This window comes from Shewanella seohaensis, from assembly GCF_023283775.1.
Taxonomy (GTDB): Bacteria; Pseudomonadota; Gammaproteobacteria; order Enterobacterales; family Shewanellaceae; genus Shewanella; species Shewanella seohaensis.
This window is the reverse complement of the sequence record NZ_JAKILE010000009.1, coordinates 1-193,245: the sequence shown is the minus strand read 5'-3', so window position 1 is coordinate 193,245 and position 193,245 is coordinate 1. Positions and strand designations below refer to the sequence as shown.

Sequence of the window (193,245 nt, the reverse complement as noted above, 5' to 3'; positions counted from 1 at the left end):
ATTGTGGTCCCACCTGATCCCATCCCGAACTCAGAAGTGAAACGCAATCGCGCCGATGGTAGTGTGGGGTCTCCCCATGTGAGAGTAGGTCATCGCCAAGCGCCTAATTAACGAAGAAGCCAGCTGAATAAGCTGGCTTTTTTTGTGTTTGGAATTTGTCTTAATCCCATCTATCCATTGCTTCATTCAAATGATTAACCTAGGAGAGTTAATTTCTATGTGATAATGACGATCTTTTAGGTGTTTGCTTATCTTGAATTAAGGCTGTTCTTATCAGTATTGTTACAAGTAACTAAGTGATTGAATTTAGTGAATTATTTTATGAGTCACGGAAGTGGCTATATAAGCAGACTTCTGACTTAAGTAATGGAGGGCACAAACTATTCATTTAATCGGTACAAAATTTTGACTCTACTTAACTTACTTTGTTAATTGCTGACCGTTGTAGAAGTTGTGTTAAATCGATGACTCTATCAGCAGCTTTAATGGTTTCGGGTCGATGGGCAATTACCACTCTGGTGATGTTCAATTTTTTCATCGCTTGATTAACAACCGACTCAGTGACTATGTCTAAGTGACTTGTTGCTTCATCCATAAATAGAATCTTGGGTTCCCGATACAGTGCTCTTGCTAGAATTAGCCGCTGTTTTTGCCCACTGGATAGTGCTGATCCCATATCGCTTATTAAACTTTTATAGCCCATTGGCATCTGACAAATATCTTGGTGGATAGCTGCCATTTGTGCACAACGAGTCAGCTTGTCGACGTCAATTTTATCCGAAAAAAATGTAATATTGTCTTCTACTGTCCCACCAAGTAATTGGTCCTCTTGCATTACAGCGGCGACTTGCTGGCGATACTGAGCTAATCCTAGTTTCACCAACGGTATGTCATCGATTAATATCTCACCTTCAGTTGGTGTTAATAGCCCTAATAACAGTTTCATTAAGGTACTTTTACCACAACCAGATGGGCCTATAATTGCAACTGACTCACCTGCATTTATCTGTAATGTTAAATTGTAAAGTACTGGTTCGGTAACGGAACTATAACTAAAGCAGACCTGTTGTAGACAGATATTTCCGGCCACTTTATGCAGTATTGGATGTGATGGATAAGTTTGTTCTTTGGCTGTTAGGGCAATATCTGCAATCCGTTCGAAATGTAAACTCAGCATGCGATATTCAATCAACTTTTCGATCAACTTACCCATGCGTTCCATAAATTGGGCTTTATAGGCAATAAACGCAAATAACATTCCTGTGGTAAAACTACCCATCATGACTAATTCTGCTGCAAGATAGATAACCACAATATTTTCTGTACCAAATAATAATTTGTTCATTACCTGATACGATATCTCATATTTTCCGAGCTTAATGGTCCTATTCGTTGCTTTAATATAGTGATTTTGCCAAATCGCTTCTCGCTGACTTTCAAATCCGAATAACTTAACCGTCTGAATCGCTCGGATCGTTTCCATAAAGTTTGATTGCTCACCTGCTAAGGCAAGAATTTGTTGCTCTGAGGCTAAGCGTAAGGACTGATATAACACTAATCTTAAGGCGCAATATGCTAGCACGGCTACAATTACTACTAGGGACAATAATGGGCTGTAAAAGAAGATCATGCATAAAACTCCTAGCGCCATAAAACCATCAATAATGGCTTCAATAATACCGGTAGTTAGCAGTTCTCGTAATTGCCTTAAAGAACCAAATCGTGAAACCAGATCCCCCATATGACGTTTTTCAAAATATGCCAATGGTAACCGTACTAGATGATGGAAAAGGTTTCTGGCTAGCTGCACACTCAGTTGGCTGCTGAAATTCAGTAGCACTAAGCTGCGTAAAGCATTGGTGGCAACATCAAACAATAGTAACAAGGCAAACCCTAATGCCAATACTAATAGCAACTGACTATCATTACTAATAATAACGGCGTCTACTACGAGTTGAATGTAGTAAGGTGAGACTAAGATAAACAGCTGTAAAAAAACGGACAAGCTTAATAACAACCCTAACGATTGCTTTAAACCTGTGATCTTAGAAAAAAAGGACGAGAATGTTAATGATTGTTTAGCTTGTTCTGCAGTAAATGTCGCTGTTGGTGTCAATTCTAAAGCGATACCAGTAAATGATTTTGAGACTTCTGTTAGGGATATTCGCCGCACTCCTGAAGCTGGGTCATGAATAATACAGTGTTGAGCGTTCACTGACTTTAGTACTACAAAGTGATTGAGATCCCAGTGCAAGATACATGGCGTGGCTAAGTCGGATAATTCTTCTAATTCAATTTTCAATGGGCGGCTGCTGAGTTGTAGCTGCTCTGCAATATGCATTAGATCCAGTAAAGTACAGCCTTCTAGTGATAGCGAGAAACGTTGTCTTAAGCTATTTAAATCAGTTTGATAGCCATGCATGCTGGCCACCATAGCTACACAGGCTAAGCCGCATTCAGCCGCCTCAGTCTGAACTAGCATAGGTAAACGTCGGCCTGACCAAGTTCTCAACTTATCTTGCAGTGTTGTCATTAGTTTTGACCCTTATCAACAACATTCGGTATAAACAACCATTCCAATAGTCTGCGCGGCGCGGAACTAATATCAACCTCCAATCTCATTCCTGCTCTTAGTGGTAATTTTTTTGCATCTTCCGTCAATGCTAAAGTGAGTTTATAACTCGGCTCAGATAAGGATGGCGCTTCACTTATGCCTACTGGCAGACTTCCTATCTCAACTAGAGTGGCTGTTTGCACACCAAAATGCTGATAGGGAAATGCCTCTACGCGCATTTGTAGCACTTGCCCCAATGCGAGTTGTCCTATAACTCTCGAGGGCACATATACGATTGCGAACAAGGTTTCTGGTTGGGGTAATAACGATATTGAAGGCTTTGATGAATCGATATCTTCACCAGATGGCCATAAAATTTCGGTAACAGTTCCTGCAAAAGGAGCTTTCAATATAAATGATTTTTCCATCGTACTTGGGCTGTGTAGCTTTTGTACTAAAGTCTGATTCTGCTGCACTTGCTCGCCAAGTTGTACTAAAAGTTGCCCTTCGTTGGTTGATTTAGGAGTGGATAGACGAATCGCCATCATGGCTGGCTCTATGTAACCTTGCACACGTTCGTTGCGTTGATACTCGCTAAAATACAAAAAAAGTAAGGCACATAAAATAAGCGCGCTAATTAATACTGTGAAGCCAATAAAACTAACTGGCTGAGTCAAGCTTACTTCCCCTTGCAATCTTTGCTGTTGCTGCACGACAACTTCTTTTCGAAATAAATCGTTCATGGAGCTAAGCCTCCTACTGGTTGCGCGCGCTTGCTTAGATAGATACGCCGTAACATGTCATAAACGACAAACTCTTGTTCTCGACCATAAGCCTTGAATAACCGGTTAGTAAACATATGTAATAACGAGCCTAGTAAACTATCTCGACTACATCTCGCTTGTTGTGACTCAAATAATGCCAGCATTGCCTGGCAACATGGTGCAATCGAAGATGACAACTGCTGTAAACTTTGCTGAATTTGTTGTTTGAATGGCTCAACAGCTTGGTTATGCCAATTTAGTAATTGGAGATCTTGTTGTAATTGTGACTGATAGTATCGATATTTATCGCCCATTTGCTGGCGTAATTCTAAGCCTTCATTAAATTCTTGTGCAAATCCCGTCCGCAAATTATCGATCAGTTTAAATTTCTCGGCGGGTAAATAATCGAATTGAGTTAATATTAAATCTATCGCTAAAATGGCTAAGCGCCACCTCAAGCTGTCATCTTGTTGACTGAATAATATTGCCTGCAACACAAACTGACTGTCCAAACTGAAAAAGTACTCAGCCAAAGGCATCATATGCTCGCCCCCGTAGCGGTCTGTCTCCTGCATGTAAGTGAATAACTCAATGCGATATAAGCCTGAACTGGCTAGAGATGGCGCTAATAAACGATTTAGTGCGGGTAGTAACTCCCCATATAATCGTTCCGGCTCGCCAAAACATCGTAGCCGTAGATGCCAATCAGGATCGCCATAGCGTATAAAGAACCAATGCTTGAACACGCCAACCTGCTGCATTTGCGTTAGCCAAGGTGCCAATTGCTTTAGTAACAGTTGCTCCACACTACTTTGCCCAGCATATAATTTGACACTTAGCCATTCTGAGCCTGGCGCAAACTGCCTACACTTGTCATCGGTTGGGCTCGTCAATGGTGCTAAGTATGGTGTTGCGGCACTATTTGACAGCGGTACGATTATTTCATGCTGGTAAGGGCCATCTGGCCCTTGCAGTAAAGGTTGGTATTTCATCGCGAGAATTTCATTCAACCTAATGTGGCTCTTATGTTTTACCTCTGCCAACAACATTTGGAACATCATATTATTTTGCAGATCGATGAATAGCACATGGTCGGCTATGGCATAGCTCATATGACGATTTAAACCATATTCTTGCTGAAGTTGCAGCCAATGGGATTCAACAAACAGGCCTTCCTGCCATAAGCGTTTCAATTGTGCGACTGGAATATTGCAGTGGGCCTCTTGCAGGACCAGATTATCTAACATTATCCTTGGAACTCGTTTTGCTTTATGCAGGCTATCAGGTAAGGTGAAGTGAGGCATTTGTAAGTTTTGATGTTGAAGTGAGCATAAAAACCGATAAATCCCTAAACTACGATCAGTGAAGTTATGGGCAGAGGATAAACGGGGAATTATTCTTTTTTGTAATCGTTGTGACCATAAACATAATACGTCATTTTCTTGATAGACCAATAGATCGCTGATTGGGATTTGCCACTCATCTGCTAAGTGACTGTCAGCAAGAAAAACAATCTCATAGGCTCTTAATTTCGGTCTAGCGATGACATTGCCTGGACGTCCCTCGGGCATATGTAGCACTTCTGCAAAAAGGACTTCTGGAGAATGTGCTTCTTCTTGAGATAAATGTTGTTTGACCTGTTGCAGCATATCGGTTGATAAATGACAGAAACGTCCGAGTAAATTCGCTGCAGAGGGGCCATAGCAACCATGATAATAGTAAACAACTCGACCATCTTTTTGTTTATAAGCTGATAGATTTATAGCGAAGGAAGCGGGTAATTTAGCTATCAAAGTCGCATTTTCATGCTTAGACAATAACGAATCACTTGTTAATTGCAGCACTGTTTCGTTGGGGGATAGATGGCTTAGAGCTGCGATAATTGTCTGTTGCAATGGTTCGATAATATCTTGTGTAGAGGGAGGGGGGGGGGTGATATTTAACCCAGCTAACAAAGAAGTGTGGTAGCCAATATCGCTGGAGAATGAAATACCAATTTCGTCATCTAATAAGGTCAACAATGGTACATATTGGCTACTAAATCTTGCTTTAAATTTTTGGCTAAAGTCATTCAATGGCGTTTTATAAGGTTTTCGCATCGCTAATAATGCCAATAATGCAGGCATCAAGGAAGATACTTCCACTTGTGATAATTTGCACTGTGAAAATGAACGCAAAATATCAGTCTGTAATAGACGATTCTCGCTTACAGGATATGGTAGTGTTTGCAAGCTACGGTAAATTTCTTGATATTGCTTAATTGGGTTAACAGGTTGTTTATCCATGCTGTTTAACTGAGTTTGAGCTCGTTGCAATATATCTGCACTGCCTGTAGCGCCGACACTTTGTAATGCTTTAATAAAAGTTTGCTCTGGAGAGCCAGAAGTTAACGCTAGTGGTAATTTGACTTGCAACACTCCTGCGGCAAGTAACTGCTTAATATAATCCTGTATGCTCGCAGCATCAGCCGTAGGGTAGAGTTGTTGAAATCCATCTTGTAAAGAAGCAAAGGTTCCTTCCTTCTTAGCGAGTTGCAACATAGCAAGCAAATATTCATCTAATAGCAAGCTACTTAATCGATATTTTTGCTCAGTATCTGAAAAATACGGTTCAATATAATGCAGACCATCAGCCTGTTGTTTTAACGTTGGATTAACTTGGTAACACAATAACGGCCACTTTTCTGCCTGATTTGGTTCACTAAATTGGGCACGAATTGCAGTTAAATAGGCTATGTCAAAGCGGGTATGGCGCTTATCTCGCAGCATCGTATTACACTGTAAGTGCGTTTCATTTGCTACTTGCCCCAAGGTTACGCCTGCAAATAACCCAAATGGAGTCGCTCTAGAGCTAAACCGAATAAAATATTTCAACAAGGAGTTAGTTATTTTAATTGCCGCTTTACTGTTTGGCTGGTGTTGCCAATTAGGCAATCGCTCTATCAATGAAGGGCTAGCAAGATATAGGGCTTCTTGTACAGCGGGGTTTGCTACCCAGCTGGCGAGAAAATCGACTAAGGCTGCAGGCTCAGTTGGTATTTTTCGTAGTTGAGACAAACTTGATCTAGGTGCCCTGATAACAAAGAAGTCGGCAATGTTTAAAGCCCCTATACTCATAATAATTCCTTATAAGAAAAAGCAAAAAAATTATAAATTAATTGTGTTTCAATAAAAGTGCATCTAACCAATTAGTCTCTTTAGTAAAGGCCGTTAGTAGCATTAAACCAATTCCAGCATAACCGCCTAATAACGAATAGTCAGGAAGTGTACAAATAGTGCTATCCACCTCCCTAACTGCATTAAACCCATCTAAGCCAGTAGTTTTATATTGCTCTAAGGTGTATTCGAACCAATATTGTGCAGCATTGGAAATAATGGTGTTATTGTAGTAGTGAGTTATCACTTCAAAAATTAATGCTAATCCAGCACTGCCATGACAGATACCTGTATCTTGTATTTGGCTGCTTTCTAGCCGACGTACTGCAGATTTCAAGGCAATACTTTCTCCAGCGAGGATAAAATCGTTATTATTAAGTTCTTTACCTGTACGTAGCAAAGTTAAAGCTATTGTCGCATCCCCATAACACCATCCGAGCCGAGATTGGCATGGGTGACCTGTTATGTAAGAAAAACAACTATCTAATTTCTTAGATGCTTGTTGTTGCTGAATGAGCCATCGACAACTTCCTTCTAATAGATTGCTAATTTCGTTATGTAGTTCATGATGTGTTAATAATGGAATAAGTGCAGCGATAATTGATGGAACTCCATGAGCTAAGCCTAAATTAAATTCTGGCTCGCTTGTAGTCTTATTGAATCTAAAAAAAGAGTTTTTTGAGACTTCCCATGCACCCATTCCATCATTAAATGAGTGCCAGTGATTTTTTAGATTTTTCAATATTGCTCGAGCTAAAGGTAATCCAAGTTCAGCATTTTTACGTCGGGCAATATAAACAGAAAATCCACTAAGTCCCCGAATAAACTCTAATTCACCATCCCAGTGTTCTTGTTCTAAATACTGAAGTAGGAGTATGTCCGTATTGTTATTGAACTCTATTTGGTAGTTTTCGCCATGCAAGAAATACTCGTATAACCAAGCAATACCAGTTAGTCCGTAACTAAATGCTGGTTCTGAATGTAGAAAAGGAAGTTGTTCATCTATGATTGTCATTCGTGCTGAAAATTCATTTTGGCTTGCTAGCTCAGGAAATTTTTTATGCAATTGCCAAAGATAAAGCTGCTGCCCAGCTAGACCTGTTAACAATCCAACCCCTTGCTCTTCAATTGATTTCTCAGTATTTTCTACTAATGCGGAAGTAATGTCGCACAATGCCTGTCTAGCAAGGATTGATTGTTGGGGATGTTTAAATTGCATTAACAATCTTCTCTTTTCATGGAATGTAAAAGTGCAAAACAGACTTATTGGGAATAGTAAAAGGGCATTTAGAACATGCCCTTTAAACATAGAGTTAATAAAATATGCGATACAACAAGCTATTTTTATTATCTGCTATATTCACTATGGAATTTGACAACAGCGTAAAGTGCTACCAGTTCGATCGGAAGGACAAGTGTATGCGTTAGCTGTGATTTCACCGCAGGAACGGGTTCCGACTCCGCCAGCAATTTGAGGTGTTAGTTCACTTGGTAAAACTTTCTTATCTTGTGACAGATTCACTAATTCAGTTTTTTTTAATTTAAGTTCCATCATGTTATTCCTTTTACTTGACTAGTAATTTTGCCGCATCATTCGGGCAACCTATTCTTAACATTGTGGGCAGGAAGTTGGAATAAGTATAAAGAATGAGTTAGTTAAGCCTTGTGTCAGTCTTAAGTTTTGTTCTATCTATTGTTGGATTGTATGAGTCCTTTAAATTCGGTTGATTAAGCGAGTTTTTTATTGATTTACGGTTTAAGCAAGATTGAGATAACATTTTTGTTATATTTTAATTTGTTTTGGGCTCGATATAATGGTTTGTTAACTATCGAATGGATATCTTTTACGCGAAATGTATTGTTTTTTTAGAATTCTATTTGTTCAATTTTGAGTATATAATATTACGTGTGCTTGTTGCTTTCCCTATGGATTCAATTATTTATTCATGTGTGGTTGCAAGGTTGTCGGATAGTACTGATTACCAAATCAAATGGCCTACTACTCTTCTAGAAATAACATCATGAAAGTCACCAGTCTCATATTATAAGGGACTGGTGTGACAAGAGAAGTGAGCTAGATTGCTTATATAGAACTATTAGGTTTATGACATTTAACTAAAAAACTACTTATTAATCTTATCCTTAAACTGTTTTTTGGTTGCGTCATCGGCGAGGTGATACCAATAATCCAGCATATGGCTGATTTCGGCTTGAGTCGGCGAGTCTGGCGCTGCGCCTTGTGTTATTGCTGCTGTTGATGCGGCAGTACTGGTGGCTATGGCTGTTGATGGTGCAGAAGTGGTAGCAGGCAGCGTTGGAGCACTCGTTGCTGCAGATAATTGAGGCTTGCTTTGCACCGCAGCAAGCCTTATCGAGGCAGGATGCTGTCCTTGATTGTATTGAAAGATTTCCTGTTCGAAGTTTCGGCCTATCTGAAGCCCGTTTTTCACTAATCTGTCTTGCTCAAAGCTAATCGCTTGATTGTGCTTATCTAACAGCGTGAGTGACGGTGACTCATCGAACTGCTTTGCGGCTTTAGCCGAGTCGATATTGGGCAGTTTGAGCTGTAATGCTTGGTCGGTTTCGTTAAAGCGGATGATCAGTACGTCCGATTGATAGCGTACCGAATTAGCCTGTTTGCGGTACTGGGCATTGTAGCGAAACGCGATTTGGTTCAATCCATCACTCAGCGTGACTGGCGAGGTGTTTGATGGCTTTTGTCCATTCACGGTTAACAGCTCGACATCACTTGGTAGCTGCAGGATAACTTCGGCACTAACGGGTTGCAGGCTGGCAAGCAGTATGGCGGATGCGCACAGGATAGAGGGGGATTTCATAGGCTTTCTCTTGGTTGATATCACGCACTAATGATAAGTGAGATGGCCGTTAACACAAAGTGGAGAGCTAAGCCGATGATCACAAAGGACACTCAAAGCACTATACATTCATCGATATTTGGTTGGGATCTAGAATAAAGAAAAGGCTCACAGGGAGCCTTTTCTTGTCTAAGTACGAGACTGAGTTTAGCCTGATATGGGCTTAACCTAAGCGTAATAACGCAAATTACTTCGCTTTATCTTGGCTTAGGTTGATGCGGTACACGGCAAAGCCGAGTTCATCTTTACTAATCTTGGTCATTTCGCGTTGTTTATTGGCTTCGATAAAGGCAGCGGCTTTATCGCTATCTTGGGTCTGGAAGCGAATATCTAACGCAACATTGGTGCTGATGGTTTTGAAATCCCAGTTGTAGTCAGCACTTGGGTTGACCATGCCATCATACTTGCCTGTGGTTTCGTTGAACTGAGATTGCGCCGTGATGTAGGCCGCTAAGGCTTCACGGTTAGTATCTGGCAGTTCGAGTACCACATGATCACTGCCTGTACCGGCAAACTTGCCACCAAAGGCGCGGTAGTTATTTGAGGCCACGATAAATTCTTTGGCCGCAAACTCTTCGCCAGTGAAGACTTTACCGTTGGCATCTGTGTAGCTTAAATCGACGATACGGTTAGCATTGGCATTGACGACGGCGCAGTCGCGGTCGAACTTGCTTGGTTGAGTGACATCAATCTTGTAGGTCAAGCCATCGAGCACGTCGAAGTTATAGGTTGGGTGACCATCCCAGTTGATTAATTCCTGCGGCGTGGTTTTGGTTGGATCGATTTGATTGAATTGGTTAGCCGAACACTCCAGCCAATCTTTCAGTTCAGCACCCGTCGCTTTGACCGCCACCATAGTGTTGGGGTAGAGGTAAAGATCGGCGGCGTTTTTAAAGGTCAATGCGCCTTTATCGACTTGTACGTATTGGTCTGCATCGCTGGTTGTACCGTGGCGACCACCGGCTTTGAATGGTGCAGAAGCCGATAAAACAGGTAGATCTTTTAATGCCTCGGGGAGTTTTGCTTTAACGTTAGCAATTTGCGCGTCAGAAACGATTTGTACGGTTGGATCGTCCTGCACTAAGGTCAAGAAGCTATACATATCGGCGGCAGCAACCCCAATTGGCTCGTCCACAAAGGCGAGTGTCCCTTGGTGCTCGGCGGCGACAGCATCATGGATGGCGGCGTCGGCTTCGACTAATGGTGTTTTAGTTGCGCCATCATAGATAGGACGTGCCTTAGTGGTGGCACTGAGCACAGACCACTTACCGTCTTTACGCTCGAGTTTAAAGTCGACCACACCTAAGTTGTCACCCCAGCGTCCAGGCATGACGGCTGGTACACCATTTAACAGACCTTTAGTCACGTCTGTGTTAGGTAAGTCGGCATATTTGGCATCGGGGAAAATAGAGTGGCTGTGACCAAAGAGGATGGCATTAATACCGTCGACATAGGTCAAGGCATAGGTTGCGTTCTCTGCCATAGGATCGCCAGGATTTTCGGTCGAACCAATACCAGAGTGTGGAATTGCGATAATCAAATCAGCGCCTTTTGCTTTCATTTCAGGCACATATTTCTTGGCAGTCGCCACAATATCTTCAACCGTTACTTTGCCGGTCAGATTTTGTTTATCCCACAATAAGATTTGTGGTGGCACAAAACCAATATAACCAATCTTAATGGTTTGGTTATTTCCTTCGCTATCGACGATTTGTTTTTCTTTAATGATATAAGGGGTGAATAAATGTTCACCTTTTTTGACATCATTCCAGCAACCCTTATCGTCGGCACAATAGACGTTGGCGTTAATATAAGGGAATTCTGCACCATGAAGTGATTTATTTAGAAAATCTAAACCATAGTTAAATTCGTGGTTACCGATATTACCTACTTCGTAATCTAATAGATTCATCGCTTTATAGGCGGGGTGAACATCGCCCATTTGCAGGCCGACTTTAGCCATATAGTCACCCATAGGACTACCTTGAAGCAGGTCGCCGTTATCTACGAGTACACTGTTTTTGGCCTCTTTACGGGCGGCATGGATCAGGCTTGCGGTACGTGCCAGACCAATTGTTGGGTCTTCTTTACCACTGTAGTAGTTGAAATCCATGATATTTGTGTGCAGATCCGTGGTTTCTAATACACGTAAATCCGCTCGAACGATTTGCTCATCATCCGAGCCACAGGCGCTTACGCCTAGGGCAGCAGTGATCATCACTGCGAGTAGTTTTTTATTTAACATCGTTTTCTCTATTTATATTTATTTGACCCTAATACATGTTCTTTTGAGAACATGCCCATCATCCTGTTAATTCATAACGAAAGAACCGTTAGGTTGTCGCGTCATTTAGTTAACGGACGGGGATTATAAAGAGATTTGATGATCTGAATGTGACATTAATTGGATAAAAGCTGTTTCAAATTGTGACTAGGCGCTTGATTGATTAATTTGTGCACCATGTCTGCGGTATTTTTATTCATCGGCTGGTTAATTCGATGTTGCCAGCTATTTATTAAGAATAATTAATATTTGTTAGCCGATTGAATTTCGCCAGTGCTGATATTTGATGAGTCTTTGAGATAATGTTGACGATTCTTATGAAGTGTTTTCACCTAAGTTTTTATTTATAAAATAAATTCTATCATTAAAAACCTTGATTGTTTCTGCGCCTTACCTATGGCTGCTCGTCGCTCAATCGCAGACAAAATGCCCTTGATTGCGTAGTTTGACGGCCGTCACACATAAAGAGATACAAATTCCCCTCGATCCTTGGCTTCGAAAACTTGGCCGAAGGTCGCTTAACTTGCTAAGGTTGTGCGTCGAAAACGGGCGCCCAAAGCATGCGTCAGTTGGAAGAGAAGCCAAAATCCGTTACTCGCACCTTTCACTTACAAAATATAAAGACAGGGCAGTAACACTCTAGGGAGTTCCTATGCGTAAGTCTGTTATTACTACTGCCGTGGCCGCGGCATTGTTATTGGGCGCTTGCTCAGAAAAACCGGCAACCAATACCGAGGCCGCCAATGCGGTCGCGACGCAAGCTGCTGCATCGACTCAAGCTGATGCAACTAATGTGTTATTGAGTAAGAGTCCACTGCAGGATCAAGCTCCGCAGTTTAACCAGATCAAGAGTTCGGATTATGCCCCCGCGTTTGCGCAGGGCATAAAAGAGCATGAGGCTGAAATTGCCGCCATTATTGCCAATAAACAGGCGCCAACCTTCGAGAATACGATTTTAGCCATGGAAACCTCGGGTGAGTTGTTAACTCGAGTGTCACGCACCTTCTTCAATCTGGCGGGGTTAATCTCCGACGATGATTTTCAAAAAACCGAGGCGGACTTAGCGCCTAAGCTGTCGGCTCACCGCGATAACATCTACTTAGATCCAAGTTTATTTGCCCGTGTAGAAACCGTATATCAACAACGTGCCGGGTTAAATGCCGAAGATAAGCGCTTGGTCGAGTTTTATTACGAGCAGTTTGTACGTGCTGGGGCCAAATTATCCGATGCCGATAAAGCCAAAATGCGCGACTTTAACGCTGAGTTAGCGACCCTTGCGACTGAGTTTTCTCAAAACAGCTTAAAGTCATTTAAAGACGATGTGATTGTTGTGACCGACAAGGCACAACTGGACGGTTTATCTGACAGCGAAATCGCGACCTTAGCGGCCGCAGCGCAGGCAGCGGGTAAAGCGGGTTACCTGATTACCTTAGTGAACACCACTCGTCAGCCTATTTTAGCCAGTTTAAATAACCGCGAACTGCGCCAAAAAGTTTGGGAAACCTCGGCTCACCGCGCCGTTGCCAGCAATGGCCCTTTAATCGTGAAGATGGCGCAGCTGCGCGCCAAGAAAGCCAATTTGCTCGGCTTTGATACTTGGGCAGCCTACGCCGTAGCCGACCAAATGGCTAAAACGCCAAGCGCCGTGTATGAAATTTTAGATGACTTGGCGCCTAAAGCGCTGGCTCACGCTAAGGCCGATGCGGCGGATATCCAAGCTGAAATCAAAAAGGCCGGCGGTAATTTTGAATTACAACCTTGGGATTGGGCTTATTACGCCGAGAAAGTGCGTCAGCAAAAATACGCCCTCGATGAGAGCAGCATCAAACCCTACTTTGAGTTTAACTCTGTGCTGAAGGATGGTTTGTTCTTCGCGATGCACAAACTCTACGGCATCAGCGTTAAACCGCGCACCGATTTACCAGTATGGAATAGCGATGTCCTCGCCTTTGAGGTTTTCGATAAAGACAATAGCTCTATTGGTCTGTTCTATCTTGACCCTTATGCCCGTGAAGGTAAAGGCGGCGGCGCTTGGATGGATGAGTTTGTCACTCAAAGCGGCCTGCTAGGCACTAAGCCTGTGGTGTATAACGCACTGAATATCCCGAAACCTGCCGACGGTCCAACCTTGATGACCTTCGATGAAGTGACCACTATGTTCCATGAATTTGGTCATGCGGTGCACGGTTTATTCTCCAAGGTGAAATACCCGAGTGTGGCAGGTACCTCTACAGCGCGCGATTTTGTGGAGTTTCCGTCTCAAGTTAACGAAGATTGGAACATTGACCCTGCGGTCATTGCCAATTACGCCAAGCACTACCAAACTGGTGAGCCTATTCCTAAAGCCTTACTCGATAAAATCTTAGCCTCGAATAAATTTGGTCAAGGTTTTGATACTGTTGAGTATTTAGCGGCTGCATTACTGGATATGGAATGGCACTCGATTGGTGCCGACACCCAAATTAAGGATGTGGAACAGTTTGAGCATCAAGTGTTAGCCAAACATGGCCTCGATTTCGCGCCAATTCCACCGCGTTATAAGTCGAGCTATTTTAGCCATGCTTTCTCCGGTGGCTATTCTGCCGGTTATTACGCTTATCTGTGGACGGAAGTGTTTGCCGCCGATGCCTTTGCCTATATGGGCCAACATGGTGGTTTAAAAGCCGAAAACGGCGATAAGTTCCGTGATGCGGTATTGTCTAAAGGCAACAGCGAAGATCTGATGCAGGATTACATCCACTTTACCGGTCAAAAACCCACGACCGATGCCTTATTAAAGCGCCGTGGTTTAGTCGATTAAACGATTCATTGTAAAAAGGGCCAAAGGCTTGGTAGGGCAACCTATCAAGCCTTTTTTTACGCTATTGTTTTTCGATAATCTTTACTCTAAAATCCCGCCAAATTTGACTGTGGGATAGCTTCTTTATCCCGTATCGACGCCCCTCGAAAATCAGGCTCAGTTCCCCCTCCTTTGAGCCCTTGAGTACAGCTAAAGCGTAGCCTTTTATTATTGGATGTAGCATTAATGGTTTCGCAATTAAGTGAAGCAGTGCTGGATGTGATCGCTGACGCCTTGGTAGACAAAGGCTATATTTTTTTACCCGAGTTAATTCCTCACCCCATTAGCCAAGTATTATTGGAAAAAATCCAAGCAACAGAAATACATGAGCTCAAAGCGGCCTCGATTGGACGTGGCGCTGAGCAGCAGCTCAATCCCGATATCCGCCGCGATAGGATCCAGTGGCTTGAGGAGCAGAGTGAGCCAGATAGCCTCTATCTAGACTTGATGACGCAGTTAAAGGATGGCCTAAATCGTCGCTTATTTATGGGGTTATTCGACTACGAAAGCCATTATGCCGTGTACCAACCCGGCGCCTTTTATAAGAAGCATGTGGATGCACTAAAAGGCAGTCAAAACCGTATCTTAACCACAGTGTTTTTCTTAAATCCCGATTGGACGCCAGCAGATTGCGGCGAGCTGATTATTTACGATGAAACCGATAATGAGATTGAACGCATCGCGCCTAAGATGGGCCACTTTGTGATTTTCTTAAGCGAGCGCTTCCCCCACGAGGTGAGTAGAACCTTAGCCCAGCGCAACAGTATTGCTGGTTGGTTTAGGGTGAGTAATAGTGTGCACGGGTTTTAATCTCAGTCAGTTTTGACTTGAGATGGCCAAAGGCTAATTGCGACGTAAAAGCGCAGTGTTTTTAAGTAAACACTGCGCTTTTTTGATCTTAATGGGCTGGGTTATCGACATCCGTCAAATCGATGCCTAAGTTGCTCTCTTTTGCTCGTTTGCGCTGACGCTAGGCTAAAAGGGGGCATCACTATCCGAACTCTTTCGATCCCTGCGTTATTTAGCGGCATCAGAACTAGCCTCATTCGATTCATTAACATGTCATTTTCTAAGGCGAAGCTTAAGGAAATCTTAGCGTCAGCACCTAGAATGAAATTATCAAATCACATTGAAAATAGAGGTTTTTTTATTTTAGATTAATGTTAGGCTAGTAAAAAATGTGCGCAAGGACACACTTTTTAGTCAGCTAATGGAGGCGATACTGTGGGCGAACGCGATCTTTTAGGTTGTTTAACGGGTGAACATGTAGTGCTAGAACCCCTCTCTTTATCCCATGTTGCCGCCTTGAGTTTAGCTGTGACAGATGGCGAGTTGTGGCGTTTATGGTTTACCAGCGTGCCAGAGCCAAGCGAGATGAAAGCCTATGTGACTAAAGCCTTGGATGAGAAAGCACGCGGCGAGAGTTTCCCGTTTGCGGTGCGCGACCGTCTCTCTGGTGAGATTGTCGGCTGCACCCGTATCTGCCATTGGGAGAGCGAGCATCGCCATTTAGAGATTGGTTACACTTGGTATGCCAAGCGCGCCCAGCGCACGGGGATCAATACCGAATCCAAGTTATTACTGCTGACCTTTGCATTCGAAACCCTCGATGCCATTGCCGTCGAGTTTCGCACCCATTGGCATAATCAAGCATCTCGCCAAGCCATTGCCCGCCTCGGCGCCAAGCAAGATGGCGTGCTACGCAACAATAAGATCCTCAAGGATGGCACGATCCGCGATACCGTGGTGTATTCCATTATCGATTCCGAATGGGCCACAGTGAAACACAACTTAGCATTTCGCTTACAACAGCGACCAGTAGAGTAGGGCGGATTGCTGCTTCAAATGGCGATGGTCATTCGCTATTTGGACTCGCAACACGCTTGTAGATTTGAGGTTGGAAAGGCCGATGGCAAACATTATTTCTCGCGCTGACGTATCCCATAGTCATGAGGTTGCCCTGTTATTTAATGAGTATCGGCAGTTTTACGGCTGTAAGGATGATGTCCTCACGGCGGAGCAGTTTATTCGTGCGCGTTTACAGGATGCCTCGTCCGTGGTGTTTATGGCGCGCTCCCCCGAGGGAATGGGGCTGGGGTTTGTGCAGTTGTATCCCAGTTTTTCATCGCTGCGTTTAGCGCCGATTTTTATCCTAAACGATGTGTTTGTCACCCAGCATGCCCGTTGTGTTGGCATCGGTCGGGCGTTGGTGCAACAGGCGGCGGAATATGCCAAAGCCCAGGGCGCTCGCGCCTTAGTGCTGGAGACCCAAAAGGAGAATGTCCGCGCGCAGGGATTGTACGAGGCCTTAGGGTTTGTGCGGGATCAGAAATTTTTAACTTACGAGCTTGAGATCCACTCATTGCTTAAGTAGTTTATGCTTAATTGCTAATAAAAAGGACAACAAGATGTTTAAAGCGTTTGCCGTTGCCGGCTTAATGTTAACCGTGAGCCAGAGCGTAGTCGCCGATGAGGCAGAAAAGGCCTTTAGTAAAGAAGCCATTGAATGTGCTGCTTATTATCAAATCAGTTCCGAGGCCATTGGCGCCATGAATGCCCCGCAAATGCAAGCAGTGGGTGAGCGCTTAAAAACCTCTAAAGTCGAGGCTGAAAATCTGGCGAAGAAGTATCAGTCAGAAGCCGAAGTCACCCAAGCGGTGGCCGACGCTAAAGCGCGCCAGATCCAGAGTTTAGGCGGCTCAAGTAACTTAGGTGCGCTAATGGGCAAATACAAAGAAGAGTGTAAAAACCTGTTAGCCGATCCGCAAAAGCGCCTCGATTACTGGACCATGGCCACCATGTAAGCCTTGCCTGTGATAAACAAAGGAGCCTGAGGCTCCTTTGTGTTATCTGAAGTTTATTTGTTGATTTACTGTGGTTTAGCGTGATTTAGTCTTTATGAATGTGATTCCGCCGATACCTGTGTCATGGCATATGCTATGTGTAATAGCGCACAGCTTTTGTCATTAAGAGTAAGGCTGTTGTAATAGAGTGCCGCTTTGGCGGGTCTTACTCCTTAGATGAGCATGGGCCTGATGGCCGCAAATAAGGGCGAGAGATAACCAATGATCAGTTTGGCGATAGCAACAATCCTGAGCGCAGGTGTGTGCGTTTACCACTTACTGGAGGGGAAACAAAAGCGGCTGCCGAAGCTGATGAGTGCGCCTTTATCTGAGCCAGATAAGCAGTGGTTCGGCGCACTATTTTATTGCCAATCGGTATTCTATGTATCCACTACCGCGGTGTTTTTGGTGTGTGCGCTCAAACTCCTTCCTGAAATGTATGGCTACAGCCTATTGCTGTTTTTGGGGCTTAACTACGGTATGTATGCCATTTGGCTGTTTTACGTGGCGTTGTTATCCCCCCCCCAAGCTAGTCTGCGACTCCGTTTGCAATCCTTAGTCTTTTTATTGATAGCCTTGCTTGCGGTGCTCAGTCCACTGCAGGTATAAACGCGTTCGTCGAACTAGGATTTCCCCTGCCAATAGACAGTACCTATATCCCTTTGGTTGATTTATGGATAAGGCTGAAGATTCACTTATCTATTTGCTCTATTGATCAATACAATAGGGACTATCTTTGGCAATTTGCTTGGCAGATTTGTCGCGCACTTAGTGGTAGCTCGTAGTGATCGTTGTGCTGTCAACCTCAGGTAATAATAGGGAGATTTCAGATTGCGCCATCTTACCTCGCACGTCTATGAATGGCTGGAACAGGGACATATCACGCCAACCGAGGCAAACGAACTCTATCGACAGTTATCCGTGCCACCCAACGCCGCCAGTTGGCGCAGCTTACTAGCGCAGCTTTTACAATGGGCGGGGGCGTTAAGCTTTGCCTGCGGGGTGATTTTCTTTTTTGCCTATAACTGGCAGTCACTCGAGCGCATGAGCAAGTTTGCGCTGATTGAAGCGGCGCTATTAATTAGCTTTGTCAGCTTTGTCTGGCTGTATTATCGCAGCGCAGCGAAGCAGCTCGTTGACCCTTCTCATTGTTTGTTCGGAGCAACCCTTGCCAATGCTGCGCTGCTGGTGGTGAGCATGTTAGTGGGTGGGCTGCTCGCGCTAGTTGGGCAAACTTATCAAACTGGCGCCGATCCTTGGCAGCTGTTCGCCATATGGGCGCTTGCGATTTTGCCCTTCGCGTGGGTGGCAGGCTTTGATGGTCTTTGGTTACTGCTGGTGGGGCTAGTTAATTTAAGCCTTGGGCTGTATGCCGATACGACTTTGCTCTGGCTGGATGAACAGTTGTGGTTATGTCTCTTTGTGGTCCTTAATCTGACTATCTACTACGGTTTTGTGTTTCTCGGCAGTACCTGCAGACGTTGGCATGCGCCATTTGTAGAGTGTGCGAGTTCATTGATGGCCATGGGGTGCTTTACCTTACTGGTGTGTTGGATGATTTTTGAGCCGAGCGACACTAAGCCGCTGCTGGTTGCGGTGTGGGTTGGTTATTTTGGCCATCTATTGTTTGGATTCTGGTGGTTCAGGCACAAACGATTGCAGGTTTATCCCTTGGCATTGGGTGGCTTTAGCTTGATCAGCGTCGGCGCGGCGTTATTCACCGAACTGCTGTTTCGCAATATCGAGCCCATTGGCGGCTTTTTGTTGATTGGGCTTTACATCATTTTAGCGAGCACAGGCTTAAGCACAGTGTTAAGGCGTTTGCATCGGCAAGCTAAAGCGGGCATCTCGCCTACGCCGACTCCCAGTGAGAATGAGGAGCTAAGCCATGAATAAGCACCCTAATGAGTCGCTGCAAACAAGCGAGATATCTGCGCCGCAATCTCTGTGGCAGAGTTTATATGCTAAGGGCGCCGTGAATACCCTTGAGTTGCCCGATTCCCAAGACATGCCCTGGTATATCGCTTTGATGCAAGGCGGTGCGGCCTGGATAGCCGCTTGGTTCTTATTAGGTTTTATGGTGTCACTTTTCGATAGCCTGTGGGGGCGATTCGAAGGGGGCGCGGCACTTTTTATCGGTGGCAGTTATTTAGGTCTAGGGCTTGCCTTATATTGGGGCGGGCGCCAGCAGCACTTTTTGCAGCAGTTTGCCTTTGCCTCCTGTTTAAGCGGCACGCTTGCTCTAGCTTGGGGGCTGTTTGATTTACTCGGCGATACCTTCAATCTGGCTTGGTATATGAGCATGGCGGCATTGTTTTTACTGCTTTGGGGGATTATCAAGCACGCTGTGGCTCAGTGGGTATTTGCATTTGGCTGTAGTGTCTGCGTCACTGGCTTGTTGGCCGAGTGGCATCTGTTATCGTTAACGCCGACACTCTGGCTATTGCTATCGAGCATTATGCTACTCAATCTTCACCGCACTGGGCACCATTATCAAAGGGCGAGAATGTGGATTTTTGCCACCAGTGCAAATCTGCTCACCATTCAACTCATGCATGTGTTTAGTCTGGATAGCGAGTTTTCGCAGTTGTATGCCGTGGGTTGGCAATCGGGGATAACCGCAGTTCATTTACTGGTCGTGTTTACCATCTGCAGCTTTTTACTCCTGAGTCTTTGTAAACAATGGCAGACCCCATTGACCCATCCCGCCATATTATTTGCGTTTTTAGGGTTAATGCTCATTGCTGCACTGTCTTTCCCTATGCAGGGCTTATCAACGGCTGTGCTGCTGATATTGTTGGGGCACTACGGGCACGAGGCGTGGCTTAAGGGGATGGGAATCGCCTCCGGGCTAGTGTTTGCGGCGGGCTATTATTATTCCCTCGAGACCACTTTGATGCTTAAATCTGTGTATTTAATGGGATTAGGCGGAGTGCTGATTATCGCGAGGCTATTGATGTGGCGCTTTTTTCCGATCACGCAAGTGCAGGTTGCACATAAGGAGCAAGCATAATGGATAAAGCGACCTTAGCATTAAGCCGTTTCCATAAGCGCGCTTTAGTCTTAGTGGTGTTTACCGCCACGGTACTGCTGATAAGCATCAACTGGCGAATCGCTCAGTTTGAGCAGTTATTACAAGATGGCCAAGTGGTACGTTTTGCCTTAGCGCCAGTGGATCCTCGCTCGATTATGCAGGGGGATTATATGGCTTTGGAGTATGCCATTGCACAGGAGGTGCGCGCCGCACTGCCTGAAGGGATGACGCAGGGGCAACTGCTGTTGACGCTCGATTCGCAAAAGGTGGCGCACTTTGTCGGTATTTACCGTGAGCAACCCAAAACGGCTGAGCAACTCACAGTCGATTTTCGTCTGCGTAATCATAGAGTAAAGCTCGCCTCAAATAGTTTCTTCTTCGAAGAGGGCCAAGCAGACCACTTCAGCCAAGCAAAGTATGGAGAATTCAGAGTCAGCGAACGGGGAGAGTTGTTGTTGATGAATCTTCTGGATGAGCAGTTGCAGCCGTTATAGCGGGCAACCCTGATGATCGTTAACAAGATGGTGAGCAATGCTCGCCATCTTCGCTATTTTTCCTAGTCCAATCCGCTAAATCGCCGCCTAAATATCCATCTTAAGTTGCAACTTGCGTGCAACTAATTTGTAACCTTGATTCCCTATAGTATCGTCAGTTTTCGAGGCTAAGCGCTTCGTGAAATCGTAAGTCTTTAACTTCAATACCAATATAAAAAAGATACTTATTAGGGGTCATTATGTTTAATAACAAAACACTGTTGGCGTTAGCCATCAGTAGCGTGTGTGGGTTTGCCAATGCTGCCGATAATCTGATTATTTCTGAATATGTTGAAGGCAGCAGCAATAATAAAGCCATTGAGCTGTACAACCCAACTGCCAACACTCTCGATTTAAGCCAGTATCAATTGCGCTTCTATTTCAATGGCAGCACCAATGTGGGCACGACTATCGCCCTAAACGGTACCTTAGCCGCAGGTGCGACTTATGTGGTTGCTGATAACGACGCATCGGCGGATATTCTGGCGGTGACGAATCAACAAAGCAGCGCGAGTTTTTTCAATGGTGACGATGCCATTGTGCTGACCTATCAAGACCAAGTGATTGATAGCTTAGGACAAGTAGGTGTCGATCCCGGCACTGAGTGGGGCAGTGGTGATTTATCGACGCAGGACAATACCCTGCGCCGCAATCCCGATCAGCTAATCGCCGATCCTATTATTGATGATGCTGTTAGCTTTAATACATGGTTAGGTTTTGCCAAAGACGATATCTCGGATCTGGGTAAGTTCAGCGCAGGCACCCCCACCGATCCTGTTGAGCCGCCACCGAGTTCATTAGCCTGTGGTGAAGCCTCAACGGCTATCCATGCCCTACAAGGTTCGACCAATGTCAGTCCGTTAAACGGACAAACCTTAGTGGTAGAAGCCATAGTGGTGAGTAACCAAGAAGCTGGCCTAAAGGGCATCTTCGTGCAAATGGCCGACAACGAAGCCGATAACGATCCTCAAACCTCTGAAGGGGTGTTTGTTTATACCGGTAATGCGCCTACGGGTTACGTGGCGGGCGACCGTGTACGCTTAAAGGCTAAAGTCACTGAATATCAAGGCTTAACGGAACTGACTACCGTTGCCGATCATAAACTGTGCGCCGCAGGACAAACCCTTCCCATTGCCGCCGTGGTGACATTACCAGTGAATTCAAGTGATGACTTTGAACCCTTTGAAGGCATGCGCGTCCGCTTTAGCCAAGATCTGGTGGTGAACGAAGTCTACAACTTGGGCCGCTATGGTGAAATTTCACTCGGTAGCAGCCGTCACTTTATTGGGACGCAAGTCGCTGCGCCAGGTGCCGATGCCTTGGCCGTCACTGCGGCCAATCTTAAAGACAGTATTTTACTCGACGATGGCTTAACGGCTCAGAACCCTGATCCTGTGATTTTCCCTGCGCCAGGTTTAAGCGCGTCGAACACTGTGCGTGTGGGTGACAAAGCCACGAGCCTGACGGGCGTCATGCACTATGGCTTTAATCTTTATCGCATTATGCCGACTGAGCCAGTTAATTTTGTGGCGGAAAATCCTCGTCCACAATCGCCAGTACTAGCCGAAGGCGGCAACCTGAAAGTCGCCAGCTTTAACGTACTGAACTACTTTAATGGCGATGGACAGGGCGGTGGTTTCCCTACTGCGCGCGGTGCCAATACCCTGAGTGAGTTTGAGCGTCAAAAAGCGAAGATTGTCAGCGCTATGGTGGGGATCAGTGCCGATGTGTTTGGTCTGATGGAAATCGAGAACGATGGCTTTGGCGCTAACTCGGCGATTGCCGATCTCGTGTCGGGCCTCAATGCCGCCGTGGGCGAAAATCGCTATGCCTATGTTATTCCAAAGGTCAATGGCAGCAACTTAAGCGCGATCGGTACGGATGCGATTACCGTCGGTTTAATTTATCGCAGTGACAAGGTGAGCCCTCAGGGTGATGCGCGTATTTTATCGAGCGCTAACTCTCCCTTAGATGACGCCGGCCAGCCGCTGTTTGACGACAGCAAAAATCGCCCTATGTTGACTCAAGCCTTCGCGCTAAACGGCAGTGATGAAAGTGTAGTCGTTGCGGTTAATCACTTGAAATCTAAGGGCAGTGAGTGTGCTGGCGATCCAGATATGAACGATGGCCAAGGTAACTGCAATATTACCCGTACCCGCGCAGCAACGGCGGCAGGGCAGTGGATTGCCGCGCAGTATCCAGAGCAAGGCGTACTGCTGATTGGCGACTTAAACTCCTACGCTAAGGAAGATCCGCTAAGCGCATTGGCTAACGCTGGCTTTAGCGAGTTGTTTGCAAAACTCGAAAAAGCCAATCCTTATTCCTATGTATTCTCGGGTGAATCTGGGCAGTTAGACCATGCGCTGGCCAATGCCGCGTTAGTGGATAAAGTCCTAGATGTGACCGAGTGGCATATCAATACCGACGAGCCGCGGGTGTTAGATTACAACGAAGAGTTCAAGACGGCTGCGCAGGTGCAAGATCTGTACGCCAGTGATGCTTATCGCTCATCGGATCATGATCCTGTGGTGATTTCTCTGCTGCTCGAAGCGGAAAAGGTGGCTCCTGAGGCCAGCTTCACTCAGGTTGTGAATGGTGCGAGTGTGCAATTGACGTCAAGCTCCATTGATAGCGACGGTCAAATCGTCTCTACTGAGTGGGACTTTGGCGATAATAGCCAAGCCATGGGCGAGTCGGTATCCCACACCTATGCGCAAACTGGTGATTATCTTGTGACGTTAACCGTGACCGATAATGACGGCTTAAGCCATAGCAGCTCACAAATGGTGTCTGTCGTGGTTGAGAACGTGAAGAAACCACCCGTTGCGCAAATTCAGCACATCAATTTATGGCTAGTCGATATGTTTATTTCGACCAGCTATGACACAGACGGTGTGATCAAGCAGCATAAGTGGAAGTTTGATAACGGTAGCCGTGCAAGTGGTCCTGTGGTGTTTCGTCAAGCTCGCCGCGGACTCCATACGGTCGAGTTAACCGTGAAAGACAATGATAAATTAACGGATACCACGTCACTGACGTTCCGTTAAGCGTTAGCCCCTTTCTTTAAATATCAAAAGCCTGCTATTGCAGGCTTTTTTACGTTTATTCACTTACTTAATGACTATCTTAACTGACTGTATCAACTGACCATAACGTGCTCTAAATTCAAACTAAGTCGATTTAAGTATCTATCCGCTTGCGCTAAGATGAAGCCACTTAAGGATTTTTACTCACAGGGAGCAGGCGCATCACAATGAATGCAGACACCTTGGCGTACCTCAATCAGCATCAATTAACCTCGGTGATGAGCCTCACTAAATGGCGTCAGCTGGAGCTGGCACTCCATGAAAAGCCAGAGTTTGTGCCCCATGTGCGTTATAAGCTGCTGGAAGATGAAGGGCCAAATCCAGGTTTTACGCCAGTGTGGTGGGACGAGTTACTCGCGATTTGCGAGCGGATTGAATGGCTTGAGATTGACCCGCTCAAAAGAGAACACCGCGGCAGATTACTGCCGGAAAAGACCACGGATTTTACTGATTATATCGAGGCGCAACTGCACAAGTATCGACTCCCCTACAGTAAAGAAGCACAAGGGCTCAGAATTTGGGGCTATCTTCGCCCCGATGCGGCGATGCCAGTATTTTGTATTGCACCTGGTGGCGAGACGATAAAGGAAGCGTAAGCAAGTTCAGACGGCAGATAAAAAGCGGGGCGCTAATTGATTAGCGCCCCGATAAGGATTAAAGCACGATATAAAGCGGCCAGCCGAGTAGACCAACGAGTCCTTCTTTATGCTCAAATCTTTCTAAACGCTCAGGTGAGGCATCACTAAGCAGCAGTTCGCGGTAGCTTTTCGCGAAATTCAATGTACGCAGCAATGCTGGCGCAAAGTTTTTACCCAAATCTTTACCGATAGTCTCGGCCAGCTCCGCGGGGAGTTCCGCCAAGGCTTTTTGGGTTTGCTCCTCGATATACTCAAGGCTAAACCATTCGTCCTGCAAGCTGATTTTGGCGATGCGCTTTTTCAGATCTTGTCTGACTTTGGCATTATCAAATAACATCCGATACAGCACTGCTTCGGCCAATACGCTCTCCAGATTTAAGAAATCTAAAGGATCATAGCTGGTTTGGGCATAAAACTGTGCCATAAGTGCCGCAATCGATTGCTGACGTTGGTGCTCGGCCAAGGCATCCTGGTAGGCCTCATAGCCCAGCCACTCTTCTGCATCAGGCGGCGTAGACACTTGTTCCAGCAGGAATTTATCCACATCACCATAGAGCGACTTACCGTTAGCCAGCTTATGTTTGCTGACGACGCTGAGCATGCTCCAACCCTTTTGGAAGCATTTGACCACGCCGTCGCTGGTGAGCAATATACGCACCGCTTGCTGTTGATCCTGATCAGAAAGTTCCATTAATCCGAGACTGACGACGCCAATGACATCGTGCGCCGCCTGTTCCAGTAAGTGCATCTTGTACTTGTTGTAGAACTTATCCGCCAATTTGAGGCTCATCAAAATGGCTTTAGATTTGATTTGTGCGAGCTGCTCACCACTAAGGGTGTCGTCTGCTTGGCCTTTGGCCAACACCTTGCTCAGGTATGGACCTTGGTCTAAATCACGCAGTACCAGTTGCATCTAGGGGTCCTTAATCTAAAAAGCTAAACATATCATCCACTTCTGCGTATTCGTCCGTGACTTGGTTTTTCTCTTTCGCTTGGATAACCAGTTCATTGACGAACTTATTAATGATCATCTCCCAGCCAGAGCTTTCGTTACGCAGCAGGTTTTTAATGGCTTTTTCTACATCGGGTGCCAGCTCATGGATTAACGCCATCAGACTACGTGGGTCATCTAGGCTTAAGCTATGGGCTTCTTCACTGTCGACACGGCTGTCATAGCCGACGGTGTCGGTATCTTCTTCATCGTCATAATAATCGTTGAAGTGGTCTTCATCGTCGTGGCGCTCACCCAACATCATCTCGATAAAGGGGATAGACAGATAGAAGAGGCCGGCGGGATCTTCGGCAATGCACTCTAAAATAGCGGTTTGTTTTTCTTCGCTGTCTTGGATGCGAATTAAATAGGTCAAAAAATCAAAGGTATGCTGAATGAGTTCTTCGGCATTGTTTTTGATTTTTTCTTCCCAATACAAAGGTTGCTGACAGACGATGTCGCGAATTTGCTCAGGGGTCATTAGCTCCGACATAATTGACGGGCAGGAGATATCGTGGTGACTGTTGATTTGCGTCAGGGTCACAATATCCATTTTTTCAATGACTTCGACTAATTGCTCATCGTTCATTGTGGTGGCGATGAGTTCGAAACGTTTACTGGCCTGTTTTGGCTCGACATCGGCGAGCTCTTTAATCTCGGCAACGGTTATTTCAATGAGACTAGTGTTCATTAGCGGTCCTCATCATCGTAGTGATCGTAGTAGCCATCTTCCTCTTCGCCGTCATCATCGTCGTCATCGGAATAATCGGCGTAATCACTGTCTTCGTCTTCAAAATCATCGTCAGCGCTGCGTTTAGGCGCAGGTGCACTTTTGCCTTGGTTTTCCAGTAGATAGAGTACGGCGCAGCTTTCAATCAATAAATCTTCTGAATAGGCGCGCACCGCCTGCACTAATGGGACATCGGCATTGTTAAAGCCAATAGTGACCTTGAACTCGTCCCACTCGGGTTGCGTCGCGGTGTTAATCCAGTGAGCCCACTTAAGCTTGGCGTCACTTGGAAATTTTACTCGGCCATAGAGTGCCACAGGCAGGTACTCGGGTACCGACTCGAGCATTTTAGGATCGGCCTGTAATACTTTTTTGATTTGACTGGTAAATTGCTCCAATGCTTTGGGCGTATCCGGGTCATCATAGGACTCGATATTGTCGTAGGCATTGGTCTTAAGCTCATTAATGCGTGAGATATTCAGTTTTTTGGCCATGGGCATGTCTCGAAATAAAAAGCTATCAAACAAACAGCTTCTCAAAATAAACCGTGTTGCAATAAAAGGTCCAAATTAAGGGGCTTGGCAAACTAAGCTCATTAATTTGGCACTCCCAGCGTTGCACTGGAAATAACCCGCTTAAGGGTAAAACTGATCCCATAATTCGCGCATCGCGCCATTGGGATCGGTTACGATCACATTGTTGAAGTCTCGGATAAACGCATTTCTAAGCTTGGGATCTGAGAGCACTTCATAAGCTTTTTTAACGCGCTCAAGTTGTTGTGATGCTTGCTCTTTTTCTTCATCAGAGGCACCTAACAACTTATCGGGATGGTATTTGTTTGAGAGCCGGCGATAGGCTTTTTTAATGTCGTCTTCTTTGGCGCTAGGTTTGATACCGAGCACACTAAAGTGGTTAATCATATTTGTACCTGCAGGCGATGGGTTGGTATCGCAAGATAAAAGGCTAAGTGCTGATTATCTGTCAATTTGTGGAATTATGATTAGTCAGCGATGGATCATAGCAGAAATGCGTATTGGGCGGCAAACGACTCTGTTGGCATTTATGACTGAAATCCTGGCATTTATCAGGCTTGATGAAAATCGCCGACGCTTTTGGAAATGAGATTGGTATAGCAGACCAAAACAGGGGAAAAGAATTAGTAATGGGTAAGCAGTTGCCATTCATTTATACGAATTTTAGATACAAAAAAACCAGCTTAATGCTGGCCTAATGATATTAAATTGATAATTGGTTGCGGGAGCTGGATTTGAACCAACGACCTTCGGGTTATGAGCCCGACGAGCTACCATGCTGCTCCATCCCGCGTCCGATTAACACTGTTAATAACTGTTTTAATTCTGTCATCTAAGAATTGGTTGCGGGAGCCGGATTTGAACCGACGACCTTCGGGTTATGAGCCCGACGAGCTACCATGCTGCTCCATCCCGCGTCCGAGTAACGCTGCGAATAACTGTTTTTATTCTGTTATCTAAGAACTGCCCAAGGGCGATTTCTTTTTATAAGCATATACATCTAGATTGGTTGCGGGAGCTGGATTTGAACCAACGACCTTCGGGTTATGAGCCCGACGAGCTACCAAGCTGCTCCATCCCGCGTCCGATATCTATCTGTATTACTTACCTTTGCTTTAAATTGGTTGCGGGAGCTGGATTTGAACCAACGACCTTCGGGTTATGAGCCCGACGAGCTACCAAGCTGCTCCATCCCGCGTCCATCTTCAAAGCGGGGCGAACTATAACGGCAGTGCTGTGGCATTGCAAGGAGGAATTCTAAAAAAACGGGTGAATGCTTAAATATAAAGCGTAGTGCGGGGAATTCGTCCAGTCTTGGCCGTTATCAGGGATTTGAGCGAGTTAAATGTGGGGTAACTGCCTGACTAAATCGAGTTTCGGCGAATAACTGTTTATCTTTTATGTCGCTTCACAGGTATAATGTCGCTTTGATTTTGACTGCGTATTGATTATCCCATGCTTAATTTTTTTGCTGCCGCCCCTAAGGGCTTTGAATATAGCTTAGCCCAAGAACTGACAGAATTTGGTGCGACTGAGATTAAAGAGAGTGTTGCCGGTGTCTATTTTACCGCGCCGCTTGCCTTAGCTTACCGTATTACCCTGTGGACACGTTTGGCCAGCCGTATCGTGCTGGTGATCTATAAGGGCCCCTGTGAGTCGGCGGAGCAATTATATAACGCAGCTTATTGTATTGATTGGTCAGCTCATTTCTCCAATCGCAACACCTTTAGTATCGATTTTCACGGCACTGGCGGCTTTATCAACAACACCCAGTTTGGTGCGTTAAAGATTAAAGATGCGATTGTTGACCGTTTCCGTGATGACGGTGATGCCCGTCCAAACGTCGCCCGTATTGATGCCGACATTAAAATCGACGCCCATTTCCGTAATGGGGTGATTACCATTGCGATGAACTTCTCGGGACCTTCTTTACATCAACGCGGTTATCGCTCTACGACTGGTGAAGCCCCATTAAAAGAAAACCTCGCCGCCAACATGTTAGTGCGCAGTGGCTGGAAAGCCGCGCCAACCACCTTGCTCGATCCTTTCTGCGGCAGTGGTACTGTACTGATTGAGGCCGCATTAATGGCTGCCGATATTGCTCCAGGGTTGCAGCGCAGCCGTTTTGGTTTTGAGCATTGGCGCCGTCACGATAAAGCCACCTGGCATGAGATTTTAGAAGAGGCCAAGGCGCGTGCATCCTTAGGTGTAAAGCGCTGCGACGTGAAGTTCTACGGCTCGGATATCGATTCGCGCTTAGTGGCACTGGCAAAACGCAATGCGCAAAACGCCGGTGTACTTGAACTGATTGACTTTAAAGTGGCAAATGCGCTGAATGTCGAGCCGCCCGCTGGTGAAGGTTACTTGATTACTAACCCTCCCTACGGTGAGCGTTTAGGCAGTGTCTCTGAGCTATTGCAGCTGTATTACCAATTAGGCGACAAGTTTAAAAAGGAGTTTGGCGGCTGGAAAGTAGCCATGCTCTGTAGCGATATTGAGCTGATTTCGGCGCTGAAACTCAAAGCCGATAAGCAGATGAAGATGTTTAACGGTGCGCTAGAGTGTGCCTTTAACCTTTATACCTTGCACGCGCAAAGCACTCGCCGTGATACGCCCGTATTGCCAGAAGGTGTGGACATTGCCGATATCGCACCAGCGTTTGCGAACCGTATTAAGAAAAACGCTAAGCAATTAGAAAAGTGGGCGAAAAAAGAAGGTATCGACAGTTACCGTTTATATGATGCCGACATTCCCGAATATAACGTAGCGGTCGACCGCTATTTAGACCATATCGTGGTGCAGGAATATATGGCGCCGGCCAGCATTCCAGAGGCCGTGACAAAACGCCGTTTAAGCGATGTGCTCTTGGCTCTGCCTGCTGCGATTGGTGCCGAACCGCATAAGATCACTATGAAGACCCGTGAGCGTCAAAAGGGCACCAATCAATATCAAAAGCTGGATGAGCGAAAGCTTGAACTTATCACCACCGAATATGGCGCTAAGTTTAAGCTGAACCTGACGGGCTATTTGGATACAGGCTTGTTCCTTGACCACAGATTAACCCGCCGTTTAGTGGGACAAAAATCGAAAGGGCGCCGGGTATTGAACCTGTTCTCTTACACAGGTTCTGCCTCTGTGCATGCCGCATTAGGTGGCGCTAAGTCGGTCACGACGGTTGATATGTCAAACACCTATCTGGCGTGGGCGAAGGAAAACTTTGCGTTAAATGACCTCAGTGGCAAGCAGTATGAGTTTGTGCAGGCCGATTGTTTGCAATGGATCCGCGATAGTGCGCTCGATAAATCTGCGCAATATGATTTGATTTTTATCGATCCGCCGACCTTCTCTAACTCCAAGCGGATGGAAGATTCCTTCGATGTGCAACGTGACCATGTGAATTTACTGGGCATGCTCATCAAGCTGTTAAGTCCAAATGGTGAGATAGTGTTCTCCAACAACAAACGCAAGTTTAAGATGGACACCGAAACCTTGGCCAAGATGAAAATCAAAGTGGAAAACATCGATGATCTGACCTTGCCGATGGATTACAAGCGCAATCCCCATATCCATAACACTTGGCTTATCACCCATGCATAATGTACTGCAAGCGGGTTACATTCTATACCACACCGAAGGGTGTCACTTATGTGAACAGGCTGCAGCATTGCTTAATGCCGCCGAGGTGTCCTTTACGGCCATCGATATTTGTGATGATGAAGCCTTAGCTGAACGTTATGGCGTGTGTATTCCCGTGGTGAAGGCCGCGGATGAGCGTTGCCTCTTTTGGCCCTTTGACGCTACCCAATTACAAGAATTTTTAGGAGCTTAGTTTGAGTCTGGTTCGTATCAATAATGGCTCGTTAGCCTATGGTTACACTCCGTTGCTGCAAAATGCCGATTTCACCATCGAGCGCGGCGAGCGAGTGTGTATTGTTGGCCGCAACGGCGCGGGCAAGTCGAGTCTATTGAAGATTTTATCCGGCGATGTGCTGCTCGATGAAGGGGAATTCAACATCGACAACAGCGTCACAGTTAGCCGTTTGCAACAAGATCCACCGAAGGCGGAGCAGGGCTCGGTCTATTCTTATATCGCCGCGGGCTTAAAGGAAGTCGGTGAAGCGTTAGAGCAGTACCATCAACTGTCCCATGATGTGGCCTTTGCCGAGCCTGAGCAGATGGAGCGCATGCTCAATCAAATGCAAAAGCTGCAGGAGACTTTAGATCATCACAACGGCTGGCAGCTTGACTCGCGCATCAAACAAAATTGTGAGTTGTTAGGCCTCGATCCCGATAAATCCTTGAGTGAATTATCCGGCGGTTGGCAGCGTAAAGTAGCGCTTGCCCGCGCCCTCGTGAGTCAGCCGGATTTATTGCTGCTCGATGAACCGACAAACCACTTAGATATCGATACCATCGAATGGCTGGAAAAATTCCTTTTGGATTTCCAAGGTGCCATTGTATTTATCAGCCACGACAGGGGCTTTATTGCCCGTATGGCAACTCGCATCGTCGACTTAGACCGCGGCGTAGTGACCTCATGGCCGGGGAATTACCAAGCTTATCTCGATGGTAAGCAGGAGTGGCTCCGAGTCGAAGCCGAGAAAAATGCCTTATTCGATAAACGATTAGCCGAAGAAGAAGTTTGGATCCGCCAAGGCGTTAAGGCCCGTCGTACCCGCAACGAAGGCCGCGTGCGTGCATTGAAAGCACTGCGCCAAGAACGCAGCGAACGCTTGAATCGTCAGGGCAATGCTAAGATGGCGGTGGCCGATACCGATCGTTCGGGTAAGTTAGTCTTCGATGTGAAGGACTTAAACTACAATCTGCCCGATAAAAATCTAGTTAAAAACTTTAATACGACAGTACTTCGCGGGGATCGTATTGCGCTTATCGGCCCTAACGGCTGTGGTAAATCGACCCTTATCAAGCTGTTGATTGAAAAGTTACAACCCCAATCGGGTGAGGTAAAAGTCGGTACTAAGTTAGAAATTGCCTATTTCGACCAATACCGTGAGGCGCTGGATCCTGAGCAAACCGTTGAAGACAACGTGGGTGAGGGTAAAAAGACCATCACCATTAATGGTCAAGATCGTCATATCTTAAGTTATCTGCAGGATTTCCTGTTTTCGCCGATGCGCGCTCGTACGCCTGTGAAGGCATTATCGGGTGGTGAGAAAAATCGTTTACTCTTGGCTAAGCTCCTTATTCGTCCGGCCAACCTGATCATCCTCGACGAACCGACAAACGATCTTGATATTGAGACCCTAGAATTGCTAGAGTCGCTGCTGACTGAATATCAAGGCACACTGTTACTTGTGAGCCATGATAGGGCCTTTATCGATAACACTGTCACCAGCAGCTGGTGGTATGCGGGTAATGGGCATTGGAGCGAGTATGTTGGTGGTTATCAAGACGCGATTGACCAAGGGGCAAAGTTTTATTCTGAGGAACCTAGTCAGCCAAACACGGTCGAAGCTCCTGCGACAGCAAAAACCGCTGAGGTGAAAGTGGCTGAGCCCGCCAAAGCCGCGAAAAAACTGTCCTATAAGTTACAGCGTGAATTAGAGGCCATGCCTGAGTTGATGGAGAAATTAGAGGCAGAAATCCTCGAATTGCAAACCACAGTGGCGCGCCCAGATTTTTATAGTCAGGCACAGGATAAAATCAATCCGATATTGAACCTGTTGGCAGATAAAGAAAAACAATTGGAAGTTTGCTTCGAGCGATGGGAAGAGCTTGAGTCACTGAAGTAAACCAATAATAAAAATGGGAATAGAATTAATGAAGTCAAAGTTGGATAAAGCCCTCTCCTTGGTTGCCTTAGGTGTCCTTGGCGTATTACACAGTGCCCATGCTGCACCCGTCTATGAAATTGTTAACCTTGATAATTATGATCTGCAAGGCACGCTCGAAGGCACTCGCAACGGTTATGCCTTAGGCGTGAATGCTAACGATGAGTTGGTCGGTATCGCCAAAGGTAAGAAAAAACTCAGTACTTCAGATGTGGAAGGCGGGGTTATTGACGTCGAAGATGGTATTGCCCCTGAGGAAACCATTACTTATTCGATTACGTCTGCCATTATTGCCAATAACTTTGCTTTTATCGCTGCACAAAATGATGCCGCTGGCGCATGGTTACCGACCTTTGACAGTATCAATGGCACTACGCCACCGAGTGATACTTCGGTCGTTAACTCAGTCGATACCTTTTACTATGGCATCAACGATGCTGGCGTGAAAGTGGGCAGTATGACTGCACCTGAAAAGAAAACGGAAAATACCGCGACTACGGATGATACTGCGGATTACTGGTATTACCGTGATTATGAATATCGCGGAGTTGCCAAAGTAGGCGATAGCGAAATCCCATTGCCCCCTCCTTATACTCAATATGTTAAAGATGACAAAACCGTTGAGTTAGGCGGTTGGTCTGCGGCAACTGCGATCAACAATAACAATTTAGTTGTTGGTTATGTTAGTACTGATATCAGTAAATATGGTGGCGATCGTGTAGCCTACTGTTTAAGCACAGATAACACGTTACCGTTAGATGTATGTATTCAGCGCGAGCAATATCCGAATACTCAAGGTACGCGCAATATTCAGTACCAAACCCGTGCCTATGTGTGGCAACTGGATAATGGCGTAGCAACTGGCACTGCTTTACCTTTAGGATTAACCCCTGCAAGTAATAATACCTTAACCTTTACCGCTCAAGCTCTGGGTGTAAACAATGAAGGTGTAGTCGCCGGACGCTCGCACGTGTACCGTAACGGTAATACCGATAGATTACGCCAAGATGCGGCTTATTGGAGTAAAGATGCCGAGGGCAACTATCAATATCATTGGATCCCAATGGGTGAGTCCATTTCAAGCTCTATCGCCTATGATGTGAATGACAACGGTATTCTTGTTGGTAGCTATCGCAGTTATATCCAAGGTTATCCACGTGATAAATTCTTCTACTTTGATATCAATACGCCTGAAGTCGCTTATGTCACGCCGAATGATTTTGCATCAACGACCACTGATCTTTCGAGCAAACCCAAAGATATCAATAATAAAGGCCAAGTTGTTGGTTATATTGAAACTACCTACGATAAGGAAAAACCACGTCCCAAGGCGGGCTTTCTCTACGAGAAATCTACTGGGGAGTTCAGTAACCTCAATAACTTGCTGACCTGCGAATCCAAAGGCTTTGAAAAAGGCTCTGATGGCAATTGGACTCGCCATCAGGTCGAAGTGCAGGACGGTACTGGCAAGGTGCTAAGCTACAACAGCGATATTCTCGTTGTTGAAGCCGCAAGCATTAATGAAGATGGCACTATCGTAGGTACCGCCTTTATCCGTAAACCTTCTTACCAGTTTGACTCGGATGGCAATGTTATCGTAGGTGAGAATGGTCTTCCCCTGTTTGAACTTAGCGGTAACGGTGACCCTGTAACAGCCTATATTCCGCGTATGGTGGTGCTCAAGCCATCTACTAATGGTGAAGCTTGTACTGTGGATGAAAGCACTGACACGGGTAATTACGAACGTAAGGGCGCAGCATCTCTTGCTTGGTTACTTGCCTTACCTTTAGTTTGGTTACGTCGTCGAGTTCGCTAATTTTTCAGCTTGAATTCAGACTCAAAAAATCGAGGCAAATTGCCTCGATTTTTTTTAACCATGATCTCAATAGTTTAATAAATAGTCGATAAAATGGACGATTTTTTGATTGATCTCGGCGCTGAAAAGCACTATTTCTATGGATGAAGCTGTTGCTTCTATTTCACGTAGAACAGAGGACGCTTGCATGAAAAGACAAAAACGAGATCGTTTAGACAGAGCTTTTTCCAAAGGATTCCAAGCGGGTATTGGGGGTCGATCTAAAGAGCTTTGTCCTTATGCAAATCTTGATTCGCGATCACAGTGGTTAGGTGGTTGGCGTGAAGGTGTGGATGGCCGAGTTAATGGGCTATTTAATAAATAACGAGTGTTTCTCGTGGATTAAATAGCCCAGAACAGACAGAGTAATGCAGCATAATTGCCCTCAGATGAGGGCATTTTTGTATCGAGTCGTGTAGGGTACTGCAGCGATTAGAAGGTAGAAGTGTCGCTAAATACGCCAACTTTTAAATCAGTCGCACTATAAATTTGACGACCATCGACTTCAAGAATGGCATCGGCAATACCCATGACCAATTTACGATGAATGGTACGTTTGATGTTTAGCTTGTAAGTCACTTTTTTCGCGCCAGGTAACACTTGTCCGGTAAATTTCACTTCACCGACGCCCAGTGCGCGGCCTTTACCCTCGGCGCCTTCCCAACCAAGGTAAAAACCGACTAACTGCCACATAGCGTCTAAGCCTAAACAACCTGGCATTACTGGGTCGCTGATGAAGTGGCAGCCAAAGAACCATAGATCTGGATTAATATCGAGTTCAGCAACAATTTCACCTTTGCCAAATTCGCCGCCGTTATCGTTAATGGTGATGATCCTGTCGATCATCAGCATATTATCTACGGGTAGACGAGGCGAGTTTGGACCAAATAATTTCCCATGACCACAGGCGATGAGTTCTTCTTTATTGAAACTGTTTGCTTTATTCATTGTTTTACTACTCCAGCAATAAGAGCGCCAAGATTAGCGAACACGTGTAAGCTAAACAACTCCGATCAGCTAATTAATGGCGAAATAATCCCAGTTTTGCGAGTAACCTCGTCATAAAACTAATTTCTTCCTCGCCGTTCCCCGCGAGCTTATCGAGCCGTTCTTGCACTAGGCCATACAAGGAGTCGGCAGGGAAGTCATTATCTTCATTGGCAACTCCAGCTGGCATCTGCATCAATAGTTCCACCGCTTCGTCCATATGCTCAATTGCATAGATATGGAATTGGCCTTTGCCTACAGCTGTTATCACTTTAGGAGCGAGATTAAGTTGCAGAACGTTCGACTTAGGCATAATCACGCCCTGTTCACCCGTGAGACCGCGTCGTTCACACAGATTGAAGAAGCCTTCAATCTTCTCATTAATGCCGCCGATAGCTTGCACATTGCCGAATTGGTCCAAGGCGCCAGTAATGGCGAGCGACTGGATAATCGGCTGCTCGGCAATGGCTGACATCAAACAGCAATACTCGGCGAGCGAGGCACTATCACCATCGATCTCTTGATAGGACTGCTCGAATACGATGTTGGCATTAAGGTGTAGCGGGGCGTCACGTCCAAAAATGCGATACAAACAGGCAGAAAGGATCATCATACCCTTGGCGTGGATATTGCCACCCAGCTCGGACTTTCTTTCAATGTCTGCCACTTCGCCATCACCATAGTGCACGGTTGCGGTGATCCGCGCGGGTTCGCCGTAACTATGGTCAATCGCATCGATAACCGTCAGGCCATTAATCTGTCCTACCATAGCGCCTTCAGTTGGCAGATTTATGAAATTGTCATCAAAACTTTGCCCAGAAAACTCTTCTGAGCTGTTATGGCGGTAGTTGGCTTGCTCGAGCGCGTGTTCAATACTGGCGGCATTGATAGTGGCTTTGCCGCGATAGACCTTAGCCTGAGCCATTAATTGGGCAAAATCGAGCATTGAGAGGCTTAAACGGCGTTGATGTTCTGTCAACCTCGCACTGTGTCTAAACAGTGGCGCAAGGCTTGATTGCTCTAAAGCAACCTCAACACTCTGAGCTACGGCTTGTAACCAACTGGCATATTGCACTTCTTTAAAGCGGGTCAGATCGAGTTCACTCGCCAGCTCTGCCAGCAAACTAAAGTGGCGCTGAAATTGCCAGTCCTCTGAGCGGACTTGGCTGTAAATTAAGCTTGCGCCAATCAGAATGATTTTACAATTTAGCGGAATAGGGCTCAGGTGGCTGCTTATCTGATAGGATTTTTGCGTCAGAATTTGCATCACCAGATCCCATAGGCTTTCGCGTTTCCACAGAGATTCGGCGCAGATAAACACATAGTGGCACTGGGCGAGTGCACCGGGTTGATATTTGCTGCCATTTGCCGATTGCACCATGCGGCCGAGTAGATCGGCACGGCGGATATTGCCACTCAGGTAACGGTAACTGACATTTTTCTCGGCAATGGCGCCTTGATTGTCGAGCGGCGCGTCATACTGCCATTGGAATTGAATCGCTTTTTCTACAGGACGAGCCGCCACTAAATAAGCGTTGGATAACGGCTCGATGGTTTCCATGAGGGCTTGCATGATTAATTGTCGGTCAATGCCGGGGAAATCGGCGAGGTACAGCTGTTGATCGGCAATGGCGTTATGTAACTTAAAGGCATCCAACACACGTTCTTGCCCTAAAAGCAGGGCTTTTAACCCTGTGGCCGATTGCGGCAGGGTAGGAAGGTTAAATTCAGGCGCGAGTGAGGATGATGGTATCAAGAGTGAATTCATATAAGCATTTACCATGAAAAGTTACCGCGATTTTACCATACCAAGACGGCAAGTCTCTTACTGTATAGGTGTTTTTGCGTTGGTTTACTCAGATATTGCTGAAAATTTGTTGGCTATTTGCCTGAAAAAACATCTTGGTGAGCATAAGATGAGCATTTGACACGATATTGAAAAATTGCTGTTTACAAGCACCGATGATGCTTATATTATTTGCGCCATTCGGAGGGGTGGCAGAGTGGTTTAATGCACCGGTCTTGAAAACCGGCGTGGGTTTATAGCCCACCCAGGGTTCAAATCCCTGCTCCTCCGCCATATTTTACGGAAAAGCCATCAGCAATGATGGCTTTTTTGTTTTTGCAATTTAGGAAGTTGAACCCTAGGGTTCCTCATTCTAAGCGCCGCTCCTCGGCCATATTTCACGAAATGCCATCAGCGATGATGGTTTTTTGTTTTTGCCATTTGAACTTTCAGGCTCCTCAGTCTAAGCGCAGCGCCTCCACCATCTTCACTTAATCCCATCAGCGGTGATTGATACTTTGTTTGTAAAATTCGACTCTTGGTTCTGCATGCGAACCTTGCCATCTTTCTTTACTGTATTTGAGTGTTATATGAACAGAGCTGGCTCCACCAACTCAGTGTTGTTTGGCAGATGGGGGCACATGGAGTCACTTGGGCTATACGAATACCTATTTGCTAAGGTTAACGCCCATTTACTTAAGCAAACTCGTATTTACCTTGAGGGTTTCTTCCTACCTTCTTAACTACTTATAAGTGCAGGCATCTACATCGCCAATTTGTCTTCACACGCATATAGCGCTTTGAGTCGCGGGACTTTTTATTAAATGCCTATATCGGCTATATAAAGTGGCTACTTTAAGGGGGGGGGCGAGCTAAAGGGACGTGTGTATTGAGCGCAGCCTGTTTGCGCCTAAGTAGCTATAAGTGTGAACACAGGGACTTTTGGATGAAGATTAGACGTTATTCGATGATTTTATCGACGACTGCATATCAAATCGCCAATCAATTCAATTAATAATAAATTTAGGTTTACAACCTGAGGGGAGATAGCTATTATCTCGCTCGTTCGGAGGGGTGGCAGAGTGGTTTAATGCACCGGTCTTGAAAACCGGCGTGGGTTTATAGCCCACCCAGGGTTCAAATCCCTGCTCCTCCGCCATATTCTACGGAAAAGCCATCAGCAATGATGGCTTTTTTGTATTTGCAATTTAATAAGTTGAACCCTAGGGTTCCTCATGCTAAGCGCAGCTCCTTCGCAATACTCCACAAATAAACCATCAGCGATGATGGCTTTTATGTCTTTGCAATTTAGTAAGTTGAACCCTAGGGTTCCTCATGCTAAGCGCAGCTCCTTCGCAATACTCCACAGATAAACCATCAGCAATGATGGCTTTTTGTTTTTGCAATATAGTAAGTTGAACCCTAGGGTTCCTCATGCTAAGCGCAGCTCCTTCGCAATACTCCAAAGATAAACCATCAGCAATGATGGCTTTTTTGTTTTTGGCATTTGCACCCCAGGTTCCTCAACTAAGTGCTGCTTCTCTGCCAGATTAAGTCTAAAGATCGTTAAGCAATTTGCGTTCTTTTGGATTCTCAGGCTTCTATTCTATGGTGTTTAAAACTTGCGGCATTGAGCACACTCTTGGTTATTTGCCGTGAATGCCGAAACCAGTAGCGCCCTAAGCGCAGAATTTAAACTGGGTTAATGAGTCCGTTGTTCCTTTAAATATCATCTAGTTAACAATATTCATTTTATGCTTTGCGAAATGCCATTGTTGGGCTAAATTACCCTGATAACCTATATTCCGGTTGCGGTATTCTGATTTGGCTACACTGTGTTAGTCGACATTGGTTAAAGGTGGATAAAAGTTGATATCGATATATTTAGTTGACGACCATGAGCTTGTAAGAACTGGGATCCGCCGCATCTTAGAAGATGAACGTGGGATCAAAGTCGTGGGAGAAGCGCCAGATGGCGAGACCGCGGTACAGTGGGCGAGACAAAATGAAGCCGATGTCATCTTAATGGACATGAATATGCCTGGGATGGGCGGGCTCGAAGCCACACGTAAGATTTTACGTTATCAGCCCCATGCCAAGATTATTGTATTAACTGTGCATACTGAAGATCCTTTCCCCAGTAAAGTGATGCAGGCGGGCGCGTCTGGTTATTTAACCAAAGGGGCAACGCCACCGGAGGTATTGCAAGCGATACGTCAGGTTTCCCGTGGGCAGCGCTATCTATCCCCAGAAATTGCCCAACAAATGGCATTGAGCCAATTCAACCCTGCCGATGAGAATCCGTTTAAAGCCTTGTCCGAGCGTGAGCTGCAAATTATGTTGATGATCACCAACGGTGAAAAGGTCAATGATATTTCGGAGCTGCTCAACTTAAGCCCAAAAACCGTTAACAGTTACCGTTATCGCTTGTTTGCCAAGCTTGGGATCAGTGGCGATGTGGAGCTGACCCGTTTAGCGATCCGCTATAAAATGTTAGATGCAGGCCATTTCTAATGGCCGCTTGTGTCAATGGTTCTAGCATTAATTAAGTGTTAGTTGTGAGTGTGAAGACGATTTATCAAATTGTGTTGAAGACGGTGAGTAAAAGAGTGGGTGTATAACGATGTCGACAGGTTTTAACGCCCAGAGTTTTTTACGCACGGTTTCATCCTCTGCTGGGGTTTATCGCATGTATGACGTCAAAGGTGACGTCATCTATGTGGGTAAAGCCAAAGATCTTAAGAAGCGCTTATCCTCCTATTTCCGTAAAAACCTTGGGAATGTGAAAACCCAGGCGCTGGTGTCCCATATCCATCATATCGATGTGACGCTGACCCACAGCGAGACCGATGCGCTGCTGCTTGAAAATGACTATATCAAGCAGTACATGCCCAAATACAATGTGTTACTGCGGGACGATAAGTCATACCCTTATATTTTCTTGAGCCAACACAAGCATCCACGCCTTGCATACCATCGCGGGCCGCAGCGGGAGAAGGGCTATTACTTTGGGCCTTATCCGAATGGCGGCGCGGTGCGCGAAAGTTTGCACTTGATGCAAAAGCTGTTTCCTATCCGCCAGTGTGATGATCTCTATTATAAATCACGCACTCGTCCCTGCCTGCAATACCAGTTATCCCGTTGCAGCGCGCCCTGCGTCGGTAAGGTCAGTAATGCGGAGTATGATGAGCAGGTTAAACTCGCCAGTTTGTTCCTTAAGGGAAAAGATAAGCAAGTTATCAGTGAGCTCGTGGCTAAGATGGAAGAAGCCGCCGAGCAGCAAGCCTATGAGCAAGCCGCGCGCTTTCGCGATCAAATTATGGCGCTGCGCCGCGTGGCCGAGCAGCAAGAAGTCTCGGGCAATACCGGGGATATGGATGTTATCGGCGTACACTACGCTTCGGGTATCGCCTGTTTTCACTTGCTATTTATCCGCGAAGGTAAAATTTTTGGTAGCCGCAGCTATTATCCAACGGTGCCTGCGCAAACGGATATCGAAGAGGTCTTACGTTCCTTCCTGCTACAGTTTTATTTAAATGCCGATATTCAACGTACCATTCCTAAGGAAGTGGTGATAAGTCATCACTTTGAAGAACTGCATGAGCTAGAGTCGGCCGTCTCTGAGGCGTTAAACAAAAAGTTCAGCATCAAAACCAATGTGCGCGCCGACAGGGCAAATTTTTTGCGCCTCGCGCTGACTAATGCCACTAATGCGGTGATGACGCGTCTGTCCCATAAAAATACCGTTGAACAGCGTTTTGTCTTGTTGGAAGAAATCCTCGAACTCAATGCGCCAATCCAGCGGATGGAGTGTTTCGATATCAGCCATACCATGGGGGAGAGCACGGTAGCCTCCTGCGTGGTGTTTAACCGCGAGGGGCCACATAAGGCCGAGTATCGCCGTTATAATATTGAAGGCATTACGCCCGGCGATGATTATGCCGCGATGAAACAAGCCATTAGTCGCCGATTTGATAAAATCGATGCCAGCGGCAAAATTCCTGACATCTTATTTATCGACGGCGGTCTAGGGCAGCTGCGTATCGCGCAGCAAATAGTCGATGAGAAATTCGTTAATTTAGATAAAGCGCCGCAACTGATTGGGGTGGCAAAGGGAGAGAGCCGTAAACCCGGGCTTGAAACCTTAATCTTTGGCGACACTGAAACGAGCTTTTCCCTTGAAGATGACTCACCAGCGCTGCACCTTATTCAACATATTCGCGATGAGTCCCACCGCTTTGCGATAACAGGTCATCGCAATCGTCGCCAGAAAACCCGTAACACCTCGACGCTCGAATCCATTCCGGGCATTGGTCCTAAGCGGCGCAAGGCGTTATTGCAACATCTTGGTGGTTTACAGGAAGTGAAGGGCGCGAGTGTGGCCGAGTTAGCGAAAGTGCCTGGTATTAGCATAGAAATGGCACAAACCATTCATGATGCATTGCGAGGGTGATAAATTTAAGGCAAGATTGGCGCTGCTTTTGACTAACTGGTTCGATCATGCCGTTTAACTTACCTATAGCATTAACCCTTTTTAGGCTTTTTTTACTGCCCATCTTTGTGGTGCTCTTTTATCTGCCTTACAGTTGGACTCCCTTCGTTGCTGCTTTTGTGTTTTGGCTTGCCGCCATTACCGATGCCTTGGATGGCTATGCCGCCCGTAAACTCAAGCAACTCACGCGTTTTGGGGCTTTTCTCGATCCCGTTGCCGATAAACTGATGGTGATCACCGCGCTGGTGTTATTGGTGGAGCAATATGCCGATATTTGGTTAACGCTGCCGGCGCTGTTTATGATTGGTCGCGAAATTGTGATTTCAGCCCTGCGTGAATGGATGGCTGAATTAGGTAAGCGCGGGACGGTTGCGGTTTCTTGGATCGGCAAATATAAAACGGCAGCGCAGATGGTGGCGATTATTGGCTTGATCTGGCAATACAACCCATTAATGATCACCGCGGCATTTGTGCTGTTATATATCGCTGCCGTGTTAACCTTCTGGTCAATGATGAGCTACATTTTAGCCGCCTGGAAAGATTTAACAGCCGAATAGCGCAATAAAAGATCAAAGAGATTATTTAGTGTGCAAGCAGTAAGTTATCAATAAAACAGCGGTTGACACTGCATGGTAAATAGGTAGAATGCCTCCCCGTAGACGAGAGACGAAGTGAAAACAAAATCTTAACTCTACATGATGCGACATTAGCTCAGTTGGTAGAGCGATACCTTGCCAAGGTATAGGTCATCGGTTCGAACCCGATATGTCGCTCCAATCTAAAAGGATTGGGAAGATGGCGCGATGGCAGAATGGCTATGCTGCGGATTGCAAATCCGTCGATCTCGGTTCGACTCCGGGTCGCGCCTCCATAATATAAGATATTAATGACACGATTCCCGTCGTTAATATAAAGAGTTTGCCCGAGTGGTGGAATCGGTAGACACAAGGGATTTAAAATCCCTCGCTGGTAACAGCGTGCCAGTTCAAGTCTGGCCTCGGGTACCATTATTATAATGGTGGCAGCTCAAAGCGAGCTGAAGTGTTAAACTTCGTTATCTATATATTGAAATATAAGTAGAAGAGCGAAGCAAAGAGTTAACAATATCAATAGCAGTGCTTGCGATATTCAGAGTTTGCCCGAGTGGTGGAATCGGTAGACACAAGGGATTTAAAATCCCTCGCTGGTAACAGCGTGCCAGTTCAAGTCTGGCCTCGGGTACCATTATTCTTAGTGAATAGTAAATAAGCCTCGACATTAGTCGGGGCTTTTTTGCATCTACGGCTCTTATTTTAGGGTTTTGGTTTAAAGTGCCACTTCTATCTTCTTCGCTAGATCCACGGCTTTGCACTTGCCACTGTTGTTACTGGCGCTAGTCCTGTCTTATAACCTACTTATTTCTCCACTTTATTTCTCCACACTGAGCTTGATAGCATCAAACTGAGCTGTTGTAGGCTGCGTTTGAGCGCTAGGGCTTATTGCTAAAGTGATGTCATTAACCTTGTCCCATAAAAAAGCCCCGTGGTTTTCACGAGGCAATTTTACACATCCGCAATACTATTCATTAATCGCATGTTTTAGCGCTGTCGCCGCCTTAAAGCTTGGCTGGTTAAAGCCTGCAATTTCAATCGTCTCGCCAGTTTGTGGGTTTCGACCCGATTTAGGTAAATGATAACGTAATTCGAAGGTGCCAAATTGTGGCAGGAAGATTTTCTCACCTTCGCTTAAGGCGATATGGATCTGTTGTAGGATCTGTTCGACAACAGGTTTAGTGCTGGCCTGGGACTGTTCAAGCGAAGTGGCGATACGTTGGATAAGTTGTGCTTTGTTCATTGAAACCTCTGAATTCAGCGAAAGAGCAGGAAAGGGGAGTTATAACAAGCTCGGGATCAGATTGAAAGCCTAGGTTTACCAAAGCGGCTTAACTGCTGCTTTATTGTTTAGCGATGATAACTTACCTTATCTCCAGACACTGAAATCACTTTGTCATTAATCAATTGATTTAAGTAGCCTTGGATTGCGATTTGATTACCGTTAATCCCCATATGAGAAGCGATATGGTTACGTAAGGAGTCAACTTTTTTCGGGCGTTTCTCTTTTGGCTTCGAAGTTAAACTATGCAGTAATTTTGCGCTGATATTTTCTACTGTTGCAAGCTTAATATGCTTACAGATACGTCCATTTGCTTTTATATGTGCGATAAGTGGAGCAAAACCATTATCGTTTGAAATGATGTCGAAGGTTACGTTTTCACTCGCAGTGCTCTCATAACATCCGAGATAATATGATAGATGAAAGTCTAGATTATTTGACTGGGTTGCTTTCAGTTGAATAACGATGATTTCAAGTGGCTTGTCATACTTTTTTTCACCAAAATCTATCTTGGGTTGCTTTGCTCCAAGGAATATGATTATTTTTTGGTATATAGAAAGGTCGATTTTTTCTAAATTACCGACGTTTTCATAGTCAATAAATGCCCACTTCACTGTGTATTGCTCCTTATGCGGTAATCTTTTCACTTGCTGTGATGACGCCGACTTGAGTTAACAAGGTTTTATATTTAGCTTAGCTCCCAAGGTAAATCACGTCGTCCATTAACTGATTTCAGAACACCCTCATTCCTTAACTTTTGAGCGGCCCAACGGATATCATATTGCCAAGTGTACAGCAGATCTCCAGAGGATTTTAGCTCAGATTCGTATTTCTCCCAGACATACTTCGATACATCACGAGGTGAGCCTCGTCCTCCTGAGGAATTAAGATATTCTACAATCCATTGTTTCATGCTTTCTCTAGTAGCCATTAGTTTCCTTAATGATTGAAATATTCCAATTATATCGATAGCAGCTGAACATAGATCTTGTGTCAGTTTAAAAGCGAAAAATACAGATTGCTCAAAATAACCTAGCATAACTTATAAATTTTGCTAAATGATTTAAGTACAAACTTTATTGAGGCTTTGGGTTTATTTTTAATGAAATGGAAATATAAGGCATACGCAAATTCTGGAGGTTAAATATAAAATGTTTTTAGCTAAGCGCCCTTGCGGGCGCTGTTAGAGGTGGAGCTAAGTGTAGGAATAATGGCTGGACTTATCGCAGCACTTAAGAAAATAACGTTTCTTCCAATGTGCGCCCTTTCAGCAGCATCTTATATTGCCAATGCTGCTGCTTAAATAGGGCGAGTAGGGCGGTTTCAAACTCATAATGGCGATTTGCCGTGTCATCCAATTGGATAACAAATACATGGGCTTGTTTTGAGGTGATATTCACTACACCGGCTATTTGACTGACGGCTTGGATCAGCGCTTCACTGTCGCAGCTTTCCATGGTGAGGGTGAGGTAATCACTGCCGCTATTGGATGAGCGCATTGAAATCGATTGGCCCAGCTCACCTTTATCTAGATACAGCACTTGGTCACATAGCTTCTCGAGTTCGTCCAAGTTGTGTGAGCTGATCACAAAAGTGGTTGTGGGCGAGAGCGTTCTGACGAGTTCACGGATTTTCTTTGCATTGGCAGGATCGAGTCCTGCGGTTGGCTCATCGAGTAATACCAGTTTAGGCGAGCCGATTAAGGCTTGGGCAATCGCCACTCGTTTACTCATCCCATGGCTTAGGCTCGGTGGCTTTTGCTGCGCCACCTCGGCTAAGTCCACTAAATTCAGCACTCGCAGGGCTTCTTGATTTGCCTGCTTGCTATCCATTCCTTGAAGACGCGCAAAGAAGCTTAACTGGCTGATAATAGTTAAATTAGGATCGAGCGTTGCATCCTGTGGCAGGGCGGCAATTTGCCCTAATAATGCTGGACTATTTGGCGCTTCTCCCAGAATACGCACCGTGCCCGCGCTTGGGGTGAGGTAACCACAAAGTAGGCTAAATAGCGTGGTTTTACCTGCACCGTTAGGGCCGACCAAGGCGATGGGTGCTCCCGATTCGAGGGTTAAGTTAACGTTATTGAGCGCTTTTTTACTGCCATAGTGTTTGGACAGACCTTGGCATTGAATGAGGATCATAGTTGACTCCTTTGGATATAAACGCGGCCAAGGAAGAGGGCGAATGCGGTTTGTAATAGGGGGATTGGTGCGTAGGCAAAACTATTGAGTCCATTGGTGTTAACCATGTTCGACAGTTGAGCGCCCGGCAATATCCATTGTAAGCCTTCAAATAAGCTGGATTGATTACCCAAAATCAATAGTGCAATCGAGACGACAGTCCACAAGATGGTGGCGAGCACCATGGCCTGTCTTGCCGTGTTGGCATAGAGGGACAATAAAGTCATGACCGCGGTAAAGGGTAAAATCACGATAACCAAGTTGATGCCGACCAAGGCACCCGACGTTAATGCGGGTAATAACAAGCCGATATCGCGAGTGAGTGCCAGCGCTATGGTGGCGAGGATAGTCAATAAGATCAGTAGACCTTGGATCAAGATTTGCCCCAAAAAGCGGCCGAAGAGTAGACTGTCTTTGCTGGTTCTTAGGGTATAGAAGCGCAATGTGCCGCGGGTTTTGTCTGAGGAGAACTGATCGGCGGCAATCAAAATACTGAACATGGGAAACAGATACAGCGCAAAGCACCAGAAGATAGCCATTTCCGCCACGGGCCAGTCAAATAGCACATTGAGTGCTTGGCTGCCTAAGAGACCGTCGATCAGATCTTTGATATTGGGCTGCATTAATAGGGTCGAAGCGCCTTGGATGGGGTAGAGCAACAGCATGCCCCACACTAATGCAAAGGCGATCAGGGCGATAATCCCGCGAAGGTTAAATAGAAATTTGCGACATTCAAAGCCAGCGATCAAAAGCATGTTGTTGAATGTACTGGGAGCGTTTGGTGTCATTCGCTGTCTCGTCAGTGAGTGAGCGGACAAACTTTCACGTTAGTCATCATTAAGAGCGACCATTCGCGAAAGTTGTCCGCGGTGCGGTTAGGATAAAGAAGCGATAAGCGAGTCTAACTTATCTTTAAGTTCAGCTACTTGCTCTTCAAGCTGCGTGACTCTCGCTTCCAGTTGTTGTCTATCCAGCTCGTTTAGCGGCTGGGCATCTGCATTTGTGGCACTGGTAAATGACGCGGCGCTGACCTGCTCAGCACCTTGGGAGAATAGCTCAGTGTAACGGCATTCACGCTTACCCGGTTCCCGTGGCAGTTGGGCTAGCACGGGTTTATCTCGCTCCATCAATTGCTTAATGCAGGCTTCCACTTCGAGCACATCTTTAAAGTCATGTAGCCTGTTGCTGCGGGTACGCAACTCCCCCGGCGTTTGTGGGCCGCGAAGCAGCAGCAAGCAGACAATAGCTACCGCCGCGCTGGAAAGTTGTAACTCGCTAAATTCGGTGTTGCAGAATCTGTGCTTGTATTTGACGACTCGGCTACCAAAGCCGGATTGCTCGCTGATTAGTCGCTTTTTATTCAATGAATCGAGGGCGTCTTGAACCTGCGCTTCGCTTAAGTCCAATACGGGATCGCGGCTGGTTTTTTGATTACAGGCGAGGGTCAGGGCATTGAGTGAAAGAGGGTATTGCTCTGGGGTGGTGACTTCTTTTTCAAGTAGACAACCGATAACTCTGGCTTCGTGTAACGTGAGTTCCATATAAGCTCCAAAGAAAAAAGCATGGCTTTGTTATAACAGAGCCATGCTTAATATCCTAGCGCTTGTCGGTAAACTGAGGTTTAAGGCAAACTATTTGTACAAATAAAGCACGAACATGGGGGCAAGAGAGTGCTAAGTCCCGTATTCGGTTGACTATTCTGTCCAATCAGTCTGCTTCAGTCAGGCGTAAGCCATCATCATCGATGCTTAACTTGCCCGCTTTAAACAGGCCGCCAATGCTCTTCTTGAAGGCTTTTTTGCTCATGCCGAGTTGCTCGTAAATCACTTCGGCATCGGTTTTATCGGTCAGCGGTAAGAAGCCACCCGCTTGCTTGAGTTTCACTAAGATAATGTGCGCGTGCTTATCGAGCTCTTGCTTACTGCCTTGCTGCAAGACCAAATCGATTTTGCCATCGCGGCGAACTTGTTTGATAAAACCTTTCACTCTTTGGCCAAAACGCAGCTTTTGGAACACTTCATTTTGGTAAATCACGCCCCAATGTGCATGGTTAATAATGGCTTTGTAGCCTAAATCTGTGGTTCCACCGATATATAAGTCAACCTGTTGACCTACTTCGTACTGGGCTGGAGTTTTATCGAGGAACTTATCAATTTTTGATGAGGCGACAATACGTTCATCCGCGCGGTTAACATGCACGTAAACGAGGTAAGAGCGGCCTTCTTCGATGGGTTTATGCTGCTCGCCAAAGGGTAGCAGCAGATCTTTATCTAATCCCCAGTCTAAAAATGCCCCGTAAGGACCCGTTGCCACGGCTTTCAGATAGGCAAACTCACCGACTTGCGCAAGTGGTCTGCGCGTAGTGGCAATGACGATATCTTCAGAGTCCAGATATAAAAAGACCTCTAGCCAGTCACCGACTTGGCAATCTTTTGGGGTGGCTTTGTTGGGCAGTAACACTTGGCCAAATTCGTGGGCATTTAAATACACACCGAAGCTGACTTGTTTTACCACCTCAAGTTTGCAGGTTTTTCCTATCTGTACCATGTAGCTCTCTATCTATAGATGTCATTCGGCGGTGATTATAACCGCTTTATCCGTAAACGGCAGCTTCCAGTTCGGCTTTTAGGTTTGCACTTTAGGATTAATGGCTTAGTGAGCGTTAAAAATCATGCCGACGCTGCGATTGTTAGCCATTTATTCTGCAAGACTATTAAAAAATATTGAACGTATTAAAAGTAGGATTATTCACTAAGTTATTAATTTATGGAAATTAACCCTACATGGGGATGCCATCCCTGTTAATGGGGTGTTTGTTATATTTTAATGAAAAATATTAAATGAGATTCTTGCTTGCATTCTGTGACATTGCGCGGTTTAATTGCGCCGTTTAACGACTTCGCTCGTTACAGACATGACAAATATTACGTGAGTTGTAATGGTTTTATGGTTCACAGGTCATTAACCGTGTAACGTACAATTTATAATGGTTACATGGGGTTAAGAGGAATTGTTTAGCTAATGCACAAGCATCCATTTTTTGCTCTTTGCCTAAAAGCATCACAATGTCAGCGCTCAATCGTTGTGCCCTATGACGATACCAGCCTTAAACATCTCACGTTAATCCGTATCAATTCTGGCCGCGAAGAAGCCAACAGTCCCCTGTTACAATAATCTTGCCTGTTATTAGGTGCGCTCGGTCTTGCCTAGCCGCTTAATATGTAATGTTGTTCCTTTAGTGTTACCTGTTGTTGTAAACATGCTCGAAACCCTTTTTAATGAATTTGGGGTCTTCGGCTGTGATGCAACGCCTAACGTTAGGGTTTTGAGTGTTTTTTAACCTCAAAGCGCGCTAAGGTTAATGCCATTGGTGAGAAACTTTGGCGATAAAAGGTGATATGAACGAAATCTCCTACCATCGCCAGTGTAATAAGAACCTGGGGTTTCCCCCGGCTGCGTTAAGGAAAAACGCATCAATGTCACCTCTGCTGGGTTGATTTTGCTGCATTAAACAGGGTGAATTCATCCTAATTGTATGTCAGGTAAGTATATGTTTTACCTGGGTTTGTCGAACGGGCGGTCGCGCAAGAATGCAGTGGCCGTTTAACCCATTTTTTTATAGACGGGCTAAATAAAAATGAATGATTGGTCTATTGATGCTGCTCGTGCTGGGTACAACGTTACCCACTGGAGCCAAGGGTTTTATGGGATCAGCGACCAAGGTGAGGTGACAGTGTCGCCGGATCCTAAGAATCCTGATCACAAGATTGGCTTAAATGAGCTAGCAAAAGACATGGTTAAAGCAGGGGTCGCTTTACCTGTATTAGTTCGTTTCCCGCAAATTCTGCACCACAGAGTGAACAGTTTGTGCCAAGCATTCGACCAAGCGATACAAAAATATGAGTATCAGGCGGACTATTTGCTGGTTTACCCCATTAAAGTAAACCAACAAAAAACTGTGGTAGAAGAGATCCTTGCGAGCCAAGCATCAAAAGAAGTTCCACAATTAGGCCTAGAAGCCGGCAGTAAGCCAGAATTAATGGCCGTACTGGCCATGGCGCAGAAAGCCAGTTCAGTGATCGTATGTAACGGTTACAAAGATAACGAGTACATTCGTTTAGCCTTAATTGGTGAAAAGTTAGGCCATAAGGTCTACATCGTTTTAGAAAAACTGTCTGAGCTGAAGATGGTGTTGGCCGAGTCTAAGCGCTTAGGAGTGAAACCTCGCTTAGGTCTACGTGCTCGCCTTGCCTTCCAAGGTAAAGGCAAGTGGCAGGCCAGCGGCGGCGAAAAGTCTAAGTTCGGTTTATCTGCGGCGCAGATTTTAACTGTGGTAGATCAGTTAAAAGAAAACGACATGTTGGATTCGCTGCAGTTATTGCACTTCCATTTAGGTTCGCAAATCGCCAACATCCGCGATATTCGTCAAGGTGTGAGCGAAGCGGCGCGTTTCTACTGTGAATTACGTGAGTTAGGCGCCAGCATTAACTGCTTCGACGTCGGCGGTGGTTTAGCGGTGGATTACGACGGCACCCGTAGCCAAAGTAACAACTCAATGAACTATGGTTTAAGCGAATACGCGAACAACATTGTGAACGTGCTTACCGATATCTGTAATGAATACGAACAACCAATGCCACGTATTATTTCAGAATCTGGCCGTCACTTAACGGCGCACCATGCCGTGTTGATCACCGATGTGATTGGTACTGAAGCCTATCAGGTAGAAGAAATCCAGCCGCCAGCGGAGGAGTCGCCACAACTGCTGCACAACATGTGGCAATCTTGGACCGAGATCAGCGGCCGCGCCGATCAACGTGCACTGATTGAGATTTACCACGATAGCCAAAGTGACCTGCAAGAAGCGCAATCGCTATTTGCTTTAGGTCAATTAAGCTTGGCGGAACGTGCCTGGGCTGAGCAAGCTAACCTGCGTGTATGTCACGAAGTTCAAGGTTTGTTAAGCACTAAAAACCGTTACCACAGACCTATTATCGATGAGTTAAACGAAAAGTTAGCCGATAAGTTCTTCGTTAACTTCTCCTTATTCCAATCGTTACCGGATGCTTGGGGTATCGATCAGGTGTTCCCTGTGCTGCCATTGTCTGGTTTAGACAAAGCGCCAGAGCGCCGCGCCGTGATGCTGGACATCACCTGTGACTCTGACGGTATTGTTGACCAATACGTAGATGGCCAAGGGATTGAAACCACGCTGCCCGTTCCGGCTTGGAGCGCTGAAAGTCCTTATCTGATGGGCTTCTTTATGGTTGGTGCTTATCAAGAGATTTTAGGTGATATGCACAACCTGTTTGGTGATACCAACTCTGCGGTGGTGAGCATCGAAGAGAACGGTATGACCAACATTGAGTCGGTCCTTGCCGGTGATACGGTTGCTGACGTACTGCGCTATGTTAACTTAGATGCCGTTGACTTTATGCGTACTTACGAAGAGTTAGTGAATCAGCACATTGCCGAAGACGAACGCGCTCAAATTTTAGAAGAATTACAAGTGGGCCTAAAAGGCTACACTTATTTAGAAGATTTTTCTTAATATTGAGTGTGTTAAAAAAGTCAGCCTAGGGACACTTAGGCTGACTTTTGTTTTTTATAGCCCGTATTTTTTGCTCGCGAGTTGCATAGCTGTCACCTTGTAAAAGCAAGCACGGTGGTTTTATTGCGGCGTCAGTCGTGTAAAAATAGCCGCGCGAAATTGATGGGTCACTAGTCTTAAAATGCGTGCGTTCACTTAAGTCAGCGTTGCCAGCGAACCATTAATGACTGTTATATCAATAGATGCCCAAATACAGGGATAAGATGAGGCGAACGGTTTGATGTTTTTTGAAGGCGCGGAAAAAAAGCTTGAGATCAGACTCACTCCCAAGATGGCGTCATTGCGCCAACGTGAGTACGGCTTTTGGTCAACTTTAGTGGCCTGCGCCAATGCGGAAATCCTGTCCACAATCAGTAATCATGCCTGCGATGCCTATCTGCTGAGTGAATCCAGTCTGTTCGTTTGGGATGATAAGATTCTGCTGCTCACCTGCGGAAATAGCACGCTGGTTGATGCCGCCTGCCATTTTATCAACGCCTTAGGCGTGGAACACATCGCCGCGCTCTGTTATCAGCGCAAGAATGAATACCAAGCTGAGCTACAAAGCACGAGCTTTGCGGACGATATCGCTAAGTTGCGAACTATGATTCCCGGGAAAGCCTTTCGAGTGGGCCACTTAGATTCACATCATCACTATTTGTTTTGTAGTGACAATCAGTTTTGTCCTGGCGATCTGTTTTGTACAGATAGCCAAGTTATGCCCTCAACCGAGACTTGCCTTGAACTGATGATGTACCACATCCGTGGCGAGCTTGCCGATTATCTCAAGCTGCCAACACAAACCGAGCAGGGGATTTATCAGCGGCTTGGATTTCAGCAACTCTTTCCCGATTTTCAGTTTGATATGCATTGTTTTCAGCCTGCTGGTTTTTCGTTGAATGCGATACGCGGGACTGACTATGTTACCTTGCATATCACCCCATCGATGGGGCAAGGGGAGCATTCCTATGTGAGCTTCGAGACTAATCTCGATATAGCGACTTACCCCCATCCCGTTGTGGCGCGATTAATCAATGGATTCTCCCCAACGAGTTGGGATTTGATTGGTTTTAATCAGCCTATCGTTACCGAAGGATTCCCTGCTCATCTGTGTCTAGGCCAAGCCGTGGTCACCACAGCATCAGGTGGGGAGATTATTTTTAGTCATTATCAACAACTCGAAACCCAAGTGTTACAGCCCGAGTTTATGTAGTGGCAGACTCTGGTGAGCTCGCCATTGCTGCTTGAGTCCATCTTTTTACCACGCTTAAGCGCTGGATTATCAATAAAAAGCTAAGGTTAACGGCCTTGGCTTTTTTATTGACGGCGTAATAACAGAGCAGCGAATTGCGAGTAAGGCATGGTAAACTTGCATTATCAGCGGATTGCACCGATGGCAATCATTGTGCGCTTGTAAAAGGAAACCCTATGACAGATCTCAGTGATATTCGCCGCGAATACACCAAAGGCGGTCTAAGACGCGCCGATTTACCCCAAAATCCCATGCAGCTATTCGAGTTATGGATGACGCAAGCTCGCGATGCCGAGCTGAGCGATCCCACGGCGATGTGTGTTGCCACTGTCGATGAGCATGGTCAGCCCTATCAGCGAATTGTGCTATTAAAACGCTTCGATGACTCGGGATTTGTGTTCTTCACTAACCTAGGTAGCCGAAAAGCGCAGCAGATCGCAGCCAATAATAAGGTGAGTCTGCATTTCCCTTGGCATCCGATTGAACGCCAAGTATCGATTCTCGGTGAGGCGCAGCCACTCTCTACCGCCGAAGTGCTGAAATACTTTATGACCCGTCCTAAGGATAGCCAGATAGCCGCTTGGGTGTCACAGCAGTCGAGTAAGCTGAGCGCGCGACAAGTGCTCGAAGGTAAGTTCTTTGAAATGAAAGCCAAATTTGCCAAGGGCGATGTGCCCTTACCGAGTTTTTGGGGCGGCTACTTAGTCAAACCCTCGAGCATCGAGTTTTGGCAGGGCGGGGAGCACAGACTGCACGATCGTTTTCTCTATACTCGCCAAGCGGATGAATGGGTCATTGACCGTTTAGCACCTTAATGGTCTTTAGGAGCGTAAGCGTGGGACAGTATAAGATTTGGGTCGATGCCGATGCCTGCCCAAACCCGATTAAAGAGATTTTATTTCGCGCGGCTGAGCGTAAGTCGCTGCCGCTAGTGCTGGTGGCGAACCAAATGCTGCGGGTGCCACCATCGCCTTATATCAGCCAAGTGCGTGTTGGTTCAGGTTTTGATGTGGCAGATCAATACATTGTCGACCATGTTGAGGCTACGCATTTAGTGATCACCGCCGATATCCCGTTGGCGGCGCAAGTGATTGAAAAGGGCGCGCTGGCGCTTAATCCCCGCGGCGAACTCTACACTACGGACAATATTCGCCAAAAACTGACGATGCGCGATTTTATGGAAGATTTACGTTCATCGGGCGTGCATACCGGTGGCCCTGATGCCTTATCGGCTGCGGATAAACAGGCTTTTGCCAATAGTTTAGATAAGTGGCTGGTGCGAGTTTAACGATAGTTAACTAGTCGCTAAACAAGAAAAAGAGTATCTTTAGCGAGACTTAGGTGATCTTTATCACAGATTTTCTAAGGATACGGCGGGGACTTCTGTGTCACAGGGGGACCGCCTTGCCTTAACTCTCACTGATTGAGGATGGATACGATGAAAAAATGGATAGGAATTGCAGCATTATCGACGCTGGTTAGTTTTAGCTGTGCGGCCCAGTGGCAAGTAATGGAGCAGGACTCTCGAGTCAGCTTCGTGTCGGTAAAAAAGGGTGATATCGCTGAGGTTCATCACTTTAAGCAACTCAATGGTGTCCTTAAGGATAATGGTCAATTTGAATTAACCATTCCCCTGATGAGTGTGGCGACTGGTATCGATGTGCGCGATGAGCGTATGCAAAACCTGTTGTTTGAAGTGTCCTTGTATCCCGAGTTGAAGTTAAGCTCGCAGGTGGATACCAAGATGTTGAAAGATCTAGCCGTCGGTGAGACTAAAGTTGCCGACATCGATGGAAAAATTTCCCTCCATGGAAAGCAACAAACGAAAACTTTTTCGGTAATTTTAACCAAAGTATCTGATAATAAACTGATGGTTAGCAGTTTTCAGCCGATAATAGTCAATGCTAACGAGTTCGATTTGGTCTCGGGTGTGGATAAATTGCGTGATATTGCAGGTTTATCTAGTATTAGCCAAGCCGTTCCTGTGTCGTTTGTACTAACCTTAACAAAGTAACAGCGATAAGATTGGTTTAGATCAATACGTCAGCTCTCCTGTTCGCGATATGGTTAGCGAGTGGCTGACGTGTAAATCTTTATATCGACCACTTTAGATGTGGGTTTTGTTTTTTCAGTGTCGCCTTTGGCGATAGATTTTGGTGTGTGAAGGGTAAAAAATGGTCACAGATAAAGACGGTTACATGCATTTGATCCAGTATTTGACTGAGCATCTTGGCTTGTTCGAAACGCCCGATACCCAAAATGTGTCCGACGATACTGTGATGGAGTTGTTCGAAGAGCAATTATCCGCACAGATTATTATGGTCTGCGGTCAAAATCCTTCCCTCTCTTTTGCCGAACGAAACACCATTATCCGTGAGGTCGATGCGATTGTGTACGATCTTGAGGAAATCTTAGCCTCAGTGGCGAATCATAGAGCCACGCCAGAGCAAACGCTGTTTATCACCGAGTTTTCTGGCCTTATCAAGAATTTATTCGATCAAGAAATCGCGAAAATTCAAGTCCATGTGTAATACCTTCGCTTAAGCTTAACCTTAGGATTAACCTCATCTTTTGGGTTAGTCCTATCCGTTTGTTTGTTAGCTAGTTAGTTACTTTGTCTGTTATCCCTCATCATTTCTTCACTTTTAATGTGTTACTTCGGCCTGTGGGTTGTTTGGGCACCAGTCGATGCTTTTCGTGCAGGCTCTGAAGGTGTGAAGTCAATGGGGCTTGTCTTATCGCGCAATGCTTACGCAAGTCTTGCGAACCTTACAATCTCATCTCGTAATTACCTGCCATCGCATCAGTTTCCCGCAAGTTTGAGTAAAATAATTCCCACTTTTCAAGCATCTTCATTTACAGGGTATATCTTTACTCTATAGCCGTATTTTCTCGTGCGATATCAAGGGAGATGCATAATGCTAACCATACGTCCAAGCTATGCCGAAGATATGCTGACCATTGTGGTGTCGGGTCAAGTCACCTATGGGGATATCGAAGCCTTACTGCTTCCCGCGATTGAGGCCAAGTTGCAGGATCATGCGAGTCTTCGTTTATGGTACGAGTTCAGCCCCGACTTTATTGGCATTACCGTGGGTGCACTCTGGGATGATGCTTTACTCAGTGTGTTTCATTTTAGTGATTTTTCGCGGGTGGTGATGATTGCTGACATGCAAAGCCTAGGAGCTATGGTCAATACACTGGCTTTTATGTTGCCCTGCCCGGTAAAGGTTTTTAGTGAACATGAGCGCGGGCTGGCGAAAGCTTGGTTAGACGAAGCGAAAGTGGCAGAGGTGTAACGGCTGTAACCATTGTGTGTTAACTTGTGACTACTCCTTGTTTTTTCATTGACTTAAATGCTGTATTTGCCCTCAGCTTAGTGTTTTTCGGCTCTTTTCCTTCGCTTTTGTGCTATCACTAGCCCCCTACATCGACCTAGGTGATGGGCTCAATGCTGTATGCTCGTCATCGTTCAGATAAGGAGTGAGGATGTTACAACATCAGAGTGTCGGTCGCTGCACCACATTATTGCTAGGCGCCATTATCGCAAGTTTGAGCCTTGCAGGTTGCGGTAAAGTCAGTGAAGAGGTGCAAACGCCTGCGCAGAGCGCTGTATCTACTGACACTAAGGCGATTATTGGTCAATCAGAGAAGATGCGCCTATTGGCCGCACAACTGGATTTTCAGGCAAGAATTGATACGGGGGCGGCGAACACCTCATTACATGCCATCGATCTGCAAGTTGAAGGCGGTGCATCCGACAAGATGCAGGATAACATTGGTAAGACACTGCATTTTACCACCGAAAACGAGGCGGGCGAGCAGCGGCGCTTAGCGGCGAAAATCCTAAAGACCACCACAGTGAATAACGCTCAAGGCAGTGAAGTCCGCTATTTGGTCGAGTTAGACATTGGTTTTGAGGGCCAACACCGTCTGGTTGCCGTTAACCTACGTGACCGAAGCCATATGGATTACAAGTTACTGATCGGGCGTAATTGGTTAGCGGGCCGTTATGTTGTCGATGTGGCCGAGAAACGTCTTATTGGCCCGACAGCGTTAATCAAAGTGAAAGAGGCCGGGCTGACCTTTAAAACGCGCATCGATACGGGGGCGGTTGAAAACTCCCTGCATGCGATTGATCTCAAGATTGACGATGAAGATCCTATCAATATGGATAACAACATCGGCAAGTGGCTTAATTTCACTACCGAAAATGAGCGTGGAGAGGAAAAGCGGTTAAGGGCACGGATTGTCGATACTTCGCTTATCCGTAACGCGCAGGGGAGTGAAGTGCGTTATATGGTCGAATTGACCTTAGGCGAACCGGGACATGAGTATCCCGTCAAAGTGAACCTTAAGGACCGCAGTCAAATGTCCAATAAACTTTTAATTGGCCGTAATTGGTTACAGGGCCATTATCTGGTGGATGTGACCCTCGATAAGTCTAGCGACTAGTTTGTTTCAATGGGCTTGCACTTAGCCGTGGCTATACCGCAGCTAATGGCCAGTGGCACTCAATCAGAGTGCCACGATTGAGCTCACTCTCTACCTTAAGCTCGCCATGTAACTCTTCTTTTATCCATAGATTAATGCAAGTCAGTGTGCCAATACATTGGTTTTGTTGCATTTCTTGTTTTAGTTGCTCAAGGTGCGCGACTGATATCCCTACACCATTGTCCTTAAGCTGCATCTGAAACTCGCCGTCTTTCTTTTCAAGCGTTAATGCTAAGGTTCTGTTTTGAATATGCTCTTTAAAGGCATGATGCAAGGTGTTGTTGATAAGCCGATAGAAAAACTGCAAATATTGCCAAGCATTGCCATCGACTACTAATTGCTCGTCGCATTCTAGCTTGACTTTAACCTGAGTTTTCAGCAGTTGTGGCTGTAATAAGCTCAATAATTGATTGATAAACTGAGCTAAATGCAGCGGGCGTATCTCACTATGCTGATCGGTAAACAGCTGCGATATGTGCCTGAGTCTGGCCGCTTGTTGGCTCATCAATTGCACCACTTGGGCTTGATGGCTGTCATCATCCTTGTGGCGCACTTGGCAGATTTGTGCGAGGAGTTTGTCCTGCTCTTGCATCATTTGGCTCATGACGTCGGCTAGGAAATTCTGCATCAGTTTCTGACTTTGTTGTTTGCTCAAGTTGAGTTGGATTTGCTGATTGATCTCAGCTTGAATCGCCGCGAGCTGTTCCCTGAGCTGGCTATTTTCTTGCTGCGAGAGTTGGGTCTTGCGCTGCTCATCTTTTAGCTGGGCTAATTGCGATTGCAGCAGCTTTTCTTGTTCTTTTTCTTGGCGTTTTTTCAAGTCCACATTAAAGCCAATGGCACCGACACCCATGGAGTTATCCTCATCGTCGCGAATATCAAATTTACTCATTTGATAAATAACCTCACCGCGGAGGGAGGGAATGGCTTCTTCGAAATGCAGGGCATCGTGGCTATGGGTGACCCTTTGGTCGTTCTGTTGATACTGTTGGGCGAGTGAGTTTTGGAACAGATCAAAGTCGGTGGCGCCGATGATCTTGCGCCGCTCAATCCCTAAGACTTCGCAGTATTTGTTGTTCACTAAGGTATATCTGCCGTTTAAGTCTTTGATGTAAATGATGGTGGATGAGAAATCGAGTAAGGATCTTAATTGTTCCTTACGTTGATTTAACTCCTGCTGAAAATGCTGTTGAGTCAGTAATTGCTGCTCAAGGGCGAGATTACTGGCATCTAGACTGGCCATGGCGACTTCAAGCTGTTGGGTGCGGGATAAAAAGCTTTTCGCCAGTAGGCCGACCTCATCGTGCCGCTCCTTGGCTTTTAATTCGATAGAGGCCGAATCATTGCGTTTGAGTGCCTGCACCATCTCCATAATGGGGGCGATAATTAATCTATGCTGCAATAAAAACAGCAGGATAAGGCCGAGCATCTGAATTAATACTAGGGAGAGGCCGACTTTTTCGATCAGTTTTTTGGCCGTGTCCTGTAATGGGGCGATGGGCGTGACGACCAGAATTTTCCAGTAGGTGTGGGGCATTAAAAACACAGACACCAGTGAGGGCCCCTTGAGGATAGGGTCCATAGTCAATGAGACCGAGGCGATTCGTCTAGGTGTTAAGAACTGGTTTTTGGCATTGTCATTGACGATGGCGGAGAGCATCTGCCGTTCCCCATCGTTGCTTAGACGGGTGAGGTTATCCATTTGCTCTTGGGTAAATACGCGCTCAGCCACGGCTTGTTCGATAAAACTGCGGTCGGCTAAGTGCAGTGCCGAGGCGATGGGGCTAAAGGCCGTCTCGGTTTTTGCCAACTCATCGAAGTCTTGTAGGGCATGGGTGGTACTGTGGGAAGATTGTGGCAGATTGTCACTATTTGGGGAGGCCAAGATTTGGTTTTGATGGTCTAGGGCTATCACGTAGCCACTGACATCGAGCATGGTATTGCGTAGGAGCTGATTGAGTTTTTCAAGGCTGATGTCGGTCGTGGCGGCTCCAATAAACTGATGATCCATCCACATGGCACCCGATGCGGTCACCATAGGCTCATGGGTGGTAGGGTCGACATAGGATTTAGACCAAAATATTTTTCCTACGGGAAAATAGCGGGTCGGCCGATACCATTCTTCGGTGTGGTAGCTTGGAAAACTATCATCGTTATAGCTATTGATGGCGACTAATTCGCCGTGAATATTGTGCGACCAAAATAAGCTGTCGCGAAACTTTTGCCGGTCAAATGCCCCTGGCTCGGGCCAAATCCCGCCACCTGAAATAATCGCCTTTTGATTTTCAATCGAGAGTAATACCGGAATGCTCTTACTGAGCTGCTCGGGTTCGTAACGATATAGCATGGCGATTTGACTGATGGCATTGACCTGATTTTCCACTTGAGAGGTCATTTCCTGCAATTTAGCAATGATGATTTGGCCATGGTTTTGATTGAGTAGGGTTTGTTGCTCGCTGATCTGTTGGGTCTGAATGTTGAGAATGACCCACGCCGTGCTGAAGATCAGTATGCTGGCGATCAGCAGTTGGATCAGGCTGAGTTTAAACGGCAGGCTCTTTTGCCAGTGGGTTAACGGTGCTTGAGGCTCAATGAGAGGCCGTTTATCCATGTTCTACGCGTTCCAAATGCCGTTATCATGGAGCCAGTTTAGCGTTTTTTGGTCTATTTGCCATTGGCTTAAATCAAAGTTCACTGAGTGTTTTCGGTGAGAAAGATTGACAGCTATAGCTAAAAATAAGGCAGACCTTAGTCTGCCTTAGCAAGATTATTTGTAGAGCGAAGGTTTATTCGAGCCGCTCAGGATGGGCACAATAAACAGTAACAGTGCGACCAGATAACCACTAAAGGCTACCACCATCCACTCGGCCATGGTGACGCCCATAAACTGCCATGGCACATCGGTACACATTCCCGTTGGCAACATCACGGATGGGAACCATTCATGGAGTGGCATCCAAGCTGGAAATTCGGGTAAAAATGAGCAAGTCGAGAAGGGCGAAGGGTTATTTTGCATATCGACTAAGGCTAACGCCAGTTTTAGTCCCCAGGTTGCGCTGACGGCCCAGCCAAGGGCGCCTAAAATGCGAACGATGCGGTACTTAGGCGCTGTCATACCTATCAGTCCTGCCGCCAAAATGCCAAATACGGCGAGACGCTGGTAGATACACATGACGCAGGGATCTAACTTCATCACGTATTGGAAATACAAGGCGGCCGCTTCGAGGGCAATCGCAGAGCCGGTGAGAATGAACCAAGATGCGCGGGAATGGGCAAAGCGAGTGAGTGCTGTCAAAAATGAACTCCATATCAATAAAAAACGCCCTCGAAAGTAGGGCGTTTTTTTGACTGTACTGAACTCATAAAGTTCAGTCAACTCCGATATTTATGTTAGTGACCTGTCGCAGGCGCTAACGCTTCTTTAACACTGTGGTGCAGTATCGCATGGGAGTCGTAGAAGTACTGGGTCATCTGCTCTAAGAAGCCCGATTCGATGGCCATCACACCCACAATCGATAACACGATAGTGTAAGGCAATGCCATCCACACCATTCTGCCGTAGGATAAACGGATCAGCGGGGCAAGGGCAGAGGTCAATAAGAACAGGAACGCGGCTTGACCGTTTGGTGTCGCCACCGAAGGTAAGTTAGTACCAGTGTTAATCGCAACCGCTAACAGGTCGAATTGATCGCGGGTAATTTGACCGTTAATCAATGCGGCTTTGACTTCGTTAATGTAAACCGTGCCCACAAACACGTTATCACTGACCATAGAGAGCAACCCGTTAGCGATATAGAAGATCACTAATTGGGTGTTACCTTCATGGTTCAGTGCCCATTGGATCACTGGGCCAAACAGCTGTTGGTCGATGATTACTGCCACAACTGCAAAGAACACTGCTAACAACGCCGTAAAGGGCAGGGCTTCTTCGAAGGCTTTACCTAGCGCATGCTCATCGGTAATACCATTAAAGGCTGTGGTTAAGATGATCACAGACAGACCAATCAAGCCTACAGACGCTAAGTGCAGCGCCAGACCCGCAATCAACCAAACACCGACAAAGGCTTGGATAACCAGCTTCATTTTGTCTTTATTGGTACGACGGGCATCTTCATAGGCGGCGTAATCACACAGGATTTTATGCACCGCATCCGGCAGTTGGGCGCCATAACCAAACCAACGGAACTTTTCGACCACAAAGCAGGTGAGGATACCCGCGAACAATACGGGTACAGTCACAGGTGACATGCGGATCGCAAACTCACCAAATTGCCAGTTTGCTTGGGCTGCAATGATTAAGTTTTGTGGCTCACCCACCATAGTACACACACCACCTAATGCGGTACCAACACCGGCGTGCATCAATAGGTTACGTAGGAAACCACGGAAAGACTCGAGCTCGTCTTCATTGAGCTGGTTTTCACCCTCATCATTTTTGCCTTCGGAGGTATGGTCATGATCGGCCGAGAAATCTTTACCTGAAGCAACTTTGTGATAGATAGAGTAAAAACCGACTGCCACGGTAATAATCACGGCGATAACGGTTAAAGCATCTAAGAAGGCGGATAAGAAGGCAGAAGCCAAACAGAATAGTAAAGACACTAAGATTTTCGAGCGTACTTTAGTGATCATCTTAGTGAACACGAACAGCAGCAGCTGTTTCATGAAGTAAATGCCGGCCACCATAAACACCAGCAGTAACAATACTTCAAGGTTCGCTTCAATTTCGTGCAGTACTTGGCTGGCAGAGGTCATCCCGATGGCGACAGCTTCAATCGCTAATAAACCACCGGGTTGTAATGGGTAGCATTTCAGCGCCATTGCCAAGGTAAAAATAAATTCAAGCACTAATACCCAACCAGCCACAAAGGGGCTGACATAGAAAAAGAGTATTGGATTGATTATTAAAAACGACAGTATTGCGATCTTGTACCACTTAGGAGAATTCCCTAAGAAGTTCCCAATAAACGCCTGACTCATTGTCATCGGCATGGCATCCTCTCTTCTAATTATCTTTTAAAATTGCACAGGTTATTGTTTCTGGCATTTGTTTTAGAAAATCAGTCTAGCCTAAAGAGAATGCTAATGTAACGAGATACTGAAACCCAGATTTCAAAAAGCGGAGCTAATCGGCAAAATTGGCACAATTGCTGTTGATTAATGTCTTTTTTTTGAACATTTCTGTGACAATTGTACGGTGATTTTAAGGTGAGCCTCAGTCAATGGTTTCCATTTTTTACCGCTCTGGTATGATCAGTGACCATTATAAAGCACAACAACTGGAAAAGTGGGCTGATGATTATCAATGCCAAAGGACCTGCAAGTTTTGCAGAGAAGTATATTGTAAGATCGATTTGGGAAAATAAGTTTCCCCCAGGGTCCATTTTACCGGCTGAACGTGAGCTTTCTGAATTAATTGGCGTAACACGCACCACCCTGCGTGAAGTGCTGCAACGCTTAGCCCGTGATGGTTGGTTGAAAATTCAACATGGTAAACCGACTCGGGTGAACAATTTTTGGGAAACCTCGGGCCTTAACATTCTTGAGACCATAGCGGATCTCAACCCGGAAGGCTTCCCTGTGCTGGTGGACCAATTGCTGTCGGCTCGCACCAATGTGAGTGCGATTTATTTTCGCGGTGCGCTGCGTAACAGCCCAGATACAGCGGTGGAAGTCCTCGGACAAATTCACCAATTAGAAGACACGGCCGAATCCTTCGCCGAGTATGACTACCTGTTGCACCACACCTTAGCCTTCTCTTCAGGCAATCCGCTGTACGTGTTGATCTTAAATGGCTTTAAAGGTCTGTATAGCCGAGTCGGTCGTTACTATTTCAGTAGCCCAGAGGCGCGCCAGTTAGCGTTGAACTTCTATAAAGAACTCGAAATATTAGCCAAAGCTAAAAACTATATCGATGTGCCCGCATTAATGCGTACCTACGGTATTAACAGCGGCAAAATGTGGTTGCAATTGCGTGACGATATGCCAACCTCGATTGCCCAGCAGGACGGCAATTCATAAGTTTCGATTCCGAAGCTTACATGTGGCAAGTTAGCTGTTTTAAGTCGGATTAAATAAAAAGCCGTTTCATTGAGAAACGGCTTTTTGCTTTTTCATCAAACTGATATTTAGTCGGCCTTGGGTTGCTCTGGGCAGGAGGCTAACAAGGTCACGCTGGTATCGGCATTTAACTGCTCAAGGCTGACGGTAAAGCCCCAGAGTCGATGCAGATGCTTTAACACTTCCTTATAGGTGCTGGCGAGCGGGATATCATTACTGGGGACATACCTTAAAGTTAAGGAGCGGTCGCCGTTTATCTCAACGTTATGTACTTGAATATTAGGCTCAATATTCGACAAATTGTACTGCTGCGAGAGTAGATTGCGAATGTCTTGATAACCCTGCTCATCGTGAATGGCCGATACGGACAGATAATTGCGTTTCTCATCATCGTGGATGCCAAACAGTTTGAACTGACGGATCACCCTCGGCGACAGATATTGGCTAATAAAACTTTCATCCTTAAAGTTTTGCATCGCAAAATGTAAGGTATCGAGCCAATTACTGCCCGCAATGTCCGGAAACCAGGCTTTGTCTTCCTCGGTCGGATTCTCACACATGCGCCGAATATCGGTAAACATCGCAAACCCGAGGGCATAGGGATTAATACCGCTGTAGTAACGGCTGTTATATTCGGGTTGGGCGACAACGCCAGTATGGCTCTGCAAGAACTCCATCATAAAGCGGTCGGTGACCACGCCATCATCATATAGATGATTCAAAATGGTGTAATGCCAGAAGGTTGCCCAGCCTTCATTCATCACTTGTGTTTGTTTTTGAGGATAAAAGTACTGCGCCATCTTACGCACGATTCGGATAATCTCCCGCTGCCATGATTCCAGCAATGGCGCATTTTTTTCAATAAAATACAGAATATTTTCCTGCGGCTCGGCGGGAAAACGGCGCTTAGTGGTCGAGGGTTGCTGCTGTTGATGGGTGGGAATGGTGCGCCACAAATCGTTCACTTGGCTTTGCAGGTAGGCCTCGCGGTCTTTTTGCCTTGCTTGTTCTTCCCTAAAGGAGATTTCCGATGGGCGTTTGTAGCGGTCGACACCGTAATTCATCAGAGCGTGGCAAGAATCGATGATGCTTTCAACTTGCTCGACACCGTATTTTTGCTCGCAATCACTGATGTAGTTTTTGGCAAACACCAAGTAGTCGATAATCGAGCTTGCATCCGTCCATGTCTTAAATAAGTAATTGTTTTTAAAGAAACTATTATGGCCAAAACAGGCATGGGCCATCACCAATGCCTGCATGGTGATGGTGTTTTCTTCCATTAAATAAGCGATACAAGGGTTGGAGTTAATCACAATTTCGTAGGCGAGCCCCATTTGCCCACGCTTGTAGCCCTGTTCGGTTTCGATAAAACGTTTGCCGAAGGACCAATGGGTATAGCCAATGGGCATGCCAATGCCAGCATAGGCATCCATCATCTGTTCGGCGGTGATGATTTCGATTTGATTGGGGTAGGCGTTCAGTTTGTAAATGGCCGCCACCCGCTCAATCTCTTTTAGATAACTTTGTAACAGCTCAAAGCTCCAGTCGGGACCGTCGCTCAAGGCTGTACGTGTTTTTGCTTCTTTTATCCCCATAGAGCCCCCTTAAACCGCCTGCTTTTTAAATAATTCTCTAAATACAGGGTAGATATCTTCGGCTTGACGAATATGTTGCACCGCTATGTTGTCGTAGTGTTGTTGTAGGGATTCGTATTCGCGCCACAGGGTTTGGTGCGCACGATTGGTGATTTCGATATAGCTAAAATAGCGCACTAGCGGCAGGATTTTTTGCTCCAATAATTGTCGACAGGTGGGAGAGTCATCGGCCCAGTTATCACCGTCAGAGGCTTGTGCAGCATAGATATTCCACTCATCGGCAGGGTAGCGAGCCTGCTGAATTTCGTGCATTAATTTCAATGCACTTGAGACAATCGTGCCGCCGGTTTCTTGGGAGTAGAAGAACTCATGTTCGTCCACTTCCTTCGCTTGGGTATGGTGGCGGATATAGACCACCTCGAGGTTTTTGTAGGTACGGGTGAGAAACAAGTACAGCAAGATATAGAAACGTTTCGCCATATCTTTTGTTGCTTGGTCCATCGAGCCTGAGACGTCCATTAAGCAGAACATGACCGCTTGGCTTGAGGGCACCTCGCGCCTTGCAAAGTTGTTGAAACGTAAGTCAAAGGTATCGATAAAGGGAACTTTAGCAATCTTCTGCTTGAGCGCCTCGATTTGGGCTTTCAAATCCAAAATCAGCTCGGCTTTAGTGCCTGGAATATTTTCAAGCTCTGCCAGTTCCAGCTCTAACTCTTTGAGCAATTTCTTTTTACTTGCCGACATGGCAATGCGGCGCGCCAAGGAGGAACGCAGTGAGCGCACAATATTGATATTGGCTGGTACACCATCATTGGTGAAACCCGCACGGTAGATTTGATACTCGACGAGCTTGTTTAAGCGATTCTTCTGCAGATTCGGCAATTCTAAATCCTCAAAGAGCAGCTCTAGGTATTCATCCTTTGAGATTTCAAACACAAAGTCGTCATTCCCTTCGCCCGAATCCGAGGCATCGCCTTTGCCCGCACCGCCGCCAGCGCCACCTTGGGGTCTGTCGATTTTATCGCCGCGGGTGAATTGATCATTGCCTGGGTGGACTCTGTCTCTTACGCCTCCTTTGCCTTGATGGAACATAGGTTCACTGATATCCCGTGTGGGAATACTGATTTTTTCGCCTTTATCTACATCCGTTACACTGCGACGCGTGACGGCATCGCTGACGGCTTTTTTGATTTGTTGCTTATATCGGTTGATAAAGCGTTGGCGGTTGACTGTACTTTTTCCTTTCGCATTCAACCGTCTATCGATAAAGTTCGCCATACGCACCTCCCAAACCCCAGCGAAGGCTTTGGCAACACCAAAGCCTCGTTTTTAGTGAGCGCAAGTTAAGAGGATTTACGAACCCGTAAATACCACTCAGACAGGAGTCTGACTTGTTTTTTGGTATAGCCTTTCTCCATCATTCGATTGACAAAATCATCGTGTTTACGTTGATCGTCAGTCGAGGTTTTGGCGTTAAAGGAAATCACCGGGAGTAGATCCTCTGTATTTGAGAACATTTTCTTCTCAATCACAGTGCGTAGTTTTTCGTAGCTGGTCCAGAGTGGATTGTTGCCCTCATGGCTTGCGCGGGCGCGCAGGACAAAGTTAACGATCTCATTACGGAAATCTTTAGGATTGCTGATCCCCGCAGGTTTTTCGATTTTCTCCAGTTCGGCATTGAGTGCGGAGCGGTCAAACAATTGGCCGGTTTCGGGGTCACGGTATTCCTGATCTTGGATCCAGAAATCGGCATAGGTGACATAACGGTCGAAGATATTTTGGCCGTATTCAGAGTAGGACTCTAAGTACGCGGTTTGAATTTCCTTACCGATAAATTCGACGTATTTAGGGATTAAATAGCCTTTTAAGAACTCCAGATAACGTTCGGCGGTATCGCCGGGGAATTGTTCCTGCTCGATTTGGCGCTCGAGTACATAGAACAAATGTACAGGGTTAGCGGCAATCTCTGAGTGGTCAAAGTTAAATACCCGCGACAGGATCTTGAACGCGAAACGGGTAGAAAGACCGTTCATGCCTTCATCAACACCGGCGTAGTCGCGGTACTCTTGGTAGGATTTGGCCTTAGGATCGGTATCTTTAAGGCTCTCACCATCGTAGACCCGCATCTTAGAGTAGATGGAGGAGTTTTCAGGTGTTTTGATCCTCGAGAGCACACTAAATTGCGCTAGGGTTTCTAAGGTGCCAGGTGCACAAGGTGCTTGGGACAGCTCGGAGTTTTGCAGTAATTTTTTGTAAATCTGCAATTCTTCCGATACCCGCAGGCAATAGGGCACTTTGACGATATAAACCCTGTCGAGAAACGCTTCGTTGTTCTTGTTGTTTTTGAAGGTTGACCATTCTGACTCGTTAGAGTGCGCTAAAATGATACCGCTATAGGGCAGCGCGGATAAGCCTTCTGTGCCGTTATAGTTACCTTCTTGGGTGGCGGTGAGCAGTGGGTGTAGCACCTTAATGGGCGCCTTGAACATTTCCACGAACTCCATCATCCCTTGGTTTGCCCGGCAGAGTGCACCCGAATAGGCATAGGCATCGGCATCGTCTTGCGAGAAATGTTCTAGCTGACGAATATCGACCTTACCCACCAAGGAGGAAATATCTTGGTTGTTTTCATCCCCAGGCTCGGTTTTGGCAATCGCCAATTGATCGAGGATAGAGGGGTAGACCTTGACCACACGGAATTTTGAAATATCGCCGCCAAACTCGTGCAGACGTTTTACCGCCCAAGGCGACATAATGGTTTTTAAATAACGAGTGGGAATATTAAACTCATCCCGCAGCAGCTGGCCGTCTTCTTCGACATCAAAGAGACAGAAGGGGTGATCATTCACCGGGCTTCTTACGCCATTGGCGCTTAAAATGTAGATAGGCACTTTTTGCATCAAGGCTTTGAGTTTTTCCGCCAATGATGACTTACCGCCACCCACAGGGCCGAGTAAGTACAAGATTTGCTTCGATTCTTCTAAACCTTGGGCCGAGTGTTTTAGGTAGGCAACGATTTGTTCAATCGCATCTTCCATACCGTAAAAGTCTTTAAAGGCGGGATAGCGTGAGATGAGACGATTCGAAAAGATACGGCTTAGGGTTGGATTTTTCGCGGTATCAATAATTTCGGCTTCGCCGATGGCAAGCAGTAATCGCTCGGACGCTGACATATAAGCACTGCGATCTTCTTTGCAGATATCGAGGTATTCTTGCAAAGTGTATTCTTCATCGAGTTTTTGTTCGTAGCGCTTTTGGTAATGCTCGAAAATGCCCATATAAACCCCCTGAAACGCCAGTGATGTCATGGATGGATAACTGATTTTTCAGCTTCCTACACTAATCTTAGACACAAACTTGCCAGCTGTGTCAAAAAAATATCAAATAAAAACAATAACAAATGATTGCAATTGCAATTATTGCACTTGTAGCGATTGGGCGGTGTTAGGCAAAAAGGGCGAGGTGAGTGATTTGTGAGGCCATAAAAAAAGAGCCACTTGGGCTCTTTTTCGAAATGATTTAGCAGCGATTAACCAGCGAAGTTTTGGTTAACGAAGTCCCAGTTAACTAATTGCCAGAAGTGGGCTAAGTAGTCAGGACGTACGTTGCGGTAATCGATGTAGTAAGCGTGTTCCCACACGTCAACAGTCAGGATTGGCGTCACAGTGCTGTCAGTCAGAGGGGTTGCAGCATTGCTAGTGTTAACGATAGCAACAGTGCCATCGGCTTTTTTCACTAACCAAGTCCAAGCGCTACCAAAGTTGTTTACCGCAGAATCGGTAAATTGTGCTTTGAATGCGTCGAATGAACCGAATGCAGCATTGATAGCATCAGCCACAGGACCTGTTGGCTCACCGCCAGCGTTAGGCGCTAAGCAGTTCCAGTAGAAAGTGTGGTTCCAAACTTGAGCTGCGTTGTTAAATACGCCACCAGTAGAAGTCTTGATGATTTCTTCTAAAGATTTACCTGCGAAATCGGTTCCTTCGATTAAACCGTTTAGCTTAACAACGTAGGTGTTGTGATGCTTGCCGTAGTGGTATTCAATGGTTTCTTGAGAAATGTGTGGTTCTAGTGCGTTCTTTGCATATGGTAATGCGGGTAATTCGAAAGCCATTAGTATCTCTCCATGGTCTTAGGTTATCGTTTTTTAAACGTGCTCACTGCGCTCTATTGTACCGATAATATTTGTGATGTGAATCATTGTTTGGCTAATTGATTAGATAGGCGTCATCGAAAAACTAATTGTAGGGCATAACCTTACAAACTGTGGGATTTTGTTCTGTGCCTAGCTGTCGTACAATAGCGGCATTGAGTCAATGTCATCGTACTTAGGAATTAAAATGGAAACAGTAGAGAAAATTAAACAGCAGATCGCTGAAAACCCAATCATCGTTTACATGAAGGGTTCTCCTAAATTACCAAGCTGTGGTTTTTCATCTCAGGTAGCACAAATCATGATCAACTGCGGCGAGCAGTTTGCATTTGTGGATATTCTCCAGCACCCAGATATCCGTGCGGAATTACCTAAGTATGCAAACTGGCCAACTTTCCCACAATTGTGGATTGAAGGCGAGCTGATTGGTGGTTGTGATATCGTGGTTGATATGTATCAAAAAGGCGAATTACAGCCGTTAATCAAAGCGACTGCTGATAAATACAAAACCGCAGAGTAATCACGCGCAAAAGTGATGAAAGAATAATAAAAAGCCGCTAAGTGCATAACTTAGCGGCTTTTTTGTTGCCGAATCCTAACTCAAGAATTCGGCGATGAGTGATGCGCTATAGCGCTTATTCACCGCGTTTAGTGTGATGCAGCGTCACGCTCATGGTGTTTGCTTGCAGGTAACAGCAGATTCATGGTGATGGCCACAATACCACAGAGGCTGATGCCCGTGAGGCTGAAGGAGCCAATGCCAAAGGCCATACCACCAATACCGAAAACCAGTGTCACGCCGACAATACTTAAGTTACGTGGCTCGGATAAATCCACGTGATTACGGATGAGGGTATTTAAGCCCACTGCGGCGATAGAACCAAATAACAAACACATAATGCCACCCATTACAGGGACGGGAATCGTTTGCATCAGGGCGCCTAACTTACCCACAAAAGCCAAGGTAATGGCGGTGATCGCCGTCCAAGTCATGATCTTAGGGTCGAAGTTACGGGTTAAGGTCACCGCGCCAGTCACTTCCGAATAGGTGGTATTTGGGGGGCCACCGAAGGCCGCTGCAGCAATTGTCGCAACGCCGTCGCCGGTCAAGGTGCGATGCAGGCCGGGTTTTTTCATAAAGTCTTTACCCGTGACATTGGAAATCGCGAGGATATCACCAATATGTTCAACCGCAGGCGCAATCGCGACCGGGATCATAAAGGCGATGGCATGCCAGTTAAATTCAGGCGCGACAAATTTCGGAATAGCAATCCAGCTTGCCGCTGTAACCACCGCAAAATCCACGATCCCAAAGGCAAGGCTTAGACCATAACCCACCACAATCCCCGCCAGAATAGGCATCACTTTAAGTAAGCCCTTGGCAAAAATAGCCACAGCTATGGTGGTACAGAGTGAGGCGAGGGAAATAATCAAAGCGGTATTGGTGGGAACGAGTGTTAAGCTGCCGTCTCCACTTTTACCCAGCGCCATATTCACCGCCACAGGCGCTAAACCTAGACCAATGATAATAATCACTGGGCCAACCACCACAGGTGGAAGCAGTCGATGGATAAAGTCGGTGCCGCGCACTTTCACTAACGCGCCGAGGAGAATATACACAAGACCCGCGGCAATGATGCCGCCCATGGTTGATGGGATCCCCCAGGTTTGTACTCCATAAAGAATCGGGGCTATAAAGGCAAAGGAGGAGGCGAGGAAGATTGGCACTTGGCGTTTCGTGATTAACTGAAACAGCAGGGTACCAATACCCGCAGTAAACAGGGCGACACTGGTATCAAGCCCTGTGAGTAGTGGCATTAGCACTAGGGCGCCAAATGCAACAAACAGCATTTGCGCGCCCTGAAGTGGTATAGCGAGTCGTTTCATTTATTGTTCTCGTAAATTTAGGGTAAACCGTGAGATGATAACAGTTTGTTGCTATATGTTCCTTATAAAATGCCCCGATTGTAGGTAAGGATCACTGTTTTATTGCTAAAGCGAGTGACAGCACTTAATCCGTGGTCGAAATCTCCCCAAGACTCGCTAAAGGCGCTAACTATGGTACAATTTGCACTATCTGACGTTACTTCAACTACTCAAAGATGCTGAAATTCCTATTAAAGCCAAGCTTACTCGCGTTTTTATACTGCCTGTTTACCGTTAATAGCCTGCAAGCTGTTGAAGTGAGTAAATTAGATGAAGCCGATGTGCCCGTGGCTTCCCGCGCCGTGCCTGAGCGGAATAAAGCCCTTAAAGCCGCGCTGGAAAAAGTGATCATTAAGAATACCGGGACAGCACGTTCTTTGGATAACGGCGTTATCCAATCGCAACTGGCCAATCCCGATGCACTGCTGAGCCAATATGGTTATGTGGAGCAAAATGGCCAACTGCTGTTAAAAGCCAACTTTGAGCATCGCCGCATTATCACCCTGTTACGTCAGGCCCAATTACCCGTGTGGGGCATTCAGCGTCCACTGACACTCTTTTGGGTTGCCATGCCAAGTGAAGGTGACACGATTTTACTGAGTGATTCATCGACCTTAGCCGAGCGTCAGGCATTCAATACCTTCTCCGATGAGCGCGGCATTCCTGTCTTACTGCCTATCCTCGACCTCGATGAGTTGATGGGCATCAATCCGAATGATGTTAAAGGCATGTTTGCCGATATAGTGTCTAGCGTCTCCGGACGTTACCAAGCTGACTTCTTAGCCCTGGTCGCTATTGAACCAGCGGGAAACCAAGTGCGTTACCGCTTGAATTTGTACACCAAGGCCACGATCGACTCGTTAACGCCGCCACTGTTTAGTTTTAATGGTACGGCAGAAAATAGCGCGCAGGCGATCACCGCTATGATGGCCGCCCTCGGCGATTATTATTTCACTAAGTACGCCATTGCCGATTCCGGTGAACAGGTCGGTGCCAGTGTGACCTTCGTGAACATTGATAAAATGGCGCAGCTAGTTGAAGTTGAAAAATACTTAAAGCAACTCAGCGCTGTGAAGAATGCGACGCTGTCGCGCATCCAAGGTAATACCGCAACCTTTTCCTTGGATTTGTTTGGTTCTCAGACCGACTTTGAACGTTTACTGAGTCTAGAGCCGCGAATTTCGGTGGTGGCGCCAGGGGAGTTTTCTGCCGGTGCCAGCCCAGCGGGTAAAACTGTCTATCAATGGCGGTTACCTTAAACTTCCCTCGTTGTGACTGGGCATGCCTATGCTCAGTCATGTGGGGGAGTCGATAATTTATTGATATTGAGACGTACGAGTGCCATTAAACTCACCGCTACAACTGTCGTTACCGGTTTACTTACCGGATGATGAAACCTTTAACAGTTATTATCCGGCAGCGGGTAATGACGAACTTATCCAAAAGCTGCGCGCCAATGCAGAAGGCCAAGGTGAAGCCGCAATTTATGTATGGGGACCGGTGAAATCGGGGCGGACTCACTTAATGCACGCCGCTTGTGCCCATGCCAATGAACTCGACCGCCGCAGTTTTTACCTTCCCCTTGGCATTCATGCCAGCATCTCAACCGCGCTGTTAGAGGGGCTGGAGCAGCTCGATTTGATCTGCATCGACGATGTGGATGACATTGCTGGTCACCCGATTTGGGAAGAGGCCATATTCGATTTGTACAATCGTGTCGCTGAGAACAAGCGTTGTGCGCTGGTGGTCAGTGGCCGCTCGGCGCCCGCAGATGCTGGCTTCTTGTTACCTGACTTAGTCTCTCGGATGCAGTGGGGACTCAATTATCAGCTGCAACCTATGGCCGATGATGAAAAGTTAGCGGCACTGCAACGCCGTGCGGCGATGCGCGGATTACAGTTGCCCGAAGACGTTGGCCGCTTCTTGCTTAATCGTATGGCAAGGGATCTACGTACCTTATTTGATGTGTTGGATAAACTGGATAAGGCATCCCTCGTACATCAGCGCAAGCTCACGATTCCTTTTGCCAAAGAAATGCTGCACCTGTAATCGTTCTGACTGTCAATCTAAATCCTGTTTAATAAACATTCAGTGTTAACAAAAAGCCCGTCATATCACGACGGGCTTTTTATCTCTCTTTATCTCACATCTATCGCTAACTTAGGTCTGCTAAGAGGCTTGAGTTTAGTGTATCTGCCGATTTAGCAATCCAAATCATTGCTGTGGATGGCGATGACGATCGCCACTGAAGCGTAGCTCTGGCTCGGTAAGCGTTTCGCCACTGGCCGCAACTCCTTGTAGTCCTTTCACTGTGGTATTGGGTGAAATCCCCAGGGTTTGTCGCCAGCTTTGGCCTTGGGTCATCGCTATTGGCTCGGGCAGGCTCGTGAGCAGGCTGATACCATCAAGCTCTGGTAGCATGCCATCGATCACTAAGGCTGCGCGGTTCGCCAGACTATCGTCGCCAATTCGGCCCCTTTGTCCCCAGTCAACAATCACAGTATCTGCTGTGAGTAAGGCGGGCAGGTTAGTGACAGCCACATCGCGCTGGATTTGATAGCGATAACTCATCATGGCCTCTTCGAATAACATCGCCGCATCTTCACGGGTACTGGAATAGTTGTAAAAGTCATTGGCGATATCACCGGAGAAAAACGTACTCACATCCGAAGGTTGATAGGCTTTTTGGGTTGCAGTGGCTTTGGCGCCTAAGAAGCTCACCGCCGCAAGACCTGTCATTTCTGTGCTGGTGAGGGGATAGCTGCGACTCACTTGATCGGATATCAAACTCTTATTGGCATTTCTACGGCTATAGTCGTCCAACAATCTGGGGCCTGTGAGCGTGGCGTGTATGCTTCTTGGGAAGAAGTCATTGGCATGGGCGAGCTCATGGTACAAGAGTGAGGCGAGATCGGGATTAATCTGGCTGAGCGTGCGCGTGGCGCGCGTAGTGATTGGGAATCCCTGTGAAGCATATTGGTTATTTTTAACGTAACGCCACGGCATGATGAAATTGAGTTCACTGCCAAAGTCGCTGCGATAATCTGGCGCCTCGTTAATGGTGTCGCGCTGGGTTGGCGTGAGCCACAAATCATTCGGGTCGAGATAAATCGCTCCCGTAACCACCCAATAAAATGAGGGGCGCACATCATAGCTTATCACCACGGCAGTGACCGATTGTAGTAGGCGGGCAAAATCGCTGCTCGGGTCCATTTGACGTAAAAACGCGGCGAAATTGTCGCCCATCCAATCGTGGGACACTAAGACGCGATCGAGAATAGTGTCGACATCGAGCGTATTTGATACTTGGCCGATTAGCGGCAATTGATTGATAGTACAAGCTTCTTTTAACTGATTTGAGTACACACAGCTCGTTAAGGCGCTGGCATAGGGAGAAGCAGGATGATAAGCGTGGGTGCGTGCCACAGGGGTATCGAAGTAGGTTGAGCTTATTGTGGGCGCCGCCGTGGTGAGCACATAGGCTTCATCTGTCACGGTATTACCGTTAATCGTGGCCGATGCCCTAAGGCGAGTTAAGGTATCTTGACTAACAGTGGCCGCGGTAAATAGGGGTCTAAAGGGATCGCTGATATCGAGACTGACACTGGGGCCCTCGGCGATACACCAATTGATGCTTGATGCACCAAGGCCTGCTTGTTGAGCGATGCGTAGGCTGACATCGTTACCCTCAACGGCTTGATGATCTTGACGAATGTTTAGCATTGCCCCCGCGCTGCTGTCGGCATTGATCGCTATTTCAGCCGTTTCATCGATATTGCTGCCGCTGATATGTAGGCTAAAACGGTAGCTGCCTGCTGCGGGGATATCGAAGGCTAATACTGGGCTATTTTGACTCACGAGTTCAATGCTGTGGCCTTCTAACTGTTGCCAGCGGAAGGTGAGATCCTGTGAATCGCGACTCCCTAGGCTGGCAATAATGGCACTGGATTGTCCCGCCACATATTGGGGTTCAGTTTTAAAGCGGATGGCGCCTGAGTCTGTGGTGATGAGCGGAGTCACTGTAGTGCAGCGTGGCACGTTAGTGGTTGGTGGGGTTACCGTACCACCATCATTATTATCCCCACCACCGCCTCCACAGGCACTGAGAGCGACGGTCGCCGCGATAATACTCAATCGACGCATTGGAACCCATATTCCCATCATGACTCACTCCAATTAACGCTATGTTATTGTTTTTGTAGTATGACTGGCTTTGTTGGCCGTCATTGCTTTGCATATCAACCGACTATAGCACGCTCTTTTGGTTACAAAAAGTGATGAAAGGTAAGTTAAATGTTGTCGGGTTGGGAGGGGGAGTTGTGCCGAAAAGGGATTAATACAACGGCGGATTTGGCTTTGAGTGAAGGTTATAAAAGCGGGGTTCGAATTTATAGAATTATGATGTTGCGAATCACAACATATGGAGTCACGACATCTCTAATCACGACTTCTCGAAACAAAGAGCGCGGAGCGGTATTAAAACAGAACCGCGCTTGTTAATCAGAACTTGCTCATCTGAACTTGCTTATCGGTGCTGGCTAATCGCGACTTGTTGGTCGCTGGCAGCGATGAGATTGATTGGAGCTTACAATCAGTCTTGCTTGTCGGACTTTTTCTTAAGACCTAGGCCAAGTTCACGTCCACGGATACGTGCATAAAATGGGAACGCGATTAACAGGATGCCAATCAGCAGGACTTCGATAATGGCAAAGGCCAATGCATCGGTCGTGACATACAACAAGGTGAGGGCGTGCAGCATATATAAGCATAAAATAAAGCTGGCCCATGCATAGGTGTATGGGTTGCCCTTCAAAATGCCTCTTAAGGGCAGCAACAAAGGCACTAGCCAGAGGAGGCTGAATAATAAGGTGTATTCCCCATTGAGGCCCTGACCAATAAACCAACCGCCCAGTAGGAGAACGAGGGCAAGGTAGCCTAAACGGCTCAGTGTCAGCAAAGTGCTTGAGGTCATGATGTTCCTATCTTAATCGCATCGAATGATGGTGAAATGGCCGAAGATTAGAGAATGTTCAGTACATTTTCCGGTGGACGACCAATGGCTGCCTGTTGATTGGCCAGTACGATTGGGCGTTCAATCAATTTTGGCATCTTGACCATGGCGTCGATAAGTTGCTCTTCGGTTAAGGCCGGATTGGCGAGTCCCAGTGCTTGATACTCGTCTTCCTTAGTGCGCATCAACTCACGGGCGCTGAGTTTGAGTGTGGCTAAAATCCCACGGATGTCAGCGGCGCTTGGAGGATTCTTAAGGTATTCCACGACTGTGATATCGCAGCCTTGCTGCTCGAGTAGGGCTAAGGTTTCGCGGCTCTTTGAACAACGTGGGTTATGGTAAATCGTTGCTTGGGTCATAGTACTTATGCTCAATCGGCTAAAACAATGGCGCGGATGATAGCAGAAAAAACAGCGCCCCGTCAGGATGTTCGGGGCGCGATTATAACGGATAGAGGTAAAATCGCTGATTTTACTTCAAAGCATCCATCTCTTTATCCGCTTGTTTAAATTGACGGATACGTGCTTCGATTCGTGCCAGTTGTAATGGATTGCCTTCCGAGGCGCGGTAGGCAAAGTTCAGCTGATCGATAGCGCCCTTGTAGTTAGCGCCTAGCGCCATTATCTCGGCATTGGAGAAATACTCCATGCCCTGATTGCCCAATTTTTTATAGGCAAGATTGAGCAGTTGATAGGGCAGTTGATTTTGCTTATCGAGGAAAATCATGTCTTCCAGCAGTGGGATAGCTTTCGCTGGCTCACCGGCCTCAATATAGATATTGGCTAAGTTCGCGTTAATTACCTGCGATGTGGGTTTCATCTTACGCTGGGCTTCGAGTAACTTAGTCGCCTTAGCATAATCCTTGCGCTCGTTGAGCAAATCCGTCTTGGTATCGATATAAAACAAGTTGTTATCATCGATTTTTAATAGCTCGTCGACAATCTTTTCGGACTCATCAAATTTCTTCAATCTAAACAGCGCTAAGGCTTTACCGTAGAGGGCGGCCTCTTTAAAGCCGTAGGTTTGCTTATTGAGCTGCTTTTCAAACATGCTCAATACCGCATCGTCGCTGTAACTGGAAAAACGCACCTGAATACGGGCTTTAGCGAGCTGGAAGTTTAAATTATCTGGTACATAGCGGTGCGGATACTGGTGAGCGCGATCGCGCGCTTCGGAGATCCGTGACTCGGGTAATGGGTGAGTCAGCAACATTTGTGGCGGCGTAGTGGTAAAACGGTAGCGACTGGCGAGTTTACCAAAGAAATCGGCGGCGGCATTGGGGTCAAAGCCCGCATCGACCAGAATCTGCATGCCAATCCGGTCGGCTTCTTTTTCATGCAGACGGGTATAGTTGATCTTCGATTGGGTCGCCATGGCTTGAGTGGTTGCCAGCGCAGCCATCCCCGCCTGCGGCACGGCGATGGTTAATAGAATCGCCCCGAGTAGGCCTGCAACGGTCGCTGGGCCACTTTTTTGCTGTGCTTCGAGGGATCGCGCCAAGTGACGTTGGGTCACGTGGGTAATTTCGTGGCCGAGCACTGAGGCCAGCTCACTTTCGTTATCGGCGTTAAGGAATAACCCAGTGTGTACTGCAACGTGGCCGCCGAAGAAGGCAAAGGCGTTAATCTCATCGTTTTGCAGTAAGAAGAAATAAAAGGGCGTTTTAACGCCCGTGGCGTGGGCGACTAATTTATTGCCCAGTTCAGTCAAATATTGGCTCAATACCGGATCGTTCAGCATGGGCGCCGATGAACGAATCACGCGCATATAGGCATCGCCATAGACCATTTCTTTTTCTAGGCTGAAGGTATTGACGGCGGCGGTGCCTAAGTCGGGCAAGTCGTTGTTGGCAAAACTCTTTGCTGCTCCACCGAGTAACATTAATGAAAGCACACTCGCCGCAAGGGGTTTACATCGGGTCAAAAACGTCAAATTACGCAAGTGGATCCTTTGATTCTTTTAATTGTCTCAACTAAGGCTAGGGTAGCACTTAGCTTGTAGTTTGAGTTGCAACTTAGGATAATAGCCCAAGTTCGTTCATAGCAAGTTCATTATGATTTTTATTGATTTAACATCATTTCGCTGCCCCGTTCCCTTGGTTAAGGTCAAACTTGCGTTGAAGTCTGTGTCTGCTGGCGACAGTTTACATATCCTACTCTCAGACCCAGGTTCCCGCCGAGATGTTCCCGCGTTTTTTAAAAAACAGGGGCATACCGTGGTGACATTGCAAGATGACGCCAGCCAATTAGAGCTATTAATCACAAAAGTTGATTTATCGCAGGGCTAAGCACGCCCAAAGCATGATTCAATGCCGCAGTAAAAATGGCCAGTTGGCTTAGCTGGCTGCAACTTCGCATAGGCGTGTCGGTCATAGGTAGCAGTTAACTGATTTTCAAGCATATACACAGTAAAACGGATGCGATAAGGTTAACCACCAAAGCATAAGCATCTTTCCTGCGTTTTCGGAAAGCCAATCACCTCATTGGAACGAATTCATGTTTAGTTTTTTCTCTCGTTGGTATCAAGAGCGCTTTAGCGATCCTCAGGCGGTGACGCTGCTGGCCATTCTCGTGGGTCTTGCCCTTGTGTTGTATTTTGCTGGCGGCTTATTAGCGCCTTTGTTGGTGGCCTTAGTGCTGGCTTTTTTGCTTGAATGGCCTGTGGCGCAAATGCTGAAATTGGGGATTAATCGCACGACGGGCGCTTCCTTAGTACTCGTGCTGTTTTTAGGAATTGTGGTGTTGCTGACCTTTGGTCTTATCCCGAGCGTGTGGCGCCAAGGCGTGAGCTTGATGACAGATTTGCCGAGTATGATCGACAAGGGATTACAAACCTTGCAGGGATTAGCGACCCAGTATCCACAGTTTGTCAGTTCAGAACAGCTTAATTTAATGGTCGCCGAGCTTAAAAAATTGCTCGACACCCAGCACCTGCTCGATATTGCCAAGCAACTGATTGGTTACTCTGCCTCCTTATTGGTGCTGATGGTGTACGCCATTTTAGTGCCCTTATTAGTGTTCTTCTTTCTTAAAGACAAAGACCAGCTGATCAGTGGCAGTAAACGTTTTTTCCCTACTAATCGACAGCTGGCCCGCAAGGTATGGTTTGAGATGCACCAGCAGATCTTCAACTATATCCGCGGCAAGGTGATTGAGATTGTGATTGTCGGAGTAGCAAGCTACATCTTCTTTGCCTTTATGGGGCTGAGATACTCGGCCTTACTCGGGGTGTTGACCGGCTTGTCGGTGCTTATTCCCTATGTGGGCGCAACTTTAGTAACCTTGCCCATCACCTTGGTGGCCTTCTTCCAGTGGGGGTTTAGCTCCGAGTTTGGTTATCTGATGTTAGGTTACGGCATTATTCAGGCGTTAGATGGCAACGTGCTGGTGCCAATTCTGTTTTCCGATGCGGTGGATTTACACCCCGTCATCATCATTGCCGCCGTGTTAGTGTTTGGCGGTTTATGGGGCGTGTGGGGCGTGTTCTTTGCCATCCCATTGGCGTCCTTGGTGAAAGCGGTGATCAATGCTTGGCCGAAAACCGAGATTGAACCTGTAGCGATAACACCGGTGAAGGCGGATTCGGCAGAAGCCTAAGCCGCTGGCAGTAGATAAAACTGATAGATAAATGCTAATAGATAAAAAACTGAGCCAGAGTGCTCAGTTTTTTTATCCGCTAACTATTTGTACTAACTATTGTTTGTTGTACCAACGATTGTGGCACTCATCATTGCTGTAATAGATGCTGTGCGGTGGCGGCAAGGGCGCGATAGACCAAGGTCGTTTGCTTGGCTTTTATATTCCAGTGCTGCCAATAGAGGGGCACCCGAATGCGTTTTTCTGGGGTGAGTTCAATCAATATGCCTTTGTCTATCAAAGGTTTTGCCTGTAAGTGTCCCACTAAGCCATAACCTAGACTTAAGTTAATCGCCTCTAAAAAACTCTCCGATGAGGGAATGCTGTGTTGCCACCATTGGCCTGGCAGCATTTGAAAATACTGGGCGAGGTACTTTTCATGCATTTTATCTTTGGTTGAAAACACCACGGCAGGGGCTTTCGCGAGCTGCGCTTGGGTTATTTGAGCGCCGACATCATCGCTATTTTTTGCCCATTCGAAATAACGCGCCGCAAATGCAGGGGTCGCGACACACATATACTCCATGGTTCCTAAAAACTCGCTGCTACAACCGGCCATGGGATTGGCCGTTGTGGTCACGCAACCGACGGCCTCACCGTTTTTCAGTAGGTGATGGGTGTAGGACTCATCATCGACAATCAATTCCAGCAGCCAGGCATGTCGGCTGAACATATCGGCCAAGGCGGGTAAAAACCATGTCGCTAAACTGTCGGCATTGACGGCAATCCGCACCGTCGTGGGATGGTTTGGGTCATCGGCATCTAACTCGGCTCTCAATTCACTCTCGAGTAATTGCACCTGAGAATAGTGGCGCAATAAACGTTTACCCGTGGGAGTCGCCACCACGGGCGTTGAGCGAATAAGTAAGGATTGGCCGACTCGTTCTTCTAACTGCCTAACGCGCTGTGACACCGCCGATTGAGTGATATGCAACACTTTGGCGGCGCGCTCGAAGCCGCCTTCGGAGACGACGACCGCAAGCGCTTTAAGATTGGCGTATTCCAACATGATTGCCGTCCTTAAAATTATTAATTTTACTTATGATACATAAAAAACATTAGTTATATTAATTTTGTTGTTTTGTCTATGCTAGCGCCTTCTTCAGACATGAGAGGTAGTTATGCAAACGGCGTTTATACAAGGTATGGGCATAGGTGGTAGTTTGATTATTGCCGTAGGGGCGCAAAATGCCTTTGTGCTAAAGCAGGGGATTAAGCGAGCTTATCCTTTGCCGATTGCGCTGCTTTGTTCAATCATCGATGCCTTAATGATCACTGCGGGTGTGGCGGGGCTTGGGCACATTATTGAAGCCTTTCCGACTATCAAACATGTGGCCAGTTTTGGTGGGGCCGCCTTTTTGATTTGGTACGGTGCTAATGCACTTAAGGCCTCATTTGTCGCTAAAGGGATGGAGATGGACAATGCGCAAAATGCCGACACTTTGCGTAAGGCCATGCTGACCACGCTTGGGATCAGCCTGCTTAATCCACACCTTTATTTAGATACAGTTGTGCTGCTGGGGAGCATTAGCACTCAGTTCGAAGATGCCCATCGTCCTTGGTTTGGTGCGGGCGCGGTATTGGCTTCGTTTATTTGGTTCTTCAGCCTAAGTTTTGGTGCGCGTTTATTGGCACCGATATTTAGCCGCCCAGCGGCGTGGCGATATTTAGACCGCTTTATTTGGTTGACCATGTGGAGCATTGCCGCGGCAATTATTTGGCCTTATCTGGCCTAATCTTGGGTAACTAAGTAGCATCCGCTTGAATTTATTCCACAAATCAGGTTGATTTTTAGACGCAAGCTGAAAATTTTTCATGAAAAAAGGCCCTGATAAAGGGCCTTTTTGCGTTCAACTGCTAATTTTTTGTGCGCTGTGTTGAGCCGCGAGACATGAATGCGGTACTAAAGTGCGCAATTAACCTGCAATTTGCGCCAGTACAACTTGGTGATGATCGCTGGTTTTAAACTTATCGAACACATGGGCAATGGTGCCGTCGGTGTTGATGAGGAAGCTCAATCTATGGATACCGTCGTAGATTTTGCCCATAAATTTCTTCTCGCCCCACACGCCAAAGGCATCGGCGACGCTGTGGTCTTCATCGCTGAGCAGGGTAAAGTTAAGCGACTGTTTTTCTGCAAACTTAGCTAATTTAGCCACGGGATCAGGGCTAATGCCAAGCACGGTCACTTTGTGGCTGTCGAGTTCGGCTTTGCTGTCACGTAAACCACAGGCTTGCACTGTGCAGCCAGGGGTTGAAGCCTTGGGGTAAAAGTAGACTAAAACCGGACCGCGCGTTAAGCATTCTTGTAGGGAAACAGCATTACCCTGTTGATCTTGAAGGGTAAATAGCGGCGCTTTTGCGCCAGCGGTTAATGTGTTCATCAATTATCCTCTATCGCTTCTTGAGGTGGTGCCTTCCATGCGTCTAATGGTGCAATCCAGTGCCATTTCTTCAGAGAGTTGATAGATACTCTTTTCGAGCTTTTCTAGTTCAACTTTTTCAGGAATATTGATGGTTAACGAAATCGTCTGGGTTTGCTCACCGTTGTCGAGTTCTTCAGAGAAAGAGCGTACTGCGGCTAAGTCTAAGGAACGGTCGGCGAGGAACTGGGTGATAAGCTTCATGGTGCCGCGCTGATCCTTACCGGTAAAGCGCACTTCAAGGCGTGAAAGGTAGTTTTGCGGCGTATGTTTAGAGGTGCGCTTCATCACTGTCATCAGTTCTAATTCAACACTGAGACTCGGGAGCAGGCTTTCAATTTTCGTTATGGATGCCCACGAACCTGACAACATCATGATTAAGGTAAATTCGTTACCAAATAATGCCATACGGCTGTCGACGATATCGCAGTCACAGTCGCTGGCAAGCCGAGCTAGTTTACTTACGAGTCCAGGACGGTCTACGCCCATTGCGGTTACGACCAGGAAATTGGTCATGAATTGTCCTCACTTTTTCGATATCATAGAGCGAAAACTCGAGACTGAGTGCCGAGTTTTTGTGCGGGATGTAATGCTACCATAACTAATTCAATTTGAGAGCCCCGTTAGTGCTTGTCATTAATGGTTGGCATCAGTACCATAGCGAATCCTGAAATTTTGGGGAAGTCAGATGATAAACGGAAGCATCGTAGCCTTAATCACGCCAATGAACAGTGATGGCTCAGTAGATTTTGCAAGTCTTGAAAGGTTAGTCGAATTCCATATTGACCAAGGCACAGACGCCATCGTCGCCGTGGGCACTACCGGCGAGTCAGCGACTCTGCCAATGAATGAGCACGTTACTGTGGTCGCGCAAACGGTTAAGTTTGCCGCAGGCCGTATTCCTGTGATTGGTGGCAATGGCGCGAATGCGACATCTGAAGCTATCGAACTCACCAAGTCTTTATCTAAAGTAGGGGTTGCCGCCATGTTAGGCGTGACACCTTACTACAATAAACCCACGCCAAAGGGCTTAGTCGCACACTACACAGCTGTCGCGGCGAGCACGGATATTCCGCAAATTCTCTATAACGTACCAGGACGCACCGCCGTCGACATGAAGCCCGAAACCGTGGCCGAATTGGTCGCAGTGAGCAATATTATTGGTGTTAAAGAAGCCACGGGCGATGTATCACGCGTTAAGCGTTTACGTGAGCTTTGCGGTAATGACTTTATGTTGTACAGCGGCGATGATGCAACGGCGAGAGAGTTTTTACTCCTTGGCGGTAATGGCGTGATTTCGGTTGCCAACAACATAGTGCCAAAAGCATTTAAAGCCATGTGTGATGCAGCACTTGCGGGCAATGCCGAATTAGCGGCGAGCATCGATGAGCCGCTGCGTGGTCTGTATAGCACACTATTCTGTGAAGCGAACCCAATCCCTGTGAAGTGGGCCGCTCACCGTATGGGACTGATTGAGTGTGGCCATATTCGTTTACCTTTGACTGAACTTTCTGAGCAATGTCATGGTCTGTTGTTAGATGCAATGACTCGCGCCCAGATAGAGGTTAAATAATTAATGTTAAAGAAAGTCACCCCACTGTTCCTAGTTGCTGCCGTTGCAGCTTGTAGCTCGCCATTAGAGCGTCGCCAAGCAAACGGCGGTGAAGACTATGTGCAGGCCGAGCAAGCGCCAATGCTGAAGATCCCCGAGGGATTAAAAGCACCGCCATACAATAAAGAATTTGAAGTGCCTAACTTAGGGCCAAAGGCGAATTCCGCGCTGGTTGGTAAAAACCTCGATATCCGTCCTCCACTACAAGTCCTGCCAATGGCAGAAGGTACGCACGTGGAAGAGGGCAGCGATAACATTAAGATCGTGGTTGAATCGATTGATAACAGCGTCGATCTTAAGCAAGAAATCTTCACTAACTTAGATGGTTTCTTTGCTAAGCAAGGCATCAACATTCGCAACCGCGATTTCGATAAAGGCAGTATCGAAACCGATTGGATTGAAAACACGGAAGTGCTGGAATCGAGCCTCTGGGGCTCAGATAAAGAGTATCTGCTGCGTCAGCGCTATCGCTTCGACGTAGAAACCCGTCCGCACGGCCGTACCGCTAACATAGTGATCCACTTGGTTGAACACCAAGAGTTTTACGATGGTAAAGATCAGGATGTGCTGTTAAGCAGTGAAGATAAACAGCGTTACACCATCGATATGCTGAACAGTTCTATCGCTTATATGAGTGTGAAACGTGAGCAAGCGATTCAAGCGAACCGTTTGAAGCAGACCTTAGGGATCAATGTAGATTTAGTGACGCCTGAAGAAGGGGTTGCTTACTGGTCCGCGAAAGCGCCATACAAACAAGTGTGGGATCGTCTGCGTATCGTGCTGCCAGAAATGGGCTTTGAAATTGCCGATATGGACAGCGCCAAGGGGCTTTACTTCATTAAGTTTACCGACAACTCTGGTTTCTGGAGTTCGTTGTGGAACGACAATCAATTGGCCTTGAAGGAAGGCAGTTACCGCATACTGCTTGAAGACGGCGATAGCCCAGAGGAAACCAAAATCCTGCTGCGCGACGGTGAAGACCAACCATTGTCGAATGAAGTCGTGACCAATGTGTATCAGTCACTGTCGAACCTGATGAAAGAAGAGCGCAAACTGCGTTAATCCTACCTCAGTCAACAAAAGGGCGATCTAATCGCCCTTTTTTGTGCCTGCCATTTGAGCGTCGCTATGCTCACCTTGTGCGTTAACTATACAGAATGATGTTTCAGAATATTTCTGGCGTATATCAATATTTAAAGCATGGTTTTAGATAAAGTGTTTTCAATTTTGACTTTTGTTGAAGTAATTCGCTAAAAGTGCCAATTATCCTACTGTATTCTTAATCCTGCTTATCCTTTCTGACTCGAATTGCCATTTATTACATATTTTATGCAGTTGGCGTAATTTGTAAGAAAAAGTAAAACGTATTGATGCAATGATGCGAGTGGGTAAACTAGCCGTCACTAATGCGAGTCATCATCATTTGGAAGCCAGATGAAAAAAATCATAATTATCATCGCTATTTTGGCTGCGGGCTGGTTTGGATACCAAAGTATGCAACCCCAAGCACCGCAGAAAGCTAACGTTAAGCTCACCCCTAATGTGGTCATCGCGACTGCCGCTATGGCGCCCGTGCGTGACGAAGTCGAAGCCATAGGCACCAACAAGGCCTATGAGTCTGTCACTATCACGCCTAAAGTCACCGATGTGGTTACTTCTCTCAAGTTTGATGATGGCGATATCGTCAAGAAGGGCGACTTATTGGTGCAACTGCAAAATGCCGAGCAGATAGCCAAAGTAAAAGTGGCGCAGGTGAAGGTGAGTGACAACCAGCGCGAGTTAGCGCGGATCAGCTCTCTGGTGACCAGCCGCACTGTGGCGGAGTTAGAACGTGACCGCCTGCAAACCTTAATCGATACCACCCGTGCCGAGCTAGAGCAGGCACAATCATCCCTCAATGATCGCAGTATAGTGGCGCCCTTTAATGGTCGTTTAGGCCTGCGCCAAGTGAGTGTGGGTAGCTTAGTGACTCCGGGGACTGAGATCACCACGCTCGATGATATCTCTAAGATTAAATTGGACTTTTCGGTGCCTGAGCGCTTTATTCAAGACTTACAGCCCGGTAAACAAGTTGAAGCCAAAGCCGTAGCGTTTCCCGATGAAATCTTTAAAGGCAAAGTGATTTCTATCGATAGCCGTGTTAATCCAACGACTCGCGCCGTGATTGTGCGCGCCGAAATCCCAAATCCGGATTTACGTTTACTGCCCGGCATGCTGATGAAGGTGAAACTCATCAAGCGCAGCCGCGAGGCCTTGATGTTGCCTGAGTCGGCGATTATCCCAATCCAAAAAGAGCATTTTGTTTACAGCGTCAATAAGGACAATGTGATTGAGCGTAAGCAAGTCACCATTGGTATTCGGACCCGCGGCTGGGTCGAAATCCTCGGTGGTTTAGAGATTGGTGAAAACGTGGTGATCCGCGGGCTACTCAAAGTGCACCCAGGCGATGTGGTCAAAACCGAATTGGCTGAGAAGTTTAGCTATCTTTCCGATGCTAATGCGGAGCCAAGTGTATGATCCTGACAGATCTTTCCGTTAAACGACCGGTATTTGCCTCGGTTATTAGCCTATTGCTGGTGGCCTTTGGTTTAGTGGCATTCGATAAGTTACCGCTGCGGGAATACCCTAACATCGACCCGCCGATTGTCTCGATTGAAACCAACTATCGCGGCGCCAGTGCCGCTGTGGTCGAGAGCCGTATCACCCAGCTGATTGAAGATAGGATCAGCGGCGTTGAAGGTATTCGCCATGTGAGTTCATCGAGCAGCGATGGTCGCTCGCAGGTGACCTTAGAGTTCGATATCAGCCGCAACATTGAAGATGCGGCCAACGACGTGCGCGACAGAATTTCGGGCCTGTTAGATAACTTACCCGAAGAAGCCGATCCCCCAGAGGTACAAAAGGCCAACGGTGGCGATGAAGTAATTATGTGGCTCAACCTAGTGTCGGATCAAATGACCACATTAGAGCTAACCGATTACACCCGTCGCTATTTATCCGACCGTCTGTCCGTGGTGGACGGGGTGTCGATGATCCGTATCGGTGGTGGCAAAGTTTACGCCATGCGCGTCTGGCTCGATAGACAAGCATTAGCATCCAGAAGCCTTACTGTAGCCGATGTTGAAGCCGCGTTAAGGGCTGAAAACGTTGAGTTGCCCGCAGGTTCGCTCGAGTCCAAGGAGCGCCACTTTACCGTACGTTTAGAGCGTAGTTATCGCACTGCCGAGGATTTTGCCAATTTGGTGATTTCCCAAGGTGAAGACGGCTATTTAGTCAAGCTTGGCGATGTGGCTAAGGTGGAAATTGGCTCGGAAGAAGAGCGTATCATGTTCCGCGGCAACAAGGAGGCCATGATTGGTCTTGGGGTGTCGAAACAGTCGACCGCCAACACCTTAGAAGTGGCCCGCGCCGTTAACGCCTTAGTCGATAAAATCAATCCAACCTTACCCGCTGGCATGTCGATTAAACGCAGCTACGACAGCTCAGTGTTTATCGAAGCCTCGATTAAAGAGGTGTACCAAACCCTGTTCACCGCCATGGTGCTGGTGATCATAGTTATTTATCTGTTCCTTGGCAGCGTGCGCGCCATGTTAATCCCTGCGATTACCGTGCCCGTGTCTTTGCTCGGAACGTTTATCGTGCTCTATGCGCTAGGATACACAATCAACCTGTTGACGCTGCTTGCGATGATCCTCGCCATCGGTATGGTGGTAGACGATGCGATTGTGATGCTGGAAAACATTCACCGCCGTATCGAAGAAGGGGATTCACCCTTAAAGGCGGCATTCTTGGGCGCCCGTGAAGTGGCCTTTGCGGTTATCGCCACCACCTTAGTGCTAGTGGCGGTATTTATGCCGATCACTTTCCTCGAAGGGGACTTAGGTAAGCTCTTTAAGGAGTTTGCGGTGGCCATGAGCGCGGCGGTGATCTTCTCCAGTATCGTGGCCTTAACCTTAAGCCCGATGATGTGTTCTAAGCTGCTTAAACCCGCGTCGCAGGATTCGTGGTTAGTGCGTAAGGTCGATAGCATTATGACGGGGATTTCCCGTGGCTATCAAAGCTCGCTTGAGAAGGCGATGGCAAGACCTGTGCTGATGTCGATATTAGTCTTGATTGCGCTCGGGAGCAGTGTGTTGCTCGCCCAAAAAGTGCCGCAGGAATTTGCGCCGCAGGAGGATCGGGGTTCGTTATTTTTGATGGTGAACGGGCCGCAGGGCGCGAGTTACGAATATATCGAATCCTACATGAACGAAGTGGAAAACCGTTTAATGCCGTTGGTGGACTCGGGCGACATTAAACGCTTGCTGATCCGTGCGCCCCGTGGCTTTGGCCGCGCCGCCGACTTCTCTAACGGGATGGCGATTATCGTGCTCGAAGATTGGGGACAACGTCGCCCGATGAAAGAAGTGATAGGCGATATTAACAAGCGCCTCGCGGATTTAGCCGGTGTACAAGCTTTCCCTGTGATGCGTCAAGCCTTTGGCCGTGGCGTGGGTAAACCTGTGCAGTTTGTGATTGGTGGTCCAAGCTATGAAGAGTTGGCCCGCTGGCGCGACATTATGATGGAAAAGGCGGCGGAAAATCCTAAACTGCTTGGCCTTGACCACGATTATAAAGAAACCAAACCGCAGCTTAGAGTGGTGATCGACAGGGACAGGGCGGCCAGCCTTGGGGTATCGATTTCCAATATCGGCCGCACCTTAGAATCGATGCTGGGCTCGCGTTTAGTCACCACCTTTATGCGTGATGGTGAAGAGTACGATGTGATTGTGGAAGGGGAACGCAGTAACCAAAATACCGCGGCCGATCTGCAAAATATCTATGTTCGCTCCGAACGGACCAAGGAGCTGATCCCTCTGTCGAACTTAGTCACGGTCGAAGAGTTTGCCGATGCCAGCTCCCTTAACCGTTATAACCGTATGCGTGCGATCACTATCGAAGCCAGCTTGGCGGATGGTTATAGCCTAGGTGAAGCGCTGGATTACCTCAATCAAGTGGCACGTGCTTACCTGCCTGCGGAAGCGGTGATCAGCTACAAGGGACAATCTTTGGATTATCAAGAGTCTGGCAGCTCAATGTACTTTGTATTCCTGCTGGCGCTGGGGATTGTATTCCTAGTATTAGCGGCGCAGTTCGAAAGCTATATTCACCCTATGGTGATCATGCTGACGGTACCGCTGGCCACGGTTGGCGCCTTGATAGGGCTGTGGTTTACGGGGCAGAGTCTCAATATCTACAGCCAGATTGGGATTATTATGCTGGTGGGCCTTGCGGCGAAAAACGGTATTCTTATCGTCGAATTTGCCAACCAGTTGCGGGATAAGGGCGTTGATTTCGATCGCGCGATTATTCAAGCCTCTTGTCAGCGTTTACGCCCCATCCTAATGACGGGGATTACCACTGCCGCGGGCGCCGTACCTCTGGTATTGGCCGCTGGTGCGGGGGCGGAAACCCGCTTCGTGATTGGTGTGGTGGTGCTTTCGGGCATTATGCTGGCGACCTTGTTCACTATCTTTGTGATCCCAACCGCCTACGGCCTCTTTGCCCGTAACAGCGGTTCTCCAGAAGCGATTGCCCAGCAATTAGATAAGGAGTTGGCGCAGGATTAATCCCACGCGAACACTTAGCCCAAATAAAATAGGCGCTTAAGTTTACTTAAGCGCCTATTTTATTTGGGCTAAATCTCTTTGGGCGAAATCACTTTGGGGTAACGTCAACGGCTTGAATATAGCGAAAGGAGGTTTTCTCAAAGCCAACGGACTCATAGTAGGCTTGGGTCTGCTCGCGGCGCATAGAGGTGGTGACCTCAAGCTGGCGACAACCCCGCTCACTTGCTCTGTCTTTGGTAAAATCAATCAGTTGCGTCCCCACGCCTAAACCTCGACTCGCTTCAGCCACCACTAAGGCGGTAATGCGGCAGATTTGCTGCTGCGAGGGAAAATAATCAAAAAAGATCAAACTTATCAGCCCAACTATGTCTCCCTCAGACTCGGCGAGATAGATTTCATCCGATCTTTTGGGAGCATCGAGATATTGCCGTAACTCCTTCTCGCTGGCACTGTAACCCAGCTGCAACAGTAAGTTAGCCATGGCGTTAAGGTCTGTTATCTGTGCTTGTCTAATTGCAATAAAGCCCATCATGCTTCCTTGTGTTATCCAGTACCTAGATTTCTATTAAGCAGGTATTCTGCCAATACATGACTCTTGAGGTTGACATATTTTAGGCTAACGCAAAGGCGTTAACGCATAAAAAATCCCACACTCATGGCGAAACCGACAAGCACAATAAAACCCCGCAACAGGGATTGGGGAATGCGATAAGCCAGCGCGGCGCCAAGATAGCCGCCAATAATCGCCATAATGGCAAGCAGTAATAGATATTGCCCGTCAATCAGATTACCTAGGGCGTAAATCACCACGGCAATGGTGGTGAGTAGGGCGGAGAGTAAATTTTTAAGCCCGTTCATCCCATGTAATTGGGTTTGGCCGAGTAACCCAAAGGTGGCGAGTAAAATAATCCCTAATCCCCCGTTAAAATAGCCACCATAAATACAGACGAGACTCAGAATCATCATTGCAGTCAGTGGCTTGACGGTATTCACTCGGGTGATGCTGGCATTCGCTAAGCGTTTTTTCAGTAACCAAGGTCCACCAATAAAGGCGAGTGTGGCCAGCAAAATCAGCCAAGGGATGAGATAAGCGAACACTTGCTCGCTGGTGCTTAGCAGAATCGCAGCGCCTAGGCATCCGCCCGCAATGGCGATCAAGCACAGGGTTTTTAGGTTAAGATTTGCTGGATATTCAATCTCTTTTCGAAAACGCCAGGCACTGGCAAGGTAACCGGGAAGCAGGGCGGCAGTGCCCGTCGCGTTAGCCAACAGTGGCGGTACGCCCACAAACACAAGGGCAAATAAGGTGATAAAGCTGCCACCGCCCGCCACCGCATTTAACATGCCGCCGAGTAAGCCTGCGAGGGCGATCAGTAACCAGTCCATAGTGAATACTCCGCAGCTATTGATGTGGTGAACTAGAATATCAATTGCTCATAAAAACATCACCTTAACAGTAAGTCACTCAGATGAAAAGCCATCAATATTGTAAGTCGCGGTAGATTGATGGCTTTGTTATGGGGTCTGAATCGGGTTTAGGCATAAAGCCTTGGCTTTAAGTGTTATGCCGCTAGATTCATCAAAAGCTATTAAGTCTTAGCACTGATGTATTTATTCAGCATGGAACAGTCCTGAAGCAAATATCACGGTGGCTATGGCCAAGTATTGATCGCTAAATACCTCTTCTCCCCAGCAATGTTGTCCACGCTCTTGATAGTACACATGGTAGCTGGCATTCGATGGCGTAGCGATGCAGTACCAACCATCAAAGGTCTGCTTGCTAAAGTTGACCCAATACTGCGCATCCGCCTGTTTGATCTGCTGGACTAGCGCTTCATCTTGCGCCAATAGCGCCGCCAGTTCGGCTGCGCTGGTGAGTTTGTGTTCGGTTTTTAACTGATTGAGTAGTGCTTTGAGTGTCATTATTGAAGGCCTTTTATCCTGAGGCGCTGTGTTAGCGAATCGCTGAGGCAATCGAGGATTCGATTAAAGCGTCAAAAACATCGGCTTGGCCTGCGGGGAGCAGTTGCCGATGAATTTCGCGGCGCTTTGCACTGTCAAATAAACGCTCCGCTACCCAACCCGTTAAATAGAGTGAGGACAAACAACCTCCCGCAGTGGCAATATTGCCATTGATCACCAGAGCGGAGTCTTCCACCTCCACACCCATGGCCACTAATGCGGGTTTGGCATCGGGGTGAGTTGTTGCTGAGATATTGTCGAGTAAGCCTAACTTGGCAAAGAAGAATGAGCCCGCACAAATACTGCCAAGCAATTGCCGTGCGGGATCTAATTTAAGGGCCGACATAAACTCAGGATCCGCAAGTGCGGCAGGTACGCCTTTGTAACCACTGCTGAATAATACCACGTCAGCTTCGGCGACTTGCGCGACATGACCATGGGTTTCTACCGTCATTCCCAAACTCGACCTGTGGCTAGGTTTAGTGCCTAGCACTTTGACTGTCCAATCGGTTGTTGTGCGGCCGAGAATATCGCGCATTAAAAAGAAATCGATATCGGTAAATTCATCAAATATCACAATCGCAATCTGGTACATCCTTTGTCCTCTGGTTTGTATTCTGGTTAATGTGTGGGTTAACACGTCATCGGCCGCATCATCAATCCGTCGCTCCCTGTCGTTGCAACATAATCACCCATATGTTTGTGACTGCGTTTATTAAGAGTGGGAGAGTAATAAAGTCTCATACTGAAATGGCAGTGAGCTCATAGGTACGTTGCTATTTCTAAGCCCATTATGCCCCAAAACAAGTCGGCTGAACCGGATATTACGATATATGCATTGCCACTGTTTCCCCAGTGACACGCCGTCCTTTTATTTTACAAGAAGTATTCCTATAGGCTCGACGGCGGCATCTGCAACACATGGAAGTGTAAATGCCGCGTTCACATGGCCTATGATATTCCCGACATCATAGTGGCATTTCCCATATCCTTATGGGTTAGATGTGAAAGAGCGGCCATGCCGCCAACGTCACAGTTGCAACAATGACAATCTTAACGACCATTGAACTGTTCATCTGGCTAAAAGTTTTTTGCCCCAAAACAAGTCGGCTGAATCGGATATTGCGATATATGCATTGCCACTGTTTCCCCTGTGACACGCCGTGAATATATCCCTATAGGCTCGCCGGCGGCATCCATGCCGCCAACGGTCACAGTTGCAACAATGGCAATCTTTACGATCATTGAACTGTTCATTTGCCAAAAAAGCTAATGCCCCATTCCGATTTCGGTTAGTTAGCTCAATCGAGAATTCCCACTCCTGCTGCTATACAAATTTTCATCTAGTTACCTATGTTTGGCCCTACCGCTAAACGGCTAATAATGTATGGCTATACAGTCATATTTAAATTTAGGTGTTTTGGTATTATTTTTAGACAAAATCAGTGCGCACTAATTCCATACGCAATAAATAAAACGCTATAAAATCAATTGACTATAGTATCTTGCTTTTAGTTCATAGGTCTGGCAAAACGCGCATGCGCGTTTTGCCAGATGGTATATTTGGCAGAAAGCTGATAAGTTGTTTGCATACAGATAGTTAACCGTGCGCGTTTTCACAGGTCTAATGAGGTAAACGCGCATGCGTAGGAATAAAATGTTATAAGTCTGAGTTCATAATCAGCAGCACTAGCGCTAACTCCCAAACGGGTTTATCAGTCTGTGCGATTACATAAGTTAGTTCAAAAGGTACTGAAATGGATAATTTAATAACAATTGGCTTAATAGCTGTAGCTATTCTGGCTGTACTAGGGCTTGGAATAAAAGTTGTAATCAGCTTCAGATCTGGAAGTAAAAGCAACTTTAAAAATGTACGAGCTGGCGGCGACGTTGTAGGCCGAGATAAGGTTCAAAAGTAAATGTTTAATTGGCTCAGAAATATTACGGCCGGCGGAGATGTTGTTGGACGAGACAAGATAACAAATATCTTACCAGCTCCTACACAGATGGATTTGCTGTCGCAAAAGTATGTTGAAGAAAAGTCAAATCAACAAGTGACTTATGTAATTATTGATGAGCTGACTCACTATAGTAATGAAAATTACGATATTCGAGATTTGACTGAAAAACTTGAAGATGCTGGGTTTGGTTATTTGGTTGATGTCGGAGAGGAACTAAAGGAAGAAGTTAGTAAGTTAATTATTCGGAATCAGCATTACAAGTCGGCTCAGAAAATCATTACTTATCTATTGGCCGAAGTTGAGTCTATTTTTAACGCAAATATTAAAATAAGGTTACTTGATGTAAGGGAAGAAGCAGCATTGAAGCTACTTTTCAGAACGCATCTTGAGAAAGAAATTCAAGCTCACCTAGGTGATAATGTTTTAGAAATTTTCAATCGTCAAATCAATGGCATGGTTTATTTCCTTACGGGGAATTGCCACTTGGAGTGGAAATAATGCTTTTATATAACAAAGCTCTGGATCCAAACCATACACTTCTGCGCATGACGGCATTACTAATTTCTTGGAAAGCTGAAAGTCTAGAAAGTGATGCACTGCGTTTATTTGACTTCTTAATCGCAAATCCTGCACATATTGAAAAACTATCTGTTCCAAGAGATAAATTTACCGATAAAAATGAGTTTAAAAGTTACAAAAACCGATATCAGAATTTTGAACCAAAAAGTCTCTTCAATGCGATGAAAGAAATACATTTTCTTGCTATTGAGCGACTAGTTGTTCTTGGGGTGTTGAAAACAGGTAATAACTCCTCGGAATATAATGTCTACCTCGAAAATATTCCTGAAGGATTAAAGAGCTTAGCTGAATCAAAAGAAAATAGCATATCTAGTCAAGCAATTGATTTTATTGTTGAAAATTTAATATCGATCTCAGTTACGGGTTCTGATGGACTAAAAAAAATAACAAGCTTAATGGATTATAGATACGATGTTAATTAAACCTACTTTGAAGGTTGAGAGGCTTCATGTAAAAAGAGGCTCTATAGTCGCTTTTGATGAAGCCTTTCATCATGGCGTTAATGTATTGTCTGGTAAGAATGGTTCTGGCAAAACCTCCGTAATTCAACTTTTAATGTATGGACTAGGATACGAAGTCCCAAATTGGAAAGAAGAAGCGGGTCTTTGTGACAATATTTATGTTGAGTTAAAAGTCAATGGCAGTCCCGTTACCATTAGGCGTAAAAACAATGGTTCAGATAAGCAATCAATGGATTTTTGTTTTTCAGAAATGGATGTGGCATTAGCCTCTCCTCTCACAAATTGGTTTAATTATCCGTATTCAATAGGAAGCAAACCGAGTTTTTCTCAACAAATGTTTGAAGTACTTGGCCTGCCCGAAGCAAAAGCAGATGCAAACAATAACAATGTAACTTTACATCAAGTATATCGACTAATTTATGCAGACCAATCAAATACTTCTAGTGCCATATTTAACAATGAGCCGTTCGATTCTGCATTCAAAAGGGAATCTGTAGGTAAATACTTATTAGGCTTATACGATAATGAACTTTATGACGCAAAGATAAAACTTATTGAAGAAGAAAAGAATCTACAAAAGATAATTGCAAAACTTCAGGCAATTCAGTCGGTCGTTGGAAAGACTTCTTTTGGTGAGGGTGTCGGAACCATTGAAGAACAGAAAAAAAATATATTAGATAAAATTGCCTCTATTAATGTCGAAATTATAGATGTTAAAGAGAAGTCTTTGATTTCATACAGTTCTGATAAAAAAGAAACAGAATCCTCTGCAAAAGAAAGCGTAGCAATTCGGAACAAACTGTTAGAGGTAGAAACTGAAATTCAGCAATTGAATTACAATATACTTGACTCTGAAGAGTTTGTATCTGAGCTTATTGACAAACAGTGTGCGCTAAGAGACTCAATTAAAGTTGGAGGTTTGATTGATGGATTCAAATTCTCATCGTGTCCAAGTTGCCATAAATCACTCAAAGAAAAAGCCAAGGACTGCTGTAGCTTATGTGGTGAGCCGATAGAGTCAACAGATAGTTCGAATAGTCTCCTTAGAATGAAGAATGAAATAGCAATCCAGCTTCGTGAATCTGAAAAGTTATTGGAAAAGAAAAAGCAAAAACTAACGGATCTTACAAATAAGCGAAAGGAATTAAGAAGCTTATTCAGGAAACAAGTTAGCAAAGTTACTGCAAGCATGAGCTCTGTCGATGCAAGCAAAGAAAGGCAGCTATTTGATCTTTACCGGCTAACAGGTGAACTCGAAGAAAAACTTCAAACATTAGATAAAATTGCTGAGCTTCATCAGTCTTTAATCGAATTGCGTGGTGAGCGAGACACTGTTCAGTCTGAAGTTAACAGGCTTAGTGACAAAATAGAATTGATAGGAAAACAAAGATTTAAGCGTGAGCCGGAAATTCAGGCGCTTATCTCCGAGAAGCTTTGTGAGTTGCTTCGAAAAGATAATGGTTCAGAAAAGGAATTTAAAAATGCAGAGTATGCAGAGTTTGATTTTGCTGCCAATAGTGTATCAGTGAATGGAAAAACAGCCTTCTCAGAAAGTGGAATAGTCTTGTTAAATAACGCTTTTCATGTTGCTCTGTTGATGGCAGCACTTGAAAAAACATATGTACGCCTCCCCAGATTCTTGGTTCTCGATGGTATTGAAAATGGCGGGATGGAAGATGACCGCTCGAAGAACTTTCAAAAGGTCGTTGTTGAGGCTCTATCCCGTTACGAAACAGATTTTCAATTGGTCTTTGCGACAAAAAATATTGATGAAAGTTTAAGGTCAAAGGATTATATAGTTGGTGAGGAATATAGCGAGTCAAATAAAAGCCTAAAATCTTTTAATTGATTTCTCTATATACGACTGTAAAGAAAAACGACTTATAACAAGGCGCTGCACTCGGATAAATTACTCGCTGTGCTCCTAATTTATCGGTGAGCGCGGCGTTAATCCATAGAAATTTTTATCCAAAACAGACTTGTTAGAGTTAAGTCTTTAACTCGAAAATGTCCCGAAGTGAGTTACAACGAGTATGATACTTTAATACTCAGTTGTAGCTTGGTTTGGACTTGGTAGTAGCAACTAGTATGAATCTGTATTTTTGGCCACGTTTAATCTTAAACGGTTCTAGCAGGGATAATTGACAGTTTAGTATAAGACTTATTTCTCACCAACATTAAGATATTTAGCTAACAACTTGAGCATCCTTACTATTTAGGCTGCGGCAAGTTTACCGCAACTGCATACAGGGTGGCTAACTGTGAGGTAAAACGGCTATACAAGTCACCAATGCACACGATGTATAAAGCAGGGTTGAATACGCAGAACATTGCAGCAAACAGCGCTGATGCATTGGCGACCATCGGAAAAAGGGACTTTTTCGTTGAGCCCCCAAGGATGGGTTTACGGCGTGTCGCCAGAGCATAAGTGCTGTTGCACTCGACAGTTAAGCAAAGCAATAAAAAGCCCAGAATCATCTTCTGGGCTTTTTAAAACTAAAAAATCGGTTAACGCTCAACACTTTTTAGGCTAAAGCTTCAATTTAACGTAAGTTTCAAGCCTTATTGCTATAGGTTATTTGCGCATTTTAAAGAACGCTTAAAACACCATCTCTGGTACATGGTCAGGCACGATTAATTTGCCAGCGGTTTTGCTGACAATTTCTTCAACGCTGACACCGGGGGCGCGCTCTAACAGATGGAAGGCGCCATCTTTAATCTCGATAAAGGCTAAATCGGTGACAACACGTTTGATACAGCCGTAACCTGTGAGGGGCAATTCGCACACGGGTAACAGCTTAGAGTTGCCGTACTTATCGGCGTGCATCATAGTGACGATGATATTTTCCGCACCCGCGACTAAATCCATTGCGCCGCCCATGCCCTTGATGAGCTTGCCTGGGATCATCCATGAGGCAATGGAACCATTCACATCGACCTCAAAGGCGCCGAGTACGGTTAAGTCCACATGGCCGCCACGGATCATCGCAAAGCTTTCGGCGGAGGAGAAAAACGAGGCCCCTTTTACCGCGGTAACGGTTTGTTTGCCGGCGTTGATTAAATCCGGATCGATGGTTTCTTCCGTCGGAAATTCACCCATGCCGAGCAGGCCGTTTTCCGATTGCAGCATCACTTCCATGCCTGCGGGAATGTAGTTGGCCACGAGCGTGGGAATACCAATACCGAGGTTGACGTAGTAGCCGTCTTGTAATTCTTTGGCAACGCGCTGTGCCAGTTGTTCTCTTGATAATGCCATGATCTTTATCCTTCCTTTACCTAGAGTCGCTATTGGCCTCAATTTTTCGGTCTTTATTTAGGGCTTAGACTCTGTCGCTTTAGCTTGCGTAGTTAATCGTTCAGCGTTGCTTATTTCGCCGCTTTTACCGTGCGCTGCTCGATACGTTTCTCGAACTTGCCTTGGATGACGCGATCAACATAAATGCCGGGTGTATGGATATGATCAGGATCGAGCTCGCCCGGCTCCACAATAAACTCGGCTTCCACTACCGTGATTTTGCCCGCAGTCGCCATCATAGGGTTAAAGTTAGCGGCGGTTTTGCGGAACACTAAGTTACCCATAGTATCGGCCTTCCAAGCGCGAACGAGGGCAAAATCGGCAGTCAGAGACTCTTCTAACACATAATGACGGCCTTTGATTTCACGGGTTTCTTTGCCTTCCGCCACGGGGGTACCGTAGCCTGTGGCGGTGAAAAACGCCGGAATACCGGCACCGCCCGCGCGGATTTTTTCCGCCAGCGTGCCCTGCGGCGTTAAAATCACATTGAGTTCGCCCGAGAGCATTTGCTGTTCGAAAGTGGCGTTCTCACCTACGTAGGAGGCGATCATGGTCGAAATCTGGCGATGTTTTAACAATAAGCCCAGACCGAAATCATCCACACCAGCGTTGTTTGAAATGGCGGTTAAGCCCTTAACGCCCATCTTAACCATTTGATTGATTAAGCCTTCAGGAATACCGCACAGGCCAAAACCGCCAACCATAATGGTCATATCATCGGATAAACCTGCTAACGCTTCTTCATAGCTGCTGACGACTTTATTGAGTCCTGCCATTTTTATGTCCTTTTACTGTTATTCAGTCCTCAAGGCGCTAGGTATGTTTAGCGCCTCGACGCTTGAGTCTAGGCTTTAGCGCCCTGCAAGATTGCATTGGCGACTTTAGAGCCATTAAGACGATTTAATTGTTTGCTGATCCCAAAACCCGCTAATGCCAGTTTTTCTAAATCGATACCCGTCTTCAAACCGAGCCCGTGGAGCATATAGACCAAGTCTTCACTCGCCAGATTGCCCGATGCGCCTTTTGCATACGGGCAACCACCTAGGCCCGCCACTGAGGCATCAAAGCTGCGCACACCTAAGTCGAGGCAGGCGGTAATATTGGCTAATGCTTGGCCATAGGTGTCGTGGAAGTGCAGGGCGAGTTTTTCTACCGGCACTCGCTCCATCACGGCTTGCAGCATTTTACGGGCTTTTAACGGCGTGCCTACACCGATAGTGTCGCCGAGCGAAATTTCGTAACAGCCCATTTTGTAAAGGATTTCAGACACTCTTGCCACTTCGCTCGCCGCGATTTCCCCTTCATAGGGGCAGCCTAAAACGCAGGACACATAGCCACGCACTGGGATATTGGCGGCTTTTGCCATGTCCATCAACGGGATAAAGCGTTCAATCGACTCTTCAATCGAACAGTTGATATTGCGTTGGCTAAAGCTTTGTGACGCCGCACCAAAGATAGCGACTTCGGAAGCTTTTGCATCCAGCGCCAGCTCCAAGCCTTTGACATTGGGGGTGAGGGCGCTGTAAACCACGCCCGCTTGACGGCGAATTTGGCGCAATACTTCGCCGCTATCGGCCATTTGTGGCACCCATTTGGGTGACACAAAGCTGCCTGCTTCAATTCGCTTCACGCCCGCATCGGCGAGGGATTCAATCAAGGCGACTTTGGCCTGTGTCGGGACGGCGGCTTCATTCTGCAAGCCATCACGTGGCCCCATCTCGAACAGGCTAACCCTATCCGAGCTGGCGCTTACCGAGGTCGCGCTTAAGTTCGAAAGATCCAGCGCAGACATTTAGGCTTCCTCACTCTGGGCTTTGGGCTCAACATGGAGCAGCACGGCGCCATCGCTCACTAACTCGCCCGCCTTGAAGTAGAACTCGGTAACAATACCGTCGAAGGGCGCTTCGATGGTGTATTCCATCTTCATCGCTTCCATCACCAGTAGCCCTTGTCCCGCCTTCACCTCTGCACCGACTTCCACTAAGTGGGTGACGACTGTGCCGTTCATCGGGGCCTTGAGTTTATCTTCATTGCTGGATTCGGCCTCAACCACTTGGGTTTTTACCGCCCTGAAGTGATAACTGCCTGAGGGTAAAAACAGTGTAAAATCATCGCCCTGAGCGCTGACGGGCACTTTACTCTTATGGCCGTTGATTTCGGCTAACAGTAAATCCTGCTTAAGCTCACCACTCAGGGACTTGCTCACTTGGCCCTCTGCTGCGGGTTGGGATAATTGGTAGTGATCGCCAAAGTCTAATAACACCAATTGTTGTAATTCGTGGGCATCGTCGAGCAGGGCAATAGTATGCTGGCTAACGCTGTTGAGTCTAAAGCCACTGACTTGGCCCCAAGGCGAGTAAGGATCGGCGCTATTAATTGCCTGTGCCTTGGCGGCTTCTTTACGGGCAAGTACTTGATACAGCGCGGCAAAAGCGATAGCCGTATCGGTTTCGCTCGAAGCACTGCCAATCAGCGCATCGCCGTAACGGTTGATAAAGTCGGTGCTAAAATCCGCCTTGGCAAAGGCAGGATGCTCGGCAATATTCGCCAAAAATTCAATATTGTGCTTAAGCCCGCTGATTTGGTAGGACTCGAGGGCATGCACTAGGCGCTGTAGCGCGCGCGGACGCGACTCATCCCACACGATGAGCTTGGCTATCATAGGATCGTAGAAATTACTGATCACATCGTTTTCACGGATGCCGGAATCGATACGCACGTATTTGCTTTGCTCGGGCTCGCGCAGGAAGTTGAGCTTACCGCTGGCGGGTAAAAACTCATTTTGCGGATCTTCGGCGTAAATACGTACCTCAAAGGCGTGTCCATGGATACGCACTTCGTCCTGTTTGAGCGGTAACGGCTGACCACTGGCGACCATTAACTGCCATTTGACTAAGTCTTGGCCCGTCACCATTTCGGTCACAGGATGCTCTACCTGCAGACGGGTATTCATCTCCATAAAGTAGAAGCTATTGTCGGTATCTAACAGGAATTCAACGGTTCCCGCACCGACATAATCGATGGCCTTGGCGGCAGCGACGGCGGCTTCACCCATTTGGGCGCGCAGTTCATCACTTAAACCTGGGGCAGGGGCTTCTTCGACCACTTTTTGATGGCGGCGCTGAATCGAGCAGTCGCGATCCGATAAGTAAATTGCATTGCCAAAGGTGTCGGCAAACACTTGTACTTCGACGTGGCGCGGTTGGCGTAAATAACGTTCCATCAATAACTTATCGTTGCCAAAAGACGAGGCCGCTTCACGGCGCGCCGAGTTGATGGCGTCCATGATTTCGCCTTCATGCTCAACGATACGCATGCCTTTGCCACCGCCACCGTAGGCGGCTTTAATCAGCATCGGAAAGCCGATTTTTAAGGCTTCAGCCTTGAGGGTGGCATCGGTTTGATCGTCGCCATGGTAACCCGGCACTAAAGGCACTTGAGCCGCCGTCATAATGGCTTTGGCTGCACTCTTGCTGCCCATGGCATCGATGGCATCGCTGCCAGGGCCAACAAACACGATACCGGCCGCCTCACACTTGCGGGCAAAGTCGGCGTTTTCCGATAAAAAACCATAACCTGGGTGAATGGCTTGCGCCTGAGCTTTTTTGGCGATTTCAATAATCAAGTCGCCCTTGAGGTAAGAATCCGCCGGGGCGCTGCCACCTAAGTAAAACGATTCGTCGGCCATGGCAACATGGCGGGCGTTTTTATCGGCATCGGAATATAAGGCTACGGTGCGAACGCCCATGGCCTGCGCGGTTTTGATAATGCGGCAGGCAATTTCACCACGGTTAGCAATTAAAAGCTTAGTGAACATGCTGTTAGTCAACATCAAAGAACTCCTTGAGTATCTGTTGGCGTGTGCCAGTTCGGCTGACGTTTTTCGAAGAAGGCGTTTAAACCTTCTTGGCCTTCATCAGATACCCGAATGCGGGCGATGCGCTCGCTGGTGTAATCAATCGTATCTTGGTCTATCACGCCGTCTTCGAGGCGGGCGAGTAGGGTCTTTACCCATGCCATTCCCTGCGGGCTGTTGGCGAGCAGCGCGGTGATAATCGGTTGGGCTGCGGCCGCTAAATCATCGTTTATTTCATGGATAACATTGAGTTTGAGCGCCGTTTGCGCATCAAAACGCTCCGCGGTCAGCATATAGCGGCGTGAGGCGCGATTACCCATGGCGCGGGCAACGTAGGGGCTAATTACCGCAGGGATAAGCCCTAGTTTGACTTCGCTTAAGCAGAAGCTTGCGCGCTCAGTGGCGATGGCAATATCACTGGCGCAAATTAACCCAAGTGCGCCGCCAAAGGCAGCGCCTTGGACTAAGGCGATAGTGGGTTTTGGAAAGGTATCTAAATCCTGCATCAGCTTAGCCAGCGCCTTGGCGTCATTCAGGTTTTGATCAAAATCCATCTTGGCTTGTTTGCGCATCCAGTTTAAGTCGGCGCCTGCACTGAAGTTTTTGCCATTGGCTTTTAATACCAAGAGTTTGCAGTCTTTGTGCTCGGCAAAATAACCGAGGACAGCAATCATTTCGCTGATCATCACCTCATCGAAGGCGTTGTGCACTTCTGCTCGGTTAAGGATTAACTCGCCCACGCCATTATTCAGCACATAGCTGACGTGCTGCAAATTGCCTAAGGATTGAGTGCTAGTGTTCTGGTGTTGTGTGTCAGTCATTATTATTCCCGTCATAGTAATTCCCTCTATGAGTGATACGTAAGGCATCGCAAGATGCGTTACATACGGAAGACGCCGAAACGGGTGTCTTCGATAGGGGCATTTAATGCGGCTGACAGGGCAAGGCCCACCACATCACGGGTTTGCGCCGGGTCGATAATGCCGTCATCCCACAGGCGGGCGCTGGCATGGTAGGGATGACCCTCTTTATCGTATTGGGCAATAATCGGTGCTTTAAAGGCTTTTTCGTCCTCAGCAGACCATTCTTCGCCTTTACGGGCTAAACCGTCACGGCGCACTGTCGCTAATACGCCAGCGGCTTGCTCGCCACCCATCACAGAGATGCGTGCATTGGGCCACATCCACATCATGGTCGGCTCGAACGCGCGGCCGCACATACCGTAGTTACCCGCGCCGTAGCTGCCACCGATAATCACTGTGAATTTAGGCACATTGGCGCAGGAGACTGCGGTCACCATCTTGGCACCGTGCTTAGCGATACCTTCGTGTTCGTACTTTTTACCCACCATAAAGCCGGTGATGTTTTGCAGGAACAGCAGCGGGATCTTGCGCTGGCAGCATAGCTCGATAAAGTGCGCGCCTTTTTGCGCCGATTCTGAGAATAAAATGCCGTTGTTGGCCACAATCCCCACGGGATAGCCGTGAATACGGGCAAAACCACAAACTAGGGTTGCGCCATAGTTGGCCTTAAACTCATCGAAATCGGAGTCGTCGACGATGCGGGCGATCACTTCTTTGACATCGAAGGGCTTTTTCAGATCGGTGCCGACGATGCCGTAGAGTTCGCTGATATCAAACTTAGGTGGCTTAACCGGGCTCAGTAAACTAGTAATTTGTTTTTGATGGTTCAGACGCAGTACTGCGCGGCGGGCAAGCTCTAATGCATGCTCATCGTTTTGGGCTAAGTGATCCGCGACACCTGAAATTTTAGTGTGTACATCGGCGCCGCCGAGTTCTTCGGCGCTGACTTCTTCACCAGTCGCGGCTTTAACTAATGGCGGCCCAGCTAAGAAGATAGTGCCTTGTTCTTTAACGATAATCGATTCATCGGCCATGGCAGGCACATAGGCGCCGCCCGCGGTACATAGGCCCATCACCACCGCAATTTGTGGAATGCCCTTGGCGGACATTTGCGCTTGGTTGTAAAAAATCCGGCCGAAATGGTCGCGAGCGGGGAATACTTCATCCTGACGGGGCAAGTTAGCGCCGCCCGAGTCGACTAAATAGATACAGGGCAGATGACAGCGACTGGCAATCTCTTGTGCCCTTAAGTGTTTTTTGACCGTGATAGGGTAGTAAGTGCCGCCTTTGACCGTGGCATCGTTGGCGATAATCATGCACTCTACGCCACTCACTCGGCCGATACCGGCGATAATGCCTGCGGCGGGGACTTCTTCGTCATAGACTTCAAATGCCGCAAATTGCGACAATTCTAAAAAGGGCGAACCTGCGTCGAGGAGTTTCTCAACCCGTTGACGAGGAAGGAGTTTACCGCGGGCCAAATGGCGCTCTAGGGCAACGGGGCCGCCACCGAGTTCAATTTTGGCGAGTTTGGTTTTGAGATCGGCCACGAGGGCGGCCATATCGTCGGATTTGGCTTTAAATTCATCGCTACGGGCGTTGATACGACTGCTTAATTGCGTCACTTTGATTGTCCTTATAAAGCGGTAACTCAGTATCAGTTGGCTCGGTGGGCGAGGGGCATGAAAGGCTAAAGCTCGTCATGCGCCGCTCGCCCTTGGCTGCTTATTTCGATTCGTTAAAGAGCTCGCGGCCAATCAGCATACGGCGAATTTCTGAGGTGCCGGCGCCAATCTCATAGAGTTTGGCATCGCGCAGTAAGCGGCCAGTGGCATACTCGTTGACGTATCCGTTACCGCCGAGCAATTGAATGGCATCCAGTGCCATTTTGGTCGCCAGCTCCGCGCTGTAAAGAATGGCGCCCGCGGCGTCTTTGCGGGTGGTTTCACCGCGATCGCAGGATTTCGCCACGCTATACACATAGGCTTTGGCGGCGTTCATGCCGGTGTACATATCGGCTAATTTGCCTTGTACTAATTGGAATTCACCGATGGATTTGCCAAATTGCTCACGCTCGTGGATATAAGGCACGACGATGTCCATACAGGCGTTCATGATCCCCAGCGGGCCGCCTGACAGCACGACGCGCTCGTAATCTAAGCCGCTCATCAGCACTTTGACGCCATTGTTGAGGCCGCCGAGAATGTTTTCCTCTGGCACTTCGACATCTTCAAACACCAGTTCACAGGTGTTTGAACCGCGCATCCCCAGTTTGTCGAGTTTTTGCGCTTGGCTGAAACCTTTAAAACCACGCTCAACGATAAAGGCCGTGATGCCGTGTGCGCCTTTGGTTAAGTCGGTTTTGGCATAAATTACATAGGTATTGGCATCGGGACCGTTGGTGATCCACATTTTGTTGCCATTGAGGATATAGCGGTCGCCTTCTTTACGGGCGTGCAGCTTCATAGAAACCACATCTGACCCTGCATTGGGCTCACTCATCGCCAGAGCGCCGATATGTTCACCGCTGACCAGCTTTGGTAAATACTTGGCTTTTTGCTCAGCATTACCGTTGCGATTAATTTGGTTGACACACAGGTTGGAGTGGGCGCCGTAACTTAACCCGATAGAGGCCGAGGCACGGGAAATCTCTTCCATGGCGACCACGTGGGCAAGATAGCCCATGTTTGCTCCGCCGTATTCCTCAGGCACAGTAACACCTAAGAGTCCCATTCCACCGAGCACGGGCCAAATTTCGTTAGGGAAGGCATTGTCGTGGTCGACTTTAGCGGCAATGGGGGCGATTTCGTGTTTAGCGAAATCTTGCACCGCATCGCGCAGCATATCGACTTCTTCGCCTAGGCCAAAATTGAGACTGGTGTAGAGTGAGTTCATTGCTTGTGTCCTATCTAAGGTTCTAATTTATATTTTTATGATTATTAGGTGCTTGAGTCTTTAAAACCGTCTTACAGTGCGTGATTTATCCCTGTCACGCGGTCGTACCAACTGAGGTGTTGATTAATGCTATGCTCGCAAGCCTCGAAGGAATTAGGCCTTGGCCTTGCTTTCTTCTAGGGCGAGGCGGCATTGCTGCTCGGCCGAATTCAGCTCCATCAGTACCACTTTAATGTCGTCCATTTGCTGCTGCAGTGCGGATTTTTTCTCTTCCACTAGGGCAAGCATGGTATTGAGCTGGGTGGTGCTGCTCTTGTCGGCATCGTAGAGTTCGAATAGGCGACGGGTTTCTGCGAGGGAGAACCCAAGGCGCTTGCCGCGCAGGATAAGTTTGAGTCGAACCCTGTCTTTGAGACTGTAAATGCGGGTTTGACCGCGACGTTTTGGCTTAAGTAAGCCTTGGTCTTCGTAAAAACGAATGCTTCGGGTCGTGATATCAAACTCTTTAGAGAGATCACTGATCGAATAAGTCGTTTGTGGCGTGTTAGTTGCGCTCATTCAGGCACCTTAGTTAATCATTTTTATGCAAGATATATGAAGTTTACGTAAAGGTAAAGATTGCGACGTGGTTAGTCTGATTTTTTTGTCAATTCTTGTTGCCACTCGCTCGAGCGGCTTCAGTTCAAACTATTGATATTAATGATGTAAGCGCGAGAGGGAAAGGCTCTGGTGAAGCGGGGAAGTGCCGCGTTGCCCTCGTCTTACTATTGGGCAACGCAGCGCTGTGGATTGAGCAAACAACTTGTATCAAATGCCGCGATTATTAGCGCTTACTCCATAGTGTTGAGTAAACCATCATCGGCTAACACACCCTCATAGGTTGGGCGGTTTAACGCCTCGATAAGTACCGGATCGCGTTTGTATATGTCATTGTAAAACTTGATTTTCCCGTCCTTTAAGGTGACGGTCCAATACATGATCAAAATGTCTAAGGGTTCATCTAAGAACAGGTTTTCCGTTTTTCCCTCACTCAATTTGCTACTGAGCGTGTTACTTGACCAATTGGCATTGGCACTTAGCAATTTATCCGCCAGCACGAGTGGATCTTTGACTCGAATACAGCCATGACTGAAGGCTCTATCCGTTTGTTCAAACAGACTTTTAGCTGGCGTATCGTGCAGATAAATCGAGTATTGGTTAGGGAAGATAAACTTAACTAAACCTAGAGAGTTATCTTCACCAGGGTCTTGCACAAACCAGTAGGGGAAGTTTTTGCGCGTCATGCTATGCCAATCGATACCACTTGCATCGACGGGCGTGCCCGAGCCTTCGACTACTTTAAAGTGTTTCTTCTGTAAATAATCGGGATCTTTACGTAAGTGATTGATGATCTCTGTCGAGATGCTGCGGGGCACAGTCCAAGTTGGATTAACGACCACGTATTTTAACTTGGATTTAAACAGCGGCGTTTTAGCGTTAATTTTGCCGATGATAATGTCGGTTCGCCAGCTTAAGCTATTGTCTTTAAAGAGTAACAGCTCATAACCTGCTAAGTTAACGATCAGGTAATTGGCGGGCAAGTTTGCCGATAACCAGCGCGCACGCTCGAGGTTAATACGGATCTGATCGACCCGTTGCGAGTAGGGCACATTGAGCGCCGCCATAGTGCCCGCACCAATCACGCCATCGGCTTTGAGACTGTGGTCGGTTTGGAATTGACGCACCGCGGCTTCAAGCGTGCTGTCGTATGTTAAGGGCTGGTTCTGGGCGGCGCTATTGTCCGCTGGCGCACTTGCAGCTAAGTAACCTAACTCGGTTAGCCGTGTGGCAATACCTTGTACCGAGGGGGAAGTACTACCCGGTTTGATGACTTCCGTATAGGGTATGGGGCTAAAAGGATAACGCGCCGCCAAGTCTTTGTACTGGGCAAGATACTGTTTAAGCTGGTGATAGGGTGCAATCTTAGGCGCTAAGCCTGCAATAGCGTCAGCCACAGTGTGCGCTTTAATGTGTTCTTCGAGCTGCTTTAATGTGGTGTCGAAATCGAGATGGGTTTCATCATAATTCCAGGTTTTGCCGAGCATACTGGGGTTTACTTTGCCATTCAGTAAATGAATGGCGTAGGTGATGATCCCATCGCTTAGGAGCACTTCAAATACATTGCTGCGGTATTCATCCTGCCAACTCGAGGCACTGAGCTGTTGGTAAAGTTCGACTAGCTTGGAGTAGTGATAATCTTCCTTCGACAATCCTTCATCATCGGCACTTTTTATCACATCGAGCATAGTGCCCGCGTAGTCTCTATCTTGCCAAAGCGGCTGATATTGACGTACTTGGTAGACCCGCGACAGCAACTTGGCACTAATGACCTGAGTGTTGTCGACTTTCGCTCGCTCACCAATAGATAAGGGTTCGAGTAAAGTCTCTAGCTGTTGGGTTGACGCAAAGCTGCTCGCGCTAACGAGACTGAGGATCAGGAGTAAGGCAGGTTTGAATTGTTTGAAGCGCATCATAATGAGTATTTCTTTCCATGAAAAAAACCATTAAAGACATAAGACTAAGTTGAATCATTTCGCACAGCAAGCGAGATGTACAATTATCCAACATGTTTAACAATTTTAGCGGTTATATCCCTTAGTCTAATGGGGGAATAGCGCAGGGCAGGTCATAATCCCTGAGGGAAGGAAGGGGAGAGTTTCATCTGTGGTGACATGGGTGAGTGTCATGATGGGAGGCCTTATGACAGATGTTGGACAACAATTACATCAGACATCCATTGCGAATAAACAGGCATTTTGGCAACAAGCCGCCAAGGCCTTAGACTGGGTGACGCCGAGCAAACAAATATTAGATGAAAGCGAGGCACCGTTTTATCACTGGTTCAGCGATGGCGAGTTAAACACTTGCTACAACGCGGTGGACAGGCATGTGTTGGCGGGGCGTGGTGAGCAAATCGCTATTCATTACGTGAGCCCTGTGACTGAAACCGAATACAGCATTACTTACCGTGAGTTGCAGGCCCAAGTGGCAAGGCTTGCGGGCTATTTGCAAAGTGTTGGCGTGACTAAGGGAGACCGTGTGGTCATCTACATGCCCATGGTGCCCGAGACCGCCTATGCCATGCTTGCCTGCGCGCGCATTGGCGCTATTCATTCGCTGGTCTTCGGCGGCTTTGCGGCCAATGAGCTGGCGACTCGGATCAATGATGCCAAACCAAAGTTGGTAATGTCTGCCTCCTGCGGGATTGAGCCTTCAGGCGTGGTGCCCTATAAACCCTTACTGGACAAAGCATTAAATGAAGCGGTGCACAAAGTAGAGCACTGCTTGATTTTAAATCGCCCCCAATATGAAGCGCAGATGCAAGCGGGGCGCGATAAGGATTGGCAAACCGCCTTATGTACTAGCGATAGTGCCGATTGTGTGACGGTAAAAGCCACCGATCCCCTGTATGTGCTTTATACCTCAGGGACCACGGGTCAACCCAAAGGTGTGGTGCGAGACAATGGCGGCCATGCGGTGGCATTGGCTTGGTCCATGGCCAATATTTATGATATTGCCCAAGGGGATGTGTTTTGGGCAGCATCGGATGTGGGCTGGGTTGTGGGACACTCCTATATTGTCTATGGTCCGCTGCTTGTCGGGGCGACAACCTTGTTATACGAAGGTAAACCCGTAGGTACGCCGGATCCCGGCGCCTTTTGGCGCACGATTGCTAAGTATCGAGTCAAAAGCTTTTTTACCGCGCCCACGGCGATCCGTGCAATTAAGCGCGAAGATCCCGACGGCGAATTTATCCAAGGTGTTGATTTAAGCTGCTTGAAGAATGTCTTTTTGGCAGGGGAGCGCTGCGATCCCGATACTTTGCATTGGGCCGAAGCGAAACTGCATAAACCGGTTATCGACCATTGGTGGCAAACTGAAACGGGCTGGCCTGTGGCGGCAAACCTGATGGGCGTGGCACCGATTGCCGTTAAAGCGGGATCGCCTGGCAGACCCGTCCCAGGGTATGAGGTCGATGTGGTCGATGAGATGGGCGCCAAAGTGGCGGCGAATGTCTCTGGTAATGTGGTCATCAAATTGCCGCTGCCACCGGGCACACTCACTACGCTCTGGCAAAATAATAAACGCTATCAAGACAGTTACTTATCTATGTACCCAGGTTATTACCTCACTGGGGATGCGGGTTACATGGATGAAGATGGCTATCTGTATATCATGAGCCGTATCGATGACATTATTAATGTAGCTGGCCATAGACTCTCCACCGGGCGGTTTGAAGAGGTGTTGTGCCAGCATCCCGATGTGGCCGAAGCGGCCGTGATTGGCGTCGACGATAAACTCAAAGGTCAAGTGCCCTTGGGCTTAGTGGTGCTGAAAAAGGGGGTGACCATTACGGACGAGGAGCTGCATAAACAGTTAATTGCCCTCGTTCGTCAAGAAATTGGTCCCGTCGCGTCCTTTAGGTTGGTGAGTGCGATTCAAAAGCTGCCGAAAACCCGCTCGGGCAAAATCCTGCGCGGCACTATGCGTAAAATTGCCGATAATCAGCAATATACGGCGCCAGCGACTATTGAAGATCCGCAGACACTCGATTTAGTCCGCACAACCTTAACCCGCATGGGTTATGCCGATGCTCTCGTGGGGTAATCTGACTAGGTAGTCGTGAGCGTCCTTAAATAGGGGCAGTAAAGCCAAGATAAAGCAATAGTCTGATGAGAGAGTCCCATCAGACTATCGCTTTTATTTTGGATGAAATCGCTAAAGTCCAAGGCTTGCTCTTATACATCACTATTTGCTAGTCTAGCCCGCATCCTAAAGGTTCTGCTTTGGCATCGGGCGTTTAGGACATTGGATCTTAGCTTCCTCATCAGGCACCTTTGTCTGCCTCAATGCTTTAGATCCAAACATACTTTCGATCTAAATAAACATTCGATGTAAATATACTCACAACGGCTTAGGGACGACCCTAAATACGCCGATATCAATTTGGGGACGACCCCGTATGGGAGTTCTCTATGAGCTGGTTTCTATTAATTCTTGCTGGGCTATTTGAAATTGGTTGGGCCATAGGGCTTAAGTACACCGACGGATTTAGCCGCCTCTGGCCGAGTGTCTTTACTGTGTTCTCCATGACAGTGAGTGTGCTGTTATTGGGGCTGGCGGTTAAACAGCTGCCAATAGGTACGGCGTATGGGGTTTGGGTTGGCATCGGTGCCATGGGCACCGCGATTGCGGGCATTATTCTCTTAGGTGAAGGGGTGAGCCTGCTGAAAATTGTCAGTTTAATCCTCATTTTGCTTGGCGTACTCGGTTTAAAACTCGCTCATTAATCAATTCACTTCCCCAAGGAAGCGCTCGCCCCAGATGTATACGATTGGTAAAGATGTTTGAAGAAATCTAGGAATATTCTCCTGAAAAAACAACGCATCTTAGACGGTAATCGAGATTACCAATCGTATGCATCGTCTATTGTCTCTGGTAATTAAGTTACAAAGCCCGATATAATTACACCTCCAAATTGGTTATTTCTAACCTCTGTGACCCGTGGGAATTATATAATGCAAAACCACAGCAATCTTAATGACATTGGCGTGATTGGCCTTGGCGTGATGGGCAAAAACCTCGCGCTAAACATTGCCGACAATCAATATCGCGTCAGTGCCTTCGACCTCGATCCTGTTAAAGTCAACGGTGTTTTACAGCAAGAAAAACAAGAACGTGTAGGACAGGATCTGCGTATTACAGGCTGTGCTAATCTTTCAGAAATGTTAGCAAGCCTCGCTCAACCCCGTATTCTCGTGCTGTCTGTCCCTGCGGGTGCGCCTGTGGATGGGGTATGTCATGCCTTGATTTCTGCCGGTATCGAAGCGGACGACATCGTTATCGATACGGGCAACAGTCTTTGGACGGATACCGTTGAGCGCGAAAAGCGTTACCAAGGGAAATTTATCTTCTTCAGCTCGGCGGTTTCGGGCGGAGAAGTGGGTGCTCGTTTTGGCCCTTCATTAATGCCAAGTGGCGATCTTGGTGCTTGGCAGCATGTGGCGCCGATTTGGAAGGCCATTGCCGCTAAGGTTGATCCTCAAACAGGGCTGCCGATTGAGCGGTTTGAGCCGGGTAATCCCGTGACCGAAGGTGAGCCTTGCACGACCTATATTGGTCCTGCTGGCGCCGGACATTATGTGAAAATGGTGCATAACGGGATTGAATACGCCGATATGCAGCTGATTTGCGAAGCCTATCAGTTAATGCACGATGGCTTAGGCATGAGTGCAGCACAAGTGGGTGAGGTGTTTGAACGCTGGAATAAGGGCAGTTTAAACAGCTATCTGATGGGGATCAGCGCCGAGGTGCTCAAACAGGCGGATCCGCTAACGGGTCAGCCATTAGTTGAGATGATCCTCGATAAAGCAGGGCAAAAGGGCACAGGCCTATGGACTGCGGTAAGCAGTTTGCAAATTGGTTGTCCGGCTCCCACTATTGCCGAAGCGGTTTATGCGCGCGCGGTCAGCACCCAAAAATCCCTCCGTGTTGAGCTCAGTAAAAAGCTCTCAGGTCCTGCCTCTGTGGCGATGGATGATGCTCAAAAAGCCTTTTTAATCGATGCCTTAGAGAGTGCGCTCTATTGCGCTAAAGTGTGTTGCTACGCCCAGGGTTTCCAACTCATGGCGATGACGGCGCAGGAGCAAAAATGGCAGCTCGATTTTGCTGAAATCGCGAAGATTTGGCGTGCGGGTTGTATTATTCGTGCCACCTTCTTGCAATCTATCACTCAAGCTTATCAAGCGAATGCGGACTTAAGCTGTTTATTGATGGCCGACACCTTTGCAACTACCTTGTCGGAAAAACAAACCGAGTGGCGCAGTGCTGTGGCGGCGGCAGTGATGCAAGGGATCCCCGTGCCTTGTATTAGTTCGGCATTGGCCTATTACGACAGTTACCGCAGCGAAACCCTGCCAGCAAACTTGCTTCAAGGTCAAAGGGACTTTTTCGGTGCCCATACCTTTGAGCGCTTAGATAAGCCCGCTGGCGAGAAATATCATTTAGATTGGAGTGCCCCAAACAGGGTATTAATCAAACTCTAAATAAATTGTACAAAGGCCCCTAAATAGGGGCCTTTATTTTTGTGATATTTAGTGCTGTTTTGAACATCAAGGTTTATCCAGTAAAACTATATTATTCAATATCCTAGTGGGAAATTTATTTTTTAATTGGCAAAATTTGGTTTACCGCAAGACTCAATATGGGCAATCATAGGCGATTAAATACTGATTGAAGTACCTTATGAACTACTGGAATAGCGATAACTTTGAAGGATTAAAGGCGATAGGGACTCAGTATTCGGCCCTGAAGGGGTATGAACTTTTTGGTCAATATTGCCTGCAAAAAGAACAAGGGCTAAAGAAGCAAGCGATTGCGACGGTAAACCAATTCGTGTCGCACTGTAAGAGCCTGTCCTTGGCTGAGCAGAGGCACATCGCAGAGGAGCTATCCTCCTTAGGTTTTGGGCACAGTGAAACACACCAGTTACTCGCTTATCCCCTCATCGTTCTACTAAAAGGCGTGCTGACCCAATGGACGTTAGATGAGCCTAACAATCCCATCCCCCACAAATGGTTAGGCTTTATTGCTGGGGATACCGATTCCTATGAAAGAGCGTTAGCGCTCGAGCCTAGCGATGAAATTTGCCTCACTCAAGTCGCGTTGTCTCACTTAAACAGTGTCGATTTTCAGACCCACCATCTATCGGAATCTGTGTTGCTGGGTGATATATCACGGGCAAAAGACTCGCTAGCGTCAGCACAAGCATTAATCACGCGATTACAGACGATTGAGCGTAAATCAAGGCTGCAAAACAGGCATGATTATTACCTGTCGATGGTTAATTGCTGGGAGGAGTATTCCACGCTTGCTGGGGATGAGCCTTTTCCGGATTGGTGCGCCGCCAAAGGTGAACAGTTTGATTTTTGGTCAATTGTTTATTATCAACGCTGAGCGAATGTATTCGCCGTGTAGGCATAACTGAGCGTGATTTGGGACAAATTAGGTCACAGCGACCGCAGATGATAGGCTAAACCAACGATAGGCTTTTACAGTATCAACATGATGAAAACCGATATTATTCAATCACTCGCAACTATTCAACGGCTCTTTGAGGCTGAACTTATTGCTTCTATCAAGGCGGCAAGTGCTCAAAAATCCCCCTACGGTTATGCGTTATTGCTGGGGGAAGATCTGGAAATGGCGTATCCCATTGCGGTGACGAATTGTGAGTCTGATTTAGCCGACCCCACAGATACTTACAGCCGATACATTCCCGATGAATGGCTCGAATGGCACGATGATCATTTCGCGAAGGTTAAGCATGCTTACAAAGCCTTATATCAAGTATTTTCACAGGCTTACACAGTGACGGATGGGGATTTTTGTTACACAGAGGTCGCGCTGGAGTTTATGGAGCAACTCTATGGCATGTATTTGGCGGCCATGAAAAAGGTGATAGGGCAGTTTCCCGATGTGAGTTATTGGATTATTTGGATATCTGACAGTGATAGACCCATTATCTCCGAATCGTTTTGGGCGCTTAATTCGGATCATGTGCGTGAAGAGGCTGCCATTTATTTTGAGCAGTAATCTGTTTCTACTCATAGTTAACCTATTTTTATCCCTAATCGTGTATGCGTCAGCTTTAGGGGCTAATGTGATGGGCTTTTGTGATGAGCTTTCGTCAGGTGCTTTCGTGAAGGGCAATCGTAAGAGCCTGTTATGAGTAGTAGAGTGCAAGTGAATATCGAAAACTTGACATCCCCGCAGTGTTTGGTATGTTGGAAATTATGCTGTTAGCACTATTCGATGGAGTGAAGCTATGCAACAAAGCCCAACTATGCAAGAAAACCTAATCAGATCTGCTATCGCGACGGCGCAAGATGGTGTGGCGCGAGCCGATGGCCAGTTAACTGTCACCGATCAGATGGTTTGTTTTTCCCCCTACAATAAAACCTTAGGACTCGGGCCATATCAGCTGCAAAGAAAGGATATCGCCAAGGTTGAATCCTGTTGGGGTAAGGGCGGCGGCATTTTACCAGTGACTTCTGATGCGATAAAAATCACTTTGGATGATGGCAGCGTGTATCAATTTATTTTGGCCAATTCCCAAGAATGGTTGAATCTGCTCCGCCATTAGTTCTGTGACTGCTCCATAAATGCTTATTCTATCGACATATCTTGAGCGTGTGTTACCTAGATTGATTGTTTAGGCGCTTTGCTTTGCGGCTAATTGGACTAGGTTTTCCCACAGTGCCTGCGCTACTGGGCCTAAGGGCGAGTGGGGCGGGCGCATCACATAGTAATCGAGTTGGATAAGGTTTTGCCTTTCCCGCAGCTCCAGTGGCAGTAAACTTCCATCCGCAAGGGCTTGCTCCACCAAATAATGTGGTAATTTTCCCCAGCCCATGCCGCTCTGAATGAGCATTCTCTTTGTATAAAAATCATTAACGTACCAACGGCGTTGCCCTGCTTGCACTCCAAATTCGATATTGGCGGTGCCGGTGCCAGTATCTTGGATCACAATTTGGTACTCGTTCACCAATTCGCGCACATGGCTCAGGGTAGGGTGCCGACTCAGTAAACGCGGCGAGGCCACATCTAACAGACTGCCTGAAAATAAGTAGGCCAGCTCAAAATGGCTGGAACGGACAGGATCAATGCCGCCCGCTGAAATTGCAATATCGGCTTCGCCTTGATTTAAGGCTTCGAGTGCGCCGGTTAAATATTCTTGTTTAAGAATGATTTGAGTGTGCGGAAACTCATTTTGTGTTCGCTCCAGCATCGGCAAGATACGGGTAAGGTTAAAGGAGGCCTCGAAGGCCAAGGTGATACTGGCCTCGTTACCTTTGGCTAAATGCTTAGCGACTTGTCGCATCTCCTGCGCTTCATTCAGTACGCGCTGGGCGTATTGCAGCAGCTTTCGCCCCTCTTGGGTAAGCGTCAAGCGATACCCTTGGCGGTCGAACAGCACTAAATCTAACTGGGATTCCAGCTGTTTAATGCTCTGACTGATCGCTGGTTGGGTCTTATGAAGTTTGTCACTGGCGGCCTTTAGTGAGCCGGCGAGGGCGACGGTATTGAACATCAGCAGTTGTTCTAAGGTCATGGCAAGACTCTTAAACAAATAAAGAATTATTTTAGGAGATGTTAGATATTATTCCATATTTATTTATTTTTTGTGGGCGCATAATTCCGCCATATGACAGTAGTGGGCTCAATGCGAGTCCACTACTTTGCGTTTAGGGTGCCGTTTAGCGAGAGTTACGCTGAACTGAGTCTAAAAGAGATGAGTAATGAGGTAGTTATGTCGATAAATCAATTATGTTTAGCCAAAGGCAATGCAGATAAAACCGCGGCCGAGACAGACCCTCAAAAACTCTTTATCTGTGCCAATACCTTAAATCGTGCGGCGGTGGTGGTGACACTTGCGATGAGCATAGTGTTTTTATTCTCGGGCATGGGCAAGTTACTCAGCGTGCCGTTTTTCCATGTGCCTTTTAGCGTGATGAATTTGCCCACAGGTTTTGGCTATTTTATCGGTGTGATTGAAGTGCTGGGCGCCATTGGCATTGGCTGGCGTGAATACCGAGTCCTGTCGGCGACGGCATTACTGTCGGTGATGATGGGGGCCATTTATTACCACTTTAATTACGAAACCACCCTGAGCGCGTTACCCGCACTGTCTTTATCTGCGCTGTTGTTTTTAATCATCAAGCTCGATGAAACCGTTGATAGATTGGTGCGTTTTCAACGTCAGCTGGTGGACATGAAAGCAGCTTTCTAATCTTAGCCACAAGGCTGGCAAGTTCTAATTTACAAGTGACAACTAACGGTTTCATCAAGAGAAGTTTATTATGACGCACGCGAATTCCGCTTTAATGCCAGTGTTATTTGTTCCCCATGGTGGCGGGCCATTACCGCTACTCAATGATGCAAATCATCTGGAGTTAAGGGCATTTTTATCCAAGGTTTCGGATACTATCCCAACACCCAAGGCCATTGTATTGGTGACGGCCCACTGGGAAGAGGCGCAGGTGACACTGTCGAGCCATCCCCATCCAGGCATGCTGTTCGATTACTATGGTTTTCCACCTGAGGCCTATACGCTTTCTTATCCCGCGCCCGGTGAGCCGCAGCTCGCCGAAACCATTGCTGGTTTGCTCAATGCGAGTGGAATCGAGGTGCGGCTCGACAATCAGCGCGCATTCGATCACGGCACCTTTGTGCCACTTAAGTTGATGTATCCGGAGGCGAATATTCCTGTGGTGCAAATGTCCTTAGTGCAGCACCTCGACCCGAGCGCCCATATCGCTATCGGCGAGGCTCTTGCGACATTGCGCGCGCAAGGGGTGTTGATTGTGGGGTCTGGCATGTCGTTTCACAATATGCGCGCGTTTTTCTCCAGCGATCCTAAGGTGTTGCCTCGCAGCCAAGGGTTTGATACTTGGTTAACCGATGTCGTGACATCAGGCGATAGCCATGCCAAGGCACAATTAATCGATTGGCAATCGGCGCCGGAGGCACGTTTTAGCCACCCAAGGGAAGAGCACTTAATTCCTTTGCATGTGTGTTTTGGGGCGGCGCATTTGCAGACGCCAAAAGCCACACATCAATTTAGTGGCCTGTTATTTAACACAGCAATATCGGGTTACCTCTGGTCCTAACCTCTAAAAGTAAAAGGTTCGTCATGTTGCGTATTAAACGCATCGTGACGAACCTTTTTGTATTTTAAGCTTGGTCTATTTTTATCTAGCCGCCTTGCGGGCTGGTCTTTAACTCAACTTTGGGACAATCTCGAGACGTTGATATTCCCGTTTATGCGGTAAACACCAGTCCCACACTGAATAGGGTACTGAATATCATGGTGAGTTTTGCCGTGCGCCCCAATAGTGGATTGAGCGCTTCACCCGATACAGCATAGAAATCGCTGCTGAGTTTACGGGCGATAAGCAGGGATAAGCCCGCCAGCAGTACCGGTAAGCCCGGCAGAATGCCCAGTAAGAATCCTGCGATCACTAAACCAAAGGGCAAGTAAATTAAGGCTTGATACAAAACTTTGGCCTGCGCCTCGCCAATCCTCACCGCGAGCGTATGTTTGCCCGCTTGGGTGTCGGTGCGAATATCACGGGTGTTGTTGACCAACATAATGGCGGCGTTAAATAAGCCAATGGCACAGCCAAGTAGCCAGGCATTCATATTGGTATCACCCGCCTGCAGATAATAACTGCCGACCACAGCCACTAAACCAAAAAACACGAAGGCGGCGACTTCACCTAGCCCGTGTGATGCCAGAGGATACGGGCCGCCGCTGTAGCCGAGGGCGCCTAAAATGGCCGCCGCCGCTAAAATCGCAATCGGCCAGCCTCCGTGCCAAATCAAATACGAGCCTACGGTTAATGCCAGCACTAAGCATAGGATCATCGCATTACGGACTTTATGGGGGGGGATCATGCCACTCTGGGTGACGCGAACCGGGCCGAGTCGTTCAGCAGTATCGATGCCGTTTTTAAAGTCAAAGTAGTCATTGGCGAGGTTGACGGCGATCTGCAATAGGATGGCGCACAACATCGAGGTGGCGGCAATTAACCAGCTAAAACGCTCAAGGTGCAGTGCCAGAATATTACCGATTAATAGGGGACCGATTGCCGCGGGTAAGGTGCGGGGCCTGATGGCTAAAATCCAAGGATTCATGATGTCCAGTCGTTATCTAAGAAAAGAATTGGGTAGTGAACAGCGTCATAGCATAACAAGAATTTGCGTTAAAGTGAGTACTATCTAATACACGCATGTAATAGAGTTTGAATTGGCGCACAGATGTTTCGCTTTCAGGAGAAAGATTTGTCGCCAAGTTCAAAGAAAATCCACTATGCCTGTGTTTTTATATCCCCTGTGATCCACTGCCAAACATCGGTTAAGCCGATGAACTTCACCCCTATTTTTGCAATAACCAGAGCTGTGAGGTGAAAGGTTTTGTGTGGCGTTTAGCGTTAATGTCAATGATAAGGATACGATAGGATGCGTTTCGATAATCAAGTGGCGTTGGTAACGGGAGCAGGCTCCGGGCTAGGGAGAGCCTATGCCATTATGTTGGCTGAGCGGGGCGCCAAACTGGTATTAGTTGACCAACCTAAGGGAAGTCCATCCCAAGGCGAGGCATTGAGGGCAACTAGCTCTTTTAACTTAACTCATGCAACTAACGTAGAGCTGCAGCAAACCCATCAGGCCATTTTAAAGCTCGGGGCAGAATGCCTGTATTTTGAAGTGGATGTTAGCCAGCAGGATGACGTCAAGTCGATGGTGAATCGCCTACAGCAAGATTGGCAACGCGTGGATATTTTGATCAATAACGCTGGGGTTTACGGCGCGTGCTCCTTCGAGCATATCCAACAAGCCGACTGGCAGCGACAGTTTGATGTGGATGTGAACGGCAGTTTTTATCTTACCCAAGCCCTGTGGCCATTGATGAAGGCCCATGGCTATGGCCGAATTTTGATGACCACAGGGGTGTCGGCGTTGTTTGGCGACTTACATCAGGTTCCGTTCAGCGCCGCCAAGATGGCCCTCGTCGGTATGGTGAATAGCCTTTCCTTAGAGGGCGAGCAATATAACATCCATATCAATAGCCTGTGCCCGCAGGCGCTCACGGCCATGACCGATAAACACTTAGCCCCAGCGATTCAACCGCTATTTTCCTTTGATACGGTAACTGCGACTATGGCATTTTTAGTCAGTCGTGCCGCACCGAATGGCCAGCATCTGCTCGCGGGGGCGGGCAGCGTGAGTCATGGGATGTTTGCCGAATTTCAGTCCATCTATTTCAGTGATGGGTTGTGCACACCGGATAAACTGATCAAGTACTGGCCCGAGTTGCATTATGCCTTTCCGATTAATTTGCATACCTGCGGCGAAGATAAAGTGTTGGCTTGGTCAAAACAGAGTGCCCTTGAGCATCATATTAAGATTGAGTAGTGCTTTGGGCGTGCAGAAGCCACAAGATGCAATAAGCTATCGACTCTCTACTGGTCAGCCCTAGTCTAACTGAGTTACCCTTGGGCATTAGTTGCTAATTTTCAGTAGGATCCCATGAGTCAGGTATTAGACGATCTCTTATCATTATTATCCCTCGAGCAAATTGAAATCGGGCTGTTTCGTGGTCAAAGCCAAGACTTAGGATTTGGGCATGTATTTGGTGGCCAAGTGATGGGGCAGGCCCTGAGCGCCGCTAAGCAAACCGTGCCAGCCGAGCGTAAAGTGCATTCGCTACACTCTTATTTTTTACGCGCAGGGGATGAGAAGCTCCCCATAGTCTATGAAGTGGAAAATATGCGTGACGGCGGCAGTTTTAGTGCCAGACGCGTGAGTGCAATACAAAAGGGTCGGCCGATTTTTCATATGACCTGCTCCTTCCAAGAGCCCGAAGCGGGCTTTGACCATCAGGCCCAAATGCCTGAGGTGCCGGGCCCTGAAGGGTTATTGAATCAAAACGAGCTGGCGATGACCTTAAGGGATAAAGTGCCCGCGCGCATTCTCGAAAAATTTATGGAAGACGCGCCGATTGAGATGCGGTTAGTCAATCCTTTGCATCCCTTCGCGCCCAAAGAAACCGAACCCTATCGCTATGTGTGGCTAAGGGCGAATGGGCCAATGCCAACGGATGCCCATATTCACGAGTATTTGCTGGCCTACGCCTCTGACTTTAACTTTTTAGTCACGGCGGCTCAGCCCCATGGCGTGTCGTTTTTAACGCCGGGGATCCGCATGGCAACAATCGATCATGCGATGTGGTTCCATCGCCCAATTAATATGGGAGAATGGTTGCTCTACAGTATCGACAGTCCAACCGCCAGTGGTGGGCGAGGTTATGTACGAGGCCAATTTTTTAATCAGCAGGGTGAGCTTGTCGCCTCGACGACTCAAGAGGGGCTGATCCGTATGGTAAAAGGAAGTTAATATGTTGATGAAAATAAAGTTGTTTATGTCATTTTTACTGGTGACATTTGCCTTAAGTGGCTGCGTGACGGTTCAACCCGATCCTCCGGTGGTGGTTAATGGGGCGGCGGGCTATTTGGAAAAAATTCTCCTGCCCCAAGGCAGTGAAATTACCATTGCGATCATCGATTTGAACACGCCCGGCGTCATTATTGCCCAAAAGAGCTTTAATATCGCTAGGGCGCCTGTGCCGTTTAAGTTCTTATTACCGGCGAAATCTATCGATAAACGCATTAATTACGGCGTGGTGGCCATGATCAAGTATCAGGATAAGGTGATTTTTCAAACCTATGACCGCTTCCCTGTGATTAACAATGATAAATACACCACTGAAGTATTGATGAAAGCGGTTCGCACTGAGCAGTAGTCGAATGTTTTAAAGCCTATTGGCAGGATGCGTGATTGCATTTTATCGAAAAGGGGAGTTAATCCCCTTTTTTATTGCTTTTTTTTTACTCAGCAATTTTTTCAGTTCTTTTATCCGGCGGTCTTACTGGGTGGCCATACTGCATATTGTGTACTGCGTATTTCGTACAGTGTGTTTCGTATGACTGTGACTTAGATAAATAAGTACGACATTCGTTAAATAACATGCTGGTTATTTGTTCATGCAATCTTCTAACTCATCACAGCCTTAATTGTGAGAAATTATGTCTGCTTGAAATTATTTCATCTAAAACTAATCCGTTTTCATCTTTGTTTATCAGTTTCTCATACTGTTAATTATCATTTAATAAAAGGATTTATTAATGAGTGATAATAAATTTTATTTGCTTTTTAAGCACTTGCTAAAACTCCCTTTCGCAGTGTAAACCAGCTTGCATTCCGTTAACCGGTAAGCGATGAATGTTTATTGGGTACGCTATTCTTATTAATTGATTTTATGGGTAATTATTCGGTTAATAAGGTGTTTCAATATGTATCACTGCGTGTTAAAACGCTGCGGTAAAGTTCTCTCAGTTACAGTCATTTTATGATGTTGCTGTACTGAATAAATATTAAAAATGGAACTTTCGGCAGTAATTTTAATATAGCGAAGGAAGCGAACATGAAAACAAAAATTGCACTAGCGGTGTCTATGGCATTGCTGTCGGCTGCGGCAAATGCGCAAACCGTATTATCGCCAACTGGTGAAACGTTACAGTTAGATATTCCAGCGGAATTATCAAATGATTCGACCCGAGGTCAATTAACAGCGGTTAACAACCAAGATGTAAAATTTATTCCTGAGCCAGATTTAGCCGAGGGAGAATATACCTATATCGTGAGATTACGTGACAGCGCGGTCGCGAATTATCAGGGGGATATTCCAGGCTTTAAGGCCACTAGCCCACAACATGTACAGTCGACCTCACAGGCAAAAAGCTCTGGTAAGACAGGTAATGTCAAACTGAATGCCGCTGCACCTGAAGTCAAAAATTACGTCAGTTTCCTCAAGGTCAAGCAAGAGCGCTTTTTAACAAGTGCCAGCGCGGCCATTGGTAGCCGTCTTGAGCCGCTGACCACTTACCAATACGCCATCAACGGTGTTGCCGTACGTATGACTCAGGCGCAAGCCATCAAACTGGCCGAATTACCTGAAGTGGTTTATATCGAGCGCGAGAAAATCGAACAGCTCGAAACCGATGTGAGTCAGGCACTGATCGGCTCCCCAAAGGTGTGGGACGGTAGTGCAACGGGCACTAAGGCCATGGGTGAAGGCGTGATTGTGGCGATTATCGACTCAGGGATTAACTCTGATCACGCCTCTTTCGCCGATGTGGGTGAAGATGGTTACGATCACACCAACCCCTTAGGTCAAGGGATTTATGTTGGTGACTGTAAAACCGATTTTGCCAGCATGTGTAACGACAAGCTGATTGGTGTGCGCAGCTACCCTGAAATCACCGATGTCTATGATGATGAAAAGGTTTTCGGCGCGACGCCGCCCGCTAAAAACGGCGAAGATTACGGTGGTCATGGCTCCCACGTTGCCAGCACCGCGGCAGGAAACATTCTGCTCAATGTACCTTATGTTGAGGGAGAAGTAGGTAAACTCGAAGGTTCGGGGATCCCGACTGGCTTAACGTTTGCGCAAATGTCCGGCGTGGCTCCCCACGCAAACATTATTGCCTATCAAGTCTGTAAGCCTGGCGATCAAGAAGATACTTACAATGGCTGTTCAACAGCACCGATTTTAAAAGCGATTGATGATGCGATTAAAGATGGCGTAGACGTGATCAACTTCTCCATCAGTGGCGGCGGCAATCCATGGAACAGCGCGACAGAGCAGGGCTTCTTAGCGGCGCGTAATGCGGGTATTTTTGCTGCGGTTGCGGCGGGTAACACCCGGGCAAACATCGCGCAGGTACCTTATTCATCGTCTAAAAACGCACCTTGGTATACCTCGGTAGCTAACTCGACTCACAATCGTGAAGTGGTACGTGAGCTGGAGTTTAATGGTAAGACTTTTGAGTTCACCCCTGGCTCTGGCCCTGTGCAAACCGACGTTGTGAAAGGACTGCCCGTATTTGCAGGCGCAGTTGATGCGACCAATGTGGAAGGCTGTAAAGTATTCCCTGCCGATGCCTTTAAAGACAAAATTGCCGTTATCAAACGGGGCTCATGTGATTTCGCCACTAAAGTATCGGGTGCATTAACGGCGGGCGCTAAAGCGGTTATCGTGTACAACCGTGATGGTGAAGGCAATGCGCGTTTAACCATGTCGGCATTGGAGAAGTTAAATGTCCCTGCGGTATTTATTGGAAATACCGATGGCGTAGCCTTACTCGAGGCCATGGCCGCCAATCCAGCAGTAGAGCTAACCTTAACCCCGACACCGCAAGCGATTAGCCGTGAGGCCGATGTGTTATCTGCCAGTTCACTGATTGGCCCAAATGCGACCAATGATGTGATTGTGCCTTCGGTGGCCGCTCCAGGTACGGATATTTACGCTGCTTATGCTGATCAACAATTTGGCCATGATAAATCGGGTACAAATCCTGCCGATTTTACCTTAATGTCGGGCACTTCAATGGCAAGCCCCCATGTTGCGGGTGCGGGCGCGCTGTTAAAGTCACTGCACAAGGATTGGACACCGGACAATATCCGCTCCGCATTAATGCTGACCGCTACGACCGCGCAGGCGATGAAAAAAGCCGATGCTAAAACCGTTGCCGATCCGTTCGATGTGGGCGCTGGCCGTATACGTGTGGATCTAGCGGCTAAAACGGGTTTAGTGATGGACGAAAGTGCCCTGAACTATGAAATAGCCAACCCAGTTGTGAACGGCGACCCACGTAAGTTAAACGTGCCAAGCATGGCCGATTCTCGCTGCGTGAATACCTGTACTTGGACCCGTACCGTAACCGCAACCCAAGATGGTAGTTGGACGGCGAAGGGCCAAGCGGTGACCGATAAGTTAGCATTAACAGTGTCGCCAGAAAGCTTTACCCTGAAAAAAGGCGCGAGCCAAACTATTACCGTGACCGCCGATGTGACGCAAGTGGGCGCAGATTGGGGCTTTGGCAACTTAGTGCTCGAGTCGGCAAGCTTCCCAACGGCGACTATGCCGATTGCCGCTAAGATTGGTAAGCGTAACCTGCCCAATTTAGTGAACATTGAAGCGACCCGTAATGCGGATGAAATCAATCTTGAAGGCTTAAAGGCGGTAGATTTTGCCAGCGTGGGCGCCGAAGTGACGGGCCTTAAGCTGAGCCAAACCATTGAGTCAAGCGTGAAGCAAGACTCGAACAATGCCTCATACACTGATGATCTCGCCGATGGCGTCAAAGTGTTTAAGTTTGACGTGAATGAGAATGCACTGTTCTTCCGTACTTCAATTAGCTACACCACATCGCCTGATCTCGATATGTACGTGCTACTCGATAAAAACGATGGCAGCAAACTTGTGCGAGTGGGTTCATCGGCTAAAGACGGTTCAGAGGAAAGTGTCTTACTCAATAATCCGGTGAAGGGCAGTTACTATGTGATTGTGCAAAACTACAGCGCCTCATCCGCGACGGCCGATGACGTGTTTGGTTTGAAGCAATTAACCTTCTACAACAATGAAACCGCAGCGGATAACCTAACGGCGACGCTTTCTGGCGATACTAAGGACTTCGACGTCAAGCTGGCGTGGAAGGATGCGCTCAAAGTGGGTGACGATGGGTTAGCCATGCTGACCCTCACCACGGGTGATGACAAAGTGGCGCCAGTGAAGTTACCCGTTGTCTTTGAACGTGTCGGTGATGATGTGCTATCGCCTCTGGGCAATGCGCTAAGTGGTCAGTTGACACCGGGCGTGGCGAAGATGATGAAAACCCGCATCGAAGCCAACAGAACCCAAGAAACACGTGTGTATAACTTAGAAGCTATGCTGCCTGAAGGCCATGAAGTGGCTAACATCAGCCATGACGGTAAGCAAGATGGTAATAAGATCACTTGGACGGTCGAGATGCCATCGGGCGCTGACGCGAAAGACATCAGCTTTGAGTTGGTTCCACGTAAGGCGAGTGTCGATAATCAGTTAAGCCTAACAAACAAGGTCAACAATGCCTCGTCAGAAACCCTGACTCAAAGTTACCAGTTTGATGTGTCTGAAGTGGCGCCAGTTGCTAAGGTTGAAGCGCCAACCACAGTCCAAGAAGGTAAGCCGCTGTTTATCGATGCGAGCAAATCATCGGATGCGAACAATGATCCGCTGACCTACAAGTGGACGCAGTTAGGTGGCACCAGCTTTAATTTTGACCCCGCAGCGGCCAAATTAAACTTAGTGGCGCCAAGTGTGAATGGTGCGGCACAAACCGTGTCATTCCAACTGACCGTATCCGATAACCACGGCAACAGCGATTCGAGCTTAGTGTCGGTATCGATTACCGATACTCCGCCGAAGAAGGATGACGGTGGTGCTTTAGGCTGGTTAAGTTTATTACTGCTGCCATTTGCCTTTGGTCGCCGTAAACAGCGTTAATTTGCGATGAGTTAAATGATTTCACCTTAAGCGTTAGGTGACGCATTAAAAGGGCCGAGTAATCGGCCCTTTTTATTGCTTTTTGTTAACGGTTTTTCATTAAAAATTCCACAAAGGCGCGGTCGGCTTGGCTGACGGGGCGCTGTTTTTTCCACGCGATATGCAGATTTAAAAACACCGGTGGGTCAAAGGGTTTGGCGAGAATGTCATCTTTTGGACTGATGGCCATTTCGAGCACGCTAGTGATCCCAAATCCCTGTGACACAATCTGTTTGATTAAGTTAATTAGGTTGGTCTCAAAGGCGATATTGGGCTTTTTACCCAATTCTTTGGCCTGGGAGAGGATCCATTCCCGGTGGAAATAGCCGGTTTTAAACATCACTAATTCATGGTCAAAGAAGTCGTTGAGGCTGACGGCTGGATGATCGGCGAGCGGGTGCTCGGCGCCCATGGCGATCACCATCTGCTCACGGATCAACAATTGACTATCGAAGTCACTCTGTAAATCTTGGGCGGTGATGATGGCGATATCCACCTCTTCCTGCTGTAACATCCGCAGAGCGTCACGGGTACCGCCTTCGAACAGTGACAGCTTTAACTCGGGATATTGATGGCGAAACGCCATAAGTCGAGAGGGCAGATAGAAGGAGCCCAGCATGCCCGGCACCGCGATCCTCACTTCCCCAGAGGTGAGATTCGCCATAGCGCGGATTTGCGCTTCGGCCTGTTTGATTTGTTTTAGGATCATAGTGGCATGTTGATGCAGCACTAAGCCTTCGGCGGTGAGCGCGAGGTGCTTGTCATTCTTATTGCTGGTGCGATTAATCAGAGTCACCCCAAGCGACTGCTCGAGCCGTTTAATGCTTTGGCTTAGAGCCGGCTGCGCCATATTGAGCTTCTTGGCCGCGGCGGTAAAACTGCCGGTATTGGCCAGTGCATCTAAATGTTTAAGTTGGCGTATATCCATGATGATTCATCTTTTATGCTGGATGGTACTTATGCTCAAGCGCACTTATGCACGATTATTCTTATGCTTGAGGGCACTGTGCTTTAAGGGTTAATAATGCGCTACAACCCTGTACTGTCGTATCTCGCATTGCTTGGCCGATAACAGGGTGTATCGCAACTGTTAGCTATAACAAAAATCAATAATTTCAATATAAATTATCTATTATTGTTATGTTATGCCCAGTGCTAATCTTTGTCTATCCTAAGTGTGATGCGTTATCGAGGCCAAAAGTGCAAGCCGTGTTAGACACTATTATCGACAGTAAACAACGTGATACCCGACTGATGTGGGCCCTGTGTGTGGCTTCCGTGGTGGTGTATATCAATCTGTATTTGATGCAGGGCATGTTACCGCTGATCGCCGAGCATTTTGCGGTATCTGGCTCTAAGGCAACGCTTATCCTCTCGGTTACCAGCTTTTCGCTGGCGTTTTCGCTGTTAATTTATGCGGTTGTGTCCGACAGAATTGGCCGCCACACGCCGATTGTAGTGAGTCTCTGGCTACTGGCACTTTCGAATCTGCTGTTGATTTGGGCTGGGGATTTTAATGCTCTTGTCTACGTACGCTTTTTACAGGGCGTGCTGTTAGCGGCGGTCCCCGCCATTGCCATGGCCTATTTTAAGGAGCAACTCTCGCCAAGCACTATGCTCAAAGCGGCGGGCATTTATATCATGGCCAATAGCATCGGCGGGATTGTCGGTCGGTTACTGGGCGGGGTGATGTCGCAGTTTTTATCTTGGCAAGAGTCCATGTGGTTGCTGTTTTTAGTCACGCTTGCGGGTGTTGCCTTAACCAGTTATTTATTGCCTTCTGGGGCCGATGCCCAGGCGGTATCGGGCGGACAAGCCACCTCGCCAACACTGTCAAAACGGGCACGTTTATTACAGGATATTTATGGCTTTAGCCATCACCTAACCGATCCGCAGATGCGTTTAGCCTATGCCATCGGGGGGATCACTTTTATGATGATGGTGAATCAATTTAGCTTTATTCAGCTGCATTTGATGGCCGCACCCTACGAGTGGAGCCGTTTCCAAGCGACCTTGATCTTCCTGTGTTATTCCAGTGGTACCGTGGCCTCCTATTTTACTGCCAAGTGGCTGGCAAAATTTGGTCAGCACAAGTTATATCAATGGTCTTGGTGTTTGATGTTGCTGGGCAGTTTATTGACCCTGTTCGATACGCCAGTCACGATTAGCCTAGGCTTTTTGATGACGGCCTGTGGCTTCTTCTTAACCCACAGCTGCTGCAACTCCTTTGTGGCGATGCGCGCAAGCCGCGACCGCGCTAAAGCGACTTCGCTGTATTTATGTTGCTATTACTTAGGCGCCGCGCTGGGCGGGCCTTACCTGATGCTGTTTTGGCATAAAGCCGAGTGGCAGGGAGTGGTGATGGGATCATTAACACTCCTTGCATTAATCGCCTTAGCTATCGGTCGGTTGCGTTATCACCAGACCCAGATGAGCCGCGTGACGCTCTAGTTTGCTAGGCCCGTTGGCGCAGCTCTTCGCCATAGATTTAATATTTGATAAACGCTTAGGCCAACGACTCCCCGTTGGCCTTTTTGTACACCTAATTTGCCCTCGCGGGTATTCGCGTTAAACCGATACATACAGCAGATCGCGACATTTCTGCTGCCTTATCTGGCATCCATTTCCTTATCTCTCACTGCGTGATTTCCGCATTTTTGGAGTTTTAGGCAAGTAACCACGAGTTTCATGGCTTCAATATCGTGGTCATTTTGTCGACAATTTCAGCATGAGTTGCCGCGACACTTAACTCATCTCGCTTAAGCGACATGTCTGTTCCCTATTAAGGGCTGAATATGAAGGTATCAAACGGCGCGCTGTCTTTGGCGGCATTGCTGATAACGGCATTGTTGATAAATACCAGCTTGTCGGCCTTTGCGGCAACATCGGGCCATTAGGGTGATTTATCCCATGGTGCTAACAATTTTATCGGAGTGAAACCCTGACTATGCAAAAAGTAACTTTTCCAAATCAATACAAGATGAATGTCACGGGCAATCTTTATTTGCCTAAGGATATGAAGGCAGGCGAAAAACGCGCCGCCATTATCGTAGGCCACCCTATGGGTGCGGTAAAAGAACAAAGCGCCGTGCTCTATGCCCAGCAACTGGCCGATCGTGGTTTTGTAACTATTGCCATCGACTTATCCTTCTGGGGTGAGAGTGAGGGCAATCCCCGCAATGCCGTGCTGCCAGACATGTACGCTGAAGACTTTAGCGCCGCGGTAGACTTTCTGGGCACTAGCGAGTTTGCCGACAGAGAGCGCATTGGCGTGCTCGGGATCTGTGGCAGCGGTAGTTTTGCCATTAGCGCCGCGAAAATTGATCCACGCATGAAAGCCATTGCTACCGTCAGCATGTATGACATGGGCGGATTTAGCCGTCATCTCTATGGCAAGTCGTTGACCTTAGCGCAGCGCCAACAAATGATCGCCGAGGCGGCCGCGCAGCGTTATGTGGAGTTTAGCGGCGGTCAAACTCAATACACTGGCGGTACGCCCCATGAAATCGATGAAAACTCTCACCCCATTGCTAAGGAGTTTTATGATTTCTATCGCACCCCAAGGGGAGAGTTTACGCCAGCGGGATCATCGCCTGAGCTGACGACGCATCCGACCCTGAGCAGTAACACTAAGTTTATGAATTTCTATCCATTTAACGATATTGAGTCTATTTCTCCGCGCCCCTTGTTATTTGTTGCTGGCGATGAAGCGCACTCACTGGAGTTTAGCCAAGAAGCCTACAGCCTCGCAGCGGAGCCTAAAGAACTCTATCTGGTAAAAGGTGCTGGCCATGTTGACTTGTATGACAGAGTGAACCTGATCCCCTTCGATAAGTTGACGCAGTTTTTCACTCAATATCTGTAATTTAGCTCACGGGCCAGCGCTTTTGCTGGCCTTGATTATTTCTCGCAGAAGCGTGTCATTCTACGTTTCTGCCTCAATCCACAGGGGATGAAATATGCAAACCATTGGATATGCCGCAGCGTCGGCGAAAAGCCCGCTTGAACCTTATCACTATGAATGCCGTGAATTACGGGACAACGATGTCGCTATCGAAATTCTCTATAGCGGCGTCTGTCATAGCGATTTACATACAGTGAAAAACAATTGGGGCTGGACGGTTTATCCTACTGTACCAGGCCATGAAATCGTTGGCCGCGTGGTGCAAGTGGGCAGCCAAGTGAACAAATACAAGGTGGGCGATCATGTCGCTGTGGGCTGTATGGTCGACAGTTGTCAGGAATGTACCCACTGTCACCACGGTGAAGAGCAGTTTTGTGAGCAGGGTTTTACCCAAACCTACAACAGTGCCGATAGACACACCCAAGAGCTTACCAAAGGCGGCTATGCCAAGCATATCGTAGTGCGCCAAGAGTTTGTGCTGAGTATTCCGGCATCGCTCGACCTTGCTAAAGTCGCGCCCTTACTCTGTGCGGGGATCACCACCTATTCGCCGTTAAGAACTTGGAACGTTGGGCCTGGCAGTCAAGTTGCTGTTATTGGTATGGGCGGTTTAGGCCATATGGCGATCAAACTTGCGGCCGCGATGGGCGCCCATGTGACTGTGCTAAGCCGCTCGGAAAGTAAGCGCAGCGATGCGCTTGAACTCGGTGCGAGTGACTTTTTGATCTCTTCAGATCTTGAGCGCATGCAGCAAGCCGCTAATCGCTTCGAGCTTATCATCGATACCGTGCCAACAAAGCATGACATTACCCCGTACCTGCCATTATTGAATGTGGATGGCACGCTCACCTTAGTCGGTCAAGTGGGGCCGATTGCTGAAGTAAATACTGTGCCTATGGTGATGGGACGTCGCCGTATTGCCGCCTCACTCATTGGTGGCATTGCCGAGACTCAGGAGATGCTCGATTTCTGCGGCCGGATGAACATTTTGCCTGAGGTCGAGATGATCAAAATGGAGCAGATTAATGACGCCTTCGAGCGGTTGGGAAAATCCGACGTGCATTACCGATTTGTGATCGATATGCAGGCATCTTCCTTCTAGGCTTAAGATGGTTATTTCATTTGTTAAAAGAGCGGTTTGCGGACCATTCCCCATGCCGCCATCACTTTTAAATCAGCTTCAGACAACGTCAGCAAAGGAGTTTTTGATGAATACCTTAGAAACAGCATCCATGACACTGATCCCCGCAGGATCGCAACAGCCGATTAAAGGACCGAGTGAATGGTTTACCGGTGAGGTGGTGATCAGCAGCTTATTTAATGCGCCGCCACCAGCGCGGGTGGGTATGGCCGTAGTGAACTTTTCAGCGGGCGCACGAACCCATTGGCATAGCCATCCACTCGGGCAAATGCTATTGGTCACCCAAGGTGAAGGCTGGACCCAGTGTGAAGGGGGGGAGCGCACCACGATTCGCCCAGGGGATTTGATTTGGTGTAATTGTGGTAAGCGTCATTGGCATGGTGCAACAGCATCATCTTCCATGCAGCATGTGGCCGTTCAAGAGGCGCTTGATGGTAAACCTGTTGATTGGTTTGAGCCTGTTACTGATACTGTGTACTTAAATGGCGGCAGTGTCGGCGAGTAACTCAATCACTGGCGCAAGTGCTCGGAATTTAAAAATAAAAGGCGAACTCAGTGTCGCCTTTTTTGCTTTTGATGTTGTGCTTTTGATGATTAGGGCTGTTTATCGAACACCACATCGAGATCGTCGCCGCTAAGCAGTTCGATAAATTCTTCACTAATTGCTTTGCTCATCTCTTGACTCGTCTCGTTACTAAGAGTGCCGAGCGGGATTAAGCCATCGGCATACCCATAGTCCCTATAAAACAGAGCTAAGTTACCCCAAGGGGCATAATAGGTGATATCGCCACGTTTAGCGCTGGTGCCTTTGGGGGCCTGCGCTTTGGTGAGCTTTTGCTCGAGCATGGCGATTTTTTCCGTATTGGCATAGTCCTTAAGCGTTAGCTTTAGGGGTAAGCTGGCGTAGAAATCCTTTGCCGTTGGATTATCGAGGAGGGTAAATCGATACGCTTTGCCGTTTGCGGTCACACTAATGTTCATCGAAGTCTCCTGAGATTACGTCATGGCGTTTTTAACTTGATTTGGTTTAGCTTGCTTTGGTTTAGCTTGCTTTGGCGAAGAGTCGCTAAGCTTGATTCAGGGCTTGTCATATTGAGCTGGGGAGACACTTTCTAGCCATGTGATCACCTTACCCGCGTTGGCTTCTTGTATGGCGATATGCGTCATGGGCGTAATGCTCGTCGCGCCATGCCAATGTTTGACATTCGCAGGGATCTGCACCACATCCCCTGGATGAATTTCAAGGCGTGTTTGACCTTCTTGCTGCACCCAACCCATTCCAGAAGTGACGATTAAGGTTTGCCCCACGGGATGAGTATGCCAATGGGTGCGACTGCCCGGCTCAAAGGTGACTAAGGCGCCAGATGCGCGACCTTCGCCCTTGGCTTGGAATAAAGGCTCTACGCGCACTGGACCGGTAAAATAGTCTTCGAGCCCTGTCACAGGGAGTTGAGTGCCATTGCGGGCAATACTGATTTGCTCAGCAGTAATCACGGTTTTAGGTCTTGCCTCTGACACAGGCACTGATGCTAGTACTGGCTCTGCTGCCTGAACGCCAAGCGTTAACAATAGCAGGGAGCCTAATCCAAAATGCATGGGTTTCATCGATTCATCCTTATTCAATGGCAAAAAAATCACTTATTCGGATCCTTTATTCTTGCCGCTTGCAGGCGCGCAGGGTAGTTCATTCGTCGGTAATGCTTGCCTAATTCTCCAAGAGTTAGGCATTTCGTATGCTAACGCGATAAGTTGCGAGTAAGATAAATTAGAAGGACTAATACCTTGCGATACTGGAGGAAAACGAATGATGCAAGATGAAGAAATGATGGCCTGTTTATCCCAAGGGCTTGCCGACAATGTGGCCAAAAGAACCCTTGGCGTCGAATGGGCATCGTCTGAGGTCGAAGGGCTTGAGTTTTATCGGCAGAATGCGCCCACCTCCAATTCGGTCTGTATTGTCGAGCCAAGTATTGCAGTTGTGGTGCAAGGTACGAAGAGCATGACCCTCGGGGAGCAGGTATTGATCTACGATCCGAGTCGATTCTTAATCACTTCTTTAGAGTTACCCGCCACCATGCAAGTGTTAGAGGCCAGTGCTGAAAAACCTTACCTCGGTGTCGTGCTGAAACTCGATTTGGCGGTGATGAGTGACTTAATGTTGCAAACACCCTTGGCGAGGCATAAGGATACGGTTACCGATCAAGGCATGATTTTAGGCCATTCCACCCCAAGCTTGTTGAATGCTTTCAGCCGGTTAGTCGCCTTACTCGATGAGCCTGAATCGATTCCTGTGCTTGCGCCTCTGATTAAAAGAGAGATTTACTGGCGTGTGCTTATTAGTGAGCAGGGCGCGCGCTTAAGGCAAATTGTCTCGGCGGGCAGCCATGGTTTACGCATCGCCCATTCTATCGAGTGGCTTAAGGTGAATTTTGCCCAACATTTTAGCATTGATGATTTAGCCGATATGACCCGAATGAGTAAATCGACCTTTCACCATCATTTTCGCCAATTGACCTCGATGAGTCCGCTGCAATATCAAAAACGGTTACGCTTGATGGAGGCTCGCCGATTGATGTTAAGCGAGAGCATAGATGCCGCCGCAGCCGCCTATCGTGTCGGCTATGAGAGTCCATCGCAATTTTCCCGTGAATACTCGCGCCTATTTGGTAATTCCCCCAAACGAGATGTCGATATCCACTGGCTATCATCGACCTAAGCTAAGCAAGTAAGCTAAGCAAGTAAGCAAGACACGATAATCTAGAGCCACGGATGTGGAATAACTGATTGGGCTTAAGTGGTTTGGAGTGAGTGATTTGGTTTAAGCACGACAGGGTTACATGGCTTGGAGTCAGTCGTACCGAACAGGCTGATTGTGAGAGCAAAGGCCTGAGAGTGTAAGTTATTCGTAACAAACGAAATCGTTTAAATGATTTATTATGTGCGCTGCCTCATGGTAGGCTTACTAACTCAAGAGACTGCTTAAGTGGCGAGAGCCGCAGACTGGATTTGATGTCAGTCCATCCAATAGATCAAGGTAAAACAACCCCATGACCCAAGCCAAATTCGTTGAAGGTTCGATTCTTCGTCATATCCTCGTGATGAGTTCGACCGCTGCCGTGGGGATTTCTGCCTTATTTGTGGTCGATTTACTCGATATTTTCTTCTTAAGTTTACTCGGCGAACATGAACTGGCCGCGGCGGTGGGCTATGCGGGCAGTATTTCGTTTTTTACGACTTCTATCGGTATCGGCCTGTCGATTGCGCTCGGCGCGTTAGTTTCCCGCTCGATTGGTGCAAAGGATGTGGAGCTGGCTAAACGCCTCTTGCTCAATAGTGCGGCGGTGACCACCTTAATCAGCCTTTTTGTGAGTGTGGTGGTGACCTGTTTTATCCCCGAATTAGTGACTTTGGTAGGGGCGAGCGGCCATACCGCGGAACTGGCCGAGAGTTATCTGTACATTTTGGTGCCTTCTTTACCCTTTATTTGCCTTGCGATGGCCCTTGGCGGTGCGCTGCGTGCCGTTGGGGATGCGAAGCTGTCGATGATGTCGACCTTAGCGGGCGGCGGCGTTAATGCGGTGCTGGATCCGATTTTTATTTTCCTGTTTGCCATGGGGATTGAAGGCGCGGCACTGGCATCGGTGCTTGCCCGTATCGCGGTCTTTATCATTGCCGGGCGCGGTGTGGTGGTAAAACATCAACTGCTGGGCAAATTTAACTTCAGCTATTTTGTTGCCGATCTCAAACCGATTTTCGCCATTGCCGGGCCTGCCATGCTGACGAATATCGCTACGCCCATTGGTAACGCCTTTGTGACCCGCGCGATTGCGGATTTCGGTGATGCCTATGTGGCCGGTTGGGCGGTGCTTGGCAGGTTAGTCCCGGTCACCTTTGGGATGATTTTTGCGTTATCCGGCGCCATTGGGCCGATTGTTGGGCAAAACTTTGGGGCGGGTCGATTCGACCGGGTGCGCGAAAGTTTAACCAAGGCGATTCAATTTTGTACCTTGTATGTGGTAGTGATGTCGCTGCTACTGTTCTTGCTCAAATCGCAGGTGGTGAGCCTATTCGATATGAAAGGCGATAGCGCGGCGCTTATCGAGTTTTTCTGTAGCTATATCGCGGTGTTTTTTACCTTCTCAGGCATTTTATTTGTGGCCAATGCTTCGTTTAATAATCTGGGCAAAGCCAAATACTCTACCTTGTTTAACGTTGGTAAAGCGACGTTAGGCACTGTGCCATTCGTGTATTTTGGCGCGCAGTGGGGCGGGGTATACGGTGTGTTAATCGGCCAAGTATTGGGTTCGATTCTGTTTGGGATCATGGGTGTGTGGGTGGCTTACCGATTAGTCGATAAAGTCGCACTGGCAAGCCGCGCAAACGCAGCACAGCCCTTGGGGAACGATACCGAAGAGGCGCAGGCTAAGTGCCAACAACTGCTGGCGGGGGATGAGGAAGAAATTGCTAATTGTGTTGGCCAAAATCTGCCTTCATCTACGAGTCCGTTTTCATCCTCCCATGTGCAAATGGGGCAATTGACCGAAGAGCAGGAATGCGAGGCGGCCACGGCTGCGGTGGATTTTGATAAAGCGAAACCTAATACGCCCTAAAGAGTCATAAAAACTGATAAAACATAAAGGCCACTAAAAAGTGGCCTTTATGTTTGGCATATCCGCATTCACGGGAAAGCGTTTTATGCGAGTGCGAGCATTCTGAGCGTCACGACACAAAGCGGCTTAGCTCGCAGCCTTATCTTCCGCGCTAGATGCATCGGTACCTGCGCTATCTTGCGCTGCTTCTAAAGCTACTGCTTCAGGCGTTTCGGCTTCGAGACGCGCGCGCTCCGCTTTAGAAATATAACGCGGTTTTGCACCCACTTTGGGTTTCTCGATTTTGTTTTGTTTGGCTTTTTCGCGCTTAGCCATCTTCTTAACGATCTTTTGCTTCTTGTTCATAACATCTCTAATTCGGTTTTTGCCTATACAGGCTGAGTCCAGTGGCTCAATTAAAGCTGGATTCTAACTGAATATTGCCAATCTCTCCATGTTTTGCTGTTGCCTAAGAGGATGGTGGCTAAGTTTTAGCTGGGTATTACCGCGCTAAAGTATGAGCTATTTTGTTTACCGTACTGTTCACCCATGGCCATAACCGCTATATTGACGATCAGTAAAGTATTGACCTTTAAACGGTTTAAGTAAATAAATGCAGATTTAACAGTCGTTAAGTTCCGCATACTACGTGAGTGTTTGTTATGGAGGCGCTTTGTTAACCAAAATCACTTTCTTTGAGCGTTTCGAGCCAGATATTTTATCGGGAGCTAAGACCATTACCTTAAGGGATGAAGCCGAGTCCCATGTGTTCGCTGGACAAATTTTGCCAGTATCGACCTTCGAAGCTGACCGTTGGTTTTGTGATATCAAGGTCATTGAGGTTGTGCCTGTGTTGTTTTCTGCGCTGACAGAGCAACATGCAGCGCAGGAGAATATGACGCTGCCAGAGCTGCGCCGAGTGATCCAAGAGATTTATCCCGGCCTTGAGCAGTTATTTCAAATTCGCTTTTGTGTTTTGAGTACAACGGCAGACGCTATTGACTAACGCTATTGATTAAGCGCTATTAATAAAAAATAGGCTGGCTTGTTTTGATGCAAGCCAGCCTTTTATTGTCATCCCAAAACCACCGCCTCTGGCGGTGGTGATTGTCCCTTAAGGCTATAGCCTGAATAACGCCCATGTTAAAAGAGACCTTCTTATTCACCACAAGTAAGAGGAAACGAGAAACATGGGCGATTACAGAAGTTCATCACATGTTTACTGGCGTTGTAAATATCATATCGTTTGGACGCCTAAGTACAGATTCAAAATTCTAAAAGGTAACCTTGGTAAAGAGCTCTACAGGTCGATTTATATTCTATGCAATATGAAAAGTTGTGAGGTCTTAGAATTAAACGTCCAGATAGATCATGTGCATCTAGTCGTGATAATTCCCCCAAAGTTGTCAGTATCCACATTAATGGGGATATTGAAGGGTAGGAGCGCAATAAGGCTTTTTAACAATTCCCTCATGTTCGTAAGAAGTTATGGGGAAATAGCTTTTGGGCGAGGGGTTATTTTGTTGATACGGTAGGCGTAAATGAGGAAATCATAAGACGCTATGTTCGCCATCAAGATAAGCAAGATCTAGAGCATGATGCTCAATTGTCGCTACAGATGAAGTAGGTGTAAGGAAATAGCCCCTTCCAGGGGCAAATCAAAGCCGCCTTCTAAGAAGGCGGATTCTTTACTTTCCAAGTGGAATGCGAACTTAAATCGCAAACATCAATTCACTATACCGTCCAAGGTAAGAGTTTTTGGGCGATGCGGTTTGATTCACCTAGGCGCACCGCGGCGCGATAACGCATTCTGTAGAGCAGTTGGTAGCACAAGGGAACCAAATACAGACTCGTCACCGTTGAGAACGACAAACCGCCGATAATGGCGATAGCCATCGGTGAGTAGGGTGGACCACCGCCGCCGATTTGGGTTTCGCCCATCGCCAGTGGCACTAGGCCCAGCACTGTTGTTCCTACCGTCATTAGCACTGGGCGCAGACGGGTAATACAAACTTCACGTATGGTATCTGACAGCTTATCGAGTTCAGGCGTCATTTGGTTGATTTGGTCGACCAATACGATGCCGTTATTCACCACAATTCCCATGAGAATCAAGATCCCTATCATGGCCATGACTGACATAGGCGTGCCTGTGAGCAGCAAAGCCCAAAAGACGCCTGTGATCGAGAACAGAATCGAGGTGATAATCGCCGTCGGTAATAATAAAGATTCAAACAGCGCCGCCATTACGATGTAAATCATGGCAATAGCAAGCAGCATATTGATAGCCATGACGCTCTGATCTTCATCCTGACGCTCAAACCCACCGCGCAGCGAATAGTTATAACCATTCGGGAAGCGCACGTTTTCCATCACCTGTTTGATCTTAGTTTGGGCTTCCTCTGTGGTGAGCTTGTCTAAGTTCGCGCCGATTGAAAGCGAGGTTTGGCGATTGTAGTGCTTGATGGTATCGAACCTAGGTAAAATCTCGATACTGGCAAGGTTATCAAGGGTATACAGGCGTTGGTCGATACGCACGATGGGCAGTTGCTTGAGCTTCTCGAGGGATTTTTGCCATTCCTTCTCATAGGCCATTTCGATACGCAGCTCCCCATTGGGATCGTGCCTAAATGAGCGCAGCGGTGAACCACGTAGTGCCATGGAGATGCTAGAGGCCACTTCGTTGAGTTTTAAATCCAGTCGTGCCGCCATCTGCCGATTAATGCGGATCACCACTTCCTGCTGCGCACCGTTCACTTCGGAGCGTACATCCACTAAGCCTTTGATATTGGAGAGCAGGGGTAAAACTTGCTCACTCAAATGGATAAGCTCCGAGGTGGAGCGACCTGTGAGCGTGACACGTACGCCCGAATTATCATTACCCCAGCCAAATTGAGGTTTCGCGATGGAGAATTTAGGAAAACCGCTGCGGATTTTCTTCTTTAACTCATCCAGTGGCATAGGTAGGTCTTTTTTCAGCAAAATCACCGAGGAAGCATCGTCAGGTGCATAGTAGCTATACACTGAGTCGATATGGAATTCCTCTTTATTATTATAAAGATACTCTTCCATTTGGCTCACCATTGCTTCGGTCACATTGAGATTATGGCGACCTTCTACTTGGTAGTTGATGTAAATACGCTCCTTGCTTTGGCTGTCCTCCTGATCCTGCTTGACCATCGACAGCGGCAGGGCGGTAGAGACCAAAATGGCCACCGAAATTAGGCCTGAACGCCAAGGGCGCAGCAGCACCCAATTGAGGCTACGGTTGTAGAAGTTTTGCAACTTACCCGGTGCTTTCTCTGGCGCGATATCGAAGTGAAACTTAGTCAACATCAATGGAATTAATGTTTTAGCCACTAACAGTGAGGCCGCCAGCGAAATACAAATCGCAATCGCCACATGCTCAAGGAAGATGGTGAGCTCGACTTTTACCCCGAAGATATTGGGTAAAAACACGATAGCCGTGGTCATAGTGCCCGCAAGTACGGCAAGACTGACCTTATCGACCCCTGTCATGACCGCGTTTTCATTATCCTCTGCGCTATTGGTGGCTTTGCCTTGCTTCTCCTGCAGCACACTCTCGGTGACCACTACAGCGTTATCGATAAGCATACCGACCGCTAATAACAGCCCCATCATCGACAGAATGTTTAAGCTGTAACCTAGCAGGTACATGGCGGCCAGTGTCATACCAATCGAAATCGGCACTGAGGACACCACAATCAAGGTCATCTTGAAGTTTCTCAGGAATAAATACAGCACGATAAAAGACAGCAAGGCGCCGATTAATCCCGACAGCAGCAGATCCGAGAGGGAAGATTTTACCCCAGAGGCTTGATCTTCCATGATAAACAAGCGGATACCTTGGAATTGTTGATCTTGCTTGGCAAGCTCAATCACCTTTAATACCCGATCAGACACTTCCACTAAGTTGGCGCCGGATTCTTTAAACACATCCAGACCCACAGCGTAATGCTTATCTAAGTGACGACCTTCGACCCGTTCAGGTAGCGCAAATTGCACATCGGCAACGTCACCTAAGGTCAGCCCCGGTAATAGCACTAGGGCTTTAATGTCCTCTAAATTACGAAATTCGCCCTTAGGAGACACCTGATAAACCAGATTACTTTCCCTTAAGGTGCCAGCGCTGAGTACAAAGTTTTCGCGGCCGAGACGTGTCTGTAACTCGGTTGCCGAATAGCCACTGGCGGCGAGGCGGTTGGCATTGATCCTGACCTCAATCTGCTTTTGCTCAACCCCATAGAGATTGACTTTAGACACCCCTTCGACCCGCTCCAGCGGGCGCTTGAGCTGTTTATCAAGCAAGTCGAATGCGCCAGAAAGCTCGCGGTCGCTCGAAATCCGTATGGTCAATACCGGCATGTCAGCGGTGGAGAATTGGCGGATAAACACCCGCTCAACATCCTTGGGTAATAAGTGTCGCACCGCATCGATTTTTTCCCGCGCTTCTAAGCTTTTAGTCGCAACGTTTTCGCCCCATTTCATATTGATTTCGATTTCAGCGCCTTCTTGGGAAGACTCAGATTCGAGCTCATCGATACCGCCCATAGTGGCGAGGGACTCTTCGAGCACCTTAGTGATATCGCGCTCGACTTCCGCTGGGGTTGAGCCTTTGTAAGGCACTTGCACCACGATTTGCGGAATATCGATACCAGGGAACATTTCGAGCGGCAGTAGGCGGCTAGAAGCCAGACCAAACAGCAAGATAGCAAAGAAAAACATGCTGGTGGTGACTGGGCGTTTTATCGCTAAACGGGTGAGGTTCATAGGCGAGCCTCCGCGGTTTCTGCCGTGTTGTCTTGCGCTGTGGCGGTATGTTCAAACTTTTTACGGTCAAACAGGGCATAGAGCACAGGGATAACAATCAGGGTCAACAGGGTCGAGAGGCTCAGACCAAAGATCACAGTAATCGCCATCGGTGCGCGGACTTCTGAGCCATCGCCTAAACCTAACGCCATTGGCAGCAAACCTAAGGTGGTGGTTAAGGTGGTCATCATAATCGGGCGCAGACGGGATTTGGCCGCGACCTTAATGGCCTCAAGCTTGTCCACGCCTCCGGTGCGCAGCTGATTAATTCTATCTACCAGTACGATGGCGTTGTTGACCACAATCCCCGCGAGCATGATAAGGCCGATAAACACCACCACACTCAAATGGGTTTGGGTGATATAAAGACCAAGCACGCTACCTGCCAGCGCCATCGGCACGGCGAATAAAATTAGCAGCGGATGCAGCAGTGATTCGAATTGACTCGCCATCACTAAGTACACCAGGAAAACCGCTAGGATCAGCGCAATCTTCAGTGATTGGAATGAATGCTCCATTTCCTCATTTTGTCCACCAAAGCGTGCTTGAACCGAGGCGGGCAACACCTGTGCAGACAAAATTTGCTGCGCTTCGGCCACCGCATCACTTAAGTCGCCATAGGCAAGGTTGGCCGATACTAAGGCCACTCGTTGTTGGCTGATGCGGTTAATCGCCGAGGGGCCTAATTGCAATGACACTTCGGCCACGGCGCTTAGGGCAATCGGTTGCTGGCTGTTCGGGTTGATGATGAGTGCATCGATATCACTGATTTGATCCCGCTCATCCAGTTCGCTACGCACTAAAATATCAATTTTGCGGTCGCGGACTGTGTATTGGCTGGCAACTGTACCGCCAACGCGCTGGGCAATACGATTGGCGACTGTGGGCGCATCCATGCCTAAGGCGGCTAAGCGAGCATGGTCGAAGCGAATGCTGAGTTCTGGCTGACCATCACGCAGGCTAGTATTCACATCGGCAAAGCGATCGGAGGCGGAAAGCGCCTTAACCAGATTATCGGCACTGCGCTTAAGTAAGTGTAAATCGTAACCCGAAAGCTCAATCTCCAATGGGGTTTTAAAGCTAAAGAGTTCAGGTTGCTCGATTTTAGCTTCCAGCTCTGGAATGCGGCGCGCGGTATCACGCAGCACTTGTGTCACCTGATGGTAAGCCGTGTGATCGCTCAGTACGACCTGTAAACGTCCCCAGTTTTCGCCACCACGTGCGGTATCAGAGGTCATTAGGCCGCCGCTGCCCGCTTGGCTGTAGGCATGCTTGACTTCGGGTCTATCTTTAATCGACATCGCGAGTTGTTGCAGTACTTTATCGGTTTCACCGACCGCAGTGCCAGGAGGCAGCAGGATCTCCACATAAAACTCCCCTTGGTTCATCGGTGGGATGAGCTCCATGCCAAGGCGGGGGAGCAAGCTAATACAGGCGCCAGTGATCCCTATGGTCAGTAACAAAGTGGCGACTTGTTTACGCAGCGCCATTGCCAATAGTTTGTGATAAACCGACTCGATAGCGTGGTAAACAAAGTTAAAACCACTGCTGAGTGGGCGCATCACTAACCCAAGCAGCCAAGAGAAGAAACGGCCAATCACTAACGCTAAAGTCAGCAATGCACTCGGTAAGTAGCTAAAGAGCAACACAATCGGGAAGGAAAATACCGTCGCACTATAGTGTTTTAACTTACCGAGCTTAGTAGTGGGTTTCTCCTTCGGGGTTTTCTTGATGAGTTCTGGCAGTGCTGTAAAGCCTTCGCGGGAGGCCAGCATTGGAATTGAGGTTAATGCCACCAAGAGTGATGCGAGTAGGGCAAAGGTCACTGTGAGGGCTTGATCAGAGAATAGGGCGCCCGCAATACCATCGACAAATACCAAGGGGACAAACACTGCAAGCGTGGTCATGGTCGAGGCGAAAATCGCACCCGCCACTTCTTTAGTCCCTGTCACTGCCGCATCTAACTTGTTCATGCCTTCGCTACGGCAGCGGTCGATGTTCTCCAGCACCACAATAGCGTTGTCGACTAAGAGACCGATAGCGAGCGCAATACCGCCTAATGACATGATGTTTAAGCTGATATCGGCAAAGTACATCATGTTAAAGGTGGCAATCACCGAGAAGGGGATGGAGATTGAGATGATCAGCGTCGGGATAATATTGCGCAGGAACAGGTAAATCACCAACATAGACAAAATGCTGCCCATTAGCGCAGAGGAGGTGACTTCGCTTACGGCACTCTCAATAAACTCGGACTGGTCGTAAATCACTTCCAGTTTGTTTTGCTTAGGATCTTGGTTGATTTTGACTAGCTCATCGCGCAGCTTCTTGGCCACCGCGACCGTGTTGGCATCACCTTCCTTATAGATAGCCAGTTCAATCGACTCTTGGCTGCCGATACGGGTGATATCGCTACGCTCTTTAAAGGCATCGGTAATGGTGGCAACTTCAAATAGACGTACTAAGGTCTGTGCGTCGCGATAGACGATGACTTGCCCCAGTTCTTCCAATGAATTGAATTGGTTAAGGGTACGAACCAGATATTCGCGGTCGCCTTGGATCACTTTACCCGCAGATAAGTTGATGTTTTCCTCGTTGATGCGGCGTTTAATATCATCGGCATTCAAATTGAGCTGGGATAATTTTTCCTGATTGAGCTGAATATGCACTTCCTGCTCTAAACCACCGGATAAACGCACCGCAGCTACACCTGAAAGGGCTTCTAAACGGCGTTTAAGTTCTTCCTCCGCGTAGGTACGCATCTGCTTGAGTTCGGCCTCTGATGCATTCGGGACTGACAGCGCGAGGCGCATAATTGGATCTAAATTGGGGTTAAAGCGCAGCAATAATGGCTTTTTAACATCCAGTGGCAGGGCGATAGTGTCGAGTTTTTCGCGCACATCGAGGCTTGCCATATCCATTGTGGTGCCCCATTCAAACTCGAGTACCACATCGGACATGCCAGAGCGGGAGATAGAGCTTATCTTACGCAAGCCTTTCACCACACCGACGGCTTCTTCAATGGGTTTTGAAACCAGTTGCTCCACTTCAACGGGCGCAGCACCGTCGTACATGGTTCGAATGGTCAAGGTGGGGTAGCTTAAATCGGGTAGGAGTTTTACCGCTAAGCGCGAAAACCCTACCATACCGAATAACATAATGGCCAGCATGAACATCCATACTGTGACAGGCCGTTTAACTGAGGTGCTGATGATTGACATGAAAGACTCCTATCAGTTCTTCGCTGAGGCCAAATGGAGTGGGGTAATGACTTCAACTAAGGATTGGTCTTTCAAATTTTGCTGGCCACGGGTCACGACTTGTTCGCCGGGTTTGAGGCCGGAGACCACTTCCACCGCGTCGCCTTCACGGTAACCAATTTCGACTTCACGGCGGTTGGCGCGATGGTCTGCGCTCGTGCCGTCAATCACATACAGGGCTTGTCTGTTGTCTTGGTTGATCAGGGCGCTGTAGGGCACGGTTATTACATTCTCATGGGTGTCATACTTCAATTCGACCCGAGTGAACATACCGGCCTTTAAATGGGCATTCTGATTCGGTACGGCTAACGTCACTTTAAAGGTGCCGCTCTGTGGGTCGACCACTGGGCTGATGCGCAGTACTTTCGCGTGGATAGCGTTTTTGCTCTGTTGATTGCTAAAGACTTGGGCTTCTTGGCCTAAACGCAGGCTAGTTAATTGCTGCTCGGGTAAATGCACAATCCCGTGCAGTTCGTCTTGATTGACGATATAAAACAGATCCCCAAACTCTTTCGCCATGTTACCGGCCTTCACATAACGCTTAGCAATAATGCCATTGATGGGGGAGACCACATGGCTTTCTTTGACTTGTAGTTCGGCAAGATCGCGTTTGGCGATAGCAGCTTGTAGGTTGTACTCAAGCTTGGCCATCGAGTCGGCACTGATAAACTCTTTGTTGCTCATTTTCTTTAAACGGTTTAACTCTTGCTCGATGATTTTCACTTCGGCTTCGGAGCGGTCGAGATCGTATTGCTGACGTTTAGCATCGATAACCGCGAGGATTTGGCCTTTTTGTACCCGGTCACCTTCTTCGACATTAATGGCTTCGATAAGGCCGGCAATGCGGCTGACGACATTGGCTTCCTGCGGAGCTTCGAGGGTCGCCGTAGTGCTATAAAACGAAGACACATTACCCTGCAGTACGGTAGTGGTTTCGACGGGGATGGCATATTGTTCTTCTTTTTTAGCCACTTCCTCTTCGCCGCATGCCGCTAACATTGACACTAACAGCACGGGTAGGGCGAACTTAGCAATTTTTGACTTTTCCATAAGAGTATTACCTGTTGTCATTTTTGTGATGCCATCTTAAAGCGAAAAACATGCCAAAATTAAAAATACATTAATTTCAGTAGATTAACTTAAAATTATGAGATTGTGGATTAGGCAAACTTACTAAATGTAGCTAAAAAGTTTAAAAAGTGATGAGAAATGCTAAATAACCTGTGGGGGGAGATTGGCTATTGTGCTAGCGGGACTGATGGGAGAGAGAAGGGCGGGGATAAAAAATATCAATAAAAAAGCGCCCAGAGGGCGCTTTTATCGATAAATGCAGTTTAACGTTTATCTTGGCTAACGAAGTCACGCGCAGTCTCGCCAGTATATAGCTGACGTGGACGGCTGATCTTGTGACCTGGTTGATCCAACATTTCTTTCCAGTGAGCAATCCAACCCACGGTACGTGCTAATGCAAACAGTACAGTGAACATGCTAGTTGGAATACCAATGGCTTTCATGATGATGCCAGAGTAGAAATCGACGTTTGGATAGAGTTTCTTCGAAATGAAGTACTCGTCTTCCAGTGCGATACGTTCAAGTTCCATTGCAACATCTAATAATGGATCTTGTACTTTCAGCTCTTTTAACACTTCGTGACAGGTTTCACGCATGACTTTGGCACGTGGGTCAAAGTTTTTGTAAACACGGTGTCCGAAGCCCATCAGACGGAATGGGTCGTTCTTGTCTTTCGCACGGGCGATGAATTCAGGAATACGGTCCACTGAACCGATTTCTTCTAACATTTGTAGACAAGCTTCGTTCGCGCCGCCGTGTGCAGGGCCCCATAGAGAAGCAATACCCGCAGCGATACACGCGAATGGATTCGCGCCTGAAGAACCGGCTAAACGTACGGTTGACGTTGACGCGTTTTGTTCGTGATCCGCATGTAGAATGAAGATACGGTCCATAGCACGTTCAACGATTGGGTTTACCTTGTACTCTTCACAAGGAACGGCAAACATCATGCTTAAGAAGTTGCCTGCGTAGCTTAAGTCATTGCGTGGGTAAACGAATGGCTGGCCAGAAGAGTACTTGTAGCACATAGCGGCAATCGTTGGCATTTTGGAGACTAAGCGATAAGCGGCGATTTCGCGGTGGCGAGGATCGTTGACATCGAGTGAGTCTTGATAAAATGCAGACAATGCACCAGTGACACCACATAACATCGCCATAGGATGAGCATCACGACGGAAACCTCTAAAGAAGAAGGCGAGTTGCTCATGAACCATAGTGTGGGTTTTTACTGTGTGTACAAATTCAGCATATTGCTCTTTCGTCGGCAGTTCACCGTAAAGCAGCAGGTAACACAGGTCTAAGTAATCTGAGTCAACGGCGAGTTGCTCGATTGGATAGCCGCGGTGTAACAATATACCTTGATCGCCATCGATATAGGTAATTGCAGATTCACAGGAGGCTGTCGCGAGAAAACCTGGATCAAAAGTGAAGTAACCCTTGCTGCCAAGTTTACTGATATCGATTACGTCAAAACCAGCGGATCCTTGCTTTACTGGCAATTCTATCGAGTCGTTCCCTGGTAATTCTAATTTGGCTTTTAAATCAGCCATACCCCGTTCTCCTTACTTCGTTCTTATCTGTGAGTGCGGCATGTCAAACCGCCATTACTTTACAGCCATTCTAGATCACATTTCAATTTAAATAAGCGTTTAAATTTGTTAGACCATGGTATAAATCTCTTTACTTTCCTTGGTGCAGCTGGCACTTAGGTGAAAATATCCTTAAAAAAACAAAATTTGCATTCTGTGATGTTTGTATTTGACATTTCGCGCGAGTATACTTGCCTCCGCCTAATAATGGCTGCAAACGATGATGTTAAAACACCCTTTGTTTACATGTTAAATAAGTGAGTGTTCAAATAGTTATCTGTTTGTTTAAACTTTGCTTTTGTGTTTACTTTTGCCCTGATTTACCCCTCGGTTTAAAGTTTGTACAAAAGCGGTTCACATAACAAAAAAAATGCTCAATGGAGCTGAGTGAGCAGAACGTGAAAAAGCAAAGACCTGTCCATTTAGATCTGCAGACCATTCGCTTTCCTGCAACAGCGATTGTGTCAATTCTTCACCGTGTATCCGGTGTCATCATGCTGTTCGCTGTTGGCATTCTTATTTGGTTGCTAAATTCATCTTTAGCCTCCGCTGAAAGTTTCGCAGGCGTACAATCTCTGTTTGATAACTTCGTTGTGAAGTTCATCATGTGGGGCATTTTGACTGCACTGGCTTATCACTTATTCGGTGGCCTACGCCACTTAGTAATGGATACCGGTCGTTGGGAAGAGTTGGCTTCGGGCACCGCCTCAGCGAAAGCTGTATTTGTACTGACGGTAGCCTTTTCAATTTTAGCGGGGTTATGGGTATGGTAACCAATGCAGCAAGTTTTGGACGCAGTGGTGTTCATGACTTTATTCTACTACGCGCTAGTGCAGTAATCCTCGCCTGTTATACCATTTTCATGGTTGGCTTTATTGCATGTAGTTCCCCTCTCACCTATGACGTTTGGCACGGCCTGTTTAGCGCTCTGCCAATGAAAGTGTTTACCCTGCTTGCGCTGGTTGCACTGCTTGTTCACGCCTGGATTGGTGTATGGCAAGTATTGACGGATTACGTCAAGTGCACTTCGTTACGCGGTGTTTTACAGTTCACCTTCGTCGTCACCGTCTTTTGTTATCTGGCGGCCGGCATTGTTATTGTGTGGGGTGTCTAAGTGAGTATTCCAGTACGTGAGTTTGATGCTGTAGTGATTGGTGCCGGCGGTGCCGGTATGCGCGCAGCATTACAGATTTCTAAAGAAGGTAAGAGCTGTGCGCTTTTATCTAAAGTATTCCCAACTCGTTCTCATACTGTTTCTGCGCAGGGTGGTATCACCGTTGCGTTAGGTAACGCCCATGAAGACCATTGGGAACAACACATGTACGATACCGTAAAAGGTTCCGACTTTATCGGTGACCAAGACGCTATCGAATTCATGTGTCAAACCGGTCCAGAAGCCATTATTGAACTCGAGCACATGGGTTTACCCTTCTCTCGTTTCGATAACGGTAAGATTTACCAACGTCCTTTCGGTGGTCAATCTAAAAACTTCGGTGGTGAACAAGCGGCGCGTACCGCTGCAGCGGCAGACCGTACTGGTCACGCACTGCTTCACTGCTTATACCAACAGAACGTTAAACACAAAACCCAAGTGTTTTCTGAGTGGTATGCCCTCGATTTAGTGAAAAACCAAGACGGTGCCATCGTAGGTTGTACTGCGATTGAAATCGAAACGGGTGAAATCGTTTACTTCAAAGCCAAAGCCACTGTACTCGCGACTGGCGGTGCTGGTCGTATCTACGCATCAACCACAAACGCACACATCAATACCGGTGACGGTGTTGGTATGGCAATGCGTGCTGGTGTTCAGATGCAAGATATGGAAATGTGGCAATTCCACCCAACCGGTATCGCTGGTGCGGGTGTACTTGTGACTGAAGGTTGTCGTGGTGAAGGCGGTTACCTGCTGAACAAAGACGGCGAGCGTTTCATGGAGCGTTATGCACCAAACGCGAAAGACTTAGCATCTCGTGACGTGGTAGCACGTTCTATGATGACTGAAATCCGTGAAGGCCGTGGTTTAGATGGTCCATTAGGCCCACACTGCTTGCTGAAACTCGACCACTTAGGTAAAGAGACCTTAGAAGCCCGTCTACCAGGCGTGTGTGAACTTTCTCGTACCTTCGCGCATATCGATCCGGCCGATGGTCCAATCCCAGTTCTGCCAACCTGTCACTATATGATGGGTGGTCTGCCCACTAAGGTGAGCGGTCAAGTTATTCGTAAGAATGACGACGGCAGCGAGCAAGATGTGGTTGGTTTATTCGCAGTAGGTGAGATTGCCTGTGTGTCTGTACACGGTGCTAACCGTTTAGGCGGTAACTCTCTGCTCGACTTAGTGGTCTTTGGCCGCGCTGCGGGTCAACACTTAGGTAAAGCACTCGATGAGACTGCGGATCCAAAAGATGCGACCGATGCGGAAATTCAAGCGACTTTAGCACGCTTAAACCGCTGGGAAAGCAACAAGTCTGGCGAAGACCCAGCGCAAATCCGTAAAGATTTACAACTTTGCATGCAATTAAACTTCTCTGTATTCCGCCGTGGCGATGCAATGGCAGAAGGTTTAGAGCAGTTAAAAGCTATCCGTAAGCGTTTAGAAAATGCCAAATTGTCTGATAACTCTCGTGAATTCAACACTCAACGTATTGAATGTTTAGAGTTAGACAACCTGATGGCGACGGCAATTGCCACCGCTTATGCTGCTAATTTCCGTACAGAGAGCCGTGGTGCTCACTCACGTGAAGACTATTTAGAGCGTGATGATGATAACTGGTTATGTCACACCCTGTTTGACCCTGTGACTGAAACCATGGACCGTCGTGCTGTGAATATGGCGCCTAAGTTACGTGAAGCATTCCCGCCGAAGAAACGTACCTACTAGGAGTTGCAAAGATGAAATTGGAATTTGCAGTTTATCGTTACAATCCTGATGTAGATACAAAACCTTACATGCAGGATTACAGCCTTGAAGTGGCTGAAGGCTCTGACATGATGGTGCTTGATGCACTGATCAAGTTAAAAGAACAGGACCCAACGTTAGCGTTCCGTCGCTCATGCCGTGAAGGTGTTTGCGGTAGTGACGGTGTGAACATGAACGGTAAAAACGGTCTGGCTTGTATTACGCCAATCTCTACCTTCAAAGGTAAGAAGTTGGAAATTCGTCCACTGCCAGGTATGCCAGTCGTACGTGACTTAGTGGTTGATTTAACTCAGTTCTACAAGCAGTACGAGAAGATCAAGCCGTTCCTCATCAACGATGAGAAGATGCCTGCTCGTGAACATTTACAGTCACCTGAACAGCGTGCGCATTTAGATGGTCTGTACGAATGTATCATGTGTGCATGTTGTTCTACGGCTTGTCCATCGTTTTGGTGGAATCCTGATAAGTTTATCGGTCCTAGCGGTCTGCTACACGCTTACCGTTTCTTGATCGACAGCCGCGATACAGCGACAGAAGAACGTCTTTCTGAGCTGGACGACGCCTACAGCGTGTTCCGTTGCCACGGCATCATGAACTGCGTTGACGTCTGTCCAAAAGGACTTAATCCGACTAAAGCAATTGGTCACATTAAGTCAATGCTACTTAAGCGAGCTGTGTAATGCGAGAACCCGAGCTTAAATCAATAATAATATAGCTCTCGAAGAGTCACTTTCTGGGTATAGAAGGTGGCTCTTTTGTGTATGTAATGGAAGACAACGCGCCGTGAAATCTGGATATCTAGGGGCGGCAAAATTTATGCGTCGAAGGTAATTGCTTGAGATTGCATATAAAAACTATGGCTAAGCACGTGTATAAAGTTTGAAAGGAATAGCAATGCACCAAGGCATCATGAAAGCCTGGCTCGAATCATCTCACTTAAGTGGTGCAAATTCGACCTACGTAGAAGAGATGTATGAAGCCTATCAAGAAGACCCACAGTCAGTCTCTGACGATTGGCGTGCGGTATTTGATAATCTCCCTCCGGTGAACGGTGCTTCTAAAGACGCGCCTGAAGCGGCTCACTCCAAAGTACGTGATTATTTTCGCAGTTTAGCGATGGACGGACGTCATAAGAGCGCCGCTCGTGTGACCGATCCTGAGTTGGATGCTAAGCAAGTTAAAGTGCTACAGCTGATCAACGCCCACCGTTTCCGTGGTCACCAAGGGGCTAACCTCGACCCGTTAGAATTGTGGAAACGTGAACCTGTTGCCGATTTAGATCCCGCATTCCACGGTCTGACCAAAGAAGACATGGAACGTGAGTTCAACACTGGCTCGTTCGCCCACGGCGGCGAAACCATGAAGCTGGCTGACTTAGTCAAAGCGCTAAAAGCCACTTACTGTGGTTCGATTGGCGCCGAATACATGCACATTACCGATACCGATGAGAAGCGTTGGATCCAACAACGTCTCGAACCATCCTTAGGTAAAGCCAACTACGATAAAAGCGTTAAGACCCGCATTCTCGAAGGCCTAAATGCTGCTGAAGGCATTGAAAAATATTTAGGCGCTAAATTCCCTGGTGCAAAACGCTTCTCGTTAGAAGGCGGCGATGCGTTAGTCCCTATGATGCGCGAAATCATTTATCGCGCAGGCGAAGCGGGCACTAAAGAAATCGTAGTCGGTATGGCTCACCGTGGTCGTTTAAACGTACTGGTGAACGTGTTAGGTAAGCGTCCAGCAGAACTGTTTGACGAGTTCGCCGGTAAGCACGCCGATACCCACGGTTCAGGCGACGTAAAATACCACCAAGGTTTCTCTTCAGATTTCGAAACGCCGGGCGGCAACGTGCACTTAGCACTGGCCTTTAACCCATCACACCTTGAAATCGTTAACCCTGTGGTTATGGGCTCTGTCCGTGCTCGTCAAGACCGCCGTGGTTGTAAAGACGGTTTACAGGTGATGCCAATTACGATTCACGGTGACTCTGCAATTGCTGGTCAAGGTATCGTGCAAGAGACATTCAACATGTCTCAAACCCGTGGCTTTAAAGTGGGCGGCAGCATCCGTATCGTTGTGAACAACCAAGTTGGTTTTACAACGTCAAACCACTTTGATGTGCGTTCAACTGAATACTGTACTGACATCGCTAAGATGGTTCAGGCACCGATTTTCCACGTGAACTCTGACGATCCAGAAGCCGTTGCCTTTGTTGCACAGCTTGCTGTTGATTACCGTAACGAGTTTAAACGTGACGTGGTGATTGACTTAGTGTGTTACCGCCGTCATGGCCACAACGAAGCTGACGAGCCAAGTGCAACTCAGCCATTGATGTATGCCAAGATCAAGAAACACCCAACGCCACGTAAGATCTACGCTGACAAACTGATCGCCGAAAACAGCATCGGCGCTGATGAAGTGACCAGCATGATCAACACCTACCGTGACGCCTTAGACCAAGGTGACTGTGTGGTGAAAGAATGGCGCCCAATGACACTGCACACTGTGGATTGGACTCCTTACATTGGCCGTGAGTGGGACGAAGCGTATCAAGCATCTCTGCCACTTGAGCGTCTGCAAAAGCTGGCTGACAAGCTCAGCTACGTACCAGAGAGCCACCCGCTGCATTCACGCGTTGCTAAAATTTATGGCGATCGTGTTGCGATGGCGAAGGGCGAGAAGTTACTCGACTGGGGCTTTGCTGAAACCTTAGCTTACGCCACGATTCTTGAAGACAAGCAACGTGTTCGCATTACAGGTCAAGACTCTGGTCGTGGTACTTTCTTCCACCGTCACGCGGTTCTGCACAACCAAAACGATGCGACAACTTACTTACCACTGCGTAACTTGTCTGAAGACCAAGGTCCAATCGACATTACTGACTCAGTATTGTCTGAAGCATCAGTACTCGCCTTCGAATACGGTTATGCGACTGCGGAACCTGGTGGTCTGGCGATTTGGGAAGCCCAATTCGGTGACTTTGCTAACTGTGCGCAAGTGGTTATCGACCAGTTCTTGTCTTCTGGTGAGCAAAAGTGGGGCCGTCTGTGCGGTCTGACTATGCTGTTACCACACGGTTACGAAGGTCAAGGTCCAGAACACTCAAGCGCCCGTTTAGAGCGTTTCTTGCAGATGTGTGCTAACCACAACATGCAAGTCTGTGTGCCATCAACGCCTGCACAGGTTTACCATATGCTGCGTCGCCAAGTGGTGCGCCCAATGCGTCGTCCACTGGTGGTGATGTCACCTAAGTCATTGCTACGTCACCCATTAGCGGTTTCTAGCATGGAAGAATTGGCTAATGGCAGCTTCCAAAACGTGATCGGTGAAATCGATACGTTAGAAGCGAGCAAGGTCGATCGCGTCGTGTTCTGTAGCGGTAAGGTATACTTCGAGCTGCTGGAAAAACGCCGTAAAGAAAACATCAATAACATCGCAATAATCCGTGTCGAACAGTTATATCCGTTCCCACATGAAGAAATGGTTGCAGCTTTAGCTGACTACCAACATGTGAAGGATTTTGTATGGTGTCAGGAAGAGCCGCAAAACCAGGGTGCTTGGTACTCAAGCCAACATCACTTCTGGGCTGCTATCCCTGCGGGTGCAAAACTGACCTACGCTGGCCGTGAAGCGTCTGCTGCACCAGCCTGTGGTTACCCAGAGCTGCATGCTCACCAACAAGAATCTTTAGTGAACAGTGCCCTAAAGCTGTAATAGCTAAGACTGTAGTAATAGACATTTTATAAAAAAGGATCGTTTTTCATGAGTATCGAAATCAAGGTACCCGTACTGCCAGAATCTGTTGCCGATGCAACTATCGCCACTTGGCACGTAAAAGTGGGTGAGCAAGTTTCTCGTGATCAAAATCTGGTTGATATTGAAACTGACAAAGTCGTACTGGAAGTGGTTGCACCAGAAGATGGTCACATCGGTGAGTTCTTGTTCCAAGAAGGTGACACCGTTCTGGGCGAGCAAGTGATTGCTAAGTTCATCGCGGGTGCGGTTTCTGGTCAAGAAGTGACTAAAGCCGAAGCCGAAGCTGCTGCACCTGTTGCCGCTGCTGCGACTGAAGAGTCTAACGATGCATTAAGCCCATCAGTACGTCGTTTACTGGCTGAGCATAATGTTGATGCGAGCAAAGTGAAGGGCACTGGTGTCGGTGGCCGTATCACTAAAGAAGACGTTGAAGCCTTTATCAAGTCTGCGCCTAAAGCGGCTGCTGCCCCTGCGGCTCCAGCGGTACAACCACTCGCTGCTGGTCGTAGCGAGAAGCGTGTTCCAATGACTCGTTTACGTAAGACTATTGCTAACCGTTTATTAGAAGCGAAAAACTCTACCGCGATGCTCACGACCTTCAACGAAGTGAACATGAAGCCAATCATGGATATCCGTAAGCAGTACCAAGATATCTTTGAAAAGCGCCACGGTATCCGTTTAGGTTTCATGTCTTTCTACGTGAAAGCGGTGACTGAAGCGCTGAAACGCTTCCCAGAAGTGAACGCTTCAATCGACGGTGACGATATCGTTTACCACAACTACTTCGACGTCAGCATCGCTGTATCGACTCCACGTGGTCTGGTCACCCCAGTATTGCGTGATACCGATACCATGAGCCTGGCTGATATCGAAAAAGCAGTACGCGATCTGGCGATCAAAGGCCGTGATGGCAAGCTGACTGTGGCTGATATGACTGGCGGTAACTTCACTGTGACTAACGGTGGTGTATTCGGCTCGTTAATGTCTACCCCAATTTTAAACCTGCCACAAAGCGCGATTTTAGGCATGCACGCCATTAAAGACCGCCCAATGGCAGTCAATGGTCAGGTTGAAATCCTGCCCATGATGTACCTAGCTCTCTCATATGACCATCGTATTGTCGATGGCCGTGAGTCAGTTGGCTTCTTAGTCGCCATTAAAGACTTCTTGGAAGACCCAACTCGTCTGCTACTTGACCTATAATCTAACGCGCTAAACGATAACGTTTAACCTGTTAGTTTAAAGACAAGAGTCAGACATACCCTCGTGACTGGCCCCGTGGGGCCAGTTGGATTTGATTAGAAGTATACGGATAGATCATCATGAATTTGCATGAGTATCAGGCAAAATCCCTATTTGCCGAATATGGTTTACCAGTGTCAGAAGGTTTTGCATGTGATACAGCCCAAGAAGCTGTAGAAGCGGCAGGCCGTATTGGCGGAAATTTATGGGTTGTTAAGTGTCAAGTACACGCAGGCGGCCGCGGTAAAGCGGGTGGCGTTAAAGTCACTGGCGATAAAGAAGAAATCAGAGCCTTTGCCGAACACTGGTTAGGCAAAAATCTGGTGACTTATCAAACAGATGAGAAAGGTCAGCCGGTTGCTAAAATTTTAGTAGAAAGCTGCACCGACATCGCTAACGAACTGTACTTAGGTGCAGTAGTTGACCGTGCTACCCGTCGCGTGGTGTTCATGGCTTCTACCGAAGGTGGTGTTGAGATTGAGAAAGTGGCTGAAGAAACGCCTGAACTCATTCACAAAGCGATCATCGATCCACTGACTGGTCCTCAACCATACCAAGCACGTGATCTTGGCTTCAAACTGGGCTTAAACCCAACTCAAATGAAGCAATTCACCAAGATCTTCATGGGTCTGGCGACTATGTTCGTTGATCACGATTTCGCACTGCTGGAAATCAACCCACTGGTTATCACCACTGAAGGTAACCTGCACTGCTTAGACGGTAAAATTGGTATCGATGGTAACGCACTGTTCCGTCAACCAAAAATCAAAGCAATGCACGATCCATCACAGGATGACGCCCGTGAAGCTCACGCTGCAATGTTCGAACTGAACTATGTTGCGCTGGACGGAAACGTGGGTTGTATGGTGAACGGTGCTGGCCTAGCAATGGGTACTATGGACATCGTTAACCTGCACGGCGGCAAGCCAGCTAACTTCCTCGACGTAGGTGGTGGCGCGACTAAAGAACGTGTTGCTGAAGCATTCAAGATCATTCTGTCTGACAGCAATGTGAAAGCCGTTCTGGTTAACATCTTCGGTGGTATCGTACGTTGTGACATGATCGCAGAAGGTATCATTGGCGCTGTTAAAGAAGTTGGCGTTAAAGTGCCAGTTGTAGTGCGTTTAGAAGGTACTAACGCTGAATTAGGCCGTGAAGTATTAGCTAAATCAGGTCTTGATATCATTGCAGCTAACAGTCTGACTGATGCGGCTGAGCAAGTAGTTAAAGCTGCGGAGGGCAAATAATGTCTGTATTAATTAACAAAGATACCAAGGTAATCTGCCAAGGCTTTACCGGTGGTCAAGGTACTTTCCACTCTCAACAAGCTATCGATTACGGTACGCAAATGGTTGGTGGTGTATCTCCAGGTAAAGGCGGTACTGAGCACTTAGGTCTGCCAGTGTTCAACACTGTGAAAGACGCTGTTGCTGCTACTGGTGCAACCGCTTCTGTTATCTACGTTCCAGCTCCTTTCTGTAAAGACGCTATCCTCGAAGCTATCGACGGTGGTATTGAGCTGATCGTTTGTATCACTGAAGGTATCCCAACACTGGATATGCTGGAAGTGAAAGTGAAGCTAGAAGAAACTGGCGTTCGCATGATCGGTCCAAACTGCCCAGGTGTTATCACTCCAGGTGAATGTAAGATTGGTATTATGCCAGGCCACATCCACTTAAAAGGTAAAGTGGGTATTGTTTCTCGTTCTGGTACGCTGACCTATGAAGCGGTTAAGCAAACGACTGACGAAGGTTTCGGCCAATCTACTTGCGTAGGTATTGGTGGTGATCCAATCCCAGGCACTAACTTCATCGACGTATTGGAAATGTTCCAAAACGATCCGCAGACTGAAGCCATCGTGATGATCGGTGAAATCGGTGGTACTGCTGAAGAAGAAGCGGCTGCTTATATCAAAGCTAACGTGACTAAACCTGTTGTTTCTTACATCGCGGGTGTAACTGCTCCTGCTGGTAAGCGTATGGGTCACGCGGGTGCGATCATTGCTGGCGGTAAAGGTACTGCTGCTGACAAATTTGCTGCATTAGAAGCAGCGGGCGTGACAACTGTCCGCTCGTTAGCTGATATCGGCAAAGCGCTGCGTGCTAAAACCGGTTGGTAATCTAACCGTTAACACACGAAAAGGCGCCTAAGGCGCCTTTTTTATTGCGTGTCTGTTAGCCTGTGCCGAGCAGTAAAGTGTGAGAATGGGACAAGGCTAACATCGTGCAGGCTAGCATTTTTATTTACAAAGGGTTAGATTGGGCTTCTCTACCAAACGTCATCACCTGATGGACGTGTGAATGCATTAGTAGAGCCACAAACCTAAGCCCTGCGCTTATGGCACCACGGCTGTTCAGCAATACATCTTGTACTTAATTACCACGCGATTGCGGCATTTAGCTGCGAGCGTATTTTTTTATTGGTTTATCCCATTGGGGGAGGATAAGCCCACAGCAGATGTTTAACCCTAAGGGACATCTATTTACACGAGGGAAAGACTGTGAAAACACCAAAGATCATTATTTCAGAAATCGATTTAGAAAGACTCGAGCGTCTACTGGAGTCATTACCAGCCAACGCCTTTCCGGGACGCGCGGCATTGGAGGCGGAACTCGACCGAGCCGATATTGTGCCCGCAGCGCAGATGCCCGGTAATGTGGTGACGATGAATTCTGAGGTGAAATTTAGTGTGTCCTCCAGTGACGACACCTTCTGTTTACGGTTAGTTTATCCCAAGGATGCGACAGGTGAGGGTACGATTTCCATTCTTGCGCCCGTGGGCAGTGCTTTATTGGGTTTATCCCAAGGGGATGAAATCGAATGGCCAAGACCCGGCGGCACTATGGTCAATGTTCGTATCGAAGAAATTATGTATCAGCCAGAGCGTAGCGGTGACTTTCACCGTTAATCACAGCACTTGATGTGAGTGTCTAGAGGGCAATATGAAGGAAGCCAATATGATTATACAGACAGAGCGTTTAATACTCAGACCATTTACCGAGCAGGATATCGATGCCCTCTACTTGATGAATAGCATTCCTGAGATGCTTAAATACATTCCTGTTGCGCCGTTTACTGCTCCAGAGCAGGCGCGGGAGTTGTTCCATAACGTGATTTTGCAGGATTATCAGCAACGGGGATTCGGCCGCTGGGCCGTCGAGCACAAGGCTGATAAGAAGGTGATTGGTTTTTGTGGACCTAAGTTTATTCCCGAATATAACGAAGTCGAAATTGGCTATCGTTATTTTCCCGAGTATTGGGGCAAAGGGATTGGTACCGAAGCTGCTCAAGCTGCAATCAGCGTGTTCCCGCAGTTTGGCATTACGCAAATCATTGCATTGATCCTAGAGGGTAACATTGGCTCTGAGAACGTTGCTAAACGCATAGGAATGCATTGGCGTGAACCTAGTGAGTTTATGGGACATAAAGTGAATGTGTACGCGAAGATGCTTTAACTGTGCCTGAGCATTTCAATAAAAAACCAGCCTAGATGGCTGGTTTTTTATTAGGTGTGTCTGGTTAATATCCAGATTGAGCTAAATATGCTTACTCGTCGTTATGATCACACTTTTCGTTGGTGCAATGACCGTACAAATATAAGCTGTGGTTAGTCAGTTTAATGTTGTACTTGCTGGCGATTTCGTCTTGACGACGTTCAATTACTTCATCTGAAAACTCAATCACTTTGCCACAGGAGAGGCACACTAAGTGATCGTGGTGGTGTTGAGTCGATAACTCGAATACCGCCTTGCCACTTTCGAAGTGGTGGCGAGATACGATACCTGCATCATCAAACTGGTTTAATACACGGTAAACTGTTGCTAGACCAATTTCTTCACCTAAATCGAGCAGTTTCTTATATAAGTCTTCTGCACTGATATGTTGGTTTTCAGGTCCTTGCATCAGTTCTAGGATCTTGACTCGTGGCAGGGTGATTTTCAAACCGGCTTTTTTTAGCGCTTGATTTCCATCTGTCATTGCTAATCTCTTGATTGCAGAACCAATAGGTTCATCCGTGGATAGTGAATGCCATTATAGGGGGTCAAATTAAAAACTTAAACCTTTGTTCTAGCTTTATGGGTCTATATGCAGATAAATTGTGTCACTTAGCGCGAAATTGCAATAAATTGCGGCAATTCAAGCATAGTTTTTGTAAGGTTATACCAAGGAATAATGTTCACGACGCGCAAATGTCGGGACAATGGACAGAATAATTACAATAAAAGGAAGCGGTATGTACCAGCATATTGTGGTGTTAACTGGCGCGGGCATTTCTGCCGAATCGGGATTACGTACCTTTCGCGATCAAGATGGTCTATGGGAAGAGCATCATATTGAAGACGTGGCCACTCCCGAAGGTTATGCCCGCGATACCGAACTGGTTGAGCGATTTTATAACAGCCGTTGGGAGCAATTGCACAGTGGCACTGTAATGCCTAATGCGGCGCATCTGGCGTTGGCTAAGCTAGAGGCGGAATTTGCTGGGCAATTATTGATTGTGACCCAAAATATTGATGATCTACACGAACGAGCGGGTTCTCGGCGCTTGTTGCACATGCATGGCGAATTATCCAAAGGTCGTTGCCCACGCTCTCGCCAAACTTTCTTATTAAGGGAACCCTTCGGGCCCAATAACTGTTGTACCTGTTGTATTCCTGCGCAACGATTACGCCCCCATGTGGTGTGGTTTGGCGAAATGCCGCTGGGGATGGACAGAATTCACGATGCGCTCGATAACTGTGATTTATTCATTGCCATTGGTACGTCGGGCACTGTGTATCCGGCGGCAGGGTTTGTCGATACGGCCAATCATCATGGCGCGCAAACGGTGGAAGTAAATTTAGTCACCCCCGATAGACACAGCCAGTTCCAATATCATTTAACCGGTAAGGCAGGGGATTTGGTGCCTAAATTGGTCGATACCATACTCGCAGGCAAAGTGATTGGCTCCGATTTAGCCGAGTCCGATGTAAAAGAATGAGCAACGAGCCCATGACGCAAAAACTGGCGATTATTATGCGGGGATTACCGGGCAGCGGTAAATCCCATTGGGTCGAGCAGTTTGTGGATAATCTACCGTTAGAAGAGGCGATTCGCGTTCGCCAAGGCGGCATTTTTTCGACCGATAGTTTTTTCTACGAGGGAGAGGAGTATCGATTCGATGCGAAAAAACTCTCCGAATATCATCAACGTAATTTAACCGCGTTTATCCACGCGCTCAGTAGCGCTCAGCCTATCGTGATTTGTGATAACACTAATCTTTGCCGCTGGGAGTACATGGCCTATGAGGCAGCTGCGAAAGCCTTAGGTTATCAAGTGCGTATCGTACTGGTGGGGGAGCCTTCAGCGCGCGCGCATCAACAACTGTGCGCCGAGCGTAATCGTCATGGTGTGCCGCTAAGTCAAATACGGCGTATGGCAGCGCAGTTTGAGGCATTCTAGGTGTCTCTTAGTCGCCTTTAGCTTGTCACTGCTTTGAATGACTCGATTTTAATCGACTGGATTTTCTCGGTTAGATGTTAACTTGTCATCTTTTGTTGTTAGTCTGATATCGAAATATACGGCTATGTCGCTGCGATACTGTGTTGCATAAGCTTGATCTTAATGACAGTTTCGCATTTCAATGTCGATTATAATCGGTTAAGTCCCGCCCTCTGGAGTGTCCTTTGTTAACAAAACTGCTGCTCACCTTAGTCGTTATTATTATGGCGATTTTACTGCTGGCCAATCGGCGGCCTAAGCAGGCGTCTGCCACTTCGGTAAATCTTCTGCCGATGCCGAGTCTATGGCGTCGTTACGGCATGCGGGCAGCATTTTTACTGCTGGGGCTGAGCCTTTTAAGCTACAGTGTGTGGTACTGGTACGATCAACATAAAGTCGTGACTGTGACAATAGTGTCTCCAGCTGGTGTGTTATCCGGCGTGTACAAGGCGCGTAAAGGGGATATCTCGGAGGCCAAAATGGTGACGATTGAGGGCGTACACATTCGCTTTTCTAATGCGGAGCGGTTAGAAATTCTCGAAGACTAACACAGATTTATTTTATGAATTTATCGCTCCCGCCTTTTCATTACTAAGTTATGCGTTAAACTAGCGACAATTTTTTAGCCTGCACTTAAGTGGACTTTTTAGCTTAAGTTTTTTTCAGGAGGACACATGATTACTGCCTATGTCTACGAAAACCGTCAACTGACGGTCACTGAGATTAACACACAAGACAGTATTCCGGCGTCGACCATATGGTTGGATCTCTATAAACCTGATGATGCAGAGCGAGAATGGTTAAGTCGTTTTTCCGTTGAAGAAGTGCCCGACGAAGAAGATATCAACGAGATTGAGGCTTCGGCGCGTTTTTATCAAAACAGCGACGGCTTACATATCAATTCGTTATTCCCCCAGCGTGTGGGGCAAGACGTACGTGGGGTGAACGTTTCCTTTAACCTGCGGACAAATTTCCTGTTGACCATACGTGAAGAGGATGTCGGCCTGATCCGTTTGTTGCGTAACTACTTACGCCTGGGTCGGTTGGAAGTCTCAACCCCGCAGGAATTGTTCCTCGAACTCTTTAATCTGAAAGTGGATTATCTCTCCGACTTGATTGAGGACGTGTATACGGTGCTTGAAAATGTCGGTGAGCAAGTGTTTGATAATGATGAGTTGGATGATGTGTTCAAACTCATCACCTTGCAGGAAGACTCGAACGGTAAAATTCGCTTAAGTTTGCTCGATACCCAGCGCTCGCTTCGTTATATGCAGCGATACTACCGCGGGCAATTGTCCGATGAACATTTAAAAGACTTGCGCGAAATGCTCTCGGATATCGAGTCGTTAATGCCACACAGTCAGTTTATTTTCGATAAGTTAAACTTTTTGCTCGACGCTGCCATGGGTTTCAGTGGATTACAGCAGAATAAGATCATTAAAATCTTCTCGGTTGCGGCTGTGGTGTTTCTGCCGCCCACGTTGATTGCCAGCAGCTATGGGATGAACTTCCATGGAATGCCTGAGTTAGGTTGGCAATATGGGTATCCGATGGCGATATTGATGATGCTCGCAAGTGCTGCGGGGACCTATTTCTTCTTTAAACGCAAACACTGGCTCTAATCGCGAATATTGGCCTGGATGCAAAAAAGCCGGAGTACTCCGGCTTTTTATTGGGCGAATGAACCCCTTTGGTTTATTTACGGCTATCGCCACCAAAGTAGTAACTCACGCGTTCACGTGGATTGAGGTATTCATGCACTTTTTCGGGGAGTGCCGCGGGTGGCAGGCACCGCACGATACTGATCCCTTCGACTTCCAGATCGACAATCGGCGCCTGATCTTTAGGCACGAGTGCATCATACACAAGGATTTTCGGGCACAGTAGCTTTTGCAGATTGACCGACATCACCATGGCATATTGACCGCTCGACAACTCCACCACACTTCCCGGCGGATAAATGCCCAGCATTTTGATCATCTTGCCAATATATTCCTGATTTAATTTGGTTTTATATTGTTTATATAAATAGCCTAAGGCCGCATAGGGCATGCGCGCCTTTCCCTGATGATTCGGATAGCAAAGCGAGTCGTACTCGTTCACGACGGCGAGCAGCTGGGAGATTTTATCCAGATCTGTTTCCTTCAATCCCTTCGGATAACCCGAGCCATCGAGATACTCATGGTGATTGGTGATAGGGGCGAGCGCCGCCTCGGGGAAGTTATCGGCGAGCTTGAGCAGTTCAATCCCCAGCAGCGGATGTTGTTTGATAAAATTCAACTCAGGTGCCGACCAAGGTGTAGTCTTTTTCAAAATCTGCGGCGGCACTTTGAGTTTACCGACATCGTGAAACAGCGCACTTAAGCCCACCAATTCGATTTCACTACGGTCCCACTCCATTTCTTTGGCGATAAGCATCGAGAGTATCGCCACGTTTAACGAGTGGTAGTAAATACTCTCATCTTGCTTAGCATCGCTCATTAAGTGCAGGACGAGGTTATCGGAGTTTAGTAGTTGCTCGACAATGGTATGCACCAAATCCTTGGCATCATCCACTGCATTGAGCGGGCGATTACGAAGTTTGGCGATAAGGCTGCGCATCATAGCAACCGAGCGGGTAAAGTTTTGCTCAGTTTTGTGAATATCGCGGCGCAGCTTTTTTTGTACTTCAATTTGCTCGGCTTTATAGATATCCATATCGTTTTTTAAATTATGGATTTCTGCGCTAGGGGGAATTTTAATGGGATTGACGGCTTCTGCGGCCAACGGAGTGGTTTCACTACGTTCTAAATCGACAATAACGTGTTCAATACCAAGGTTTTTAATTAATTCAATCTGCGCAGCTTGCTTGATATGAAAGCTACTGAATAAAAAAGGATGATCTTTCCAGGCCACGGGCAAACGCACAAAATTACCCACCTGTAATTGATGTACTGAGACTTTACAGCTTTTTTTCATATTCTTGTTATCGTGAAGCCAATGGAGTTATTTTATATCAATGATGCAGCTTTACAATTACTTAACTAACGTGTCAGCATAGTAAGAGTACAAAATAGCCAAAACACTGAGCCAATATGGATTTTATCGAAGTATACCCTAATGCTATCCCCGATGACTTATGTGATCGTCTCATTCTTGCATTTGAGCAACATTCAGGTGTGGTTGATGGCCAAACGGGTAATGGGGTCGACCTCGAGAAGAAGATCAGCCGAGATCTTACCTTAGATAATTTTGCCGATTTACAGCCCCTCAAAAATGAGCTGTTATCCTATACCCTAAAGGGCGCCACCGACTATTTTACTCAATATTCCATGGCGTTAATGGGCGCGGTATCAGTGTCTGTGAGTGACGAGCAAGGCCAAGCGGTAACCTTAACCCCGAATAATTTTGAGCGCTTAGGTCAGCCAAGAGCCGAAGCCTTAGTAAAATATTTGTACCGCAGTGGCAGTATTAATATTCAAAAATATCAAAAGAATAAAGGTGGATATCCCCACTGGCATTCGGAGCAATTTCCCCAGCTAAACCACAATGAGGCACTGCATCGCGTCGTGTTGTATATGTTCTATCTCAATGATGTGGAAGAGGGCGGAGAAACTGAGTTTTATTACCAGCAGCGTAAGATTTCACCAAAGAAAGGCACTATGGTGATTGCGCCGGCAGGTTTTACCCATTCCCATCGCGGCAATATGCCTATCAGTAATGATAAATATATTGCCACGTCATGGGTGATGTTTAACCGCGCCGAACAGTTATACGCGGTATATAGCTAACGGCTAATGGCGCGTGAAGAAGGCGGTTAAGCTGGGATAGTAATTCTAAACTTGGCGCCTTCTAAATGGCTTTCCTCAATACTCAAATAGCCGCCGTAGCTGCTGACAATCTCATCACACACAGCCAGCCCAATGCCTTGTCCTGGGGATTGGGTGTCGGCTCTCACGCCCCGTTGGATAATTTTTTGGCGCAGCTTTTCTTCAACCCCGGGCCCATCGTCTTCGACAATTAATTCAAAATCACCTTGGTCCGTAAAGCGGGCGCTGACCTGAACTTGGCTGATACACAAACGGAAGGCATTTTCCATTAGGTTGCCGCATAGCTCCATCAAGTCGCCCTTATTGCCTGGAAACTGCAGGTTTGTGGGGATGTTTGCCTTAAATTGCACCTGCTTTTCGCGATAAATCTTAAATAACATTTGCGCCAGTTGATCGACCAGCGGGGCGATGGCTGTGTGCTCCTGTTTTAAGCCCTGGCGGCCTAACATAGCACGCTTAAGTTGATATTTAACGAGCTGATCCATTTGGCTAATCTGCTCCATGATTTTTTCATTGGCGGATTGCTTCGTCAGCGTCGTGTCATCAGTAATGGCGTGAACGGCCGCAAGACGGGTTTTTAGACTGTGGGCCAGATCGTTCATCGCGTTTTGATAACGTTGCTGTTGGGCGCTCGATTGTTGCAATAGTTGGTTAAGGGCTTGAGTTACGCCTTCAAGCTCAACGGGATAACCCTCTGATAGTGATTTTGTCTTACCTTGGTTAATTGATTGCAGTTCGTTTTGCATCCGCACCAGTGGACGCATCCCCCAATATGCCGCACTGACCAGCAGAATAAGCGCGAGGGCGAGCACCATGGCTAAACGGATATAAGTACGCTTACTGAATTTACTGTATTCCTGCTCAAGCTTCGCCGCATCCTTCATGACGAGCAGGTTATAGTGTACTCCCGCGATTTCGACCGCGAGCAAATACACGAAATAACCTCTATCATCGGCCATGGTCAGGTAGTAGGGCGGGGAGTCATTACGGATTTCATTGAAACGTTCGCAGGTATCAAACAGGCCACGGTCGACGGCGAGGGAAGATGTCCACACCTGTTTAAATTTTTCATCGCAGCTCGCCATCACATAGCGTTCTTGCTTGTTGTTTTCCTCCAACCAAGCGCTGGTGTCGGGAATTAAATCGTGCTCCCTCAGCTCAGCGGCGACTTGGGGTATTTCGGCGATAAGCTGCGCGGTTTCCTCGTTGTAACTATTTTGCGCATGCAGAATATTGACCATCCAAGCGAGGCCAAATCCGACTAAGGTGATGATTGATAATGAGGTGAGAAACATCCGCGTCAGCAGACGTTTCTTCATTTTGAGTCTTAATTGCATGGCAGATTGAATTTGTAACCTTGGCCACGAATGGTCGCTATCGGGTTGTCTATGCCATCACGGGTGAGTTTTTTGCGTAGACGGCTCACCATCACTTCAATGGTGTTAGGGTCGCCTTCCTTGTCACCATAAATCACATCTAAGAGTCGCTGTTTGGCGACGACCTCATGACAATGGCGCATTAGATATTCCAGAATGAGGTATTCAAAGGCGGTAACTTCCATAATCTCGTTGCCGAGGGTCACTTGCTTGGCGGCAAGATCCAGCTTTAACTCACCACTGGTGATAACGGGTTTAACAAAGCCTGCGCTGCGTCTGACTAAAGCGTCGAGTCTTGCGACTAACTCTTCTTTCTGGAAGGGTTTGACTAAATAGTCATCGGCACCGGCGTTAAGGCCTTCGACTTTATCTTGCCAGTTAACTCGGGCCGTTAGGATTAAGATAGGCGCTTTAACGCCTTCTTCACGTAATTGTTGGATAAGGCTAATGCCGTCTTGATCGGGTAAACCTAAATCGACAATGGCCACATCGATGGGGTAGTTAGTCGCTTGGAAGAACCCTTCCTTGGCGGTGAGAGCGACTTGGACTTGGTTGCCCAAATCGCTTAATTGCACTTTTAGATGGTGGGATAAAATAAGATCATCTTCAACAACCAAAATTCTCATAATACTCATGCCTTAAAGTCGACTGGGCTCAGTGTACGCAAAATATACGCAGGAGCCAAATATTGTCTTATCATAACGAATAACAACTTAACCTTGGCTGACCGAGCCGATAGAGTGGCGAAAATAAGTACTAATTAATTGTCTTTAAAGAGATTGTCTGATTTATCCCTCTACCTTGAGGTTGAAGATAATTTTATTACATCTTGGCCTATGATTGCGTGCTTTTGCGCCAAATCCCATTAGCACCCCATGCGGCTCCTAAGCTAAAGAGTATCACACCGCCTATGATTACAGCGAGTCTTATCCAAGGCGCGCCGTGGGCAAGACGCATTTGCACCGCATCGATTGCGGTTGTCCCCCAAACGATAATTACACTGATGCACAATATCGCTTGCAGTAGTCGAATGACGACTGGATGTTTGATGAGTAAACCAAGAGGCGCTACTGCAAATAGTCCAGTTAACAGAAGCTGGTCATAGCGTAGAAAATGCGCACTTAACAGCCAAAAGGCGACAATAATCCAACTCACTCTCCACCACATAGCTTTCTCCTCTTTCTATATTGACGAGGTCTAATGTAACGGCATTTAAAGGGCTATTCTATTTGCTTGTTCACAAAATGAGGATAAGACAATAAAAAAGCCCAACTAAGTTGGGCTTTTTAGCGGAGACAAAGGCATTTTAACGTCAGTATTACTCGACCTTATGCACTTGCTCATCAAAGTTACTGGCGACTTTACCGGCTTGAGTATTGTTGAATACGGTTTCGTTAAATTCGCCTTCAGATTTGGCAATGACCACTGTCGCGACGCAATCGCCCGTCACGTTCACGGCGGTGCGCACCATATCTAGGAGTCGGTCAACCCCGATAATAAGGGCAATCCCTTCAACGGGTAGGCCGACTTGGTTAAGCACCATCGCTAGCATGATTAACCCTACACCCGGAACGCCTGCAGTACCGATTGAAGCTAAGGTCGCGGTGACAACAACGGCAGCATAATCGGTAATGGTTAATTCAATACCAAAGACTTGGGCGATAAATACTGTGGCGACACCTTGCATAATGGCCGTGCCATCCATGTTAATGGTGGCGCCTAATGGCAGGGTGAAAGAGGCAATTTTGTTATCAACACCGAGTCTGTGCTCAGACGCCTCAATCGTAATCGGTAAAGTGGCGTTCGAGCTTGCGGTTGAAAAGGCAAATAATTGCACATCGCGCATCTTACGAATAAAGATCAGCGGATTTAAGCCTGAAAATAACTTAAGCAGGGTCGGGTAGACGATAAAGGCGTGGATCAATAACACCACCAACACGACAAGGAAATATTTGACCACACTCTCGAATGTTCCTAAACCTAGCGTTAAAGCCAGTTTTGCCATCAGTGCAAACACCCCGTAAGGCGCAAGCTGCATGATCAACGTAACGACTCGCATGATCACTTCATTTAAATCTTCAAATAACGCGGCAACACGTTTTCCACGCTCGCCAATATGCGCAATCGCAAAGCCAAAAATCACTGCAAAGATAATAATCTGCAGCATATTGCCTTCACTCATGGCCTGCATCGGATTCGTTGGCACTATATTAATTAGAACACTAGAAAGACTAGGCGCTTCTTTGGCTGTGTATTCCATTTTTTCGGAAGCGAGAGAAGCATTACCTGGATGAACTAATACCGCGCTGACAATGGCCAGAATTAAAGCAATCGCCGTTGTGAATAAATAAAAGGCTAATGTTTTGCCGCCTAAACGACCTAATTTTGAAGGTTCACTCAGTGAGCATGTGCCACAAACTAATGAAATAAATACCAGTGGAACCACTAGCATTTTCAAACTTGAGATAAAGATAGTGCCGATAACATGTAAGAAACCTTCTGTAATGTAGTCTTTTACGATATCGCTTTCTGGAAAGACATTGCGGAGTATGAGACCTAAAGCAATACCTGTTGCCATACCGAACAGAATTTTACTTGTAAGGCCGAATTTCTTTTGTGATGAGGTTGCCATGGGGATTCCTGTGTGTTTTTTATACATTCTAATATTGGCGACGACAAGCCTAGCAAGAAAATGCAGAAGTTTAAATGAGTTCCGATGTTAAACTAAGCGCAAAATATGAGAAATAAAATAAGAGAGTATTGGAAAAGTTACGTGAAAATTGTGTAATGTTAGCCTATAAGTTATAAGCGTCAATCTTAGTATTATCATCAGAGTAACAGGGAGCCTGACAATGAAGTCAGCGTATAAGGTTTTTCTCGCAGGAATATGTTCACTTTTCTTGGTCGCATGTGGCGGCGGAGGCAATATCTCCGACGATGGCACTGGCACCACCCCAACCCCAAGTGTAATTACCGTTACAATGGGGATTTCAAACACCAATATATCCGCGAATGCGCCTGCCACTGTTACTGCTAAGGTAGTCGATTCGAAAGTTGGCGCGTTAGCGGGTGAATTGGTGACCTTCAGTTTGAGTAATTCAAACATGGGGTCTTTTTTCCCTGCCGCAGCAACTGCATTAACAAATAGTGAAGGTGTTGCCTCTATTATTTTAAATACGGCCACTATTGCAGGTGCTGGCACTGTGAGTGCAAAGATTGATAGTGGTGAATCCGGCAAAATAGGTTTTGTGATGGCAGGTGACGGCGGGCAAGCTGGTGGTGGAGCTCAAGTTACTCTAAAACTGACAGACTCTGCTGGTAATGCGATTGATAGTATAACGTCGACTACACCTGGTATTTTAACTGCCACTGTCACTGGATTATCTAAAGCGGCTATTGTGACTTTTGATACTACTATTGGCGATCTTCCTGTAAAAACAGCAATTACAGACGCTAACGGTAAAGCGAGCGTTAATTTGTACGCAGGAAGTACTCCTGGCGCAGGTACCGCCAAAGCATCATTAAACACAGGTGAATTTGGTGAGCAAGTGTTTGTTGTAGGTGCAACCAATGTCCTAATGGGCAGTGGTTCACCTTTTGTTTCTGGTAAGGCTGATGTGAGTGCTACGACCTTATCTGCAGGTGGTACGGCAACCGTTTCTATTCTACTGCAAGACAGTGACGGCAATCCATTTACTGAGCCAGTCGATGTTAAATTCGCGTCGACTTGTTCTAATAAGGCATCCCCAGAAGCTGTACTTAGCAGCCCGGTCACCGCTGTTGGTGGACAAGCAACCAGTACCTATCTCGCGAAAGGTTGTGTTGGAGAAGATAATATCACTGTTACTGCCGACGTAGGTGGCAAGAATCTTTCTGCAACGGGCACAATCAAAGTGTTATCGGCAAATGTCGGTAGTATCGTTTTTGTTGACGCAACGCCTGAAAATATTGGTATCAAAGGTACAGGAACCGCAGAGTCTTCAACCTTGCGCTTTAGAGTGCTAGACACTAACGGCAATGCTGTAGCTAACAAGTCTGTTGATTTTAAGCTTAATAATGATTCAGCAGGATTGAGTTTAACGCCTGCAACTGCGACATCTAACAATCAAGGTTATGTACAAACGGTTGTTAATTCTGGCACTGTGGCAACGACTGTTCGAGTGACTGCAACAACGCTTGGCACAGACGGTTCGAGTATTTCCAGTCAATCCAATGTATTAGTGGTGTCAACGGGTAAGCCTGACCAAGACAGTTTTTCACTTTCTGCTTCAGTATTAAACGTTGAAGGTTGGAACTATGATGGTGCTAAAGTTACGGTCACCGCTCGTTTAGCCGACGCCTTTAACAACCCTGTACCTGATGGCACTGCAGTGGTATTTACGGCCGAAGGTGGTTCAATAGAAAGTTCATGCCAAACTAAAGATGGTGTTTGTTCTGTTGTTTGGACCAGCCAGTTACCTCGTCCAGTGGGAATTGATGGAAATGGCCCCTTCTTCGATAGTAATGGTAACCGAGTGCAGGAGCCTACCGCTTTCTTAAAGCAAGAAGTGAATCTTGCCGGTGGAAGCTATAATGGCAATTATTACGGTCAGCCCTATGGCGGACGCGTGACGATTACCGCGACTGCGATTGGCGAAGAGTCTTTCCCAGATCTTAACAGCAACAACATTCTCGATACTGCTAGTGAATTTAACTTATTTGTGGGTAGTGCAACTAACTGCGGTCGTGACAATAGCGGTGACTGTTATGATTTAAGTGAAGCTTATGTCGATCATAACGAAGATGGTATTTATACACCGAAATACATGACGGCAAGTACCACTGATACCTCTGGTGCACGTGAGACCTTTACAGACTTTATTGATCCAGTCAATCCAACAGGACAAGGTGAGTTCAACTTAGCGGATGGCGAGTATAGTGGTGTACTTTGTGATGCTTCAGTTTCTGGCGTGAAATGTAGTCCACAAGCATCAATCTCTGTACGACGTTCACTGGTACTGGTGATGTCTAGTAGCGAAGCCTATGCAACGACACTTGGAAACGTTGTGATTAATGATAACGTTGCTGGTAACAACCAAATTGATATTGGTATTAAAGGTACTGCATCTGTAATGTTTACTATTGCAGATATTAATAACCAGCAAATGCCAGCAGGTTCTGTGGTTAACTTTAAAGCTTCAGGAGCAACAGTAACGAGCTCTACAAGTTATACTTGGCCAAGCACCAACTATAACGGTGGCAGACAGTTTGTTGTGAGTTTAAAAGGTGGCGATCAGGCGGATTCTGGTAACTTGATCGTGACGGTCACGACTCCGGGATTAAGTGATGTCGGACTCGAGGGGACAACCTCTGAAGTGTTGAATATTCCTATTGTTGTTAAGTAGGTTTCAACTAAAAAAATAAGGTGCCATTGGCACCTTATTTTTTACCTGCACATTTTAGGTTCAAATCACATTAGCGTTGGAATGGATATACACTTCCCAATTTCATGATTTGGGTGAGCTCATCTAATGCGGTGCGTGATTCAACCACTAATTGCGGATCGGCTAAATCTTGTGTCGATAAACGGTCGCGGTAGTGTTTATCCACCCAGGTATTTAAACGTGCGAATAAAGCATCGTTAAGTAAAGTGTGTTGATTTACCGCTGCGACTTCTCGCTCATTCATGGCAACCCGTAAACGTAAACACGCGGGGCCGCCACCATTTTGCATACTTTGTTTCACATCGAAATACAGCACTTGTTTGATTGGCGTATTTAACGTGAGTAGCTCATTTAAATATGCATAAACAGCCGGGTTCTCTTGGCAGTCCGTTGGGGCAATGATGGCCATTTCGCCTGAGGGAAGGGTGATTATCTGGGTATTGAATAGATAGCTCTTTACCGCATCGTTAATCGCTACTTTGGCCGTTGGAACCTCGATAAAGAATAATTCGGTATCGAGTTTTCGTCTTATTTCATCCAATTTAGCCTGTGTATTTAAGAATGCCTGCTCATGGTAAAACAGCACATTTTGGTTACCCACGGCGATCACGTCATTGTGGAATACCCCTTGGTCAATGACATCGGGATTTTGTTGAATAAAGACGCAGTTATCCTCCTCGAGTTTGTGCAACCTTGCTATCGCCATCGACGCTTCGAGGGTTTGCCTTGCAGGATATTTTTGTGGTCTTGGTGCATTAGGGTTGGTGGCTTCTTGACCGTAAACAAACAGCTCGACTCCAGCATGACCATATTCTTGGCACAGGCGAGTATGGTTCGCCGCGCCCTCATCACCGAAGCTATTATGTTCAGGTAAATGGTTATGATGATGAAAATAGTGGGGATCGTTGAAAGTTGCTGTTAAGATGCGCCCCGTTGTGATGGGCTCGATGCTGCGATGTAACTTATCCACTAAGTTGGCAGGGGTAAAATGCAGTTTACCATCACGGGTGTCGGCACTGGGAGACACGGTTGCAGCATTTGCCGTCCACATACTCGAAGCACTGCAACAGGCATTAAGCAGCGCAGGCGCGGTTTTAGCGGCTTGTTGTAAAACTTGGGCATCACTGCCAGAAAAACCAATTCGGCGCAGTGTATTAAGATCTGGGCGCTCTTGCGGCGCTAACATGCCTTGGATCATCCCTAAATCAGCGAGTGCTTTGGCTTTTTGCAAACCTTGTTTAGCGGCGGCTTTAGGATTTGAGACTAAAGCGGCGTTGTTGAGTGAGGCCACATTGCCAAAAGACAAACCGGCATAATTGTGGGTTGGCCCAACGAGTCCGTCGAAATTCGCTTCAAAGTGCTTCATTGCTTATCCTTGTGATAGGGAAGGTTATTATTTATTCAAATGGTCCCTGAAGCGACCCAGTATACTGAAGGTTTTTGTGGGCACAAGCGCACGGTTTTGTGCTCAAAGCGACTTTTTCGCGATAAATGCATAACTATTTCTTGCTTGCTGGCAAATAATGAAATATTAGTTTTTAATTACGCAATATTATTTTTTTACATTTTTTCAACTTTGATTAAAAAGTGACTCGCTGGTACATATAAAAGAGGGATTAGCTTGAAACTCTCAATGCAACCCTCTATATATGGAGCCAATTTCCACCTTCTTGAGATTTTTTGGCGCAAATCAAACTATGGGTAAATCGCTAGTTATTGTCGAATCACCGGCCAAAGCTAAGACTATTAATAAATATCTTGGCAAAGAATTCATCGTTAAATCGAGTGTGGGGCATATCCGTGACCTACCAACCTCTTCTTCATCTGACGGCAATGAAAAGGTGAAATCCGCCGCCGAAGTGAAGAAGATGTCGCCAGAAGAAAAGGCGCGATATAAAAAGGTGAAAGACCACCAGGCGCTGGTGTCGCGTATGGGCGTTAACCCTGAAAAGGGCTGGGCGGCTAAATATCAAATCCTACCGGGTAAAGAGAAAGTCGTTAAAGAGCTGCAAGCCTTAGCCGATTCTGCTGACCAAATCTATCTCGCAACGGACTTAGACCGTGAAGGGGAAGCCATCGCCTGGCATTTACAAGAGGTGATTGGTGGCGATCCTTCACGGTATCAACGCGTTGTGTTTAACGAGATCACCAAATCTGCGATTCAAGAAGCCTTTAGTAAACCTTCTTCCCTCGACACCAATATGGTGAATGCCCAGCAGGCACGACGCTTTTTAGACCGTGTCGTCGGCTTTATGGTGTCACCATTGTTGTGGAAGAAGGTTGCCCGCGGGTTATCCGCAGGACGGGTACAATCCGTGGCTGTGCGTCTTGTGGTGGAGCGTGAAAGCGAAATCAAAGCCTTCGTACCTGAAGAGTTTTGGGATGTGCACGCACAGTTGAATACGCCTGCGAGCGAAGCGCTGCGCATGGAAGTGGTTAAGTACTTAGACTCAGCCTTCGAGCCAACAAACGAGCAGCAAGCGTTAGCCGCCGTTCAAGCCTTATCTTCTGCCAGCTTTAAAGTGATCGCTCGTGAAGATAAAGCGACCCAAAGTAAACCTTCGGCTCCTTTTATTACTTCTACTCTGCAACAAGCGGCCAGTACTCGCTTAGGCTTTGGGGTGAAGAAAACCATGATGATGGCACAGCGCTTGTACGAAGCGGGTCACATCACTTATATGCGTACCGATTCGACAAACTTAAGCCAAGAAGCGTTAGACAGTGTGCGTGAGATGATCGGCAAGGAATACGGCGCCAAGTATTTACCTGCCGAACCAATTCGCTACGGCTCTAAGGAAGGCGCACAAGAGGCGCACGAAGCGATTCGTCCATCAAACGTGAATGTCGAAGCGGCTGCCTTAACTGATATGGAACGTGATGCACAGCGCCTTTACGAGCTTATTTGGCGTCAGTTTGTCTCATGTCAGATGACACCAGCCCAATACGATGCGACCAAACTCACGGTCAAGGCGGGTGACTATGAACTGAAAGCGACGGGACGTATCCTGCGCTTTGACGGTTGGACTCGTGTTCAAACCGCATTGAAAAAGAAAAATGAAGAAGACAATACCTTGCCCTCGGTGAACGAAGGTGATCTGTTGTCTCTGGTCGAATTAGAGCCTAAGCAACACTTTACTAAGCCGCCTGCCAGATACAGCGAAGCGTCATTGGTAAAAGAATTAGAGAAGCGTGGTATCGGTCGTCCTTCAACCTATGCCACTATTATTTCGACGATTCAAGAGCGGGGTTATGTCAAAGTTGAAAACCGCCGTTTCTACGCAGAGAAAATGGGCGAGATTGTGAGTGAGCGTTTAGTCGGTAGTTTTGCCGAGCTGATGAGCTACGACTTTACCGCCAGCATGGAACAGACCCTTGACGATGTCGCCAGTGGTGAGCTGGATTGGAAAAAGGTTCTCGATGGTTTCTATGCCGACTTCACTAAACAACTAGAGAAGGCGGAATTGGCACCAGAAGAAGGCGGTATGCGCCTCAATCAAATGGTGATGACCAATATTAAGTGTCCGACTTGTGGTCGCCCTATGGGGATCCGTACCGGCACAACTGGGGTGTTCCTCGGTTGTTCGGGTTACGAGTTACCACCGAAAGAACGCTGCAAAACCACCATGAACTTAACGCCAGGCATTGAAGCGATTAGCGACAGTGAAGATGCCGAAACCGATGCGCTACGCGCCAAGCATCGCTGCGGCATTTGTGGCACGGCGATGGACAGCTACCTTATCGACGAAAAGCGTAAGCTGCACGTTTGCGGTAATAACCCTATCTGTGAGGGTTATGAAGTCGAAGAAGGACAATTTAAGATCAAAGGTTACGAAGGTCCATTAATTGAATGTGATCGCTGTGGCCATGATATGGAGCTGAAAAACGGCCGTTTTGGTAAGTATTTTGGTTGTACTAACGAGGAATGTAAAAATACTCGTAAGTTACTGAAAAACGGCGAAGCTGCGCCTCCAAAAGAGGATCCTATTTATCTGCCAGAGCTGAAATGCAGCAAGTCTGATGCGCATTTTGTGCTGCGTGACGGTGCGGCAGGGATTTTCTTGGCAGCCAGTACTTTCCCTAAATCTCGGGAAACCCGGGCGCCACTGGTTGAAGAGTTAGTGAAATATCGCGAGCTATTGTGGCCAAAATATCAGTATCTTGCCGATGCTCCTATCGCCGATGATGAGGGGAATAAAGCGGCGGTTAAGTTTAGCCGTAAGACCAAAGAGCAATATGTGGCGACCGAAGTTGATGGTAAAGCAACCGGATGGTCGGCCCATTATGTGAATGGTAAATGGGTGACTGAATCGACGGCGAAGAAAGCTAAGAAGTAACCTTATCTGAATCGGGTTTAGGATCCTTTTCTTCGTGGTTATAAATGGGTTCACTTAGGTGAGCCCATTTTGTTATCTAGGGTTCTTACAACCGCCGATTGTAGTAATGATAGTGGTTTATCGATAACCGAGATATTGTGGATAAACATACCACGCATAAAAAAGCCAAGTCATAGACTTGGCTTTTTATGGAAAACGTTCTTAATTGAGCAATGCGATATCACCATTTCTTCTTCGGTTGAAACAGCATATCGATGTCATCTTCTTCATTTTTAGGTCTAGGCGCACTAGGTGCAGACAGTTTTTGTGCACCCATAATCTCATCTAACAACATTTTGGCTTCATCGACCTTGCGGGCAATAAAAGGGTCATTCGGCGTTTGCGCTTTAATGGCATGTAGGGTTGCTAAAGCTTTTGTGACCATTTGCTTAGATGAACCATATTGCTTCATAAAGCTTGCGGCACGGGCACGGGACAGCATGGAATCAACATTAATCCGTAGCTGTAAACTATCGATACGATTCTCTTCCTGAGCAAAAACATTGGGGTCGACTCGGCCCTTGTTGTGCTCTGCACGTAAAATGGCTTTCAGTTTCTTGAGTGTTTGTACTAACACTAAGATCTGCTTGTCATTATCCGGCAATCTAAAATTCTCGATAGGGGGCATCTGTGGCGTGTTAGATTGCAATGTCTCGATTTGTGACTTGAGATCGGTAAGACGACGTTGAAAATCCGATTGCTGTTGACTCGCACTTAAAGTAGTGGCGATTTCTAACGCTTCTTGTACACGACGATAGAGCACTAAAATGATGTGTGTACTGCAAGGGATCATCCCTGTGTTGGATAATACGGTTTCAGTTTCATCAATAATTGCGCGTTGACGGGCAAATTCTATGCGACGTTCAGCCTCAGCACGTTCTTTTTGTTGTTGTATAACGTTAATTCCGATAACAAGCAGTAAAAGTGCACCGATGAGGATCAGAACCAAGGTGAATGTCATAGCTGTTCCATTATTTATCTAATTGGGCTAATGCTACAATAAATCAATAAACTAGCATAGTTATCTTAGCCTAGGTTATCATTTCTGTCGTATGAAACTTAAGACTTGTGCTCTATATTCCTATTTGCTTTAATTTTTACTATATACTATAACGATTGATTATAGCTGATACTGAGTTGCGCCATTTTCGCCAATCCAATTCAGCCTGTTTGAGACAAGGACATAAGATGAAACTGCAACAGCTCAGGTATATTGCTGAGGTCGTCAAACACAACCTTAACGTATCGGCCACCGCGGAAAATTTATATACATCGCAACCTGGGATCAGTAAGCAAGTTCGCATGTTGGAAGATGAATTAGGCATTCAAATCTTCGGTCGCAGCGGTAAACATTTGACCCACGTGACACCCGCCGGACAACAGGTGATTAATATCGCCAATGACATCTTAGGCAAAGTCGAAAGCATCAAAAAAGTCTCCGAGGAATACACTAAACCTGATCAGGGTGAATTGAATATCGCGACCACGGATACGCAGGCGCGGTATGCGTTACCCCATATCATTCGCCAATTCATTGACCGTTATCCTAAAGTCAACCTGCATATGCACCAAGGCACGCCATCGCAGATCAGCGAACAAGCGGCGCGTGGCGATGCTGATTTTGCGATTGCCACCGAAGCGATGCACTTGTATTCCGACTTAATCATGTTGCCTTGTTACCATTGGAATCGCTCGGTTGTTGTTCCCAAAGATCATCCATTGGCGACCCGTACCCATATCAGTATTGAAGATTTAGCCCGTTTCCCATTAGTCACTTATGTGTTTGGTTTTGACCGTGCATCGGAAATTGAAAAAGCTTTTAACCGCGCCAATCTCGAGCCGCGGGTGGTCTTTAGTGCGACCAGCGCCGATGTGCTGAAAACCTATGTACGTTTAGGCTTAGGAGTTGGGGTGATAGCTTCAATGGCGATTGACCCTAATATCGATAAAGACTTAGTGGCTATCGATGCGGGCCATTTATTTGCCCACAGCACGACTAAGATTGGTTTTAGAAAGGGCAGTTTCTTACGTAGTTATATGTATGATTTTATTCAACATTTTGCACCACATTTGACTCGCGATGTCGTTGAAAAGGCGGTGGCATTACGCGATCAGCAATTGATTGATGAAATGTTTGCCGATAAAAACCTGCCAATGCGTTAATTCAATCGCGTTAGATACAATAAAAATGCCGCAATGAATGCGGCATTTTTTATGTGAAATTGACAGCAGCCACGGCCGAATTAGGTCAAATCCACTTTATCCATTTCAAGCTGGCCTAAGGCAATAACGGCTTGAGTACGATTACGGACACCCAGCTTTCTAAAAATCGCGGTAGCGTGGGCTTTGATGGTGGCTTCAGACACACCTAAGTCATAGGCGATTTGCTTATTGAGTAAGCCCTCGGCGAACATCTGCAACACTTTGTATTGCTGCGGCGTCAAGTCGGAGAGTTTATTGGCCATCTTATCCGTATCATCATCTTCAATCGGGATGATTTCAGCACCAGCGGGTAACCAGATATCCCCAAATAATACGGCGGTGAGCGCTTCTTTTAAGGTTTCCATCGATGCCGATTTAGGAATAAAACCACTGCCGCCATAATGGATAGCACGGCTAATGGTATTGATATCCTCATGGGCCGAAATCACCACCACAGGCAATTCAGGGTAATGGGAGCGCAGGTGAATAAGCGTCGAATAGCCGTGGGAGCCAGGCATTTGCAGATCCAGCAAAACCAAATCGTAACTCACATTCTGTGAATCTAATACAGACTGTAAGGCATCGGCACTGTCGGCCTCATACCATTGGGTGTGCTCAAAGGCGCTACTGAGGGCTTGACGTAGTGCATTTCGAAACAATGGATGGTCATCGGCAATAATAATATTTAAGTTTTCTAGCTTCATGGCTTTGTTGGTTATGTTCGTGGCACGTGAAGATTAAACCCAATGTAACAGAAAAGTAATCGAGGATCCTATTGCTTTATGCAGTAAGATTGACAAAATTTTTATATGTTTCTGGTTGTTATACTTTTGTCTATCAAAGGTGGGCGGATTATTCAAACAAAAACACGCCCTCAAACGGGCGTGTTTAAGGGCGAGAGTACGTTATTTTGACTGGCTAAATCTTATTCAGCGGTCCACACCTGAGTCGGATGGCGTTGTTCGTCAACCGCAACAAAGGTGAATACACCGCGGATCGCATGTTCGCGGTGATCTTGATACATGTCCTCGACGAAAATATTCACTTCCACCTTTAACGAGGTATTACCCACATGGATCACACGGGCGATGAGTTCGGCTAATGTGCCCGCTGGAATAGGTTTTTTAAAGTCGATTCTGTCGGAGCTGACGGTCACTAAGGTTTTACGGCAAAAGCGAGTCGCCGCAATAAAAGCGGTTTCATCCATCCATGCTAACGCTTCGCCACCGAACAAGGTGTTGTGGTGATTGGTAATAGATGGAAATACGGCCTTGATCACCCGCGCTTCGGATTGATTGATCCGCTGTTCGATGGCGTCAGAAAAGGCAGGGCGGCTAGAGTCGAGCGAGTTTGGCATACGGCAACCTGAGGTTATGCATTTTTAAAGAGGCGCAATTATAGTGAGTTTTCAATTTGAATGGTAGAAAACGCCTATATCGTTAGGTGTTAAGGTAAAACGAAAAGAAAAAAGGCTTCCAGTGGAAGCCTTTTGCCGTGGGTAATCGACTTATTTGCCGAGAAACTCACGTCTATCGCGGGAGGCCTTAGCCAGATCGCGCAGTAATTTCTCCGAGTCATCCCAATGCAGGCAAGCATCTGTGATGCTTTGGCCGTAACACAGAGGTTGACCCTCAACCACCTTCTGATTGCCTTCCTGTAAGAAACTTTCGGCCATCACCCCGGCAATTGCCGTGCTGCCCGCGCGCATTTGCGCCATGATATTGTCGGCAACCACAAGCTGCTTTAGGTGGTTCTTTTCACTGTTGCCGTGGCTAAAATCGACCACCACGCGCGGCGTTACATTGACAGACTCAAGTTTTAATCTTGCTTCTTCAATGTCTTGTTCAAAGTAATTCGGCTTTTTACCGCCACGTAAAATAATGTGGCCGTAAGGGTTACCATGGGTGCGATACACTGACATGGCGCCGTCTTTATCCGGTGAATAGAAGATATGCGGCACTTTTGCTGCGCGCACCGCATCGACGGCAATATTAATATTGCCATCGGTACCGTTTTTAAAGCCAACGGGGCAGGAGAGCGCCGAGGCCATTTCACGGTGAACTTGGCTTTCTGTGGTGCGGGCGCCGATAGCGCCCCAGGTAATTAAGTCGGCAATGTATTGACCATTCACCATGTCTAAAAATTCGGTGGCAATCGGTAACTTCAGCTCAGTGATTTGTTGCAATAACTCCCGAGCAATACGTAAACCTTTATTTGGCTCGAAGCTGCCATCTAAATCAGGATCGGAGATTAACCCCTTCCAACCGACGATAGTGCGGGGTTTTTCAAAATACACACGCATTAAAATGCAGAGATCGTCCTTTAACTCTTGGTGCAATACCGCTAAACGGCGAGCGTAGTCGAGGGCGGCTTGAGTATCATGGATAGAGCAGGGGCCAATGATCACTAATAGGCGTTGATCTTCGCCCATAATAATGGCTTCGACTTCACGACGTTGTTGTACGAGATAATCGGCTGCATCTTGGGTTAACGGGTACTCAGATGCCAGTTGTGCAGGTGAGATGACTTTAGCTAATAAGGAAGTGCGTAATTCGTCTGTTTTAATGGTCATTCAAAATACCGAGCTTGCGTGCGGCGCTTTTCGCCAGATTGCCTCGGATTATAACGAATCGAACAGCATTGCACAGTGCCAATTGTGTTAATTGTCGGCAACTGTGCAATGAATTTGATTTAAGTTAGACCTATTTAGCCTAAATCGAGGGGCTCGATTGCCTCGTTCGAAATCATCAAGATTAGAACATATGACGTTCTAAGCCTGTCACGTCCAAAATCTTAGTGGCGATTTCTTCGACCGAGTGGTTGGTGGTGTCGATATAAGGAATACGTTCACGTTTAAACATCATCTCGACTTCTTTGACTTCTAAACGACACTGCTTTAAGGACGAGTAGCGGCTGTTTTCCATGCGGCTTTGGCGGATTTCATGTAAACGCACCGGATCGATGGTTAAGCCGAACAACTTCTTCTTATTGCGTTTTAACGCTTCGGGCAATTTGAGGTTATCCATATCGTCTTCGGTGAACGGATAGTTGGCCGCTTTAATACCAAACTGCATCGATAAATAGAGGCTGGACGGGGTTTTACCGCAGCGAGACACGCCAAGCAGGATTAAATCGGCCTGATCCATATGTTTCATGGTTTGGCCATCATCATTGTCCATCGCAAAATTGATAGCATCAATACGGGCTTCGTAGCCGTGATTGGCTTTTCCGTGGGTGCGATGTAACACCGGAGAGGCGCTAACGCCTAAATGTTGTTCAAGTGGTGCAACGAAGGTATTTAAAAAATCGTAATCGAGTCCTTCACTCGAATAAATAATGTCCCGAATTTCAGGTTTTACGATCGAATGGAACACTAACGGCCTTTCTCCTGTTGTAATAAAACAATCATTAATTTGTCGTTTAACGTTCTCAGCTTTTGCCAATGTTTCAACAAATGGAATTGTAAGTGACTCAAATTCTAATGGAAATTGCGAGAGTACTGCATGCCCAAAAACCTCAGCTGTGATCGCTGTCCCGTCGGAGATGTAAAATACCTTTGGTGCCATACTGACCTCTTGTAGTAATAAAATTACAAATAAAATTATAGATTTACGCTGCTTCGGCGGGAGTGTAAAATGCCGCTGCCCTCGTGTGAAGGGGCCACTGAAATAAACTTGCGGAGATAGAACTGTGCAGCAATACGTACTCTGGTATCAGGAATTAGGCATGGGTGACGTCAACTTGGTTGGCGGTAAAAATGCTTCTCTTGGCGAGATGATCAGCAATCTAGCTAATGCCGGTGTTCAAGTACCTGGCGGATTTGCGACTACTTCTTATGCGTTCAATGAGTTCCTTGAACAAAGTGGAGTAAACCAGAAGATTTATGACATCCTAGCAACATTGGATGTAGATGATGTCAATGCACTGGCACAAGTAGGTGCACAGATCAGACAATGGGTTATTGATACCCCGTTCCAACCAGCTCTAGAGCAAGCGATTCGTGAAGCTTACGACAAACTTGCCGCTGAAACGAGCGATGCATCATTCGCGGTGCGTTCTTCTGCTACCGCAGAAGACATGCCAGATGCTTCTTTTGCTGGTCAGCAAGAAACCTTCTTAAACGTGAAAGGATTTGACTCAGTACTCGTGGCGATTAAGCACGTGTTCGCGTCACTCTTTAACGACCGTGCAATTTCATACCGTGTTCACCAAGGTTATGAACACCACGGTGTTGCCCTGTCTGCCGGCGTACAACGTATGGTTCGTTCAGACAAAGCAGCATCAGGTGTGATGTTCACCATGGACACTGAATCAGGCAACAACGATGTGGTGTTTATCACTTCATCTTTCGGTCTGGGTGAAATGGTTGTTCAAGGTGCGGTAAACCCTGACGAATTCTATGTTCACAAACCCATCCTCACTCAAGGCCATAAAGCCGTTGTTCGCCGTAATATCGGTAGCAAGCTCATCCAGATGGTGTATTCCGATGATGCTTCTCACGGCAAACAAGTGAAAATTGAAGACGTTGCTGCTGAAAAACGTCGTCAATTCTCTATCAACGACGCCGAAGTGATGGAATTGGCTAAACAAGCTATGGTTATCGAAAAACACTACGGTCGTCCAATGGACATCGAGTGGGCAAAAGACGGTAACGATGGCAAACTCTATATCGTTCAAGCACGTCCAGAAACGGTTCGTAGCCGTGAAGACGTACAATTAATTGAACGTTACCACTTAAAGAGCCGTGGCGCGGTGATCTCTGAAGGTCGTGCTATCGGTCATAAAGTGGGTTCAGGTGTGGCTAAGGTATTAACTTCAATCGCTGACATGGATCAAATCCAACCTGGCGATGTGTTAGTGACCGACATGACTGACCCAGATTGGGAACCTATCATGAAGCGCGCCAGCGCCATCGTGACTAACCGTGGCGGCCGTACCTGTCACGCGGCGATTATTGCCCGTGAATTAGGTGTACCAGCAGTAGTAGGTTGTGGCGACGTGACCGACCGTATCAAGAATGGTCAGTTAGTGACGGTTTCTTGCGCCGAAGGTGATACTGGTTACATCTACGAAGGTAAGCAAGAGTTCGAAGTGGTATCTAACCGCGTTGACGCACTGCCTCCATTACCGATGAAAATCATGATGAACGTGGGTAACCCAGATCGCGCATTTGATTTTGCTCGTTTACCAAACGAAGGTGTGGGTCTAGCGCGTTTAGAATTCATCATCAACCGCATGATCGGTATTCACCCGAAAGCGCTGCTTGAATTCAACCAACAAGACGCTGCGTTGCAGGAAGAAATCAACGAGATGATCGCAGGTTACGACTCTCCAGTTGAGTTCTACATTGCCCGCTTAGTCGAAGGTATCGCCTCAATCGGTTCTGCTTTCTATCCGAAGAAAGTGATCGTGCGTATGTCAGACTTCAAGTCTAACGAATACGCGAACTTAGTCGGTGGTGACCGTTACGAGCCAGAGGAAGAAAACCCAATGTTGGGCTTCCGTGGTGCAAGCCGTTATATCTCTGAATCATTTCGCGATTGTTTCGCGCTTGAGTGTGAAGCGATCAAACGCGTTCGTAATGAAATGGGTCTGAAAAACGTTGAAGTGATGATCCCATTCGTCCGTACCGTGAAAGAAGCCGAGCAAGTAATTGGACTGCTGAAAGAGCAGGGCTTAGAGCGTGGTAAAGATGGTCTACGCGTCATCATGATGTGTGAAGTACCGTCAAACGCGCTGTTAGCGGACCAATTCCTTGAGCACTTCGATGGTTTCTCTATCGGCTCAAACGACTTAACTCAGCTCTCACTCGGTCTTGATCGTGACTCAGGCATCATCAGCCACCTGTTCGATGAGCGTAATGAAGCTGTTAAGATCCTGCTGTCTATGGCCATTAAAGCGGCTAAGGCTAAGGGCGCTTACATCGGTATCTGTGGTCAAGGACCTTCAGATCACGCTGATTTCGCCGCCTGGTTAGTTGAACAAGGTATCGATACCGTATCGTTAAACCCTGATACAGTGATTGATACTTGGTTATATTTAGCCGAAGCGCACGGTTGATCTCGGTTGTAATTTTATAAAGGTGTTAAAAAAGCCGCTTTTTAGCGGCTTTTTTTTGTTTATAATGGGCCGCATAACAATAATTGACTGAAGCCGCTCATGTTACCTCTGTTATCACACCAACAAACGTTAGAACCTGTCTATCTGGCCTATCTTGATGCCTTAGCGCAAAGTGGCTACGCCGGTGATATCGATAAGCGCTACAGCGCGCGCCTCGTGCAGGCCACGGATAACTCCGTGTACCAATTTTTGCCGCAGGCGGTGCTTTATCCTAAGCATCAAAAAGATATTCAAATTGCCTTGTCGTTGGCGGCAAAAGCTGAATTTGTGGGTGTGACTTTTAGTGCCAGAGGCGGCGGTACGGGCACCAATGGCCAATCGCTGACCCACGGCTTGATCCTCGATGTATCTCGCTACATGAATCGCGTATTGGAAGTGAACCCTGAGCAGGGCTGGGTACGCGTCGAGGCGGGTGTCGTCAAAGATGCGCTAAACGATGCGCTGCGCCCCCGCGGCTATTTCTTCAGTCCCGATCTCTCAACCTCAAACCGTGCAACCATCGGCGGTATGATTAATACCGATGCCTCGGGCGCGGGATCCTTAGTTTACGGTAAAACCTCTGATCACGTGCTGGCGCTACGCAGCGTATTGATTGATGGCAGCGTGTTCGACACTCGCCCCCTCGATGCGGGTCTGTTATGTAACCCCGATAATGTGAGCGATAATCCGCTCGGGCAAAAACTGATTTCGGCAATTGCCGAGGTGTGCCGCGAGAAGCGTGCGCTGATCGAACAACAATTCCCTAAGCTCAATCGTTTTTTAACCGGATATGACTTAAAGAATGTCTGGAACAATGGCTTAACCCAGTTCGACCTCTCGCGCATTTTAACGGGTTCTGAAGGCACGCTGGCGGTGATCACCGAAGCGAAACTCAATATCACGCCACTGCCGAGTGAGCGGGCGATGGTGAACATTAAGTATGACTCCTTTCAGTCCGCACTGCGCCATGCGCCATCCTTAGTGGCGGCGCGGGCCACTGTGGTCGAAACCGTGGACTCAAAAGTGCTTAACCTTGCCCGTGAGGACATTGTTTGGCATTCGGTTTCAGACCTTATTCAAGAAGTGCCGGGCAAAGTGATCGATGGCCTCAATATGGTCGAGTTTGCTGGCGACGCCGTTGAGGTGAGCGAAAAGCTTGCGGCACTCGAAGCCGTGCTGACCGAGCAAATCAGCCGTGGTGAGTGTGGTGTGGTCGGTTATCAAGTCACTCAAGATAAGGCCAGCATTGAGAAAATTTACGGCATGCGTAAAAAAGCTGTGGGCCTACTCGGTGCTACCAAGGGACGTCGTAAACCCATTGCGTTTGCCGAAGATACGGCTGTGCCGCCCGAAATGCTCGCCGATTATATTATGGAGTTTCGCGCATTACTCGATAGCCACAATTTGCAATACGGCATGTTTGGCCATGTGGATGCGGGCGTGTTACACGTTAGGCCTGCGCTGGATATGTGCGATGTCGAAGATGAAAAACTGCTGAGGGTGATTTCCGATCAAGTCGCGGCGCTGACACTCAAATATGGTGGCCTGATGTGGGGCGAGCATGGTAAGGGCGTGCGCGGCGAATATGGTCCATCGGTGTTTGGGGATGAGCTTTACGGTGTACTGCAAGATATTAAAGGTCTATTTGACCCTGATAATAGACTCAACCCAGGCAAATTAGTGGCGCCAAAGCAAGCGGGGGGGCTGTGTTTTGATGTGGACAGTACCAAGCGCGGCAAGTTTGACCGGCAAATTCCGGTCGAAGTGCGCGATGCCTATCCCGATGTGATGAACTGTAACGGTAATGGCCTGTGCTTTAACTACAGCAGTTTCTCACCTATGTGTCCGTCATTTAAAGTGACGGGGGACAGAGTTCAGTCGCCTAAAGGTCGCGCGGGCTTGATGCGTGAGTGGCTGCGTTTACTCGAATCCGAAGGCGTCGATGTCAATGCGCTGGCCAGAGCTAAACCCTTAGGTATTTTGCAGCGCATGCAAAATACCATCAATGCGAAGCGCGATTACGATTATTCCCACGAAGTGATGGAATCGCTGAAGGGATGTTTAGCCTGTAAGGCTTGCTCGAGCCAATGTCCGGTAAAAGTGGATGTGCCTAAATTTAGGGCGCAGTTCTTTAATATTTACTATCAACGTTATCTGCGTCCGGCTAAAGATTATCTGGTGGCGGGCATCGAAGACAGTCTGCCTATTATGGCGGCGGCGCCAAGGCTGACCAATTTCGCCTCGCAAAACCCGCTCAGCCAATGGGTGATCAAAAAAGCCATCGGTTATGTGGATGCGCCAGCGCTGTCGGTGCCGACATTAAAACAACGACTCGATGGTCATGCGAGCCGTGGTTATGATCTGGCGGCATTGCAGGCTATCCCCGCCGATGAGCGCGCAAAATTTGTGTTAGTGGTGCAAGATCCGTTTAACAGTTTCTACGATGCAGGCTTGGTGTATCGCTTTATCCAACTGATTGAAACCTTAGGATTGAAGCCTGTTCTATTACCCTTTAAACCCAATGGTAAACCGACCCATATTAAGGGTTTCTTAGATAAATTTGCTAAAACGGCGCAGTCGAGCGCGGATTTCTTAAACCAAGTGCATAAGTTAGGCATGCCTATGGTGGGTATCGATCCCGCCTTAGTGCTCTGTTATCGCGATGAATATAAAGAAATCTTAGGGGCGAATCGCGGCGCGTTTGAGGTGAAACTGGCTAACGAATGGCTGCTTAGCATTCTGCAGGATATTCCGACTAAGGCCATGCAAGATAAACAATTTACCTGGTTTAGCCATTGTACTGAGTCTACGGCTAAGCCTAATACCGCCAATGAGTGGAGCAAAATATTCACTCACTTTGGCGCTAAATTAACCGCGGTGAATCTAGGCTGTTGCGGCATGGCGGGTACCTACGGCCATGAGGCTGAGAATCTTGAACGTTCTAAGACCTTGTTTGATATGTCGTGGAAAGACACTTTAAGCAAGATAGACGCGTCGCAGGTGCTAGTCTCTGGCTACTCTTGTCGCAGCCAAGTGAAACGTTTCGCCGGTTACAAGCCAAAACATCCATTAGAGGCTTTATTGGAGCTCGTTAAGGCGTAACGCAATTTTGTATTAGGGATTGGATAATCCCTAAGGCAATGCCACACTAAACCAGTCGTCAGGCTGGTTTTTTTATTTTCAGCCCTAAACCACCTACTTCAGTAGGTGGTTATCATCAATAGTGGCTTTGCCTGTATACTTACCCATGTTAAATGCATCTCTGATTTTTAGCGAAGTCAGAAGAGGCAAATAACATGAGTAGATACGTGCAAGCATCGTATGTGTTCTGTCGATTCTTAGGCAGGAACAAGGTCGCTAGATCTAGAATAAAGGCCCCCTTTTAGGGGGTTAAAACAAAGCCACCTTCTTCAGAAGGTGGATTCTTTACTGAGGGGACGCTATGGAAAAGCACACGGACAATGTTATCGACACGCTACAGGAATTCACCAGCAAGCCAGCGCCGGATGTTGTCACACAGCCAACGGCGCTGTGTAGTGAAGTGGCATTATTTCGTATCCAACTCTCCGGTGACTGGATATATCAGGACAGCCCATTGCCGACCAAGTTTGCCAAGTTATTTGCCAGTATTTTACATGGCATCGATGGCGAACATTTTCTGATCACGCCAGTCGAAAAGGTGCGAGTCGAGGTGGATGATGCGCCACTGTTGATTGTGGATTATGTGAAGGATGAGACAGCATCGGGTTTAACGCTGCGCAGCAGTATTGGTACCGAGCATTCTCTGGCGACACTTAATCATTTACAGCTCACCGACTTTGGGATTTATCTGCCGCTAGAGCGCGGCCTATGGGGAAAATTGAGCCGTGCTTGTTACTATAATTTTGTGAATGAATTCAATTTACCCGACGACGAAGAGGCAGATGCGTAAAGATTTTGATTGCAATTACTTGGGCAAGCTGACTAGTTTATTACAGGTTAAGTGATAGTATTAAAACTGACCTCGGCCAATCCTTCTCGGGTTTGGGTCAGTGTTGTTGGGGCTAAATGGTGTTTTCGGAGGTGCTGTTTGAACCGCTATGAAAGCTTAGGCTATCTTGTTTCCCACTTGAATATTGAGCTGCAAAATGAGCTCGATATACAGCTGAAACGCTATCAGCTCGACATTAAGTTGTGGCCAGTGTTGTTCGCGCTTTGGCAGGAGGAGGGGATCTCTCAGACCGAGCTGTCCAAGCGTTGCGATGTGGCCAACTATACCATGACCCGTTTGCTCGATCAGTTGCAGGTTCAGGGATTGATCACCCGTCACCAAGAGCTCGATAACCGCCGTGCATTCCAGATTTTCCTCACCGATGAGGCTAAGGCGCTGGAGCAGGATTTGATCCGTGAGGCTGAGCGGGTTAACGAGAAATACCTGTCCAATCTCACTGAAGAGGAGCGCCAGCAGTTTATGCGCTTACTCAATAAGATAAATCGTTTACCTTCAATCACAGCCTTATGATTTCAAGCATTCGACATTGCGTTTGAGCTGCATTTCGTCTTTCCTTCAATTTTTAAACTCCTGTCTTTCCCCAGCGTAATGGCCACAAGCCATACTCTGGGCATTGCTATTTTACCTTGGCTGTACAAATTGCTACCTAATGATTGTTGCAAAAATGTTTCATAAAACGCCATCTTGCTGCTTTGGAAGCGAGTCTTCCAATATAACAAACGTTGCTTAAATTTATTTGAGCAATCATAGGGTGATTTTTCAGGGAATATGAAATGAAACAACTTTTTAAGCGCAGTCGTATTGCAGCGACTTGCCTGATGGCAATGGGTTTTACCCTCAGTTATTCAACCTTGGCTGAAGATAATGTTGCGCTGATGGAAGCGCAATCTGGCGCCGTACAATTTACCTTGATCACCGGCGAGGTGGTCACGGCCGTTGCGCGGGCCGATGGCTCACTCGGTGGTATCCGCCTGCTCGGCGAAAACGGTGCAGAGGTGATTACTAGCCTCTTCCAAAATCAGAATGGTCAATATCTTATCACTCCAAAGGCGCAAAAATGGGTCGAGTCCCATACTGTCGACATCGAGCTGTTTAACATCTCTAAGCTCCATGCGGCGGGTTATGATGATGCCTCCACCGATAAATTGCCGGTTATTATCGAATACCGTGATGGCACCCTAGCGGGTTCTGCTGTGCCTAATCCCATTGAAGGGGCTACCTTAACCGATGAGATTGAACTTATCGACAGCGCTGCTTTTGGGATCAGCAAACAACAGGCCGCCAAAGTATGGGAAACCTTAAGTACCGATGATGCGGTGAAGTCGGTATGGTTAGATGCGGTTGTGCATGCCCATAAGGATACGACTAACGGGATTAATGCGCTGGCAAACCTAACCCCAACCGTGCCGTTAACCGGTGCGTATGGCAATTTAGCCAAGGCATTTAATGGTCAAGGTGTCACCGTAGCCGTGCTTGATACTGGCTACGATGTGCAGCATGGCGACTTGGCGGGGCAAGTTGTGCAGAGCAAAGACTTTACCTATTCCAGCAATGGCGTCGATGATCTTAACGGTCATGGTACACACACTGCAGCCACTATCGTGGGGACGGGGGCGGAATCTAATGGTCGCTGGGCGGGCATGGCGCCTGGTGCCAAATTACTGGTGGGTAAGGTACTCTCAAATTCAGGTTCAGGGTCGACGAGTGGGATCTTGAGTGGCATGCAATGGGCCGTGGCTCAAGGCGCCGATGTGGTTAGTATGTCGTTAGGCGGCAGTGGCACCAGTTGTACAGGACCACTTGTCGACATGGTTGAAGCTTTGAGTGATAAGGCGTTGTTCGTGGTTTCTGCGGGCAATAGTTTTACCCGCGAGACCGTGGGGATCCCAGGATGTGCCCCGAGTGCGTTAACCGTGGGTGCCGTTGACCGCGATAATCACACCGCATCTTTCTCATCCCGTGGCCCTTCACCTGATGGTCATTCTGCAAAACCCGATATCGCATCCCAAGGTGTGGATGTTGTCTCTGCGGCCTCGGGAGGATTCGGGGCGACGGCTTATCGCGCCCTGTCGGGAACATCCATGTCGGCGCCCCATGTGTCTGGCGGCGCGGCAATTGTGATGCAAGCTAGACCCGAACTGACACCCCGCCAAGTGAAAGAAGTGCTGACTTCCTCTGTGGTTCCGACCGATGCCCATGTGCTGGAACAAGGCGCCGGACCTATGGATGTGAATCGCGCCGTAGGGCAAAACATTATTGCGCCGCCGAATATGGAACTCGGCTCCTTTGTCTATGATCAGGATATTGGCGTTACAGAAAAAACCATTAGTCTACGCAACTTATCCGACAAGGATATCAGCCTTAAGCTGAAAATGAGCTTGATAGGTGAGGACGGTAAGACGCGCATGCCGGCAACCCTAGCGGGACTTAGCGTCAACAGCATTAACGTGCCAGCCAATGGAAGTGCTGAAATTCCTGTGTGGATTGATTCTAGTGTGGCACTGCGCAGTGGCGCCTATGGCACTATCACTGGGCGTATTGAAGGCACCAGCACAGGCAAATCGAATGAACGCGTCACTGTGCCGATTTCATTCTGGATCCAACCGCCGCAAGTCAATTTGAGCTTCAGTGTCACCGACATGCGTGGCAAAGCCGCTTCCTCTCCCTCGAGAGTGTACTTGATGAATGAGGAAGATGATTGGGGACAAGCCGTTACGCTCAGAAATGGTCAGGCAAGCCTCTCTGTTCCTGAGGGCAATTACACTATCGTTGCCAACATCATGACCTACGATAATGACTCAACAACCTCTGGGTTAGTGGAGTCGGCGACCCAAATGGCGGTGCTGGATCGTAAAGTGAGCCAAGATACCCAGATTGAGTTTGACGCCCGCAATGCCGAAAAACTCGAGTTCAAGGCGAGCAAACCTTTGGCACCCCAAGGCTATGCATTTGGCTTTACCTATGCGCTGGATGATAACAAAGTGGCTAAATTAGCCGCGATGGAGTTAGCGCCTGATTATGTGAAAGACATCTACACTTGGTCGCAGGGACATGATGATAGGTTCCGCTCGTTTGTCACCACTCGCGCCTTTGCACCCGAAACCGTACTTACCATGCAAAATGGCGAAGTGCTCGATTATAACAAGCAGGGCTTAGCCTTATCCTTTGATGGTAAAGGCAGTGCAGAAGTCGTGCCCGTTGGCGACGCGGGGTACAGTACCGACTGGACTCAGTTTGACTTAACGGGCCGTATTGCGTTGATTGGCAACCCTAATTATCTGACATCTTACATGGTGGCAAATGCCCTTAAAAACGGGGCGATTGGGGTTATCTTCTATCGTCCGGGTCAACATGGTCGTTATAAAGGGACGATTTCTGGCACGCCACGTATCCCCGCTGTTGGGATCAGTTCAGAGCAGGGTGAAGCCCTGTTAGCTCAGATTGAAGCGGGTAACAATATCGTTAGTTGGTCGGGTACGGCTGCGGAGCGAACGCCTTATGCCTACTCCATTAACCATATCACCGACGGGCGTATCAATGGTGGGCAAGTGGTGTTGCAAGAGCAAAAAATGCAGCGCATTCGTGCCAGCTATCATTCGCAAAATGATCAGCGCCCCATTTGGACTGATATGATGGCCATGACCAACAGCACCGGAGAGTTTTACTCAACCGGTAGCTCACAAATGGTCATGACGCCTGTGGTGCGCGATGAGTACTACACGGCAACCAGCAAAAACATGTGGACTAACATTGTGATGCCCGGTACTCAGTTATCGTCGGACGGCGGCTATTTTGATGGTCCAAGAATGATGACCGAAGGCAAGGTTGAATCCACCTCTTGGTTTAAAGGCCCCAAGGCGGGGAGTTTGCTCACCAATGGTGGCGCCATTGCCAATCGTGATACCAACACTATCGACTTAAGCATTGTGCGGTTTGGCGATGCGGCTGGGCATGATGGCACGGGCGGGTATAATTCACAGTCGCTCTACGGACTCAAAGTGAATGGCCAGAGCACTTACTTAGATAGTGGATTGTTTACGCTCCCCGATACCAATGCGCAAGTGGAGTTAGAAGTGCGCTCCTACGCCCGCGGTGTGGGCAATAGCTCACCGGTGAAGGACAATCTCGGCTCCTTCTATCAAGGGATTTATCAATTCAGCACAGACTCGAGTAAACAGGGCCGCCAAGCGGTGCTCACTCCTAAGCTCGACATTCCAGTGGCGATCGATAATACCTTGGCTGCAGGTGTGCCTGTCGAAGTGAAACTCTCAGCTGTGATGGATGGTGCGGCGCAGGTGGATTTATCCGATGTCACGCTGCAATACGGTTATGGTCAGGAATGTTCGCTTGCGGCGATTTCGGTATCGATTTATTGCCCTGTATCGGCCAAATTTGCCGAAAGCGCTTGGAAAACCGCAGAAGTGAAATGGGTTAATGGTGAGTGGGTTGCCACAATCCCGAACGATTCTACTGCCGGTAATTTTGTTCACTTACGTGTGCAGATGAGTGATGGCAGTAGCGAAGCGAAACAAACCATGATGCGGGTATATATGCTGAAGTAACACGCTTTTGTGAGCCAATAAAACCGCGACTAGCCACGCTAGTGGCGGTTTTTATTTGGCTATTACAATGGCAGGAGGAGCATGAGTAGCACTAGACTTGAGCCGAGCAATAATCCCTGTTGCAACAGTCGTTGGCATTGCAGCAAATTATTTTTGCCTTGTTTTAAACTGGTAATAAGTTGATTGTGTTTATAAATTCGGCAAGTCAACTCATCGGTTTGAGGGTCGATAAACAACTTGAAACTGCATTGATGGCCATCATTGAGCTGCACTTTATGTATGCTGTTAGGGCCAAAGTTAAACTTGCGCGACACCATTTGCCCATTAACAAACACCCGTTCAATTCCAAACCAATCACTGGCCTGTAGCTCAACCGAGTCCTGATTTAACTCGTACTTAAAACTGACCATATGCAATCCCTTCACTGACAGACTAGTGATTAATTCAAGCAGAGGCACATAGGCTTTTCCACTACAGAAAAGTGAATTTTACGTGGCGTTTTGGTATCTGATTGGTATTGAGAGGAATTTATTTTTTAGCTGGATAAGCGAAGCGAGGGAAGTGATAGAGGCGGACAACGCGCTGTTGTCCGCCTACAGCACGATTAGGCTTTTGCCGCTTGATAAATGGCACGGGCCATTTCGTCAGCAACCGCAGCAGTAGTACGGTTTTCTGCGTCGGCTTTAGTGAAAATCTTCAGCAGAGTGTTGTAGATTTCTCTGACCTTAGCTTCTGATTTCGCCGCGTCATAGTCTTTTTCAAATGAGACGTTGATGATACCGCCAGCGTTAATCACGTAGTCTGGAGCATACAGAATGCCCATTTCTTTTAACTGCTCGCCATGGCGGACTTCGGCTAACTGGTTGTTGGCGCAACCGGCAACAATCTTAGCTTTAAGCTGTGGCAGGGTGACATCGTTTAGGGTGGCACCTAATGCACATGGCGCATAGACATCAACGTCTTGGGCATAGATATCCTGTGGTGCAACGACGATAGCACCAAAGTCGGTAGCCACTTTGTCGAGTGAAGCTTGGTGAATATCGGTGACGATAAGCTCAGCACCTTCTTCATGCAAGTGTTTACACAGGTAGTAACCTACATGGCCCACACCTTGAACGGCAATCTTAAGGCCTTTTAAGCTGTCTAAACCGAGTTTGTGTTTAACGGCAGCTTTGATGCCTAAATAGGTGCCTAATGCAGTAAAGGGCGATGGATCGCCGCTCTTGCCTTCAAGACCCGCCATGTATGGGGTTTCTTGATGAGCAATCATGATATCCGCTGTTGTAGTACCTACGTCTTCGGCTGAATAGTAACGTCCACCCAGGCTATTGATAAAACGGCCAAACGCACGGAAGAGGGCTTCGCGATCAGGGCGCTTAGGATCGGCAATAATCACTGACTTACCACCACCCATGGTTAAACCAGCAAGGGCGTTTTTGTAAGTCATACCGCGGGAGAGGCGTAATACGTCTGTCAGGGCTTCATCGTCGGATTGGTAGTTCCACATCCGGCAACCACCCACAGCAGGACCTAAATTGGTGTTATGGATGGCAACGATGGCTTTTAAGCCACTCTCTTTATCATGACAGAATACGACCTGTTCATGCTCATCAAAGGATACATGATTAAATACAGCCACGTGAAGTTCTCCGCTATACACAATAAAACGTCGATGGAATCACTTCCCATCGACAGCTCGTTATATTTATTGCAGAACCATAGCATTTAGCGATACTCTCAACCATGCATAACGACCGAATAAATAGATTATTTGTGGCAATCTAGCTTTCCACTTTACGTAAACGTAAGGTTTTTAGTGTGAAACCAGTTTTTACTGGGATAATCTCAGACATTAGAATGATTCGCGTGCTGTCCCAAGAATGAGAGCCGCGTAATAACAATAAGATAGGACGGAAGTATGACTGAACAAGCTGTCGACCAGACTCAACCAACAATCTCTCCAGAAGAAATGGAGAAAATGCGCCAAGAGTGGGTCAGAACTCAATTTCAAAAAGCGAACCGTTTTTTAGCGGAAAAAGGGGTGATCCCAAGTAAAGTGTTGGCCGACGAAAGCCGTTATCTGGCGCCTTATTTAGCGATTTGGAAAATGGAATCTAAGCGTCCTTCGGCCAAAACCTATTGGGTGATGTCTGGCGATTTACCGTCGGATTTTGTTGATATACATGTAGCTAAAACTGCTAGAGATGCAGTTCGTCACTTCTCTATGATGTGGCAGATGCAGGCCGAAAATTTGATCCGCTCGGGTGCGGTTCAACGCGATGCGACGCAGGCAAAATTTGCGCAATTATTAGTATCACGTGCTGAGAGTTTATATCGCATTTACAATGACGAAAAGCTTTGGAATACCAATGCTTAATCTTGTGTAATGGTAACAAATTAAAGGCACTCTACTGAGTGCCTTTATTGTTTTGGGTGTCTCGTCCTGAAATACGTTGACATAAAGAGGATTTCTTTATGACAACATCAATTAACTCAAGCCGTAAGCGCACACAACGAGATTACACCTTAGCCTTTAAATTAGGCG

Annotated in this window: 157 protein-coding genes, 10 tRNA genes, 1 rRNA gene and 2 pseudogenes; 95 read left to right on the top strand and 75 right to left on the bottom strand. The window is 47.2% G+C overall.

Annotation, left to right across the window (positions count from 1 at the left end; translation table 11 throughout):
- Positions 1–101, top strand: a 5S ribosomal RNA gene (gene rrf, locus L2713_RS12610); the annotation flags it as partial.
- Between the two features lie 314 nt (positions 102–415).
- On the opposite strand, the gene L2713_RS12605 is transcribed toward rrf, so the two are convergent.
- From L2713_RS12605 to L2713_RS12580, 6 genes are all read right to left on the bottom strand, one after another.
- Positions 416–2,533, bottom strand: coding sequence for a peptidase domain-containing ABC transporter (locus L2713_RS12605; RefSeq protein ID WP_248968129.1), 2,118 nt, complete (start codon positions 2,531–2,533; stop codon positions 416–418).
- Positions 2,533–3,297, bottom strand: a complete 765-nt coding sequence (locus L2713_RS12600; protein ID WP_248968128.1) for an HlyD family secretion protein — start codon at positions 3,295–3,297, stop codon at positions 2,533–2,535. The genes L2713_RS12605 and L2713_RS12600 overlap by 1 nt, the downstream gene beginning before the upstream one ends.
- Positions 3,294–6,434 (bottom strand): lantibiotic dehydratase, encoded by a 3,141-nt coding sequence (locus tag L2713_RS12595; RefSeq protein ID WP_248968127.1) that lies wholly within the window; start codon positions 6,432–6,434, stop codon positions 3,294–3,296. The genes L2713_RS12600 and L2713_RS12595 overlap by 4 nt, the downstream gene beginning before the upstream one ends.
- Positions 6,435–6,471: 37 nt before the next feature.
- A complete protein-coding gene (locus tag L2713_RS12590) occupies positions 6,472–7,692 on the bottom strand; it encodes a lanthionine synthetase LanC family protein (protein ID WP_248968126.1) in 1,221 nt (406 codons plus the stop codon).
- Between the two features lie 904 nt (positions 7,693–8,596).
- Positions 8,597–9,310: a DUF2057 domain-containing protein gene (locus tag L2713_RS12585; protein ID WP_248968125.1), complete on the bottom strand. Its 714-nt coding sequence runs from the start codon at positions 9,308–9,310 to the stop codon at positions 8,597–8,599.
- 226 nt (positions 9,311–9,536) lie between these two features.
- The gene (locus tag L2713_RS12580; protein WP_248968124.1) at positions 9,537–11,594 is read right to left on the bottom strand and encodes a bifunctional 2',3'-cyclic-nucleotide 2'-phosphodiesterase/3'-nucleotidase; all 2,058 of its coding nucleotides are present in this window, start codon (positions 11,592–11,594) and stop codon (positions 9,537–9,539) included.
- A 691-nt stretch (positions 11,595–12,285) separates the two neighbouring features.
- Between L2713_RS12580 and L2713_RS12575 the strand changes: the two genes are divergently transcribed.
- From L2713_RS12575 to L2713_RS12525, 11 genes are all read left to right on the top strand, one after another.
- A complete protein-coding gene (locus L2713_RS12575) occupies positions 12,286–14,433 on the top strand; it encodes a M3 family metallopeptidase (RefSeq protein WP_248968123.1) in 2,148 nt (715 codons plus the stop codon).
- A gap of 225 nt (positions 14,434–14,658) precedes the next feature.
- Complete coding sequence (locus tag L2713_RS12570) at positions 14,659–15,282, top strand: 2OG-Fe(II) oxygenase (RefSeq protein WP_248968122.1); 624 nt, start codon at positions 14,659–14,661, stop codon at positions 15,280–15,282.
- A 414-nt stretch (positions 15,283–15,696) separates the two neighbouring features.
- Complete coding sequence (locus L2713_RS12565; protein ID WP_011622309.1) at positions 15,697–16,299, top strand: GNAT family N-acetyltransferase; 603 nt, start codon at positions 15,697–15,699, stop codon at positions 16,297–16,299.
- Between the two features lie 82 nt (positions 16,300–16,381).
- The gene (locus tag L2713_RS12560; RefSeq protein ID WP_248968121.1) at positions 16,382–16,846 is read left to right on the top strand and encodes a GNAT family N-acetyltransferase; all 465 of its coding nucleotides are present in this window, start codon (positions 16,382–16,384) and stop codon (positions 16,844–16,846) included.
- Between the two features lie 34 nt (positions 16,847–16,880).
- Entirely contained in the window at positions 16,881–17,276 is a 396-nt protein-coding gene (locus L2713_RS12555) for a hypothetical protein (RefSeq protein ID WP_248968120.1), read from the top strand.
- 261 nt (positions 17,277–17,537) lie between these two features.
- A complete protein-coding gene (locus tag L2713_RS12550) occupies positions 17,538–17,924 on the top strand; it encodes a hypothetical protein (protein WP_248968119.1) in 387 nt (128 codons plus the stop codon).
- Positions 17,925–18,146: 222 nt separating this feature from the next.
- Positions 18,147–19,211 carry a DUF2157 domain-containing protein gene (locus L2713_RS12545; RefSeq protein WP_248968118.1) on the top strand — a complete coding sequence of 355 codons (1,065 nt, stop codon included), beginning with the start codon at positions 18,147–18,149 and terminating at the stop codon, positions 19,209–19,211.
- Positions 19,204–20,328, top strand: a complete 1,125-nt coding sequence (locus L2713_RS12540; RefSeq protein WP_248968117.1) for a DUF4401 domain-containing protein — start codon at positions 19,204–19,206, stop codon at positions 20,326–20,328. The genes L2713_RS12545 and L2713_RS12540 overlap by 8 nt, the downstream gene beginning before the upstream one ends.
- Complete coding sequence (locus L2713_RS12535; RefSeq protein ID WP_248968116.1) at positions 20,328–20,843, top strand: GDYXXLXY domain-containing protein; 516 nt, start codon at positions 20,328–20,330, stop codon at positions 20,841–20,843. Before L2713_RS12540 ends, L2713_RS12535 begins: the two co-directional genes overlap by 1 nt.
- Positions 20,844–21,082: 239 nt before the next feature.
- Positions 21,083–23,929 carry an ExeM/NucH family extracellular endonuclease gene (locus L2713_RS12530; protein ID WP_248968115.1) on the top strand — a complete coding sequence of 949 codons (2,847 nt, stop codon included), beginning with the start codon at positions 21,083–21,085 and terminating at the stop codon, positions 23,927–23,929.
- 206 nt (positions 23,930–24,135) lie between these two features.
- Entirely contained in the window at positions 24,136–24,564 is a 429-nt protein-coding gene (locus L2713_RS12525; protein WP_248968114.1) for a DUF6678 family protein, read from the top strand.
- Positions 24,565–24,622: 58 nt separating this feature from the next.
- On the opposite strand, the gene atcC is transcribed toward L2713_RS12525, so the two are convergent.
- From atcC to L2713_RS12485, 8 genes are all read right to left on the bottom strand, one after another.
- Positions 24,623–25,519, bottom strand: coding sequence for a cold adaptation protein AtcC (gene atcC / locus L2713_RS12520; protein WP_248968113.1), 897 nt, complete (start codon positions 25,517–25,519; stop codon positions 24,623–24,625).
- 10 nt (positions 25,520–25,529) lie between these two features.
- Positions 25,530–26,288, bottom strand: coding sequence for a cold adaptation protein AtcB (gene atcB, locus L2713_RS12515; RefSeq protein ID WP_086904444.1), 759 nt, complete (start codon positions 26,286–26,288; stop codon positions 25,530–25,532).
- A complete protein-coding gene (gene atcA / locus L2713_RS12510; RefSeq protein WP_041412985.1) occupies positions 26,288–26,821 on the bottom strand; it encodes a cold adaptation protein AtcA in 534 nt (177 codons plus the stop codon). Before atcA ends, atcB begins: the two co-directional genes overlap by 1 nt.
- Before the next feature lie 141 nt (positions 26,822–26,962).
- On the bottom strand, positions 26,963–27,247 hold the full coding sequence (gene atcJ / locus L2713_RS12505) for a cold adaptation protein ActJcold adaptation protein ActJ (RefSeq protein ID WP_011622321.1): 285 nt from the start codon (positions 27,245–27,247) through the stop codon (positions 26,963–26,965).
- A gap of 329 nt (positions 27,248–27,576) precedes the next feature.
- A tRNA-Met gene (locus L2713_RS12500) sits at positions 27,577–27,653 on the bottom strand.
- A gap of 47 nt (positions 27,654–27,700) precedes the next feature.
- Positions 27,701–27,777, bottom strand: a tRNA-Met gene (locus L2713_RS12495).
- An 89-nt stretch (positions 27,778–27,866) separates the two neighbouring features.
- A tRNA-Met gene (locus L2713_RS12490) sits at positions 27,867–27,943 on the bottom strand.
- A 38-nt stretch (positions 27,944–27,981) separates the two neighbouring features.
- Positions 27,982–28,058: transfer RNA gene (locus tag L2713_RS12485), tRNA-Met, on the bottom strand.
- Positions 28,059–28,315: 257 nt separating this feature from the next.
- Here L2713_RS12485 and rlmKL point away from each other — a divergent pair.
- The 5 genes from rlmKL to rmf all read left to right on the top strand — a co-directional run bounded on the left by rlmKL (position 28,316) and on the right by rmf (position 34,832).
- On the top strand, positions 28,316–30,457 hold the full coding sequence (gene rlmKL / locus L2713_RS12480) for a bifunctional 23S rRNA (guanine(2069)-N(7))-methyltransferase RlmK/23S rRNA (guanine(2445)-N(2))-methyltransferase RlmL (protein ID WP_248968112.1): 2,142 nt from the start codon (positions 28,316–28,318) through the stop codon (positions 30,455–30,457).
- Positions 30,450–30,689: a glutaredoxin family protein gene (locus tag L2713_RS12475; protein WP_248968111.1), complete on the top strand. Its 240-nt coding sequence runs from the start codon at positions 30,450–30,452 to the stop codon at positions 30,687–30,689. The genes rlmKL and L2713_RS12475 overlap by 8 nt, the downstream gene beginning before the upstream one ends.
- Before the next feature lies 1 nt (position 30,690).
- Positions 30,691–32,613: an ABC transporter ATP-binding protein gene (locus tag L2713_RS12470; RefSeq protein ID WP_248968110.1), complete on the top strand. Its 1,923-nt coding sequence runs from the start codon at positions 30,691–30,693 to the stop codon at positions 32,611–32,613.
- Positions 32,614–32,641: 28 nt separating this feature from the next.
- A complete protein-coding gene (locus L2713_RS12465; protein ID WP_248968109.1) occupies positions 32,642–34,468 on the top strand; it encodes a DUF3466 family protein in 1,827 nt (608 codons plus the stop codon).
- 187 nt (positions 34,469–34,655) lie between these two features.
- Complete coding sequence (gene rmf / locus L2713_RS12460; RefSeq protein ID WP_011071969.1) at positions 34,656–34,832, top strand: ribosome modulation factor; 177 nt, start codon at positions 34,656–34,658, stop codon at positions 34,830–34,832.
- Positions 34,833–34,939: 107 nt separating this feature from the next.
- On the opposite strand, the gene fabA is transcribed toward rmf, so the two are convergent.
- On the bottom strand, positions 34,940–35,455 hold the full coding sequence (gene fabA, locus L2713_RS12455; RefSeq protein WP_011622326.1) for a bifunctional 3-hydroxydecanoyl-ACP dehydratase/trans-2-decenoyl-ACP isomerase: 516 nt from the start codon (positions 35,453–35,455) through the stop codon (positions 34,940–34,942).
- A gap of 73 nt (positions 35,456–35,528) precedes the next feature.
- On the bottom strand, positions 35,529–37,262 hold the full coding sequence (locus L2713_RS12450; protein ID WP_248968108.1) for an AAA family ATPase: 1,734 nt from the start codon (positions 37,260–37,262) through the stop codon (positions 35,529–35,531).
- A gap of 221 nt (positions 37,263–37,483) precedes the next feature.
- On the opposite strand from L2713_RS12450, the gene L2713_RS12445 reads away from it, so the two are divergent.
- The 9 genes from L2713_RS12445 to L2713_RS12405 all read left to right on the top strand — a co-directional run bounded on the left by L2713_RS12445 (position 37,484) and on the right by L2713_RS12405 (position 42,996).
- Positions 37,484–37,574, top strand: a tRNA-Ser gene (locus L2713_RS12445).
- Between the two features lie 774 nt (positions 37,575–38,348).
- A tRNA-Ser gene (locus L2713_RS12440) sits at positions 38,349–38,439 on the top strand.
- A 710-nt stretch (positions 38,440–39,149) separates the two neighbouring features.
- Positions 39,150–39,794 (top strand): UvrY/SirA/GacA family response regulator transcription factor, encoded by a 645-nt coding sequence (gene uvrY, locus L2713_RS12435; RefSeq protein ID WP_248968107.1) that lies wholly within the window; start codon positions 39,150–39,152, stop codon positions 39,792–39,794.
- A gap of 109 nt (positions 39,795–39,903) precedes the next feature.
- Positions 39,904–41,733, top strand: coding sequence for an excinuclease ABC subunit UvrC (uvrC, locus tag L2713_RS12430; protein WP_248968106.1), 1,830 nt, complete (start codon positions 39,904–39,906; stop codon positions 41,731–41,733).
- 47 nt (positions 41,734–41,780) lie between these two features.
- Positions 41,781–42,329 (top strand): CDP-diacylglycerol--glycerol-3-phosphate 3-phosphatidyltransferase, encoded by a 549-nt coding sequence (gene pgsA, locus L2713_RS12425; RefSeq protein ID WP_011625896.1) that lies wholly within the window; start codon positions 41,781–41,783, stop codon positions 42,327–42,329.
- A 143-nt stretch (positions 42,330–42,472) separates the two neighbouring features.
- Positions 42,473–42,548 (top strand) — tRNA-Gly (locus tag L2713_RS12420).
- A gap of 21 nt (positions 42,549–42,569) precedes the next feature.
- A tRNA-Cys gene (locus L2713_RS12415) sits at positions 42,570–42,643 on the top strand.
- Between the two features lie 49 nt (positions 42,644–42,692).
- Positions 42,693–42,779, top strand: a tRNA-Leu gene (locus tag L2713_RS12410).
- 130 nt (positions 42,780–42,909) lie between these two features.
- Positions 42,910–42,996 (top strand) — tRNA-Leu (locus L2713_RS12405).
- A gap of 333 nt (positions 42,997–43,329) precedes the next feature.
- Here the strand turns inward: L2713_RS12405 and L2713_RS12400 are convergent.
- The 7 genes from L2713_RS12400 to L2713_RS12370 all read right to left on the bottom strand — a co-directional run bounded on the left by L2713_RS12400 (position 43,330) and on the right by L2713_RS12370 (position 48,371).
- On the bottom strand, positions 43,330–43,605 hold the full coding sequence (locus L2713_RS12400) for an HU family DNA-binding protein (protein WP_248968105.1): 276 nt from the start codon (positions 43,603–43,605) through the stop codon (positions 43,330–43,332).
- Between the two features lie 107 nt (positions 43,606–43,712).
- A complete protein-coding gene (locus L2713_RS12395) occupies positions 43,713–44,258 on the bottom strand; it encodes a PIN domain-containing protein (protein ID WP_248968104.1) in 546 nt (181 codons plus the stop codon).
- A gap of 74 nt (positions 44,259–44,332) precedes the next feature.
- Complete coding sequence (locus L2713_RS12390; RefSeq protein WP_086904878.1) at positions 44,333–44,575, bottom strand: hypothetical protein; 243 nt, start codon at positions 44,573–44,575, stop codon at positions 44,333–44,335.
- Between the two features lie 301 nt (positions 44,576–44,876).
- Complete coding sequence (locus tag L2713_RS12385) at positions 44,877–45,785, bottom strand: ABC transporter ATP-binding protein (protein WP_248968103.1); 909 nt, start codon at positions 45,783–45,785, stop codon at positions 44,877–44,879.
- Positions 45,782–46,612 (bottom strand): ABC transporter permease subunit, encoded by an 831-nt coding sequence (locus tag L2713_RS12380; RefSeq protein ID WP_248968102.1) that lies wholly within the window; start codon positions 46,610–46,612, stop codon positions 45,782–45,784. The genes L2713_RS12385 and L2713_RS12380 overlap by 4 nt, the downstream gene beginning before the upstream one ends.
- Positions 46,613–46,699: 87 nt before the next feature.
- Positions 46,700–47,365 (bottom strand): YceH family protein, encoded by a 666-nt coding sequence (locus tag L2713_RS12375; protein WP_248968101.1) that lies wholly within the window; start codon positions 47,363–47,365, stop codon positions 46,700–46,702.
- Positions 47,366–47,531: 166 nt separating this feature from the next.
- Positions 47,532–48,371 carry a CvfB family protein gene (locus tag L2713_RS12370; protein WP_086904872.1) on the bottom strand — a complete coding sequence of 280 codons (840 nt, stop codon included), beginning with the start codon at positions 48,369–48,371 and terminating at the stop codon, positions 47,532–47,534.
- Positions 48,372–48,845: 474 nt separating this feature from the next.
- Here L2713_RS12370 and L2713_RS12365 point away from each other — a divergent pair, with 474 nt between their 5' ends.
- The 9 genes from L2713_RS12365 (at position 48,846) to L2713_RS12325 (ending at position 57,121) form a co-directional block, all read left to right on the top strand.
- The gene (locus tag L2713_RS12365; protein ID WP_011071981.1) at positions 48,846–48,998 is read left to right on the top strand and encodes a hypothetical protein; all 153 of its coding nucleotides are present in this window, start codon (positions 48,846–48,848) and stop codon (positions 48,996–48,998) included.
- Between the two features lie 463 nt (positions 48,999–49,461).
- Positions 49,462–51,375, top strand: coding sequence for a biosynthetic arginine decarboxylase (speA, locus tag L2713_RS12360; RefSeq protein ID WP_109287594.1), 1,914 nt, complete (start codon positions 49,462–49,464; stop codon positions 51,373–51,375).
- Between the two features lie 280 nt (positions 51,376–51,655).
- The gene (locus tag L2713_RS12355) at positions 51,656–52,627 is read left to right on the top strand and encodes an S-adenosylmethionine decarboxylase proenzyme (RefSeq protein WP_248968132.1); all 972 of its coding nucleotides are present in this window, start codon (positions 51,656–51,658) and stop codon (positions 52,625–52,627) included.
- A 215-nt stretch (positions 52,628–52,842) separates the two neighbouring features.
- Positions 52,843–53,481 (top strand): pyridoxamine 5'-phosphate oxidase, encoded by a 639-nt coding sequence (gene pdxH / locus L2713_RS12350; protein WP_011622340.1) that lies wholly within the window; start codon positions 52,843–52,845, stop codon positions 53,479–53,481.
- Between the two features lie 20 nt (positions 53,482–53,501).
- Positions 53,502–53,954 (top strand): YaiI/YqxD family protein, encoded by a 453-nt coding sequence (locus L2713_RS12345; RefSeq protein WP_011622341.1) that lies wholly within the window; start codon positions 53,502–53,504, stop codon positions 53,952–53,954.
- 150 nt (positions 53,955–54,104) lie between these two features.
- On the top strand, positions 54,105–54,680 hold the full coding sequence (locus L2713_RS12340) for a YceI family protein (protein ID WP_086904685.1): 576 nt from the start codon (positions 54,105–54,107) through the stop codon (positions 54,678–54,680).
- 160 nt (positions 54,681–54,840) lie between these two features.
- The gene (locus L2713_RS12335) at positions 54,841–55,197 is read left to right on the top strand and encodes a DUF3802 family protein (protein WP_011716665.1); all 357 of its coding nucleotides are present in this window, start codon (positions 54,841–54,843) and stop codon (positions 55,195–55,197) included.
- Between the two features lie 387 nt (positions 55,198–55,584).
- Positions 55,585–55,965, top strand: coding sequence for a SpoIIAA family protein (locus L2713_RS12330; RefSeq protein WP_248968100.1), 381 nt, complete (start codon positions 55,585–55,587; stop codon positions 55,963–55,965).
- Between the two features lie 190 nt (positions 55,966–56,155).
- Positions 56,156–57,121, top strand: coding sequence for a putative ATP-dependent zinc protease (locus tag L2713_RS12325; RefSeq protein WP_248968099.1), 966 nt, complete (start codon positions 56,156–56,158; stop codon positions 57,119–57,121).
- 31 nt (positions 57,122–57,152) lie between these two features.
- Here L2713_RS12325 and L2713_RS12320 read toward each other — a convergent pair whose 3' ends face one another.
- The 3 genes from L2713_RS12320 to nhaB all read right to left on the bottom strand — a co-directional run bounded on the left by L2713_RS12320 (position 57,153) and on the right by nhaB (position 62,152).
- On the bottom strand, positions 57,153–59,771 hold the full coding sequence (locus L2713_RS12320; protein ID WP_248968098.1) for a PDC sensor domain-containing protein: 2,619 nt from the start codon (positions 59,769–59,771) through the stop codon (positions 57,153–57,155).
- Between the two features lie 156 nt (positions 59,772–59,927).
- On the bottom strand, positions 59,928–60,455 hold the full coding sequence (dsbB, locus tag L2713_RS12315; protein WP_086904690.1) for a disulfide bond formation protein DsbB: 528 nt from the start codon (positions 60,453–60,455) through the stop codon (positions 59,928–59,930).
- A gap of 95 nt (positions 60,456–60,550) precedes the next feature.
- Positions 60,551–62,152 (bottom strand): sodium/proton antiporter NhaB, encoded by a 1,602-nt coding sequence (gene nhaB, locus L2713_RS12310; RefSeq protein WP_248968097.1) that lies wholly within the window; start codon positions 62,150–62,152, stop codon positions 60,551–60,553.
- Positions 62,153–62,455: 303 nt separating this feature from the next.
- Here nhaB and fadR point away from each other — a divergent pair, with 303 nt between their 5' ends.
- The gene (gene fadR / locus L2713_RS12305) at positions 62,456–63,181 is read left to right on the top strand and encodes a fatty acid metabolism transcriptional regulator FadR (protein ID WP_109287603.1); all 726 of its coding nucleotides are present in this window, start codon (positions 62,456–62,458) and stop codon (positions 63,179–63,181) included.
- A gap of 107 nt (positions 63,182–63,288) precedes the next feature.
- On the opposite strand, the gene L2713_RS12300 is transcribed toward fadR, so the two are convergent.
- From L2713_RS12300 to sodB, 4 genes are all read right to left on the bottom strand, one after another.
- The gene (locus L2713_RS12300) at positions 63,289–64,815 is read right to left on the bottom strand and encodes a SpoVR family protein (protein ID WP_248968096.1); all 1,527 of its coding nucleotides are present in this window, start codon (positions 64,813–64,815) and stop codon (positions 63,289–63,291) included.
- A gap of 9 nt (positions 64,816–64,824) precedes the next feature.
- A complete protein-coding gene (locus L2713_RS12295; RefSeq protein ID WP_086904483.1) occupies positions 64,825–66,093 on the bottom strand; it encodes a YeaH/YhbH family protein in 1,269 nt (422 codons plus the stop codon).
- 65 nt (positions 66,094–66,158) lie between these two features.
- The gene (locus tag L2713_RS12290) at positions 66,159–68,093 is read right to left on the bottom strand and encodes a PrkA family serine protein kinase (protein WP_011716674.1); all 1,935 of its coding nucleotides are present in this window, start codon (positions 68,091–68,093) and stop codon (positions 66,159–66,161) included.
- Between the two features lie 251 nt (positions 68,094–68,344).
- A complete protein-coding gene (sodB, locus tag L2713_RS12285) occupies positions 68,345–68,929 on the bottom strand; it encodes a superoxide dismutase [Fe] (RefSeq protein WP_011622352.1) in 585 nt (194 codons plus the stop codon).
- A 226-nt stretch (positions 68,930–69,155) separates the two neighbouring features.
- Between sodB and L2713_RS12280 the strand changes: the two genes are divergently transcribed.
- Complete coding sequence (locus L2713_RS12280; protein WP_011622353.1) at positions 69,156–69,488, top strand: Grx4 family monothiol glutaredoxin; 333 nt, start codon at positions 69,156–69,158, stop codon at positions 69,486–69,488.
- Positions 69,489–69,616: 128 nt separating this feature from the next.
- Here L2713_RS12280 and L2713_RS12275 read toward each other — a convergent pair whose 3' ends face one another.
- Positions 69,617–70,855 (bottom strand): uracil-xanthine permease family protein, encoded by a 1,239-nt coding sequence (locus L2713_RS12275; protein ID WP_248968095.1) that lies wholly within the window; start codon positions 70,853–70,855, stop codon positions 69,617–69,619.
- A 215-nt stretch (positions 70,856–71,070) separates the two neighbouring features.
- On the opposite strand from L2713_RS12275, the gene L2713_RS12270 reads away from it, so the two are divergent.
- Together L2713_RS12270 and hda are read left to right on the top strand one after the other, a co-directional pair.
- On the top strand, positions 71,071–72,153 hold the full coding sequence (locus tag L2713_RS12270) for a DUF2066 domain-containing protein (protein ID WP_248968094.1): 1,083 nt from the start codon (positions 71,071–71,073) through the stop codon (positions 72,151–72,153).
- Positions 72,154–72,232: 79 nt separating this feature from the next.
- The gene (gene hda, locus L2713_RS12265) at positions 72,233–72,943 is read left to right on the top strand and encodes a DnaA inactivator Hda (protein WP_011622356.1); all 711 of its coding nucleotides are present in this window, start codon (positions 72,233–72,235) and stop codon (positions 72,941–72,943) included.
- Positions 72,944–73,108: 165 nt separating this feature from the next.
- On the opposite strand, the gene L2713_RS12260 is transcribed toward hda, so the two are convergent.
- The 4 genes from L2713_RS12260 to bepA form a co-directional block, all read right to left on the bottom strand.
- Positions 73,109–75,055, bottom strand: coding sequence for an autotransporter adhesin family protein (locus tag L2713_RS12260; RefSeq protein WP_248968131.1), 1,947 nt, complete (start codon positions 75,053–75,055; stop codon positions 73,109–73,111).
- Between the two features lie 430 nt (positions 75,056–75,485).
- The gene (locus tag L2713_RS12255; protein ID WP_248968093.1) at positions 75,486–75,866 is read right to left on the bottom strand and encodes a DUF2069 domain-containing protein; all 381 of its coding nucleotides are present in this window, start codon (positions 75,864–75,866) and stop codon (positions 75,486–75,488) included.
- Between the two features lie 47 nt (positions 75,867–75,913).
- Positions 75,914–76,264: an arsenate reductase (glutaredoxin) gene (gene arsC / locus L2713_RS12250; protein ID WP_248968092.1), complete on the bottom strand. Its 351-nt coding sequence runs from the start codon at positions 76,262–76,264 to the stop codon at positions 75,914–75,916.
- 112 nt (positions 76,265–76,376) lie between these two features.
- The gene (gene bepA / locus L2713_RS12245; RefSeq protein ID WP_109287607.1) at positions 76,377–77,846 is read right to left on the bottom strand and encodes a beta-barrel assembly-enhancing protease; all 1,470 of its coding nucleotides are present in this window, start codon (positions 77,844–77,846) and stop codon (positions 76,377–76,379) included.
- A gap of 112 nt (positions 77,847–77,958) precedes the next feature.
- Here bepA and L2713_RS12240 point away from each other — a divergent pair, with 112 nt between their 5' ends.
- A complete protein-coding gene (locus L2713_RS12240) occupies positions 77,959–78,192 on the top strand; it encodes a sulfurtransferase TusA family protein (RefSeq protein ID WP_248968091.1) in 234 nt (77 codons plus the stop codon).
- Between the two features lie 208 nt (positions 78,193–78,400).
- Positions 78,401–79,501, top strand: a complete 1,101-nt coding sequence (locus L2713_RS12235) for an AI-2E family transporter (RefSeq protein WP_248968090.1) — start codon at positions 78,401–78,403, stop codon at positions 79,499–79,501.
- Positions 79,502–79,631: 130 nt separating this feature from the next.
- On the opposite strand, the gene L2713_RS12230 is transcribed toward L2713_RS12235, so the two are convergent.
- A complete protein-coding gene (locus tag L2713_RS12230) occupies positions 79,632–80,549 on the bottom strand; it encodes a LysR family transcriptional regulator ArgP (protein ID WP_109287609.1) in 918 nt (305 codons plus the stop codon).
- A 112-nt stretch (positions 80,550–80,661) separates the two neighbouring features.
- On the opposite strand from L2713_RS12230, the gene L2713_RS12225 reads away from it, so the two are divergent.
- Positions 80,662–81,276: a LysE/ArgO family amino acid transporter gene (locus L2713_RS12225; protein ID WP_011626499.1), complete on the top strand. Its 615-nt coding sequence runs from the start codon at positions 80,662–80,664 to the stop codon at positions 81,274–81,276.
- A 180-nt stretch (positions 81,277–81,456) separates the two neighbouring features.
- On the opposite strand, the gene bcp is transcribed toward L2713_RS12225, so the two are convergent.
- Together bcp and L2713_RS12215 are read right to left on the bottom strand one after the other, a co-directional pair.
- Positions 81,457–81,924, bottom strand: a complete 468-nt coding sequence (gene bcp, locus L2713_RS12220; RefSeq protein ID WP_011716685.1) for a thioredoxin-dependent thiol peroxidase — start codon at positions 81,922–81,924, stop codon at positions 81,457–81,459.
- Between the two features lie 3 nt (positions 81,925–81,927).
- On the bottom strand, positions 81,928–82,479 hold the full coding sequence (locus tag L2713_RS12215; RefSeq protein ID WP_011716686.1) for a glycine cleavage system transcriptional repressor: 552 nt from the start codon (positions 82,477–82,479) through the stop codon (positions 81,928–81,930).
- A gap of 172 nt (positions 82,480–82,651) precedes the next feature.
- Between L2713_RS12215 and dapA the strand changes: the two genes are divergently transcribed.
- From dapA to L2713_RS12195, 4 genes are all read left to right on the top strand, one after another.
- Positions 82,652–83,536, top strand: a complete 885-nt coding sequence (gene dapA, locus L2713_RS12210; protein WP_248968089.1) for a 4-hydroxy-tetrahydrodipicolinate synthase — start codon at positions 82,652–82,654, stop codon at positions 83,534–83,536.
- A gap of 3 nt (positions 83,537–83,539) precedes the next feature.
- Positions 83,540–84,637 (top strand): NlpB/DapX family lipoprotein, encoded by a 1,098-nt coding sequence (gene bamC / locus L2713_RS12205; protein WP_248968088.1) that lies wholly within the window; start codon positions 83,540–83,542, stop codon positions 84,635–84,637.
- A gap of 372 nt (positions 84,638–85,009) precedes the next feature.
- Entirely contained in the window at positions 85,010–86,092 is a 1,083-nt protein-coding gene (locus L2713_RS12200) for an efflux RND transporter periplasmic adaptor subunit (protein WP_011623099.1), read from the top strand.
- Positions 86,089–89,184, top strand: a complete 3,096-nt coding sequence (locus tag L2713_RS12195; RefSeq protein WP_011623098.1) for an efflux RND transporter permease subunit — start codon at positions 86,089–86,091, stop codon at positions 89,182–89,184. The genes L2713_RS12200 and L2713_RS12195 overlap by 4 nt, the downstream gene beginning before the upstream one ends.
- Positions 89,185–89,272: 88 nt before the next feature.
- On the opposite strand, the gene L2713_RS12190 is transcribed toward L2713_RS12195, so the two are convergent.
- The 4 genes from L2713_RS12190 to L2713_RS12175 form a co-directional block, all read right to left on the bottom strand.
- Positions 89,273–89,713 (bottom strand): GNAT family N-acetyltransferase, encoded by a 441-nt coding sequence (locus L2713_RS12190; RefSeq protein WP_248968087.1) that lies wholly within the window; start codon positions 89,711–89,713, stop codon positions 89,273–89,275.
- A gap of 101 nt (positions 89,714–89,814) precedes the next feature.
- Positions 89,815–90,570, bottom strand: coding sequence for a sulfite exporter TauE/SafE family protein (locus tag L2713_RS12185; RefSeq protein WP_248968086.1), 756 nt, complete (start codon positions 90,568–90,570; stop codon positions 89,815–89,817).
- A gap of 225 nt (positions 90,571–90,795) precedes the next feature.
- Positions 90,796–91,107 carry a cytoplasmic protein gene (locus L2713_RS12180; protein WP_248968085.1) on the bottom strand — a complete coding sequence of 104 codons (312 nt, stop codon included), beginning with the start codon at positions 91,105–91,107 and terminating at the stop codon, positions 90,796–90,798.
- Positions 91,108–91,138: 31 nt separating this feature from the next.
- Positions 91,139–91,741: a DJ-1/PfpI family protein gene (locus L2713_RS12175; RefSeq protein ID WP_248968084.1), complete on the bottom strand. Its 603-nt coding sequence runs from the start codon at positions 91,739–91,741 to the stop codon at positions 91,139–91,141.
- Between the two features lie 1,162 nt (positions 91,742–92,903).
- On the opposite strand from L2713_RS12175, the gene L2713_RS12170 reads away from it, so the two are divergent.
- Genes L2713_RS12170 through L2713_RS12155 form a run of 4 tightly spaced genes read left to right on the top strand, consistent with a single transcriptional unit; the run spans position 92,904 to position 95,996 of the window.
- Positions 92,904–93,065, top strand: coding sequence for a hypothetical protein (locus L2713_RS12170; protein ID WP_248968083.1), 162 nt, complete (start codon positions 92,904–92,906; stop codon positions 93,063–93,065).
- Positions 93,066–93,605 (top strand): ABC-three component system protein, encoded by a 540-nt coding sequence (locus L2713_RS12165; protein ID WP_248968082.1) that lies wholly within the window; start codon positions 93,066–93,068, stop codon positions 93,603–93,605.
- Entirely contained in the window at positions 93,605–94,108 is a 504-nt protein-coding gene (locus L2713_RS12160) for an ABC-three component system middle component 5 (protein ID WP_248968081.1), read from the top strand. The genes L2713_RS12165 and L2713_RS12160 overlap by 1 nt, the downstream gene beginning before the upstream one ends.
- Positions 94,098–95,996 (top strand): AAA family ATPase, encoded by a 1,899-nt coding sequence (locus L2713_RS12155; protein ID WP_248968080.1) that lies wholly within the window; start codon positions 94,098–94,100, stop codon positions 95,994–95,996. Before L2713_RS12160 ends, L2713_RS12155 begins: the two co-directional genes overlap by 11 nt.
- A 750-nt stretch (positions 95,997–96,746) precedes the next feature.
- Here L2713_RS12155 and L2713_RS12150 read toward each other — a convergent pair.
- The 9 genes from L2713_RS12150 to L2713_RS12110 form a co-directional block, all read right to left on the bottom strand.
- Positions 96,747–97,403, bottom strand: a complete 657-nt coding sequence (locus L2713_RS12150) for a 3-oxoacid CoA-transferase subunit B (RefSeq protein WP_011623089.1) — start codon at positions 97,401–97,403, stop codon at positions 96,747–96,749.
- A gap of 110 nt (positions 97,404–97,513) precedes the next feature.
- Entirely contained in the window at positions 97,514–98,218 is a 705-nt protein-coding gene (locus tag L2713_RS12145) for a CoA transferase subunit A (protein ID WP_011623088.1), read from the bottom strand.
- A 68-nt stretch (positions 98,219–98,286) separates the two neighbouring features.
- Positions 98,287–99,234, bottom strand: coding sequence for a hydroxymethylglutaryl-CoA lyase (locus L2713_RS12140; RefSeq protein WP_248968079.1), 948 nt, complete (start codon positions 99,232–99,234; stop codon positions 98,287–98,289).
- Positions 99,235–101,274, bottom strand: a complete 2,040-nt coding sequence (locus L2713_RS12135; protein WP_224020692.1) for an acetyl/propionyl/methylcrotonyl-CoA carboxylase subunit alpha — start codon at positions 101,272–101,274, stop codon at positions 99,235–99,237.
- The gene (locus tag L2713_RS12130) at positions 101,274–102,119 is read right to left on the bottom strand and encodes an enoyl-CoA hydratase-related protein (protein WP_248968078.1); all 846 of its coding nucleotides are present in this window, start codon (positions 102,117–102,119) and stop codon (positions 101,274–101,276) included. Before L2713_RS12130 ends, L2713_RS12135 begins: the two co-directional genes overlap by 1 nt.
- Before the next feature lie 59 nt (positions 102,120–102,178).
- On the bottom strand, positions 102,179–103,786 hold the full coding sequence (locus L2713_RS12125) for a carboxyl transferase domain-containing protein (protein WP_248968077.1): 1,608 nt from the start codon (positions 103,784–103,786) through the stop codon (positions 102,179–102,181).
- A gap of 100 nt (positions 103,787–103,886) precedes the next feature.
- Entirely contained in the window at positions 103,887–105,056 is a 1,170-nt protein-coding gene (locus tag L2713_RS12120) for an isovaleryl-CoA dehydrogenase (RefSeq protein ID WP_011716702.1), read from the bottom strand.
- A 153-nt stretch (positions 105,057–105,209) separates the two neighbouring features.
- Positions 105,210–105,614 carry a MerR family transcriptional regulator gene (locus L2713_RS12115; protein ID WP_011623082.1) on the bottom strand — a complete coding sequence of 135 codons (405 nt, stop codon included), beginning with the start codon at positions 105,612–105,614 and terminating at the stop codon, positions 105,210–105,212.
- Between the two features lie 272 nt (positions 105,615–105,886).
- Entirely contained in the window at positions 105,887–107,569 is a 1,683-nt protein-coding gene (locus tag L2713_RS12110; RefSeq protein ID WP_248968076.1) for a L,D-transpeptidase family protein, read from the bottom strand.
- 226 nt (positions 107,570–107,795) lie between these two features.
- Here L2713_RS12110 and L2713_RS12105 point away from each other — a divergent pair, with 226 nt between their 5' ends.
- The 6 genes from L2713_RS12105 (at position 107,796) to L2713_RS12080 (ending at position 114,240) form a co-directional block, all read left to right on the top strand.
- Positions 107,796–109,703: a propionyl-CoA synthetase gene (locus L2713_RS12105; protein WP_248968075.1), complete on the top strand. Its 1,908-nt coding sequence runs from the start codon at positions 107,796–107,798 to the stop codon at positions 109,701–109,703.
- A 368-nt stretch (positions 109,704–110,071) separates the two neighbouring features.
- Positions 110,072–110,386 (top strand): quaternary ammonium compound efflux SMR transporter SugE, encoded by a 315-nt coding sequence (gene sugE / locus L2713_RS12100; protein ID WP_011625939.1) that lies wholly within the window; start codon positions 110,072–110,074, stop codon positions 110,384–110,386.
- Positions 110,387–110,614: 228 nt separating this feature from the next.
- Positions 110,615–112,141, top strand: a complete 1,527-nt coding sequence (gndA, locus tag L2713_RS12095) for an NADP-dependent phosphogluconate dehydrogenase (protein WP_248968074.1) — start codon at positions 110,615–110,617, stop codon at positions 112,139–112,141.
- Between the two features lie 199 nt (positions 112,142–112,340).
- Positions 112,341–113,051, top strand: a complete 711-nt coding sequence (locus L2713_RS12090) for a hypothetical protein (RefSeq protein WP_248968073.1) — start codon at positions 112,341–112,343, stop codon at positions 113,049–113,051.
- 108 nt (positions 113,052–113,159) lie between these two features.
- Positions 113,160–113,690: a hypothetical protein gene (locus L2713_RS12085; protein ID WP_248968072.1), complete on the top strand. Its 531-nt coding sequence runs from the start codon at positions 113,160–113,162 to the stop codon at positions 113,688–113,690.
- 232 nt (positions 113,691–113,922) lie between these two features.
- Positions 113,923–114,240, top strand: coding sequence for a hypothetical protein (locus tag L2713_RS12080; protein ID WP_248968071.1), 318 nt, complete (start codon positions 113,923–113,925; stop codon positions 114,238–114,240).
- 69 nt (positions 114,241–114,309) lie between these two features.
- On the opposite strand, the gene L2713_RS12075 is transcribed toward L2713_RS12080, so the two are convergent.
- Positions 114,310–115,209 (bottom strand): LysR family transcriptional regulator, encoded by a 900-nt coding sequence (locus L2713_RS12075; protein ID WP_248968070.1) that lies wholly within the window; start codon positions 115,207–115,209, stop codon positions 114,310–114,312.
- Between the two features lie 198 nt (positions 115,210–115,407).
- Here L2713_RS12075 and L2713_RS12070 point away from each other — a divergent pair, with 198 nt between their 5' ends.
- Positions 115,408–115,887 (top strand): DoxX family protein, encoded by a 480-nt coding sequence (locus L2713_RS12070; RefSeq protein WP_109287798.1) that lies wholly within the window; start codon positions 115,408–115,410, stop codon positions 115,885–115,887.
- A gap of 70 nt (positions 115,888–115,957) precedes the next feature.
- A complete protein-coding gene (locus L2713_RS12065; protein WP_248968069.1) occupies positions 115,958–116,767 on the top strand; it encodes a DODA-type extradiol aromatic ring-opening family dioxygenase in 810 nt (269 codons plus the stop codon).
- Between the two features lie 151 nt (positions 116,768–116,918).
- Here the strand turns inward: L2713_RS12065 and L2713_RS12060 are convergent, their stop codons facing one another.
- Positions 116,919–117,794, bottom strand: a complete 876-nt coding sequence (locus L2713_RS12060; RefSeq protein ID WP_086904432.1) for a 1,4-dihydroxy-2-naphthoate polyprenyltransferase — start codon at positions 117,792–117,794, stop codon at positions 116,919–116,921.
- Positions 117,795–118,118: 324 nt separating this feature from the next.
- Here L2713_RS12060 and L2713_RS12055 point away from each other — a divergent pair, with 324 nt between their 5' ends.
- From L2713_RS12055 to L2713_RS12040, 4 genes are all read left to right on the top strand, one after another.
- Positions 118,119–119,072 carry an SDR family NAD(P)-dependent oxidoreductase gene (locus tag L2713_RS12055; protein ID WP_248968068.1) on the top strand — a complete coding sequence of 318 codons (954 nt, stop codon included), beginning with the start codon at positions 118,119–118,121 and terminating at the stop codon, positions 119,070–119,072.
- A gap of 114 nt (positions 119,073–119,186) precedes the next feature.
- Positions 119,187–120,053, top strand: a complete 867-nt coding sequence (gene tesB / locus L2713_RS12050; protein ID WP_011622398.1) for an acyl-CoA thioesterase II — start codon at positions 119,187–119,189, stop codon at positions 120,051–120,053.
- 1 nt (position 120,054) lies between these two features.
- The gene (locus L2713_RS12045) at positions 120,055–120,459 is read left to right on the top strand and encodes a YbaY family lipoprotein (protein ID WP_011716717.1); all 405 of its coding nucleotides are present in this window, start codon (positions 120,055–120,057) and stop codon (positions 120,457–120,459) included.
- A gap of 681 nt (positions 120,460–121,140) precedes the next feature.
- Positions 121,141–125,043 carry a S8 family serine peptidase gene (locus L2713_RS12040; protein WP_248968067.1) on the top strand — a complete coding sequence of 1,301 codons (3,903 nt, stop codon included), beginning with the start codon at positions 121,141–121,143 and terminating at the stop codon, positions 125,041–125,043.
- A gap of 85 nt (positions 125,044–125,128) precedes the next feature.
- Here L2713_RS12040 and L2713_RS12035 read toward each other — a convergent pair whose 3' ends face one another.
- Entirely contained in the window at positions 125,129–126,010 is an 882-nt protein-coding gene (locus tag L2713_RS12035; RefSeq protein ID WP_248968066.1) for a LysR family transcriptional regulator, read from the bottom strand.
- A 272-nt stretch (positions 126,011–126,282) separates the two neighbouring features.
- Here L2713_RS12035 and L2713_RS12030 point away from each other — a divergent pair, with 272 nt between their 5' ends.
- The 4 genes from L2713_RS12030 (at position 126,283) to L2713_RS12015 (ending at position 130,632) form a co-directional block, all read left to right on the top strand.
- Positions 126,283–127,533: an MFS transporter gene (locus L2713_RS12030; protein ID WP_248968065.1), complete on the top strand. Its 1,251-nt coding sequence runs from the start codon at positions 126,283–126,285 to the stop codon at positions 127,531–127,533.
- Between the two features lie 496 nt (positions 127,534–128,029).
- Positions 128,030–128,947 (top strand): alpha/beta hydrolase, encoded by a 918-nt coding sequence (locus L2713_RS12025; RefSeq protein WP_248968064.1) that lies wholly within the window; start codon positions 128,030–128,032, stop codon positions 128,945–128,947.
- A 94-nt stretch (positions 128,948–129,041) separates the two neighbouring features.
- Positions 129,042–130,088, top strand: coding sequence for an NAD(P)-dependent alcohol dehydrogenase (locus tag L2713_RS12020; protein ID WP_248968063.1), 1,047 nt, complete (start codon positions 129,042–129,044; stop codon positions 130,086–130,088).
- 106 nt (positions 130,089–130,194) lie between these two features.
- A complete protein-coding gene (locus L2713_RS12015) occupies positions 130,195–130,632 on the top strand; it encodes a (R)-mandelonitrile lyase (RefSeq protein ID WP_248968062.1) in 438 nt (145 codons plus the stop codon).
- 89 nt (positions 130,633–130,721) lie between these two features.
- On the opposite strand, the gene L2713_RS12010 is transcribed toward L2713_RS12015, so the two are convergent.
- Positions 130,722–131,108: a cyclophilin-like fold protein gene (locus L2713_RS12010; RefSeq protein ID WP_248968061.1), complete on the bottom strand. Its 387-nt coding sequence runs from the start codon at positions 131,106–131,108 to the stop codon at positions 130,722–130,724.
- A gap of 96 nt (positions 131,109–131,204) precedes the next feature.
- Positions 131,205–131,732 (bottom strand): (R)-mandelonitrile lyase, encoded by a 528-nt coding sequence (locus L2713_RS12005; RefSeq protein WP_248968060.1) that lies wholly within the window; start codon positions 131,730–131,732, stop codon positions 131,205–131,207.
- 199 nt (positions 131,733–131,931) lie between these two features.
- Between L2713_RS12005 and L2713_RS12000 the strand changes: the two genes are divergently transcribed.
- Positions 131,932–132,843, top strand: a complete 912-nt coding sequence (locus tag L2713_RS12000) for an AraC family transcriptional regulator (protein ID WP_248968059.1) — start codon at positions 131,932–131,934, stop codon at positions 132,841–132,843.
- A 331-nt stretch (positions 132,844–133,174) separates the two neighbouring features.
- On the top strand, positions 133,175–134,737 hold the full coding sequence (locus tag L2713_RS11995) for an MATE family efflux transporter (RefSeq protein ID WP_248968058.1): 1,563 nt from the start codon (positions 133,175–133,177) through the stop codon (positions 134,735–134,737).
- Between the two features lie 126 nt (positions 134,738–134,863).
- On the opposite strand, the gene L2713_RS11990 is transcribed toward L2713_RS11995, so the two are convergent.
- A complete protein-coding gene (locus tag L2713_RS11990; RefSeq protein WP_248968057.1) occupies positions 134,864–135,082 on the bottom strand; it encodes a DUF2986 domain-containing protein in 219 nt (72 codons plus the stop codon).
- A 307-nt stretch (positions 135,083–135,389) separates the two neighbouring features.
- Between L2713_RS11990 and yqfB the strand changes: the two genes are divergently transcribed.
- Both yqfB and tnpA read left to right on the top strand, forming a co-directional pair.
- Positions 135,390–135,722 (top strand): N(4)-acetylcytidine aminohydrolase, encoded by a 333-nt coding sequence (gene yqfB, locus L2713_RS11985; RefSeq protein WP_248968056.1) that lies wholly within the window; start codon positions 135,390–135,392, stop codon positions 135,720–135,722.
- 184 nt (positions 135,723–135,906) lie between these two features.
- Positions 135,907–136,343: pseudogene (gene tnpA / locus L2713_RS11980) on the top strand (IS200/IS605-like element ISShes4 family transposase).
- A 107-nt stretch (positions 136,344–136,450) separates the two neighbouring features.
- Here tnpA and L2713_RS11975 read toward each other — a convergent pair.
- The 4 genes from L2713_RS11975 to L2713_RS11960 form a co-directional block, all read right to left on the bottom strand.
- Positions 136,451–139,507, bottom strand: coding sequence for an efflux RND transporter permease subunit (locus L2713_RS11975; RefSeq protein ID WP_109287788.1), 3,057 nt, complete (start codon positions 139,505–139,507; stop codon positions 136,451–136,453).
- Positions 139,504–142,767 (bottom strand): efflux RND transporter permease subunit, encoded by a 3,264-nt coding sequence (locus tag L2713_RS11970; RefSeq protein WP_248968055.1) that lies wholly within the window; start codon positions 142,765–142,767, stop codon positions 139,504–139,506. The genes L2713_RS11975 and L2713_RS11970 overlap by 4 nt, the downstream gene beginning before the upstream one ends.
- Positions 142,768–142,779: 12 nt before the next feature.
- Positions 142,780–143,856: an efflux RND transporter periplasmic adaptor subunit gene (locus L2713_RS11965; protein ID WP_248968054.1), complete on the bottom strand. Its 1,077-nt coding sequence runs from the start codon at positions 143,854–143,856 to the stop codon at positions 142,780–142,782.
- A 284-nt stretch (positions 143,857–144,140) separates the two neighbouring features.
- On the bottom strand, positions 144,141–145,427 hold the full coding sequence (locus tag L2713_RS11960) for a citrate synthase (protein ID WP_011622409.1): 1,287 nt from the start codon (positions 145,425–145,427) through the stop codon (positions 144,141–144,143).
- A gap of 416 nt (positions 145,428–145,843) precedes the next feature.
- Between L2713_RS11960 and sdhC the strand changes: the two genes are divergently transcribed.
- The 10 genes from sdhC (at position 145,844) to L2713_RS11910 (ending at position 156,839) form a co-directional block, all read left to right on the top strand.
- Complete coding sequence (gene sdhC, locus L2713_RS11955; protein WP_011622410.1) at positions 145,844–146,239, top strand: succinate dehydrogenase cytochrome b556 subunit; 396 nt, start codon at positions 145,844–145,846, stop codon at positions 146,237–146,239.
- Positions 146,233–146,580 (top strand): succinate dehydrogenase, hydrophobic membrane anchor protein, encoded by a 348-nt coding sequence (sdhD, locus tag L2713_RS11950; RefSeq protein WP_011622411.1) that lies wholly within the window; start codon positions 146,233–146,235, stop codon positions 146,578–146,580. Before sdhC ends, sdhD begins: the two co-directional genes overlap by 7 nt.
- Positions 146,581–148,347, top strand: a complete 1,767-nt coding sequence (gene sdhA / locus L2713_RS11945) for a succinate dehydrogenase flavoprotein subunit (protein WP_011622412.1) — start codon at positions 146,581–146,583, stop codon at positions 148,345–148,347.
- Positions 148,348–148,358: 11 nt separating this feature from the next.
- Positions 148,359–149,066 carry a succinate dehydrogenase iron-sulfur subunit gene (locus L2713_RS11940; RefSeq protein ID WP_011622413.1) on the top strand — a complete coding sequence of 236 codons (708 nt, stop codon included), beginning with the start codon at positions 148,359–148,361 and terminating at the stop codon, positions 149,064–149,066.
- A 214-nt stretch (positions 149,067–149,280) separates the two neighbouring features.
- Positions 149,281–152,100 carry a 2-oxoglutarate dehydrogenase E1 component gene (locus L2713_RS11935; RefSeq protein ID WP_248968053.1) on the top strand — a complete coding sequence of 940 codons (2,820 nt, stop codon included), beginning with the start codon at positions 149,281–149,283 and terminating at the stop codon, positions 152,098–152,100.
- Between the two features lie 48 nt (positions 152,101–152,148).
- On the top strand, positions 152,149–153,345 hold the full coding sequence (gene odhB / locus L2713_RS11930) for a 2-oxoglutarate dehydrogenase complex dihydrolipoyllysine-residue succinyltransferase (protein ID WP_011622415.1): 1,197 nt from the start codon (positions 152,149–152,151) through the stop codon (positions 153,343–153,345).
- Between the two features lie 119 nt (positions 153,346–153,464).
- Positions 153,465–154,631: an ADP-forming succinate--CoA ligase subunit beta gene (sucC, locus tag L2713_RS11925; protein ID WP_011622416.1), complete on the top strand. Its 1,167-nt coding sequence runs from the start codon at positions 153,465–153,467 to the stop codon at positions 154,629–154,631.
- Positions 154,631–155,503, top strand: coding sequence for a succinate--CoA ligase subunit alpha (sucD, locus tag L2713_RS11920; RefSeq protein WP_011622417.1), 873 nt, complete (start codon positions 154,631–154,633; stop codon positions 155,501–155,503). The genes sucC and sucD overlap by 1 nt, the downstream gene beginning before the upstream one ends.
- Before the next feature lie 381 nt (positions 155,504–155,884).
- A complete protein-coding gene (gene rnk / locus L2713_RS11915; protein WP_089068002.1) occupies positions 155,885–156,292 on the top strand; it encodes a nucleoside diphosphate kinase regulator in 408 nt (135 codons plus the stop codon).
- A 49-nt stretch (positions 156,293–156,341) separates the two neighbouring features.
- Complete coding sequence (locus tag L2713_RS11910) at positions 156,342–156,839, top strand: GNAT family N-acetyltransferase (protein WP_248968052.1); 498 nt, start codon at positions 156,342–156,344, stop codon at positions 156,837–156,839.
- Positions 156,840–156,930: 91 nt separating this feature from the next.
- Here L2713_RS11910 and fur read toward each other — a convergent pair whose 3' ends face one another.
- Positions 156,931–157,362, bottom strand: a complete 432-nt coding sequence (fur, locus tag L2713_RS11905; protein ID WP_248968051.1) for a ferric iron uptake transcriptional regulator — start codon at positions 157,360–157,362, stop codon at positions 156,931–156,933.
- Between the two features lie 256 nt (positions 157,363–157,618).
- On the opposite strand from fur, the gene cobB reads away from it, so the two are divergent.
- The 4 genes from cobB to corA all read left to right on the top strand — a co-directional run bounded on the left by cobB (position 157,619) and on the right by corA (position 160,487).
- Positions 157,619–158,365, top strand: a complete 747-nt coding sequence (cobB, locus tag L2713_RS11900; RefSeq protein WP_109287781.1) for a Sir2 family NAD+-dependent deacetylase — start codon at positions 157,619–157,621, stop codon at positions 158,363–158,365.
- 11 nt (positions 158,366–158,376) lie between these two features.
- Positions 158,377–158,826 (top strand): ATP-binding protein, encoded by a 450-nt coding sequence (locus tag L2713_RS11895; RefSeq protein WP_248968130.1) that lies wholly within the window; start codon positions 158,377–158,379, stop codon positions 158,824–158,826.
- Positions 158,827–159,050: 224 nt separating this feature from the next.
- Positions 159,051–159,413, top strand: coding sequence for a hypothetical protein (locus tag L2713_RS11890; protein ID WP_248968050.1), 363 nt, complete (start codon positions 159,051–159,053; stop codon positions 159,411–159,413).
- Positions 159,414–159,539: 126 nt separating this feature from the next.
- Entirely contained in the window at positions 159,540–160,487 is a 948-nt protein-coding gene (gene corA, locus L2713_RS11885; protein WP_086904051.1) for a magnesium/cobalt transporter CorA, read from the top strand.
- Positions 160,488–160,560: 73 nt separating this feature from the next.
- Here corA and L2713_RS11880 read toward each other — a convergent pair whose 3' ends face one another.
- A complete protein-coding gene (locus L2713_RS11880) occupies positions 160,561–161,823 on the bottom strand; it encodes an HD-GYP domain-containing protein (protein ID WP_248968049.1) in 1,263 nt (420 codons plus the stop codon).
- Between the two features lie 116 nt (positions 161,824–161,939).
- On the opposite strand from L2713_RS11880, the gene L2713_RS11875 reads away from it, so the two are divergent.
- Positions 161,940–162,635 (top strand): 2OG-Fe(II) oxygenase, encoded by a 696-nt coding sequence (locus tag L2713_RS11875; RefSeq protein WP_248968048.1) that lies wholly within the window; start codon positions 161,940–161,942, stop codon positions 162,633–162,635.
- A gap of 26 nt (positions 162,636–162,661) precedes the next feature.
- Here L2713_RS11875 and L2713_RS11870 read toward each other — a convergent pair whose 3' ends face one another.
- The 4 genes from L2713_RS11870 to L2713_RS11855 all read right to left on the bottom strand — a co-directional run bounded on the left by L2713_RS11870 (position 162,662) and on the right by L2713_RS11855 (position 166,682).
- A complete protein-coding gene (locus tag L2713_RS11870) occupies positions 162,662–164,011 on the bottom strand; it encodes an ATP-binding protein (protein WP_086904054.1) in 1,350 nt (449 codons plus the stop codon).
- Entirely contained in the window at positions 164,002–164,676 is a 675-nt protein-coding gene (locus tag L2713_RS11865) for a response regulator (RefSeq protein WP_041408752.1), read from the bottom strand. Before L2713_RS11865 ends, L2713_RS11870 begins: the two co-directional genes overlap by 10 nt.
- A 208-nt stretch (positions 164,677–164,884) precedes the next feature.
- Positions 164,885–165,217: a hypothetical protein gene (locus tag L2713_RS11860; protein WP_248968047.1), complete on the bottom strand. Its 333-nt coding sequence runs from the start codon at positions 165,215–165,217 to the stop codon at positions 164,885–164,887.
- 151 nt (positions 165,218–165,368) lie between these two features.
- On the bottom strand, positions 165,369–166,682 hold the full coding sequence (locus L2713_RS11855) for a dicarboxylate/amino acid:cation symporter (RefSeq protein ID WP_248968046.1): 1,314 nt from the start codon (positions 166,680–166,682) through the stop codon (positions 165,369–165,371).
- A gap of 220 nt (positions 166,683–166,902) precedes the next feature.
- Here L2713_RS11855 and L2713_RS11850 point away from each other — a divergent pair, with 220 nt between their 5' ends.
- Complete coding sequence (locus L2713_RS11850; protein ID WP_248968045.1) at positions 166,903–169,434, top strand: Ig-like domain-containing protein; 2,532 nt, start codon at positions 166,903–166,905, stop codon at positions 169,432–169,434.
- A 70-nt stretch (positions 169,435–169,504) separates the two neighbouring features.
- Here L2713_RS11850 and astB read toward each other — a convergent pair whose 3' ends face one another.
- Complete coding sequence (gene astB, locus L2713_RS11845) at positions 169,505–170,839, bottom strand: N-succinylarginine dihydrolase (protein WP_248968044.1); 1,335 nt, start codon at positions 170,837–170,839, stop codon at positions 169,505–169,507.
- Positions 170,840–171,170: 331 nt separating this feature from the next.
- Between astB and topA the strand changes: the two genes are divergently transcribed.
- The gene (gene topA / locus L2713_RS11840) at positions 171,171–173,807 is read left to right on the top strand and encodes a type I DNA topoisomerase (protein ID WP_248968043.1); all 2,637 of its coding nucleotides are present in this window, start codon (positions 171,171–171,173) and stop codon (positions 173,805–173,807) included.
- 220 nt (positions 173,808–174,027) lie between these two features.
- Here topA and zomB read toward each other — a convergent pair whose 3' ends face one another.
- The gene (zomB, locus tag L2713_RS11835; RefSeq protein ID WP_011716752.1) at positions 174,028–174,807 is read right to left on the bottom strand and encodes a flagellar motor control protein ZomB; all 780 of its coding nucleotides are present in this window, start codon (positions 174,805–174,807) and stop codon (positions 174,028–174,030) included.
- Between the two features lie 227 nt (positions 174,808–175,034).
- Between zomB and cysB the strand changes: the two genes are divergently transcribed.
- Positions 175,035–176,009, top strand: a complete 975-nt coding sequence (gene cysB, locus L2713_RS11830; protein WP_011622367.1) for an HTH-type transcriptional regulator CysB — start codon at positions 175,035–175,037, stop codon at positions 176,007–176,009.
- An 80-nt stretch (positions 176,010–176,089) separates the two neighbouring features.
- On the opposite strand, the gene L2713_RS11825 is transcribed toward cysB, so the two are convergent.
- From L2713_RS11825 to ppsR, 4 genes are all read right to left on the bottom strand, one after another.
- On the bottom strand, positions 176,090–176,752 hold the full coding sequence (locus L2713_RS11825) for a response regulator transcription factor (RefSeq protein ID WP_086903577.1): 663 nt from the start codon (positions 176,750–176,752) through the stop codon (positions 176,090–176,092).
- A gap of 221 nt (positions 176,753–176,973) precedes the next feature.
- Complete coding sequence (locus L2713_RS11820) at positions 176,974–177,405, bottom strand: acyl-CoA thioesterase (RefSeq protein WP_011622369.1); 432 nt, start codon at positions 177,403–177,405, stop codon at positions 176,974–176,976.
- 150 nt (positions 177,406–177,555) lie between these two features.
- Positions 177,556–178,620, bottom strand: coding sequence for a 3-deoxy-7-phosphoheptulonate synthase (locus L2713_RS11815; protein WP_011622370.1), 1,065 nt, complete (start codon positions 178,618–178,620; stop codon positions 177,556–177,558).
- A 181-nt stretch (positions 178,621–178,801) separates the two neighbouring features.
- Entirely contained in the window at positions 178,802–179,614 is an 813-nt protein-coding gene (gene ppsR, locus L2713_RS11810) for a posphoenolpyruvate synthetase regulatory kinase/phosphorylase PpsR (RefSeq protein ID WP_011622371.1), read from the bottom strand.
- 124 nt (positions 179,615–179,738) lie between these two features.
- Here ppsR and ppsA point away from each other — a divergent pair, with 124 nt between their 5' ends.
- From ppsA to L2713_RS11785, 5 genes are all read left to right on the top strand, one after another.
- On the top strand, positions 179,739–182,108 hold the full coding sequence (gene ppsA, locus L2713_RS11805; protein WP_109287989.1) for a phosphoenolpyruvate synthase: 2,370 nt from the start codon (positions 179,739–179,741) through the stop codon (positions 182,106–182,108).
- Positions 182,109–182,207: 99 nt separating this feature from the next.
- Entirely contained in the window at positions 182,208–185,249 is a 3,042-nt protein-coding gene (ydiJ, locus tag L2713_RS11800) for a D-2-hydroxyglutarate dehydrogenase YdiJ (RefSeq protein WP_248968042.1), read from the top strand.
- Positions 185,250–185,589: 340 nt separating this feature from the next.
- Positions 185,590–186,078, top strand: coding sequence for a DUF1285 domain-containing protein (locus L2713_RS11795; protein ID WP_248968041.1), 489 nt, complete (start codon positions 185,590–185,592; stop codon positions 186,076–186,078).
- A 138-nt stretch (positions 186,079–186,216) separates the two neighbouring features.
- The gene (locus L2713_RS11790; RefSeq protein WP_086903580.1) at positions 186,217–186,648 is read left to right on the top strand and encodes a MarR family winged helix-turn-helix transcriptional regulator; all 432 of its coding nucleotides are present in this window, start codon (positions 186,217–186,219) and stop codon (positions 186,646–186,648) included.
- Between the two features lie 263 nt (positions 186,649–186,911).
- On the top strand, positions 186,912–190,700 hold the full coding sequence (locus L2713_RS11785) for a S8 family serine peptidase (RefSeq protein ID WP_248968040.1): 3,789 nt from the start codon (positions 186,912–186,914) through the stop codon (positions 190,698–190,700).
- A 62-nt stretch (positions 190,701–190,762) separates the two neighbouring features.
- On the opposite strand, the gene L2713_RS11780 is transcribed toward L2713_RS11785, so the two are convergent.
- Positions 190,763–191,110 (bottom strand): hypothetical protein, encoded by a 348-nt coding sequence (locus tag L2713_RS11780; RefSeq protein ID WP_011622377.1) that lies wholly within the window; start codon positions 191,108–191,110, stop codon positions 190,763–190,765.
- 194 nt (positions 191,111–191,304) lie between these two features.
- Positions 191,305–192,339 (bottom strand): Glu/Leu/Phe/Val dehydrogenase dimerization domain-containing protein, encoded by a 1,035-nt coding sequence (locus L2713_RS11775; protein ID WP_011716761.1) that lies wholly within the window; start codon positions 192,337–192,339, stop codon positions 191,305–191,307.
- 279 nt (positions 192,340–192,618) lie between these two features.
- Here L2713_RS11775 and L2713_RS11770 point away from each other — a divergent pair, with 279 nt between their 5' ends.
- The gene (locus tag L2713_RS11770) at positions 192,619–193,077 is read left to right on the top strand and encodes a DUF4826 family protein (protein WP_248968039.1); all 459 of its coding nucleotides are present in this window, start codon (positions 192,619–192,621) and stop codon (positions 193,075–193,077) included.
- A gap of 98 nt (positions 193,078–193,175) precedes the next feature.
- A pseudogene (locus L2713_RS11765) lies at positions 193,176–193,245 on the top strand (valyl-tRNA synthetase); the annotation flags it as partial.

Excerpts from the sequence above, each read along its gene's own strand:
- L2713_RS12605 (WP_248968129.1), bottom strand. The coding sequence starts at position 2,533 with ATGACAACACTGCAAGATAAGTTGAGAACTTGGTCAGGCCGACGTTTA.
- L2713_RS12600 (WP_248968128.1), bottom strand. The coding sequence starts at position 3,297 with ATGAACGATTTATTTCGAAAAGAAGTTGTCGTGCAGCAACAGCAAAGA.
- L2713_RS12595 (WP_248968127.1), bottom strand. The coding sequence starts at position 6,434 with ATGAGTATAGGGGCTTTAAACATTGCCGACTTCTTTGTTATCAGGGCA.
- L2713_RS12590 (WP_248968126.1), bottom strand. The coding sequence starts at position 7,692 with ATGCAATTTAAACATCCCCAACAATCAATCCTTGCTAGACAGGCATTG.
- L2713_RS12585 (WP_248968125.1), bottom strand. The coding sequence starts at position 9,310 with ATGAAATCCCCCTCTATCCTGTGCGCATCCGCCATACTGCTTGCCAGC.
- L2713_RS12580 (WP_248968124.1), bottom strand. The coding sequence starts at position 11,594 with ATGTTAAATAAAAAACTACTCGCAGTGATGATCACTGCTGCCCTAGGC.
- L2713_RS12575 (WP_248968123.1), top strand. The coding sequence starts at position 12,286 with ATGCGTAAGTCTGTTATTACTACTGCCGTGGCCGCGGCATTGTTATTG.
- L2713_RS12570 (WP_248968122.1), top strand. The coding sequence starts at position 14,659 with ATGGTTTCGCAATTAAGTGAAGCAGTGCTGGATGTGATCGCTGACGCC.
- L2713_RS12560 (WP_248968121.1), top strand. The coding sequence starts at position 16,382 with ATGGCAAACATTATTTCTCGCGCTGACGTATCCCATAGTCATGAGGTT.
- L2713_RS12555 (WP_248968120.1), top strand. The coding sequence starts at position 16,881 with ATGTTTAAAGCGTTTGCCGTTGCCGGCTTAATGTTAACCGTGAGCCAG.
- L2713_RS12550 (WP_248968119.1), top strand. The coding sequence starts at position 17,538 with ATGATCAGTTTGGCGATAGCAACAATCCTGAGCGCAGGTGTGTGCGTT.
- L2713_RS12540 (WP_248968117.1), top strand. The coding sequence starts at position 19,204 with ATGAATAAGCACCCTAATGAGTCGCTGCAAACAAGCGAGATATCTGCG.
- L2713_RS12535 (WP_248968116.1), top strand. The coding sequence starts at position 20,328 with ATGGATAAAGCGACCTTAGCATTAAGCCGTTTCCATAAGCGCGCTTTA.
- L2713_RS12530 (WP_248968115.1), top strand. The coding sequence starts at position 21,083 with ATGTTTAATAACAAAACACTGTTGGCGTTAGCCATCAGTAGCGTGTGT.
- L2713_RS12525 (WP_248968114.1), top strand. The coding sequence starts at position 24,136 with ATGAATGCAGACACCTTGGCGTACCTCAATCAGCATCAATTAACCTCG.
- atcC (WP_248968113.1), bottom strand. The coding sequence starts at position 25,519 with ATGCAACTGGTACTGCGTGATTTAGACCAAGGTCCATACCTGAGCAAG.
- atcB (WP_086904444.1), bottom strand. The coding sequence starts at position 26,288 with ATGAACACTAGTCTCATTGAAATAACCGTTGCCGAGATTAAAGAGCTC.
- atcA (WP_041412985.1), bottom strand. The coding sequence starts at position 26,821 with ATGGCCAAAAAACTGAATATCTCACGCATTAATGAGCTTAAGACCAAT.
- atcJ (WP_011622321.1), bottom strand. The coding sequence starts at position 27,247 with ATGATTAACCACTTTAGTGTGCTCGGTATCAAACCTAGCGCCAAAGAA.
- rlmKL (WP_248968112.1), top strand. The coding sequence starts at position 28,316 with ATGCTTAATTTTTTTGCTGCCGCCCCTAAGGGCTTTGAATATAGCTTA.
- L2713_RS12475 (WP_248968111.1), top strand. The coding sequence starts at position 30,450 with ATGCATAATGTACTGCAAGCGGGTTACATTCTATACCACACCGAAGGG.
- L2713_RS12465 (WP_248968109.1), top strand. The coding sequence starts at position 32,642 with ATGAAGTCAAAGTTGGATAAAGCCCTCTCCTTGGTTGCCTTAGGTGTC.
- rmf (WP_011071969.1), top strand. The coding sequence starts at position 34,656 with ATGAAAAGACAAAAACGAGATCGTTTAGACAGAGCTTTTTCCAAAGGA.
- fabA (WP_011622326.1), bottom strand. The coding sequence starts at position 35,455 with ATGAATAAAGCAAACAGTTTCAATAAAGAAGAACTCATCGCCTGTGGT.
- L2713_RS12450 (WP_248968108.1), bottom strand. The coding sequence starts at position 37,262 with ATGAATTCACTCTTGATACCATCATCCTCACTCGCGCCTGAATTTAAC.
- uvrC (WP_248968106.1), top strand. The coding sequence starts at position 39,904 with ATGTCGACAGGTTTTAACGCCCAGAGTTTTTTACGCACGGTTTCATCC.
- pgsA (WP_011625896.1), top strand. The coding sequence starts at position 41,781 with ATGCCGTTTAACTTACCTATAGCATTAACCCTTTTTAGGCTTTTTTTA.
- L2713_RS12400 (WP_248968105.1), bottom strand. The coding sequence starts at position 43,605 with ATGAACAAAGCACAACTTATCCAACGTATCGCCACTTCGCTTGAACAG.
- L2713_RS12390 (WP_086904878.1), bottom strand. The coding sequence starts at position 44,575 with ATGGCTACTAGAGAAAGCATGAAACAATGGATTGTAGAATATCTTAAT.
- L2713_RS12385 (WP_248968103.1), bottom strand. The coding sequence starts at position 45,785 with ATGATCCTCATTCAATGCCAAGGTCTGTCCAAACACTATGGCAGTAAA.
- L2713_RS12380 (WP_248968102.1), bottom strand. The coding sequence starts at position 46,612 with ATGACACCAAACGCTCCCAGTACATTCAACAACATGCTTTTGATCGCT.
- L2713_RS12375 (WP_248968101.1), bottom strand. The coding sequence starts at position 47,365 with ATGGAACTCACGTTACACGAAGCCAGAGTTATCGGTTGTCTACTTGAA.
- L2713_RS12370 (WP_086904872.1), bottom strand. The coding sequence starts at position 48,371 with ATGGTACAGATAGGAAAAACCTGCAAACTTGAGGTGGTAAAACAAGTC.
- L2713_RS12365 (WP_011071981.1), top strand. The coding sequence starts at position 48,846 with ATGCACAAGCATCCATTTTTTGCTCTTTGCCTAAAAGCATCACAATGT.
- speA (WP_109287594.1), top strand. The coding sequence starts at position 49,462 with ATGAATGATTGGTCTATTGATGCTGCTCGTGCTGGGTACAACGTTACC.
- L2713_RS12355 (WP_248968132.1), top strand. The coding sequence starts at position 51,656 with ATGTTTTTTGAAGGCGCGGAAAAAAAGCTTGAGATCAGACTCACTCCC.
- pdxH (WP_011622340.1), top strand. The coding sequence starts at position 52,843 with ATGACAGATCTCAGTGATATTCGCCGCGAATACACCAAAGGCGGTCTA.
- L2713_RS12340 (WP_086904685.1), top strand. The coding sequence starts at position 54,105 with ATGAAAAAATGGATAGGAATTGCAGCATTATCGACGCTGGTTAGTTTT.
- L2713_RS12335 (WP_011716665.1), top strand. The coding sequence starts at position 54,841 with ATGGTCACAGATAAAGACGGTTACATGCATTTGATCCAGTATTTGACT.
- L2713_RS12330 (WP_248968100.1), top strand. The coding sequence starts at position 55,585 with ATGCTAACCATACGTCCAAGCTATGCCGAAGATATGCTGACCATTGTG.
- L2713_RS12325 (WP_248968099.1), top strand. The coding sequence starts at position 56,156 with ATGTTACAACATCAGAGTGTCGGTCGCTGCACCACATTATTGCTAGGC.
- L2713_RS12320 (WP_248968098.1), bottom strand. The coding sequence starts at position 59,771 with ATGGATAAACGGCCTCTCATTGAGCCTCAAGCACCGTTAACCCACTGG.
- nhaB (WP_248968097.1), bottom strand. The coding sequence starts at position 62,152 with ATGCCGATGACAATGAGTCAGGCGTTTATTGGGAACTTCTTAGGGAAT.
- fadR (WP_109287603.1), top strand. The coding sequence starts at position 62,456 with ATGATTATCAATGCCAAAGGACCTGCAAGTTTTGCAGAGAAGTATATT.
- L2713_RS12300 (WP_248968096.1), bottom strand. The coding sequence starts at position 64,815 with ATGGGGATAAAAGAAGCAAAAACACGTACAGCCTTGAGCGACGGTCCC.
- L2713_RS12295 (WP_086904483.1), bottom strand. The coding sequence starts at position 66,093 with ATGGCGAACTTTATCGATAGACGGTTGAATGCGAAAGGAAAAAGTACA.
- L2713_RS12290 (WP_011716674.1), bottom strand. The coding sequence starts at position 68,093 with ATGGGCATTTTCGAGCATTACCAAAAGCGCTACGAACAAAAACTCGAT.
- sodB (WP_011622352.1), bottom strand. The coding sequence starts at position 68,929 with ATGGCTTTCGAATTACCCGCATTACCATATGCAAAGAACGCACTAGAA.
- L2713_RS12280 (WP_011622353.1), top strand. The coding sequence starts at position 69,156 with ATGGAAACAGTAGAGAAAATTAAACAGCAGATCGCTGAAAACCCAATC.
- L2713_RS12275 (WP_248968095.1), bottom strand. The coding sequence starts at position 70,855 with ATGAAACGACTCGCTATACCACTTCAGGGCGCGCAAATGCTGTTTGTT.
- L2713_RS12270 (WP_248968094.1), top strand. The coding sequence starts at position 71,071 with ATGCTGAAATTCCTATTAAAGCCAAGCTTACTCGCGTTTTTATACTGC.
- L2713_RS12260 (WP_248968131.1), bottom strand. The coding sequence starts at position 75,055 with ATGGGAATATGGGTTCCAATGCGTCGATTGAGTATTATCGCGGCGACC.
- L2713_RS12255 (WP_248968093.1), bottom strand. The coding sequence starts at position 75,866 with ATGACCTCAAGCACTTTGCTGACACTGAGCCGTTTAGGCTACCTTGCC.
- arsC (WP_248968092.1), bottom strand. The coding sequence starts at position 76,264 with ATGACCCAAGCAACGATTTACCATAACCCACGTTGTTCAAAGAGCCGC.
- L2713_RS12240 (WP_248968091.1), top strand. The coding sequence starts at position 77,959 with ATGATTTTTATTGATTTAACATCATTTCGCTGCCCCGTTCCCTTGGTT.
- L2713_RS12235 (WP_248968090.1), top strand. The coding sequence starts at position 78,401 with ATGTTTAGTTTTTTCTCTCGTTGGTATCAAGAGCGCTTTAGCGATCCT.
- L2713_RS12230 (WP_109287609.1), bottom strand. The coding sequence starts at position 80,549 with ATGTTGGAATACGCCAATCTTAAAGCGCTTGCGGTCGTCGTCTCCGAA.
- L2713_RS12225 (WP_011626499.1), top strand. The coding sequence starts at position 80,662 with ATGCAAACGGCGTTTATACAAGGTATGGGCATAGGTGGTAGTTTGATT.
- bcp (WP_011716685.1), bottom strand. The coding sequence starts at position 81,924 with ATGAACACATTAACCGCTGGCGCAAAAGCGCCGCTATTTACCCTTCAA.
- L2713_RS12215 (WP_011716686.1), bottom strand. The coding sequence starts at position 82,479 with ATGACCAATTTCCTGGTCGTAACCGCAATGGGCGTAGACCGTCCTGGA.
- dapA (WP_248968089.1), top strand. The coding sequence starts at position 82,652 with ATGATAAACGGAAGCATCGTAGCCTTAATCACGCCAATGAACAGTGAT.
- bamC (WP_248968088.1), top strand. The coding sequence starts at position 83,540 with ATGTTAAAGAAAGTCACCCCACTGTTCCTAGTTGCTGCCGTTGCAGCT.
- L2713_RS12200 (WP_011623099.1), top strand. The coding sequence starts at position 85,010 with ATGAAAAAAATCATAATTATCATCGCTATTTTGGCTGCGGGCTGGTTT.
- L2713_RS12195 (WP_011623098.1), top strand. The coding sequence starts at position 86,089 with ATGATCCTGACAGATCTTTCCGTTAAACGACCGGTATTTGCCTCGGTT.
- L2713_RS12190 (WP_248968087.1), bottom strand. The coding sequence starts at position 89,713 with ATGGGCTTTATTGCAATTAGACAAGCACAGATAACAGACCTTAACGCC.
- L2713_RS12185 (WP_248968086.1), bottom strand. The coding sequence starts at position 90,570 with ATGGACTGGTTACTGATCGCCCTCGCAGGCTTACTCGGCGGCATGTTA.
- L2713_RS12180 (WP_248968085.1), bottom strand. The coding sequence starts at position 91,107 with ATGACACTCAAAGCACTACTCAATCAGTTAAAAACCGAACACAAACTC.
- L2713_RS12175 (WP_248968084.1), bottom strand. The coding sequence starts at position 91,741 with ATGTACCAGATTGCGATTGTGATATTTGATGAATTTACCGATATCGAT.
- L2713_RS12170 (WP_248968083.1), top strand. The coding sequence starts at position 92,904 with ATGGATAATTTAATAACAATTGGCTTAATAGCTGTAGCTATTCTGGCT.
- L2713_RS12165 (WP_248968082.1), top strand. The coding sequence starts at position 93,066 with ATGTTTAATTGGCTCAGAAATATTACGGCCGGCGGAGATGTTGTTGGA.
- L2713_RS12160 (WP_248968081.1), top strand. The coding sequence starts at position 93,605 with ATGCTTTTATATAACAAAGCTCTGGATCCAAACCATACACTTCTGCGC.
- L2713_RS12155 (WP_248968080.1), top strand. The coding sequence starts at position 94,098 with ATGTTAATTAAACCTACTTTGAAGGTTGAGAGGCTTCATGTAAAAAGA.
- L2713_RS12150 (WP_011623089.1), bottom strand. The coding sequence starts at position 97,403 with ATGGCATTATCAAGAGAACAACTGGCACAGCGCGTTGCCAAAGAATTA.
- L2713_RS12145 (WP_011623088.1), bottom strand. The coding sequence starts at position 98,218 with ATGGCAGGACTCAATAAAGTCGTCAGCAGCTATGAAGAAGCGTTAGCA.
- L2713_RS12140 (WP_248968079.1), bottom strand. The coding sequence starts at position 99,234 with ATGTCTGCGCTGGATCTTTCGAACTTAAGCGCGACCTCGGTAAGCGCC.
- L2713_RS12135 (WP_224020692.1), bottom strand. The coding sequence starts at position 101,274 with ATGTTGACTAACAGCATGTTCACTAAGCTTTTAATTGCTAACCGTGGT.
- L2713_RS12130 (WP_248968078.1), bottom strand. The coding sequence starts at position 102,119 with ATGACTGACACACAACACCAGAACACTAGCACTCAATCCTTAGGCAAT.
- L2713_RS12120 (WP_011716702.1), bottom strand. The coding sequence starts at position 105,056 with ATGAACTCACTCTACACCAGTCTCAATTTTGGCCTAGGCGAAGAAGTC.
- L2713_RS12115 (WP_011623082.1), bottom strand. The coding sequence starts at position 105,614 with ATGAGCGCAACTAACACGCCACAAACGACTTATTCGATCAGTGATCTC.
- L2713_RS12110 (WP_248968076.1), bottom strand. The coding sequence starts at position 107,569 with ATGATGCGCTTCAAACAATTCAAACCTGCCTTACTCCTGATCCTCAGT.
- L2713_RS12105 (WP_248968075.1), top strand. The coding sequence starts at position 107,796 with ATGACAGATGTTGGACAACAATTACATCAGACATCCATTGCGAATAAA.
- sugE (WP_011625939.1), top strand. The coding sequence starts at position 110,072 with ATGAGCTGGTTTCTATTAATTCTTGCTGGGCTATTTGAAATTGGTTGG.
- gndA (WP_248968074.1), top strand. The coding sequence starts at position 110,615 with ATGCAAAACCACAGCAATCTTAATGACATTGGCGTGATTGGCCTTGGC.
- L2713_RS12090 (WP_248968073.1), top strand. The coding sequence starts at position 112,341 with ATGAACTACTGGAATAGCGATAACTTTGAAGGATTAAAGGCGATAGGG.
- L2713_RS12085 (WP_248968072.1), top strand. The coding sequence starts at position 113,160 with ATGATGAAAACCGATATTATTCAATCACTCGCAACTATTCAACGGCTC.
- L2713_RS12080 (WP_248968071.1), top strand. The coding sequence starts at position 113,923 with ATGCAACAAAGCCCAACTATGCAAGAAAACCTAATCAGATCTGCTATC.
- L2713_RS12075 (WP_248968070.1), bottom strand. The coding sequence starts at position 115,209 with ATGACCTTAGAACAACTGCTGATGTTCAATACCGTCGCCCTCGCCGGC.
- L2713_RS12070 (WP_109287798.1), top strand. The coding sequence starts at position 115,408 with ATGTCGATAAATCAATTATGTTTAGCCAAAGGCAATGCAGATAAAACC.
- L2713_RS12065 (WP_248968069.1), top strand. The coding sequence starts at position 115,958 with ATGACGCACGCGAATTCCGCTTTAATGCCAGTGTTATTTGTTCCCCAT.
- L2713_RS12060 (WP_086904432.1), bottom strand. The coding sequence starts at position 117,794 with ATGAATCCTTGGATTTTAGCCATCAGGCCCCGCACCTTACCCGCGGCA.
- L2713_RS12055 (WP_248968068.1), top strand. The coding sequence starts at position 118,119 with ATGCGTTTCGATAATCAAGTGGCGTTGGTAACGGGAGCAGGCTCCGGG.
- tesB (WP_011622398.1), top strand. The coding sequence starts at position 119,187 with ATGAGTCAGGTATTAGACGATCTCTTATCATTATTATCCCTCGAGCAA.
- L2713_RS12045 (WP_011716717.1), top strand. The coding sequence starts at position 120,055 with ATGTTGATGAAAATAAAGTTGTTTATGTCATTTTTACTGGTGACATTT.
- L2713_RS12040 (WP_248968067.1), top strand. The coding sequence starts at position 121,141 with ATGAAAACAAAAATTGCACTAGCGGTGTCTATGGCATTGCTGTCGGCT.
- L2713_RS12035 (WP_248968066.1), bottom strand. The coding sequence starts at position 126,010 with ATGGATATACGCCAACTTAAACATTTAGATGCACTGGCCAATACCGGC.
- L2713_RS12025 (WP_248968064.1), top strand. The coding sequence starts at position 128,030 with ATGCAAAAAGTAACTTTTCCAAATCAATACAAGATGAATGTCACGGGC.
- L2713_RS12020 (WP_248968063.1), top strand. The coding sequence starts at position 129,042 with ATGCAAACCATTGGATATGCCGCAGCGTCGGCGAAAAGCCCGCTTGAA.
- L2713_RS12015 (WP_248968062.1), top strand. The coding sequence starts at position 130,195 with ATGAATACCTTAGAAACAGCATCCATGACACTGATCCCCGCAGGATCG.
- L2713_RS12010 (WP_248968061.1), bottom strand. The coding sequence starts at position 131,108 with ATGAACATTAGTGTGACCGCAAACGGCAAAGCGTATCGATTTACCCTC.
- L2713_RS12005 (WP_248968060.1), bottom strand. The coding sequence starts at position 131,732 with ATGAAACCCATGCATTTTGGATTAGGCTCCCTGCTATTGTTAACGCTT.
- L2713_RS12000 (WP_248968059.1), top strand. The coding sequence starts at position 131,932 with ATGATGCAAGATGAAGAAATGATGGCCTGTTTATCCCAAGGGCTTGCC.
- L2713_RS11995 (WP_248968058.1), top strand. The coding sequence starts at position 133,175 with ATGACCCAAGCCAAATTCGTTGAAGGTTCGATTCTTCGTCATATCCTC.
- L2713_RS11990 (WP_248968057.1), bottom strand. The coding sequence starts at position 135,082 with ATGAACAAGAAGCAAAAGATCGTTAAGAAGATGGCTAAGCGCGAAAAA.
- L2713_RS11975 (WP_109287788.1), bottom strand. The coding sequence starts at position 139,507 with ATGAACCTCACCCGTTTAGCGATAAAACGCCCAGTCACCACCAGCATG.
- L2713_RS11970 (WP_248968055.1), bottom strand. The coding sequence starts at position 142,767 with ATGTCAATCATCAGCACCTCAGTTAAACGGCCTGTCACAGTATGGATG.
- L2713_RS11965 (WP_248968054.1), bottom strand. The coding sequence starts at position 143,856 with ATGGAAAAGTCAAAAATTGCTAAGTTCGCCCTACCCGTGCTGTTAGTG.
- L2713_RS11960 (WP_011622409.1), bottom strand. The coding sequence starts at position 145,427 with ATGGCTGATTTAAAAGCCAAATTAGAATTACCAGGGAACGACTCGATA.
- sdhC (WP_011622410.1), top strand. The coding sequence starts at position 145,844 with ATGGAGCTGAGTGAGCAGAACGTGAAAAAGCAAAGACCTGTCCATTTA.
- sdhD (WP_011622411.1), top strand. The coding sequence starts at position 146,233 with ATGGTAACCAATGCAGCAAGTTTTGGACGCAGTGGTGTTCATGACTTT.
- L2713_RS11940 (WP_011622413.1), top strand. The coding sequence starts at position 148,359 with ATGAAATTGGAATTTGCAGTTTATCGTTACAATCCTGATGTAGATACA.
- L2713_RS11935 (WP_248968053.1), top strand. The coding sequence starts at position 149,281 with ATGCACCAAGGCATCATGAAAGCCTGGCTCGAATCATCTCACTTAAGT.
- odhB (WP_011622415.1), top strand. The coding sequence starts at position 152,149 with ATGAGTATCGAAATCAAGGTACCCGTACTGCCAGAATCTGTTGCCGAT.
- sucC (WP_011622416.1), top strand. The coding sequence starts at position 153,465 with ATGAATTTGCATGAGTATCAGGCAAAATCCCTATTTGCCGAATATGGT.
- sucD (WP_011622417.1), top strand. The coding sequence starts at position 154,631 with ATGTCTGTATTAATTAACAAAGATACCAAGGTAATCTGCCAAGGCTTT.
- L2713_RS11910 (WP_248968052.1), top strand. The coding sequence starts at position 156,342 with ATGATTATACAGACAGAGCGTTTAATACTCAGACCATTTACCGAGCAG.
- fur (WP_248968051.1), bottom strand. The coding sequence starts at position 157,362 with ATGACAGATGGAAATCAAGCGCTAAAAAAAGCCGGTTTGAAAATCACC.
- cobB (WP_109287781.1), top strand. The coding sequence starts at position 157,619 with ATGTACCAGCATATTGTGGTGTTAACTGGCGCGGGCATTTCTGCCGAA.
- L2713_RS11895 (WP_248968130.1), top strand. The coding sequence starts at position 158,377 with ATGACGCAAAAACTGGCGATTATTATGCGGGGATTACCGGGCAGCGGT.
- corA (WP_086904051.1), top strand. The coding sequence starts at position 159,540 with ATGATTACTGCCTATGTCTACGAAAACCGTCAACTGACGGTCACTGAG.
- L2713_RS11880 (WP_248968049.1), bottom strand. The coding sequence starts at position 161,823 with ATGAAAAAAAGCTGTAAAGTCTCAGTACATCAATTACAGGTGGGTAAT.
- L2713_RS11875 (WP_248968048.1), top strand. The coding sequence starts at position 161,940 with ATGGATTTTATCGAAGTATACCCTAATGCTATCCCCGATGACTTATGT.
- L2713_RS11870 (WP_086904054.1), bottom strand. The coding sequence starts at position 164,011 with ATGCAATTAAGACTCAAAATGAAGAAACGTCTGCTGACGCGGATGTTT.
- L2713_RS11865 (WP_041408752.1), bottom strand. The coding sequence starts at position 164,676 with ATGAGAATTTTGGTTGTTGAAGATGATCTTATTTTATCCCACCATCTA.
- L2713_RS11860 (WP_248968047.1), bottom strand. The coding sequence starts at position 165,217 with ATGTGGTGGAGAGTGAGTTGGATTATTGTCGCCTTTTGGCTGTTAAGT.
- L2713_RS11855 (WP_248968046.1), bottom strand. The coding sequence starts at position 166,682 with ATGGCAACCTCATCACAAAAGAAATTCGGCCTTACAAGTAAAATTCTG.
- L2713_RS11850 (WP_248968045.1), top strand. The coding sequence starts at position 166,903 with ATGAAGTCAGCGTATAAGGTTTTTCTCGCAGGAATATGTTCACTTTTC.
- astB (WP_248968044.1), bottom strand. The coding sequence starts at position 170,839 with ATGAAGCACTTTGAAGCGAATTTCGACGGACTCGTTGGGCCAACCCAC.
- topA (WP_248968043.1), top strand. The coding sequence starts at position 171,171 with ATGGGTAAATCGCTAGTTATTGTCGAATCACCGGCCAAAGCTAAGACT.
- zomB (WP_011716752.1), bottom strand. The coding sequence starts at position 174,807 with ATGACATTCACCTTGGTTCTGATCCTCATCGGTGCACTTTTACTGCTT.
- cysB (WP_011622367.1), top strand. The coding sequence starts at position 175,035 with ATGAAACTGCAACAGCTCAGGTATATTGCTGAGGTCGTCAAACACAAC.
- L2713_RS11825 (WP_086903577.1), bottom strand. The coding sequence starts at position 176,752 with ATGAAGCTAGAAAACTTAAATATTATTATTGCCGATGACCATCCATTG.
- L2713_RS11820 (WP_011622369.1), bottom strand. The coding sequence starts at position 177,405 with ATGCCAAACTCGCTCGACTCTAGCCGCCCTGCCTTTTCTGACGCCATC.
- L2713_RS11815 (WP_011622370.1), bottom strand. The coding sequence starts at position 178,620 with ATGACCATTAAAACAGACGAATTACGCACTTCCTTATTAGCTAAAGTC.
- ppsR (WP_011622371.1), bottom strand. The coding sequence starts at position 179,614 with ATGGCACCAAAGGTATTTTACATCTCCGACGGGACAGCGATCACAGCT.
- ydiJ (WP_248968042.1), top strand. The coding sequence starts at position 182,208 with ATGTTACCTCTGTTATCACACCAACAAACGTTAGAACCTGTCTATCTG.
- L2713_RS11795 (WP_248968041.1), top strand. The coding sequence starts at position 185,590 with ATGGAAAAGCACACGGACAATGTTATCGACACGCTACAGGAATTCACC.
- L2713_RS11785 (WP_248968040.1), top strand. The coding sequence starts at position 186,912 with ATGAAACAACTTTTTAAGCGCAGTCGTATTGCAGCGACTTGCCTGATG.
- L2713_RS11780 (WP_011622377.1), bottom strand. The coding sequence starts at position 191,110 with ATGGTCAGTTTTAAGTACGAGTTAAATCAGGACTCGGTTGAGCTACAG.
- L2713_RS11770 (WP_248968039.1), top strand. The coding sequence starts at position 192,619 with ATGACTGAACAAGCTGTCGACCAGACTCAACCAACAATCTCTCCAGAA.